Origin of the sequence: Rhodococcus pseudokoreensis (assembly GCF_017068395.1) — a bacterium.
Lineage (GTDB): Bacteria > Actinomycetota > Actinomycetes > Mycobacteriales > Mycobacteriaceae > Rhodococcus_F > Rhodococcus_F pseudokoreensis.
The window spans coordinates 5,904,513-6,135,198 of record NZ_CP070619.1 but is presented as its reverse complement, the minus strand read 5'-3'; the positions used below and the strand labels follow the sequence as shown (position 1 = coordinate 6,135,198).

The following is a 230,686-nucleotide window of genomic DNA, read 5'->3' as shown; positions in this document are numbered from 1 at the left end:
CGCTCGCCGCCGACCTCGCGAATCACCCGCCCGACTCGACCGGCGAACTCGTCGACCGATGCGTCGACGCCGGCATCGTCGTCGACTTCCCCGTCACCGACGACGACCTCGCCGACGTGCTCGCCATGCTCGACCGGTGGTCGGCCATCGCCGACGCCACGAGCGACGAAGACCGGGCCGAACAGGTCAACCTCCTGCTGACGAAGGCGTCGGCCTACCCGCGACTGACCAACCACGCCGGCGACGGCTGGCACCTCCACTACCGCGACGACCAGCAGTCCCTGGCCGGTGTCCTCGAGGCACTGTTCTCCGTCGGCACCGCACTGCACCTCGTCGGCCGCGGCATGCACCGCCTCGGCCGCTGCGCGCTCGAAGAATGCACCGCCATCTACGCCGACACCTCGCGCAACGGCCGTCAGCGGTACTGCTCACCCACGTGCGCGAACCGGGACGCCGTACGACGTCACCGGGCGCGCTGAAGCTTGGTGGTGGGGTTGGTCAGTGCGCGAAATCTTCCCCCGTGTACTCCCGCTTCTCCACCAGCACCAGCCAGTTGCCGGAGTTGTCCCGCATCACCGCCTCGATGCCGTAGGGCCGTTCGGCCGGCGGCTGCGTGAACTCGACACCCTTGGCGACCAGATCCTTGTACGTCGCGTGACAGTCGGTGGTGGTGAGCCCGAATCCGCCCATCGTCCCGCTCGCGAGCGACCGGCGGACCGACTCCGCCATGTCGGCGTCGAGCGGCGGCCCCGGCCGCATCAGCGTGACCTCGAGCTCCGGGTGGTCGGGGTGCAGGATCGTCACCCACCGGAATCCGTCGCCCATCGTGACGTCGGTGCCCGGGGCGAAACCCAGTGTGTCGATGTAGAACTTCTTCGCGTCGTCCTGGTCGGTGACCCACAGGGTGACAAGAGAAACGTTGGTGATCATGCGACCAACCTATGTCCGGCGCGGCCGACTGCGCTTCTCCGAAATTGCGGCGTTCACCGGCGGTCGCTCAGCCCGTGCATGAACACGTAGCACCCGGGGATGCGCGGCGCCCCGTGCTCGGCGAACTTCGCCTGGTACACCGACGGTGACGTGCCGACCAGCTGACGGAACTTGGCACTGAACGACCCGAGGCTGGTGTACCCGACGAGGTGGCAGATCTCGGTGACCGTCAGGTTCGTCGCCCGCAGCAGGTCCTGGGCGCGCTCGACGCGGCGCTCCGCGAGATACACACCCGGCGTCCGGCCGTAGACCGCCGCGAAACACCGGAGGAAGTGGTACTTCGACACCCCCGCCGTCGCCGCCAGTTCCGGCAGATCCAGCGGCGAGGCGTAGTCACGGTCGGCGAGGTCGCGGGCACGGCGCAGGTGCGGGAGTAGTTCCTCGGGGACCCGCCCGACCGTCGCCATGCCCCCAGTCTGGCAGCGGCTACCGACTCGAGGACAGGAACGCCGTCGACCCCGACAGATCCCCGGGCCGGTGGGTGCGGGACTGCACGAGCCCGCGGCGTTCGAGGATCGGGCGGACGCCTTCGCCGAAGTTGTACGCCTCCTCCAGGTGCGGGTAGCCGGACAGGACGAAGTGGTCGAGTCCGAGCGCCGCGTACTCGGCGATGCGGTCGGCGACCTCCTCGTGGGAGCCGACCAGCGCGGTGCCCGCGCCGCCGCGGACCAGTCCGACCCCGGACCACAGGTTGGGGGCCACCTCGAGGGCGCGCGCCCCAGCATCCTTCGAATACACGCTTCCACCACCGTGCAGTTCGCGCATCCGCCGCTGCCCCTCGGAACCCGAGCGGGCCAGGCTCTGCTGCGCCTGCTCGACCGTCGCCGGGTCGAGGGCGGACAGCAGGCGGTCGGCCTCGGCCCACGCCTCCTCGGACGTGTCGCGGCTGATCACGTGCAGCCGGATGCCGTAGTCGAGGGTACGGCCCTGGACGTCGGCGAGGTCGCGGATCCAGGCGATCTTCCCGGCGACGGCACTGGGCGGTTCACCCCAGGTGAGGTAGGTGTCAGCGAACTGGGACGCCACGGTGCCCGCCGCCGGCGACGACCCGCCGAAGAAGATTGGCGGCACCGGGTCCGGGATGCGCTGCAACTGGGCGTTCTCCACCCGGATGTACTCGCCCTCGTAGTCGACCGGTCCCGTTCCCGCCCACAGCTTCCGGATGACGTCGAGGAACTCGCCGCAGCGCGCGTAGCGCTGGGTCTTGTCGAGGTAGTCGCCGTAGGTGCGCTGTTCGTGGTCCTCACCGCCGGTCACGACGTTCAGCAGGAGCCGTCCCTGCGACTGCCACTGGAACGTCGCCGCCATCTGCGCGGCCAGCGTGGGGCTGAGCAGGCCCGGCCGCAGCGCGACCAGGAACTTCAGCGTCTCGGTGGTCTCCAGCATCATGGCCGTGGTGAGCCAGGCGTCCTCGCACCACGCGCCGGTGGGCGTCAGCACCGATTCGAACCCGCTCGACTCCGCCGCCGCGCCGATCTGGTTGAGGTACCGCAGCGTCGCCGGCCGGTCCCCCGCCATGGAACTCCCGTGACCACCTGCCATCAGGTTGCGGGAATCACCGTAGGTGGGAAGGAACCAGTGGAAATGAAGAGACACGCGCGATCCTCTTGTCGACGACAGATGGGCAGGGCAGGCCAGTTCATCAACAGCGGCGCCGGGGCGCGAGGGTTTCGATCACCGTGATTCGGAGGGGTGCGGCGCCGGCCCGAACGGCGTTAGCGTCGCCCCCCGTTATGACTACGCTGTCCGACGCCCCGTACACGTCCACACCGGAATCCGACCTCGAGCGGCGCAAGCGGCTCCGCACCGTCGTCGCCGCCAGCCTGCTGGGTACGACAGTCGAGTGGTACGACTTCTTTCTCTACGCCACAGCCGCCAGCCTGGTGTTCAACCAGCTGTTCTTCCCTGATCAGAGTTCGTTCGTCGGCACCATGCTGGCGTTCGCCACGTTCGCGGTCGGTTTCGTGGTCCGGCCGATCGGCGGAGTCGTCTTCGGCCACATCGGCGACCGCATCGGACGGAAGAAGACGCTCGCGCTCACCATGTTCATCATGGGCATCGCCACCGCCCTGATGGGTGTGCTGCCGACCGCCGCGCAGGTCGGGGTGATCGCGCCGGTGCTGCTCCTCCTGCTCCGCGTCCTGCAGGGATTCGCGCTGGGCGGTGAATGGGCGGGCGCCGTGCTCCTCGCCGTCGAACACAGTCCCGCGAAGAGACGCGGCATCTTCGGCAGCATCCCTCAGATCGGTCTGGCACTGGGACTCGCGCTGGGCACCGGCGTCTTCGCCGCGTTGCAGACGATCTTCGACGACGCCCAGTTCCTGACGTACGGCTGGCGAATCGCGTTCCTGCTCAGCCTGATTCTCGTGTTCGTCGGATTCGTGGTCCGGCTGAAGGTCGAGGAGACTCCGGCGTTCCAGGAGGTGCACGACCTCGAGAAGCGCTCCTCCGCTCCGCTGAAGGACGTGTTCCGCGGCCGGGTCCGCCGCGGCAGCATCCTCGGCCTGCTCTCCCGGTGGGGTGAAGGCGCCGCGTTCAACACGTGGGGCGTCTTCGCGATCACATATGCCACCAAGAATCTGGAGTTCGCCAAGATCCCGGTCCTCCTCGTCGTCACCGTCGCCGCGACGGTCATGGCGGTGCTCCTGCCGTTCTCCGGACTGCTCGTCGACCGGTATGGCGCCAAGCGGATCTACCTCATCGGGATCGGGGCCTACGGACTCGCGGTCTTTCCTGCGTTCGCCCTGTTCGGGACGGAGAATCTGGTCCTGTTCGGCGTGGCGATGGTGCTCGTGTTCGGCGTCGTCCACGCCCTCTTCTACGGTGCGCAGGGCACGCTGTACGCGAGCCTCTACCCCACCGAGATTCGCTACACCGGACTGTCCGTCGTGTACCAGTTCTCCGGGATCTACGCCTCCGGCATCACGCCGATGATCCTCACCGCCCTGATCGCCGCGGCGGGCGGTACCCCCTGGCTGGCCTGCGGGTACCTCGTCGCCACCTCGGTCGTCAGCGTCGTGGCGACCGCCCTGATCCGGAAGCAGGACCTCTACCTCTGAGGCGCCTCTACCTCTGAGACCGCCGACCTCGCCGAGCGGGCTGCGCTGACCGAGTTCGATACACCGGTGTATCCGATACGCTAGTGTATCGACGGTTGCTGTCGACCCGATCGGAGGAGAGGCCATGCCGACGTCACCGGCCCGCTCCTCCGAGCCTGCCACCGACACACCCCGAAGGGTGACGAAACGGCGCGGCCAGACCCGGCAGCGACTGCTCGACGCCGCCGTCGAGGTGTTCGCCGAAAACGGCTTCGGACGGTCGACGGTCGAGCAGATCTGCGAACGCGGCGGGTACACGCGCGGCGCCTTCTACTCCAACTTCGCGTCGCTGGACGAAATGTTCTTCGCCATGTGGGAACAGCGCTCCAGCGCGATGCTCGCGCACATCCGGCAGGCCGCCGACTCGTCGAGCATCGACCTCTCCGGGCTCTCGCCCGCCGAAAAGCTGCGCTCCGGCACCGCACTGGTGCTCGACGTCGTCCCCGTCGACGACCAGTGGTACCGGATCAACGCGGAATTCACCGCCCACGCCCTGCGCAACCCGTCACTGAAGAAAGCCCTCGCAGCCCGCGAGCACACCATTCTCGACACCATCGTGCCGATCCTCGAGACAGCCCTGCACCGACTCGGGCGCCGCATCGACGGCGATCCCCGGGTGCTCGGCCGCGCGCTCGTGGCCCTGCACGACGGCACCAGCGTCCAGTGCCTCATCGAAGACGAGAACGCGGCCGCCCGGGAACTGCGCGTCGAACTGTTCACCCGCGTCGTGGCCGCCTACACCGAACCGACACCACCCACACCCACACACACCGGAAAGAGGGGTCCTCGTGACCGAACAGGCTGATGTGATCGTCGTCGGCGCCGGACTGGCCGGGCTCGTCGCCACCTACGAGATGGTCAAGGCAGGCCGGAAGGTCCTCGTCGTCGACCAGGAGAGTTCGGCGAATCTGGGCGGCCAGGCCTTCTGGTCGCTCGGCGGACTGTTCCTCGTCGACAGCCCCGAACAGCGGCGCCTCGGCATCAAGGACTCGTACGAACTGGCGATCCAGGACTGGATGGGCACCGCCGCCTTCGACCGCGAGCGCGAAGACCAGTGGCCGCGGTTGTGGGCGCAGGCGTACGTCGAATTCGCGGCCGGCGAGAAGCGGCAGTACCTCCACGACCTCGGACTGCGGTTGATGCCGAACGTCGGGTGGGCCGAACGCGGCCGCGGATCCGCTCTCGGACAGGGCAATTCCGTTCCCCGCTTCCACATCACGTGGGGCACCGGCCCGGGCGTCGTCGAGGTCTTCCTCACCCGTGTCGTCGCCGCGTCGAAGCGGGGACTCGTCACGTTCAAGCATCGCCACCAGGTCGACGAGATCGTCGTCACCAACGGCGCCGCCACCGGTGTGCGTGGCACTGTCCTCGAACCGTCCACCGAGGCGCGCGGTGTGAAGAGTTCACGAACCGCGGTCGGGGAGTTCGAATTCTCCGCGCAGGCCGTGGTCGTCACGTCCGGCGGCATCGGCGGCAACCCCGAACTGGTCAAGAAGAATTGGCCCGCACGACTCGGCAAGGCCCCCGAGAACATGCTCGCCGGCGTCCCCGCGCACGTCGACGGCCGCATGCTCGAAATCACCGAGAACGCCGGCGGCAACATCGTCAACCGTGACCGCATGTGGCACTACACCGAGGGCATCCAGAACTGGGACCCGATCTGGCCCAACCACGGCATCCGTATCATTCCCGGCCCGTCGTCGATGTGGTTCGACGGCAACGGCACCCGCCTGCCCAGCCCCAACTTCCCCGGTTTCGACACCATGGGCACCCTCGAGCACATCGTGAACAGCGGCCACCACCACACGTGGTTCGTCCTCGACCAGAAGATCATCGAGAAGGAGTTCGCGCTGTCGGGGTCCGAGCAGAACCCCGACATCACCGGCCGCGATTTCAGACTGCTCGCCGAACGACTCAAGAAGGGCGCCCCCGGTCCCGTCGAGGCGTTCAAGCAGCACGGCGCCGACTTCGTCGTCCGCGACAACCTCCGCGACCTCGTCGACGGCATGAACGCCCTCACCCCCGACGCACCGCTGAAGTACGAGGACCTCGAGCGCGAGATCGTGGCCCGCGATCGGGAGGTGAAGAACGCCTACACCAAGGACTTCCAGGTGATGGCGATCCGCAACGCCCGGAACCTGCTGGCCGACAAGATCACCCGCGTCGTGAGCCCGCACGAGTTGCTCGACCCCAAGAACGGTCCCCTGATCGCGGTCCGGCTGCACCTGCTCACCCGCAAGACCCTCGGCGGCCTCGAGACCAACCTGGACTCGCAGGTGATCCGGCCCGACGGCACCCCGTTCGAGGGTCTCTACGCCGCCGGTGAGGTCGCCGGATTCGGTGGCGGCGGCGTCCACGGGTACAGCGCGCTCGAGGGCACGTTCCTCGGCGGCTGCATCTTCTCCGGCCGGGCCGCAGGTCGCGCGCTGGCCCGGTAGGCGGCTCCGCCGCCCGTGCGTGGTTAGCGAGTCCCTGGACTCCTTAACCACTCACGGGTGCGAGCCTCTCGGAAGCCTCGAGTTCGCGGACCAGCGGCAGGACGTTGGCGCCGAAGTATTCGATCTCCTCCTGGAAGTGCAGGAATCCGCCCAGGATGAGGTCGACTCCGCGACGGCGGTATTCGACGATGCGCTCGGCGACCTGCTCCGGCGTCCCGATCAGCTGCGTGCGGAATCCGTCGTTGTACTGGACGAGATCCTCGAACGTGGAGTCCGCCCACATCCCCGACTTGTCGGCGGTCGACGCCCCCGCCTGCTGGACGGCGGACCGGAATCCCTCGACCGCAGGCTTGTTGGCCTTCTCGATGATTTCGCGGAGGGTGTCGCGGGCTTCCTTCTCGGTGTCGCGGGCGATGATGAAACCGTTGAGCCCGAACTTCACCTCCCGGTCGTGCTCGCGCGCCACCCGCCGCACGTCGTCGATCTGCTCGGTGACGCCGTCGTAGTCCTTGCCGTTGCTGAAGTACCAGTCGGAGTAGCGGCCCGCGTTCTGCCGGGCGGCGGCGGAGTTGCCGCCCTGGAACAGTTCCGGGTTGGGACGGTCGGGGGTGTTGAGCGGTTTCGGCTTCAGGGTGAAGTCGTGGATGCGGTAGAAATCGCCGCGGAAATCGACGTCGTCCTCGGTCCAGATCTTGCGGAGCACCTGCAGGAATTCGGCGCTGCGCCGGTACCGCTCGTCGTGTTCGAGCCACGGCTCCCCGAGGTGGGTGAATTCGTCCTTGAACCAGCCGCTCACGACGTTGACCGCGAACCGGCCGTTGGACAGGTGGTCGGCCGTGGCTCCCAGTTTCGCCAGCACGGCGGGCTGCCACAGGCCGGGGTGGACCGCGGCGATCACCTTCAGCCGCTCGGTGGCGAGCAGGAGCGCGAGGCTGAAGCTCGTCGACTCGTGCTGGAATTCGGCCCCGTAGCTGGCCTCGTACCGGACCTGGCTGAGCGCGTACTCGAACCCGTTGTTCTCGGCGGTCTGGGCGAGTTTCTTGTTGTACTCGTAGTCCCAGCTGGTGCGCTGTTCGATGTCGGACGTGACCAGCCCGCCACTGACGTTGGGCACCCAGTAGGCGAACTTGATCTGCTCAGCGATGTGTTCGGTTGACATACCCAGCATGGAACCCGACCGCCCGGCCGACGCCCACCCTTCCAATCAGCGCGCGTCCAACCCTTCACCCGGCCCGCGGGACCGTGTGAGGTTCGACGGCATGACAGCCGTACAGGAAAGAAGAGCTGCACAACCCATCGCGAGCGAGACCGACTACGACACGCTCGCCGCCAGGTTCCGTCCCCTCTTCGCGGACATCGCGGACGGTGTGGTGGAACGCGAACGCGACCACGTCCTCCCCTATGAGCAGATCGACGCCCTGAAGAAGGCCGGTTTCGGGGCGGTGCGCGTGCCGCGATCCGACGGCGGGTCGGGCGCGAGCATCCCCCAGCTGTTCCGGCTGCTCGTCGAACTGTCCGCAGCGGATTCCAACATCACGCAGGCGCTGCGCGGACATTTCGCGTTCGTCGAGGACCGGCTGGTGGCCGCCGACGGTCCCGAGCGGGACACGTGGCTTCGGAGATTCGCGGACGGTCAGCTGGTCGGCAACGCGTGGACCGAGATCGGCGACGTCCCGCTCGGTGAGGCGAACACCAAGGTGTCCCCCGTCCCCGGTGAGGCCCATTTCTTCGCGAACGGGACGAAGTACTACAGCACCGGTTCGATCTTCGCCGACTGGATCGACCTGTACTCGCAGCGCACCGACACCGGTGCGTTCGTGATCGCCGCGGTCGAGGCACGCCAGCCGGCCGTCACACACAGCGACGACTGGAACGGTTTCGGCCAGCAGACCACCGGCTCCGGTACGTCGACGTACGAGAACGCGATCGTCCAGCCGGAGAACATCTTCGACTTCTCCACCCGGTTCAAGTATCAGACGGCGTTCTACCAGTTGTTCCACCTCGCGACGCTCGCGGGCATCGCGAGGGCGGCGACGGACGCGATCGCCCGCCGGGTGACGGCCCGCACCCGCACGTTCAGCCACGGCAACGCCCCCACCTACGCGCAGGACGCGCAGATCCAGCAGGTGGTGGGCGAGGTGTCGGCCGCCGCGCACGCCGCCGAGGCGATCGCACTGCACGCGGCGGAACCCGCCCAGTGGGCGTACGAGGCCGCGTTCACCGGCAGCCCGGACGAGGAGAAATCCGCCAACATCGCCGCCGAGATCGCGTCGGCGCAGGGCCAGATCTCCGCCACCGCGCTCGTCGTCCCCGCCACCGCCAAGATTTTCGACGCGCTCGGCGCGTCCGGGGTGAGCCGCGACTGGGACCTCGACCGCTTCTGGAGGAATGCACGCACGGTCGCCAGCCACAACCCCGTGGTGTTCAAGGCCAAGGTGGTCGGCGACTACGAGATCAACGGAACCGAACCCGTCTACGTGTGGGCCATCGGCACCGCACCGACCGCAGAGGGAGACAAGGCATGACCGTCATCACCGAAGAGAAGATCTGGTCGGACGCCCCGGCCACCGCCGACGGCTGGATCGCGCGTGCGCGTGAGGTGAGCGCGATCCTCGCTCGCGACGCCGTCGAACGCGACCGCGCCGGCAACGCACCGTTCGAGGAGGTCCGGCTCCTCAAGGACAGCGGGCTCGTCACCCTGCTCGGGCCCGCCGAATTCGGTGGCGCCGGACAGCCGTGGGAGACCGCCTACCGGGTGGTCCGCGAGATCGCGCGCGGCGACGGCTCCATCGGACAGCTGCTCGGCTACCACTACCTGTGGGCGTGGGCCGTGCGACTCGTGGGCACCGAACCGCAGATCGGGGCCGTCGAGGAGTTGTACACCAGCAACCGCTTCCTGTTCGGCGGGGCGGTCAACCCGCGCGACACCGACCTCACGATCGTCGACCGCGGCGACACGCTCGTCTACAACGGGGTGAAGTCGTTCTCGACGGGCGGCCGCGCCACCGACCTCACCGTGCTCGAGGGCATCATCGAGGGCACGGCCACGCACGTGTTCGCGATCGTGCCGACGGCGCAGGACGGCATCGTGTTCCGCGGTGACTGGGACAATCTCGGGCAACGCCTCACCGACTCCGGCTCGGTCGAGATCAACGACGTCGAGGTGGACTGGTCGGGCGCAGCCGGGTTCGTGGACAAGGAGTTCCAGCCGCTCGTCTACAACACGCTGAATTTCCCCGCGCTCGAGATCGTGTTCGCCAACTTCTACGTCGGCATCGCCCGCGGCGCACTGGACACCGCGGCCGAATACACCCGGACCCGGACCCGTCCGTGGCCGTACGGCGGCGACGACAAGGAACTGGCGACCGACGAGTGGTACCTGCGCGAGGGCTACGGCGACCTGCAGTCGAAGCTGTGGGCGGCGGAGGCGTTCGTCGATCAGGTGAACCGCGAGGCGAACGCGGTGCTGCACGACGCGCGGGAGAACCTCACTGAACAGGCGCGCGGGGATCTCGCCGTCCGCATCGCCGCCGCCAAGATCCGCGCCGCCGACGTCGCCCTCGAGATCGGCACCAAGGTGTTCGAACTGACCGGTGCGCGTGCCACGTCCAACAGGGTGGGCCTCGACATCTTCTGGCGGAACGTGAGGACGCACACCCTGCACGATCCCGTCGCGTACAAGCGGCGCGAGGTGGGCGGCCACCTGCTGACCGGCGAACTTCCCGAACCCACCTGGTACACATAACGATTCCGAACCCCGAGTCCGGCCGCCCGTCGACGGTGGCCGGATTCGGTGCGTCCGCACCACCGACCCACGGAGAACCATGACCGCCGTACAGAACGCCCACCGCATCAGCGACGAGACCGAAGCCCTCACCGTCGCCGCCGATCTCGCCGCGCACTTCGCCGAGGAGGCGGCAGCGCGCGATTCCGGGCGGCAACTGCCGCACGAACAGGTGCGGGCGCTCGCCGCGTCCGGACTGCTCTCGCTCGGCGTTCCCCGCGAGCACGGCGGCATCGACGCGCGGACCGAAACCCTCACCGAAGTGTTCCGGCTTCTCGCCGAGGGCGATCCGAGCATCGCGCAGATCCCGCACAGCCACTACACGTTCCTCGAGGTGCTGCGCCATCAGGGCTCCCCGGCGCAGCAGGAGTTCTTCTACTCCGAGGTGCTCGCGGGGCGCCAATTCGCCAACGCCCAGAGCGAGCGCGGAACGAAGACGATCGACATCGACGCCACGACCCTCACCGAACAGGGCGGGGACGTCGTCGTCGACGGTCGCAAGTTCTACAGCACGGGCGCGCTGTTCGCCGACTGGATCGCGGTGCGGGCCACGCTTCCCGGGAAGACGACGTTGGCCGGGAAACCCGCCAAGGCCGTCGCCTACCTGCCGCGCACCGCCGCCGGACTGTCGATCGTCGACGACTGGGACGGCATGGGGCAGAAGACCACCGCCAGCGGAACCGTCACCCTCGACGCCGTCCGGGTGCCCGCGTTCCACATCGTGCCGTTCTCCCCCATCTTCGACGCACCCACCACCTACGGCTCGCAGGCGCAGATCCTGCACGCCGCCATCGACGCCGGGATCGCCGCGGCCGCGCTGAACGAGGGCGTGCGCGCCGCCCGCAGTGCGAGGCCGTATTTCGAGGCGGGTGTCACCGACGCCGTCGACGATCCCCTGCTGATCCAACTGGCCGGGGAGGCCGCGGTCGGCGTCCGGTCCGCGACGGCACTGCTCCGGGAGGGTGCACGCAGCATCGACGCGGCGCGGCGCACTCTGACCGAGCAGACCGCCGCGGTCGCGTCGATCGACGCCGCCGCGGCCAAGGTCGCCGCCGCACGCGCGTCCCTGGAGGCGTCGAGCGTGCTGTTCGAACTGGGCGGCACCCGCAGTGCGTCGGACACGTCCAACCTGTCGCGGTACTGGCGCGACGCCCGCACCCACACGCTGCACGACCCCACGCGGTGGAAGATCCAGCACATCGGCCGGTGGACGCTGTCGGGTACCGTCCCGCCCCGGCACGGCCTGCTGTAGGCGGCTCCGCCGCCCGTGAGTGGTTAACGAGTCCAGAGACTCCTTAACCACGCACGGGCGCTATGCGCCTATATCCGCCTTCATCAGGAAGACGTTGTAGTCCGACCACGTCGACATCGTGAAGTACAGTTCGTCGCCGCTGGACCACGGGTGGATGAAACCGCCGTACAGTTCCGGGTATTCGGCGGCACTGACCATCGGCGCCCCGCCGGACCAGACGCCCTGCGGCGAGTCGGACTCACGGAGCACGATGGCCGCCTTGGACGTGTCGAGGTAGGTCATCTGCCACTTATCCGTGGCTTCCTCGTAGCGCACGGACAGTTCGGCGGCGGGGGCGTCCACGATCGGCGTCGCCTCCGTGTACCCGCCGACCGGCGTCCAGTTGCCGTTCTGCCAGTACTGGTACGCCGACGTGTTCAGTACGTCGGCGGCCGGGACGCGCGCCAGACCGATGGCGCCGAGCCTCGTGTTGGAGGTGCCGAACATGTACACGAAGTCGCCGGCCGGGACCATCGACGCGACCTGGAACTTGGTGACCCCGAAGATGTTGTCCCACTTCGCGTACGGGTCCTTGGTCCACGTCGATCCGCCGTCGTCGGAGTAGGCGATGCCGCCGTAGTTCGTCCACCACGTGGCGGGGATGCTGTTCCAGGTGCGGATCGACATGTAGCTCATGTACTGCCGATTCCCGACGGCGAAACCCGACGTGGGGATGGTGGTGATCTCGATGTTGTCGAGTTTGCGGCTGCCGAGCAGTTCCGCCGCGTGGCACCGGCTGTCCTGGACCATGCTGTCGAGGCTCATGCCGTCGGACAGGTTGCGGTCGGAGCTGAAACCGAGGACGTTGCTGCGCCAGTCGTCGCCCTGGCCGCCGGGCGGCTGGAATCCCTTGCCGACGGTGTCACCGAACGCGACGGCGACCTGGTCGGGGGCGCTCTCCCACATAATGCCGAGGTCGGTGCCGTTGACCTGGTAGCGCTTGTCGGTGCGGCTGACGGAGCCGGCGCCCGTCACCTTCGCCACGCGGGTCACGTCGCCGATCTTCGGGGTGGCCGGGGCCGGGCTGCGCGGCGCCTCCTCGGTCGCGGGGTGGACGAGGGGCGGCGGCGGGGGCAGTTGGATGTCGGCGCCCGGGACGGGAATGCCGAAGTGGAAGGGTGTGAACTTCACGCTGACGTCCGGGATGTTCAGCTCGCTCGACAGGTTTCCCGGGGCGTGGTCGGTCTCGTCGGTGAGATCGGGGCACGGATCGGTGCACGTGTCGGCGGGCAGCGCCTGCGAGACGCGGACGGGGTCCGTGACCGGGGCGGGATAGGGCACCGTCGTGATCTTCGGGTACGGGATCGGGATCTCGAGCTTGTCCGGGATGAGCGAGTGCGTCTCGTTCGACACCTCGCTCGCGCAGGGTCCGCTGCCGGGGATCCCGTTGGATACCGGCTCGGGTTCCGCGACGGCGGCGTTCTGGTTGGAATAGGCAATCATGCCCGAACCGATCGCCACAGCCGCGACCGACGCGATCCACCTCTTCGACATTCCCCGACCCCTCCGTCAACTCCCGCCACACCCGGCGAGGGGGAACATAACATCGCCCTCCTACGCTCGCCGGTCACCACACGCCATACCTGGCGGTAACATTTGCGTCCCGATCAGGGAAGGGGCTGTGACGTCTGACAGGCAGCGATAAGCTTTCTCAGGCGCCGGTTCCGAACAGCATGCCCAGCAGGTAGGTGGCGGCGGCTGCGCCGTAGCCGATTGCCAGCTGGCGTAGCGCCCGTTTGACCGGGGGTCCACCCGACAGCAACCCCACCACCAGGCCGGTTCCGAGCAGCGCGACGCCGACGAGTGCGGCCGCGACCAGGAGCGCGGCGGTCCCTTCCATGCCGAAGAGATACGGCAGCACGGGGATCACCGCACCGGACGCGAAGAAGCAGAAGCTCGCCGCCGCCGCACCGAGCCCGGTGCCGATGGCCTCGTGTTCGTCGACGGCCTCCGCACCCGAAACAGGCTCGGGCTGAACGGCTCTCCGCAACACGTCGGCCGCGCGTTTCTCGGCGTCCTCGGCGGGCATGCCCCGCGCCCGGTACACGAGCGCGAGTTCGTTCGCGTCGACGTCGAGGAGCGGCACCGCCTCGCGGGCACCCTCCCCCGGCGCCGACGCCTCGAGCAGTTCGCGCTGCGACCGCACGGACACGTACTCGCCCGCGCCCATCGACAGCGCGCCCGCGAGCAGCCCGGCGAGCCCCGTCAGTAGCACGATGTGATTGTCGACGCCGCTACCGCTGATGCCGAGCACGAGGGCGAGATTGCTGACCAGGCCGTCGTTGGCACCGAACACGGCGGCACGAAACGTGCCGGACAGACGATTTCGCCCACGCGCCGCCAGCGCCCGCACCACTTCTTCGTGGATGCGCTCGTCCGCGCCCATGGCGACGGTGGCGTCGACGTCCGTCGGGTACGGCGATCGGGTCTCCGCGCGTTGCGCGAGGGCGAGCACGAACACCGATCCGAACCGCCGGGCCAGCACGCCGAGGATGCGCGTGCGGACGTCACCGCGAACGGGTTTGCCGACGTGCTCGCCGAGCAGTGCGCGCCAGTGCGCCTCGTGCCGTCCCTCTGCGTCGGCGAGCGCCAGCAGAATCTCGCGTTCCTCGCCGGTGCGGCGTTTCGCGAGATCGCGGTAGACGGCGGCCTCGGCGCGTTCGTCGGCAAGGTAGCGACGCCATTTCCGGATCTCGCGCGGACCGGGATCCGGTCGTGCACCCGCAACCATCGTGAGCCTCCCGATCGTCGACGGGTCGAAGCCTACCGACGGGACTACCGCACCGCGGCGGTTCGAGGTCAGTCCCCGGCGGCGAGGGCCTTGCCGAGCGAGTCCTCGGGTTCGGAGACCACCACCGGGTCGCGCCCGGACAGCAGGTCGAGGACGGCCTTGGGCCGGGCCAGGGATTCGCGCACGGTGTTCCTGGCCATCGTGATCGGGCGGCATTCGCACCCGGCGTTGACGCCGGCGACGTCGATCCCGGCGCCGCGGCACAGCGCGACCGCACGGGGGACGTGGAAACCCTGAGTGACGATCAGCGCCTTGGTCACTCCGTACGTCTGGACGGCCCTCGCGCACGTGTCGTAGGTGTCGAGCCCGTACCGGTCGCCGACGATCCGGCTGCGGTCGATGCCCTTCTCGACCAGGTATTCCGTCATCGCCGCGATCTCGTCGCCGGATCTGCCCGCGCCGTCGCCCGAGACGAGCACCGCCCGCGCACGCCCGTCCTGCACGAGGCGGACAGCGACGTCGAGGCGCCCGGCCAGATACTCCCGGGGTTTGCCGTCGCGTACCTGCGCACCGAGAACGATGACCACGGGCGCTTCGGGTGCGTCCTCGACGTCGTAGACGTGCCCCTCGGCCTCGCGCGAGATCCACACCGTCGAGGCCGCGACGACGAGGACCGCGAGCGCGCCGAGGCCCGCTCCGATGCCGACCAGTCGGCGGACGATCCGTCGTTCCCCCATGCCGCCATCAAACCACAGCGTCAGGCGACGGCCGGTTCTCGCGGGGCGCGCCGCTCACGCAGTCCGGACACCAGACACAGGCCGAGCCCGAACAGGATCCAGCAGGTCAGCACGAGCAGGCCCGCGCCGGCTCCGTGTCCGTCGAAGAACGCCGTCGACCGCACCACGGTTCCTGCCGCTCCGGGCGGCAGGAGCTGACCGAACGCGCCCCACCCCGAGGGCAGCCATGCCGGGGAGGTCGCCAGCCCCGACAGCGGGTTGGCGAGGAACATCATCGTCACCGCTGCGAGTGCGAACCCCGCGATGCCCAGAACGGATTCGAGCCCGAGGACGGTCAGGGAGATGGCAGCGATCCCGAGGATGACGGCACCGGACGTCGTCCAGTAGTCACCGTCGACGCTTCCGATACCGAACTGCAGAATTGCGGTCAGTGCCAGTCCGGCGCTCACGGCGAACAGCACCGCACCCGCCACCCTGCTCTTGACGCTGTGCGGGAACAGTCGCACCAGCACGATCGCGGGGATCATGCCGCCGAAGACCAGCGGAAGCGCCAAGCCGCCGAGGCCGGCCCCGGCGGGGTCGTCGGCCGTCAACGGAACGACGTCCTCGACCGGAACAGGCTGTCCCGCAGTCGCGCTCATGCCCGCCGCGAGACCGTTCATCGTCTGCGCGATGGGCGCCCCGCCCGCGCCGGCGGACAGGACCTTCATGCCCTCCGGTGTCGCGACGATTCCGCCGACCACCTCCCGGTGCTCGATCGCCGTCCGGACCGCCTCGGCGTCCGCGAACCGCTCGGCGGCGAAGGCCCCCGGTCGGCTCGCGTCGAGTGCGGCGTCGATCCGGGTGACGGCCGCGTCGGGCCCGGCGACGCCCAGCCGCAGGTCGTGTGGGCCGCTATGGACGGCAGGCAGCGCGAACGCCAGCAGCATCACGGCGATCACGGCGGTGAGTCCCAGCACGACGGCGATCATTTTCACCGGATCGGACGGGCCGTTGCTCGCCTGCCCGGCAGATTCGATGCGCGGGTCGAGTGTCCCGGTATCCGAAGTGCTCATCGGACTCCCCTTCAACTAAGTGGAGGAAATTCCTCCAGTACTTGTGGAGAATATTCCTCCGGTTATGCTGGGTTGTCAAACGAAAGAGGTGCCCCCGATGCGAGCCGACGCGCTGGAACGCCGCAACACCCTGATCAAGGCGGCCCGGGCGGTGTTCGCCGACCGCGGGCACGATGCGCCGCTCGACGCCATCGCCGCGCACGCCGGCGTCGGGATCGCCACCCTGTACCGGAATTTTCCGAGCCGGGACGACCTCGCCCACGCCGTCGCCCGGACGACGCTCGCCGAGGTCCGGGAACTCGCGGTCCGGGCGCTGGACGAGTGCGTCGACGAACCCGAGCCGGCCTGGCGCCGGTTCGTCGACGCGGTGGTCGAGCTGCGGATGGGAGCGTTGGTGCCCGCGCTGGTCGACAGCCTCGACGAGCTGCCGCCCGACGTGCGCGAAGCGCGGGAGAACACGAAGGCGTCGGTCACCGAGCTCGTTCACCGGCTCCAGGACTTCGGGCTCATCCGCAAGGACGTCGTGCCACTCGAGATCGTCATGGGGATCGCGATGCTCACCCGGCCGCACGTGCTGATGTTCGAGGACACGACGGCCAATCTCGTTCCGCGGCTGATCACGGTCTTCCTCGCCGGGTTGCGCCCGGACGGGTCTCCGCTGCCGCCGCCGATCCCCCCGGCCACCGCGGTACTGTGACGAACATGCAGCAAGGGGGGGCCTGCGCGACAACCATGGAATCACCCACGTGCCGGTGACGAGCAGTTGCCGCGACTCAACGGCTGGGACGTGGCGGTGTCGGCGGCGGCGATCGTCGTCGCGGTCGCGGTCGCCAGCATCTCCGCGGTCGCGGCGTTCTTCTGGCTGCTGTTCCTGGACTACTGCCCACCCGAGACCTGCAGCGCCGAGAACGCGTGGATCGCGGTGTGCGTCGCACTCGCGGTCGCGGCACTGGTGACCGTGATGGGCGGCGCGGTGACGATCGCCCGCATCGCGCGGCACACGGTCGCGTGGCCGGTGGCGTGCGGGACCCTCGTCCTCTGCGCGGCCGCGTGCGCGATCGGATTCGCCGGTTACGTCTCGGCGACGGGAATCTGAGCGTCCTCAGGCCACGTGATGGTGGTCGGTCCGGCTGATCGCGACGGCCGAGACGATCACACCGACCACCACACCGACGAGGGTGTCGACGACGCGGCTCACCGCGATGTCCGGCGCCACCGCCGACCCGAGACCTGTCAGCAGCAGCGCCATGGGAGTGATGGCGACGGACGCGAACGCGTAGTTCTTGATGACCACCAGTTCGGTCACGGTCTGCAGCACCACGATCACCACGACGGTCTGCCAGTACCCCATCGCCGCGGCGATCAGCCCGGCGGCGAGGACGGCGCCCGCCACGTTGCCGACGAGCCGTTGAATCCCCCGCTGCACGGTCTGACTGAAGTTGAACCCCTGCATGGCGGCCATCGCACCCATCGACGCCCACAGCGGATGTTCCAATCCCAGTGCCACACAGATCCATCCGGCCAGTGCTGCGGCGGCGGCGATGCGGGCGGCGTTGACGATCCCCTCACGCGACCGCAGCCCCCGGAGCCCTTCCGCGAGGAAGCCGGCCGGCTTCGGCAACGCCGCAGCCTCCGCATTGAAAGCCGGAAGGTCGCTGCGGCGCTTCACCTTACGGAGCTCCGACTCGTGATCGACGAGCGCACGCAGGGTGTCGTGGTCACGCTCGTGCGCCCACCGATCGACCACGGTGTCGGCTTCGGCGAGAAGCGCGAACAACTGATGGGAATGACCGTCCCGGCCCCGGCCGCTGTGCGCGATCACGTCCCGCGCGTTGTCGATGGCCTTGCGGGCGGCCGCGATCGCGGAGGCGTCGTGCGCACGTTCCAGCTGCGCGACGGCGGCGAGCGCCCGTGCCACCGCCAGCCGGGCGGGACCGAGCGGAACGAACAGGCAGGGCGTCATGGCGGCGAGCCAGCCCACGGCGACACCGGTCGCCACGGCCACGACCGCCGGTCCGAGATCCGCGAGCCGGGTCGAGTACCCGACCGCCGCGGTGGCCGCGAAGATCAGGATGACGGGGCCGGGGCCGGCGATCCGGAACGCCGCCAGCAGCCACGCGGCGATCCCCGAAGCCACGGCCATGACCGCGATCTGCAGCCAGAGGGACAGTCCGGCCGCACCGAGGAGCGCTCCCCCGGCGACGAAGACGACGAGTGCGACACCGACGAGCCCCGTCTTGCGGGCGAGCCGCGGGTACGGCTCGTATCGGCCGAACGCGGCGGTCAGCGCACCCAGCGCCGCAAAGCCGGCGAGGTTGCCGTGCCCGAGCAGGCCACCGATCACCAGCACCAGCGCCGTCGCCGCACCCACCCGCAGGGCGGGGGCGATGGTGGCGTCCGCGGTCCGGACCTCGAACGCCCGGCGCCACGTCGACGGCGCCACCGAGTGGGCCAGCGCCCCACGTGAGTGATGGAGCCGGCTGAGGTCGGGTGCGTATCGAGGAGAAGCCTGCATGACCTCAGCGTACCGTATATTTCACTAGTAAAATAGTTGTGAAATAGTGTGAAGTTGATCGCTACGATGGTTTTCATGAGCCCTGCCCCACGTCCGGATGAGGATTTCACCGATCGCGTACGACGCGAATGGGCGGAGACCCATCCCGACGTGGACACGTCCCCGATCGAGGTGATGGGTCGCATCACCCGGATCGGATCCCAGGCCCTGCAGCAACTCGACCGCGCCCTCGACGCGAGCGGGGTCTCGCGCGCCGAGTTCGACGTCCTGTGCGTGCTCGCCCGCAGCGACCGGCCGCTGCGAGCCAGCGAGGTCACCGCCGTGACCATGCTCAGCGGCGCCTCCACCACCAAGCACGTCGACCGCCTGGGCCGGCTGGGACTGGTGGAACGGCTGCCCTTCGAACGGGACGGCCGCGTCGTGCTGCTGCATCTGACCGAGGCCGGACGCGCCCTCGTCGACACCGAATTCCCGCAGCGGGTCGAACGCGACCGGCAATTCCTCGAGGGATTGGACGAGGACGAATGCGCGGTGCTGGCGGGGCTGCTCCGGCGGATCGCCGCCAACGTCGAATCCGGGCTGCGCCCGTAGCTCAGGTCAGGGAATGATCCTCCGCGCCCGAAGGTCGCGGAAGATGTCGAGGAACATCTGCTCGGTCTCGACGTGACGGTGGAAACCGAACCTGCGCGCCTTCGACCCGTCGGCGATGACGTCGTAGTCCCAGCCGAAGACGAAGTCGCCGAACGCCCACGACGAGACGTCCGAGTACGGCGTCGGCGCCAGTCCGTGCTTCGCGACGAGGTCGTTCCACACCGGTTCCTTGTCGGCCATGACGACGTCCATCGACATCGGCAGCGGCGGCGCAACGTCCAGTTCGAAGAAGTCGGCGATCTTCGGCAGCATCTCGTCCCAGCGGAACAGGTCGCCGTTGTTGACGTTGAACGCCTGGTTGGCGCACTCGGGGGTGGTGGCGGCCCAGACCGTCGCCTCGGCCAGCAGTCCCGCGTCGGTCATCTCGATCAGACTCGTGTAGGCGCCGGGCTTGCCCGGAAAGCGCAGCGGCACTCCGAGTTCCTTCGACATCGTGGCGTAGACGGCGATCACGAGCGCGAGATTCATCGGGTTCCCGAGCGCGAATCCGCACACGACCGAGGGTCGGATCGCGGACCACGTCCAGCGCTTGCCGCGCTGACGGTCCTCGAGGAACTGCTGCTGATCGACGTTGAATTCGGGCGGCATGTGCGGCGGGTCGCTCTCCCGCGCCGGCGTCTTGAACGGTCCGAGGTGGGCGCCGTAGACCTTGTACCCCTGCATCAGGCTGACGTGCTCGAGCCCGGCGGCCACCGGTTCTAGCGCGTTCACCGTGTTGACGAGCATCGCGACGTTGGGAGCGACGAGTTCCGCCCACGACGGACGGTCCTGGTAGGCGGCGTAGAAGATGTGCGTCGCCTCGCGCAGTTCGCCCAGCTTGTCGGCGGCGTCGCGCGCGTCGAGCAGGTCGACCGCGATGTGCCGCACCCGGTCGGTGTCGGTCCCGCCGCGGCGGGACAGTCCGATGACGTCCCACTCCCCGGTCGCCTCGAGGTGGTCGATCAGATTGCCGCCGATCACACCACGCGCACCGACGACCACTGCCACTCTGCGCTTCGCCATCACTCGCCCCTATCGGTATATCGCGAAATTGCGATACGTCGAGTGAAGCATACATATCGGAAAATCGCGATATAGCGGTACGCTGGTTTTCGTGAGCGAACTTCCGGACCCCGACGACCTCGCCCTCGTCTTCAAGGCGCTGTCGAACCCCACCCGCGTGCGGATCCTGCAGTGGCTGAAGGACCCGGACAGCTTTCCCCCACAACTCGAACCCGCCGAAGAAGTGGGCGTATGCCTGAAGCACATTCAGGCGAGGGCCGAGGTCTCCCAGTCGACGGCGTCGCAGTACATGGCCGCCCTACAGAGCGCCGGCCTGGTCACCAGCCATCGGATCGGCCAGTGGACCCACTACCGCCGCAACGAGGAGCGGATCGGTCGGCTCGCCGACCACATCCGCACCGAACTCTGACGAATCAGGGCATCTCCACGGTTTCGGCGCGCGCGATCTCGTCGAGCGCCCGGCGGACGTAGCCGTCTGCGGGCACCTCCGCTGCGCTCAGAAGGTCGGCGATCACCAGGATCGCGGCCTCGACGGCGTGCTCGGGCCTGCGCGGGTTCTCCTCGACATCGGCCACACCGAGCGCGCCGGTCAGCACGGTGACCAGGGAGTCGACGTTCACGGCAGGCAACCAGAGCGCCGCCGCCCGCGCGCACCGGGTGAGCACGTCCTGCACGTCCTCCCCCGTCAGTCCGTCCGGGTGCAGCGTCTCGAGGAGTTCCCGGACCACCCCGGCCAGCACCGCGCCGACCTGCTCCGCGGGCAGGGCAGCCAGGTCTTCGGTCGCCTCGGTCAGCGCCGCCGCATCCGACGCCCGTGCCGCGACGATCGCGACGTCCAGCGCTTCGGCGATGTCACGCGCAACAGCAGGCCAGTGAGTGGGCCACATCCGGTAGATCCTCTTCTCGTATCCGTCGAACCGAGGCTACTGAATCATGGGGCACCGACACTCAGCGCAGCCGCTCGATCAGCCGCAGCGCGTCGAACGGGGCGTACCCCTTCATGTCGTTGTCGAAGTAGGCGAAGCAGTCGAGCCCCTGCCCGCGCCACCGCTCGATCTTGCGCGCCCACTCGTCGAGGGCCTCGTCGGTGTAGCCGCTCGCATACAGTTCCTTGTCCCCGTGCAACCGCAGGTAGACGAAATCGCTCGTGACCGCCTCCACGAACGGATACCGGCCCGCGGTGTCGGCGACGACGAACGCGACGTCGTGCGCGCGGAGCAACTTCTTCGCCTCCTCCGCCTCGAAGCTGTGGTGGCGAACCTCAAGCGCGTGACGGACGGGGCGGTCGGCGTCGGTTTCGGTCCACGTCCGGTCGTCGGTGAGCTTGTCGTCGTGGCGCGCTGCGAGCGCCACGGCCTCGGCGGTCGTCCGCGGCAACTGGTCGAGGAACGCTGCGAGACTCGTCGAATCGAAGGCGAGCGTCGGGGGCAGTTGCCACAGCAGCGGTCCGAGCTTGGGGCCCAGCGCGAGCACCCCGGACGCGAGGAAGTTCGCCAGCGCCGCCTCGACACCGACGAGCCGCTTCATGTGCGTGATGTAGCGACCGCCCTTGACGGCGAACACGAAATCGTCGGGGGTCTCGTCGCGCCACTTCGCATAACTCGTCGGCCGCTGCAAAGCATAGAAGGATCCGTTGATCTCGATGGACGTCAAACGCCCCGCGGCGTAGGCCAACTCCCTGCGATGCGCCAGCCCGTCGGGGTAGAAGTCGCCGCGCCACCCGGGATACGTCCAGCCGGAAATACCTACGCGGGCCTGCGCCATCTCCCGACCCTAGCGCGGAACCTATTGCATGTGGCCCGTCCCGGGAGAACCATGAGAAGACCCCACAATCGAGGAGGCACCGATGCCGAGATACCTCTGGCAGGTCACGTACTCACCCGAAGGCGCGAAAGGACTGCTCAGCGAAGGCGGCACCGCACGACGCGACGCGATCACCCAGATGGTCGAAAGCGTCGGGGGCACAGTCGAATCCTGCTACTTCGCACTGGGTGGCCGGGATCTGTTCGTGATCGGTGACGTGCCCGACGACGTGGCCGCCGCCGCGCTCGGCATCCGCACCGCCGCCTCCGGGGCGGCACGGTCGGAATCGGTGGTGCTGCTGACACCGGAGCAGGTGGACGACGCAGTTCGCCGCGACGCCGAATATCGGGCGCCCGGCAGCTGATCGACCCCACTGCCTGCGGCGGCGAATATCGTTCTGCAGGATGATGTGCGGCCGCGGAGTCGGCCGATACCGTCGAGCCATGTCTGCCGACCAGACCTACTCGACGACGGTGAATCCGTTCACCACCGACTCCGCTCGCCGTGCCCTGTTCGCGCTGAGGGCCTTTCCCGCCGGCCTCGCCGCACTCGGCGCCGCGGGCTGTTCTACGGGCTGATCACCGACGACTCCTACGCGTACAGCTGGGGTGGCCCGACGCTCGCCCGCGCCTGGCTGGTGCATCTCGTGCTCGGTCTGCTGCTCGTGCCGGTCGCCGTGTGGATCCTGCGGGGCATCGCGGTGCTGCAGACCGGACTCACCCGGCGCCTGCTCGGCGACGGCGGTCCCGTGTGGGTCGTGCCGGTCGCGGTGATCCTCGCCGTCGCCGGCGCGCTGCTGTTCCGGTCGTGGCTCCACCAGATCTGAGATGCCGGAATGAATGTCCGCGAGGGAAGGTTGCACGCCACATGACGGAGACCACAGGAGAAACCCCGCAGCTCGGACAGTTCGGCGTCTGGCGTCACGCCGGCGGATTGGCACCCGACGTGGGTGCCGCGATCGAATCGGCAGGTTACGGCGCGATCTGGATCGGCGGTTCGCCGCCTGCCGACCTCGACGTCGCCGAGCGCCTGCTCGACGCGACGTCCACCATCACCGTCGCGACCGGCATCGTGAACATCTGGACCGCACCCGCCGACGAGATCGCGACCTCCTTCCACCGGCTCGAGGCCCGTCATCCGGGGCGCTTCCTCCTCGGCATCGGCGTCGGGCATCCCGAACAACCCGGCCTCAACTACAACAAGCCGTACGCCGCGCTCGTGGAGTACCTCGACGTTCTCGACGCCGCCGGGGTCCCCGCGGGGCGACGCGTCCTCGCCGCGCTCGGCCCGAAGGTGCTCGAACTGTCGGCGGCCCGTGCCGCAGGCGCCCACCCCTACCTGACCACTCCGCAGCACACCCGGGAAGCGCGTGAGCTGCTCGGCCCCGAGCCGGTGATCGCACCGGAGCAGAAGGTCGTGCTGGACACCGATCCGGAACGGGCTCGCCCCGTCGGACGCGCAGCGGTCGAGAATCCGTACCTGCACCTGCGCAACTACGTCAACAATCTGAAGCGGCTCGGGTACACCGACGAGCAGATCGCGAACGGCGGCAGCGACGAGCTGATCGACGCCCTCGCCGCCCACGGCGACGCCCCCTACATCGCGGGCCGCCTCCGCGAACATCTGGACGCGGGCGCCGATCACGTCGCGATCCAGGTCCTGCCCGCCGGCGACGATCCCATCCCTGCCCTGCGGGAACTCGCGGGCGCACTGGGACTCTGAGTTCTGCTAACGAAATAGTGTGATGGCGGGTACCGCATACTGAAAGGCGTTCGCCGAAACGGTCGGGGTATGGTCCCCTTCTGAACGGCAGGCAGGACTGAACGCAAGGTAGGAACTGTGCACGAGCCAACGCCACGTCCGGTCGGCCCATACGCTTCGGGGCCGCCACCTGCAGCCCTGACCGTGCATTCCGCGAGACTCGACCGGTTCCGCGCGGCGGAGTTGTGGCGGGCGCTGGTCATCGGCGTGGTCGTCGTCGCTTACACACTGCTCGCGCTCGTCACCTGGCCCGTCCGGCGTCGCGGCCGCACTCTCGCGGACGCGGCGTCGGAGGGCCTGGTCAACGGTTTCGAGGTGCTCGGCCCGACGTTCGTGAAGGTCGGGCAGCTGATGGCGTCGTCATCCGGCGTGTTCCCCGCCCCGCTGGCCAACGCCTGCCTGCGATGCCTCGACGACGTGCCGCCGGTACCCGCGCAGGAGGCCCGCCGGGTGATCGAGGCAGATCTGGGACATCCCGTCGACGCGCTGTTCGCGTCGTTCGACGACGTCCCCTTCGCCGCCGCTTCCGTCGCACAGGTCCACGGCTGCGTGCTCCCCGACGGCCGGGAAGCCGTCATCAAGGTGCAGCGCCCCGACATCTTCCGCCGCATGGTGGTGGACCTGCGCACCGCGTACTGGGGTGCGCGGATCCTCGAGAAACTCTTCGAGTTCTTCCGCATCGCCAACGCCACCGCCATCATCCGCGATCTCCACGCGGCCACGATGACCGAACTCAACAGCGCCGTGGAGGCCGACCGGCAGACCCGGTTCAGGACGAACATCGGCGCGTTCGGCGACAACAAGGGTGTCACCACCCCGGAGGTGTACTGGGACTACTGCGGTCCGCACGTCATCTGCATGGAACGCATGTACGGGCTGCCGCTCGACCGGTTCCCCGACCTCGTCCACATGGACACCCGCATGCTGATCCGCCGCGGCGTCAAGGTGTGGATCGAGTCCGTCATCCTGCACGGCCCGTTCCACGGCGACGTGCACGCCGGAAACCTGTGGGTCCTCGACGACGGGCGCATCGCGATGCTCGACTTCGGCATCGTCGGTGAGCTCCCCGAATCGTGGCGTCAGATCCTGCGCGACATGTTCTACGCGACGCTGATCGACGGCGACTTCGCCCGCATGGCGCGCGGAATCCGCAACCTCGGCTACGCGCAGGACAACGACGCCACCGACGACGAGATCGGCCTTCAGGTGGCGGCCGCCCTCGCGCCCCTACTTGGCCGGGACCTCGGTGAGCTGCGGCTCAGCGAACTCATCATGGCCCTCATCGGCATCGGCAAGAACTGGGGCGTCGCCAGCCCGGAGGAACTCGTCCTGTTCGGGAAGCAACTCGGCTACTTCGAGCGCTACGCCACCGAACTCGCGCCCGGCTGGGTGATCGGACAGGACCTGTTCCTGTTCCGCAACGTCTTCCCCGACGCCGTCGCCGCGAAGGCCCGCGAACTCGGGGTGGAACTACCCGACGAGTGACTCACGTCAACCGACCACACCCGCCGACTTCGCGGCGCGCAGCCAGTCGGGGAACTCGCTGAGCAGGCGGCGGTACAGTTCGGCGTCGTCGATCTTGTCGATGTCGTCGACGGCGAAAAACCCGGCGTTGTCGAGGGTTCGCCCGTCGAGGGTGTCGAGTTTCTCGAGCAGTCCGTAGTCGGCGCGGCCGATTCCGACGAACTGCCAGAACGCGGGCAGACTCGAGGCGCGACGCATGAGTTCGCTGATCTTGCCGCGCTGCTGGAATCCGCCGTCGGTGAAGAACAGCACGAGGGTGGGGGTCCCGCCCCGCGGCGGCAGGCTGGAGATGATGTCGGTCATGATCGGCAGTTCGTCGTTGTAGCCGCCGATCGCCTTGTAGTCGATTCCGCCGTGGACACCGCCGAGATGCAGGAACGTGTCGCACCAACTGTCGACCTCGTGTACGGCGATGTCGGGCAGGCGAGCGAAGTTCTTGGCGTAGAGATACGGTTCGAGGCGACCGTCGTCGTCGATCTGCGTGGCCACCGGCACCATCCGCTCGACCACCCGGTTGATCGCCCGCGTCGAATACTGGCGCCGCATGCTGCCCGTCTTGTCGATCACCAGAACCACCCGGGCGCGCGTCTCGCCTGCACCCTTGTGCAGCAACACCTTCGCGACTTCACGCTTGCGCAGGTCGAGCTTCTGCCGCTTCTCGAACGTCAGACCCAGCTCGTCCGGCACGGTCCGCACGGCAACATCGTCGGCGGACGCGGAATCCGTCACGTCCACGCCGTGCTCGGTGACGAGGACAGCCAGCCCGCCGTCCCACCCGGCCGAGACGTTGCGCACCTTCCACCCCGCACCACGGCGATACACCTCGACGAGGACGGCGGCACGCTCGGTGCTCAGCCCGGACGCGTCCGCCCCCAGCGACGCCCGGGAGTTCTCGATCACCACGCCCAGTCCGACGCGATCGGCGAGACTGCCGGGCACCGAGTCGTCGAGAGCGACGGCGATGCTGAGCTTGTCGACGTCGGCGGGCACCGCCGCGAGATCGATGTCGACGCCGTCTGCCGCTGCCAACCGCACGGCCCCCTCGGGCGAACTGGGGTTGTTGAAGAAGACGAAGTCCTCGTCGGACCGCACCCGTCCGTTCGCGCCGAGTTGGAAGACCATCAGGTCGACCTCGCCTCGGCGGGCGCCCGCGACCGCGACGCTGGTCGGCGAGCAGACGATCTCGATGTTCTCGCCGCGGGCAAGACTTGTCACGGTGTACTCACCTTTCGTGCCCGGTCAGCGAATCCAGCACCGACGCCCGGTGCAGGGGGTGGTCCGGGAGCCGGTCGGGGGTCAGGATCCAGTCGTTGCGCGTCCACGGGTCGGAGACGGTGAGGACCCCCGACGTCGGAACCTGCTGCGCGATGCGTTCGAGCACCGCGACTCCCGGATCCGAAGCGGCGCCGGCGCTGTCGCCGACGATGATCAGCGACGTCCCGACGGCGGGACCGTGGTCGGCGAGGTGCACGATGTGTGCGGCGTCCTCGGTGCCGTACCCGTGCGGGAAGTCGCCGAGGATCACCAGCCGCGGTTCCGGCAGGGCGTCCCGGATCCCGTTGCGGGCCGCCATTTCTGCGAGGTCGACGCTCTCGGACAGCGCGGTGAGCCGGGCGGTGATGTCGGAGGCCGCGGACACGACGGGCGAGGCCAGGAGCGCACCGAGGGGTTCGGTGAACTCGCGTAGCGAGCCGCTGAGGTCGACGACCTCCAGCCGTTGTAATGAAGCGGGCGACGCCACCAGCATGCGCGCCGCCAGCGCGGCGACCACCGGTGCGGCCTCGGCCGGTTCGCCGACGATCCAGAGGGGACGCCCCAGCGGGTAGTGGACGCAGAACGGGACCCGCAGTTCGCCGAGGTCGGGTGCGGACAACTCGCCGAGCCTCAGGCCGTCCGTGACGGCGGTGTGGGTGACCCGGCTCGTCCACGCGGCGGATTCGAACGTCGCCAGCGACCGCGGCAGCAGCGGGTCGATGACGCGGAGTTCCTCGGCCAGTTGCGAAGTCTCGCCGTCGAATTTGCGTTGCGCCTCGGCGACGAGGGCGTCGGACCGCTCCTGCGCCCGGGCCCGCGACTGCGCGACCGCCGGACTGTTGCGGGTTGCCGGGTCGGCCACCGACGCGGACAGTTCGTCGTCCAGCCGCGTCTGCGCGTAGTCGCGGGAGGACCGGAACGAGGCCGCCGACCGGGCGGCGTCCTCGAAGATCATCCACGCTCTCTCGAACGAGTGGGCCGGGTCGAGCGGGATGTCCGCCGGACCGGGCGTCGCCGGAACCTCTTCGGCGACAGGGTGCGCGGGTTCGTCCACGTCGACGCCGTGCTTGGCGAGAAGTTCGGCGAGGCCGCCGTCGTATCCCTGCCCGACGGCGCGGACCTTCCAGTCGGCGCCGCGGCGGTAGATCTCCAGGCAGATCGCGGCCGCCTCGGAACCGACCAGCGGGACGTCGAAAACGACCACGGTACTGCCGCTTTCATCGGCGAGCGTGGCCGACAGACCCGACCGGGCCAGCGTCGCCGGACCGCTCGGGGATGCCGGATCGACACTGACCACGCAGAGCACCCCCGCCGCGGCGGCGTCCACCTCGTCCAGGTGCAGCCGGACCGTTCCGTCCGCGTCGAGTTCCACCCCGGCGGCCCGCCGCTGGTTGTAGAACACGAAATGGTCCGAGGACAGCGCGCGCAGATCGCCGTCGACGATCAACGCCGCGACGTCGACCGGTGTCGCGTCGACTGCGCGGAAACGCAGTACGCGCGACGGCAGCGGAGCGTTCTGCCCCGGAACGAGGTGGACCGTCACCAACCGCCCCTAGACGCCGAGGAACCGGGCGAGTTGAGGCGCGGCCTCACCGGCGTGCTTGGCCTGGATGCCCTCACCGATGGCCTGCAACTTCCATTCGCCGCCCACCCGGTACACCTTGGCCATCACCATTCCGGTGAACGGCATCCCGCCCTGCAGCGTGAACCGGGCGAGTTCGGCGTTCGACGTGGTGTCCACCAGGCGGCAGAACGCGTTCTTCACCTGTTCGAACGTGTGCCCGCGGTACGACGTCACGATGAACACGATGGTCGAGACATGCGGCGGAATGCGGGTGAGATCCACGAGGATCACCTCGTCGTCGCCCGCGCCCTCACCGGTGAGGTTGTCGCCCTGGTGCCGGATCGACCCGTCCTTCGACGTCAGCTGGCCGTAGTAGGCGACATCGACCATGTTGTTGTCCGCGAACAGGACCGCCGACGCGTCGAGGTCGACGTTGGCGGAACGGTTTCCGAACATGCCGCGCTTCTCGATCGGATCCCAGCCGAGTCCCATCTGGATGTACGTCAGCGCGACGCCGCCGTCCTTGCGGAGCGTGACCTTCTGGCCCTTGCTCAGGCTGACCGGCCGCGACTTGGTGAGACTGACCTCGGCCGGAGCCGCGGGGGCAGCGGGAGCCGGAGGCGCCGGGGCCGGCACCGGTGCGGCCGGCGGCGGATAGGCCGGAGCCGGGGCGGCCTGCGGTGCCGGCGGCTGCTGGACCGGGGCGGCCGCGGGTGCGGGAGCGTCGTCGACGGACACACCGTGATCGGTGACGAGTGCGGCGAAACCGCCGGCGTAGCCCTGCCCGACGGCCCGCACCTTCCAGGCGCCCTGGCGGCGGTACAGCTCGAGCGCGATGACGATCGACTCGGAGTTCAGTCCGTCGATCCGGTACTCGTACAGCGCGTTTCCGGCGCCGTCGGTGACCCGGGCCGTCGGCGGGGCGGAGCGGCCGAAGTTGCTGGTGGCGTCGTCGAGTGTGATGACCGCGCGCACCTGGGCGATGTCGGCGGGTACCGCGCCGAGGGACACCTTCAGCGACGCCGCCTGGCCGGGGGCCCCGGGCACGAGTTGCACGCCGGGACCGGACGGCTGGTTGAAGAAGACGAAGTCGGCGTCCGAGCGGACCTTCCCCGAGTCCGTGACGAGCAGCGCGGACAGGTCGGCGGCGGCGGTCAGCTCGAGGGAGACGATGACGTCGTCGACGCTCAGTGGGCCGTTCTGACCCTTGGCAAGCGGAGTGGACACTGCGGTGATTCCTTCACTGTGGGAGCGTCGGGTTTGTCCCGTTTGGCCTGTTTGCCTACAACCTACAAAAGAGCGCCCGCGGCCGTCGTCCCCGCACCCCGCTCGACACGGTCCGCGAACCAGCGCAGGATCTCCTCACCGGCGGCGATCCCGCTGCTTCCGGTCACGGACAGGGTCGGATGCTGCCAGTCGAGCGTTTCGAGTTCGCCGTGCCGGGGGCGGATGGCGGCATCGGCGGCACTGAGCATGTTGGCGTCGAGCGCCCCGTCCCCCGCCGCGAGCACGGGCGCTTCCGCCGCGAGCACGCCGTCCTCGACGAGCCGGGAACGGACCTCCGCCACGGCACGGCTCTTGCACACCGCGTCGGGCATCGTGTAGATCTTGCGGCCCTGGCGGGACGCACCCCAGCCCCGATCCACGCACCAGTCGTTCCACTCCTCGACGAAGCCCTCGGGCATCGCGTCGAGGTCCACGACCAGGTAGGAGAACAACTCGTCGGCCACCCGGGACGACCGGACCCAGCTGTCGTCGATCCGGCGGCTCAACTCGGCCCCGACCTCCACCAGCGACGCACCGCCGTCGGCGATCGCGACGTCGACGCCCGACCGCCAGCCCGCATCGGGGACACCGTCGACGAGGATGTTCCCGCCGTTGGTCGTGATCGCGTACCGCCACGGCGCCCCCGGCAGGTCGATGCGCTCGAACTGCGCGACGGTGCGAGTGGTGGTGGGCACGACCACGGCGGACGCGGTGAGCGTGCGCAGCATGGCCTCGGCGGCCGACGTGACGTAGGACAGGGGTTTGCCGTCGTACACCTCGACGCACAGAAGATCGTCGTCGCCGGCCGCGGACGCCACGTCGCTCTCGGAGACGGCGAGTTCCATCGCCGCGCGGGAGTAGATCATGGTCCGGTCGAGGTCCGTCGCGATCAACGCGGTCATGTCACATCCTTGATCAGGCCCATGCACGAATACGCCAGGCCGGGAACCTCTTCGACGGGAACAGAGCGCGCGGCGGCGAGTAGCCGGATGTGCGCGTGCTCGGGGGCGTAGAGGTCGCGGACGAGCACTCGCCACGGCACCCGGCGCAGCAGCACCCGGGTGGTTTCGCCGACGCCGGGCTTCACGAAGTTCACCGTCGAGATTCCGTACTGCGCCCGGACAGCCTCGACGGACGTCCAGCCGTCCCAGGTGGGTGTCCGGTCCGACCGCAGCAGTTCCTCGACGTCGCCGGGGACGTGCTCACGCACGTCCGCGAAGGACGTGCTGACGGAGTCGAGGAGGTGATTGGACACGTCCTCGCCCGCGAGGTGCGCGTAGAACTTGGCGCCGTGGAAGTCGCCGGGGCCGATCAGCGTGTCGTTGAGGACGGTCCGCGACACCAGACCCGACACGGTGGAGTTCAGGCACGCCGACGCGATCAGGAAGTCGTCGCGGGTGCCGAACGTGCGGACGCAGTGCCCTGGATCCGCGAGGACGGCGAGGTCGTCGTCGAACTCGGCGCCCCCGGCCTCGCGGTACTCCGCGAGTGCCTGCGACAACTCGCGGGCGATGGCGCCCTTGCCCGTCCAGCCGTCGACGAAGACCACGTTCTTCGGGTCGTGGTGACGCGCGAGGTAGTCGAGCGCGACGGCGTCGATCCCGCGGTCCCGGACGATCGAGACCGCGTAGTGCGGCAGCGCCAGGCCGTGGACGTCCCGCGCCCAGCGGCGCATGAGCACGCCCACCGGAGTTCCGGCGCGCGCCAGCGACACGAGCGTGACGTCGCTGCCCCGCTCGGCCAGCACGAGGTCGGTGACCGTGCCCACCGCGCGCGCGAGTCGAATGGAGCTGTCCTGCAGCACCTTCTCGAACAGTTCGCGGTACTCCGCGTCGGGCTGGTACTCGATGGGCAGCGTCTCGGCGTAGTGGGCTGCACCCGACTGGATGCGGCGCTCCCGCTCCGCGACGTCGGCCTCGAGGTCGACGTGCGACAGGTCTGTGAGCAGCCAGCCCACCTCGTCGGCGGCGTACGAACCGAACGCCGGGCCGGTCAGCGGCGCCGTCACGACGCCGCTCCCGCGCGTGCCGCCCGCAGCGACCGCGGGTCGGCGCCGGACACGACGGCCAGCAGCACATCCGTTCCGGCCGCAGTGAGGACGTCGAGGAGCCCTCCGCGTGCGGTGAGCCGGTCGGTGTCGGCGGCGGCGTCGATTACCGCGACCACGACGGCGTCCTCGTCCGGCCACTGCGCGTTGTAGACGAACCGCGGCTGCTCTTCCCCGGCCTCGGGGGCGGTGAAGCGGAATCCGCGGCGCAGCGGGTACCCCGGCTGGTCGAGCACGTAGGCGGGCGACCGGGACGTCGTCTGGAATCGGACCCGGAAACCGGATGCGGCGAGCGTGTCCGCGATCCGCAACGGAAGGTACATCAACTCTTCGTGCCCGACGACGATCACCGGACGCTGCGGGTCGAGCCGATCACGGAGCGCCGCGGCCGCCGACGCGACGGCCGCATCGAATTCCTCGGTGTCTTCCCGCAGGAAGCCGTGACGCCCGCCCTCGGGAACTGCGGCGGGCCAGGCCAGGTCGGCCCGCTCCACGGTCCCGGTCCGCGCGCCGACGGGGTTGAGCACGGGATCCGGAAGCGCGCCGACGGCGTCGGTCAGCGCGTCGGGAAGCTCGGTGCGCCCCAATGCCAGACTCACGCTGTCGATCTGCACACCGAGTTCGGTGGCCGCGGCGTCGGCGGCGTCCCGGTGGCCCTGGTCGCGCATGTCGACGAGCGACGCCACGACGTACCGGCTGCGCGGGTTCTGCCGGTGCAGCGCGCGGATTGCGTCGACCGCGGTGGCGCCGGTGGAGATCTCGTCGTCCACGAGGACGAGGGGCCGATCACCGGCGAACAACTCGACGGACGTCGGCTGCAGCTGATGACTGGTGGCGTGCGAGTGCCCCTCCTCGAAACCGGCGGACGTCCCGATCTCGGGGACGTCCCGGCGCGTGGAGTGCAGGTAGCACCGGGCGCGCAGCCGCGCGGCGACGCAATGGCCCAGACCTGTTGCGGTCTCCGCGAACCCGAGCACGACGGGGTCCGCATCCGGTCCGAGGACATCGGCGACCAGGTCACCGAGGCGGTCGCCTGCGCCGATCACCGCGCCGGGGTCGGTGGGCACGTGCTTGCCGAGGACCGTCGAGACGAGCAGGTGGGCGCGTCGCGGGTTGCGCCGCAGACCCGGCTCGACGAGTTCGGGGATCGTCAGCCCCGAGCTCGAATCCACATGGGCGAGCGTCAACCCCAGATGCTCCGTGGCCCAGGGCACCGCGCGGACGGCGGTGGGTGAACTCATCGGACGGCCAGTGCGGTCAGCAGATCCACGAACGTGATTCCTTCGTTGGTCACGCCGAACACCTTCGCCCGGACGAGTGTCTTCTCGGCCCAGCTGCGGTGCGGGCGCATTTCGTTCATCTTGTTGCGGTATCCCGACGCCTGGACGCCGCCGACGCCCTCGGCGCCGAGAATGTCGAGCGCATCGTGGTACTCCTCGTGCGTCACCGCGGACAGGGCGTGCACGGCCGCGACGTGCGTCGGGTGGATGACCGTCTTGCCCTGGATGCCGTTGGCGCGGTCGAGGGCGATCTCCCGGAGCAGACCGTCCAGGTCGCGGCTGACCAGCTGCTGACGGAACCGCACCTCGTCGTGTTCCTCGAACGGCGTGGCGCGCAGGGTCGGCCGGAACATCCGCTCGTGATCGGCGAAGTACTCCCACACCGGCCCGGTGATGACGTGCCCGGTCTCGTCCGCGCGGCCCAGGAAGTTCACGATGGCCGCGATCGCGTCCGCGACCACCCGCACGTCGTAGATCGTCAGGTCGCGGTCGCGGCGGATGCCGAACGTGGCACACATGTCGGTGGCGCCGATGCGCACGGCGAGAATCCGCTCGCGGTGTTCGACGAGCAGTGCGCCGATCTTCGCGAGTTCGTCGTCGCGGGACTCGCGGTGCACCAGAGCGGGCGATTCGAGCACCGGCATCGCATACAACTGCCTGCCGAGCCGCTCCGACGCCGCGGCCAGCTCGTCCAGGAACGCGCCGCCCGTCGCACTTCCGAACTTGGGAAACACGAACCCGGACAACACCTCGACGCCGGTCGTCAGCAGGCCGGCGATCCGCCGAAGGTCCTCGGCGGATCGCACCCGCACGAACAGCTGCATCCGCGCGCCACCACGGGTCGCCAGCAGATCCAGCGCGTCGACGGCGTTGAGCAACGCCGATTCCACCTGGTCGTCCGCCACGGCGTCCTCGAGGTCCAGGACCATCGAGCAGACCCCGTCGGCCGACCGGCGCAGAATCGTCTCCGCCAGGTCGGACCTGTTCGCCGGCACGTACAGCGTCGCGCCCAGCGCAACCGCCAGCACCGTTCGATCCTCGTCCGGCCCGAGCGCCTGCGGAGCGTGCAGAAACAGCCGGTCGTGCGTCTCGTGCTCGAGGTGGTGAAAGTGCCGCACATGCCGCACCGCCGTCGTCACACCGGACGGCACCGCCGTCGTCCCGACCTCTTCGCTAATGCTCATCGTCCCCCCGTGTCATCGCTGCGCTGTGTGTCCTCTCATCTTCTGAACCACCTCGGCAATGAACACCGACACGGCATCGAGCTGGGTGACGTACGCCCAGTAGTCGGGATGCCGCCCGGTCAGTGTCCCTGCAATTCGGTCAATTCGCTCGAGCTGAGCGTCCAGGACCGACCCCCATTCCCGCACGAGCCCACGATTGACAGCCAACATCTGGGCGTCGCGGAGGCGAAATCTGATCTCGTTCTCCTTGGACCGCGGGTTCTCCCGCACGTCCCGCAGCAACAGCAGACGATCGGTGACGCCGTCGACGTTCGCCTCGGCGTCGACGAGATGGGTCCGCGCCGCGGCCGTCAGATCCAGCGCCCCCTCGGGGTTTCCCGCGGTCAGGGCCTTCTGTGCCTGCTGCAGATCGGTCTGCGCCTGCTCGATGTGCGTTCGGCTCTTGCGGTCGTTGTGGACGAGATCCGCCGAACTGGCCGCGTTGAATTCGCGGAGCAGCGCGGAGTAGGCGGGCGCGAGCCGTTCGGCCCGGGTCTGCACCGCGGCGATCCTCGTCGTCACCGACGACACCGCGTGCGCGGCATCCCGCTCCTTGGACGGAGCCGCGGCCAGCGCCTTCTCGAGCGCCGCCGACTCCTCCCGCACCCGCGCCGCCGCGGCGCGGACCGGGTTGGCACCGCGGGCGCCCTGCAGCGCGACGACCGCGGCGTCGAGTGCGGCGCCCCGGTCGCGCACCGACGGGTAGCCGGCGTAGGCGGCGCCCTCGGTCTGCACCCGGCGCTGCGCCGCGGCAGCGACCTGCAGCGCCTGTTGCGCGAGCTGCGGAACGGCCGCCAGCATCGCGGTCGACTCCTCGAGGTGGCCGCGATGTGTGCGATAGAACTCGTCGAGGGTCTGCGTCGCCGCCACCAGCTGCCGCGTCACCTGCTCGTACGCGGCGGTGGCCGCGGGCGTCTGCACATTCTCGAACTGGTCTTCCGCCGCCAGGTACGCCGTCGCGGCCTGGTAGCACCCGTCGCGGACCGGTTCCCACGCCCGGCGGATTCCGCGTTCCGGGGCCAGCTCGACGGAGGCGTCCACGGCCGCGGCGGCGATGCTCTGCCGGTTGTCCATATCGAGAAACGCTGCGACCATCGTGTCGTGGGCAAGACGAGCCGAGTCGTCGCCCCGGGCTCTTCCTCGGAAGCGTCCCGCCCATCCGCTCGTCACGCCCTGAATCGTACTGGTCGGGGCGACAACTCCGAGTGGACCGGAATTGCCTGTGCACAAACCTGTGGACAGATCGACGGATGGGACAAGTCGGACAAATTCATTATCGTGGTGTCGCACGACGAACTCGGAACTTCGACAGCCGTCGAGGGTCCACCCACCTCCTCTCGAAAGGACCCCTGAATGGGCGTCAGCTTGACCAAGGGCGGCAATGTTTCTCTCACGAAGGAGGCGCCGAACCTGACCGCGGTGGCTGTCGGACTCGGATGGGATGCCCGCTCGACCACCGGCACCGACTTCGACCTCGACGCCAGCGCCATCGGTGAGGGTGCCGACAAGAAGGTCGTGTCGGACCAGCACTTCGTGTTCTTCAACAACCTGCGCTCCCCCGACGGCTCGATTGAGCACGTCGGCGACAACACCACCGGTGAGGGCGAGGGCGACGACGAGGTGATCAACGTCAACCTGGCGGCGGTCCCCGCGAACATCGAGAGCATCCTGTTCCCCGTCTCGATCTACGACGCCGAGACCCGTTCGCAGTCGTTCGGTCAGGTCCGCAACGCGTACATCCGCGTCGTCGACCAGGCCAACGGCAACGAGCTCGCCCGCTACGACCTGTCCGAGGACGCGTCGACCGAAACCGCTATGGTTTTCGGCGAGCTGTACCGCCACGGCGCGGAGTGGAAGTTCCGTGCCATCGGCCAGGGCTACGCGTCGGGGCTGGCCGGTATCGCCCGCGACTACGGCGTCAACGTCTGACGGTCGCTTCGTTCCCCAGCCGGGGGAGGGTGTGACGGCATTGCCGTGACACCCTCCCCCGGTGTTCGTCCCCTGCAGTAACCACCCTGCATGCCCACTAGAGAAAGGCCACGCTTCGTGGTTCTGCGAATATTCGGTCTCTCCTTCGCCGTGACGGTGATATCCCTCATCATCGCGGCGATCTACGGAGGCCCCCAGGCCGTCCTCCTCGTGCTGATCCTCTCGATCCTCGAGATCTCGCTGTCCTTCGACAACGCCGTCATCAACGCCACCGTCCTGCGCCGCATGAGCGACTTCTGGCAGAAGATCTTCCTCACCGTCGGCATCGTCATCGCGGTGTTCGGCATGCGCCTGGTCTTCCCCCTCGTCATCGTCTGGCTGGCCTCCGGCCTCGGCCCCGTCGCCGCACTCGACCTGGCCCTCAACCCGCCCGCCGACGGCGCCGCATACTTCCCCGACGGCAGCGCCAGCTACGAAACCCTGCTCACCGACGCACACCCGCAGATCGCGGCGTTCGGCGGCATGTTCCTGCTGATGCTGTTCCTCGGCTTCATCCTCGAAGAGCGCGAGATCACCTGGCTGTCCTGGCTGGAGAAGCCCCTCGCCCGCGCAGGCAAGCTCGACCAGCTGGCCGTCATCCTCGCCGGCGTCCTGCTGCTGATCACCGCCGCCTACATCGCCCCCGAGGACACGGTGTCCACGGTGATGATCGCCGGCGTCCTCGGCATGGTCACCTACATCGCCGTCAACGGTCTCGGTGAACTGTTCAACACCCCCGAGGAAGACGAGGACGGCGTCGCCGTCGAAGGATCCACCGGCGGGCCGAGCCAGCTGGCCAAGGCCACCGGCAAGGCCGGGTTCTTCCTGTTCCTGTACCTCGAGGTCCTCGACGCGTCGTTCTCCTTCGACGGTGTCATCGGCGCCTTCGCGATCACGTCCGACCCGATCATCATCGCCCTCGGCCTCGGCTTCGTCGGCGCGATGTTCGTCCGTTCCATCACCGTGTTCCTGGTCCGCAAGGGCACCCTCTCGGACTACGTGTACCTCGAGCACGGCGCCCACTGGGCCATCGGCGCACTGGCCGTGATCCTGCTCGTGTCCATCGGCTACCACGTCAACGAGAACGTCACCGGCCTCGTCGGTGTCGCCCTCATCGGCGCCGCGTTCATCTCCAGCATCGTCCGCAACCGCAAGGCCGCCGCGGTGGCCGGCGAAGCGGCAGACGACGTGGACGAGCAGAAGTCGGTGTCCGTCGGCTAGGTTCTGCCTGTACTCACATCCAGCGGCAGTGCACGTGACTCGGTCACGGGCACTGCCGCTCGACACTGGAAAGGGCACCATGGGGCGGCTGCTCGACAAGTCGAAGAAGGTGGTGGAGGCGCAACTCGCCGGAACCACCATCCGGGCGATTCAGGGTTCGATGATCGCCTACGAGGGCAATGTCAGTTTCAAGTCGGCGGGCTTCGGCGGCGGCGACGGTGTCCTCGCCGGAATGAAGCGGCGTGCCACGGGCGAGGCGCTGTCGCTGATGGAATGCTCCGGCCACGGTGTCGTGTACCTCGCGGTGGGCGGACAGTACGTCTCGGTCGTCGACCTGGCCAACGAGACCCTGCAGGTGGAATCGCAGCAGCTGCTCGCGCTGAGCGGCAACCTGAACACCAACGTCACGTTCACCGGACTGCGCGGCGGGGTCGGCGGTCAGGGCCTGTTCACCACGACCGTCTCCGGTCAGGGGCAGGTGGCCCTGCTGTCGGCGGGCGGACCGCTCATCCACCTCGAGGTGTCGCCGCAGTACCCGCTCGTGGTCGACCCCGACGCGTTCGTCTCGGCGCGCGGGCAGGTGACGCAGTCGTTCGTCACCGACGTGTCGTGGCGCAACGCCGTCGGCCAGGGCAACGGTGAGGCCTTCTCCCTCAAGTGGGACGGTCACGGCGTCGTCTCCATCCAACCGGCAGAGCGGTGAGCCCCATGGTCTTCTCGAAGGTGAACTCGAAGGTCGTCAAGGTCGACGTCGGCGCCGCAGGCGGGGTGGTGGCCCGCACCGGCGCAATGCTGTTCTACACCGGTCAGGTCCAGTTCTCGCCGCACCAGGTGCCGGGCTCCCAGTCGATGGCCGGAATGGGTGGATTCACCCGGATGGCCGGACGCATGATGCAGGGCGAGCACGAACGCACGATGCTGGCGCAGGGGCAGGGCGAGGTGCACTACGGCCACGCCGGGCTCGAGGTACACGTCGTCGACATGCCGCAGGGCGGCGCCCTGTGCGTCGAGGCGTCCCGGCTGCTCGCTCACAATGCGGGACTGCAGAGTTCGGTGGTCTCGGTGGTGAGTCAGGGCGGCGGCGGGCGCGGCATGCTCGGCGCGCTGCGCGGTGCGGCGGCAGGAGCCCTGTCCGGCACCGGCATGTTCACGACGCAGCTGTCCGGGTACGGGTCGGCGGTCCTGCTCGCGCACGGCGGCTTCATCGAACTCCCGGTCGGCGGACCGAATCCGGTGTTCGTCGACCCCGACGCGTTCGTCGGCACGTACGGGAGCGTTCAGGTGGAACTGAAATCCGCCGTCGGCTGGCGCGAGGCCATGGGCCGCGGCGTCGGGGAAGCGATGCAACTGCAGTGCACCGGTCAGGGAATCGTCTACGTTCAGGCTTCGGAGGAGAAACTGTGACCGCCATCCACAATCCGTCGACGCTCGGCGCCAGCGACAACATTCCCGACAACAGCTACGCGTTCTGCATCGACCTCACCGCGCCCTGGTTCATCCGCAAGGGCGCGATGATCGCGTACTACGGCCAGATGCAGTTCCAGGCGCTGACCCACGGATTGCACGGCGCCGCACTGCACATGGTCGCCAACCAGTTCTCGGCGCCGCTGTACATGGGCGACTACGCGGTGGCCGAGGGATTCGGGAAACTGATCATCGGCGACCGCGGGTACGACATCAACTCGTACGACCTCGACGACGGCAACCTCACGATCCGGGCATCGAATCTCCTTGCGTTCGAACCGGGTCTGTCGCTGAACCAATCCATCGTGCCGGGATTCCTGACACTCATCGGGACCGGGAAGTTCCTGGCGTCGTCCAACGGTCCGGTGATGTTCGCCGAACCGCCGCTGCGGATCGACCCCGAGGCCCTCGTCGGGTGGGCCGACTGCCCGTCCCCGAGCCACCATTACGACCAGGGATGGATCAGCAACTTCCTCGCGGCCGGCGCCCACATGATGGGCATCAACTCCGGCGAGGAACGGCAGTTCGACTTCACCGGCGCCGGAACGGTTCTGATCCAGTCCAGCGAGAAGGTCCTCAGCGACACCCATGTCGTGCGCAGCATCGAGGGCCAGATCCACGGGATCACGCCGAGCGGTCTGCAGCGACTCAACGGGGTGATCTCCGCCAAGCTGGCGGAGCAGCCTCGCTGACATGCAGGAGATTGCCAGGCTGAGCGGAGAGTTGTGGCAGGGACGGGGAGCAATCTGATCTGTGTCAGGAAGTCCTGACGCCGCATCCGATTCGTTCCAGGAGGAACCGCATGAAGTCTGTCGTGACCAAGGCCGTCGCAACCGGTGGTATCGCCCTCGCAGCACTCGGCATCGGAGCCGGCGTTGCCAGCGCCGACCCCGTGAGCCACAACCCCGTCCCCGCCCAGCAACAGCAGGCACCGCAGCCGCAGCAGCAGCCGCAGCAGCAGCAGCAGCACGCTCCGCAGCAGCAGGCGCCGGCGCCGAGCCCGCACGGATTCTGGTTCTTCGGCACCTGGGTTCCCCTGCCCTGATCTGCGTTCCCCTCGCAGGACGAAGGTGCCCTTCGACGCTCCCACGGCGCCGAAGGGCACCTTCGTATTTCTACCGGGCGTACCGCTACCGAGTGGGCCGCATACTCGGATTGGGGCCGAGCGTGATCGTCCGTGTTCTCGGCAGCAGCCCGATCTCCTTCCACCCCGCGGTCAGCGTGATCGTCCCCGATTCCGGGTAGTCGCTGATCCAGTAGTGCGGCGCGGAGTGATATTCGGACGCGTCGGCGGCCGCGGCAGTCGCTGTCGAATGCGGGTGACGGGCGTCGGCGACGCCCTCCAGGTCGTCGACCCGGACGTTCACCGCAAGATACGACCACCGCGCCGAAGGATCGTCGGGATCGTCGAGCGGACGCGTCTCGTGACGCGCCAGATCAGCGGATCTGCCTCGCGCCGTCAACTCGATGCGCAGCAGCATGCCCTTCGGATGGGCGACGACCTCCGACAGGCGCAGGGTCACATCGCGGCTCGTCACGAGCTCGACCGGCCCGTGCACCACGATTCCCTCCGTGGCAGGCGGTGGTGCCGCCGGCCACCGCCTCTTGCGCATGACTCAATCGTCCCACCGGCTCCGATCGGCTGCCACAGCTACGTTCCGCGCACTCAGGGCAGCTGGGCCATGCCGTACACGTTCGTCGCCCGGACCCGGAGCACCTGCCTGCGCTCGGACACCATCGCGCGGCGGAAATCTTCCCAGTCGTCGTGCTCTTTCCCCGCCGCCTGCCGGAACACCTCGACGAGTTCGTCCGCCGCCGCGTCGTGCGGGTCCGCCACCACCGCGCTCAGTTCCGCCTCGCCCTCCACCACCGCGTAACTCCAGAAGTCGGTCGCGCTGACGTGCAGCGACACCCGGGGGTCGCGCGCGGCGTTCCGGGTCTTGGCCCGATCCGCCGTCACCGACACCCGCGCCGTCTGCGTGTCGGGATCCCATGCGTAGATCACGTTCGACAACTGGGGGCGTCCGTCGCGCTTGACCGTCGCGAGGACGGCCCGGTTGTGTGTGGCGACGAGGTCGAGAAGTGGGCGCCGGTCGTCTTTCGCATCGAGACTCATGCCTCACCCAACCACGGACGGCGAGGAGGTGTTCCCGTTCTTCCGCGCGGAACCTGCACGGCTCGTTAGCCTCGGATGAGGAACCGGAACTCGCGAGGGTGGAAGCCATGGACACGACGACGGTGCGAATCGGTGGGGCGCTGGGGATTCTCTCGGCTCTCGTGATGATCCCGGCGTATGTCGTGGGAACCCCGGATCGGCCGATCGACACGGCCGAGGCGGAGCGGTACTACTCGTCGTACTCGGGCTTCGTGACCGCCAACGGCGTGATCCCGATCCTGCACGTGCTGTTCTTCCTGTTCTTCCTCGGCACGCTCGCCGGATTGCTGCGGCGCGCGGACGGCGACCGGACCGGCCTCGCGGGCACGGCGCTGGCAGGCGGAATCGTGTTCGCCACGCTGACCGCGGCCGGGTTCACCGCGGAGGTGGCGTATCCCGCGACCCTGATGCGTTTCGACGAACTGCCCTTCGACGATCAGATCGCACCGCTCCTCCTGACGATCGCGTCGTGGTTCTACCACTACTGCCAGGTGGGCACTGCGGTGATGATCTTCGCGACGTCTCTCGTCGTGTGGCGGACCGACGTGCTGCCGCGCTGGACGGTGGTCGGCGCGATCCTCGGAGTGGTCGCGCTGCTGCACACCTGGTTCCCGTTGACCGCCGCACTCAGCGGCCTGGTCTGGATCGGTGTGATCGGACTCCTCCTGGCGATCCGGGGCGCGCCTACCGGCGAGTAGGGCGATCGCTTCGGAAAACATTGGCCGGTAACGTGTTCCAGGACGTTCCCGGCTACTCACCGGTACGCATTCCCGGGTGGGATCCGCCGTTTTTCTCGGGTACGCTCTCGTGATCCCGAGCCGGAAGGACCACACGTGAACGACTCATATCTCGTCATCGGCGAAACCACCGTGGCCCGTCGGGTCTGTGCATCCCTTCGCGAAAGGGACTTCGACGTCCGCCATCTCGTCGCCCCCGACGACGACGAGCTGCGCCTGGCGATGGCGGACGAGCCGCGCGGGATGGCGGTCCTGGTGCGCGACGACGTCGTCGCGCTGCGGTACGCGCTGGCCGCCGCGCACATCTCGGCGTCGATCCCGTTGGTGGTGACGATCTTCGACCGCACGGTCGCGGACCAGCTGTCCCACCTGCTCCCGCAGTGCACGGTGACGTCACCGGCAGACCTCGCCGCGCCCACGCTCGCCGGCCCGTGTCTGGACCCCGAACTCGTCGCGGCCCGGCACGCGGGTGAGCACATGCTGACGGTCCGGATGATCGACGGCCACCTCGAGGGCGCGCACGTCGATCTGCCCCGGCGGAACTGGTGGCACACGGTGGCGACCGGTGCGACGGGTCTGCTGCGGTCGCACGACATCGGCACGCGCATCCTGCTCGGTGGGCTCGCCGGACTCCTCGCCGTCCTGTTCGCCGACTGGCTGTGGCTGATCCTCGGGCAGCACGTGCCGCCGCTCGACGCGTTCAACGAAGCGGTCCGCGTGGTGACCACGGTGGGGCCGGGAGCCGACACCCACGGCAGCCCCGCCTACGCCGTGTTCGCGTCGGTGGCGATGCTCTTCACCGTGGTGTTCACCGCCATGTTCACCGCCGGAATCATCGAACGCCTGCTCGGCCCCCGGCTGGTCGGCCTGGTCGGCAGCCGGGTCCTGCCCCGGTCGGGGCACGTAATCGTCGTCGGTCTCGGCCAGGTCGGACTCCGGCTGTGCCGGGAACTGCAGGCGCTCGGGGTCGCGGTGGTGGGCGTCGAGCGCGACCCCCACGCCAAGAACCTGCGACTCGTGCGGTCGATGAACATCCCGACGGTCGTCGGCCACGGTGGCGACCGCGAACTCCTCGAACGGCTGGGCGTGCGCCGCGCGCTGGCACTGGCCGCGGTCGGCTCCGACGACCTCGACAACATCGCTGTGTCCGTGGCAGCGCAGGCCCTCTCCCCCGGACTGCGGCTGGTCCTGCGGGCCGGTGAGCAGGAGGCCATCGCGGAGACGAGGTCGCTGCTGCGGCTCGGGATCATCCGCGACGTCACCAGCCTCAGCGCCACGTACGTGGTGGCCGAGCTGATCGGCCTGCACCCGCAGGGCGTCGTGGCGGACGGCAGCCACCTCTACCTGGAGGTGGCGACCGCGGACGCGTCCGAGCCCGTCTTCACGGAACTGCCTGTGTCGCCGCGGATGAGCTGCCGCCACCTCGTCACCGCGTAGCGACCTAGCCGGTCACTGCCAGCGCGTCGATCTCGACGAGCATGACCTCGTGCGGGAGGTCGACGAAAACCGTGGTGCGGCACGGCAGCTGACCGCTCGGGACGTTCTCCGCGATGAACTCGCCGTACACGTCGTTCATCGCCGCGAAGTCGTCCCGGGTGGTGAGGTATACCCGGAACATCAGCACGTCTTCCACGCTCGCACCGCCGGCTTCGAGGATCGCCTTGACGTTCTCGAGGGTGCGGCGGGTCTGCTCGCGCACGTCGCCTTCGGCGATGTACTTGTTCGTGACAGGGTCCATCGGGCCCTGCCCCGACACCTGCAGCAGGTTGCCCTTCTTGATGCCCTGGCTGAACGTGTGAGCGGGGGCGGGGGCGCCTTCGGTGCGGATGACGGTGGTGTCGGACATATCGATTCTCCTGTGTGTCGTTACTTTTCGGGTGGACGGGGGACGGTCAGGGCTGGGCGCGGTATCCGCAGTCGCGGGAGATCCGCGCCCCCACGGCCTGGAGGGGTTCGAGCAGGTCGAGGACGCGTTCGTAGCTGAGGACGACGTCGGGCACCGAGACCGAGACAGCGGCGACGACGCGGCCGGACGCGCCGCGAATGGGCACTCCGATGCAGTTGACGGACGGCTCGTTCTCCTCCTGGTCGTGCGCCCAGCCCTGTTCCCGGACCAGTCGGATCTCGTCGAGGTAGCGTTCGGGCGTCGTGATCGTGTTGGCGGTGCGGGACGAGAAGTCCATCGAGTCGACGACGGCCCGCAGTTCCGAATCCGGCAGGTCGGCGAGGATCACCTTCGCGACGGCGGTCGAATTGAGATTGGCGCGCAGTCCGATTCGCGAGTACATCCGGATCTGATCGTGCGATTCGAGTTTGTCGATGTACACGACGTCGCCGCCTTCCATCGCCGCGAGGTGCGTGGTGCGCCCGTATTCGCGGTTGAACGCGACGAGGTGCGGTGACGCGATGCGCCGCACCTCCCGCTGATCGGTGGCCTGTGCGGCGAGTTCGAAGATGCGGGAACCGAGGTGGTACTGGTTGCTGTTGTCGCGGAACGTGAACCGCTCGTCGGACAGCGTTCGCAGCAGCCGGAGCACCGTGGTCTTGTGGACTCCGGTCGATTCGGCCAGCTGGTCGAGGTTGGCGGGGCCGTTGCCGAGTTGCACCAGCAGGTGCAAGGCGCGGGAGACACTCTGACTCATCCGTTCACTCCACTTCCTCGGAGGGCGAAGCCGTCGGCGGTGACGCTCGTTGCCGCCCAGTCCGATTCGGAACAGTGCAGCAGCGCGTCGAGCAGTGCGGCGGGCGGCGGGGGCGCCGAGTCGGCGGCAACGGTCAGGGTGGCGGCGGCGCCGATGTGCCCGCGGCGCAGGCAGCGCGCCTGATCCTCGCCGCGCACCACGCCGCTCAGGTATCCGGCGGCAAAGGCGTCGCCCGCGCCGACGGGTTCGACGACGTCGACGCGGAGCGCGGGAACGGCGACGCTGCGACCGCTCCTGTCGACGGCCAGCGCCCGGTGCGCCCCGTCCTTGACGACGACGGTGGCGGGCGCGGGCAGGATCAGCCGCAATTCGTGCGGATCCGCGGTGCCCAGTACACGCAGGGCCTCGTCGGCGCCGACGAGCACGAGATCGGCCAGATTCGCCAGTTCCACGACCATCCGCGGGTCGCCGTCCGGCCACAGTTGCTCACGCCAGTTGACGTCGAAGCTGACGACACCGGAGATCCCCGGCCGGTCGCGGAGCAGTCTCCGCATCAGGGCGAGGCACGAATCGGACAGGGCCGGTGTGATTCCGCTGCAGTGGACCACGGCGGCGCGGCCGAACAGTTCCGCGACCGCAGGCCTGTCGAGAAATCCGGGATCCATGGCCGACGCCGCCGAACCTGCTCGGGAGTACAGGCTGTCGGTGCGCGGCTCGCCGTGCTCGTCGAGGGCGGTGGTCTTCGAGTAGTGACCGGTGGGCCGCTCGGGGTCGACCTCGATCGCACGGCCGTCGACACCGCGCGCCTGCAGTTCGGTGCGGATGAGGGTGCCGAACTCGTCGTCGCCGAGCCGTCCGACCCAGGCGGCCGGGACACCGAGCGCGGCGAGACCCGCGGCGACGTTCGCCTCCGCGCCGGCGAGGTGGAGTGTCGAGTCCGGGGCCACCAGCACCATCGCCTCACCGAGGCACGCGACACCGGACTCGGGGGTGGGGGTCGATTCCTGCACTTGTTACCTCTGCGACTGCTCGGACCGGCACGGGGGTTGGGTTTCGAGAGCCCTCGCCGCGGCGATGCATGCCGCATCGGACCGTTGACGATGACCCAGCCCAATGCTAGACATAGGAGACACAAAAACGCAATCACCGTTGCATACAGCGCAACGTAGCACTTCACGGCCCTTCTTCTGAAGCCGGCCAGCCCCACAGAACCCCGAACGACAGGATCGACGATGACGATCAGCGGAACGGACGCACTCGATTCCGGCGCCTTGGCGGAGCTCGACGAGCTGCGCCTGTCCGACGTGGACAAAGCCCTCCCCTCCGCGGCGAACGGCCACACCAAGGCCGAGTTCCTCGCCACCCGGCCCAGGCTGTCCGCGTTCAGCACCCCGGTGATGGTGCTCGACGAGACGGCCATCGCCGGCAACCTCGACACCATGGCGGCGTGGTGCCGGGCGCACGGAGTCGACCTCGCTCCGCACGGGAAGACAACGATGTCCCCGGTGCTGTGGGACCGGCAGATCCGCGGCGGCGCGTGGGGGATCACGCTCGCGAACTTCGGTCAGCTCCGGGTGGCGGTGCGATTCGGCGCGCGCCGGGTGCAGATCGCGAACTCGCTCGTCGACCCGACCGCCCTGCGGTGGCTGGCCGAGCAGATGGAAGCCGACCCGGAACTCGAAGTCCTGATGTGGGCCGACTCCCCGCAGACGGTCGACGCGATGACCGCGGCACTCGCGGACGTCACGGTGGTCCGGCCGCTGCCCGTGCTCGTCGAACTCGGCGGAGCGGGCGGCCGCACCGGTGCACGGTCGGTGGCCGAAGCCGTGGCGGTCGCCAAACGTATCGGGGAGAGCCCCGCACTGCGGTTGGCCGGCGTCTCCGGTTACGAGGGGGCGCTCGCGCACGACGCGTCCGAGGAGTCCCTCGCCCGGGTCCGGGCGTACCTCCGGTCGATGGCCGAACTGCACCGCCGGCTCGAGGCCGAGGGTCGCTACCCGGAGGACGGGGACGTCTACGTGACCGCTGGCGGCAGTGCCTATTTCGACGTGGTCGCCGAGGTGCTCGCCGAACTTGCGGGCGGCAGAACCAAAGTGGTGGTCCGCGCCGGCGCGTACATCATCCACGACGACGGCTTCTACACCGGGATCACCCCGTTCGGCCGCGGCGGAGACGAGGAGGAGCGTCGTCTCACGTCGGCGATGCACACGTGGGCCCGGGTGGTGTCCCGCCCCGAGCCGGGCCTCGCCCTGCTCGACGCAGGCAAGCGCGACGTCCCGTTCGACGAGGGACTGCCCACCGCGCAGGTCGTCGCCGGCGCTCTCGGGGCGGCGCCGAAGCCCCTCGTCGGCGCCGAAGTGACCGCCGTCAACGATCAGCACGCGTTCCTCCGGCTCGATCCCGCACGGCCCGAACACGATCTGCGCGTCGGCGACGTCGTCCGGCTCGGTCTCTCCCACCCGTGCACCGCGTTCGACAAGTGGCGGTGGATACCCGTCGTCGGTGACGACTCCGACGACCCCGTCGTCGTCGACCTGATCCGCACCTTCTTCTGATCCCCCGCCGAGGACTCACACCATGACCACTCTGATCCGTTCCGCCACCGTCGTCGACGGGTCGGAAGCGCCGAGGTACCGCGCCGACGTGCTCGTCGACGGAGACCGGATCGCCGACATCCGGCCCGAGGCAGACCACTCCGCGACCGCGCTCCCCGCCGCGGACCGGGTGATCGACGCCGACGGCCTGGTGCTCGCGCCCGGATTCATCGACATGCACGCCCACTCGGACCTGCAGATCCTGTTGAACCCCGAACACCCGTCGCGGATCACCCAGGGGGTCACCACCGAGGTACTCGGCCAGGACGGACTGTCCTACGCACCCGTTACCGACGACGTGCTGGCCGTGGTCCGGCGCAAGATCGCGGGATGGAACACCGATCCCGAGGGTTTCGACTTCTCCTGGCGGAGCGTGGGCGAGTACCTCGACAGGCTCGATCGCGGGATCGCCACCAACGTCGCGTATCTCGTCCCGCACGGTGTGGTCCGGGCGCTGGTGGTGGGCTGGGACGATCGCCCGGCGACGCCGTCGGAGATCGAGGAGATGCAGCGGATCGTGGCACAGTCCATGGTGGAGGGCGCCGTCGGGTTGTCCGCGGGGCTGACGTACACGCCGGGGATGTACGCGGACAACGAGGAGTTGCTGGCACTGTGCCGGACCGTCGCCGAGCACGGCGGCTACTTCTCCCCGCACCACCGGTCGTACGGCGCCGGCGCCATGGAGGCCTACGCCGAGATGGTGGACCTGACGTCGCGGGCCGGGTGCGCACTGCATCTCGCGCACGCCACGCTGAACTTCGGACCCAACAAGGGCCGGGCCCCGGAACTGCTGACCCTGCTCGACACGGCAGTATCCGCCGGTGCGGACATCAGTCTCGACACCTACCCGTATCTCCCCGGCGCCACCACGCTGTCGGCGATCCTGCCGAGCTGGGCGTCGGCGGGCAGCATGGAGCAGACCCTCGACCGGCTCCGCGATCCGGTTGCACTCGAACGCATCCGGGAGCATCTCGAGGTCACCGGATCCGACGGCTGCCACGGCGTGATCGCCGAGTGGCACACCCTCGAGATCAGCGGCGTGCAGAACCCGGAACTCGACGCCTACGTCGGGAAGACGGTCGCGGACATCGCCGCCGAGGAGAACCGCGACCCCTTCGACGTGTGCATCGACATCCTGGTTCGCGACCAACTCGGCAGCGGCATCCTGCAGCACGTCGGGCACGAGGATAACGTGCGCGCGATCATGCAGCACCCCCGGCACACCGGCGGCAGCGACGGACTGCTGGTCGGCGCGAAACCGCACCCCCGCGGCTGGGGAACGTTCGCACGCTACCTCGGGCACTACTGCCGCGACCTCGGCCTGATGTCCCTCGAGGAGTGCGTCGGTCACCTCAGCGGCCGCGCCGCGACCCGGTTGCGTCTCGTCGACCGCGGGTACGTCCGCCGCGGCTACGCCGCCGATCTGGTGCTGTTCGATCCGGACACGGTCGGCGACACCGCGACCTACGCCCGGCCGCGTCGGGCTGCGACCGGTTTCTCTCACGTATTCGTCCGCGGCCGCCTCGCCCTCGAGGACGGCCGCCTCACCGGCGCGACCGCCGGAAGAGCGTTGCGCCGCACAGAAGGAGGAGCAGTCCGATGACCGAGATCGACATCCTGCGGGCCGACCGGGTCCTGACGGTGGTGCGCGCGGAGACCATCCCCGACGCCACCGACCTGTGCCACGCACTCGCCGAGGGCGGAATCAGGACGGTCGAGTTGACGTTCACCACCCCCGACGTGCTCCATCACCTCGGCCGCGCCGCCGATGCCGCCGCCGCGGCGGGCAGCATCCTCGGCGTCGGGACCGTGATGACGGGCGATCAGGCCGCGGCCGCGATCGACGCCGGAGCCCGGTTCCTCGTCACCCCCGGTATCCGGCCGGACGTCGCGAAAGTCGCCACGGGACGGTCGATTCCCGTCTTCCTCGGCGCGTTCACCCCCACCGAGGTGGCGATGGCCGTCGACCTCGGATCCGCCGCGGTCAAGATCTTCCCCGCCAAGCGGCTCGGCCCCGGCTACCTGTCCGACCTGCACGGCCCGTATCCCGGCGTGGAACTCCTGCCGTCGGGCGGGATCAACGATGCCAACGCCCGCGAGTTCCTCGACGCCGGCGCACTCGCCGTGTGCGCGGGCACCAGCGTCGTCCCACCGTCCAGCGTCGCGGCAGGCAACTGGACCGACATCACCGACCGCGCCCGCGCGTTCGTCACCGCGCTCTCGGCCTGAGCACCCTTCCCCTTCTCCCTGGAGACGCAATGACGTCGTTCGTCGACTGGCTGCAGCACGACACAGCCGGACTCCTCACTCTCGCAGCGATATCCATCGCCGTGTTGCTGGTCCTCATCATCAAACTCAAGCTCGAGCCGTTCATCGCGCTGATCGTCGTCGGCGTCGGCGTCGCTCTCATCGCGGGAGTGTCGGTGGTCGAACTGGTCGGCACCCCGACGTCGGCGGCCGACTCCATTCTGGAGAAGGGCTTCGGCGGGATCCTGGGGCACATCACCCCGATCATCGGCCTGGGCACCGTCCTCGGCGCGATGATGGAACGGTCCGGCGGCGCCGACGTGCTGACGGAGCGACTGCTGAAGTTGTTCGGGCCCAAGGGCGCACCGCTGGCGATGGGTGTCACCGGTCTCGTGCTCGGCATCCCCGTCTTCTTCGACATCGGCATCTTCATCCTCGCCCCGCTCGTGTACGTGGCGGCCAAGCGCGGCGGCAAATCGCTGGTGATGTACGCGATGCCGATGCTCGCCGGCCTGTCCATGACGCACGCGTTCCTGCCCCCGCACCCGGGCCCCGTCGCCGCGGCCGGTCTGCTGCACGTCGACATGGGCTGGATCATCATCATGGGTCTCGCGTGCGGTATCCCCGCGTGGTTCGTCAGTGGCGTCGTCTGGGGTACCTGGATCGGCAAGCGCGTGATCATCGAGGTGCCGGACGAGTTCATCCCGGAGGAGAAGGAAGCGGACATAAACCCGCCGCCCCTGTGGCTGATCTCGTTCATCATCCTCGTGCCGATGGTACTGATCCTCGGTGCGACGGTCGGCAACGTGGTGCTCGACGAGGGCACCGCCCTGTCGGTCCTGATCTTCCTCGGCACCCCCACGATCGCGTTGACCATCGCCGTCCTGCTGGCGCTGTACCTGCTGGGAATCCGCCGCGGAATCTCCGCGCAGGAGATCGGCGGCATGTCCGCGGCCGCACTGAAACCGGTCGGCATGATCCTGCTCGTCGTCGGCGCAGGCGCGTTCTTCGGCGCGGTCCTGCGCGCCACCGGAGTCGGGCAGGCCCTCGCCGATTCGATGGACGCCCTCGGGCTTCCGGTCATCCTGTCCGCGTACTTGATCAGCTGCGCACTGCGCATCGCCCAGGGTTCGGCGACCGTCGCCATCGTCACCACCGCAGGCGTCATCGAACCGTCCATCGCCGCGGGGAACTACACCTCCGCGCAGATCGCCCTGATCGTCATCGCCGTGTCGGCCGGATCCATCATCGCCAGCCACGTCAACGACGGCGGATTCTGGATCGTGTCACGGTATTTCAACATGTCGGTGAAAGACACTCTGAAGACGTGGACGGTGCTCGAAACCATCCTCTCGATCGTCGGCTTCGCGATGGCCTCGCTGATCTGGGTGCTCGTCTAGCTGCCGGATTCCGCGTCGCGCAGCACCCGCGCCGCCCCGGCGAACGCCCGCACCTGTCCGTCGTCCCACACATGCGCGGGCACACCGCCGCCGAGCAGTGTGCGGACGAGGGCGGGGTCGTCGCCGATCGGCACGTCGCTACCCGCGATCACGATGTTGCCGTAGCGGCGCCCCTTCAGCATCGCGGGATCGGCGATCACCGTCGTGTGCGGGAACACGCTGCCGATGGTCGCCGCCTCCCGGCGAGCCAGGACGAGGTCGCGGGTGTCGCCGCAGTTCACCACGTAGATGCCGCCAGGTGCCAGCACCCGCCGCACGTGCCCGGTGAACTCCGTCGTCGTCAACGACGCCGGAGTCGTGTTACCGGCGAACACGTCGCGGACGATCAGGTCGCGGCTCGACTCCGTCAACGTCTCGGTGACCGCCCGCGCCTCCCCCACCCGCAGTCGCAGCAGCGGGGCCCGCGGCAGGTCGAACCATTCGCGGACCAGTTCGGCGAGCTTGCCGTCGAGTTCGACCACCACCTGCCGGGCGTCCGGATAGCGGGCGGCGAGATGTCGGGCGAGCGAGCAGGCGCCGCCCCCGAGATGCAGGGCACGCACCCGCCGATCCGTGCTCCAGTGCGAGGCGACCAGTTCGGCGATCCAGCGCATGTACTCGAAATCGAGGTACGTGGGGTCCGACAGGTCGATGTGGGAACTCTCGACGCCGTTCACCTTCAGCACCCAGCCGTGCGGGTTGAGGTTGTCCACGGCGAGTTCGCACGTCCCCGTGTCGATCGGGTACACGCCGGCCACCGGACCCCCGTCGGATGTCCGGGCAGCCCGACCGCCGCGCTGCCTGCCCATCGTCCGTCGTCCCTACTGCTCGCGCCGCCCGCTCGCGTCTGCTGCGAGAATCGTCCTCCCACGATACCGGTCCGCTACACGGGTGCCCTACCGTGGAGTTGCGCACGAGAAGGGAAGACGATGGAACCTCAGGAAGTCGACTTCGCGCACACCGAGGGCGCGGCGAAGCGGCGACGCGAGAAGGCGATGGGACTCGCGCGGTATGTGTGGGATCGCGGGATCAGCGGTCAGGAACTGCTCGACCTGACCGACAGCACGCTGCGCAAACTCGCCCGGGCGGCCGGGTCCAACCCGCCGAGCACCATGGAAACCTGGCTCACCGTCGTCGAACTGCTCGAGCAGAAGACGGCCTGGGCGCAGCGCCACCCCGACCATCCCGCCGCCACCCCCGCGCACCGCGACGAGAAGATCATGTGGGTCACGCCGCCGGTCCAGCCCTGGACGTGACCTGTGAGTACTTGTTAACCGCCGGCGGTTGAGAAGTACTCACGGGAGCTCGAGTATCTGGTCGTCGGACTCCCCCGGATCGCCGCGACCGTCGCGGTTGCTGGTGCTGAACCAGACGGCGCCGTCGGGTGTCGCGACGACGGTGCGCAGTCGCCCGTATTCGCTCTCGAACAGCGACTGCGGTTCACCGAGCGCGCCGTCTGCGCCCACCGGGATCCGCCACAGTCGTTCGCCGCGCAGTGCCGCGACCCACAGTGCGCCGTCGTGGAAGGCGAGACCGGACGGCGACGCCTCGCCGGTGGACCACTGGATCACCGGGTCGACGAAGCCTGCCTCGCCTGCCCGTCCCTCGACCTCCGGCCATCCGTAATTGCCGCCGGGTTCGATCAGGTTCAGCTCGTCCCAGGTGTTCGCGCCGAACTCGGTGGCCCACAGCCTGCCGGCGTCGTCCCACGCGAGGCCCTGCACGTTGCGGTGCCCCAGCGACCACACGGGCGATCCGGGGGTGGGGTTGTCGGCCGGGATCGATCCGTCGGGGTCGATGCGCAGGATCTTGCCGCCGAGCGACGACGGGTCCTGGGCACGCGGCCGGTCGCCGGCTTCACCGGTGGCGACGTACAGCTTGCCGCCCGGGCCGAACGCGATCCGGCCGCCGTCGTGGATCGATCCGGCGGGGATGCCGGTGAGGATCGGGACCGGCTCGCCGAGGCTGCGGCCGTCGAAGCTCAGGGAAACCACCCGGTTGTCGTCGCCGGTGGTCAGGTACGCGTAGATCGTCCGATCCGTCGCGTAATCGGGCGAGACGGCCAGGCCCAGCAGTCCCGATTCGCCCTGCGCCGACACACCGGGCACCTCGCCGATCACGGCGGTGCTGCCGTCGGCCCGGAGGTGCCGGATCGCGCCGCTGTCCCGTTCCGCGATCAGCGCCGTCCCGTCCGGCAGAAACGCTATCCCCCACGGCACGTCGAGGTCGGACGCGACGACGGCAGGCTCGCCCGCGGACGGCGCAGCGGCAGCACCGGTCGTCGACACCTGCGCCGAACTCCCCTCGGACTGGCACGCCGCGCACGCGACGACCACCAGTGCCGCGGTGGCCGCGAAAAGTCGCTGTCCCATGGATGTCCTCCCGTCGCGCGACCGCACCCTGTCCATACTCCCCCAGGTGAGTGGCAAAGCGTCTTCGAGCACGCATTGCCACTCACATGGGGAGGTGACGGCCGGCAGCCCTCTCCCTCGAATATTGCGCAGCAGGCGGCGGACGGTGCCTAGACTCGAACCATGGCCACGCCTCCCCGAGCCGGTAGGACCACGGTGATCGATGCCCGACGTTCGGCCGGGAAGGCCGCACGCGAGACGCTGTCCCGCAAAGCGCAGGGCGTGTTCGCGCTCCCCGAGCGCGATCCGGTGGCGGTGATCGAAGCGCAGAACACCACCCGGGTGCAGACGCTGGTGCCGATCCGGGTCGGACGGATGCTCGAATCACCGTTCGCGCTGTACCGCGGGTCGGCCGCGATGATGGCGCACGACCTCGCCGATTCACCGGTCACCGGGTGCCAGGTCGTCGCCTCGGGCGACGCGCATCTCGCGAACTTCGGGCTGTTCGCCTCACCGGAACGCCGGATGCTGTTCGACCTCAACGACTTCGACGAGGCCTATCCGGCGCCGTGGGAGTGGGATGTGCGCCGGCTCGCCGCGAGCGTGTGGATCCACGGGCGCGCCAACTCGTACACCGAGGCGCAGTGCGCCGACGCCACCGGCGCCGCCGTCCGTTCGTACCGCAACACTTTGAGTGCACTGTTTCAGCTGACCGCCACGGAGCGGTACTACTTCCAGGAGGAGACGGACGTCCTCGAGCACGACCCGCGCGCGCAGAAGCAGCGGATCCGTGCGATCGCCGAGAAGGCCCGCAAACGGACGTCCGAACAGGTCCTCCGGAAGCTGACCACCATGGAGGAGGACGGCAAGCCCTACATCGTCGACCAGTTCCCCGTCATCCGCCATTCGACGAAGTACGACCTGGGCCGCATCACCGAGTTGTACCACCTGTATCTCGACACGCTGCGCGCGGACATTCGACTGTTGCTGACGCAGTACGAGGTGGTCGATTACGCGATGCGCATCGTGGGTGTGGGCAGCGTCGGAACCCGTTGCTGGCTGCTGCTGCTGCAGGGGCCGGCCGGCGAGCCACTTTTCCTGCAGGCCAAGGAGGCACCTCGGTCGGTTCTGGAGACGCACGGGAAGGTCGCGGCCGCACCGGACTCGATCATTCGTGCGGTCGCGGAGAACGGTCAGGGTTCCCGGGTCGTCGGCGCGCAGCGCATCCTCCAGGCGCAGTCCGACCCGTTTCTGGGGTGGGTTCGCGACGTCGAGGGCGACGACGGACTTCGGCGCGACTTCTACCTGCGGCAGTTCCGCGACATGAAGGGGTCCGTCGACCTGCAGACACTGGTACCGGCGCAGTCGGCGAGATACGCGGCGCTGTGCGGCACGATGCTCGCCCGCGCGCACAGCCAGAGCCCCGGATCAGCGTTCATCGCGGGATATCTCGGCAACGGGGAAACGTTCGACCTGGCGATCACCGCGTGGGCCCGCCTGTATGCGGATCAGTCCGAGAAGGATCACGACGCGCTGCGGGCGGCGGTGAAGGCGGGGCGGCTTCCCGCGGAGACCGGTCTGTAGACCGGTACCATGACGGCGTGTGCGAAACAGGTGGCTGCTGAGGTGGCCGAGCAGCCGGCATCGGGTGAACGGTACTTCCTCGAGTCACTGGACCGCGGGCTCAGCGTCCTCGAATGCTTCGACGAGCAGCACCGGGAGCGCACCCTGAGCGAGGTAGCGCAGAGTGTCGGGATCACCCGCTCCACGGCGCGCCGCATTCTGCTCACCTTGGTGGACAAGGGTTTCCTGCGTCTCGACGGCCGTAACTTCTCGCTCACACCGCGGGTGCTGCGGTTCGGTTTCTCATATCTCGCGGCGCTGCGACTGCCGCAGGTCGCCGATCCGCACATCGAGGCTCTCGCGAAGGAACTGGGCGAGACCATCTCCGTCACCATCCTCGACGGCCCCGACGTGGTGTACGTGGCGCGGGTCCGGTCACCCCGGATCATCCGCATCTCCATCACCGTGGGCATGCGGTTCCCCGCGTACGCGACGTCCACGGGGCGGGTACTGCTGGCGGGACTGTCGGCCGACGCCTTCGACGACTACCTGAAGACCACCACGTTCCAGTCGTTCACCCCGCAGACGATCTCGGACGTCGACCAACTGCGCACCGCGGTCGCGCAGGTCGCCGCGGACGGCTGGTCGATGTCGGAGAACGAACTCGAGGTCGGCATCCGCGGCGCGGCCGTTCCCATCCGCGATCGGACCGGCGCCGTGGTCGCCGCCCTCAACTCCTCGCTGCAGGGCACCCAGTACACGCGCGCCGATGTCGAGGCGACGGTGGTGCCGAAACTCGTCGCGACGGCGGAGCGGATCGGGTCCGACCTGTCGCTGGGCTGACCGCCTACGCGGCGCGCCGGGACTGCTGTTCGACGAGCGCCAGCACGTGCGCGTACATGCGCTCGAAATCCGGTGTGACACCGGTGAACAGCTGGAACGCGTCGGCAGCCTGGAAGACGTTCATGCCTGCGCCGCCGAGGGTGGGTGCACCGAGCGCGCGGGCCGCCCGGATCAACGGCGTCTCGATCGGCCGGTAGATCACGTCGGCGACCCACAGGTCGGGGCGCAGCAGGTCCACGGGCACGGGGGTGCCGGGGAATCCGACCATGCCGATCGGTGTGGCGTTGATCAGACCGGACGCCGCCGCGAGCGGGCCGGCGATCTCCGGCGCCGGGACCGCGTCGACGACGCTGCCGGGAAACAACTTTCGCATCGTGTCCCGGCAGTGTTCGGCACGGTCGAGGTCGACGTCCGTCACGGTGAGGTGCCCGGCGCCGCGGGTGAGCGCCGAGTAGGCGACGGCGACCCCGGCGCCGCCCGCCCCGATCTGCACCACCCGGTCGAGGCTCGCACCCGGCAGTTCGCGGCCCAGGCTGCTGCCGAATCCGGTCCAGTCCGTGTTGTGCCCGACGGCCCTGCCCCCGGTGAACACGACGGTGTTGACGGCCTCGAGTCGGGCGGCGTCGGGCGACAATTCGTCGAGGTACGCCATCACCTGCTGCTTGTAGGGGTGGGTGACGTTGAGCCCGTCGAACCCCCACTGCCGCGCGAGGTCGATGATGCCCTCGACGGTGGCGGCCGCCCCGTGCAGACGCTCGAGGTCGAGGAGTCGGTACACGTAGTTCATGCCCTGTGCGCGCCCTTCGGCCTCGTGCAACGTGGGCGAGAACGAACCGTCGATCCCGTCTCCGATGAGTCCGCAGAGCACCGACTGTGCAGCCATGACCGTCGCCTCCTCGTCTACCGGCTCAGTGCGCGTTCTCGAGCTTCGTGGCCGTGGCGGCGTCCGCCGCGTCGGCACTCGAATCGGGCTGCAGTCGCCATGCGATCAGGGCGCTGACGACGCAGCCGCCTGCCAGGTACACGGCCACGAGGTGCCAGGACCCGCCGCTCGCGGTGACCAGGGCCGCCGCGATGAACGGGGTGAAGCCGCCGCCGATCGCGCTGGCCACCTGGTACCCGACGCCCGCACCGCTGTACCGGTACTCCGCCCCGAACATCTCGGTGAACAGCGGCTGCTGCACGCTCACGACCATGTCGTGCGAGATGTTGACGAGGAGCACGGCCAGGATGACGGTGCCGATCATCGATCCGTGCTCGAGGAAGATGAAGAACGGGAACGCGCACACCGCGCCGATCAGCGCGCCGAGGATGTAGACGCGGCGACGGCCGTGCTTGTCGGACAGCCAGGCGAACAGCGGGATGGTGCCGATGCCCACGGCGCCGACGAGCAGACCGACGTTGAGCATGAAGTTGCGCTCCATCCCCAGTTCCTGCGTGGAGTAGCTGAGCGCGAACGTGGTGACGATGTACATGGAGAACAGTTCGGCGAAACGCAGGCCGATGATCTGGAGGAACGCCTTCGGGTGGTTACGCAGTGCCTCGACGAGCGGGATCCGCTTCTTCTCCTGCGGGTTCGCCTCTTCGACCTTCTCTACCTTCTCGACGAATTCGGGGCTCTCCTGGACTCCGGCGCGGATCCACAGACCGATTCCGACGAGGACGACGCTGGCGATGAACGGAACACGCCAACCCCACTGGCTGAACGCGTCCTCGGTGGTCAGGTTGCTCATGAGCATGACGAATCCGGTGGCGAGGATGAGTCCGACCGAGTATCCGACCTGCACGCCGCTGCTGTAGAACGCCTTCTTCTTCGGCGGCGCGCTCTCGACGGCCATCAGCGCGGCCCCGCCCCACTCGCCGCCGACGGCGAAGCCCTGGATGGCGCGCAGCGCGACGAGCAGGCCCGGCGCCCACCAGCCGATCGACGCGAAGGACGGCAACAATCCGATCAGGGCAGTGCTCGTGCCCATGATCAGCACGGTGAGGATCAGCATCCGCTTGCGTCCGATGCGGTCGCCGTAGTGGCCGAACACCACGCCGCCGAGCGGGCGGAACAGGAATCCGACGCCGAACGTCGCGAACGCGGCGAGCGTTCCGATCGCCGGGCTGACGTTCGGGAAGAACTCCGAGTTGAAGACCAGTGCCGCGACCAGCCCGTAGAGCAGGAAGTCGTACCAGTCGATGACCGCGCCGACGAAGCTGCTCAGCGCTGCTCTGCGCGCCTGCTTCTCGGCCGCCGGGGTGAAGGCGTGATCGCTCATTCCGATGTCCCGTCTAGGTTGATGCCGGACCCTGGTGTTCGTATGCCGAACGCGTGTCCGCTGATTGAATAATGTGACGGTAGCCATAGCGTTTCCAGGTTGTCAAGACAGTGCCGATGCGCGGTCACACCGCAGGGCAGATGCGTGGTACTGCCGTTTCGTCTATCCCGGCAGCTCCAAATTCACCGAATCGGCGGTTCCGCGGCCGCACTGACTCGTCCACACTTTCTCGAATCAGCGACGCACATCACATCCGGAGTAGCGCCGAAGGGATTTCTCCATGTCAGGAACCACCGATCCGCAGCTTCAGCACACGCTGAAGAAGCGGCACCTCTCGATGATCGCTATCGCGGGGGTGATCGGAGCAGGCCTCTTCGTGGGCTCCGGGGTCGCGATCCGCGAGACGGGCCCCGGCGTTCTGGTCGCCTACGCACTCGCCGGCATCGTCGTCATCCTCGTGATGCGCATGCTCGGCGAGATGTCGACCGCCAACCCCGAGACCGGCTCGTTCTCCGCGTACGCGGACCAGGCGATCGGCCGGTGGGCGGGATTCAGCATCGGCTGGCTCTACGCGTGGTTCTGGATCATCGTCCTCGGCATCGAGGCGACCGCGGGCGCCGTCATCATGAACCGCTGGATCCCCGACGTCCCCCAGTGGAGTTGGGCACTGATCCTGATGGTGCTGCTCACGCTGACGAACATCGCGTCCGTGAAGTCGTTCGGCGAGTTCGAGTTCTGGTTCGCGTCGATCAAGGTCGCGGCGATCGTCATCTTCCTGGGGCTCGGCATCCTCGCGATCTGCGGGTTCCTGCCCGGTGTCGAAGCACCCGGCCTCACCAACCTCACCGGGCACGGCGGGTTCTTCCCCAACGGGGCCGGTGCCGTGTTCGCGGCAGTGCTCGTGGTCGTGTTCTCCTTCTTCGGCGCCGAGATCGCCACCATCGCGGCCGGGGAATCCGCGAACCCCGTCGCTGCGGTGCGCAACGCCGTGCGGTCCGTCGTGTGGCGCATCCTGATCTTCTACATCGGGTCGATCGCCGTCGTCGTGACGCTTCTCCCCTGGGACGACGCCTCCGTCGCGCTGAGCCCGTACGTCGCGGTCATGGACTCGTTCGGCATCCCGGCGGCAGGCAACATCATGGACGTCGTCGTGCTCACGTCCGTGCTGTCCTGCCTGAACTCCGGCCTGTACACGGCGAGCCGCATGATCTTCTCGCTCTCCCGCCGTGGCGATGCCCCGGCCTCGCTGGCGAAGATCGGTTCGTCCGGCGTCCCGCGCCAGGCCGTGCTCGTCTCGACGGTCGTCGGATTCCTGACCGTGGGCCTGAACTACCTGTACCCGGACACCGTGTTCCTGTTCCTCGTCAACTCGTCGGGCGCGATCGCCCTGTTCGTGTGGCTGGCGATCTCGGTGTCGCAGCTGCGCATGCGGCGCCGACTCGAGGCGGAGGGCAAGGACCTGACGCTGAAGATGTGGCTGTTCCCGTATCTGACGTGGTGCACCATCGCCGCCATCATCGCGCTCTGCATCGGCATGCTCGTGCTGCCGGAGACGAGGAGCCAGATGTACGTCTCGATGGGGCTCGCCGCCGTGGTGGTGGGAATCGGGATCTACCGTCAGCGGACCCGCCAGGTCACCGGCGAGGCGCCGGATCCCTCGACTTCCGGCGAAGAAACGGTCGACGCCCTCCGCCCCTGAGCCCGGTCCCGCACGTTCGCATAACGAACATTAGTGCGCTCACTGAACTCGGCGTACAGTCCCGCCGAGGGAAGGCCGGACCCACCGGCCCGAGGAAGGACCGAAGCTCATGAGGTGGGCGATTCTCGGCGCGAGCAATGTCGCCGCCACCCGCGTGCTCCCCGCGCTACGCGAGTGCGGGGAGACCGCGGCGGTGGTACTCAGCGGTGACGCGGCGCGCGCGGAGGACTACCGGCGGACCCACGACATCGAGTCCGCCACGGGCGACCTGCGCGAGGCGGTGGGCGGCGACGTCCGGGCCGCGTACATCTCCTCCACCAACGACAAGCACTTCGACCACGCCATGGCCGCGATCGACGCGGGCCTGCACGTGCTGTGCGAGAAACCGCTCTCGTTCGACGTCACTCAGGCGCAGAAGATGGTCGACGCGGCCGCATCCGCGGGGGTCGTGTTCGCGACGAACCACCACCTCCGCACCCATCCCGTCCACCGCGCGGCGCGAAAGTTGCTGGCCGAGGGCGCGATCGGCGACATCCTGTCGGTGCGCGTGAGCAACGCCATCCTGCTGCGCCAGGCCCTGCGGGGGTGGCGTCTCGACGGCGTCGGCGGCGGCGTCGTCCTCGATCTCGCGGTGCACGACATCGACACGCTCCGCTTCGTCACCGGGATGGAACCGACCACGGTCACAGCGGTGGGCGTGTGCCAGGGACTCAGCGACGGTCCGGCGGACGCCGTGATGACGAGCGGCATCCTCGGCACCGGCACCCTGTTCTCGCTGCACGACGCGTACACGGTTCCCGGCGCGGTGACCGGATTCGAGATCCACGGAACGGCGGGCACTCTCGTCGCCGCGGACTGCATGCGCCCCGATCCGACCGGAACGCTGCGCATGATCCGGGACGGGCACGACACGGCCGCCCCGCTCGAAACCGTCGACAACCTGTACGCGCCGGGGATCCAGGCGTTCGTCGACGCCGTCCGCAGGGTCGGTGAACCCGTGGCGACGGGACTCGACGGATTGCGTTCGGCGACCGCCGCGCTGGCGATTCTGCAGTCGATCGAGGAGGGCCGGGCGGTACGCGTCTGAGGCGCTACATGATCAGCCCGCTGGGCCGTCGCCGCAGCGGCGACGGCTCCTGCACGGGCATCTGATTCGGCGGAACCGGGTAGGGCGCACCGGCGTTGAGCGTTCCCGCGGCCACGTTGGGCCCGCACTGGGCGATCGCCGCCTGCAGGCGTGGCCCGGGGTCGGTCATCGCGGGCACGCCGGCGTTCGGTGCCGACGAGAAGTCGAAGGCGGACGTCATGTCGCCGACCGCGCCGCGACGCCAGTCGGTGAGGTTGGGGACGGGAACACCGAACCGCTTCTCGAGCAGGCGTAGTTGCGACGTGTGGTCGAACGTGTCGGACGCGACGAGGCCGCCGCGGCTGTACGGGGAAATGATCAGCGACGGCACCCGGAAACCGAGGCCGATCGGACCCGGATTGTTCTCGCTCTCCGACACCGTGTTCAACGGGACCGTCAGGTATTCGCCCGGGGTGCCCGGCGGCGGTGTGGGCGGGGTGACGTGGTCGAAGAAGCCGCCGTTCTCGTCGTAACTGATGATCAGCGCCGTCTTCTCCCAGATCGCCGGGTTGGACGTGAGGATGTCGAGCACCTCGACGATCCCGACCGCGCCCGCGGCGGGGGGCAGCGCCGGGTGCTCGCACGTGAAGATGTTGGGGACGATCCACGACACCGCGGGCAGGGTGCCGTTCGCGACGTCGGCCCGGAAGTCGTTCGGGTACGTCGGATCGAGGCCGCGGCGAGCGAGTTCCGAATTCGGGTCGCTGTACTGCTTGAAGCAGCCGAGCATCCCGTCGAGCGCGACACTCGACACCGGTCCGAGGTCCTTGTTGGCGTACACCTTCCAGGTGACGCCGGCCTCTTGCAGGTTCTCCGGATAGGTGCGCCAGGAGTAGGCGAACCTCGGGATCACCGTCGGTGTCTCGACGAGCGGGCCGCCCGCCAGCCCGTCCGGGTCGATGGTTCCCGTCATCCAGTACAGCCGATTCGGGTCCGTCGGCCCGAGCACGGAGCAGAAGTAGTGGTCGCAGATCGTGAAGGCGTCGGCGAGGTCGTAGTGGACGGGGATGTCGGCCCGCGTGTAGTAGCCCATCGTGGCGGGACCGTTGAGCGGCCCCTCGTGCGCGATGTGCACCGGCATCCACCGGTCCATCGCGCCGCCGTTCCACGCGTCGTGCTGCGGTCCCCACGCATGGGTGGGGTCGTTGATGCATTCGCCGTCGAGGTGCGTGCCCTGCGTGGTGTCGAGCCGGAAGGGGTTGAGAAAACCGGTCGGGGTGGGCCCGGCGCCCGGCGTCCAGCCGTACTGCTGCCACGCCGGCGACGGGTCGTCGAACCCGCGCACCCCCGACAGCGTGCCGTAGTAGTGGTCGAACGAGCGGTTCTCCTGCATGAGGTAGACGAAGTGCTCGATGTCGTCCAACGATCCGCTGCCACCCGGATCCTGCGCGTACGCCCGGTCGATCACCGGGCCCGCCCACGAACTGAGGAATGCGGCGCCGCCTGCCGCTGCGGCGGAGGCGAGGAACTTGCGACGTGAGATGTCCGATGCCGGGGTCACGGATCGTGACGCTAGTCGCTGCGGACGCCGCCCGCCCGGTGAATGCGCACGTTGCCCTACCGCGGGCCCACCGGCACATCGCCTTCCAGCGTGATGCGGTGCATGACGCGGTGCTGGGTTCCGTAGTCGCGGTTGGCGTAGTGCGCGGTGCTGCGGTTGTCCCACAGCACGAGGTCGCCGAGACGCCAGCGGTGCCGCACGACGTGCTCCGGTTTGGTGAGGTGGGCGTACAGGAAGTCGAGGATGCCCCGGCTCTCCGCCTCGGACACTCCGGCGATGTGGGACGTGAAACCCGGATTCACGAAGATGCCCTTGCGCCCCGTCTCCGGGTGCACCCGCACGACGGGATGCTCGACGGGCACGAGTGCCGTGACTTCCTCACCGTCCCAGATGTTTCCCTTGCCGCCGCGCTTCTGCGCGAGGTAGTACCCGAATTCGCGGTTGCCGTCGTGCACCGCGGTCAGCTGGTCGATCATCTGCCGGATCGGCAGCGACAGCGACTCGTACGCCAGTTGGCTGTCGGCCCAGTTGGTGTCGCCGCCGTGCGGTGGGAGGACGACGGGCCGGAGGATCGACCCGAGCGGCGGCCGCTTCATGAACGTGACGTCGGTGTGCCACACGTCGGCGAAACCGTTGTCCTGGCTGTCGAGCGCGTACACCTCCCGGGCGACGTTGCCGCTGTCGTGGACGGGATGGCCCGCGGTCAGCTGACCGAGTCGGCGACCGAACTCGATGTGGCCCGAGTCGTCGAGCGACTGGCCCCGCAGGACCAGCACCTTGTGCTCGGTCAACGCCGACCGGATCGCGGCCACCTCGGCGTCGGTGGCGGACGCGACGTCCAGTCCGATGATCTCGGCCCCGAACGACGGGCCGAACTTGTCGAGCGTCAGCGACGCGGTCCTGGTTTCGAATGCAGTGCTCATGATGTCTTTCCGCGAAGGTGGATCGTGCCTGGGTACGGGAGGACCGGCCCGGACCTGCGAACGCGGAGGATGCGTGAGGAATTACCGGATGCCGGCGGCCACCGAGGAATGGACAGCACGCGGTGCGCGCGCCGGGGCCATCAGCAACAACAGATGTTGGCGCACGTACGGCACAGGTCGACGGTCAGGCGTCGCACCAGGTGAGTCGTATGCACGACGCAATTCCTACCGGATGGGAGGGAAATGAGCAAGCTCGGGGCAATCGCGCGCGATCAGCTCCAGCGCGCCTGACCGCCGTCGAGCGGGATGGTGGCTCCCGACAGGTAGCCGGCGTCGGGACCGACGAGGAAGACGACGGCGCGCCCGATGTCGCGTTCGCAATCACCGATCCGGCCGAGCGGAATCGACTTCACGAACTCGGCGGCCTCCTCCGGATTGGTCTCCGTCCACCACTTCAGTCCCGGGGACAGTGCGTGCGGCGCAATCGCGTTGACGCGGATGCCGTCCGGACCCCATTCGCTGGCCGCGGTCCGGGTGAGCGAACGCATCGCCTCCTTGGTGGCCGCGTACAGCCCGTAGCCGCTCGTGTCCCAGCGCACGGCCGACGAGCTGACGAGGTTGATGATCGAGCCGCCGCCGCGCGCCTTCAGGTGCGGGTAACACAGCTGCATCAGGAACAGCGTGGCCACCGGGCCGACGGCCATCGCGCGGTCGAGAAGCTTCGGGGTGATCTCCAGGAGTGGCCCGAGCGCGCTCGCGTTGGCGTTGTTGACGAGGATGTCGATCCCGCCGAACACCTCCACGACGCGGTCGACCATCGGACCCAGCTGATCGCGTTTGCTGACGTCGCAGACGATCGGCTCGGCGACGCCGCCGAAGTCGGCGATCGCGGCGCACGTGTCGACGAGTTTCGCCTCCGTGCGCCCGACCACCGCGATCCGTGCACCTTCCTTGGCCAGCGCGAACGCCATCCCGGCACCCACGCCCTGACCGGCGCCGGTGATCAGTGCGACCTTGCCGTCCAGCGTCCCCATCACGAGTCCCCTCTCGCTGATTCCGTGTCGGCTGCCCACCGGTTGGCCGTCAGCCGGAAGCTGGGAATGTCGGCCAGCGACATCACCGCCTCGTACGTGCGCTCGTAGCCGGTGTGGGCGATCCGCCATCGCCCGTCCGGCCCGCGGGCGTAGCGGTCGGAGTAGAACGCGGCCCCACGCAGCACCATGTCGTGTTCTGGGATCAGCACGGTGTCGGACAGGAACCACCGCCCCGTCGCCGTGTCGCCGTCGACGTCGATCTCCGGGTGACCGCAGTGATGCTCGGTGATGGTCCGCGGCCCCAGATTCGACTTCATGAACTCGACCAGCGCGTCCCGCGACTCGAACGCGAGATGCTCGCCGTAGTTCGCGGTCGCGTCGGGAAGGAGCGTGTCGGCGAACTCGTCCCAGCACTTCGTGTCGAGGGCGCGCAGATACGTGTACTTGAGCCTGCTGATCGCGGCGACGGCCTCGAGATCCACGGCATACACCCTTCGTCCGCCCCCAAAACTGACACCTGTTCTACCACGGATCGTCAGGTGTCGGGGCGGACTCGGGGATTTGCTATCTGCTGACGCTGCCCGCGTCGACCGGCAGGGCGACCGCCGTGATGTACCGCGCCTCGTCGGAGGCCAGGAACAGCGCGGCGTTGGCCACATCGACCGGTTCGATCCACGGAATCGGCAGCATGTTCATCGTCACCGCGGCCGCGGCGAACTCCTCCCGGGTGGGGTGCTCGAGGTCGGGCCGGAACGCCCGCCGCACCATGTCGTTCTGGATCATGTCCGTGTCGACGTTGGTGGGATGCACGCTGTTGACCCGCACCCGGTGCGGTGCGAGTTCCTTGGCCAGCGACCGCATCAGACCCACCACCCCGTGCTTGGCCGCGGTGTAGTGCGCGACGCCGACAAGTCCGCGCAGACCGGCGATGGAACTCGTCAGGATCATCGCCCCGCCGCCCCGCTCGATCAGGTGCGGGGCCGCCGCCTTGCACGTCTGCCACACCCCCGTCAGGTTGACGTCGAGCATCGTCTGCCACGTCTGCGTATCGAGTTCCAGCGCAGCGCCCGAGGACGTGATGCCGGCCGTGGCGCACACGAAGTCCAGCCCGCCCAGCTCCCCGGCCGCGGCCGTCACCGCGTCGGCGAGCGCGGTGCCGTCGCGCACGTCCACCTGCGCCGTCACGATCCGGCGGCCCGTGTCCCGGACCAGTTTCGCGGTCACCTCGAGGTCCTCCGTGCTCGCCGGTGGTGTCACCACCGTGCCGACCGGCCCGCACAGGTCGACGGCCACGACGTCCGCGCCCTCCTGCGCGAATCGCAGTGCCTGCGCCCGGCCGATCCCGCGCGCGGCACCGGTGACCAGGACGACTCTTCCGTTCACTCGACCTGTCATCTCTACACCTTCTGGGTCAGTCCGGCGTCGACCACGAGTTGTGTGCCGGTGATGTATCGCGATTCGTCCGAGGCGAGGAACAGCAGCGCGTTGCTGACGTCCCGCGAGTCCAGCCACGGAACGGGCAGGACGTGGTTGGCCGCGAGGACGGGGACGACGTCGTCACGGGTGGGGTTGTCGAGGTCCGGCCGCAGCCGTGCCATCGTCTCCGGGTTCAGGGTCATGCGGGTGCCGACGGCACCGGGGTGCAGCACGTTGACCCGGATGAACTGCGGTCCGAGTTCGTTGGCGAGGGTCCGGGCCAACCCGACCACGGCGGTCTTGGACGCCGAATAGTGGGCGGCCCCGGCCACCGCCTTGATGCCTGCCGTCGAACTGACGATCACGACGGATCCGCCGCCGTCCCGCATCGCCGGGACCGCGGCGGTCGCCGTGTTCCAGACGCCGCTGAGGTTGACGTCGAGCGAGCGGTGCCAGATCTCGTCGTCGATCGTCCAGGCCGGGCCGGGGTTGTCGCAGACGCCGGCGTTCGCGACGACGACGTCGAGGGGCCCCAGTTCCGCGACTCCGGCGTCGACGGCCGCCCGCAGCGCCGCCGGGTCCCGCACATCGGCGTGGGCCACGACGGCCCGGCGGCCGAGTTCGACCACCAGCCTTCGGGTGTCGTCGAGATCGGCTGCGGCCGAGGGAAGGTCGACGGCAACGACGTCGGCGCCCTCCTCCGCGAGCCGGACCGCGTGACTGCGCCCCATACCGTTTCCGGCACCGGTGATGAAGGCGACCTTGCCTGCCATCCGTGACATCGGTTGTCCCTTCTAGTCCAGGCGGCCGGGGGTCGGGTAGCTGCGCAGGGAGAGCCCCACCCGCCCGTCCTCCACCGCGTCGTCGATCGATCCGCGCAGCGCGCCGCAGGTGGGGACGAACATCGAGTGCTCCCCCTCCTGCGCACGCAGCGCGAACTCCGGGCAGGTCTGCTCGGCGTCACCCAGCCACTGCACGCTCGTGTGCGCCTCGCTGTATTTCTCCACGAGCACCGCGTTACCGCAGCGCCGGCATTCGACGGGAAGCACTCAGCTCACCGCCTCTGCAGTGGCTGCCGCGTGCCGTGCGCCGACCCAGCCGAACACCATCGCGGGGCCGATCGTCGCGCCGGCGCCGGCGTAGTCGTTGCCCATCACGGACGCCGACGTGTTTCCGGTGGCGTACAGCCCGGGGATCGGTTCGCCGCTGCCGGTCAGCACCTGGCTGTGCTCGTTGCACACGAGTCCGCCCTTGGTGCCGAGGTCGCCGGCCTCCATCCGCACCGCGTAGTACGGGGCCTTGTCCACCTCGTCCAGGGTCGGGTTGGGCAGGCCCGGGTCGCCGTAGTACCGGTCGTACGCGCTGTCGCCGCGACCGAAGTCGGCGTCGACTCCCGCCCGGGCGAAACCGTTGAACCGGGTGATCTCGGCGGACAGCGCCTCGGCGGGCACACTCATCTGCTGCGCCAGTTCGCCGAGGGTCTCCGCGCGCAGCATCAGGCCCGTGGAGAACCATTCCGCCGGGAACTTCTGCCCGGGCATCACACCACCGAACTGGTAGCGGCTCTTGGCCTTCGAGTCGAACACGAACCACACCGGGTCGTGCCCGCCCGCGATCTGGTCGTGGACGAACGACACGTACGGGGACGCCTCGTTGGTGAACCGCTTGCCGTTCTGGTCGACGATCAGCGACGGCGGGATCGACCGCTCCGACACCAGGACGTGCATGATGCCGTCCGGGCGCCGGAACGACGGCATCCACCAGGCGTCGTCCATCAGGTCGACGGCGGCGCCGACCTCTTCGCCCGCCAAAATTCCGTCGCCGGTGTTGTCGGGCGAGCCGGCACTGTAGTTGTCCTTGCCGCCCTCCCTCAGGTACCGCTTCCGCATCTCCTCGCTCTGCTCGAATCCGCCGGTGGCCATCATGACGCCGCGGCGGGCGTGGATGCGCAGTTCCCGTTCTCCGGACTCGACGACCGCGCCCGTGACGGCCCCGGACTCGTCCGTGATCAGCCCCTTCAGCGGGGAGTTCAGCCACAGTAGGACGCCGGCCTCCTGGAGACTGAGCCGCAGCCGGCCGACGAGGGCCTGCCCCAGGGTCTCCATCCGCCGGCGCCGCACCATCGCGACCACCGAACGCCAGCCGACGCCCAGTGCGGTCCTGCGGCCGGCCCAGGTGCGGAAGAACATGTTGAGGTGCCGGAACTCGGTGGACGTCATGTAGAGCCCGCCCGGCATGGCGAGGGAGTTCGGGCGCTGCTGTTCGCGGTCGGCGCCGAGTTGGTTCATGTCGAACGGCAGCGGTTCGACCGTCCGCCCCTTCGGCCGTCCGCCGACGTTCTCGGGGTGGTAGTCGGAATAGTCCTCGCACCAGGAGAACCGGAGGTGCGGGCAGTGCTGTTCGAAGAACTGCATCATCGCCGGGCCCTGCTCGATGTACGCGTCGAGGCGTTCGGCGGGCACGCTGTCGCCGACGATCGACTCCAGGTACTTCCGGACGTCGGCGGGGTCGTCGGCGCGGCCTTCACGGACGAGGATCGGCGAGTTGGGGATCCACAGGGCGCCACCGGACAGCGCCGTCGAACCGCCGTACACGCCGGACTTTTCGACGACGAGGGTGTCGAGTCCTCGCTCGGCCCCGGCGAGGGCGGCGGTCATGCCGCCCGCACCGCTGCCGATCACCAGGAGATCGACCTCCCGGTCCCAGTTCTGCTCGTCTACGCTCATCGTGCACACCTTCCGAAGTGGTCTCGATCACATCCTGCCGGTGTCAATTGCTCTTTCCCACAGCCCTTCCCGCGGAGCGGGAGACAGCGGCACCGACGCGGAGCGGGAGACAGCGGCACCGGCGCCGAGCGGGAGAAGGGCCGAGCGGGAGAAGGATCGGCTACGTGGCGGCGGTGAAGATGCCGAGCCCGCCGCGGTACACCAGGAGCGGCGGCACGTCCCGCAGCACGTCCAGTCCGGTCACGCGTGCGACGACGATGGTGTGGTCGCCGGCGTCGTGCTCGAATTCGACGGTCGCCTGCACCCGGGCCAGCACTCCGTCCAGCGCGGGGGCGCCGTTGCCGGCGTGCGACCACCCGACGCCGGCGAACTTGTCGGCGCCGCTGGTCGCGAACGTCCCGCACACGTCCCGCTGGTCGTGGGCGAGGACGTTGACGCACAGGTGCTCGCTCGCCCGCAGCCGCGGCCAGCTGGTCGACGTCCGTGCGGGGCTGAACGACACGTACGGCGGGTCCAGCGACAGCGACACGAAGGACTGACACGTGAAGCCGTGCGGGCTCTCGCCGTCGTGCGCGGTGATCACCGTGACGCCGGTGCAGAAGTGCCCGAGCACCGACTTGAGGTCGGCGGGGTCGATGCGGCGCACCACCGGCGGCGCGGGTTCTTCGGTTCGGGTCATCGTGTCTCCTCGGATCGACGGGTTGCGTTCAGCGTGGCCGCGACACCTGCGGGCGGGAAATGCCCCGTCCCGCCCAGCGGCAGGGTTTCGCGGCAACCGGCGGGCGGCGCACGGTTGATAGGCTCGGGAAATGCCTTCGTCCGACCCCACCCAGAGCTCCGGGTACGCCGGCCTCCGATCCACGAGCTGGCCGGTACTCGGCATCCTGTCGTTCGGCGAGGAAATGTCCGGCTACGACCTCAAGAAGTGGGCCTCGTACAGTGTGCGCTTCTTCTACTGGAGCCCGTCGTTCAGTCAGGTGTACTCGGAGCTGAAGAAGCTCGAAGATCTGGGATACGTGACGTCGCGGACCGTCGTGGACGACGAGGCGCGGGTGAAACCCAAGCGGCTGTACAAGATCACGGACGCCGGTATGGCCGTCATGCGCAGCTGGGCGCGGGAGGCGCCGATCGATCCGCCCGTCCTCAAGCACGGGGTGATGCTGCGCATGTGGCTCGGCCACCTCACGGAGCCGGAACAGCTCAAAGAGGCCCTCGAAGAACATATCTCGTATGTGGAGGGGATGAGCAGGCAGGCCGCGCTCGACGCCCGCGATTCCGCCGTCGAACCCGAGTGGGCGTTCGCGCACATGGTCAACAAGTGGTCCGAGCGCTACTACGCCGCCGAGAGCGAACTCGCGAAGCAGATGCTCGCCGACATCGACGAGGCCGCCCTGCGGATGCGCGGCGAAGGGACCCCGGAGCATCCCGGTGTGCCGAAACCGACCGAATCGCATTCGATCCGGCGCTCGAGGGCGGCGCAGCAGGAGTACCAGGCCGCCATGAAGGCGGCGCAGGATTCCGGCGACGAGGCCGAGACCTAGTCGGACGGGGTGCGCACCCGTTCGGCCACCAGATTCCGAAGCTGCGGCCACAGCTGTTCCCGCACCCGCTGCGCCGCGGTCATCGCGTCGATCGTCAGGAATCCGTGGAACATTCCCTCGACCCGCTCGAGCTGCACGGGAACACCGGCGTCGGCGAGCGCCGCGGCGTACTTCTCCCCCTCGTACCGGAGCGGGTCGCGTTCGGCGGTGATCACGACCGCGGGCGGCAGCCCGCCGAGGTCCTCGGCCCGGACCGGGGCCGCGTAGGTGGGCACCGTCTCGCGGTGAGCAGGCAGGTACTGGTCCCAATACCATTGCATCGCAGCGCGGGTGAGAAAGTGGTCTTCCGCGAACTGCACGTAGGACTCGGTGTCGAAGTCCGGTTCCACGACGGGGTAGACCAGCACCTGTCCGGCGACGGCGGGTCCGCCCCGGTCGCGGGACATCAGTGCCGTGACGGCGGCGAGGTTGCCCCCGCTGCTGTCACCGGCGACGAGCAGACGGTCCGGATCGCCGCCGAACTCGGGGGCATGCTGCGCGACCCAGCACGTCGCGGCGTAGGCGTCGTCCGCCGCGGCGGGCCACGGCGATTCCGGGGCCAGGCGGTAGTCGACGGAGACGACGACGGCGCCGATCCCGTTGCACATGGCGCGGCAGAAGCCGTCGTGGCTGTCGAGGTCGCAGATCACGAACCCGCCGCCGTGGAAGAAGACGACGACGGGACGCGGTCCCGCGGAGTTCCCGGCGGGCGAATAGATCCGTACCGCAATCGATCCGGCCCCGCCGGGAATCTCCCGGTCGTACACGGCACCGACCGGCTCGGGGTCGGATACGGCCCTGCGTCCGGCCTTCGTCGCCGCCCGAGCCTGGGCGCCGGTCATGGTCTCGACCCGGGGAAAGTTCTCGTTGAGTCCCCGGAGGATGGTCTCGGCCTGCTCGTCGAGCGGCATCTATGCTCCTCGGTCCCGTCTCAGGCGGAGTATCGGTCGGCGCGTCCGCCTGCCGGTGTCGCGGTCGACATGTAGTTGCGCCAGGTGCCCTTGGCGGACATGCGAATCGGCGCGGTCAGACGGTGATCGAGCTTGATCTGGCTGCTCGGACCGCACACGGAGATGGCGGCCACCACGTTGTCCTCGGTGCCCACGGGCACCGCGACGCAGCTCACGCCCACGAGATCCTCTTCGCGGTCGTAGGCCGCTCCGCGTTCGCGGGTCTTCTGCAACTCGGCACGGAAAGCGGCCGGCGAGTCGATGCTGAATCGTGTGCTGCGGGGCAGACCGGCCTCGACGACACGGTCGACCACCGACTCGGGCGCGTGGGCCAGCAGCACCTTGCCGACGCTCGTGCAGTGCGCGGGCTGGCGGCCGCCGACGCGGGACGGCAGCCCGACGCCGAACCGTCCGGCAATCTTCTCCAGGTAGACGACGTCGATCCCCTCCAGCACGGCGAGGTGCACGGCGTGCCCGGTGAGGCGGTGCAGTTCGTGCAGGAAGGGCAGCGCCGCCCGGTGCAGACGGTCCTGGTGCACGGCGAGGGACCCGAGTTCGAACAGCCGCATGCCGAGTTCGTAGTCCCGGCCCTCCCGGCGGAGCCACCGCAGCTGGACGAGACGTTCGAGCATCCGGTGCGCGGAGGATCGCGGGAGCCCCGTGCGGCGCACGATCTGCGCGAGCGTGAGCCTGCCCGGGCCGTCGAAGGCGTCGAGGAGAAGGGCGGCGCGATCGAGGCCGGCGGTGGGAGTGGGGCTGAGTGTCGTCGTCATGGGGACCTCCGTAACGGCGCTGCTCGGTGCGGCGCCGCGCTGTGTGACTGGCGACACTTACTATAAATAGGCATATACCTATTTGCAATAGTGCTTCGCGGCACAGCCCCCGAACAGCCGAAAGGCCCGGTGCGCGCATCGAGTGGATACGCACACCGGGCCCGGACACCCCTTACATCGCCGCCAGCGGCTCACTCCCCGACCAGTCGTGTCCCCAGTAACTGTCGGCGGTGATCTCCTCCGCGGAGTAGTACTTCTCGTCCACCTTCATGCCCTCGGTGCCGAACTCGACGTCCCAGCCGCCGGGCGCCCGCACGTAGAACGACACCATCTTGTCGTTGGTGTGCCGACCGAGCGTCGAGGAGACGGAGAACCCGTCCTTGACGACGCGGTCGAGAGCCTGCCCGACAGCGTCGAGCGTGTCGACCTCCACCATGATGTGCACCAGTCCCGGCGCACCACCGTGCGGTGCGGGGCACAGCGCCAGGCTGTGGTGCCGCTCGTTGACGCCGAGGAAACGCACCCGCATCGGCCCGAACTCCGGCGGGGCCGGGATCCGGAACGCACCGCGGGGCAGGAAGCCGAGCACCTCGGTGTAGAAGTCGAACGCTCCCCCGAAGTCCATCACCGGCAGCACGACGTGGCCGAGGCCCTGCGCCCCGGTCACGAACTTCGCGCCGAACGGGGTGACCACCGGGCTGTGGTCGAGGACGGCGCCGTGGAAGATCTCGATCGTCGCGCCCGTCGGGTCCTGGAACGTGACGACCTCCTCGACGCGGCGCGCGTCGGCCTCTTCCACCGACAGCGGTTTGACGGCGATGCCTGCGCCCTCGACCGCCTCCTGGACGCGGACCAGGCCCGCATGGTCGCGGACCTCCCACCCGATGGTGACGACCTCGTCGGTCTCCCCCGGCACGATCACGATGCGCGCCGCCCGCTCGTCCATGCGGAGGTAGAGGGCGTCCTCGTCCGGTCCCGACCCCTCGGCGAATCCGAGGACGTCGAACGCGAACGTGCGCCAGCGCTCCAGGTCGTTGGTCTGGATCTTGACGTAGCCCAGGCCCTTGATGTCTGTCATGTGTTGTCCTTCTGCTGTTTTCGTGTGCCGGCGACGGTCAGATCATCGACTTGAGGTTGTCGGCCGGGTCGAGGCCGAGGGAACTGAGCGCCGATGCGTGGTACACGGTGCTCGGCACGTGGATCGCGTGCGCCAGGCCGGCGTGCGCGTCCCGCCAGTACCGCTGCAGGGGCTTGTCCATGCGCAGCGCGTTGCCGCCCGAGCGGGCGAAGATCTGGTCGACGGCGGTGACCGCCCGCCACGCCGCCCGCACCTGGGTGCGGCGTCCGGCCGCGCGGTCCTCGAACGTGACCTCCTTGCCCGACTCGACGAGGTCCCAGATCCGGTCGACGTTGGCGAGCAGTTCCTGCCGGGCGGCGTTGATGTCGGCCGCCGCCTCACCCACCGCGAACAGCACGTAGGGGTCGTCCTTGATCGCGGTGCCCTGCGCACCGACGCGGTCGCGCTGGTAGTCGAGGTGGGCGGCCAGTGCGCCCTCCGCGATTCCCACCACGGCGGAGGAGATTCCGAGCGGGAACATCGTCGACCACGGCATGTTGTACAGCGTCTCGGTGCGCCCGAACTTCTGCACCGCGGTGCCGTTCATGACCTCGTCGGCGTCCATCACCCGGTAGTCGGGGACGAAGGCGTTCTGGACGATGATGTCCTTGGACCCGGTGCCCTTGAGCCCGACGACGTTCCACGAGTCCTCGACGATCTCGTAGTCGCTGCGCGGCAGGATCATGTGCAGCATCTTCGGCGGCAGCGCCATGGCGCCGTCCTTGTCGCCGAGCATCGCGCCGAGGAAGATCCAGTCGCAGTGATCGGTGCCCGAGGAGAACTGCCAGCGTCCGCTGAACAGGTAGCCGCCGTCGACGGGAGTCGCGATCCCGGTCGGCGCGTACGGCGAGGCCATCCAGGTGTCGGAGTCGGCCGCCCACACCTCCTCCTGCACCTTCGGGTCGGCGAACGCCAACTGCCAGGGGTGCACCCCGACGATGCCGCACACCCATCCCGTGGCCGGGTCGAGCGACGCCGCGGCCATCACCGTCTCCGCGAACTCCCGCGGATGCGCCTCGAACCCGCCGTACGTGCCCGGCTGGAGGAGCTTGATCGGGCCCGCCTCGCGGAGCTTCTTCGCCGTCTCGTCGGGCAGCCGGCCGATCCGCTCGGCCTCGGGCGCCTGATCGCGGAGCTGGTCCGCGATCGCCATGATGTTGTCGAGAACCTCGTGGGTCATCTGTCGTGTCCTTCTTCTCTGAGCCGGCTCAGGCGTTGGTGTCGAGCGGGACGACGCCGTTGGCGAGGTTGTCGGCAACCTCCGCCTCCCAGCTCTGCACTGCCCGGGTGGTGTCGATCTCGAATTCGAAGCGCTTGGTCATGTCCTCGGTGATGTCCTCGACGTCCACGTAGAACTGCTGGTACCAGCGGCGAAGCTGGTACACCGGCCCGTCCTCCTCCGACAGCAGCGGGTTGTCGATGCGCGACTTGTTCAGCCAGATGTCGACGTCCTGCTTGAACCCGAGCTCCACGCCCTCGGCGAACTGGGCCGCCATGCCGTTCGCCATCTCGTCCGACAGCCCCTCGGGCTTCTTCACCATGGCGCCCCACTGCAGGACGAACGAATCGGCGCTGACCGGGTAATGGCAGTTGATCAGCACCGTCTCGATCATCATGCCGTTCGCCTCGCTCCACAGCTTGTCGATCATGTAGGACGGGCCGAAATACGACGCGTCCGAGCGCAGCGTGGAATTGGGGTCGTCGTAGCTGGTGCCCACCGAGATGTCGTGGCGGGGCGTCGACTGCATGTACTGGGTGGCCACGTGCCCTTCGAAGACGTTCTTGAAGTAGCGCGGGAACGAGAAGTGGACGTAGTAGAAGTGCGCCATGTCGACCACGTTGTCGACGATCTCGCGGCAGTGCGAACCCTCGACGAGCAGCGAATTCCAGGTCCAGTCGGTCCATTCCGGGGAGCCGAATCCCTCGATCTCGGGAATCGTCACGTCGGCGGGCGGCGGGTTGCCCTGCGGGTCGTTCCAGACGTAGAGCTGCCCGTTGCGCTCGATGGTCGTCCAGGCCCGGGTCCGTGCCAGCGGCGGGACGCGCCGCGCATACGGGATTCCGGTGCACTTGCCGTTGCCGCCCCAGCGCCAGTCGTGGAACGGGCAGGCGATGGAGTCGCCCTTCACGGTGCCGTGCGCCAGGTTGCCACCCATGTGGCGGCAGTAGGCGTCGAGCACACTGAGGGTGCCGTCGGACGTCTCGAACACCACCAGCGACGTGCCGAACGCGTCGATCTGGTGCGGGGTGCCGTCCCTGAAGGTCTTCGCCAGACCCAGGCAGTGCCACCCTCGCGCGAAACGCGTTGGTGCCGATCCCACTTCGATCATCCGGACTTCGTCGCCGTCAACGGCACTGTTGCGCGCCATGTCTACCTCCGCCTCGCTGTACGTCAAGAACACCCTCGGGGTGTGGTGTAGCTCATAGTCGGCGCACACGGTCCGTTGCGGTACCCGACTCTCCCACTGAGCGAGAGGCTTTCGCAGCGAGTCGTCACGGCGGGATTTCGGCGTCCCGATCACAGGGACCACGGCCCCCGTTTCCCGGCCGCGGCGACTACCGTGCGGACTACAGACCCCGTGATTTGGGAGGAACGATGGCCGCACTCATCTCTTCGCAGCCGTGCACAGCGGAGATCCGCCGGCTCTGCGCCGACGCCCTCCCGGACGGGGTGGTCGTCGCACCCCAACCGGGCGCGGCCGTCGAGCAGGACTTCCTGCTGCTGCGACCACACCCGACCGCGGACGACGCCCTGTTCCCTCGGATCCACCGGCTGGACGACCACGACCTGCTGATCCGCTTCCGCAACCGCGACGAGCAGTTGGTCTTCGAGTTCTGGACGAACAGCTTCACCGGCGCCGCGACACAGGACGACCGGTCGGCCGACCTGCTCGAGCGCCACTGCGCCGAGCAGTTTCCCGGTGACCTCCGCAGGTTCCGCACCCGCATCCGGCGGGCCGTGCCGTCCGAGGCGGAGTTCACGTCTTCGTTGCAGCAGACGTACGTCCAGGACGGCGTGCGCATGACCGACGTCACCGTCACGTGCACGCTCGACGGGGACGTGCTCGCCCGGGCCTGGGCCACGTACGCCCTGCCCGACTGAGCGCGCCCCCCATCCCACGAACGACCAGAATCCCACGAATTAGTCAGCCGCGCAGGCAATTGCCTGCGCGGCTGACCAATGCCTGCGCAACTACCCCACCGGGTCGGCGAGCCTCGTGCGGGACCGGCTGAATTCGAACCCGCGGAACCCCTCCTCTGCGACGTCGGCGCAGATCCGCCCGTACGCGCCGAAGCCCCCGAGGTACGGCATGAACACACGCGGTTTGCCCGGAATGTTGGCCCCCATGTACCAGGAGTTCGCCAGCGGGAACAGGGTCTGTGCGGCAAGCTCGCGGCAGTGCTCCACCCACTGCTCGGTGGCCGGCACCGACGCCTCGACCGCGTCGTAGTCCTTCTCCCACAGGTGTGCGATGCAGTCCGCGATCCAGTCGACGTGCTGCTCGGCGCCGAGCACCATGTTCGCCAGCACCGACGGGCTGCCCGGCCCCGTCACGACGAACAGGTTCGGGAACCCCGGAACACCCAGACCCAGATAGGTTTTCGGTCCCTCACTCCAGTACTCGGCGAGAGACACGCCGTTCCGGCCGACGATCCGCATGCGGTCGAGGGCTCCGGTCATGGCGTCGAATCCGGTGGCGAACACCAGCGTGTCGAGTCCGTAGTCGGCATCGGCGGTGGTGACACCCGACGGGGTGATCGACTCGATCGGCGCCGCCTTGAGATCCACCAGGGTGACGTTCGGCCGGTTGTACGTTTCGAAATAGTGGGTGTCGGTGACGATCCGTTTGGTCCCGATGGGGTGATCGTTCGGGATCAGCTTGTCCGCGACCGCGGGGTCGTCGACGAGGCGGCGGATCTTCTCCTCCGCGAACTCCCGCGCCGTTGCGTTGGCGGCCTCGGTCTTCGTCTGGTCCGGAAAGGTTTTCGCGAACAGCACCCCGCCAAGCTTCCAGCGCGTCTCGTAGGCGTCGCGGCGTTCCTCCTCGGACACCTCCAGTGCCGACTTCGGGTGCGCGTTGTACGGTGACCCGCCGCCGCTCTCCCGGGACAGTCGCCTGCGCTCGTCGTACCCGGCCTTGATCGCGCGCCGCATCTCGTCGTCCCACGTCTCGTTGCCCGCGGGGACGCTGTAGTTGGCGCTGCGCTGGAACACGTACAGGTGATCGGCCTGCTCGGCGATCTCGGGAATCGACTGGATGCCCGAGGATCCGGTGCCGATGATCCCGACCCGCCTGCCGGTGAAGTCGACCCCCTGGTGCGGCCAGTGCCCGGTGTGATGCGTTTCGCCCGTGAAGGATTCGCGGCCCGGGATGTTCGGCATGTTCGCGGTGGACAGCGCCCCGGTCGCGAAGACGCAGTACCGCGCGGACAGGATGTCGCCGCGGTCGGTGCGCACCTCCCACCGCAGCGTCTCCTCGTCCAGTTCCGCGGACGTCACGCGGGTGCCGAACAGGAAACGGTCGCGGAGGTCGAACCGGTCCGCGACGTGATCGATGTACGCCAGGATCTCGGGCTGGGTGGCGTACTTCTCGCTCCAGTCCCACTCCTGCTCGAGTTCCCGCGAGAACGAGTACGAGTAGTCGACGCTTTCCACGTCGCACCGGGCGCCGGGATAGCGGTTCCAGTACCAGGTTCCGCCGACGCCGTCCGCGGCCTCGACACCCTGGACCGTCAGGCCCAGGCTCCGCAGTTTGTGGACGGCGTACAGACCCGCGAATCCCGCGCCGACGACGACCGCGTCCACGTCGCAGATCCGATTCGCCCGAGCATCAACTTCGGTGCGTGCACTCACGGGCGCGCTCCTCTCCCATTCGACAGACACATTTCGGCAGCAAAGGCCTGTCTGGGACGGTAGGTCGGAGCACCCGGGCAACCACAGGTTCGTTCCCGGTGAGCGGTCGGGCAGCGGCTGACGTGGGTCGATCAGCGAGCTGGGCGAGTGGAGGCTTCTGATGTCGATGCCTGCCCGTGCCGCCGAACCGCGGGCGTCTTCTCCGCCCCGCCCTGTAGGGGCGTACGTCAGTCTACAATCCCGAGCCTTTTCAGACAACGGTTGTTATTAGAATTTCAGCAATTCTCACAACAACCGTTGTGTTAATCGCGTCGATCCCCTACCGTGACGCTCGTCACGACAACAACCACGGGTTGGAGCAACCATGATCGACGAGGCAACCAAGCAGCAGTTCCGCGAAGACGGAGCGACCCTGATCAAGAACTGGCTGAACCCAGAGCAGATGGGCGAACTCCACGACGCATTTCTGTGGAACGTCGCCAACCCCGGTCCACACGTGTTCAACCGGCTCGACGGCACCGAGTTGCAGACGCACATCGACAATGCGAACCCCCATGCCAAGGACAAGTTGGACCAACTGGTGGCCCAGATGCCATTCGCGGACCTGTATGCCGAACTCTGGGGTTCCGAGCACGTCTGGTACTACGCCGAAGAGGTGTTCCTCAAGGACGGCGGCGCCAGCGGTCGCGGTCCCTGGCACCAGGACACCTCCGTGATGCCCCTGGCGGGCGAACATTGGGGCAACGCCTGGATCAGCTTTCAGAATCTCCCGAAGAAGAACTCCTTGGAGATCATTCGTGCCAGCCATCACGGCGTCAGGTACGACGGCGCGAGCTTCTCGAACGCGGACGATCCGACCGACCCTGCATTCGGCGACGGCACGCTGCCCCGCCTGCCGCACATCGACCGCGACCTCGCCCAGGACCCCAATTCCTGGGATGTCATGTCGTGGACGGTCGAACCAGGCGACATCGTCGCACTGCACCCCTCGTCGCTGCACGGCGGCGCGGGCGTCGATCGGGAGACTCCGACACGCCACACCCTGGTCCTCCGATTTTTCGGTGACGACGCAACGTTTCGTGTTCTGCCCGAATCGAACCCGCACTACGCCCGTAACGGGGCGCTGTTCAAGGAGGAGATGGCCAAGCTCGACGACGGCGACCCGTTCCGCTCGCCGATCTTCCGCCAGCTCCGATGACCACCCCGCGAGCAGAGGACGACACGAAGACCATGAAGCGCGAAGCGATCAATCTCGACACCACCGTGGCCACGTACGAGCGGCTGCACTTTTCGCAGGCGACCCGGGCCGGAAACCTCATCTGGGTGTCCGGGCAAGTAGGTCTCGACCGTGCCACCGGCGAGATTCCCGAAGATCCGCAGGCCCAGGCACGACTGGCGTTCGAAGGCGTCAAACAGGTTCTGGAAGAGGCGGGTTCATCTCTGGACGACATCGTCGAGTTGACGACCTTCCACACCGATCTGCACGGGGACGGCCCGGGCTTCGGGGCGGTGAAGGATCAGTACATCGGCGAGCCGTACCCGTCGTGGACCGGAGTCGGCGTCACTCAGCTCGCCCGGCCGGAGTTCGTCGTCGAGATCCGCGTCGTCGCCGTCGCGGCCCGGCAGCGGCACGAATTGGGCAGAACGCACGGAACGCGATGAAGACTCTCACCTCGCCGATGCAGTACTACCCGCACACGGGCTGGGTCGACCGTCCCACGCATCTCGCGGCGCCCTTTCAGGGCGAGCACCATTGTGACATCGCCGTGGTCGGTGGTGGCGTGGGCGGGATGCTCACGGCGCTGCGACTTGCCGAACATGGTCGTGACGTCGCCCTACTGGAATCCGACCTCTGCGGCTGGGGCGCGAGCGCGCGCAATGCGGGCTACCTGTCGAGCGCCGTGGGAAGCGACCCACGCATCCTCGCGAAGTACTACCGGGATCGTTTCCGCGGCTTGGTGCGCTTCGCCGACTCTGCGGTTCGCTTCACCGAAGACCTGATGGACCATCATTCGATCGACTGCGACTACGAGCAAACCGGCATTCTCGCTTCTGCCGTGACACCGTCCCAGCTCGAGGCGGTGAAAGCCGGCGCCCGGATACTTATCGACGCCGGCATGGACTCGGTGATTGTCGACGGTCGTGACATGGGCGTTCCGGATGCCTTCCTGGGCGGCATCTACGCGCGCATCGGCGGGATCATGAATCCGGGCACGTTCGCTCTCGGTATCCGCGATGCGGTCCTGGCATCGGATGTCACGACGTTCGAGCAGAGTCGGGTCCTCGACGTCACAGACACGGGCAACTCGGTCACGCTCGACACGTCCGGTGGTCTCGTCCACGCCGAGAAGGTGGTGCTGACGAACAACGCTCACGCGAACGAATTGTCGATCACCCCGCGATGGCTCGCCACCCCTGTGCGGGTGACCGCCATCGAGACCGAGCAGGTGGCGCCCGGCCTTCTCGACGCGGCCGGCTGGACGAGCCGCACCCCGATGGTGACCAGGCACATGGTGATGGAGAGCTATCGAACCACAGCCCGCGGCACGATTGTCGTCACCACCCGAAAGCTCCAGACGACGCGTGGAAAGATCGACGACCGCCAACCTGATCAAGCGATCGTCGCCGACCTGGTACGGGCATTCCGCACACGGTTTCCCACATTGCACGATGTCCAGCCGGCGAAGGCGTGGGCTGGATGGATCGGCATGACACCGTCGGTCTTGCCGGTAGCCGGATATGCGTCTCCGCGGGTCGTCTACAACAGCGCCTGCAACGGCCACGGTTTGGCTCAAGCACCGTATCTCGGAAGTCTTGTGGCCGATTACATCTGCGGCAAGGACATGCACGACGACCTGAGAGCTGTGTGGCGGGCGAAACCGAAATTCGCTCCCGGACTGGTCAACTCGCACACGATCAAGCTGGCGTGGATGGCGGACCGGTTCACCGACCGTCGCGGCTGAGTCCGCTCATCCCGTCACCATCTGGTGCCCGAACCCTGAGAGGTTTCTCGTGAAGGAAATTTTCGACGTTGCAGTAGTCGGTGCCGGCTTTGCCGGTGTGACCGCGGCCAGGGATCTCAGCCTCGACGGCCACTCGGTCGTGTTGCTCGAGGCGCGCGACAGAATCGGCGGCCGAACGTTTCTCGGTGATGCGTTCGGCCGGTCGGTGGAATTCGGTGGCACCTATGTGCACTGGACTCAGGCGCACGTCTGGCACGAACTCAGGCGCTACGGCCTCGGCCTGGCCACACCCTTGGAACTCACGAAGATCTACTGGCTCGCAGACGGAGTCGTGCACTCCGGAACCTCAGCCGAGTACGCGGGCGTCGCCGACCCGCTGACTGCTCGTTGTCTGTCGGATTCGCGGGAGTGGTTTCCGCGACCGAGCGATATCGCCGCCGCAGATACCGGCGTGATCGAAAAGCAGACACTGGCCGACCGAATCGACTCGTTGAACCTGTCCCCCCATGATCGCGATGTGCTCGCGGGCGCGATGTCGTCGCTGGTCCACTCCGAGAGCGAGCAGGGCATTGCGCAGTTCCTGTGGTGGGCTTCGATCAGTTGCGGCCATTGGGACGCGTTCAAGGAAGCGGCCGGCCACTGGCCGATCGTGGGCGGGACCAAACGGCTGCTCGACGCGATCAACGGTGAGTCGACGGCCGAATTGCGCTTGTCCACTCCGGTGACGGCGATCGAAGATGCCGAATGGGGAGCCGTGCTCACCACCCGTACGGGCGACACCCTGCGCGCGCGGTACGTGGTCTCCGCGGTCCCGCTCAACACGCTCGGCGATGTGACCATCACCCCTGCACTCGCCGAGCAGGTCCGCACGATGGTCGATCAGAAGCACCCGATGAAAACCGTCAAGATCTGGGCGCGGATCAAGGGTGAGATCGAAGCCTTCGCCGCCCTCGCCCCGGCCGGGCAGCATCCGATCAACACCGCCCGGGTGGAGTACCGGCACGAGGGTGACACGCTGGTCGTGTGTTTCTGCTCCGACGCCTCCGCTATCGACGGCCGAGATCGCGAAGCGGTGCAACGCGCGCTCCGGCTGTTCGTCCCCGACATCGAGGTGGTCGACACCGCCTGTCACGACTGGGTGGCCGACGAGTTCTCCCAGGGCGCGTGGGTTCACCACCGACCGGGGAACCTCACCCAGGCGGTGCCGCGGATGCGGGATCCTCACGGCCACATCCACTTCGCTGGTGGCGACATCGCCGAGATCGGAATCGGCGGCATCGACGGTGCGATCGAGACCGGCACCAGGACAGCCCGCGAGATCGCACGAGCACTGGCCAACGCAACACGCTGATCGGAGCCCATAGACGTCGCCACCGGAAGCGCGGTATCCGGCTGGTGCGGGCGGTCACCGTACCAGCCGGGGCACCCGGCTAGCGCGGCGTGCCGGGGACCGGGGCGATCAATGCGATGGCGGCGGCGACGAGTTCCTTGACCCGGCTCGGAGTGAACCTCTCCGGTTCGAGAGGGAACAGCAGCGCCCAGCCGTCGCCCATGGCGCTCAATTGGTCGGCGAGCAAGTCCGCGGGGATGTCGTCCCGGACGGTGCCCCGCGCTTGCCCGGCAGCGAGGATCGAGGTGTACACATCGCGGAATCGCGCGTAGCGCTGCTTGTAGACCGCAGCGAGCTTCGGGTCGTGCCGTGCGTGCGCGAGCAGTTCCGACATCACCGGCCAGAATTCCGGGTCACCGGTGGTCAGCCGCAGCCAACGTTCGAAGAGCCCTTCGATGGCGGTGTCTGCCTGGATGTCGTCGATCATCGCGTCGTAGCGGTCGAACCGGCTCTCGATCAACGCGAGGATCAGTTCTTCCTTGTTCGCGAAGTAGTAGGTCACCGCCCCGGTGGTGTACCCCGCTCGTTGGGCCACCTTGCGCAGCGATGCGCTGGCGTAGCCCTCCTGCGCGATCACCGATGTCGCCGCCTTCAGCAACTCTGCACGCTTCACCTCGGGGTCCCCCGGTGGGCGGCCCCGCCGCGACGGCAACTCGGTGTCGCCGTTACCGCTCGCCTGTCCGATCTGCTTCTTCAGCACTCTTCGATTGTGTCACAGACTTCACAGAACATCCGTTGTGCAAAACATCCTCCGGGGATACAGTGATCCGTGTCACTCTGACGTGACGGCCTCGAACCGAGTCGATCGGATACAACGCTTCCCGCGCCACGAGGCACGTGTGTCACCTCCTCCCTTCTCCTCGTCCGCAAGGGCGAAATGCCGTCGCACGAAAGGCATAACAATGGATCTGTTGGATTCTGCGGACGAAAATGTCCGCACGAGGAAATCTCTGGACGTTCCTGCCCGGCTCGACCGCCTGCCGGTCATGGCGCCACACATCATCTGGATTTCGATACTGGCCGTCAATCTGGCACTCGAGTACTACGACAACGCCCTGTTCGCTTACACGATGCCGGCAATCGCAGACAGCACCGGCCTGAGCCTGGGGCAGCTCGGTACCGTCAGCAGCGCCTTCTTCGTCGGGATGGTAGCGGGCGCATTGGCCGGCGGGTGGCTGTCCGACCGGCTCGGCCGGCGGCAGGTCCTCGTGTGGTCCACGGTCCTCTATTCGCTTGGGGCACTCGCAACCGCGTTCGCACCGAACTTCGAGGCAATGATCCTCGCGCGCTTCGTCACCGGGGTCGGTGTGCAGGCGGCGACATCGGTCCTGCTGGTGTACGTCGCCGAAATGTTCCCGAGCAAGACACGTGGCCGGTTCGTATCGATCCTGACGACGGGATTCGTGATCGTCGCCCCGCTTGTCGCGTTGCTCGCGCTGTTCACGATCCCGGGCGGCGGGCCCGACACGTGGAGGCATCTGTTCATCATCGGCAGTGTCGGATTGCTGATCGCTCCCCTTGCGCGACTGATCCTGCCGGAATCGGTCCGCTGGTACGTCTCGCGCGGCCAGATCGACACGGCCGAACAGATCGTGGAGAAGCTCGAGGCCCGCGCCCGCCGCCGCGGACCGCTCAGTGACCCGCCGGTGGTCGTCGGCACCGACACCGAGCAGCTGTCACTCCGCCAGATCCTCGGGAACCGTCGGGTGCTCCGCGTCATCACCGTCGTATCCCTGGGCTACTTCGGTGCCACCCTGGGCTACTACCTGTTCGGCAATTGGGCGCTCTACGCGCTCATCAACGGTCTCGGCTACTCGGAAACCCACGCGTACGAAGTCCAATTGGTATGGAACATGGTCTACTGCGTCACCCCCCTGGTGGCACTCCTGGTCATGGACAAGGTGGAACGCAAAACCCTGATCCTCGTCACCTCCCTCGTCAGCGTGCTTCCGTTCTTGCTGCTGGGCATGTCGACCAGCAGCTGGATCGTCACGGCAGCCGGCGGCGCCGCAGCCATCACCACCGGACTCGTCCTCACCGTGTTCTACGCCTACATCCCCGAAGCGATTCCCACGGGAGCGCGCGGCATCGGAAGCGGGATCATCATCGGCGTCGGACGGTTCGGCGGCGCCGTTTCGGGTGTCCTGGGTGCGGCGCTCTACGGCAGCTGGGGTCTCGGCGGCGTGATGATCACAGCCGCGGCCTGCTACATCGCATTCGCACTCGTCGTCTCGGCATTCGGACCCCGTACCACCAACCGTTCACTCGAAGGCGTTGCCGCCGAAGAGCTCAGCACGAACACGTAGCGACGCAGGACCGCGGCGGAGCCTATCCGCAGCTCCGCCGCGGGTATCCACTGCCGGCACAGGTCCGTGCGGGTCAGCGCCTTCTCACGCACCTCGTCGCCCCTCGACGAACCGGAGAGTGCGGCTTCTTACGTATGCAGCGCCGAGCCGGGAAGTCTTGGGAGAGTCCGATGCCCAGCCGGTAACAGCCTGCCGGGCCGATCCGACGATGGTCAGAATGTCCTCTTCGAGCAACGGCGCCCGCGGGGAGCGGGGCCGGCATCCTCCACGGCTGCCTCCGCCACCGCACCCACTACGACGAACACATTGCCTGGGACCACCGTCGCACCGCCCACGCCGCTTGACGATTTACAGCCCTGGGATGTCTAACTCGACACGACGGGAGCCAGTTCGGGGTCGATCACGTCCGCGAGGTCGTCCCACGGCACCGTGACGGTGACGAGTCCGATGGCGTGCGGTCCCACCTGGTAGTCGTTGAAGTGGATCTCCATGCCCGCCGGGGTGGCCAGCCAGTTGGCGAAGTTCGCCTCGGTCGGCTCGATGCCCGACCGATCGAAGTCCGGTCCGGCGACCGTCTCGGGGAGCAGGCGCGCGGAACTGTCCGACAGCGCCTGCAGCCCGGCAGGCAGGTCGGGGAAGAGGTCGCCGAGCGTGATCGGTGCGGCCGTGTCGGAGTTCACCACCACCGTCGCGACGATCGGCGTGGGATGCGCCCCGGGCGGATCTGCGTTCCAGGACGTCACGAGCAGCCCACTGATCACGTGCTCACCGATGTGCGCCACGCTGTGTTCCTGGCTGCTCAGCGTGAACGCGTCGGTTCCCGAGCCGTCGATCTGGTCCTGGAGCGCGGCGCGCATCGATTCGTTGAACTCGGCGGTGACCGCCGGGTCGCCGCCCTCGATCTGCGGGATGAGCACGTCGTAGCGGACGCGGCCGGTGGAACCGGTGACCTGCAGTTCGGACTCCGTGTAGGGCGCACCCGCCGGTGTCGCCGAACCGGTCGCCGGGTCGGTCGTGGACGGTCCCGCGTCGGACACGGTCGACGGCTCACTCACCGCCGTGCCGGATTGGTCGGAGCAGGCGGCGGGCGCGAGGAGCACGGCGCCGCCGACCAGTGACACCAGAATCGATCTCCGCAAGCCTCTCATCAGGCATCTCTACCACGTCCGATGCCCGCTCACCTACCGATCGGGTCGACGACGGTGTGCAGCGTGTCGACGAACCCCTGTGCGGTGGATGCGTCGTAGAGGTCGGCGGAATACACCAGTTCGGCGTCGATTCCCGCGGGCCTCCCGTCGACGTCGTGACGTTCGGTGAAGTGGAAGTGCAGATCGCACTTGGCGATGTCGAGCGGACGCGGAGTGACCTCGAAGTCGAGCCCGGACGCGTTGAGGGTGGCGGGCGCGAAGTTGTTCAGCGACAGCGCAACCTGGAACAGCGGGTGCAGGGACGGCGACCGCGGCGGGTCGAGTACCTGCACGAGTCGTTCGAACTGCACGTCGGCGTTCGCCAGCGCGCGAAGTTCCACGCCCCGGGATCCTTCGACGATGTCGCACAGCGTCATGCTCGGGTCGACCCGGGTCCGCAGAACCAGCGTGTTGACGAACATGCCCACCACGTCGTCGAGCGCCGGGTCTCCCCGACCCGCGATCGGGGTGCCGATCGCGATGTCGGGATCTCCGCTGAGGCGGGCGAGCAGGATCGCCACTGCCGACCTGAGCGCCGTGAACAGGCTGGCGTGGTGCTCGTGCGCGGTGGCCAGCAGGCCTCGATGCGCATGCTCGTCGAGCGAGAACGGAAGTCGCCCCGCCCGGTACGTCCACTGCTCCGGCCGCGGGCGGTCGGTGGGCAGCGCAAGCTCCCCGCGCAGCCCCGACAGTTCCTTCGCCCAGTGGGCGATCTGCTTCGACGCGACACTCGCCGGGTCGTCCTCGTCGCCGAGCAACGCCCGCCGCCACACGGTGTAGTCCGCATACGTCGCGGTCGGGGGCTCCCAGTCGGGCGACCCGCCCGCAGACCGGGCACCGTAGGCGTCCGCGAGATCCCGTGCCAGCGGCGCGAGCGACCAGCCGTCGGCGGCGATGTGGTGGAGGACGCACGCGAGCAGGTGGTCGCGATCGCCGAGCCGGAACAGCCGGGCGCGCAGCGGCGGGTCCCGCCGCACGTCGAATCCGGCGGACAGCAGGTCCGTCGTCCGGGCGTCCGCGTCCGCCGCACTCGTCACCACCGGACCGAGGTCGGGCATCGCGTCGACCACGTCGAGCACGTGCTGGTACGGCCCCGACGGCGAGTCGGGGAACACGGTCCGCAGGGCCCGGTGTCTGCCGACGACGTCCGCCATCGCCGAGCGCAGGGCATCGGCGTCGAATTCGCCGCGCACGCGCACGGTGAAGGGGATGTTGTGGAGAGCCGGTTCCACGACGGTGCGGTCGATGAAGAATTGCGACGGGGACAGCGGCACGAGCGCGGGCAGCGGTGTGGCACCCACCGTCGGCCCGCGCTGCGGGCGGATGGCCGGCGACTGTGCGCAGGCCTCCGCGACCCTCAGCGCCAGTGCGGCGACCGTCGGTGCGTCGAAGAGGTCGCGCACGCCCATGCCGGTGCCGAGCTCGGCGTTGATCCGCGCGACCACCCGGATCGCCGACAGCGAGTCGCCGCCGAGGTCGAAGAACGAATCGTCGGCACCGACCGCGTCCACACCGAGAACCTGGGCGAACACTCGCGCGACCCGACGCTCGGCCGGCGTCGACGGGTCGCGATGAGGCACCGAGCCCGAGCCGAACTCCGGCAGCGGGAGCGCAGCCCGGTCGAGCTTCCCCGTCGGTGTCAGCGGGATCGAATTCAACAGCATGATCGATTTCGGGACCATGTAGTCGGGCAGGAATCGTGCCAGCTGCGCTGTCATCAGTTCACGATCGATCGAGGTGTCCGGCTCGGCCATGATGTAGGACACCAGGTTCGGGTTGCCTGCCGGGTTCCGGTGCAGCACCGTCGCCGCGAACGTGACGCCCGGTTGTGCGGTCAGTGTGGCGTCGATCTCGCCGAGCTCGACACGGAATCCGCGGATCTTGATCTGGTCGTCCGCCCTGTCCAGGAACTCGAGCGTCCCCGTGTTCGTCCACCGGACCACGTCCCCGGTGCGGAACATCCGGGACCCGCGGCGGCCGAACGGGGCGGCGACGAACCGTGCGGCGGTCAGGCCGTGGCGCCGGTGATAGCCCCGCGCGAGCGCCGGGGTGGCGAGGTAGAGCTCACCGACGGCGCCCGGCGGAAGAGCCAGATGCAGGCATTGAACCGTTCTCAGCCGGTGCTGCCGATAATGCCCGGCATGCCGGAACGGGCGCAGTCATGACTACGCCCGCAGCGGCGTCACCAGCCTGGGGGTACCTCCCTCGACGTAGTCCTTGGGGAGTCGCGGCGTTCAACATCGCCGACGGCACAGTGATCTCCGAGCTTCATTGACGTCACCGGGCCGTGGAGTTCAAGAAGTTCCTCACTGCGATCGACAAGGCCCCGACAAGTTGGACGTGCATCTCGCCTGCGACAACCTGGCCACCCACAAAACACCGGCAGTGGGCGACAGGCTGGCCAAGCACCCACGTTTTCAGTCCACTTCAGCCCGATCGGGTCTTCCTGGATTAATCAGGTCGAGCGATGGTTCGCATTCCTGACCGATCAGCTGCTCCGCCGTGGTGTACACAAAAGCGTTGCAGCACTGGGGAAAGACGTTCGCAACTGGATCAAGACCTGGAACGACGACCCGAAGCCGTTCGTCTTGCATAAGACCGCCGAGGAGATCCTCGATTCCCTCGCCAAATATATCTCAAGAATTTCTGACGCGGGACGCTAGTTCGGCCAACGGGTCCACGTTGCATGTAGAAGTCGCTCACCTGCACCACCCAGGTCAGCAACGACAGTGAGTGCCACAAGGTTCCAGATCCAAGACCACGTGCACAGAACGCATATCAGTGCGACTGAGAGTCCGGCAAGCACAATGGCGCAATCTCACCACCCAGTCCCGAGCCGGAGCACGACCGCGACGGACAACGCCTTCGCTGTTCGGGGCACCGATCTCCGTGGCGCCAGCAACACCCGGTATTCGCCGGACCGACCGCGAGCAAATGGTGAAAACAAGTCGGCGCGGCGGATACTGTCAGCAGGACAGGGCCCGAAGTCCTTGAGGACAGTGGCACACAAAATATCCGGCTATCTCAGTGGGCGATGGAGTACCCCGCCGTGCCGGCGGCGGTAGATATTGAAGACCGCGAGTGCGTTTCTTGCGGTGGGGGAGGTCGACCGCTGGCTGCTCTTGATGGCCTTCAACACGCCCTGACAGGTCATCCCGAGCCCGTCGGCCGCTTCCTCTGCACCGAGACGAGCGGCGGCAGCCACGACATCGGTGAGACGATCGAAATCGGCCGTTCTGAGCACCCCCAGCGACCGAGCCGGCCGCTCATACGTCCGAGCACCGCCAGCGCCGTCGCGGTGACCTGGACTGAATCCTTTCCTGCTCGTCGCGGATCGCTCGCCGAACTTGAGAACGTCGTGGTGAGCTTCCCGTCCTGGTTGACGATCGGGTGGCCGTTCTTCAAATGCGAACTTCGAATCCCGCCACCTTCACGGCTTTGAGCCCGTAAAGCCCTTGGCCGGTATTCGATCGCCTTCCCGACTCCCGACTGTCGGCCGCGGTTCCAGAGGTCAGCTGAGCCCTTGTGATGCGTTGTCGTTGGATCGCTCGGCGGTCGGATCGCCTGCACCGACCCAGCTCTCGAGCAGTGCGAGGGCGTCGTGTGCCGGGGTGTCCGGGAGCGCGAAGTAGGCGATGAGTTGCAGTCCACGCTCCAGCGAAAGGTCCATCGCTTCGTATTTGAGTTCGAGCGGGCCGACGATCGGGTGGTTGATTGCCTTGACGCCGGAGCGGTGATCGCGGACGTCGTGCGATGCCCACAGCGCGCGAAACGGGTCGCTGCGGGTGGCGAGCTCTCCGACGAGGTCGCTGAGTTCGCGGTCGTGGGGGTTGCGTCCGGCTTCGGCGCGCAGGATCGCCACAATCTGTTGGGCGGCTTCGTGCCAGTCCTGGTAGAAGGATGCAGCACGCGGGTCGAGAAAAGCGAATCGTGCGAAGTTCGCGGGACGTCGTGGGTCGGCGTACAGCTCGGAATAGACCGCTCGCCCGAGACGATTGATCGCGACCAGGTCGAGTCGGCCGTTCTGTACGAAGGCCGGCACGGTGGCCATCGCGTCCAACAATTGCTGAACGCTAGCGCGGACTTGCCGATTCTGTGGGCGTAGTTTGCGCCGTTTCGGGTTGGTACCATCATTGGCCGCGCGAACCAGATCATAGAGATGTGCGCGCTCGGCGTCGTTGAGCTTCAACGCACGACTGACGCCTTCGAGAACGGATTCGGACACACCTGCCGCCTGGCCGCGTTCGAGGCGGGTGTAGTACTCGACGCTCATACCGGCGACCAGCGCGACTTCTTCGCGGCGGAGGCCGGGTACGCGGCGCCGCCCGCCGAAGTCGGGGAGGCCGACGTCGCCCGGGGTGAGCCTGGCCCGCCGGGTGGTCAGAAACTCACGGAGGTCGCTCCGAATGTCCACGAGACGAAGTTTACGTCGCCTTTCGAGTTCCAGGGTGTCCCTGTCAATACCCCTATCAGCCGGGACTCCCTCGCGGGGCGACATCCTTGTTGACTGGTGTCATCCGATCGTCACTGGAAAGGACATCCGAACATGAGCAACGCCGTCTGGTTCATCACAGGCGCCGGGCGCGGCCTCGGCATCGACATCGCCCAGACCGCCCTCGCCGCAGGCCACTCCGTTGTCGCTACCGGCCGCATCCCTAACAAGGTCCTCGACGCCATCGGTGCGCACGAGAATCTGTTGACCGTCGAACTCGACATCACCGATCCGTCCGCGGCCGAGGCCGCTACGCGCGCCGCGGTGGAGCGGTTCGGTCAGGTCGACGTGTTGGTCAACAACGCCGGCAACTTCTACGCCGGCTACTTCGAAAACATAAGCCCCGAGCAGTTCCGCGCCCAGATGGAGACGAACTTCTTCGGTCCCCTCAACGTCACCCGGGCGATCCTTCCGACCATGCGCAAGCAGCGCTCCGGTCAGATCATCACCGTCACCTCAACGGCGGGTCTGATCGGCCAGGAGTTCGTCGGCGCTTACGCCGCGTCCAAATTCGCCCTGGAGGGATGGATGGAGTCGCTCCGTTTCGACGTCAAGCCCTTCGGTATCAAAACGATGGCGGTCGAGCCAGGCTTCTTCCGCACCGAGCTACTCGTCGAGGGATCCTCGACGATCTGGCCCGAACTGGACATCGCAGACTACGCCGAGCGCACCGCGCAGACCATCGAGGCGTGGAAAAGCATGAACGGTCAGCAGGGTGGTGACCCTCGCAAGCTTGCTCAAGCGCTGGTGACCCTTTCCGATTCAGACGCTCTGCCGCTCCGATTCGTCGGTGGCGCCGACGCGGTCGAGGGGGTCGAGCAGAACCTCGCCGCCATACAGGGCCAGATCGACGCCAACCGCGACCTGTCCACCTCTCTCGCCTACGACGCGTGAACGCTGATCACGCAGTAAGGAAGATCTCACCTGATGACTTCGAAGCTTCACGGAACCGTCGCGATTGTCACCGGCGCCAGTAGTGGCATCGGTGACGCAGCTGCCCGGCAGCTCGCCTCCCAAGGGGCCAGAGTCGCCGTCGTCGCGCGTCGAAAAGAACGCCTCGATACGCTTGTGTCATCGATCGAATCAGACGGTGGCACCGCCCTCGCGGTGACCGCTGACATCACGAACCGCGCTGAAGCCGAACAGGCCGTGAAGACGGTCGTCGATCGCTATGGGCGCATCGACATACTGATCAACAACGCAGGACTCATGTTGCTGGGCACCGTTCTCGATCAAGATGTGACCGACTGGGAGCGGATGATCGACATCAATCAGAAGGGGCTGCTGTACATGACCAGCGCTGCCCTCCCACATCTGCTCGAAGCAACCACGACAGGCCCCCGTGAGGTCGCCGACATCGTGAACATCTCCTCGTACGCAGGGCGCGTGGCGTCGCCGAACTTCGCGACCTACAACATGACGAAGTTCGGCGTGAACGGATTCACCGAAGCGCTCCGCCAAGAAGTCACCCAGAAGCATGTTCGCGTCGGCGTGCTTGAGCCCGGCGCCGTCGCCACCGAACTCAAGCTTCACAACAGTGAAGCAATCCAGCAGCAGCTTGCCGCTGCCGAGGCCGAGAACATCCCCGAACTCCTCGAACCTGACGACATCGCCGACAGCATCACATTCATGGTCACCCGCCCCCGCCGCGCGTCGATCGCCGAACTCTGGAACATGCCCACATCTCAGGCTTGAACGAACAAGGAAAGCGGGACACATGCAGAACGCACACCTCGGAAACCTCCAGGTCTCACGCATCGGCCTCGGTGCGATGACCATGGCCGGAATCTATACGAGCGAGGGCAGCCTCGATCATGACGAGTCCATCCGCACCGTCCACCGCGCGCTCGATCTCGGTGTCACCCATATCGACACCGCCGAGATCTACGGTCCTTTCCTCAGTGAGGAGCTCATCGGACGGGCCGTCGCAGGGCGGCGCGGCGAGGTCGTGTTGGCCACCAAGTTCGGGCTTCTCTCGCACCGCACCCCGACCAGCGAGGGCCGGACTTTGGACAGCAGTGCCGTCAACATCAGGAAGGCCGTGGAAGGGTCTTTGAAGCGCCTGGACACCGACTACATCGACCTGTACTACCAGCACCGTGTCGACCCGAAGACCCCCATCGAGGAGACCGCGGGTGCTGTGAAGGAGCTGATCGCGGAGGGAAAGGTCCTGCATTTCGGTCTGTCCGAGGCCTCCCCTGAGACCATTCGCCGCGCGCACGCTGTGCAGCCCGTGACCGCATTGCAGACCGAGTACTCTCTGTGGACCCGGGATATAGAGGCGGAGATCCTGCCGCTGTTGCGTGAGCTGGGCATCGGTCTTGTGCCTTACTCACCACTCGGACACGGTCTGCTCGCCGGACACATCCGTTCGGTCGACGACTTCCCCTCTGACGACTGGCGCAAGACCAACCCGCGATTCACCGGGGAGAACTTCACCCGCAACCTGGCCATCGTCGACGAAGTACGCGCGATCGGCGCCGAGAACGGAGCCACCCCGGCGCAGACCGCCCTTGCATGGCTGCTCACCCGAGGTAGCGACATCGCACCGATCCCCGGAACTCGCCGAGTCACGCGTGTCGAGGAGAACACCGCCGCGCATCAACTCGAGCTCACCGCCGGCCAGGTACAGCGCCTCGATGCACTACAACCCGCCGCAGGGGCACGGCACGACGACACCAACATGGCCGACATCGAACGGTAGCCACCATTTGCGCAAGCAACGGAACGGACAGCACACATGAAGTACCGCACCCTGCCAGCCACCGGCATCAGCGTGTCCAACCTCGCCTTGGGAACCATGGGCTTCGGCACGGAGACAGAAGAAGCCGAGGCCTTCGCGATCCTGGACCGCTTCATCGAAGCCGACGGCAACCTCATCGATACCGCCAACGTCTACGGGGCCGGCGCATCCGAAGAGTTGCTGGGACGCTGGTACGCCTCTCGTCCTCACTCGGTGACCGACCGAGTCGTCTTGGCAACCAAGGCACGTTTCGGCACCGGCCCGGATGTCAACGAGGTCGGCAACTCCCGGCGTAACCTCGACCGGGCATTGACCGCATCCCTCCGGCGCCTCGGACGTGACAACCTCGACCTGTACCAGCTGCACGGATGGGACCCACTCACCCCGATCGCCGAAACGCTGGGCTTCCTCGACGACGCCGTGCACGCGGGGAAGATCAACTACATCGGCTTGTCCAATTTCACCGGATGGCAAATGCAGTTGACCTTGTCCACCGCAAAGTCGATGGGCCTGCAGGTGCCTGTAAGCCTCCAGCCTCAGTACAGTCTGGTCTCACGCGAACTCGAGTTCGAGATCGTGCCAGCTGCCCTCCACAACAACATTGGCTTGCTGCCGTGGTCTCCCCTGGCCGCTGGGTTCCTCAGCGGGAAATACCGGAAGAACGTAGATGCTGGGGCAGACACCCGCGCCGGTGCAGGGAACCCGATGAATGAGCACATTTTCGGGGAACTGCGCGCGAGTGAGCAGAACTGGGCGACTCTCGATGTGGTCCGCGAGATCGCGGCAGCCAATGATGTAACCCCGACACAGGTGGCTCTCAGTTGGGTGGTGAACCGTCCGGGAGTCACCGCACCGATCATCGGTGCGAGGACCATCACACAACTGGAACAGAATCTCGTGGCGAGTGAATTCGTCCTGACCGCCGATGAGACTCAGCGGCTGGACACCGTCAGCGCGCCCGTGTCGGGCGACTATCCGTATGGGCCGTTCGGCACGAAGCAGCGTGAGCGCTATGTCGATTCGAGCAGTCAAGCGATCGGCGAGCTGTACTAGCTCACCGTGCTCGGGGCGTCGGTCACCCGCCCTGGCCTCGTCATGGTCGGGGCGACGACCGACGTCACCCCGACCTCTTTCGAACGGAACCCCCAATGTCGAAGAGACCTTCGCGACCCCCAGCACCGACAAACGCTTTTTCTGGATCGAAGGAACCGACGAACGATTCGCAGACTACAACTACTTCGGCGGCAACCGATAGGTGAGGCTCGATTGGTTCCACAGCCACGTGTGACGGCACAACCCAGGCGGCCCCGGTGGTCGCGGAGATGCGGTTACGGGCCGGCAAGACCGGCTCCGGGCGCGGCGCCGCCTCCCAGTTTTGTCGGCAGCGGCTGCACGTTTCGACAGCCCGCAGGCCAACGACTCCGCTTCCGGATGCTAGCCCTACGACCGCTGCGCTCAGTCCGGCACCGCCGCGCCCAGCCCGGAACGGCATAGGCGATCTCGACGTACTGCGCACGGTTGGTGAGAATCACCACCACCTTCGTGCCATTGTGTACGCCCAGTCTCGCCACCGCGTTGGCCAGTATTGCCATACGCTCGCCCCGTCCAGCCAGGTGAGACGGTTTCCTCCTTCGAGGATCGCAGTCTTGTGGCGGAGCAGGTGCGACTGGGCGTGCAGGTCTCGTCTGCCCGATGGTGAGTTGCTAGCCGTAGGTGACCATCGTCGTCCTTTCGATGCTTCCTGAAGATCATGACACCGAGCCCCTCAGAGGGCGGAGAATCGGCGCTGCCCGTCGGTCAGCACCATCCGCCCGAAATTGAGGCCGGGAAAGTGCGCCCCCGCGACCAGATCCCCACTGCCGGCGAGCTCGTCGGCGAGCCGGTTGCGGGTCTGGGAGGCGAGCTCGGGATCCTCGTCGAAGATGGCCCGCCAGTCCGGTTCCTCGAGCTCGACAGTCGAATGCACGACGTCACCCAGGAGATACCCCCGCCGGCTCTCACCCGAGACGACGAACACGGTCGAACCGGGTGTGTGTCCGGGGCTGTGCAGAGCGTCCACGCCCGGGGCCAGGGTGATGTCCTGGTCGAACAGCTCGAGCTGGTCGGCGATGGGCGAAAGCTTGCGCACGGCACCGGGGCTGGCGTCCGGAGCGTCGACGAAGTGTTCCCAGTCGAGGCGATGCGCACGATAGGTGGCACCCGGAAAGACGACCTGCCCCTTCTGGGTCGTCCAGCCCACGTGATCGAAGTGCAGGTGGGTGAGCAGGACGTCCGTCACCTCTTCGGGCGCCACCCCGTGGGCGCGCAGGGAGTCGAGGAACTTGCCGCCGGTGTACCGACCCCCGTGTCCGAGCAACTTGTCATCGATGGTGCCTACTCCGGTGTCGACGACAACGACGCGCTCACCGGTCCGGATGAGGAAGCCGCCGATGTCGAAGTCGAGAACACCCTGCTCGTCGAGGGCCTCTGCCTTGCTCGACCAGGGGTCGTCGACGCCCGGCCGGGTGAGGATGCGGTGCGGGTCCTCGTGGCCGATCCCGTCGAGAACGGGCTGGACTTCAATGTCTCCGAAGTGCATTTTCAATACCTTTCTCGCACAGTGGCTCCAGGAGCCGTTTGGCGGACCGGACTGATGTATCGCATGATTGCGCTCGCAATTGGGCTTCGGATCGCGCCGGGCCGCTCGACGCTGTGGTCCTGCAACTGCCCTTTGGGTCGGCTGGCTACAAACAAGCTCTTGACAGTCACGCGAATGTCGAACATTATCACTATTGGTCAGTGGTTGGAGTGCTACCCGATCAGACCAGTGAATCCGACAGGAGCAACGATGGAAAGAGTAAGCACGAGTAGCCGACGAGCCTTTCACGAGATGTCCCTCGCTGAAATCGCACGGGTAACAGAAGTTGGATTCGCTGGCAATATCGGCCTTCAGTTCACCGAGGCGACCGGGGATCGAGTACGAGCGAATTGGGTTGTGGAGCCTACAATCCACCAGTCACATGGAATCGTTCATGGCGGCGCGTACTGTACTGCCGTGGAGACATTGGCGAGCATCGGGGCATCGATATTCTTCGGCGCGCATGGCCGCGTGGTCGGCGTCAACAACAACACCGACTTCCTGCAAGCATCGACGGACGGCACGCATTTCGGTGAGGCAACCCCACTCCATCGTGGACGCTCTCAGCAGCTGTGGCAGGTACTCATCAGGAATAATCAACACACGCTAATAGCACGCGGTCAAGTTCGGTTGCAGAACCTAACCAGATGAACACCTGTCACGCGGACTCATTGCGAGACCGCTGGCCCGATCACCAGGCGTAAGAGTTCTTGCCCGTCAGCGATCGAGATGTCTGTCAGCGATCTTCATCCCCGGATCGGATACGGTTCGAGCCGCCCTCTGAACTCGCAGGCCAAGGTATCCGGCGATCGTCAACGGCACGTCCAGACCCGAGGGCGCCGCGGGAACACAGCACGTTCGGTGACCGGTCGCGGAACCAGTCGTCCCCCATCATTCAGACATCTATATGCACGCAATCCGTTTCGTTACCTGGCGCAGAAGCTCCACCGAATCGCGCCAGTGTCCGTTGATCCCTAAAGCAACTTCGCATGTTGAGATCTCGCCTACACCACACCCCATCGACTTCAACTGCGCAGCCCCGCGAGAGGCAGGAAAACAGATGAGATTCAGGCTTGCAGGGATGGCTGTCACACACCTGGCCGCATTCCTCGACCACCTCATGGTCGCGATTCAGACGTATGCATACTACGACTTCGTCGATGCACTCGACGAAGACCTCAATCACATCCCGCACCGTCGTCGGAGCGAGGTGGCGTAACAGGTGGACACCTACAGGCACCACCCGAACCGAATGCCACAGCAAGGACCTCCGTGGCGATCATCGACGAGTTCCCCGGTCGATTTCCATCCCTGACCTGCGATAAGAGTATTGTCAGTCTTTTTAGCGCTTTGTCATAGTTGCCCACTGTTGTGACTCTCGGTCATCTATGCAACCGCAAGGAGGTCCGAGTGACACAGTCGCTCAATGTGAAGGGTTCGTCGTTCCGAATGGGACTGTTTTTATCGGGGTGGCTCGACCCGGGAGCGCCGAGTGCCAAGGCTTTGATCGACACCCTGCTGGGTCGTGTCGTCGCAGCCGAGCAAGCAGGTTTCACGTCCGTCTGGGTGGGCCAGCACTTGCTTGGAGATCCTTGGCCCGTGCTAGATACGAGTGTCTTCCTAGGCCGAATTTCTGGGGCGACAGAGACCCTGGAGATCGGCGGTGTCTACCTGTTGCCTCTCTCGCATCCGATTCGTCTGGCCGAGTCGTTGATGAGCCTGGACAACATCTCCGGTGGCCGCTTCAACCTGTGCGCAGCGCTAGGTTGGGCCCCACGCGAGTTCGCTGCCATCGGTATCCCAATCCGTGAACGAGTGAAACGGTTCGAGGAGATCATCACGGTGATCCGGCACTTGTGGTCCAGTGCCGAACCGCTGAACTTCAACGGGAAGTATTACTCATTCGACCGAGTCAACATGGTTTCGCGGTCTGAGCGTCCTGGGGGAATCCCCATTTGGATAGGGGCTAGCTCCGAGGTCGGCGTGCGGCGTGCCGCACAGCTCGGTGACGCGTGGTTGGGCAGTAGTCATACGCCATTCGAAGACTTGGCATCATTCTCCAAGTGCTTCGACACAACTTTGGCCACGGAAGGTCGGGTTGTCCAACGCCGCCCCCTGCTGAGGCATTGCATTGTCGCAGCTACCGACGAGTTGGCCACCCAGAGATTCGTCAATGCCTTCGAGGCCTATTATCGAGCTTTGGGCGACTGGGGGATTTTCAAAGAAGTCGTAGGAGAACGGCACTCGATCGACAGCTCGGCATGTCGACTCCCTCCCGGGCGTGCCGTCGTGGGCAGCCCCGAGACAGTCATTAGGCAAATCGCGGAGTACCAGCGACTTGGCTTTAACGAGATCGTCTTCCAAGTCGGCCTGCCTGGCACACCTGAGCGCTTCGTCCATGAATCTCTGGAATTGCTTGGTTACGAGGTGCTGCCCCGGCTAGTCGACACACAGACAGCACCGGCCATGAGCGGCCTTGTCACACGTGAGGACTCTAATGGCCCGTGCCAGAAGCCTTTTGACGGTACGCCCAATCCAACTTCCCCAGCAGATACCGCATTCGCGACGTGCCCGGTGCCTCGACTCGGGACCTCGCCGAAAGCCTAAAAGGTTCGATAAATGCCCGTACTCATCCTTCACGCTGCGATCGCAGTCGCCAGACTGCTCACACCCCGCCGTGTCACGGAGACGATCCAACGCATGCTCACGAATATTGCTATCATGCAGACCACTACGCGATGGTTGGCAATGGCCCCGAGCGACAACCAAGAGGACTATGGCCATGGTCCGTCGAGAGATTGACCGGCTGAAACGAACGTCGCGACCCAGTGAGCCGAGCACTCTGGAACGGGGCTATTTGGTCTGCGTCCGCCAATTTTCCAGCAGTCAGCTGTGTATCGATTCTCGCGCGCGGGAGCGGCTGTCAAACTACCGGCGATCAGTCGGGAGACCCTGCGACGGATCCTGCGGGACGGCAAGGCCGCCTGGCAGGCGACCACCACGTGGAAGGCGTCGACCGACCCGGATTTCCTGACGACGATGCAGGCGATCTGTGCGACCGGCCACCGGCCGGGTGGTCTGTGTCGACGCGTTCGGCCCGCTGAACCTACAGCCTCGTAAGGGCAAGTGCTGGCGGCCGGTCACCCATCCGCACCGGCAGCGGGCCACGTACCACCGCTACGGCGGTGTGATGTACATGCTCGCGGCACTTGATTTGGCCAGCGGGAGAATTGTATTACCGAATCCGGCCGCGTATGCGTTCCCGGTGAGTTCCGGGGCCTGCTCAAAGTGCTGCGGGTCCGGTGGCCCGGGGAGAAGTTGTACGTCGTTCTCGACAACTTCTCCCCGCACCGGCCCCCGACAGTGAAGGCGTGGGCCGCCGCCAACGATGTCGAGTTGGTATTCCTTCCGACGTACGGTTCTGGCTGAACTGGATCGAGTCCGAGTTCGCCGCGCTGCGGTACTTCGCGTTGAACGGGACCGATCACCGCAGTCACGCCGAGCAGAACGCCGCCATCGCCGCCTACGTGCGCTGGCGCAACGCCCCACGCCGAACCGAAGATCAACTTCGCGCCGGACTCACCGATCCGGACGTGGACCGAATACCCGCATTATCCGGCCCTGGTTGCCTGACGAACACTAGTTAGCGGAACTTCTGGGTTGAAGATGTCTGGGAGCACGCCCTCTCCTACCGAAACTTCGCTCCCTATTCGTGCACGACACCCAAGACGCGCATTCTGGACCGCCAGCCGTCCCCGCTAACTACACCCCATTGGTGCTAGAGGCGAACTTCAGCGCCACCGTTGACCAAGAGCGACTGCCCGGTGCACCATTCGGATTCCTTACTCACAAAATACTTCATCGCGGCGTACAGGTCTGCCGCGTTTCCGAGGCGCTTGACAATCGACTTCTCAGGCATAGAAAGTACGTGCGCTCTGGGCTTGTTCGCGAAAGCGGTGGGTGTGTCCATCGTGCCGGGCGCCACGCAGTTGACCGTGATGCCGTCATCCCCGAGCTCTTTCGCAAGATTCCAGGTAACTTGATGAACAGCCAACTTGCTGGCCGAGTAGACACCGGCAGGTTTGTACGCGCCTTGCGACGACACGTTCACGATGCGCCCCCACTTGGCTTTGCGCATGATAGGTGCGACTGCGCGGGTAACCACAACAGGCCCTTTCACGTTGACCTCCATGACCGCGTCCCACGCCTTCATGTCCACACCGAGCATCGGTCCGGTCCAGGTCGGGTCACCGAACAGGCCAGCATTGTTGATGAGCGCATCGATTCGCCCAAAGCGTGATTCGACGGCATGCACCATGTCGGCAGCACTCGTCTCATCGGTGACGTCAATTCCAACCCCGATTGCGTGACCGTCCGATCCGCCGATCTCGGACGCGGTGCGTTCCGCCGCTTCCGCATTCAGGTCAGCGACGACGACTACATAGCCGTCTTTCAGAAACAATTCGCACAATCCGCGACCGATGTAGCCTGCTCCGCCGGTCACGATCACCACTGGCGCTTCGATCATTTCTACTTTCCTCCATCGTTGTTCGATTGATGACTGGCAACAGCCGACGTCAGGATTGCGGATAGGGCTTTCATGCTGCCACATCGTCTAGCGCGCTTCTGACACCTTCGTGACCAGGACAGCTGTTCCGGGTAATCCCGAACGTCAACGAGCGGTGTGGATGGCTTGCAGTTGGGTGAAGTCATGGAGTCCCCACCGTCCGTTCTCTACACCCATCCCACTCCACTTCGCGCCGGCGAACGGCTGATGTGGGAGTGTGATCGCGTGGGTATTGACCCATGCCGTGCCGCAGTCCAGACGACGAGCTATTTCAGCGCCTCGGTCGGGATCCGACGTCCACACCGATCCGCCAAGTCCGTAGTTACTGTTGTTCGCACGTTCGATCGCGTCGTCCAGATGACGGTAGGACAGAACGGGTAGTGCGGGACCGAACTGCTCCTCGTTCACGATCCGCATACCGTCATCAACATCGGTCAGGATCGTTGGCCGGTAGAAGTACCCTTCGGTATCCGGCCGTCGACCGCCGGCCGCCGCGCGGGCACCGTTCCGCAGTGCATCGTCGACGAGTTCAGAGACCAATTGCTGCTGCGGATGGTTGTTCAGCGGTCCGAGTTCGGTGTCTGACTCCATTCCGTTTCCCACAACCGCCGCTCGAGCGTATTCAGCCAGAGCGTCAACGACCAGTTCGTGTAACTGTTCCGGCACATAAAGCCGTTTGATAGCTGCACAAGTCTGCCCGCAGTTCACGAATGCGCGCGCAAAAATTTCTTTCGCGATCAATTCAGGTGCGGCGTCGTCGAGCACGATCGCCGCGTCGTTCCCACCGAGTTCCAGAGTCACCCGTTTGAGGTCTGGCACCGCAGACGCGGCGACAAGTTTGCCAACACCGGTCGATCCCGTGAAGCTGACCTTTCGGGTTAGCGGGTGCTCTGTTAGCCACCTGCCAAGATCATTGCTGCTGCCCGTGACAGCGCTCAAGACGCCCGGCGGGAAGACGCGCTGCAGAATCTCGACAAATTTCAACGTTGCAAGCGGCGTGTACGGAGACGGCTTGACGACCACAGTGTTGCCGGGCCGCAAGGCCTGCGCGGCCTTCTTACCTGCCATTTGAATCGGGTAGTTCCACGGGGTGATCGCGACCGCTGGTCCTAACGGACGACGGTAGACGGCAATTCTGCGCGCTGCACTGTCTTCGACGATCTCAGGTTCTCCAAGATCAAGGTCTGCGTACCAGCGGAACCATGTGGCCGCGGTCGCGACTTCTCTCAGTGAATCACGAAGTGGCTTACCATGTTCTGCCGTCAGGGTGACAGCCAGCTCGTGCGCCGCGGCGTCGAGTTCGTCGGCACCGGCGCGCAAGGCGCGTCGCCGTGCATCATCATCGACCTTCCAGCTCGCAAAGGCGCGCACTGCGGCCTCCATCACATCGTCCACCTGCGACGGGGCGCATTCAGGCGCGTCCGCGACGCGGCGCGCGGTCGCCGGGTTCACCACTTCGAATGTCCGGTCGGCCTTCACGGAATGACCGTCGATGGTCATCGCGGACGTAGCCACCACAGGACCTTGATTGCCGATCTGTACGGGCTTCGACACTTACATCTCCTTGAGACTGTCAGACAGTTCTTCAACAAAATATGTCAGACATTACTGCGCAAAACAACCCCTCCATCCCGAAGCACCGCGGTTCCCACTCGGCATTCAACCGGACCCCAGTTCTCGGGAGAGGCATCCGCGCCGCCGCACGCACCACGAGCGCGAGATGTCCGAAAGTCCGACAGTTAGCACCGTGCGAACTAGTGCATTATGAACTAAGTCACATTCTGTTAGCTCGGAGGTTCACATGACGGCGATGATTCAGCCCGGCCAGGTAGAGCTGCTGCCATCAGTTCGACAGTTCCTGTCCGGCACCAAACAGCTCTATATCGGTGGGGAGTGGGTGGACGCGGCGAACGGATCGACATTCGACACGTTCGACCCCGCGACCGGCGAGCGTCTGACCAGCGTTGCACGCGGTGGACCGGAGGACATCGATCGTGCAGTGTCCGCTGCGCGTAAAGCTTTCAACGGGGGGCCGTGGCCCACTATGAAGGCGAATGAGCGCGAACGTTTGATCTGGCGTGTCGGCGACATCCTGTCCGAACGTGCGGTGGAGTTCGGGCAACTCGAGTCTCTCGATAACGGCAAGTCCGCCGCAGTGGCGACCGCTGTCGATGTAGCGTTCGCGGCCGACGTGTTCCGATACTACGCCGGCTGGGCCACCAAGGTTGAAGGCACCACGATCAACGTCAGCATGCCTTTCACACCGGGACAAGAGTTCCATGCTTACACCCTGCGTGAACCACTGGGCGTATGCGGCTTGATCGTGCCCTGGAACTTCCCGTTGATGATGTCGGCCTTGAAGTACGCACCCGCCCTGGCGACGGGCAACACGGTGGTCTTCAAACCTGCCGAGCAGACTCCGTTGACTGCCCTGCTACTTGCCGAAGTGTTCGAGGAAGCGGGATTCCCACCTGGTGTCGTCAACGTCGTCACCGGTTACGGCGACGCCGGAGCAGCTCTGTCCGCACACGAGGACGTCGACAAGATTGCCTTCACCGGATCAACCGGCGTAGGCAAGAAGATTGTCGAGGCATCCATGGGCAACCTCAAGAAGGTGTCTTTGGAACTCGGCGGCAAGAGCGCGAATATCGTGTTCGCCGACGCCGACCTCGACTCCGCCGTTGTCGGTTCTCTAAACGCGTGGCTCTTCAACCATGGCCAGTCCTGCGTTGCCGGCACCCGAATGTTCGTGGAGGACAAAATCTTCGACACTTTCACGGCTGCCGTCGCAGACGCTGCCAGCCAGGTGAAAATCGGTCCCGGCCTCGATCCCACTACCCAACTCGGCCCGCTGATTTCACAGCAGCAGTTCGACAAGGTCACCGGCTACCTCGAGGCCGGAATTGCAGACGGGGCGCGCGCACTGACTGGTGGTAAGCGTTGGGGTACGGAAGGGTTCTACGTTGAACCGACAGTCTTCGTCGACGTCAAACCTGAGTTCAGCATTGTCGAGGAAGAGATCTTCGGACCGGTGGTTGTTGCGATGCCTTTCAACGCCGCCGACGGCGTGACCGAGGCGGCCAACGACAGCATCTATGGCCTCGCCGCCGGAATCTGGACGAAGGACATCTCGAAGGCTCACCGCACCGCTCGCCAAATCAAGGCCGGTTCGGTGTGGATCAACCAGTACAACGGCTTCGACGTAGCCATGCCCTTCGGCGGATATAAGCAGTCAGGGTGGGGATCCGAACTAGGGGCGACCGCACTCGATCTCTACACCCAGACCAAGTCCGTCAATATTGCTCTCTGACAAACATACTCAAAGACAAAGAGGAGAAAAGGAATGAAGACCAAAGCTGCAGTCGTGCTGGAGGCCGGTAAGCCGTTCGAGATCATGGAACTCGATTTGGACGGTCCCGGCCCCGGTGAGGTGATGGTCAAGATGGTAGCCGCGGGCCTGTGTCATTCAGATCTCCATCTGGCAAACGGCGACATGCCGCCGCGATATCCGATTGTTGGGGGCCATGAAGGCGCCGGCATCATCGAGGAAGTTGGAGCGGGGGTCACCCGGCTGAAGCCCGGGGACCATGTGGTCTGCAGCTTCATCCCGATGTGCGGTAGTTGCCGGTACTGTTCCACCGGTCGGCAGAATCTCTGTGACATGGGGGCCACCATCCTCGAGGGCTCATTGCCCGACGGTACCTTCCGATTCCACAAGGACGGGCTCGATTTCGGTGGGGTCTGCATGGTCGGGACGTTCTCCGAACGGACCACGGTTTCGCAGTTCTCCGTCGTCAAGATCGATGAGTGGCTGCCGCTGGAGAAGGCCGTGCTCGTCGGCTGCGGTGTGCCGACCGGCTGGGGAACGGCGGTGTACACCGGTGGTGTCCGGGCCGGTGACACGGTGGTCATCTATGGAATCGGCGGGCTTGGAATCAATGCGGTTCAAGGCGCTGTGAGCGCCGGAGCCAAGTATGTCGTTGTGGTCGATCCGGTCGCGATGAAGCGCGACGTGGCGCTCAAGTTCGGCGCCACCCATGCGTTCTCGGAACCCGCTGCAGCGGCGGAGAAGGTAAAAGAACTCACGTGGGGGCAGGGAGCGGATCAAGCGCTGATTCTGGTCGGGTCCGTTGATGCTGAAGTGGTGCAGAATGCCACCGCGATCATCGGCAAAGGTGGAACCGTGGTCATCACCGGCCTCGCACATCCCGAGCTACTCAATATCCAGTTGTCAAGTTTTGAGGTTACGCTCTTCGAGAAGACGATCAAGGGTTCGTTGTTCGGCTCGGCGAACCCTCAATACGACATTGTCCGACTACTGCGGCTCTACGATGCGGGTCAACTCAAGCTCGACGAGCTGATCACGACAAAGTACACGCTCGAAGAGGTCAACCAGGGCTACCAGGATCTGGAAGACGGCAAGAACATCCGTGGAGTCATTCTCTTCGAATGATCCCGCTGCAGGGAGAACTAGTGCTGCACAGCGCTCAACCCTCAGTCGCCAATCGCCGCTCGGTACCCGGCCGTGAGACGGGTACCGATATCGACGGGGCAAAATTGACAGCAGGAGAACTCCGAACGTGGGTTAGGGCATGCCCTTAGACAAGCGACACCCCAACCCACGTTCGGGGGTACCTCTCGAGGGTGGATGTCGCGACCACTGGTCGAGACGGGCACAGAGGATGCGATGCCACTGATGCAGAGTGGTATTCGGCGGAGTCCCAGGTCGGCGCCCCCGCGCCGGCGAAGTGTCACGGGGGCGAAACGAACGGAGGGGCAGTGCTGGTCCGGTCGACGCCCGCGACTGCTGTGGGTCGGCTTCTACGGGATTGCATCGCCGGCTTTGCCGTGGACGACCCTTCGACGACCACGAAAATCGATGCCGCGCTCGGTCAGCACGAGCAGAGAAGGCGGTCGAGTCGCCGCATCGGCGTCCGCGCTTGTCATTTTCTCATCCGGTGCGGCAATTCTCTGTATCGGGGATCTCGATCCGCCGCCGGCGAGCTGTGATCTCCGCGACCGCTTCGGGATCGGCGGTTGGATCCGATCGTCCCAGTTCTGAGGCAGGGACAGCCGGCGGCCGAGCGGTGTGGAGGCACGCATCGGACGAGGCGAGCACTGACGGCGATCCGGCAATGGCCGAGTAGAGCGGCTGTATCCTGCCTGCAAACTCTCGAGAACACCACGCCAAGTTACCAAAGTACTACTGAAGCGTGATCTTGAGCGCCCGAATACGTAAGTAGATGGTACTGCGGCTAATTCCCAACAGATTGGCCGCGTGGACCTTATTTCCTCCGCATTCCTCCAGAGCATCGATGATCGCTTCGCGTTCGGCTCGCGCCCGACCTCCGAGACCCGCGACCCGCGGTGCAACACGGTATTTCTCTGGTAGATCGGCGACGGCTATCCGGGAACTTGAACGCCTGCACGCCGCCGTCCGCAGGACCACGGCGAGTTCGGCGAGATTTCCGGGCCAATCACGGGAGGCCAGTGCCTCGACCGCACTGAAGGATAGGATCAAACCTGGTTCGATGGCGTTGAGAAGTGACTGAGCAATGTCTGCGAACTCGCGAGTCCGCTGACTAAGTGGTGGAAGCAGGACCTGTCCAGGGCATCGTCCGACTAGCCCTGCGACACCGGGAGGCAAATCGCCAGTTGGCGTGCTAGTGACAACCACGCGCGGACCACCGACCGCTTCGACAAGTCCCACCATAAGTGGCAGTAGCGAATCAGGAATCAACTGGACATTTTCGACAACGAGGACCTTCGCGGTCGTGTCGGCTTTTGCGGCAATCAAACGTTCCGCCCACGAGTCCGCGCCTTCAAATGCGATTGTCGCCGCGTCCACACATACCGTTGTGCTGCCGTTCGCGAGTTTCCGGACAGCGGTGGTGCGTCCAGTCCCAGGCTCCCCACTGATGGCCACCGGGTCGCAGAGGTCGCGTAACCGGGCAAGATCGGATTGGCTACGTTCGTGTGCGGAGCTCGACGGCGCCTGCGCACGTCGGATCGGGTTTGTTGTCCTACGGTCTGAGCGAATCACGAACACCGCACCACAATCAGTCCCTGCCACGCCCTCTGCCCGAACAAGCGCCTCCTCTCCGGAAGACAATTGGATTCGGACGGTCCGTTGCTGATTCGGGCGAAGATCGGCCGCCACGGCTCGTAACGTCGCATGATCGGACATCTGGAGAAGGTCGAGCGCAACCCGGTTGCTCAGGAAGATGTCCTCACCAATTGCGCTCACCGCAATTGTGTTCTGGGACGACACTCGTTGAAAGGCATCGATTAGTAGCTGCTGTGAGGCGTGCACACCGTCGATCAATCCTTTTTCGATGTCGCTCGCGGCGCGCGTCATGAACGGCACAAACATTGGGTTGGCACGTGCCCCGATTCCAGTCATCTCGAGCACGCCCTCAACCCGACGAGTCACTGGATGGACAATCGGGTGTCCATAACAGCTGAATCCCTTGAATTGGTCGAGGAAATGCTCGTCACTATGGATCACAATCCCATGACGCAACTCCACTGTGGTCCCGATTGCGTTTGTGCCGACTCGGTCCTCTGCAAAGCTCGATCCGAGCAGAGCGCCTGAGGAAAGCAGGCGTCGTTCCGTCGCGCTGCCACCGAAAAGCGTCGCCACTATCCTGCATTTAGGATCGGCAAGGATGACGCCGAACTCTGTACCAGTGAGCTGATGTTGCATCTCCGCCAGAACAGGTTCGGCGGCCCGGCGGAGGCGGCTAGAGCTATCGATCTCGCTAGTTTGCTTGACATCATAGTTTGATGCCGGATGCAGACCGAAAAACGCCGAACGCTTCCATGATTCGGCGATCTCCGGACGCCCAGAACCGCGGTCTTGCACACTGCGCGACGATCGGACTTGTGGTTCCACTCTTCGACTCCTCGTCACCTCAACAGACCGATGCTGCGTCAGCATCTTTGCGACACCGATGAGGAACTTCACGGAAAAGACGAAGAGCTTCGGCTCGCGCCCCCTCGTTGGCATCTAGCAGACCGTATTGAGCGCGTACCGACCATCGGTGAAGGTTATGATTCTTCTAAAACGCACTGCCGAATCGGGTTAAACACGTTCGGGTTTAAGCCCAAGATCGCCCGCCCGTCTTTGGCGACTTTCGACGGAATCTGCCCGGCCGCTCAGTACAGTGTGTACCCACCGTCGACTGGGAGCGTGACTCCGGTGACATACGAGGCGGCGTCGGATAGCAGCCACATTGCTGCCTCGGCCTGCTCGACCGGTTCACTGGCTCGCCGCAGAGCATGCGTACCAGCCATTGTGCCCTCGTAGTCCGGGTTCATCTTCAAATAGTCGAGGTACATCTGTGTGCGGGTGGCAGACGGACCGATGGCGTTAACGCGGATGCCTTGCTCGCCATACTCCGCAGCTGCAGCCTTCGTTAGGCCCACCAGAGCATGTTTTGACGCAGTATATTCTGCCGCCTTGGGCACATAGACGAACGAAGCCACCGACGCCGTGTTGACGATGGATCCGCCGCCTGCACGAATCATCGCCGGCACCTCGTACTTCATGCACAGGAAGGGGCCTGTTACGTTGATCGCCATCAATCGGTCGAACTCCTCGCGGGTAACGTCGGCAAGCATCTTGCCCGTCTGGGGAACCGCCGCATTGTTGAAAGCCCCGTCAAGCCGACCGTACGCAGCCTCCGCCGCTCCTACGAGAGCCTGGACCTGCTCCTCGTTCGTGACATCGGTTCTGACGAACTGCGCCTTGAATCCTTGCCGATTGAGATCCTGCGCGAGCACCTCGCCGGCTTCGTTAACGTCGGCAATCGTCACCATCGCGTGGTTCTCGGCAAAGAGGCGTGCGGCCGCTTCGCCGATGCCGCTGGCGCCACCCGTGACAATTATTGAGCGGCCCGCAACTTCGGTCATCTCTTCTCCATCTATCCAAGGAATCACTTCGAGCATTGCCTGCGGCGGTTGCTTTGAGCTACGCCGAGGTCGCCGAAGAACACGACAAATCTTACAAATCTCACTCGATTGATGGCCCAGGCTCCACTAGTCACCGATCGGTGTTGGATTATCGGGCCGCCAGCCGACAATTCGAGTAACTCCGCGCCGGAATCACTCCGATTAATCATCCTGAACTAGATGCTATTCCGCGTGCGCGTACGTATTTGCATCTATTCCCCTCGTTCGGCTCCGATCAAAACCGCAGCCACCACGGCCGGTTCGTCCGTGCGATTGCGCCATGCGTGCCTGGTGCCCCGTTGAACCACACAATCTCCGGGCCGGAGCACCACTTCGTCATCGTCGAGTTCCAGCACGATTTCGCCCGATACGACGAATGTGTAGTCGATCGAGTCGGACGCATGCATCCCGGACCGGGTCTCGTCGTATGCGTCCAACAGCCCCGGCAGTTCTACGCATTCATCGGCCGAGTCTGAAGAGACTGTCTCTGGCAGTACGGTATAGATGACAAAACGGTGCCCTCCCGGACCCGGAAAGAAGGGATCCACACACGTATCCGGTTGCGAGTGCCCCACTGTTGCGATTCCGTCTTTCGTTCCCCACAACAGATTCAGGGCATGCGTCGGCTTGCCGCTATCGTCCATTGTCGTTACACGATCGACGACACGCTCCTCCATTCCTGAACTACCGTCAGCATTAATATGCGTAACGATGGTTTTAACAGAGTCAGACATCTCGATCTCCTCTCATGGGTTCAACAACGTTCTGGATATTCACGGGTCAACGTCCCCGCCATCCTCGGCTCGCGGATCTCGCTGGCACGAAGCTGTAAACACATTGGTGCCGTCCTGGTTTTTTGGACGACCACGATTCACTGTTTGTGTTCGTGCGCGGCGTCGTACACGAAGCCCGGAGGCAAGCCGATCGATTGGACCTCCACGTAACTGTCGAAACCTTCTATCGCGCCTTCACGACCGATTCCACTGCTCTTGAAACCGCCGGCCGGCGCACGTGAGCCTGCCCTGCTTCCGTTCAGCTCGACCGTACCGGTCCGGAGGCGCCGCGCGACCGCCAGCCCATGGTCCACATCCGTTGTGAAGACCGAACCGTTGAGGCCGTATCGAGAGTCGTTAGAGATATCAATCGCTTGGGCCTCGTCGTCGTATGCGATCACAGACAAGACTGGCCCAAATATCTCCTCCTGCGCGATTCGCATCGATGATTCCACTTCGGTGAACACGGTGGCATCAACGAACCACCCGCGATCCGTGTTGCCAGGGCGGCCCCCGCCCAGCACAATCTTCGCACCTTCCGAGCGGCCGATTTCAAAGTACTCTTCGACACGCTCACGCTGGCGGGCGCTCACCAGCGGTCCGAGTTCCGTCGCTTCGCTCATCGGGTCGCCTACAGGCATCGCAGCGATCATCGCTGTGAGCCTGTCCACGAGTTCCGCCTGACGCTTCCGGGACACGAGGATCCGTGACTTCGCACTGCATACCTGCCCGGTGTTGCGGAGGGAGCCGAACCTCAAAGATTCCACCGCCGCATCGAGATCGGCGTCATCAAGGATGATTGCCGCGGACTTGCCACCCAGCTCCAGAGTGACCCGCCGAAGGTCGTTTCCACATAAAGATGCGATTCGCCGCCCGGCGGCTGTCGAGCCGGTGAACGAAACCTTATCGACCGCCGGATGGGTTACCAGGGCCTCGCTTGCCTCGCGGTCGGCGGGCACCACATTCACGACTCCTCGCGGCAAGCCCGCCTCTGTCAGCAGTTCGGCGACGAGGTATGCGTCGAGTGGGGCCTCCGGCGCTGGCTTCAGAACCAACGTGCACCCCGCCAGCAGAGCCGGCATCAGCTTCAGCATCGTGATGGCTTGGGGAACATTCCAGGGCACAATAGCCGCCACGACCCCCACCGGTTGTCGCGAGACCAAAGCTCGTCCTGAACTCGATTCCCGTATGGCTTCGAACGGATACTCCTGGGCGAGTTCTAGAAAGCTCTCAATCTTCTGTCGCGCGGCTCCAGCCTGAATCTTCCTCGAGACCTGGATCGGGCATCCCATTTCCGCCGTCACCAACTCCGCCATCAGATCTTCGTGCTGCGCGTACAGCTTCGAGAAGCGTGTCAGCACCTCCACTCGTTCGGCGAGCGGAACACGAGGCCAGGGTCCCCGATCAAATGCTTCCCGGGCGGCAGTTGCCGCCCGATCGATGTCAGTTCGGGTGGCAGCGGCGACGCGTTCGACCACCTGCTCGGTAAATGGGGAAACCACCTCGATTTGCTGGTTACCACTGGGGGCTACCCATTCACCATCAATGAACAGTTTTTGAAACTGACCGTGCCACACGGTGTTTTCTCCTTCTCAGTACTCTGCAGGTGCGGGTGTAGGTGCAGGTGCGTCAATTGTGTCCCGCTCGAAGGCCGATTCGCGAAGTTCCACGTCCTTGGTCTCTGGCGTGAAGAAAATGACCACCAGGGCGAACACGGCGATAGCCATTAGATAAAATGCCGGAGCAAGCGGGGATCCGGTGGACGATACTAGAGCGGCCGCCACCAATGGGGCCGTGCCGCCGAATATGGCAAACCCAAGATTATAGGACAGCGCGTGTCCGCTGAACCGGACCTTAGTCGGGAAAAGTTCAACCATCGTAACCCAGCAACCGGCATGAATCGGGGCGATACCCAGCACCAAGAGGAGCTGCCCGGCGAACGCTCCAACCACGGTGCCCGACGAAGCCAACTCAAAGGCGGGATAGGCAAGCAACACTACCGTGACAGTGCCGCCGAACATCAGCGGCTTTCGACCGATCCGGTCGCTGACCGCGCCCCACAATGGGGTCATGACGGTGAGGACGAGCATTGCCAGCGCATTCGACAGCAGTGCCGGCGTGGTGTCCAGCCCCACGACCTTGACCAAATAGGAGTACATGTAGCTGGCGATCATGTACCCCCCCACGCCCATGATCGCGACCAGCAGCACAACCGTAATGAGCGCTTTCAGATTGTTCCTGGCCGTCAAACCATCCGGGTTAACGGCAGGCGTCTCACTCAACGTTTCGGTGTACTCGGCCGGGTCGTCCAATGCACGGCGAAGCACGAAACCGACCACCGCCAGGAGGGCACCGAGGATGAAGGGGATACGCCAAGCCCAATCCACGTAAGCGTCACGCCCTACCGCAGCAGTTATCCCGAGAATCAGCATTGCCGAGACGGCCGCGGGAACAAACGCAGCCGCACCCACATACCCAACCCACCGTCCGCGCCGGCCGGGGGGCGCCGACTCGACTACGTACGTCATTCCACCGGTGGTCTCACCTCCGACGGCGAACCCCTGTACAAGGCGACAGAGCAGGAGCAACACTGGGGCAGCGAGACCGATCGTCTCGTAGGTGGGCAGCAAGCCCATCGCCAAAGTGGCACCACCCATGAGAAGAACCGTAATGCCCAGGATGTTGATGCGTCCCATACGGTCACCAAGCTTGCCGAAGACGACGCCACCGAGCGGTCGGGCGAAGAAGGCGACCGCATAGATAGCGAAAGTGCCCAAAATGGCGGCAGTCGGGTTCGAGTCGGAAAAGAAGTGGTGCGCGAGCACGGGCACGGAGAGCCCATAGATCAGGAAGTCGTACCACTCCACGAAGGTGCCTATGGCCCCTCCTAACAACCGACGCCTGGCGGCAACAGATGACATCGTTACTCCTGAGATTGTTAAGCGGACGTCCAACCTGGATCGGGTCACGCAAGCTCTACCGTGTTCCCACAGTGTGTTGTTGGCCACTCCGTGGGCCTACTGAAGTGTGTCTGATCCATGCGTTGAATGTCAATCATTTGCCAGACGGTTATTGCCAGATGTTTTGTACTGTGCAGTTCACCGCCAGAGCAAGCGCACTGACGTCCAGCCAGAATCTCTGGAACGGAGGGTAACGAAGTCGACCAGCTGTTCGACTTCCCCGATCAGCGGCGCCTCCAGGGCGCGGAACATGTCGACTCGGTGCTGCCAGCTAAACGCTGAGCACAGCTACTGGACAACCGTCAGGATTGTGTGCGCTCAGCCGGCGAGGCTCGGCCCAATGACGTACGCAGAGGCTGAACGAGGTCGGTTAGCGTTCTCCTTATGACGGATCGACGAGTGCCCTGGATGGGCACGATGCCATTGCGGCGGGTGAGCAGCCAGGCAAGCGCGGCCTGCGCGGTCGTCGCACCGTCTTCACGCCAATAGCTCGGACCGCGCTGACGATGCGGAGGTTCTGCTCGAAGTTCTCCCTGGTCAAGCGAGGATCACTCTTTCACCAGTCGTTGTCGGCGATGTCGAGGTCGAGGTCGAGGTCGAGGTCGAGGTATATCTGTCCGACGACGTCACCGATCTAGGCCAGTACTCAGTTTGCAGAGGGGTGCTCCGTTAAGCCACGTGTGAACGGCGATCGTGGCGCAGAGTCCGAAGTGCATGACCCTTCTCCTCACCGACAGCTCGGCACGCCATAGCAATATGCTGGTTGGAATGCGTGGGTAGACCCGCTAGTGGTGGTGAAGGCGATGTGTTCCGTGCGGAGGCACTTGAGGGACCACTCAAGCGGTGCGGATGTTCGGCCCGGCTGGAATCGATCATGCGTCCGCACCGCGTCCGGCATGCGACACCACGCCGAACTTGATTCGCTGTGGGACGATCCGTAAATCCCCGCGGCGTCGATGGGGTCACACCGAAATTCAGAGACAATGAACGGTACGGATGGACACCGGTAGTTGCGTTCGATGAACGGGACGGCGACACGGTCAGGGCGGGAACGGTCAAGTTCTTCGCCGATGGCGTGATCGAGGCAGGCACCGCGGCGCTGCTGGCGCCCTACACGGACTGTCCGCATTCCCACGGCATCAGCAACTGGACCACGGACGAACTGTGCCGGGCCGCGGCCGAATGCGAGCACGACGAACCTGGCGACCTCGTGCACGTCGACATCAAGAAGCTCGTTCGCATCCCGGACGGCGGCGGACATCGTAGGCTTGGCCGCGCCGCCCGGACGGCACAACCGCTCCGGGGGCGGTTACTCCTACCTGCACCATGCTGTCGACGATCATTCCCGGCCGGCGTATTCGCCAGATCCTCTGCGACGAGAAGAAGGAGACCGCGGCCGGCTTCTGGTCGCGGTCGCACGACTTCTTCGCAGATCACCACATCACCGTCACTCGGGTGCTGGACCATAATGGATCGTGCTACCGCTCAATAACTTTCGCCGATGCACTCGGGCCGGACATCGCGCACAAGCGGACCCGACCGTACCGCCCCCAGCCCAACGGAAAAGTCGACGGTTCAATCCGGACCCTCGCCGCAGAATGGGCGTTCGCGGATACCTACCTCTCCGATGAGGCCCGAGCCGCGACCTTCAGGACTGGCGGCATCACTACAATCACCACCGACCCCATACCGGATCGGCGGCAAGTCGCCCATCGACCGCGTCCGCGTTCACAACGTCCCCAGGAATTACATCTAGGGCACCCCCGGCAGTGATGTCCGCGTCGGTTCGGGTTGACGGCGACGACCGGGACGGATCGCTCCCCCGTCCTGCCACCACGGCCTCGTACCGAGCGCAAACGCACCGGTGCCGCCGTGGCCGATCGCCGACGGGTAACGCTTCGAGGTCATCGTCGAAGGCCGGAGCAGTATGTCCCACTCTGGGTTGGAGGAAGTGAATCCGTCAGATCACTCCAATCCAGTCGAACACTGATTGCCTACGCTGACCACCGCCACATAGAAACTAGTGTCCACATCTCCGAGGGAAGATGTTCCCGATTACCAGAACTGTGCAGCAAGCTACCCACTGTGCGGTCTCCTCTGAGGCGTGCTCCTCACCAGATCGACGACACTCGCGGCCATGCGTCCTTGTTGACGTACGAAGGAGATAGCCCATAAAGTCTGGCTTGAATTTTACCAGGCGTAAAATCCTTGACCGGTCTTACGGCCGAGGTGACCTGCGTCGACCTTCTCCCGCAGGATGGCTGGTGGCTCGAATCGAGGACTAACCTCGCGGGCGAGGTGTTTAGCGATCGCCAACCGCACGTCGAGGCCGACAATGTCCGTGGTGCGCAGTGGACCCATGGGGTGCTTGTAACCCAGGGTCATCGCGGTGTCGATGTCCTCCGCTGACGCTACCCCCTCCTCAAGCATCCGCATCGCCTCGAGGGCAATCGCCACACCCAGCCGCGATGACGCGAACCCGGGAGAATCGGTGACTGTGATGGCGGTCTTGCCCAGCGCAGCAACCCATTCCTGTGCTTCGAGGGCCATTTGCGCTGCGGTCTTCGCACCGACCACTATCTCTACCAACTCGCTAGCAGGCACGGGGTTGAAGAAGTGCAGGCCAAGAAACCGCTCGGGTCGAGCCAGTCCGGTCGCCAGCTGATCCACCGACAATGAACTGGTGTTGGTGGCCAGGAAAGCTTCTGGGGCGAACTCCTCGATCCGTGCCAGTACTCGGGTCTTGAGATCGACGAGTTCCGGCACTGCTTCCACCACCAACCCGGACCCGGCCAGTGCCGCCGGATCGGTCGAGACTGTCAGCCGGTCCCTGACCTGGTCGACGGGTTCTGCGAGGGTGCCACGTTCGGCCGCTTTTGCCAGGCTGGCACTGACTCGCTGCGCCGCGGCAGTGGCAGCCGTTTTGTCGGCTTCGATCACCGTCACGGAGGCTCCGGCCAACAGGAATGCGTGCGCAATACCCGTTCCCATACGGCCGCCTCCGTACACACCGACGTTCAAGGGCAAAGTCATCAGTTCTCCGATCCGGACGAAACGTTTTCAAGGACGACGGCCAGTGCCTGGCCGACGCCGATACAAAGGGCCGCCACTCCCCACCTTTTCCGGTCCCGGACCAGACGGTGGGCGAGGGTGCCGAGGATTCTGGCGCCGGAGGCACCCAGCGGGTGGCCAATAGCGATCGCACCACCCCAGGAATTGACTATGTCGGGGTTGACCTTCCAAGCGTCGACGCATGCAAGTGATTGCACCGCGAAAGCCTCGTTGAGTTCAATGGCCCCCACCTCGTCCCAGCTAACTGCTGCTCGGGCGAGAGCCACGTTGGCGGCCTCTACCGGCGCGAACCCGAAGTCTTGCGGGTCAAGCGCATACATACCCCGCCCGGCGACCCGGGCCAGCGGTGCCGAACCTATCCGCTCGAACGCCGCCTCTGACCCCAGAAGCAACGCCGACGCGCCATCGTTGAGCGGGCTCGCATTCCCGGCGGTGATCGTTCCGGCCTTTCGAAAAGACGGCTTTAGCGTGGACAGCTTGTCAATTGTCGTCCCGGGCCGGATCCCCTCGTCTCGGAAGAGATCGACGCCTGGGACACTAATCACGAGATCGTCGTACCACCCCTCACTCCAAGCGGTATCGGCCAGAACGTGTGAACGGACCGCGAACTCGTCCTGTCTCTGCCGGGAGATCGAAAATCGGTCCGCGAGCATTTCGTTACACTCTCCCAGTGACACCGTCCACGCGGCGGGCATCTGCGGATTCACCAATCGCCATCCCAGCGTGGTCGACACCGCAGCGATATCTCCCGCGGGGTAGGCCCGCGACGGCTTCGGCAATACCCATGGCGCGCGCGTCATTGATTCCACTCCCCCGACCAGCACGATATCCGCATCCCCCGACTCCACGGTTCGCGATCCCAACATGGCCGCGTCCAGAGACGATCCGCATAACCGGTTCACCGTGGTCGCCGGCACACTCGTCGGCAATCCCGCGAGCAGCACCGCCATGCGTCCGACGTTACGATTCTCCTCACCGGCGCCGTTGGCATTGCCCCAGACGACGTCACCAATTTCCGACGGATCCAGGGTTGGAACCTTCGTTAGCAAGCCCGAAATAGCCGCCGCAGCCAGATCATCCGGACGCTTATCAGCCAGCTCTCCACCGAAACGCCCGAACGGGGTGCGGGCCGCGGCATAGAGATATGCCTCGGTCATTAGATCTCCTTTGCGACGAGTTCGGATCTCACGTTCGGCCGGCGTGTGGTGACGAGGCAGTCTCGTACCGGTGCTCGGTGGCCCTGCGCGATGTGCTGTTCCGGGTGCGGCCAGTGGGTTGGGGCGACGAACAAGACTGTCATCAGGCGAGCCCTGTGGAGACGACGACCTTGCCCTTGGCCTTGCCGTCTTTGAGGTACTGCAGGGCGTCGGCAACGTTGTCCAACGGAAAGGTGGTGTCAATAGCAGCATTGATGTGGCCTTGGTCGAACAACTCGAAAATCTCAGCCAGGGTTGACCGCATCATTGTGGGTTCGCGGTCGTGGTAGTCACTGCTCTGGAGACCGATCAGGCTGATGTTCTTCACTAGAATGTGTCCGGGCTTGATGGAATTCTGACTGCCGGAGGCGAACCCGACGATCACAATCCGGCCTTCCCAGGCAGTCGCGCGGATGATCTGGGTGAGAATTTCGCCGCCGAGCGTCTCGAGAACGACGTTGACGCCCGCGCCATCGGTAGCGGCGAGCAGGTCGTCACGTAATGTTTCCGGAGTGGAGGTGAGCACGAGGTCTGCACCCTGCCGCCGCGCGAGTTCACCCTTGACTTCGTCGTGGGCGAGGGCAATTACTCGGGCGCCCTTTGCCTTCGCCAACTGCACGCCGGCCGACCCGACTCCGCCGCCCGCACCGGTGACCAGGACCGTCTCGCCCGGCTGCACCTGGCCGCGGCGAAACAGGCCGAGATGCGCCGTGGAGGCTACGAGCCCGAGGGCCGCGGCTTCCTCATAGCTCATGCTGTCCGGCAGCTCCACTACCAATTCCTCCGACACCACCAGCTGCTCGGCGTAGCCGCCGTACTCGACAAGTGTCAGGACCCGCTGCCCGACGGCGATGCGGGCGACACCCTCTCCGACCGCAAGGACCCGACCCGCGGCCTCCTTGCCGGGGCTGAACGGTCGCGGCGGAAGGTTCTGGTAGCTGCCTTCAACAACGAGGATGTCCGGAAAGTTGATGCTGACCGCGCCGACCTCGATGACCACCTCCCCGGGACCGGGAACCGGATCGGGGACATCCGCGATCACCAGGCCGGACGGAGGTCCGAACTCCGTGACTAGAGCCGCACGCATGGTGAGTTCCTTAAATTCGTAGATGCAGTTTCGTTGTTCAGGCATCCCGCACACGAGCAGGCGGCGCGAGGTTCGATGACGTTGTGCTCTGACCGGGGTGGGCCGGGTCATGGGTGGACAAGCAGTGACAACGCGAGTTCGTGATGGCCTAGATCGCGCCGCGGCGATAGCCGTGGGCGGAGCTGGCCGATCATGATGCTGGCTCCACCGTAGAGTCGATGTGATGCCGCTGGCGCGGGTACCCATTGAAATTCGCTTCAGGGTTCGCATTCCGATTCCGCCGCGGGTTCCAGAACACCGCAGGCGGGAAGGTCCAGCCAGCTTGGCACTATCGGTTCAGGGGCCGTCCACCATGTGTGCGTCCAATGCCCGCGTGAAGGCCAACAAACCGATTCGGTTGACCGGTCAGGGCTTGCCGAGTGGTCACACGATCATCTCCCGAAGCTTGAACTTCTGAATTTTACCGCTGGGAGTCATCGGCAGCTCCGCGAGTGCGACCACCCGCTCCGGTAGGTAGTGCTTGGAGAGCCCCTGGGAGAGAAGGTAATCACCCAAAGTTTCTACGGTCGGCTCCGGGCAGCCGGCTTTGACGACGAGGACTGCGCACACCCGCTCACCGAGCCGATCATCGGGCAGGCCGACGACGGCGGCGTTCAGCACGTCGGGATGGTCGAAAATGATCGACTCGACGTCCGTGACCGGGATGTTTTCGCCGCCGCGGATGATGATGTCTTTGGTTCGTCCCCGCAGGGACAACCAGCCGTGCTCGTCGAGGCTGGCCCGATCGCCGGTCTTGAACCACAATCCTGGTGCGAAGGCATCGGCGGTCGCGTCGGGCCGATCGTAGTATCCGTAGATCACCGACGGACCACGGACGAGTAGATCACCGACCTCGCCCACTGCGACGTCCGCGCCGTTCTCGTCGACGACCCGCGCCTCCGAGCCGGCGAAGACCGAGCCGTCTGTGCTCTGGATCGTATCGGGTTCGGTCGGCGTACACGAGACGATGATGCTGCACTCGGTCATTCCCCAGGCCGGGCAGATGTAGGCGCCGAGTGCCTCTTGTGCCTGCGCCGGCAGACCCCGTGGTACTGACGAGCCTGCGATGACAAGGCATTTCAATGGGTTGGACGGGTCCCCGGCCAGGTCGGTGCGAACCATGTCTTGCAGGAAGGCTGGTGCTCCGAAGAACGTGGTCACCCCTTCCTGTCGTATCACCTGCACACCCCATTTCGGGTCCCAGCGATCGACGTGCACCCCCGTCCCGCCGAGCACGACCGTGAAGAGGATGCCCCATACAAAACCTGTGTGGTGGCCGACCGGTGACGCCACCAGTTGGACCATCGGATCCCCGTAGGCGGTCGGTCCCACGTGTGTCGCCTGTTGCCGGGCTGAGTAGATCAGAGTGTTGTGGCTGTGCATCGCACCCTTCGGCTCGCCGGTGGTGCCGGAGGTGAAGCCGAGGTAGCAGACCCGGCTGGGTTCCGGGTCCGGGAACTGGCGGGTGGGCACATCGGCATGGCTGGACCACAGCGACTCGCCGTCCAGGAGGTCTGAATCGTCCTCGTCGAGGACGATCACGTGCTCGAGGGTGGGAATCTGCGCACGGAGCGTACGGGAGAGTTCGAGGGTATCGTTGCTGCGCCAGCGGCGCGGGATGACCAGTACCTTGGCCCTACTGCGCCGCAGGATCGCCGCAGCTTGCTTCTCACCGTAGGCGACCGGGATACCTGCATAGATCGCGCCGATCTCGTTGATCCCGAAGACCATCTCGGGGTATTCCACCCAGTTCGGCAGCATCAGCACGACCGCATCGCCGACACCGACACCGAGCGCGGCGAAGACGCGCGCGGCGTGGTGCGCGTTCTGGTCGAACTCCCGGTAGGTACGGGTGATCCGATTGCCCTCGCTGCGGCGGCCGATCAGAGCGAGTCGGTCGGGGTCGGTCTCGGCGATGTCTGTCAGCAGCGATCGGATCGACCGGTTCTCCCACCAGCCCTCGGCTCGCCAGGCCTCGGCGGTCTCGTCGTCGATCGGTGTGGCCTGCCCGTCGAGGACGTCGGCCAGTGGCCGGTAGGTCGAGGTCATGACACGTCCTTCCAGAGGGCAGTGGGCGCGGGCGGAAGGCTTACGAGAGCGCGGGCGGTGGCGACCGCGCCACCCTGGGTGTCGACCGCGGCGCGGAGCGACACCGCGTCGCGCAGTCGACGCTCGGCGCTGTACTCCGCTAGGTAGCCATAGCCGCCGTGCGACTGCAGGGCGTCGGCAGCGACCTGGATCGCGCTGTCGCACGCCTGCTGCGCGACGGCAAACGTCTGCACCGGGTCCTCGGCGGTCAGAGCGGCGCCGAGTGTGGTTATCGAGCGGGTGGCCTGGTAGAGCAGGGACTGACGCACCGTGGGAATTGCGGTGAGTGTGTTACCGAATTGACGGCGGTCGGCTGCGTAGTCCGCGGCCGCATCAGCAGCGGCACCAGCGATACCGGCCGCGACAGCGGCCGCGCCGAGCCGCAGCCGGTTTCTGGCGGCGTTGGCGTCGATTCCGGTCAGTTCGTGGAGTGTGTCACCGGCGGCGTCGACATCGGCGGTTCGCGTGAGTGCGCCGCCGAGCCCGGTGCGCCGCAGCGGAGTGAACGTCACCGCGGCCGGAGACACCAGTAGAGCTGTGTCGTCACCGTCGAGCACCAGCAAGTACGGCTGTGCGGCGGCCGCGTCGACTCGGTCGATCGAGCCGGTGAGCGTATTGCCGGTGAATGCCAACCGGACATGCGACGAGACGCTGTCGGCGACCGCGACGGATGCCTGACCGGTATGGATCTGGGCGACGAGGTCGGCGAACCGGTTGTCGTCGGCGAGGACGTCGACGGCGGCGTGCGCCTGCGCGGCCGCCCAGCCCAGCGCGGGCCAGGCACGGCCGAGCCGTTCGAGGGCCAGTGCGGTCAGGTCCCGTGCCGCACCTCCCCCACCCGCGGATTCGACTGTGCCGAGGGTCCAGACCCCGAGTTCGGCTAGTTCGGTGACCAACCCGGCCACCGCATCCGGTTCGTCGTCGAGCACCGGATTGTGCGCGGCGACGAAGGCGTCCAACATGGCGCGTAGATCGCCCTGATCGCTGTGGAGGGCGGGACCCCACCACCCCGATGACCAGCTCACGACCAGAAACTCTCGGTCTTGGGTTGACGGCGCTCGCCGAACGCAGCACTGACTTCGTGCGCCTCCTTGGTCTGGAGGTAGAGGGTCAGCTGCTGGTCGTGGGCCATCCGTGCCTGGCCTGAGACCCCGTTGTGGCGGGCGGAGAAGGCGCCCTTCATCCCGCCGATCGCCAGCGGGCTTCGGCTCGTGATCTCGCGGGCCACCTCGGCGGCGCGAGCCTGGAGTTCCTCCGAAGGAACGACCTCGTTGACTAGGCCCATCTCGCGGGCCTGCTCGGCGGTGTACTTCTTGTTCAGGTACCACATCTCCTTGGCGCGCTTACGACCGATGGTGTCCTCGAGGTACCAGCTGCCGTATCCGGCGTCGAAGCTGCCCACCATCGGGCCGACCTGCCGGAAGACCGCGTTATCCGATGCGATGGTGAGGTCGCACACGGTGTGCAGCACGTTTCCGCCGCCGACCGCGAAGCCGTTGACGGCGGCGATGATCGGCTTCGGGATGGTGTCGATCGCCTGGTAGACGTCGATGATCGGCAGCACCTGGGACTGGTCGAGGGAGGTGATCGGATCGTGTTCGCCGCCGATGCAGAAGAACTTTTCGCCGGCACCGGTCAGTACCGCGGCACGCAGTTGCGGATCGAGTCGGAACTTCTGCAGTGCGTCGATGAGCTCCAGGCAGGTCTGGTACCGGAATTTGTTTCCTGCGTCGGGCCGATTGAGGGTGATGGTGAGGACTGGGCCGTCAGTGCTGGTCAGGATGTCGTCGTATGCCATGTCAGTTCTTCTCCTCGGTGGGCTGTCCGGTGCGGAATCCGTGGCCGTTCTTGTCGCCGAGCCGGTCGGCGGCGACCATCTGACGCAGCAGGGGTGGCGGCGCGTATCGCGAGTCCAGTGTGGCGGCGTATGCCGCTTCGGATGCGTGGAGGTGGTCGTCGAGCCCGATCGTGTCGAGCATCTTCAGGGGCCCGGTCTTGTAGCCGAGACCGAGCTCGAGGGCGACGTCGATGTCCTCCGCGGTGGCCAATCCGTCGTCGTACTCCGCGATGACGTCGTTGAGATAAGGCAACAATAGGGAATTGATCAAGAACCCGGGCCGGTCCCTGACTACGACTGCGGATTTCTCGGCGAGGGTGTCGACGAAGGCGACGAGCCGCTCGATCAGGTCCCCGTCGGTCTGCAGAGCGCGCACCACCTCAATGGTGCGCTGTACCGGTGCTGGGTTGAAGAAGTGCAGCCCGGCCACACGCGCCGGGTTGGGCAGTGCGGCAGCAAGGTCGGTGACCGAGAGTGCAGAGGTGTTGGTCAGGAGGGGAATTTGTTCCCCCACCACGGTGGCGACTTCACGCAACAGGACCGTCTTCACCTCTGCGTTCTCGGTGACCGACTCGATTACGGCGTCGACACCGGCGAGGTCGGCGACGTGCGTGGTGGTGATGATCCGGGTCAGTACCGCGGTCTTGTCCTCGTCGGTGCCGGTGCCGCGGGCGATGCTGTCGTCGAGGAACGCGGTGACTGCGGCGCTGCCCGCTTCCAGACGGTCCTGGTCTGTGTCGAGGACGATCACCGTGCGCCCGGAGGAGGCCAGCACGTGGGCGATGCCGGCGCCCATGGTGCCGAACCCGAGCAGACCGATCGTCGAGAAGTCGGTGGTGGACTCGCTCATGGTTACTCCTCAGGACCCGAAGAGTCGGGTGTCGTCGTAGTCGTAGAAGCCGCGGCCGGTCTTGCGGCCCAGATCGCCCGCCGCGACCATCCGCTCGACCATCGGCGGCGGGAAGAACTTCGGGTCGCGCAATTGCTCGTAGAGGCGGGTGGCGACCTGCTGGTGGATGTCCATGCCGACGATGTCGAGGAGCCGGAACGGCCCCATCGGGTGGCCGAGGGATCCGAGCACGGCGGCGTCGATCGACTCCTTGGTTCCCCGCCCCGCCTCGAGTGCGTGGATGCAGGAGTTCTCCCACGGAATGAGGAAACGGTTGACGATGAATCCGGGACGGTCCTGGGTGACCACGCTCGTCTTGCCGAGCGAGCCGAGGAATTCGATGGTCGCCTTGTGTGCCCAGTCGGCGGTGTGCCGGCCGTCGGCGACCTCGACGAGCTTCATCAGCGGCGCCGGGTTGCAGTAATGGGTGCCGACGACCCGCTCCGGCAGCCGGGAGCCGGAGGCGATCCCGGTGACCGACAGCGTCGAGGTGTTCGTGTGGAACAGCGTTGACTCCGAGACGATCTCGTCGAGGCGGCCGAAGGTGTCCTTCTTCAGCTGCAGGTCCTCGAAGACCGCCTCCACGATCACATCGCACGACGCGAGGTCGGTGAGATCGGTGGTGCCGACGAGCCCGTTCTTGGCGGCGTGTCCAGCGTCTGCGTCGAGCTTGCCGAGCTTGACGCTCTTGTCGAAGAAGCCGCGCACGGTGTCGATGCCGCGCTGCAGGTTGGCCTCGTTGATGTCGAAGAGGATCGTCTGGTGACCGGCACGGGCCATCACGGTCGCGATACCTGAGCCCATGGTTCCGGCGCCGAGGACGGCGACGGTCTTGCTGTCGTTACTCACTGGTTGTCCTCCGGTCGGTTTTCAGCGGACGCTCTGGCCGCCATCGATGACGATGACCTCGCCAGTCATGAAATTCGAGTCACCGCCGGCAAGCAGCAGCAACCAGGGTTTGAGTTCATCGGGTTCGCCCAGCCGGCGCGCGGGGATGGCACGCACCACGCTGGCCAAGGCGTCGGCGTCATCACGCATCTCGGCGTTGAGGGCTGTAGCGAAGTACCCGGGTGCAATGGCATTGACCTGGATGCCGTAGCGCGCCCACTCGATCGCCATCGAACGGGTGAAGGCAATGACCCCGGCCTTGGATGCGGAGTACGCAGCGTGGTTGGCGACACCCTGCAAGGCGAAGTTGGAGGCGATGTTGACGACCTTGCCCGATTTCTGTGCAAGCAGATGGCGGCCGACGGCCCGGGTGGCGAGATAGGTGCCGCGCAGATTGGTGGCGACGACCCGATCCCATTCCTCGGCGGACTGCTCGACGAGGGGGGTGGACGCGACGATCCCGGAGTTGTTGACCAGTACGTCCACTCGACCGAAGGTCTCGACGGTGGCCTCGACCATCCGCTCCACGGACGTCTCGTCGGTGATGTCGGTCGGACATGCCAACGCCTGGCCACCGGCGGCCTTCGCCTCCTCGACGAAGCTGTCGAGTTCGGCGCTGGTGCGGGCGGCCACGGTAACCGCAGCACCCGCCTCGACCAACGCGTGGGCCATCGATCGGCCCAGCCCACGGCCGGCTCCGGTGACGATCGCGACTTTGCCTTCCAGTGATGTCATGCCAGTTCCTTCATCGCACGGGTGGTCTCGCGGCCGATGAGCAGCCGCTGAATTTCGTTGGTGCCGTCGTAAATCTGCGTGACTTTCGCGTCGCGCAGGCACCGCTCGACACCGATATCGGCGAGGTCGCCGTAGGGGCCGAGAATGCGGGCGGCTTCGATCGAGGCCGAAAAGCCCAGGTCGGTGCAGGACTGCTTCATCACACCGATCTGGCCGGGGGTGATGTGCGGATCGGTGTCAGCCTGACGGGCGACCGCCTGCAGCAGTAGCCTGCCCTGGAGGATCCGGCCGCGCAGGTCGGCGAGGGCGAAGGTGTGCTCGTCGGAGAGGCGGCTGCCATGCAGCCGGGTCAGCGCGGCCAGCGTCCGGGCATACGCCGCGCGCGCGAGCCCGACGCCCTGAGCGGCGGCGCTGATCCGGGACTTGACCACCGAACTCATCACAACCGACCAGCCGCCTCCCTCGGTTCCGAGGAGATTGTCCCGCGGGATCTCGACCTGGTCGAAGAAGAGTTCGGCGGTGCTCGAGCCGTGCATCCCCATCTTGTGGAACGGCTGGCCGTGGCCAACTCCGGCCCAGCCGCCCTCGACGACGAATGCGGTGATTCCGTCGCGGCCACGCGATCGATCCACGGTGGCGAAGCAGATGATCACGTCGGCGCGGTCTCCGGTGGTGATGAACGTCTTCTGCCCAGTGAGCGACCAACCGTCATCAGTCGGTGTGGCGGTCGTCGTCAGGCTCGACACGTCGGATCCCGCGTCGGGCTCGGTGATTCCGAGTGACCCGTAGAGTGACCCGTCGAGCAGCCCGGGAATGTAGCGGCGCTGCAGCTCGTCGGTTCCGGTGAGCAGGATCGGGTAGGCCGCGTGCATTTGCGTCATGAAGACCAGGCTCGTTGCCGCGCAGCCGGCGGTGATTTCCTCCATCGCCACGGCGTAGGCGACGTTGGTGTCGGCTGTGCCACCGAGGTGTTCGGGGAAGATCAGTCCGCACAGACCTGCCGCGGCCAGCGCCTGGACGCTCTCATGAGCGAATTCGTGGGTTGTGTCGAGGTGCGCCGCCCGGGGTGCGACCTCGCGGGCCACGACGTCCCGGGTCTGTGCGCGCACCTGTAATTCGCGGTCGGTGAGCGCTGCGTCCGCCGCAGGCTCGTCAAGCAGCTCGTGCAGTGTCAGATACGCCTTCGGGTCGGTATCGATTTCGAGTGGTTCGACACTCATCGGTGCGCCTCCGGGTTCGCGAATTTCGCGGGCCGGCGCTCGAGGAACGCGCCGATGCCCTCGGTGGACTCGTCGCCTGCGACAGCCAGTGCCGCCAGTCCCGTCTCGACGCCGAGCCCGGCATCGAGTGGGGCGTCACGACCGACCTCGAGGGCGTGCAGGATGGCGCGGACCGCCAACGGGCCCTGTGCTGCGATCTTCTCGGCGAGGGCGGTCGCAGTGGCCAGCAACTGATCGGGCTCGACTGGTGGGAGAGGGGTCAGTCCGAGCGCGTAGGCGCGGTCCGCGTCGAGTCGGCTCCCGGTGAGCATCAGGTGCGCGGCCACACGCTCACCCACCGCCCGAGGCAACCGCTGGGTGCCGCCGTATCCGGGAATCAGTCCCAGACCGGATTCGGGCAGTCCGAGTGACGCTTTCGTCGACAGCACGGGCAGGGTTGAGGTGAGAATGAGTTCGAAACCGCCACCAAGGGCAAGTCCATTGACTGCAGTGATGATCGGGATCGGTGCCTGCTCCATGGCACGGAAGATGCGCTGACCCAAGGCCATAACCTCCCGGGCGCGATCCGGCCCCATCCCCGCGAGTTCCTTCAGGTCCGCTCCCGCGCTGAAGGCCTTCTCTCCGCTACCTGTGAGCACGACCGCACGCACTGCGGGATCGGCGGCCGAGTAGGTGACGGCGTCTAATAGAGCGGCTATCACGTCGGTGTTGAGGGCATTGAAGGCTTCAGGTCTATTGATCGTCACTGTCGTGACCGACCCTGCACGCTCGACTTTGACCACGCTCATGAGACAGCTTCCTCGCGTACAACGTTCGTCGGCTCGGTGACCGCGCCACTGACAAGCAAGCCGGCCACTTCGTCGTGGCTGTAGCCGAGCTCGAGCAGTACCTCGCGGGTGTCGGCGCCGAGATCCGGGAAGCGTTCGTTGCGTAGCGGCATTGAAGCGAGTCGGAAGGGGCTGTGCACCGTGACAAGTTCCCCCGCTGAGTCGGGTACTGGAAGCAGTGCACCTCGGGCCACAACCTGCGGGTCCTTGACGACCTCTGACAGCGTCTGGACCAGCGCGACGGGAACGTCAACCTCGCCAAGAATGCGAAGCCAGTCCGTGGCCGTCCGGGTGACGAGACGTTGCGCGATGATGTCGGTGATCCGTGCTCTGTGCTCGCGGCGGCCGGCGTTGTCTGCGAGTGACGGGTCTGTTGCGAGTTCGGGGAGGTCGACGGCGGTGCAGAAGCGTTGCCACATCGCATCGTTGCCGATCGCGATGACGATGCTGCGGTCCGAGGTGTCAAAGGGTTGGTAGACGGCGAGTACGGAGTCGGTTCCGCCGCTGGGGGCCGGCTCGGACTCCCCTGCGTGGTACGCCGCGATACGGGGCGCCATGAGCGCGAGGTCGGTATCGAGCAGCGAGACGTCGATGATCTCGCCTTCCCCGGTGCGGGCCTGTCGTACGGCGGCTGCGTTGATTGCGATCGCGGCGCACATGCCGGTGACCACGTCCGAGAGGGCGGTCGAGACGCGTTGAGGGCTGCCACCCTTTTCGCCGGTGACCGACATCAGCCCGGAACGTGCCTGCGCGACGAGGTCGTATCCCGGCAGGTCGCTGTCCGGGCCGTCCAGGCCGAAGCCGGACATCGCGCAGTAGATCAGCCTTGGATTGCGCCGACGAAGCGTGTCGCCGTCGATTCCCAAGCGAACGAGCTTGGCCGGGTTCGTGTTCTGCAGGAAAACATCTGCGGTGTCGAGCAGCCGCAGCAAGACCTGCCGCCCGCATACCGAGCCCAAATCGAGGACCACGGACTTCTTGTTGCGGTTGGCCGAGGCGAACCATGCCGAAGTTCCGTCGACGAAGGGCGGACCCCAACTGCGGGCGTCGTCGCCATAGCCCGGCCGCTCGACCTTGATGACCGTGGCCCCGAGGTCGGCAAGGTACATCGCTGCTGTGGGTCCGGCGTAGGACGTGGTCATGTCGACCACCCGCAAGCCCGTCAGCGGCCCTTCGGTCTGGACGTTTGTGGTCATCGGCGTCCTTCGCAACTCGTTCGTACAATGATTGATTGGTGTCGCGGCCCGCCGCCGCCCTATCTGCAAGCGGCGGGCCACGAAGTCTGTTCAGCAAGAGATGGCAGACGGCGGGATATGGGAATCCGACTCGCCTGGCATCGCGCGCTTCCGCTTAAGGCGGTCTAACGCGCTTTCCGTAATGAAGCGTGTCCGCACGGGGCGCGGTTGCGGTAGAGACCATCGGCGGCCCGGAAGCCACTATATATGGCAATTGACACGCTGTGCAAGGTCTAACATTTAACAGTCAGTGCATCGCGGGGCAAGATCACACCGGATCGGGGAACTGCATAGCCTCGGCCTGGCCGCGTATCGATTCACGCAATAGCAGAGTTGACAGGCAGCCGGGAGGTCGACCCGTACGGCACAACTCGACTTCGTCGATGCACACCGGACCTACAAAACAGTCTCTCGCATCCCACCCGTTTCTCAGATCGAGCCCGCCGATCCGAGTCGTCGGCGATGCCACTACACAGGCGTGACAGGGAACCTCGTTCGGTGCACCAGGGGCACGCGCATGCGTTCTCACCCGAAATACGAGGGTTGTGATACCCAGAATGTAATGTCAGACTATTATCTGAATGGTAAAGATTTTGACGGGCGAATGGATGGTGGTGTAGCGCATGATGGCGCAAGAGGATCTCGCGAATGTGTTTGGGCGATACGTAACAAAAGCGACATACCGGTCCCTCCCGGAGGAGGCGATCCGCTCCGCTAAATACAGCACTCTCGACACCCTTGGTGTGATCCTGGGCGCGAGCGGTCTCATGGACGTCATGCCGGCCATCGTCGAACTCACCAGGGAATGGGGCGGCAAGCCGGAAAGCACACTGTTCGGCTTCGGAGGGAAGCTCCCCGCTGTCTCCGCCGCCTTCGTCAACGGCTCCATGGGTCATGGCCTCGATTACGACGACCATCTGCCGGAAGGGCACCATCCGAGCGTCACAGTGCTACCGGCGTTGCTCGCCGTGGCGGAACGCAAGGGTGACGTGACGGGCGAGGACTTCATCACCGCCCTGGCGGTCGGCCAGGACCTCTTCGCGCGACTCCGCAAGAACGTCACGTGGAAGCAGGACTGGTTCATGACCCCGGTCGTGGGGACGCTCGCCTCGGCGGCGGCATGCGCCAAGCTGCTCGGTCTGGATGCTAAGCAAGTGGCCGACGCGCTCGGCATCGCCTGCACGCAGGCTGCTAGCACGATGCAGACCGCCTACGGCACCGGCGGCGATCTACGTGGGATGTACGGCGGGTTCGCCGCGAAGGCCGCGGTGCTCTCGGCCCTGCTGGCCGAGAAGGGTGTCAAAGCCACATCGACCCCACTCGAGGGTCACGCCGCTTTTCTGCCGGTCTATTTCGGTGAGTGGGACCGTGACGCGATGGTCGCCGATCTCGGCAGCGAGTTCCAAGGCTCGACCATCCTTTACAAGATGTGGCCTAGCTGCGGTCTCACGCACGCCTACATCGACACCGCGCTCCGACTGATGGGCGGACCCGGTCGCACCGACGAGATCGAGAAGATCGAGGTCTTCGGCGGCGATTTCGCGAAAAAGCTGAGCGAGCCGTCGGAGTTCCGCCGACGGCCCCCGACCTCGAACGACGCCAAGTTCAGCATCCCCTTCACGGTCTCGCTCGCATTACTGAACGGGACGGTGGGAGTTGGCGACTTCTCGCCGGAGCGCCGCGCGGATCCGCTCGTCTACGAAGTCGCGTCGAAGGTCGTGTTCGTCGACGACCCCCAGTACAACTGGGGCAAGGAGCTACCCGCGGGGGCTGTCCGACTCATCCTCAAGGACGGTCGCGAACTCTACGGCGAGGCCAGGCACGACGAGACTCCCGGCGCTGCCCACAACCCCCTCGGTTGGTCACAGCTGGTGACGAAGTTCGAGGACTGTGCCGCCCACGCCACCCGTCACTTCGCGGACACCGAGATCAAACAGCTCGTTACCACCATCGACCAGCTCGAGTCCGTCGCCGACGTCGCGGTCCTCACTCGCCAGCTCGGCTGACCCCGGACGATTCCATGGACAAGCTGCTTACCTCACTGGTCGACTTCATCCAAGCGACCGACTTCGAGACGCTCACCCCCGGCGCCGTCCGCGCCGTCGTACGCCATACGACAGATACCGTCGGATGCGGCGCGGGAGGCTTCGCCAGCCAGCCCGCAGGCATCGCCCGCGAGGTCACCCGCGGTATCGGCGGACCTCTCGTGGCGTCGATGTACGGCGAGCCGGAGAAGTACCTCGTCGACCAGGTCGCCTTCACCAACGCCACAGCCGACCGCTATCTCGACTTCAACGACTTCGGGGTCTCGGGACACCCGAGTGACATGATCCCCGCCCTGCTCGCGATGACCGAGGCGATGGGGGGGACCGGCGCCGACGCCGTCACCGCGATCTACCTCGCCTACGAAATCGCGACCCGGCTGGCTGAGGCGGTGCCCCCCGATGGCGGATGGGATCAAGGGGTGTATTGCTCGCTCGGCATCGCCGCCGGCCAGGCCAAGATCCTCCGGCTGCCTCGGGAGAAGATCGCACACGCCCTCTCCCTCGCCGTCGTACCCGGCATCCCGCTGCGGGTGACCAGGTTCGGCGAGCTATCCGAGTGGAAGGCAGCGGCCACCGGCCATGCCGCCATGACAGCGACATTCGCCGTCCGACTGGCTGCGGCCGGGATGAGTGGGCCTTCCGAACCGTTCGAGGGCAAGGATGGACTACTCGAACGGGTATGGCCCACCTTCGATCTCACACTGACAAGAGCGGACCCGTCGGCCATCGAGCGAGCCAGCCTCAAACGACATCCGGCCTGCTACTGGGGTCAGGTGCCCGTCGACCTGGTCACCGAGCTGCGCGACCGCGCCGCCCTCTCCGAGATCGTTGCGATCGACGTGGCGACCTGCGCGAACGCGTGGCGCTCGATCGGGGGCGGCCGAGGCGACGCCGCGGAGAAGTGGCGTCCACCAACCCGCGAAACCGCAGATCACAGCATGCCCTACCTGATGGCTGCCGCTTTCGTCGACGGTGAACTGTCGGATGCGGCATTCACGAGCGAGCGGCTGACGGATCCCGAACTCTTCTCGATCATCGACCGCATCAGTGTGGTGGAACGTTTCGACCTGACGAATCGAGCGACCCGGGACAGTTGCCCGACCGAACTCACCCTGACCATGGTGGACGGTTCGACATTGTCGGCGGCCGCCGACGTGCCACGCGGTCATCCGGCGAACCCGATGAGCGATGCCGAGGTGCGTGAGAAGTTCGAGTCACTGGCCCTCCGTGCCCTCGCTCCCGATCAGGCAGGTGCCCTTGGGGCCCTGCTCGCTCGGCTGCCCGAACTCGAGTCTCTCGACGCAGTCACGACCCTCTTCCGTGCATTCGAACGCCGGTGACCCTTGACACCAACCTCGCCGACGAGTCTAATGTCAGACATACATCTAAGTGTCAGTCAAATTCCTCCTTGTAAACGAAGGGCAACGGTGACGGAATCATGAAGCCGATCGCGTCCGTGGTGGGAATCGGGGCCCTGCCGGTCGGCAAGCACCTCGACAAGCTCGAGCACGAGATGATGGCCCAGGCGCTGGTCGCGGCAATAGCCGACGCAGGCCTGACCAAGAAGGACATCGATGCGCTGATCTTCTCCACTCCGCGCCCCTACGCGGACCAGCGGTACTTCGGGACGTTCATGGCCGGATACCTCGAGATGGCGGTGGGTGACATCCTGATGGAGGTCCTGGGCAACGGCCTGACCGGCTCCATCGCCTTCGACGTCGCACTCGAGCGTGTCGCCTCGGGCAAGGCCAAGGTCGCCGTAGCTCTCGGCGTCAACAAGGAACTGCACGTCCCCACCGGTGAGCACATGACCTGGTCGATGCGGGCCGTCGGTGACGTGGACTTCCACGTTCCTTTCGGCGTCACCCCCATCGCCTGGTATGCGTTCAACGCGGTGCGCTACATGCACGAATATGGCCTCACCCGTGAGGAACTCGCGTCGATCCCGGTGAAGAATCGCTATCACGCCTCGATGAACCCGCTCGCGCAGATGCGCAAGCCGATCACCGTCGAGGACGTCGTCGCGGCGAGGGACATCGTCAAACCGCTCGGCCTGCTGGACGTGCCCCCGCGGTCCGACGGGGCGGTGGCCATCGTGATCGCGGATCCAGATTTTGCCCGTTCCCTGGGCACCCGCTACGTCGACGTCGTCTCGCGCGGCTTCCATCACGAGGGCATCCACCAGGTGTCGAGCCGACCGCGTCCGCTGACATGGTTCGAGTCGGCGGAGATCGCCTCCGGGAAGGCGTACGACGAGGCCGGCATCTCGGTCAACGACATCGACTTCGCCGAGGTCTACGCTCCCTGCTCCATCGTCGAACTGATCCTGAGCGAATCCATCGGACTGTTCCCCAAGGGCACCGGCGGCGCCGCCGCCGCTAGTGGGGCGACCACCATCGGCGGCCAGGTACCGATCTCGCCGTCCGGCGGCTGCGCCAGCCGCGGACACCCGCCGCACGTGACACCCCTCTACAACGTCTACGAGGCGGTGGAGCAATTGCGCGGAGAGGCAGGAGAGCGTCAGGTGACTGGCGCCGGAATCGGCGCCGTCACCGGCGAACTCGGCGACTACAACGCCACGATGATGCACATCCTCACTGGCCACGGCGCGTGAACGGAGTCAGACTGATGCCAATCCAAACGACGGGGACAACGCTGGCCTACCCGCCGCGGGTCACCCCTTTCACCGAACCGTTCTGGCAGGGACTGAACGACGGAGTCCTTCGGACCACCAGGTGCCGCGAGTGCTCCCACATGACCTTCCCACCCAAGCCCATCTGCCCTGAGTGCTGGAAATCCGAACTGGACTGGGTGGATTTGAGCGGCCGAGGCACCCTGTACAGCTACACCGAAGTCTCGGCGGCCCCTGCGACTTTCGCCGACGAGGTCCCGTATGTGCTGTGCCTGGTCGATCTCGACGAGGGAGTGCGCTGCCTGAGCAGGATCCTCGCGCCGTGGGAGGCCCTCCGGCCGGACCTGCGCGTAAAGATAAAGGTCCGCCAGTCGAAACCAGTTCGACTGTTCGACTTCGAAATCGACAAGGCCGAGGAGACCCGATGACCGAGAGCACCGTCGACCTGGCGGAACGGCTGGCCGAGCACGCCGTGCGCCAGAGCTACCCCAACCTCAATCCAGCCACGATCGAGGCGGCCCTCGAGGTCCTCTTCGACACACTGGCCTGCGCACTCGGCGGGCTCCACTCCCCCGGCGTCCCCCAGGCACGCACCGCACTGTCCACCTGGGGTACCGGTAACGCCACCATCTGGGGCACCTCGGACACCGCGCCGGCGCCATTCGCGGCCGTGGCCAACGGAGGTGCACTGCACGCACTCGACTACGACGACACCGACGACGCGGTGCCGCTGCACGCTGCAAGCGTCGTCCTCCCGGCACTGGTCGCGGACCTGGAGGAAAATCGGCCCGACTGCGGCGGCCAGGAGTTCCTGACCGCGCTGGTCGTGGGCCTCGACGGCGCAATGCGGGTCGGCCGGGCCGGTGGCCCCAAGGGCAGTCGGGGCTGGAACTACAGCGTCGTCAGCGGCGGTATCGGAGCCGCGCTCGCGATTGCCCGCCTCCGCCGGTGGGACGTCGCCCAGGCAGTAAGCCTGCTCGGGCACCAGCTCGCGCAGACATCGGGCAGTCTGCAGTCGATCATCGACGGCACCCTCGCCAAGCGTTTCCAGCCCGCCGTCGTCGCCAAGGACGTCCTCTTCGGTGCAGCACTGGCCGGTGCTGGTGTCGACGGCCCACGCAACGTCTTCGACGGCCGCGCCGGCTTCATCAACCTCTACCAGGACGGCCAGTTCAACCGCGACATCCTCCTCGAGGATGCCGAACACGCCGGCTACCTGACCGATCTCAGCCTCAAGCCCTACCCCGCATGCCGCTTCACACATGCACCCATCGACCTGACGCTCCGAATCCGCGAATCCGGGATCACACCGGAGGCCGTCGAGCACATCACGTTCGACACAAGCGGCCAGGCGTTCAACATGGTCGGCCGGACCTTCGATCCCGCTACTGCCAACATCGTGGATGCACAGTTCTGCATCGGCTATACCGCCAGCGTCGCACTGCACCGCGGCGCCGTCCTGATCGGCGACTTCGCCGACGAGGCACTGCGTGACCCGGTCGTCGGTGGGTTCGCGGCCGAACGCATCACCGTCCGCCCCACCGAAGACGTCGATTTCCTGGCCATGGCGCCGGTGACAGCGACGGTCCGGCTCAAGGACGGCACCGAGCAGACCTTCGTCGGTAAGACCGTCTCCGGGAGTCCGGAGCACCGCCTTACCGTCGATCAACTGAAGGCCAAGGCGGCCGACTGCTTCCAGCACGGCGGAGCAGCCGTGACCGTTGAGGAACTGTGGGACACCGTTCAGGTGCTGGCGCAGGATGCTCCAGTATCGAGGCTCCTCGAACTACTTGCGCGACCGTCGAAAGGACCGGCCCCCCGATGAACGATCACACCCCTGTGCGGGAAGGTGTACTCGACGGCATCAAGGTCGTCGAACTCTGCCACCTCATCGCCGGACCCTACTGCGGGATGCTCCTGGCCGATGAGGGTGCCGACGTAATCAAGGTCGAGCCGCCCCAGGGCGAACTGACCCGTAGTCGCGAGCCGATCCGCACCACCGATCAAGGCACCATGTCGGGGTACTTCGCCTCACTCAACCGGCGCAAGCGCAGCATCACCCTCGACCTGAAGTCCGAATCCGGTTCCGCGCTGCTCGACCGGCTGCTGGCCGATGCGGACGTGTTCATCACGAACATGCGTGGCGGAGCGCTGGGCCGCCTCGGGATCCACCCGTCGGATCTTCAAGAACGCTACCCAGAGCTGATCGTGGTCAGTATGAGCGGCTTCGGCTTGTTCGATGCCGGTCTCGACGCCAACCGTGCCGGCCTGGCGATGGTGGCCGAGGCGCTGTCCGGCACCACCGGCCTCACCCGGGATCGTGAGGGGCGCCCGACCTGGTGCGGGTTCGCGCTCGGCGACATCGTGACCGGTATGACCGCGCACTCCTCGGTGCTGCTCGGGCTGCGTGAGCGCGAGCAAACCGGTCGCGGACGCATGATCGACCTGTCGCTGACCGAATGCACGCTGCCGCTGGCGACCGTGGCCCTCGCGCGCGTGCAGTCCAGCGATGCGCACCTGTCGAAGGTCGCCGGGGCAAACGACTTCCACGGTGTCCCCTACGGGACGTTCGCAGCCGCGGACGGCTACTACAACATCGGAGTCAACCGGGACGACTTCTGGGCGCGATTGTCCCGAGCGATGGGACAGCCCGAACTCGCCGACGACCCGCGGTACGCGACCTACGTCGAACGCTCCCTCCGGCAGCGTGAAGTCGAGGAATTGCTCGAAGCCTGGAGTACCCAGTTGACCCGGGCGCAGGTCGTCGACGCCCTCACCGCGGTCGACGTCCCCGTCGCACCGGTCCTGACGATGAGCGAGGTGCTCGACAACCAGCACTTCGCCGATCGAGGAACCTTCGTAGAGGTGGACGACGCGATCGGTGGCTCGCTGAAGCAGCCGGATGACCCGACGGGGTTCGCGGTGCCAACCCCGGCCCGCGTGCCGCGTCTGGGTGAGCACCGCGACGCCATCCTCACCGAAATCGGTGTGGAGCAATCCCAGATCGAGTCGCTGGCCGAAGGCGGGGCATTCGGCGCCGCGCCCCACGTCAACGCGACCGCATGAGCCAACCCACGGGCAAGATAAGAAAGGTTCGAAAATCATCATGACTGTTGAGAACTCCACTGAAGCGACGACGGCGACCCTGGACGACGTGCTCCAGGCCGCCAAGGCGGTCACCTCCCGCTTCAACAACGACTACTACCGGGAGGTCGACGAGAAGGAGGCCTTCCCCGAGGAGTTCGCGAAGGCGGCGGAGACGGCCGGCCTGCACTCCGTGATGATCCCGGAGGAGTACGGCGGCTGGGGTCTGGGTGTAACCGAGGCGTCGGTCATCACCGAGGAGATCAACCGCTCCGGCGGTGCCGGAGCCGCCATCCACGCAGCGATGTTCGCGATGGGAATCGTGGTCAACCACGGCTCGGAGGAACTCAAGAAGAAGTGGCTCCCGCAGATCACCAGCGGTGACGTCCGACTGACCACCTTTGCCCTGACCGAGCCGAACGCCGGCACCGATACCTCCAAGCTGGCCACGACAGCCCGCCGGGACGGCGACGAATGGGTCCTCAACGGCCAGAAGGTGTTCATCTCACGTGCCGCCTACACCGACCTCATGGTGATCATGGCCCGCACGAGCCCCTCGCCCGACCCGAAGAAGCCCGGTCTCGGCATCTCCTGCTTTCTGATCGACATTCGCGACGTCGACCCCGCACGCCTGGCGATGAAGAAGATCCCGTTGATGTTCAACCATCACACCTACGAGTTGTTCATCGACGATCTGCGGGTTCCGGCCGATTCGCTGATCGGCGAGGAGGGTGTCGGTTTCAAGTATCTCTTCGACGGGCTCAACGCGGAGCGTATCGTCATCGCCGCCGAGTGCATCGGTGACGGCAAGTGGTTCATCGAGCGGGCAGTGAAGTACGCCAACGAGCGTGTGCTGTTCGGCAAGCCGATCGGTGCGAACCAGGCCATCCAACATCCGATCGCCAACGGGTACGCCCACTTGGAGGCGGCCGATGCGATGCGCTGGAAGGCTGCCGCTGCCTACGACGCCGGCGCCGACAACGCTCCCGCACTCGCTAACATCGCCAAATACCTTGCCTCCGAGGCATCCTGGGCACTGGCTCAGACGTGCATGCAGACCTACGGTGGCTACGGTCTGGCGAGGGAGTACGACATCGAGCGGAAGTTCCGCGACAACCGCGTGTTCCAGGTCGCCCCCGTCTCACCGAACATGGTGCTCAACTACCTCAGCCACAAGGTGCTGGGGATGCCGAAGTCCTACTGAGGGGTCGGCGTGGACGGGCTGTATTTCGAGGATTACTACGAAGGCCAGCGAATCGAGACACCGCGACGCACGGTCACCGACTACGACATCTCGGCGTTTGTGAATCTGTGTGGGTTCCTCACACCGACTTTTATGGATCTGGAGTACGTCAACCTGCCCGAGCACTACGCCGGCCGCATCGCCCCTGGCATGCTCACATTGTCGTTCGCCGAAGGCCTTATTCTCTCGGCGGGGGTTACGCGTGGCACCGGGCTTGCGCTTCTTGGACTGACCCCGACATGGAAAGCGCCGGTATATGCCGGCGACACCATCCAGACCCAGATCAACGTGGTCTCCAAGCGGCTGACCTCACGCGGTGACCGGGGGGTGGTGACGACCGAGAACGTCGTCGTGAACTCCAAGGGCGCAACGGTGGCGACCTACACGTCCGTGCGCATGATCAAGAGCAAGACATTCGGATCGACGCCCGAGGAGGAGAACTGATGGGCAACGCAACAAAGCCGGCCTTCTATTTCGAGGATTTCGACATCGGGGACACCTTCACCACCCCCAGCAGGACGGTCGGGCTGGCGGAGGTCGCGACCTTCGCCGGCCTCTCCGGTGACTACAACCCGATTCACACCGACGCCGAATTCGCCAGCAAGAGCCAGTTCGGCGAACGCATCGCGCACGGCGTGTTGGGCATGAGCGTGCTGACCGGACTCGTCACGCGACTCGGTGTTTTCGAAGCCGGCACCATCGCCCTGCTCGGTATCGAGGAATGGCGGTTCAAGGGACCGGTCTTCGACGGCGACACGATCCATGTCAAGGTCCTCATCGAGGACAAGAAGCTCACCAGCGACGGTAAGCGGGGCGTGTTGCGACGGCGATACCAGCTGGTCAATCAGCGCGAAGAGGTTGTGCAGGAAGGTGTTATGCCGCTGCTGATGAAGTGCCGGCCCGAGTGATGGAGGCGGGCCGATGACCGCCAAGCTGGACGTCAACGTCGAGCATTCGTGGAACTCGGCCTATCTCACTCCCCCCCGCACTGAGCGTGTTCGTGCCGGCGGCGCCGAGATCACCGTGAACTGTTGGGAAGGCCGAAGCGGTCGAGGGGGACCCGATGTGGTGCTAATCCACGGTGGGGCGGCCCAGCGCCAATGGTGGGACCACCTGGCCCCGTTCATAAATGGAGCGGGGCGGGTGGTCGCACTCGACTTGTCGGGGCATGGCGACAGCCAACACCGGGAGCAGTACACCCTGGATGCATGGTCCGATGAGGTGGCCGACGTCGCGGAAACTTTCTGCCGTCCCCGCCCACTGCTCGTCGGACACAGCATGGGCGGTCTCGTAGCGGTAAATGCGGCTCAGCGTCAGTTGGACCTGTTCGGTGCAGTCCTGGCGCTCGACAGCCCCCTTCGGCGTACGTCCAACAGCTACGCGGAGCGGCGCCAGAAGATCGCTGCCCGACCGGTGAGATCCTTCACCTCACGAACCGAAGCACTCAATGGCTACAAGACCTTCCCACCCGTTACCGTGGCTCCTGCTGAAGTGATGAACCACATCACGCAGACCGCATTTCGGCGATCGGGTGATCGGTGGGCGCTCAAGTTCGACCCCCGCATCTATCTGCGACCCCAGGTCCCCGACGACTTCGTCCGACCAGCGCGAATACCCACCTGGTGGGTGCAGGCCGAGAACGGCTTCGTCGACGAGGCGATGGCCCAGCGGATCCACGAGTCACTCGGTCCTGCAGGAGCACTACTGCGGGTCCCCGGTGCAAGTCATCATTTAATCCTCGAACAGCCTCTGGCAGCTGCGTGGATCATCAGCCTCTTTGCTCAGCACCCTGGGCATACCGGATGAGCGAGTCTGGGACGACTGGCATCCTGCCGCAACGCAGCTGGACATCACGCGTGAGCCGTCCGTGGTTCGCCCGATTGATGGTGGTGACCTTCGTTGCCCAGTTCATCAGCTCGGCGATCCGGCCATTGATTACCTACGAGAGCCTCGCGGCGGGTGCGGGAGCGGTGCAGGTCGGTGTCATCACCGCGGCGTTCTCTGTACTAGCGCTCGTCGTGGCGCTTCCGCTCGGAAAGGCGGTCGATCGTCGAGGCGAGACGGGGTTCCTCGTACTCGGGGGGGTCCTGGTGTGCTCAACCCTGCTGTCCCTGCTTGCCCCGTCGAGCCTGCTGCTACTCGGGGTGTGCAGTGCGTTTCTCGGCCTGGGCCACCTGATCTTGGTCGTTGCATCGCAGACGTTGATCGCCAAAGGAAGTGAACCGAAACGGCGTGACACCAGATTCGCCACGCTTACGACAGTGAACGCAGTCGCCCAGATCGTTGCACCGGCCATGACCGGCTTCCTGGTCGGCGAGGTGACCGGCAGCCACGGCGAGTCGGCCATCGACATCCCGAACAGTCACATCGTGCTCACAATCGTTTCCGGCATGGCGGTGGTGGCAACATTGTCAGCCATCAGCCTCAAGATGTGGCCGGGATCGCTCATGCAGCGTCCCGTATCAGACATTCGGCCCGGACGGGGAAGCTTCTCGTCGGTGATGCGATTGCCTGCTGTGCCGGCGGCGATGCTGGCCAGTCTCACGGTGCTCACCTCGATCGATCTGCTGGTGGCCTTTCTTCCCGTTTTCGGGCAACAGCATGGGCTCTCACCGCTCACCGTCGGATTGCTGCTAGCTACCGAGGGTGTTGCTGCCATGGTGGTGCGAATCTGGATGGTCCGGCTGATCACCCGGTTCACACGTCGACGGCTCCTAATCGGCACCATGACCCTGGCAGCAATCAGCCTCTCCAGTTTGCCGGTGCTCGGAATGCTCGATAGACCCGGCCCTGCGCTTTTCGCCGCCATGGCGTTGGCCGGACTGGGGCTGGGAATCGGACAACCCGCAACGATGGCGTGGGTAGCTGCGCAGACACCCGTCCATCTGCGGGGTACGGCAGTCAGTATCCGGCTGAGCGGCAATCGTCTCGGTCAGGTCGTTGTGCCGATCTCGGCGGGCGCCCTTGCCGGTGGCCTTGGTCTGGCTGCTGCCTTCTGGTGGCCGGCCGTGCTCCTCCTTGTCTCCGCCGGCCTCATTGTGCGAACTCCCCGTACAGCCGATCCATCCATGTGAGGACCCGGCCCTGTAAATTGTCAGGCTATAATGGTGACTGTCCCGGACTACTGGAGCGCATATGTCAAACAGCACTAGCGGTGGCATTGCCCAGCCGCCGATCCTCGGGCAGAAGGTGCTGCGCCCCCGCCAACAAGTCGAAGACGCGCTGCGTAAGGCCGTCCTCGACGGCCAACTCCGCACCGGGGACCGCCTCCCACCGGAGACGGAACTCGCCCGACAGTTCAGCGTCAGCCGTCCCACCATCCGCGAGGCACTCTCCGCACTCGAGACCCAGGGCCTGATCCGCAAAGTCCCCGGCGCCGGCGGCGGAAGCTTCGTGCAAGCCGTCGACCACACCGCCCTCGGCGAGGTCGTCCAGGAATCGATGCACAACCTCCTGCGACTGGGCAGCGTGAGCTTCAACGAGGTCGCCATGGCCCGCCAGCACCTCGAGATACCAGTAGCGGTCCTGGCCGCCCAAAACCGCACCGACGCCGACGTCGAGGAACTCCGCGCGATCCTGTCCGAACAGAAGCGGCGGACGGTCGACGACCCGATGATCCCGGAACTCGACGCGCGGTTCCACATCACGATCGCGCGGATGTCCGGCAACCGGATCCTCGCCTCCCTGGTCTACGCCCTCCACCACGAATCCGAACCCGTCGGACACCTGGACCTCTCACCCAGATTGGGCCGCGATACCTACGCCCAACACCAGCGCATTGTTGACGCGATCGCCAATCAGGATCCCGAAGCGGCCGAGCGTGCGGTCACCGAGCACCTGAGCTACCTACGCGACCACATCCGCAGAAGCATGGACGCGAACGACAAGGTTCCCGCCCAGCCGTGCCCGACAAGCGCCCTGACAACAGGCATCTCAGCTTGAACTGAGCGACTCACCGGTCGGGGTGTGGTTTGTCGCAGAGCCGTTTTGCCACCGAATTCTTCTGCCCCAGCAGATAACCCGAAGCTGCGCATTGCTGCTACCCCGTGGGTCGAATCCACCCAGGCAGACCGATCCCCCCTTCATCCCATCCCGGGACATCTGTCCCATTAGCGTTGGGCACAGCGACCCGACACGCGGCCGGCTCGTCCGACTGCGACGCACCCATTGTCACCCTCAGATTCGATGCCGTCACGAATCAGCCCTGACATCGAGGGGTAGACACAACGCAGCGTGCGGGGACCCAACGCGCTGGGCCTACACATACGCGTGGTTCGCAGGTTGCTTCGCGCCGGGAGTCGAAGCACACCTCATTTTCTCGCGGAAATGCGGTAATTACCAGCACCGATGGAAGGCCGCAGCTGTTGCTGGGGGGTGGAGAATTGGCACCCTCGACGACGCCACAACACACCCGCTGCCAAAAGCTGATGTTTAACCCGATATCTATTGACTTACATTCGCTGTGATGTCAGTCTCATAGGGCGCGGAGTCGTTTTGCCCGATTCATCCGACCCGCCTCCCTTCCGTTCAACATCACGAGCGTCCTCAGACGCCGCCGTGGAATGACGACAAGTAGGAATCGAAAGATGCCGAATGCAAGCACGCCCGTGGCGACTCATATGGCGACGCACACGGTCAGACCAAAGATCGAGTTTCAACGGCTCGGCAAGCGATTTCATCGCAAGAGTCAAAGCGTCACGGTAATGGAGGGGCTGGATCTCACCGTCAACGAGGGCGAGTTCGTTTGCGTCGTCGGCCCGAGCGGCTGCGGTAAGTCCACGCTACTCAACATGTCTGCCGGCCTGATGCTGCCGTCAGCTGGCAAAGTGCTCTACGACGGTGCCCCAGTTCCCGAGCCGAACACCAAGGTTGGGTACGTCACCCAGAAAGACAACCTGATGCCGTGGCGCACCGTTACGGCAAACATCGCACTGCCTCTCCAAATCCGCAGGATGGGCAAGGACGCCATCCGGAATCGGGTCGCCGAGATGATCGAGCTTGTGGGCCTCGCCGGATTCGAGAAGGCCTACCCTGGCGAACTCTCCGGCGGCATGCGCAAGCGTGTGACGCTTGCACGGACCTTGGCCCACAAGCCCGAGGTCATTTTCGCCGATGAACCGTTCGGTGCGCTCGATGCGCAGCTCAGGGGGATCATGCAGCAGGAACTGCTGCGCATCTGGGCTGCGTCGAAGTGCACGGTCGTCTTCATCACGCACGACATCTCCGAAGCCGTAGCCCTCGGCGACCGGGTCGTCGTGCTTTCCGCGCGCCCCTCACAGGTCAAGGTGGATGTCCCGATCGACCTCCCGCGTCCGCGTGATTTGTCCAAGCTCCGTTTCGACCCTCGATTCAGCGAGCTCAACGAATACCTGTGGTCCGTTCTCTCGGAGGACCTGAACGAAGGTGACGAGGTATGAAGAATACCGCTGAAGCGGTCGATGTCCTGACCGCACACCCCGACCAAACGCCGACGGCCGTCGAGGAGCGTCCGCACGACGAGACCGTGTGGCTCGACGAGCCTCGTTCCGGAAGCAGCCGCTGGCTTCACCTCGCAGCTATCCAGCTGGGACGAATCGGGATCGTCGTCGCGATTCTGGCGATCTGGGAATTCATCTCGGGACGCTGGGTCGACGAGTTTTGGATTTCGAAGCCGTCGGCCATCTGGGAGGTGCTTTGGGGATGGATCTCCTCCGGGGACATTCTGATCCACCTGCAGACGACGCTGACCGAGATGCTCCTCGGCTTAGTCTTCGGGGCCGTCGGCGGAATCACGGTCGGATTTGTTCTGGGTCGTGTCGAATGGCTTGCTCAATTGCTCGACCCCATTGTCACAGCAATCTACTCGTTGCCGAAGGTCGCGTTGGCACCGCTATTCATCCTGTGGTTCGGTGTCGACCTCGCCTCCAAGGTGGTGCTGACCGCAGTCGTCTGTTTCTTCCTGGTCTTCTACAACACCTATGCCGGCGTGCGGGACGTCGACAAGGACCTCGTCGACGTGGTCCGCGTTATGGGCGGCAGACGAAGCGACCTGCTCTTGAAGGTGGTACTTCCCAGCGCCGCAGTCTGGATCTACACCGGACTACGACTGGCGGTACCTTATGCGCTGATCGGAGCCGTAGTCGGTGAGATCGTTGCATCCAACAAGGGATTGGGATTCCTGCTCGCCCGTGCAGCCGGAACCTTCAACACGGCCGGCACCTTCGCTGCATTGTTCATCCTCATGCTGATCGGGACACTTCTCAACTTCATGGTCGACTGGTCCGAGAGGATCACAGGACGACGCACAAGTTGAACGCAACGGGAACGGGGCTACGCCTGGTCACCCCGTCTCCGGCCTGGGCCTCGTGCCCGCCGAACAACTCGCGATCCAGGCCCCGCGTTCATCCCCAACTCCGCGATCGTCTGCTAGTCGCGAGATCTCCACAGACGGCGTCACTTCGCCACGTATCGAAGGGAAAGTCATGATCAAGAGCCGTGCGCGAAAGACTGCCATTGCCGGCGCCTCATCAGTAGTGATGTTGCTCGCCGGCTGCGCCGGGGGTGGTGGGAATTCTGCCGACCCCGGTGCTGCCGCAACCGGTACCTGCCAGGGCGCGCCGATCAGAATAGCCCAAACCGCACCCAGCTTCGTCTATTTGCCCTTCTACGTCGCGGAAGGCGCCGGATACTTCGAGCAGGAGGGCCTCGTCCCGGAAAGCGTTGAGGTGCACACCGGATCAGGAATCGTCGCAGCTGCAGTCAGTGGCAGCGTCGAAGTGGCACTCGTAACCGCGGGCGAGGTGTACGTCGCCCGCCACGAAGGAGCTCCTGTCAGAGCTTTCGCCCAAGTCGAGAACCTCGGCACCAATGTGATCATCAAGAAGTCGATCTTGGACGATCTCGGTATTACTGAGAATTCTTCCGATTCCGAACGACTCCAGGCACTGAAAGGCCGGCGCATCGGTGTTACCGGCAGCGGCAGCGGCAGTGACCAACTGATCCGCTACCTCGCCGCGGCGGGAGGAATGGACCCCGACAAAGACATGGAAATCATCGCCACCGGTAGCGGCGGGAGCAGCGTTTCCGGCTTCACGGGTGACCGCTTCGACGCGATTGCCATCTCGTCACCACAGTCAGATATCGCGCTGCAGCAGGGACAGGGCACGTACCTGTACAACATCGCTAACGGCGACTACAAGCCGCTCGCGAACAACCTTTACATCACCGCCATGGCCTCCGACCGAACAATCGCGCAAAAGTCCGACGTGCTCGAGTGCTTCACCGCGGCCCTCGCACGGGCACAGAAAGTCATTCACGAGGATCCTGAGACGGCCGCCAAGATCGCCCAGCCGTTCCTGGGCACCATAGACCCGACGATCTACGCAGAAGCATTTCAGTCGAATCTCCATTCATGGCCGGCAAGCCCGGTGATCGATGACAGCGCTGCCATGGCGGCACTGAGGTTCCAGAACGGGGTCATGGGCGGCAACGGTCTCAGCGAGGACCTCCTCAGCGAGGCTGTGGACACCGATATCGCTACCGCGGCCACGTCCCAGTGAGGCTCCGGGTCTCCTGGACGTAGGTCTGCAATGCCGCCTTCGGTCGCGGAGGGCGGCATTGCAGACATGTCGTCGGTGGCGGGTGTGGTCTGCTATGGGTCCTACCGCCCGCCCTACTCCACCGCCGTGGCAAGTGGGTTGGAGAGACCCTTCCCGGATAGCACGGAGCACCTGGCCTGGAAATCCGGGACGCCCAACATGTGGGGTGGCCCCTTTCTCCCCGATCCGGGACGCTTGCGGTGCGAGCCGAGTCGCTCCACCTCATATGAAGGTAGTAAACTGTCGGACTAATGCAATCCTCGTCCCAGATTTCTGGAGGGCATATGTCAAACAGCACCATCGGTGGGGTTGCCCAGCCGCCGATCCTCGGGCAGAAGGTGCTGCGCCCCCGCCAACAAGTCGAAGACGCGCTGCGTAAGGCCGTCCTCGACGGCCAACTCCGCACCGGGGACCGCCTCCCACCGGAGACGGAACTCGCCCGACAGTTCAGCGTCAGCCGTCCCACCATCCGCGAGGCACTCTCCGCACTCGAGACCCAGGGCCTGATCCGCAAAGTCCCCGGCGCCGGCGGCGGAAGCTTCGTGCAAGCCGTCGACCACACCGCCCTCGGCGAGGTCGTCCAGGAATCGATGCACAACCTCCTGCGACTGGGCAGCGTGAGCTTCAACGAGGTCGCCATGGCCCGCCAACACCTCGAGATACCAGTAGCGGTCCTGGCCGCCCAAAACCGCACCGACGCCGACGTCGAGGAACTCCGCGCGATCCAAGCCGAGATGAAGCGGCGGACGGTCGACGACCCGATGATCCCGGAACTCGACGCGCAGTTCCACATCACGATCGCGCGGATGTCCGGCAACCGGATCCTCGCCTCCCTGGTCTACGCCCTCCACCACGAATCCGAACCCGTCGGACACCTGGACCTCTCACCCAAATTGGGCCGCGATACCTACGCCCAACACCAGCGCATCGTCAAGGCGATCGCCAACCAGGATCCCGAAGCGGCCGAGCGTGCGGTCACCGAGCACCTGAGCTACCTACGCGACCACATCCGCAGAAGCATGGACGCGAACGACAAGGTCCCGATCTCAGGCACTCTTCCGTCGTGACATTTCCACAGGGAAATGGACATCGGAAAAAGGTCCCGTAGTTGTTGCTACAACGCATGATCCTGCTTACCCAACAACGGCGAGATTCATGGAACTGCTCGACTGCCACGGCCGACAGTAATCCGCCACATCTAAGATGGACGGTCCCGTCTCGGGTTGCAGCTGCGGCGATACCCTGATCCGCCTTCGACCCACCGCGACCTTTTCACCCGAACGGCAGGGCCTAGAGTCCTGGTCGTAAGTGGCCGTCGGGTCGCCCTGCGGGCTGTGGTTCAGGGTCACGTTCACCACGGCACAGTGTTCGCCATCGCCACTGTTGTCCGATCGAACCCACCAGACTCGGACAGATTGATGACGCCCCGGGTTCCGATCGATACACGATGTGCGCGTCGTAGCGGAGGACGGAGATATCCTGGTGACACGCCGACGCGCCGACAATGGAGTGACCAGTTGTCTGGATCGTGTGGCTGGAAACGGGATATCCAATGAGTGACAGCGACCCCTTGCACACACATCGTGCGGCACTTCCATTCATCGCCGACGAGCTCAGTGCTTGCGGCTTCGCCGATATCAACGAAATCGGGAGCGGGGGGTTCGGAGTCGTCTACCGGTGCACACAGACCGCGTTGGACCGGACCGTAGCGGTCAAGGTGCTCACCACCGATCTGGATGATGACAATCGGGCGCGGTTCTTCCGGGAACAGCGGGCGATGGGCCGACTGTCAGGACACCCCAATATCGTCGGCATTTTCGAGGTCGGAGCAACCGAGCGTGGGCGCCCGTACCTGGTTATGCCCTATTATCCGCGCGACTCGCTCGACGCCCAGATTCGTCGGCGCGGCCCGCTCAAGGTGCAAGAAGTTTTATACCTCGGGGTCAGGATGGCAGGTGCGCTGGCAACTGCGCATCGGGCCGCCATCGTGCACCGGGATATCAAGCCCGCGAATATCTTGCTCACCGATTACGGTGAACCAGTCCTAGCAGATTTCGGTATCGCGCACGTAACCGGCGCCTTCAAAACAGCTACTGGCACTGTCACTGGTTCGCCTGCCTTCACGGCGCCGGAGGTCCTCAGTGGGGACTCCCCGACCACCGCTGCTGACGTCTATGGGCTGGGCGCCACTCTCTTCACCGCATTGACCGGACACGCCGCATTCGAGCGCCGTAGCGGCGAGCAGGTGATGGCACAATTCCTGCGAGTCACCACACAGCCGGTACCGGACTTGCGCGTGCACGGGTTCGACGAAGAGTTGAGCGCAACTATCGAACGTGCCATGTCCCGGACTACGGCGGACAGGCCGACTTCGGAGGAGTTCGGCGAGATCCTGCAGCAGGTCCAATCCCAACGTGGATGGCCCATCGACGCAATGGCGGTGCACACCGGACACGGCGACAGGCAGGGCAGTCCCTTTCCGGCTCCGCAGCCACGACTGGCCCCGCAGGCCGTTAAAGGTCACCAATATGACCTTCCGGCGGATCTGACCAGTTTCGTCGGCCGACGCAACGAGTTGACCGAGGGAAGGCAACTCTTGTCCGCGTCACGGCTGGTTACGCTGACTGGGATCGGCGGAGTAGGCAAGACACGTCTCGCTTTCCAATTGGCCGGCAGCGTGCGAGGCGCCTTTCCCGACGGCGTATGTCTGGTGGAACTGGGGGAACTCCGAGACGAGCACCTATTGATACCAGCCGTCGCCACGGCGCTCGGCGTGCGCCACGAAGGAACGAGCCCGCTGCCTGTCCTCGTGGAGTATCTCGCTGCCAAGAAACTGCTGCTGGTGCTCGATAACTGCGAACAAGTGATCGACACGGCCGCGACGATGGCCTTGACCCTGCTGCGTTCCTGCCCCGGGCTGAAAATCCTTGCCACCAGCCGGGAGCGCATCGGTATCGAAGGAGAATCGATACTCCGGGTGCAACCGCTGAGGGTCCCGGATCCAGATCGGGCCCCGCCGCTGCAGGACCTCGTACACTACGAAGCGATCACTCTATTCGCCGAGCGGGCCGCCGACGCCGTGCGGGGCTTCGCGTTAAACGACAGCAATCACACGACCGTCGCCCGGATCTGCCACCGGCTGGACGGCTTGCCGTTGGCACTCGAGTTGGCGGCGGCTCGGTTGCGGTCGATGTCCCTCGAACAGATCCTGCAGCGCCTGACCGACCGATACACATTGCTCACCCGTGGAAGTCGGAGCGCGCCGACCCGCCAGCAGACCCTGAGGTGGAGTATCGACTGGAGCCATGATCTCTGCGCTGCGGCCGAACAACAGCTGTGGGCAAAATTGTCGGTATTCGCCGGCACCTTCGACTTCGACGCAGCCGTGCACGTGACGGACGGCACCGTAGAGCCCGACGAGTTACTCGAGCAGGTCGCATCGCTGGTGGACAAATCGATCTTGCTCCGTGAAGAGTTGGAGCCCGGGGCGGTCCGATTCCGCATGCTCGAGACACTTCGCGATTACGGGCGAAATCGACTGCAACAGGCCGGTGAGCATCGGGCAATGCAGTACCAACACCGCGAATGGTATCGGCGGCTGGCACTCGATGCCGAGAGCGAGTGGATCAGCCCACGCCAACTCGACTGGCTTGCCCGTCTCGATCGGGAGCAACCGAATTTACGGGAAGCGTTGGAGTTCAGCTTGTCAACGACGGATCACGCCCGGGAGGGGTTGGAAATGGCCGCCGCCCTGTTTCCATTCTGGTTCTCCCGAGGACATCTTACTGAGGGGCGTCGCTGGCTCGAGCGCGCATTGGCCAACGACGTGGACCAGTCACCTGCACTGCGCGTCAAAGGGTTCTACGCCTCGAGCATTCTTGCGACCAGGCAGAATGCACTTCAACAGGCATCCACATTGATCGGCCGAGGGCGTGAGATCGCGAATGATGTGGGGACGATACGAGATCGCGCCCTCATACAGCGAGCCGAAGGGTATCTCGCGTTACATCGCGGTGATCCGGGAGACGCAGTTTCCCTTCTGTCCCCGGCGCTGGACGAATTCCGCACCGACGGTGACCTCCTACTGCAGATCATGTCGCTGCACGGTCTCGGGTTGGCGCACCAACTCCTCGGTCAGTCGGATCAGGCCATCGCCTGCCTCGAAGAGGCCATTCAAATCGCCCGATCACACGGTGAGTCTGCGTCGCAGGGCCGTTCCTTGTGGACACTTGGACTGGTGTTGTGGCAAGAGCGCCACCGCGATCGCGCAGTGTCTCTGCTACGGGATGGACTCGAATTAGCACGACTGTCCGATGACCCCGCCGGAGCGACTTGGTGTCTTGAGATACTCGCCTGGATTGCAGCCGCCGAGAGCCATTTTCATCGCGCTGCGGTTCTCATGGCAGCTGCCGATACGCTGCGGCGGCAGGTTGGAATATCTGTGCAACAAATACCGAACTTGACCTCTGCTCACGACGAATGCGAACGCACCACGCGCCAAGGACTTGGTAATCGGGACTTCACCTCAGCAAGTCATGAAGGTGAAGCAATGACTTTCCGATCCGCCGTCTCATACGCCCTAGGGGGAAAAGCTACGACCTCACCATCACGCGGCAGCAACACGTCCAGCGTTCTGACGAAACGCGAGCAACAAGTGGCCGATCTCGTCACACGCGGTCTGACCAACAAGGAAATCGCCACCCAACTGGTGATCTCGCCACGCACCGCTCAAGGCCACGTGGAACATATCCTGACGAAACTCGGTGTAACGTCACGAGCGCAGATCGCCGCCTGGGTCGTCGAACAGCGTCCAGGATCCCGGCACCAGGACCGTTGATCGAATGGCGATTCCCGGGATAGATCCCCCATGCAAAGGTGGGCACATACCGAATCGACGTGGTGACAAGTTCTTGCCATAGTGGCCGAGCGATCAGCTCGGCCAGCTCGAGGGCGGTGGCACCACCTACGACCGACACACGACTGGGCAAGTTCAAGCGTCCCCAGGAATCTCGATTCGGAAAGCACTCCTGGCGAAATACTGCGTCGGCTATGGCGCAGGGTCTGGCACCTGCGCCATAGCCGACGACATCATGCAACCCTCACGAGGGTGGACACGTGCTCCGCACGGTCACGACGACGTCGGTCAGTGGTCGGCCATAGTTTTGATGTCGATCACGAACCGGAACCGAACGTCTCCTGCCACCACGCGATCGTATGCCTCGTCGATCTGGTCTGCGTCGATTACCTCGACAACCGCGCCAATGCCATGCTCTGCGCAGAAGTTGATCATCTCCTGGGTTTCAGACAAACCTCCGATTTTGGTGCCGGCGATCGAGCGCCTGTTGTGCCGGAGCGTATTGAGCGAAATGCTCGGTGGCGTCTTCGGCAAGCCGATGCAGACAAGGGTGCCGTTCATCGCTAGCAGATTAAGGTAGGCATCGATGTCAAAGTTCGCCGGCACGGTGGAGAGGATGAGATCAAACGACTCAGCTAAATCCGCAAATGTGTCTGCGTCGGTGGTTGCGCGGTAGTCGTCGGCACCGAGGCGAAGGCCGTCAGCGCGTTTGGCGAGCGACAGGTCGAGCACCGTTGTGTGTGCACCGAGCGCCTTGGAAATCTGAACTCCAACGTGCCCAAGTCCACCGAAACCGAGTATGGCTACGCGCTTGCCCGCCCCGGCATTCCAGTGCACCAGGGGTGAGTACTGAGTGATGCCTGCGCAGAGCAGGGGTGCCGCGCTCTGCAATGGAATTGCCTTCGGGATACGTACCACGAAATCCTCGTCGACAACGATCTTCTCGCTGTAGCCGCCCTGGGTAGTCTCCCCGTCCCGGCCGACCGAGCCGTAGGTGGCGACGTATCCGCTACAGAACTGTTCCCGTCCTGCACGGCAGTGGGCGCAATCGCGGCAAGAGTCGACTAAACAGCCGACCCCAACCCTGTCCCCGACCGAGAACCTCGTCACCTCCGACCCAACAGCCGATACAATTCCCGCAATCTCATGCCCCGGCACCAGCGGGTACGCCTTCGTCCCGGAGTCGCTGCGAGCGTGGTGGATATCCGAGTGACAGATACCTACGAAGGCAATGTCGATGAGGATGTCGCGGGCGCCTACATCGCGGCGCTGAATCGTTACCGGTTTGAACGCCTCCCCAGGACCAAAGGTGGCACGTGCATTTACGGTAATCATTCTTCTCCTGTACTTTTCACCTATGAAAGGGGGCAATATATGCTCGGCTTTAGGGCCGAGCCGGACGCTCCCGCCCACGAGCGTCTGTGGAGTGTTAGGTCCCCATCTGGGATTTCACGACGGTTTCAGGTACCTGGACTTCGGTACGTGATCGCCTAGCACCCAACGAGCTACGAAGTTCGGTGTCCTTGGTTTCAGGAGTGAAGATGATCACGAGCAACCCGAACACCGCAATTGCGATGACGTAGTAAGCAGGCGCAAGAGGGGTACCCAAACCGCTGACCAATGCGGTGGCAATCAACGGCGCGGTTCCTCCGAAGATGGCATTTCCGATGTTGTAGGCGATCGCATGTCCCGTGTAGCGAACGGCAGTCGGAAACAGTTCCAGCATTACTGTGAACCCCGCCGACGCGAAGAGGGCAACCCCGACCGCAATGAGGAGCTGTCCCCCGTAGGCGCCAGCTACTGTTCCGGATGCGGCGAGCTTGAAGGCGGGGTACGAGGTGACGGCGAGCCAGGCAGCACCGGCAAATAGCACAGGCTTTCGTCCCATGCGGTCGGCAACTACACCGAACACGGGCATCAGGAAGGCCATTGCAACGATCGCGACAGCGTTCGACAGCAGCGCGACGGTATTCCCTAGTCCCGCGACCTTGACCAGGAAGGTGTACATATAGCCCAGGATCAAGTACGCAGCAACCGCTTGGACGGAGACGAGCAGAGTGACGATGACGATCGATTTGAGGTTCGCACTCACGGCGGACCGGATGGGATTCTGCATCGGCTTCTCACGGGCCGCTTCTGTGAATTCTTCAGGATCGTCGAGACGACGTCGCAGCCAGAGGCCAACCGCGGCAAGGACGCCGCCGAGGATAAAGGGTAGTCGCCAGGCCCAGTTTTCGTAGGCATCGTCGCCCACCGCCGCACGCAGACCGAGGATGAGGATGCCGGTGATCGCGGCGGGCAAGAATGCAAAGCAGGCAACGATGCTGACCCATCGGGCACGCTGACCGTCGGGTGCTGATTCGATTGTGTAGCTGTAACTTCCGCTGGACTCACCTCCGTGCGAGAAACCCTGGGCGAGGCGGCAGAGGAGCAGCAGCGCCGGAGCCAGCAGTCCGACACTGGTATAGGTGGGGAGCAGTCCGATTGCCATGGTAGCGACGCCCATGAGCAAAACGGTGATCGCGAGCACGTTAATTCGGCCCATCCGATCACCTAGGTAGCCGAACACGAGACCGCCTACGGGCCGCATGAAGAAAGCGATGGCAAAGACTGCAAATGTGCCCATGAGGGCGGCAGCCGGATTCGCTTGTGGGAAGAAGTGGAACGCAAGGACCGGCGCTGAGAACCCGTATACGAAATAGTCGTACAGTTCCGCAAAGTTGCCGATAGCCGCGCCGGCGATGCGACGGCGGCCGCTGACAGCCTTCATATTTCCATCTCCTTTAAGTCTGAGGCTTCGTCCCGGCTCCACCTCAGGTGGCGCCCAACCAGCCTCTACGCCCCAGATACGCGGCCAAACGACCTACTGCGAACGTGTGTCTTGACTCACAGTAGTATGTCCGACATTAAACTTGCTGTCAACAGACTCCACTAGCCGGGAAAACACCGGTTCGATAGTTCGCTTGCTCTATCCGCGATACGCGTTGTCCCCCTACGAGCCCAGACAATCTGCAAACGACGCTCGACGACCGCGAGGACCTGCCACCTCTCCCGTTCCACCATCGACGATGGAGGACGAGACCTTGACGAATCAAGATTCAAACAGCCATTTGTCATCATCAGATCACTACAACGGACGTCTGAGATCCGCGTGGCAACTTCTAGTTGAGCGCCGCAGCGACCGACCGGTCAACTCCGATGGCCTTCACCTCAACATAGGCGTCGAAACCTTCGAACCCTCCCTCCCGGCCGATACCGCTGCTCTTGACCCCACCTGATGGCGCAAAAAGTCCCGCAGAGGCACCGTTGAGCTCGACCGTTCCGGTCCTAATCCGGTTCGCCACGGCTAACCCTCGTTCGATGTCAGAGGTATAAACCGCCCCGTTCAACCCATACTCGGAATCGTTCGCTATCGCGATGGCCTCGTCATCGGTCTCATACGCCAAGACGGCAAGGACCGGACCAAATATCTCTTCTCTGGCGATTGTCATCGACGGTCGCACGCCGGCAAAGATCGTCGGTTCGACAAACCATCCCCGATCCAATCCAGCCGGACGCCCTCCACCCCGCACTACTGTCGCACCTTCACGGCGTCCGATGTCGAGATACCCTTCGACCCGCTCACGCTGACGGGCGCTGACCAACGGGCCAATCATCGTCGCCGGGTCCATTGGATCACCGATCGGCATCGAGGACATCATGGCGCTCAGTCGCTCGAGCACCTCAGATTCCAGTGCCCGCGGAACCACGATCCGAGTCTTCGCACTGCACACCTGGCCACTGTTTCGTAGCGACCCATGTTGCAGCGACTGAATCGTGGCGTCGAGGTCGGCATCGTCGAGAATAATGGCTGCCGACTTGCCGCCCAACTCGAGGGTGACACGACGCAGGTCGTTGCCGCAGAGCGCGGCGATCCTCCGACCAGCGGCCGTCGACCCGGTAAACGACACCTTATCGACCCCCGGGTGCGAGACGAGATACTCACTCGCGTCGCGATCCGCCGGCACTACGTTGACCACGCCTCTCGGTATTCCCGCCGCCTCTACCATCTCCGCCAGCAGATACGCGTCGAGCGGAGTTTCTGGTGCGGGTTTCAAGATAACGGTGCAGCCAGCAATCAAGGCCGGCGCCATCTTGACTATGGCCGTCGCCTGGGGAACATTCCAAGGAATAACAGTCGCCACCACGCCAACGGGTTCGCGAGTGATCAGAGCACTACCGCTCTCGGAAATCCGGACAGTATCGAACGGATACTGGGGGGCAAGCTCCACAAAACTATCGAGTCGGCGCCTGGCGACGGAAGCCTGCAACGTTCTCGAAAGGGTAATCGGACAGCCCATTTCGCCGGTGATGACCGTTGCAAGAAGATCTTCCCGCGCACGAAACTCATCGCTCAGTCGCCTAACGAACTCAAGCCTTTCCTTCAACGTAAACCTGGGCCACGGCCCCTCGTCGAAGGCGGTACGTGCTGCGGCGACCGCGCGATCCATATCATCTTTCGAGCCTGCTGGCACGCTGGCGATCACCTGTTCGGTGAATGGCGAGACGACATCGATCGTCTGAGAGGTCGCTGGATCGATCCAAGCGCCATCGATGTACAGCTTGTCGTACTTTCCTTGCCAGGTCATGTCGTATCTGTGCTTTCAGTTCGTAAATTTGCAGATTGATGCCTGATCGGCTGCGCGACTGTCGGGCATGCCGTCTGTGGTGCAAAAGTCCCGCCCAACTCGGGGTTGATGGACCACAACGTCGCTGCACCCAGCAGAAGCGGGCGCTTGTCGAGCGCGCTGCCCTGATCAATGCCGAGCGTCTGATCGATGCCGAGCGCCGTAGACCAAACTCATTAAGGTCCTCCTCGGACTCATTTGGATTGCAGACGCGGCAATAACCGCGACTACTACACCGGCGGACGAAGGCGACTGTCGCGGTAGCAGGGATGCCAGCACCAGACCGAACACCAGGGCGGCCATCAACTGAAATCATCTACCTCGACAAAAACAGAATGACATCTGCGCTAATGTAAGTCAATAACCATCCATGCACGCCGGTAGAGGCGTCGACGCGTGTCGTGTTACGCGCGAGGCCCCTCTGGGACGCCACACCGCCCCCTCTGTTCGTGGACGGACTCTCACACGAAACCCTTGGATGGATCAGCCCACCGCCGAGGATGCGAGGTCATGCCATCGGTTCGGGGTCAAGTCCCTGGAGGGGACTTGACCGACAGGTACCTATCCAACGGTCAAGTGCGCGTTCAAAGTCCGTGCACAATGCCGTAGAGGCTCCGTCCTGCTGGCACTCCTACGGGAACTTGCGGCAGATAGCTAAATCCACTGACAATTAACGAGAACCGTCGATTAAGACGGGTCGCAATTCACTGGTCGAACTGGTGCCGCGGCAACCAGGAACTGTCCTCACAATACCGACATCGTGCCGTTCCTCCTCGACCGCCAGCCCACGCTACGGCAGCGAATGCTCCCATCGACCCTGCAGGCGTTCATGGCACTCGCCCGGCCCGGCAATCTCCGGGAGCTACACATGGTGCTGACCTCGGCTGCCGTGCGGGCCAACGGTGTCAACCTCGCGCTGCAGCACCTCCCGTACGAGTGCCGTGCCCCCAGTGCCGACCGCGAGCCGGCTGCGCTCAAACGCGCCGAGCGTGAAACGATCCTCGACGCCCTCTCCGTGAGCGCCGGAAACAAGAAGCGCACAACCGATCGTCTGGGCATCGCGCGGTCGACGCTCTACCGCAAGATGCGGGCGCTTGGAATCGGACAAGCGGACACATGCGACACATAAACGTTTCGCCGGCGGCCACCAAGTCGCCCACCGCGAGACAATGGCCTTCGCGGAGCCTCGCCGGTCGAAGTACCTGAACAGCGCAATCTTCTTGTTCTGCCTGTGCCACCATTACCGTGTGCACGGGTGTGCAACGAGGAAGGCCACGATCGTGAGTGCAGAAACCACCACCGGATCGACATCCGTCATGCCGGCCGCGTTCAACGGCCACGGCAACCCGATGAACGCGCTCGATGTCAACCGCTACACCTCGGCCTGGAAGGCCTTCGGAAATGCGGTACCCCGCCCCCGCGCAATCCTCGTCGTCAGCGCCCACTGGTACATCAACGCGACCGCCGTCACCGCCATGCCACGCCCGCGCACCATTCACGACTTCTACGGCTTTCCCGACGAGCTGTTCGACGTGCAATACCCGGCACCCGGACTGCCCGAACTGGCCACCGAAATCAGCGACACCGTCCACCCCACCTGGGTCGGCGCCGACATCGACAGCTGGGGCATCGACCACGGCACTTGGTCCGTGCTCGTGCACGCCTTCCCCGACGCCACCATCCCCGTCGTGCAACTGAGCATCAACGCCGACAAACCCCTCGACTACCACCTCGAGCTCGGCGCCACACTGGCCCCACTACGGGAGCGGGGTGTGCTCGTCGTGGCCAGCGGCAACGTCGTACACAACCTGCGGAGCATGAACTGGCGACTCGCCGACGACGGATACGACTGGGCCCAGCGCTTCAACGACGACGCCAAAGCCACCATGCTCACCAACCCCACCGAATTCGCAGCACTCGACGCCCACCCTGACTTCACCAAGGCCGTGCCCACCCCGGATCATTTCATACCGGCCCTCTACCTGGCGGGCCTCGCAGGCGAGACCGCGCACCCCGACGTCGACATCCTGGTCGACGCCTACGCATACGGATCCCTGTCGATGACCGCATACACCCTCGGACTCGCCTGCCCGACCACACCCGGCCCCACCGCATCATCCCTACCACCGGGCAGATTCCCACCAGACTCGTCGAACATCTGAGCGGCCTGTCAGGAAGGTGGGGTCAGCGTGGTGACCGTGCCGACCCCAGTGGCTTTCAGCAACCCCGGCGAACAACTGAATCAGACCACCACGCCGCGGAGAAGTGTTCCTCTCTCGCCGCTCGCGCACTGGGCACCGGCAACGGACGAGCACGACGAACACCGCGAAAGACGTTTCGACTCGAAGCGACTAACCCCCATGTGCCGGAGCCAGTTCCAACCACCAATCCCCGTCCCGTGCAATCTGAACGGACGGAGGGCAACGCCGACGATCCACTGGCATCGCGCAGACGCGGCTGCACGGTGGTACCGGCGGGGGATCACCGGCCCCGCCGCGCGTCTGCCCGACCGGCAGGTCACACCTGCGGGCTGGCGGTTTCGCTGCGGTAATGAGTCGGGATTCTGGTGGGATCGGGAAATTCCGGCGGAGCCGTGCTCCGGGCGGGGAGGATGACGTCACTCGATCTCGTCCGATGGGATCACCGGTGAGCACCTACACGGTCGGCTACATCGTCGGATGGGACAGTGCGGGACGTTGAACTCGACGATTCGAGAACCACTGCGGCTGAGCATAATTCCGCGAGTATGACGTTCATGATCCGCTGATCGACGGGCCGGAACGCCCCACTCATCCCGCCCTGCAGGATCCAGAGCCCGTCGAATGTGAACGCCGTGGCGCTCTGACGTTGTAGCGCCACGACGCCACGCCCGCCGAGGTTCGCCGCAATCCCTTCCCTGCGCCGTACCCGGTCAGCAGGACTGCAGGACCCGGATCATCGCGTCCTTCTCGACCTGGGTGACCCACAGGCTGTAGAGGGCCTTGACGTCGATCTGCCGGGAGACGTAGGTGCAGCGGTTGCCCTTGCTCGGCGGCAGCCAGGACGCGGAGTCGGACTTCTGACCGATGATCGTGTCGCCCGACCGCGACACCGATACCACCTACCGCCCAATCCTCCGCGAGGCAGCGGACGCAGGCGGTGATCGAGAACCACCGCGTCCACGCCGCGCATGAGGGAGCCGATCGTCATTCGCTCGTCCGGGGAGATCGGATCGGTGAGGGTGACGCTGCACGTCGTCTCCGTCGGACCGTACGCGTTGCGCATGTCCTGCCTGCCTGCCCACCGCCGCACCACCTCCTGCGGGCACGCTTCCCCTCCGACCAGCACCAACTCCAGGTCGTTCGTCGCGCCGGAGTCGATCGCGGCCAGCGCGGACGGCGTCGTCAGGAGGTGGGTGACGTGTTCGTCGCGCAGCAGTCGCAACAGCTCGTCACCGCCGAACACGCCGGGCGGGGTCACGACGAGCGTCGCGCCGCCGATACAGGCCGCGAGTACTTCGACCAGCGCTGTGTCGAAACTCGGTGAGGCGAAGTGCAGGATCCGCGAGCGCGCGGACACCGCATACTTGTCCCGGATCTCCTGGGCCAGGTTGGCGAGACCCCGATGGGTGACGACGACCCCCTTCGGTGTTCCGGTGGAGCCGGACGTGTAGATCAGATACGCGGGATGGTCCACGAGCAGGGGGCGTGTGCGTTCCACGACGGCCGGGATTTCGGAAGGGTCACTCCGACAGAGATTGTCGAGTTCGTCGACATCGGCGGTCAGCCATGCGATGTCGCCGGGCAGCCGGGCGCGCTCCGAGCGGACGGTCAGCCCGACCGTCGCGCCGCAATCGCCGAGGGTGTACGCGATGCGAGCGTGCGGATGTGAGGGATCGATCGGAACATAGGCCGCGCCGGCCTTCGCGACCGCCCACAGCGCCAGCACCGACTCGATCGACCGTGGGACGGAGACCGCGACGACGTCCTCGGGCCCGATGCCCCGACCTGTCAGGAGGCGCGCCAGCCGGGTGGCGAGCCGGTCCAGGTCGCCGTAGGACAGTGCGCGCCCCCGGTCGGTGATCGCGATCGCCGCCGGGTCATTCGCGACGGTTCCCGTCAGCAGACGGTCGAGGGTGACGGGGTCCGCATCCGGAAGACCATGCGCGGGAGCGAATTCCGCACGTTCGCCCGCGAAGAAGACGTCGAGGTCGGCAACCGACGTATCCGACTCGGCCGATGCGGTGAAGCTTTGGAGGAACGTGAGGAAACGCGCGTGGTGCCCGGTCAGTTCGGCGTCGTCGTACAGTGCCGGGTTTCCCTCGAAATCGATGCGGGCGGCGGCTCCTTCGGACCCCGGATAGATGTTGACGGCGAGGTCCGCGACGGGACCGGTGGTGAGTACCCGGACCGTCCCCTGCACGGCGCCCAGCGTGATCTCCTTCGAGAACATCATGACGTTGACCACCGGCCCGAAATGCAGGAGTTCGACCCCACCCGAGGCGAGGTCGCGGCCGATGTCCTCGCGGCGGTAGCGTTGACGGCGCAGTGCCGCCGTCAAACACGCCTCCGCGGTGCCGACCGCACGGCTCACGGTCGCGGAGCCGATTCCGTTCAGCCGCAACGGGATAACATTGGACACCGAGCCGCCGGCATGCCTGAGGCAGGCCGTCGTCCGCGCCGACACGGGCAGGGACAGGACCACGTCTTCGGCACCGGTCATCCTGGCGAGATAGGACGCGAAGGCGGCGACGGTCACGGCCGTCGGATTCCTTGTGTTGCCGCTCGCAGGGGTGTGCCCGGTCGCCGTCCGGGCGTCGACTTCCGGTCGCGCCGCGCGGCCGCTCAGGCTGAGGACCGACGCCGGGCCGCTGCCCTGTTCGCGCCAATAGTCGCGGTCGCGGGCGAACCGGGTGGAGGCGCGGTAGGCCTCGTCTTCCCGCACGAGACGTTCCGGTCCCTCGATCCGGCAATCCGGGGGTTCCCTGCCCTCGACGGCGGCGACGTACAGTTCGGCCGTGCGGCTCATCAGCATCATCGCGGCGTACCCGTCCGACACGATGTGGTGGGCGCGGGAATACCAGTAGTAGTGGTCGTCGCCCAGCCGGAGAATGTGCGAGACCAGGAGCGGACCGTCGTACATGTCGGTGCGTGCGGTCCGGTCGTTCCGCATCCAGCGGTGGGCGGCGTCGACGGGATCGTCCTCGCCGCGGAGGTCGGTGGCGGGTACCCGATCGCCGGCGGCCGGATCCACGACCTGATGCGGCTGTCCGTCGATGTCCACGAGCCGCACCGATGCCCAGCCGAATTCGCGATTCGCGCGACGGGTGGCGTCGCGGAGGGCACCCAGTTCGACCGGCCCGTTCAGCTCGACGTAATGGGCGATGACGTACGGGACCTCGGGCGTGAGCTGTTGCGCGAACCAGATGGACCGCTGGGCCGCGGTCAGCGGAAAGGCGCCGACGGTCGAACGCGTCGGCTGCGCGAGCGGACGTTCGGCTACGTGCCGCCGGACGGGTGTGGGTCGCTCCGGGCAGGCGCATGCCGTGCCGCCGGTTTGCTGCGAATCGAGATACGTGTTCATTTGGCCCCCCTCGGGCTGTGCTCTGCCTGGTCCGCCTCCCCACCGCGCAGGTTGTCGCGGATGGCGGATCGGCGACGGATACGGCACTACCGTCAGGGTGCATCACCCCAAGGCGGTGCGCCAGGGACCCCAGGGTGGTCACTTCCCACCCCCGAAATAAAAGAGGTGCCCCGGCCGTCATCCGAGTAGCGTCGATCGGGTGACTATTCGCCTTGGATATCAGATGCCGAATTTCAGTTACTCCACCCCCGTCGCGGACCTGTTCCCGACCGTCATCGCACAGGCCCGTGAGGCCGAATCCGCGGGATTCGACACCGCATTCGTGATGGACCACTTCTATCAGCTGCCGGGCCTCGGTGAGCCCGACGAACCGATGCTCGAGGCGTACACCGCCCTCGGCGCCCTCGCCACGGCCACCGAGAACATTCAGCTGTCCGCCCTCGTCACCGGCAACACGTACCGGAACCCGCCGATGCTCGCCAAGTCGGTGACCACCCTCGACGTCGCCAGCGGGGGACGCGCCGTCCTCGGGATCGGGGCCGGCTGGTTCGAACTCGAGCACCAGCAGTTCGGCTACGAGTTCGGTACGTTCACCGACCGGTTCGAACGGCTCGACGAGGCGCTGCAGATCATCGCGCCGATGCTGCACGGTCAGCGCCCGACGTTCGACGGCAAGTGGTATCACGTCGAGAACGCGATCAACGAACCGCGGATCCGCGACGACCTGCCGATCATGCTCGGTGGTGGCGGGGAGAAGAAGACGTTCGGTCTCGCCGCCCGGTTCGCCGATCACCTGAACATCATCTGCAACGCGAGCGAGTTGCCGCGCAAACTCGAGGCCCTCGACGCGCGGTGTTCGGAGATCGGCCGCGATCGGTCCACGCTGGAGACCAGCTACCTGGCCTTCGTCATCATCGACGAGGACGGCGACCGCGCCCGGCAACTCCAGCACGAGTTCCTGCTCGCGCGAGGCGTCGACCTGTCGAAGGCGTCGGACGAGGAACGCGCCGCCGCCACCGACCGGCAGTTCTGCGGCGCCCCCGACGAGGTGGCCGAGCAGCTGAAGACCCGGGTCCTCGATCCGGGAATCGACGGCGTCGTCCTCAATCTCGTCGCCAACGGGCACGAACCCGGCATCGTCGAACTCACCGGCCGCACGTTGCGACCACTCGTCGAGGCCTGACACCGGCCAGGAATACGCGCACTACCTCCGCGGTTGTACCCGGAGGTAGTGCGCGAGGCTAACCTCTCGCACCTCGGTGACGAAAGGTGAAGAAGCCCGTGAGTGCTGTTCTGTCGATTCTGGATCTGGCCTACATCCGCGAGGGCGACACGGCGCGGGACAGTTTCGATGCGAGCGTGAAACTGGCGCAACTCGCGGAGACCCGCGGGTACCGCCGCATCTGGTACGCGGAGCACCACAACATGCCGTCGATCGGATCCTCGGCGACGAGCGTCCTCATCGCGCACGTCGCCGCGCACACCCGGAACATCCGGCTCGGTGCGGGCGGCATCATGCTGCCCAACCACGCGCCGCTGACGATCGCCGAGCAGTTCGGCACCCTCGCGACCCTGCACCCCGGCCGCATCGACCTCGGCCTCGGCCGCGCCCCCGGCAGCGACCAGAAGACGATGTACGCGCTGCGCCGCGATGCGGCCTCCGCGGACCGGTTCCCGCAGGACGTGCTGGAACTCCAGGCGTACCTCAAAGGCGTGTCGCGGGTGCCCGGCGTCGACGCGATCCCCGGTAAGGGGACCGATGTTCCCCTGTACATCCTCGGATCCTCGCTGTTCGGCGCGCAGCTCGCCGCGAAATTCGGCCTGCCCTACGCCAACGCGTCCCACTTCTCCCCCGACTCGCTCGTCGACGCCGTCACCCTGTACCGGGAGCGGTTCGAACCGTCCGAGGAACTGTCCGAGCCGTACGTGATCGCCGGCGTCAACGCCATCGCCGCCGACACCACCGAGGACGCGCACCGGCAGTTCGAGGCCTCGCTGCGGCGACGGGTGGTGCAGATGGTCGGACGCGGCCAGAAGTTCACCCCCGAGGAGGTCGACCTCATCATGACGTCGCCGGCGGGTCAGCAGGTCGCGCAGATGGTGCGGTACTCGGCGGTCGGCACACCCACCGAGGTCAAGACGTACCTCGACGAGTTCGCCGAGCACGCACAGGCCGACGAACTGATCGTCGCCTCCCACGCCGAGAACACCGAGTCCTGGCTGAAGACGTACGACTCGCTCGCCGACGTGTGGCACTCCGCACCCGTGCGCGGGTAACGAGTCTCTGGACTCGTTTGCCGCGCACGGGTGGCGAAGCCGCCTACGCGTGGACGATCACGCCGCGGATGTTCTTTCCGTCCCGCAGATCCTGGTAGCCCTCGTTCACCTGCTCGAGCGTGTACTTGGTGGTGATCAGCTCGTCGAGCTTGAGCTGACCCGCGTCGTACAGCCGCAGCAGGCGGACGATGTCGTACTGCGGGTTGGCCGAACCGAACAGCGTGCCCTTGATCGTCTTCTGGTTCAGGGTGAGGTCGGTGCCCGACACGTGCACGGTGAGCTTGGCCGGGTCGGCGAGGCCGGTGATGACGACGGTGCCGCCCTTGCCGATGACGGCGGTCGCGTTCTGCACGACCTCTTCGTCGACGGTCCCGACCAGGATCAGCGCCTGGTCGGCGCCCTGTCCCCAAGTCAGCTCGTTGACCTTCGCGGCGGCCTCGGCGGCGTCGGCGAACGCGTGGGTGGCGCCGAACTTCAAAGCGGCCTCCCGCTTCATCGCCACCGGGTCCACGACCACCACGTACTTGGCGCCGGCGCTGACGGCGCCCTGCACGGCGTTGATGCCGAGTCCGCCGATGCCGTAGATGACGACGGTGTCACCTGCGCGGACTCCGCCGGCGTACACCGCGGTGCCCCACCCGGACGGCACACCGCAGCCGACGAGGACGGCGGTCTCCAGCGGGAGCCAGTCGTCCACCTTCACCACCGAGTGCTGGGAGATGGTGGCCCGCTCCGCGAACGTGCCGAGCATGCACATGGCACCGAAATCCTGCTTACCCGAGTGGAATCGGAACGAGCCGTCGGGCATCGAACCCTCGAGAATGGTGGCACCCATGTCGCACAAGTTCTGGCGGCCGGTGGCGCAGTAGCGACACGTGCCGCAGTTCGGGATGAAGCTGCAGACCACGTGGTCGCCGGGCTTCACCTTGGTGACACCGGGCCCGACTTCCTCGATGATGCCCGACCCCTCGTGTCCGCCGACGATGGGGTAGCGCGGCGGCAGATCACCGTCGGTGAGGTGCAGGTCCGAGTGGCACAGACCCGCCGCGACGTACTTGATGAGTACTTCGCCGGGGCCCGGACCGTCCAGTTCGAGTTCCATGATCTCGAACGGCTTGCCGGCTTCGAGCAGAACGGCTGCTTTGGTCTTCATGTCTTCTCCTCGTTGAGTGACGGTCAGAGTGCGATGTTGACGGCTTTGGTCTGGGTGTAGAGGTCGATGGCGGTGGCCCCGAGTTCACGCCCCCACCCGGACTGCTTGTATCCACCGAACGGCATGGCGGTGTCGAACCCGTTGTACTGGTTGATCCACACCGAACCGGCCTTGAGCTGGCGGGCCGTGAGGTGCGCCTTGGACAGGTCCTTGGTCCAGATTCCGGCGGCGAGGCCGTAGATGCTGCTGTTCGCCGCCTTCGCGACGCCCTCCTCCGCGTTGAACGGCAGCGCGGCGACGACCGGGCCGAAGATCTCTTCCTCGACGATGCTGAATTCGGGCTTCACGTCGACGAACACCGTGGGCTCGACGTAGAAGCCGGTGTCGCCCCAGCGCTTTCCGCCGGTGAGGGCGCGGGCGCCGTCGGCGAGTCCGGCGGCCAGGTAGCCGGTGACCTTGTCGAACTGTTCCTGCGACACGAGCGGTCCGAGCTGGGTGGTGGGGTCGAGTCCGGGGCCGATCTTGACCCGGCTCGCGGCCTCGGCGACCGCGGCGGTGAAGTCGTCGAAGATGCTGTCCTCGACGAACATCCGGGTGCCTGCGACGCAGCACTGGCCGTGGTTGAACAGCCAGGCGTTGAGCGATCCGGTGACGGCGGCGTCGAAGTCCGCGTCCGCGAAGACCACGTTGGCGCTCTTGCCGCCGAGTTCCAGCGACACCTTCTTCAGGTTGCCTCGGGCGGCGTCGACGATCTTCTTCCCGACCTCGGTGGATCCGGTGAACGCGATCTTGTCGACGTCGTCGTGAGCGGACAGCGCGGCCCCGGCGTCGCCGTAGCCGGTGACGATGTTGACGACGCCGGGCGGGAAGCCGGCCTCCTCGAACACCTCGCCGAGCAGGAGCGCGGTGAGCGGGGTCTGCTCCGCGGGCTTGAGGATCACTGTGTTGCCCGCCGCGAGTGCGGGGGCCAGCTTGAACGCGGCCATCAGCAGCGGGAAGTTCCAGGGAACGATCAGTCCGCAGACGCCGACGGGCTCACGCAGCGTGTACGCGTGAAACTGGCCGCCGGGGACGAACGGCATGCTCACGTTGACCGTACTGCCCTCGATCTTGGTGGCCCAGCCCGCGAAGTAGCGGAAGATGTCGGCCGACCAGGCGACGTCGACCGCCGCGGCGATGCCCGCCGACTTGCCGTTGTCCAGCGCCTCGAGCTGACCGAATTCCTCGGCGCGCTCGGAGAGGATGTCGCCGACCCGCCAGATCAGGCGTTCGCGCTCGTTGGGCTTCATGGTGGACCACGGGCCCTCGTCGAATGCCGTACGTGCGGCCCGGACTGCGCGGTCGACGTCCTCGGCGCCACCGCGTGCGACGGTGGTCAGCACCTGCCCGTTGGCGGGGTCGATGGTCTCGAACGTCTCGCCGCCGGCCGATTCCACCCACTGCCCGCCGACGAGGAATCGCTTGGTGCCGGACAGAAAGTTCCGTACCGACGGCAAGAGTTCCGCTTGGCTGGGTTCGATCGTCGCTGTCATCAAAACCTCCGAAGTTGTGAATGTGACGTGGCTCATAGTGCACTGGTTGCCATATCACTAACTGTCCTGACTTCGGACACCTCCGGACGGTCGCGGATCGGTGGATGAAACTGCAGCTAGACGGTGATTTCGAGGGCCCGCATCCGGACGTAGAGCGTGCTGCGGCTGATGCCCAGCGCGGCCGCGGCGTGCACCTTGTTGCCGCCACTTTCCTGCAGTGCGTCGACGATGGCCTGGCGTTCGGCGCGCTCGCGGCCCGCCAGCCGCGACACCCGCGGCGGCGTCCGATACTGGTCCGGCAGATCCGCGACGGCGAGGTGCGCACTGGTGCGCCCGCGCGCGGCCGCCTGCAGCACGACGGACAGTTCCGCGATGTTGCCCGGCCAGTCACGGGCGATCAGAGCGTCGAGCGCGCTCGCCGACAGCCGGAGGCCCGGTTCGACGGAGTCGAGGACCGCCTGCGCGATGTCCGCGAACTCGCGCGTGCGTTGCCGCAGCGGCGGCAGCACCACCTGCCCGGGGCACCGGCCGGCCAGACCCGCCACTCCCGGCGGCAGGTCACCGAGCGGCGAACTGGTCATCGCGATCCGGGGACCCGCGTCGGCCGCCAGCATCTTCACGACCAGCGGCAGCATCGATTCGGGCAGCAACTGCACCTCCTCGATCGCCAGGACCGCGGAGGGTCCGGCCGCAAGGGTGAGCAGTCGGTCGATCCAGGCCCCGGCGCCGTCGAGGGCGATCGCGGCAGCGTCCATACATACGAGCGACTTGTCGCCGGCCAGATCGCGGACCGCGGTGGTTCTGCCCGTTCCCGGTTCGCCGCTGATCACCACCGGATCCCGCGTCTCGCGCAGCCGCGACAACTCCGACCTGCTGCGTTCGACGACGGAACTCGACGGCGACTTCCCGCGCCGGATGGGGGTGCTCGTCCGGCGGTCCGGACGGACGACGAACACCGCGCCGCCGTCGGTGCCCGCCACGTGGTCGGCCCGGACCAACGCCGGTTCACCCGAGGACAATTGGATCCGCACCGTCTTCGACTGCTCCGGGCGCAGGTCCGCGGCAAGCCCCCGCAGCGTCGCGTGATCGGACACCTGCAGCAGATCGAGCGCGACCCGGTTGCTGAGGAGGATGTCCTCGCCGATCGCGGTGACCGCCATCTGATTCTGCGGCGACACCCGCTGGAACGCGTCCACGAGCCGCTGTTGCGACACCCGGGACCCCTCGAGGAGTCGTCGTTCGATGTCGCCGGCCGCACGGGCCAGGAACGGGGCGAACAGCGGGTTGGCCCGCGACGCGACACCCGTCATGTCGAGGATGCCCTCGACGCGGCGCGTCACCGGATGCACGATCGGGTGCCCGTAACAGCTGAGATCCTTGAACCGCTCGAGGTAGTGCTCCTCGCCGTGGATCACGACCCCCCGCCGGACCTCCAGCGGCGTCCCCAGCGCGGTGGTCCCGACGCAGTCCTCGCCGAACCTCGACCCCAGCACCGCCCCGGCGCCGTCGATCAGCCGCTCGAGTTTGCGGCCGTCGAAGAGGCGGGCGACGATGCGGCAGTCGCGGTCGGCGAGCAGGACGCAGAAACCGGTGCCCTGGATCTGCTGTTGCATCTCGTCGAGGACGGGCCGGGCCGCCTGCAGCAGCCGACTGGACTTGTCCAGGTCGGGGCAGGGATCGTCGCTCGGCGTCGACGTCGGTTCCAGCCCGCTGAGCGCCGAACGCTTCCAGGACAATGCGATCTCCGGCCGCATCGCCGCGTGCCCGGTCGTGCCGCCAAACTCCAACCTCGACTCCTTGCCGCGCGCGGACCCGGTCGTGCACCGGTGCACGACTCACATCCGAACGTACCCACACTGTGTGACTCACGCCATAGTGCCCGCGGACGCGGCGGGCAACTGTCCGGATTCTGGACAGCGCCCCGATCGGTCAGTCGAACAGGCCCCGCACGAACGGGATGGTGTCGGCCTGCGAATCGACGAGTGTGCCGCTGTGATCGGTGGGATACGTCGTGAACGTGACCGGCTCACCGTTCGCGGTGAGCGCGGCGACCAGCGAGAACGCCGACGGCGCGGGCACATCGATGTCGGTGAGCCCCTGCCCGATGAACAGGGGACGGTCGTACCCGCTCGTCGGGACGCCCATGTAGTCCACGAGCAGGCCGTGAAAGTTCGGAATCGTGTTCAACGGCCTGCTGAACAGGTCGCCGACCACCACGCCTTCCGCGGCGTCGTGAAGTTCGTTGACGCACAGCTGTTCCGCCGCGTCCACGTAGTGCGCGCCGAGGGGTGTGAGATACGAGTCGAGGTCGATCTCGGGGTGCGCCGACCGCAGTCCCGCGAGGATGTAGAACAGGTACGACGTGAGGCCGGCGGGGATCGCCGTGGGCGGCACCCCCGGGCCGAGCGGCAGGAGTGTCAGTTCGATGTTCGCGGGAACACCCGTTCCCACGGCCCCGCGGTAGTCCAGCGTCTCCCCGCCGTACTCGGTGGCGTAGCGGGCGGTCGTGATCGCGGCGCCACCACCCTGCGACTGTCCGACCACCACCCACTTGTTCGACAGCGATTCGTCGACGGTGCGGGCGGCCTTCACCGAGTCGACGACGCTGTGCGCCTCGACCTTTCCGTCGAGGTACGGCATCACACCGGGTGTGCCGAGGCCGACGTAATCGGTGGAGACGACCGCGTATCCCTGCTCGAGCCATCGGCCGAGGTACGGATAGTCCCGCTCGGGGAGGGCGGGGCCGACGAGCGAGGGTGCGCAGTCGTCCGCGAGTCCGGACGTGCCGTGCGCCCACGCCACCACCGGCCAGCCCCCGTCGGGCGCCTGCCCCGGTGGCACGTACACGGCGCCGCTGCTGAGTGCGGGATTCCCGTCGGACCCGATCGACCAGTAGGTGATGCGCTGCGCATCGGCGGTGCCGGGGATCCGGAGATCGGCGGGCAGCGGCGCGACGTCCACGACGCTCCCCGGTGTGCGGTCCGCCTCGTCGGCGAACGCGGCCGGGGAGGCGAGGCAGGTGCCGCCGACCGTCAGGGTGGCGATCGCGACGGTGGCCGCGGCCCGTGCCAGTCGTACCGAGTGTGTCTTCACCGCTTCAAGATCCCACACGTGAGCGGCAAAGAGTGCCGGAGCACTCTTTGCCGCTCACGTGGGCTACTGCTGGGCGGCCAGATCCCGGCCCCTGGTTTCCGGGATCGTGACCAGCGCGACGGTCGAGACGGCGACGAGCGCGAGGGCGTACCACTCGAACAGTTCCGGCGACCCACGGTCGGCGAAGAACGTCTGGACGTAGGCCGCCGTCCCGCCGAACGCCGCCACCCCGATCGAGTACGGCACCCCGACACCGGCGGCGCGGAGCCCGGTCGGGAAGAGTTCGGCCATCATCGCCGGCATGACTGACAGGAGCGAGCCCATCACGAACAGGGCGATCGCCATCGCAATGAACAATGTGACCGCGCTGTGCCCGATCATGGCGTTGAGCGGAAACAGCAGGGCGGCGATGCCGAGGTTGCCGATGTACAGCACCGGCTTGCGCCCCACCCGGTCCGACACGGCGCCCCAGAAGGGCAGCGACGCAATCAGTACGAGGTTCGCGCCGACCCCCGCCCACAGTGCGCCGGACGGATCGATACCCCGGACCGTGATCGCGTACGCCGGCGCCGACACCGCCCACACGTAGTAGACGACCGTGCCGCCGACCGTGAAGAACAGGATCTGGCACACCTGCCGCCGGTGCGCCACGAACAACTGCCACATCGACTGCTTCGCAGTGTCGTCACCCGACTCCTCGTAGACCTCGGTCTCGCTCATCCGGGACCGCATCCACAGCACGAACAGGCCGAGCACGCCGCCCAGCAGGAACGGCACCCGCCAGCCCCAGTCGGCCATCTGCTCCGAACTCAGCGTCGTCGTGAGCAGTGCGCCGAGCAGCGTGCCCACGACGACTCCGGTGGTGTTGGAAATGTAGATGAGGCTGGACCACAGTCCGCGCCGCGCTGTCGGCGCGAATTCCACGATGTAGGTCTGCGCGGACGGCAATTCGCCGCCGTGCGCGACGCCCTGCGCGAGACGCGCGACGACGAGGACGACCGCCGCCGCGACACCGATCGTCTGATGGGTCGGGGTCAGGCCGATGACCAGGCTGCCGATCGCGGCGAGTCCGACGGCAAGTGTCATCGACAGCTTGCGTCCCCGGCGGTCCGACAGCCAGCCGAACAGCAGACCGCCGAACGGCCGCGCGACGAATCCGACCGCGAAGACGCCGAACGACGCGAGCAGGTCGGAGACGGCGGACCCGGTGTGGAAGAACTGCGGCGCGAAGAACGCGGCGAACGTGGCGTAGACGGTCCAGTCGAAGTACTCGATCCCGTTGCCGGTGCCCACGCCGATGATCGCGCGGGCCTTCTCCCAGCGCTCGGACCGCTGACGGACGGTGGGTTGGCCTGCGTTCACGGACCCGCTCTCGGTGGCGATCCCGGTCATCGTGCGTCACCTCCCGCCGCGGCAGTCCGGGTCTTGTCGAGACGGCGAACGGCCAGCCCGGCGTAGATGGTCGCGGCGTCGGCGAGCACCGCGTCGTCGAACTGGGCTCGCGGGGAATGGTTCATCGGAGCGGCGTCGGGATCGGCTCCCGGCATGCAGGCGCCCAGCCCGATGAAGGCGCCCGGCACTTCCTGCAGGACGTAGGAGAAGTCCTCGGACCCTGCCATCGGATGCGTGACCGTCTCGTAGCGGTCCTCCCCCATGAGGTCGCTGACAACTTCGGCGCCGAACGCCACCTCGTCGACGTCGTTGACGGTCATCGGGAACTCGGGCGCGACGGTGACGTCGACGTCGACGCGTTGCGCGGACGCCACCCCCTCGAGCACCCTGCGCAGCGCCCCCGGCACCTTCTCGTACGTGGCGGGCGAATAGCACCGGACCGTCGCCTCGAACCGCGCATCGTCGGGAATGATGTTGTGCCGCGACCCGGCCTGCACGTTCGCGACGGTCACGACGACGGGATCGAACACGTCGAACGTGCGGGTGACCATGGTCTGCAGCGACGTGATCATCTCCGCCATCGCGGTGATCGGGTCCCGGGCGGTCGACGGGGACGATCCGTGGCCGCCCGCCCCGCGCACCGTGACGGTCAGCTTGTACGACGCGGCGAGCAGCGTGCCGGCCTTGGAGAAGAACCGTCCCTGCGGCTTCTGGCAGGAGAAGACGTGCATGCCGTACGCGGTGTCCGCGCGGCGACCGGACGCGTCGAGGACACCCTCGTCGACCATCACCTTGGCGCCGTCCCACCCTTCCTCGCCGGGCTGGAACATCAGGACGACGTCGCCCGCCAACCGGTCGCGGTGCCGGCTGAGCAGTTGGGCGGCTCCGACGAGCGCCGCGGTGTGCAGGTCGTGCCCGCATCCGTGCATGGCACCGTTCTGCGCCGCGAAGTCGAGTCCGGTCTGTTCGGTGACCGGGAGTCCGTCCATGTCGGCGCGCAGCAGCACCGTCTGCGCGGCGATTGCCGATCGCTTGCCGCCGCGGAGCACTGCGGTGACGGACGTCGTGCGGGTTCCCGTCGAGATCTCGAGCGGCAGTCCGTCCAGCGCCGCGAGGACCGTTTCCTGCGTGCGCGGCAGGTCCAGACCGACCTCGGGTTCGCGGTGCAGTACGCGCCGCAACTGCACGAGGTCGCCCTGCAGAGCGCGGGCGTCGTCCAAGAGATCCATTGCTCTCCCTTATGTCGGTGGTCACGTTCGGGACCGAATGCGTCGGTGGTCATATGCTGTGAGCCGCGCAACGACGGACCGCCGAGAACGTCGAAAACGATCATTATCACCGAACCAGGGAGAGTTTTATGAGCGAGATGCTGACCGAAGCCGAGCTTTCGCTCATTCACGCCCTGCAGATCCGCCCTCGGGCGACGTGGGCCGAGCTGGCCCCGATCCTCCGGGCGACGTCCGCGACCCTCGCGCGGCGGTGGGAATCGGTCACCGAACGCGGACTGGCCTGGATCACTGCCTATCCCGCGCCGATGACGGGTGCGGGGGCGTTCACCGCCATGATCGAGGTGACGTGCGACCTCGCAGGCACGAAGGCTCTGGTCGAGGCGCTCACCCGGGACCCGCGGGTGTCGTCGATCGAGCATGCGGCCCGCGGCCGGGACCTCATCCTGACCGTGCAGACGGGATCGCTGCACGAATTGTCGGACCTGGTGCTCGAGGAGTTGCCCCGCCACCCGAGCGTCAATTCGACCCGGACGCACACGTGCACCGCACTCCACGCGGAGGGCAGCCGGTGGCGCCTCGATTCCCTGGACACGGCGCAGTCCGCCGCGATCGCCGCACTGGAGAACACCCCTCCGCAGTCCGGATCCAGCAGGCCGGAGAGCCTGACGGACGAGGTCGCCCGGGCGCTCGTCCGCGAACTCACCCGGAACGGCCGGGCGTCCGCGCGCGAGATCGCCGCGGTGATCGACCGGCCCGCGTCCTCGGTGCGCAGGCAACTCGCCGGGCTGTTGCGTTCCCGCGCGGTGGTGCTGCGCTGCGACGTCGCCCAGAACGCGACGCGGTGGCCCATCACCGTCACGTGGTGGTGCCGTCTGCCCGTGCGCGCGCACCGCGACGTCGTGGAGGTCGTCAACACCCGCCCCGAACTGCGGTTGTGCATGTCGATGACCGGACCCGCGAACTTCCTCGTCAGCATGTGGGTGTCCTCGCTGCCCGACCTGCTGCGGGTGCAGGAGTGGCTGGAGACCCGCGCCCCCAGCCTGGAGATCATCGACTCGTCGGTGACGCTCCGGTCCCGGAAGCGGATGGGGTGGGAACTCGACACTCACGGCCGCGCGACCGGTTATGTCACCGCGCACGGCGGCTGACCGCTACGGTCGAATGCGCCATCATCGGACCGGCTGGAGCAGGTGATCCCCGTGACCTCTACCGCGAAAACGTCGACGACCGGCGAGCGTGCCGACTTGCTGGAGTCGCTGGCCAAGCACCGGTACCTGCTCCGCCACACCGTCCGCGACCTCACCGACGAACAGGCGGCCCGGCGCCCGACGGCGAGCGTGCTGTGCCTGGGCGGACTCGTCAAACACGTGTCGGACACCGAACGGGTGTGGGCCGATTTCATCGTGCGCGGCACCGACGCCGTCCGCGGCGGTCCCGTGGACGGCACCGGCACCGGCAATCGCGAGAAGGAATTCACACTCCGCGACGACGAAACCCTGGCCGGCGTCCTCGACCGGTACGCGAAGGTGGCGCACCGGACCGACGAGATCGTGGCCGCGCTGCCCGACCTCGACATCTCGCATCCGCTGCCGAAGGCGCCGTGGTTCGAACCGGGTTCGCGCTGGTCCGCGCGCCGGGTCCTGCTCCACATCATCGGTGAGACCGCCCAGCACGCCGGGCACGCCGACATCATCCGGGAATCCCTGGACGAGACATGACCGTCCCCGAGCATCGCGTCCGAATCGCCGAGGAACGCGCCGACGCCGAACGTCGAATAGCGTCGCTGACCGGGCGTTTCACCGCGATCGTGGAGGGATCGGAATTCACCACGGACGACGACGAACACGATCCGGAGGGCTCGACCATCGCGTTCGAACGGGCCCAGGTGTCGGCGCTGCTGGCCGACGCCCGGCGCGAGGTCGAGGATCTGACGGCGGCGCAGCAGCGACTCGACGACGGGACGTACGGCGTCTGCATCCGGTGCGGCCGGCCGATCGCCGAGGTTCGGCTCGACGCGCTCCCCGCCGCGCAGACGTGTATCGATTGCGCCGGTTAGGGCAGGAAGGCTCCCCACTCGCGCGCGGCCACGTCGCGGGCCCGGCGATGGTCGTCGGCCTCGGGACGGATGCCGTCGGCGAGGTCGGCGAGGGCTTCGGCCAGGTCGCCGACGTCGACCTGATGCCGCATGGAGGAGTCGAGGAGTTCGTCGAAGGCCTGGTCCGCGCTGTACGAGCTGCCGCGCGCGGTGGTCAGGATCTGAATTGCAGCGTCCAATGCGGACAGGTGCCGTGTCGCGCGGGTGTCGCGGTGAGCTTCGATCGTCAATATTCCGCCTCTGAGGTGTCGCCACTGGGCGTTGCCGGTCTGGTGTGACCACATCACATCACGATCCGGACGTTCGTGTTGCGAAATCGAGACCGTGTCCGAAAGTTGTTTCTCGACAGGAGGATCCGAACTCCGGCGAGGTACTTGTAACTCTCGTTACTACCGCGAAGTTCTACCGGTGAGTAGGTCGCGCGCGGAATCACATTTCTGAACGGCTCCAGAACAGCGGATCGAAACCGAACAGACCGGCCATTCCGCAATACTGTTTCCCGGGCGGAATTCTCCACCCGACGCGATCGGACGGCCGTGCGCCGCGCAGTCCCTGTGGACCCGTGTGACCAGAACTGTTCAGAATCGGGATGATTGACGTGAAACTCGTCGTCGACCTCAATCGGTGCCAGGGTTACGCGCAGTGCGTGTTCCTCGCACCCGACGTCTTCACTCTGCACGGAGAAGAGGCCCTCCTCTACGACGCGGGCCCCGCCGACGGCGAACGCGAGCACGTGTCGCAGGCCGCCGCGGCCTGCCCGGTGCATGCCATCACCACGGACCTCCCCGTCCACCACGATGGGGAGTGACGTGCGGATCGTCATCGTCGGCGCGTCGCTCGCCGGGGTGCGCGCCGCGGAGGCGCTTCGGGGGCAGGGCTTCGACGGTTCGCTGACCCTGATCGGCGACGAACCCTACGAACCGTACGACCGGCCGCCGCTGTCGAAGGCCGTGCTCCTAGGGATCATGCCGCCCGACCACGCGGCGCTCCCCTACCGTTCCGACCTCGACGCGAAGTGGCTGCTCGGCGTGCGGGCCACCACCCTCGACCTGGAGAACAACCGGGTGGTGCTCAGCGACGGCGACGCCGTGGAGTTCGACAAGGTGCTGATCGCGACCGGCGTCCGCGCCCGGCCGTGGTCGAACTCGTCCGAGGCGGCACTCGACGGCGTCTTCACCGTCCGCACCTGCGACGACTCCCGCCGACTGAACGAGCGGCTGTCTGCCGGACCGCGCCACGTCCTGGTGATCGGCGCCGGGTTCACCGGTTCGGAGATCGCGTCGGTGTGCCGGGAGCGCGGGCTGTCCGTGACGGTCACCGAGCGCGGCCCGGCACCGCTGGTCGGTGCGCTCGGCGGGGTGGTGGCGGCGGTCGCCGCCGACATGCAACGCGACCACGGCGTCGACCTGCGCACCGGGGTCACGGTGACCGGACTCGACGGCGACAGCGACGGACGACTGTGCCGCGCGCACCTCTCGGGTGGGACCGCACTCGACGTCGACGTCGCGATCGTCGCGCAGGGCAGCATCCGCAACACCGACTGGCTGGCCGGGTCCGGCCTCGCCGCCGGGCCCCGGGGGGTCACGTGCGACGCCGGTTGCCGGGCGTTCGACATCAACGGCATCGTCACGGACAACGTGTTCGTCGCCGGTGACGTTGCGCGGCAACCGCATCCGCTCTACGACTACCAGTTGCTGGCACTGGAACACTGGGGCAACGCGATCGGTCAGGCCGAGGTGGCGGCGCACAACATGATCCACGACGGCCTCCGCCGGCGACCGCACCTGGAAATTCCGGCGTTCTGGTCCAGCCAGTTCGGCGTCAACATCAAGTCCGTCGGCATCCCCACCTATTCCGATCAGGTGGTGATCACCCAGGGTTCGGTCGCCGACCGGCGCTTCGTGGCGGCGTACGGCTTCCGTGGTCGCGTCACCGCGGCGGTGGCGTTCAATCAGGGGAAGTGGCTCGACTTCTATCGGGGGCTGATCGAGTCGGCGGCGGAGTTCCCACCGGACTTCGACGTCATGGACCGGGCGGACCCGTTCGAGGTGCGGCCGTCGGAGTTGCCGGACCCGGCCGTTCTCAGCCACGGCCCGACCGTCGCGGTGACCGGTCATCTGCCCACCGAACGTCGTGTCGAGTTCGTCTCGCTACCGAAGTAACAGGGAGAGTGTCCATGTCGCGTGCCCAGTTGTTCGAGCGGATCACCGACCAGGCGAACCGGCCGAACCCGTATCCGCTGTACGAGGAACTCCGTGAGACTCGGGTGGCGCCGCAGGACAACGGCTCCTTCCTCGTCGGCCGGTACTACGACGTGATGGCGCTTCTGCACGACCCGAGGATCAGCTCCGATCTGCACAACCGGGGGCCGGGGCTCCCCGGAGCGGATCGCGCCGGCGACGGGCCGGAGTCCTTCCTCAAACTCGATCCGCCCGAGCACGATCGGTTGCGCCGACTGACGACGCGACAGTTCGGCCCACCGCACAGCCCCGACCGGATCGACTCCATGCGTGGCGAACTCGCAGAACTCGTCACCAACCTCGTCGACGGACTCGACGGCAAGGGCCGCATCGACATCGTCGACGATTTCGCGTACCCCTTCCCCGTCTCCGTCATCTGCCGTCTGCTCGGCGTGCCTCACGAGGAGGAACCCCGGTTCCACGCCTGGGCCGACGCATTGGTGGCGGCCATCGACCCCCGGCGCACCAGCGCCGACAACGAGCAGGTGAAGGCGGCGCAACAGGCCCAGATGGAAATGGCCATGTTCATGGCCGGTCTCATCGAGGACCGTCGCCGCAATCCCGGTGACGACATGCTGTCGGGTCTGGCCAACGATTCGGGTCCCGACGGCCAGTTGAACACCGTCGAGTTGGTCACCAACTCCATCCTGCTGTTCATCGCCGGGCACGAGACGACCGTCAATCTCATCACCAACGGCATGCTGACCCTGCTGCGCAATCCCGACGTGCTCGAACGGCTTCGCGCGGAACCGGAGTTGGTGCCGAAGGCTGTGGAGGAATTGCTCCGCTTCGAACCGCCCGTGCACCTGCTGGGCCAGCGAACGCCGATTGTCGACATCGAGATCGACGGCGTCACCGTCCCAAAGGGGTCGCCGCTCGTCCTGGCGTTGGCGTCGGCCAATCGCGATCCCGAACGCTTCGTCGACGCCGACCGGTTCGTCCCCGACCGCGAGGACAACCAGCACGTGGGTCTGGGCAGCGGCATCCACAGTTGCTTCGGCGCTCCCCTCGCCCGCCTCGAAGGGCAGATGGCGCTCGCCGAACTCATTCGCCGCCTCCCGAATCCGCGCCTCGTGGAGGACCCGCCGCCCTACCGGCCCAACCCGGTGCTGCGTGGTCCGCGGCACCTGCTGGTGGACTGTGGGTGACAGGGGCTGACCGGCTCCTCCGCGCACGCTCGATCAACTCACCGGGGTGGTGCCGGTGGTTGATGCGCGGTGTCCGGGTGCGGTCGATGTGCGGCGGCGGGATCCATTCGGTCCGGCCCGCGTGTGTGGAATGCGCGGGCGCGGACCTCGTCGCCCACCCGGTGGCGCTGTCGTTGACCTGGGCGTGGCATGCATCGCAGACCAGGGCCAGGCCGTCGACGTCTGTGCGCCCACCCTTGTGCCAGTCCGTGACATGGTGCACGGCGCACAGACTCGGTGGCGCCGCACATCCCGGCCGAGTGCAGCCCCCGTCCGCCGCAATCAGGGCGAGTCGCTGATCGGCGCTGGCCAAACGACGCCGCCGACCCAGGTGAAGCGGACGACCTGCGTGGTCGAACAGTGCCAGCACCGGATGCGCGTCCTCCGCCAGGGCCAGTGCGTCCGCGATCGGGAGCAACCCACCTGTGGCCGTCGTGGCGAGACCACCGACCGCCTCCTCCAATTGCTCGAGCGTCATCGTCACGATCACCGTGGCCGGGAGGCCGCGGTGCCTGCCCAGCACTCCCGACTCGAGCAGCGCCCGGAACAGCGCACTGAACGCGTCGTGGTTGCGCTGCGCGGCGGTGCGGGTATCGCGAGCAGCCGCGGCCGCCAACATGTCTCGATCGAGAGCCGGGTCTTCTCCGTCACCGGTCGGTGATCCGGGATCGTCCGGATTGTTCATTCCGGGCCGCGCCCATTTCGCGAGGATCGGATCGAGCATCGCCCGTGCGACGGGGTCGAGTTCACCGGAGATCCGCGACATCAGTTCGGTGTCCTGACGGCCGATCGAAATGCCGCGTCTGCGCTTCCGGTCGCGGTCGTCGCCGAGGTTCCCGTCCGGATTCAGGTAGGCCAGCAGTCGATGCCCGGCCTGCTCCACATCCTCCGGGGTTCCCGTCCGCGCCAACCTCGCCAGCACCGCCTCGGCGTCCGCGACCGCCTCGTTGCCGACGGCATGCGGAATCTTGCGCATCACCCTCGCGATCGCCCGTGCATGATCCGTCCCGATGTCGCCGTCACGCTGTGCCGCAGCGGTTTCCGGAAACACCGGCGCCATCGGATCGCCGGCCAGGGTGTGCCACACCCCCAGTTCGCGGGCGGCGGTGACCCGGGCGGACGCATCCGCCCCCGAGATCCGGAGCACGTCGATCAGCAGCTTTCTCGGGGAGTTGCATCCCAGCGAAGACGGGATCGAGCGCTCCACACTCTCCACGACCAACCGGTGCGAGACCGCCTCCGCGCGGCGCAGCGACCGTTCCAGCTCACGCATCATCTCGACCACATCACCATCCGACAACCCGCTCAACCCGGATTCGAGCAACCCGTCGACCGCAGCGGCGAGCATCGACAGATGCTCCGCCACCCGGCTCCCCACCGACCCCCCAGTCGAACTCATGTGCGAATACTATCGCGGGGGTCCGACAACTTTCAGAGGCCGCGGGCTCGCAGCGACTCGGACGGCGTCACACCGTACTTTCGACGGTAGGCGGCGGCGAATCTGCCGGTGTGCATGATTCCCCAGCGGGTGGCGACTTCCGAAACGGTTGCACAGGAGGCACTTCCGGTCAGGTCGGCGTGCACACGTTCGAGGCGCACGTCGACGAGGAACTCCATCGGTGTCATGCCCACGTATTCGCGGAACCCCTGCTGCATGCGCCGGACGCTCACGCCGACGAGTTCGGCCATCTCACCTGCGGTCCAGGGGCGGGCCGGATCCTCGTGGATCGCGTCGATGACCCGCTTGACGATGCGCGGGCGGATTCCCGACGAGCCCGTGTCGTCGTCCGGCATCGCGGTGAGCACGAGGGCGGTGGTCAAGGCGCCACACAATTGCTGCGACACCATCTCACTGCGCAGGAGAATGCTGTCGTGCAACGCCTGGTCGGCGACGGAACGGACGAGCCTGAGCCACTCCGCTCCGGCGCCCGCACGCAGGTCGAGTTGCCGCGGCAACAGCTGACCCGGCCTGGCGAGCACACGGTCCATCTCCCGCTGGAGGTAGTCCCGGTCCACCTTGAAGCCGATGATCTCGCAGGAACTGCTCCAATTGGTGATCACGGTCCGGGTGTCGGGCGGACAGATCGTCGCCAGCCCGGGCGTCGACGTCACTTCCGTGCCGCCGGTGACGGACACGATGCGACCGGTCAGGGGGATGTTGATGCCGTACGCGCCGGGATGGTCGGACTCGATGGCCACGGCTGCCCCGAATCCGATCCGGGCGAGCCGCGACGCCCCCATGTCGGACGATTCCAGCGACGACCGCGCGGCGTTGTCACGCGACAGCGGACGCAGTTCGTGGGGGAAGTACGCGTCCGCGACCACCTCGTGAACCTCGTCCCAGTCGGTGAAACCGGGGCCTTCCAACTGTCCTCGCATACGTACGTCCAGACCTCTCACCTCGCGCTTCGGCGGCGTTCGAGCAACTCCCGACCCTAGCATCGCCTGTGACTCACGTCACTGCAAGGCCCTGCGCCGCGCCTCCGCCAACCCCGTTTCGCGTTCCGGATCGGCGGTTCGCAATGAGGATCGACGGGCTGTGACGCCCGTCATACGTTGTGCAGGTGCCCCGAAACGCAGGGGTGATCGCACGAATCGTGCAGAAAGGCGGTTTCGAAAAATGGATCAGCGCACTCTCCGTAACATTTTCGGCCAGTTCGCCAGTGGCGTCACCGTGATCACGTGCGCGAACGCCGACGGCGAGCCGCACGGGGCGACCGTCACCGCGTTCACCGCGATCTCGATCGAACCTCGGCTGTGCCAGGTGACGCTGACCCGGAAGTCGAAGGCGTGCAGCTACCTGAGCGATGCGCCGTTCGCGGTGAACATTCTGGCCGCCGATCAGCTCGACACCGCCATGCACTTCGCGGGCAAACCACAACGGACGGAGCCGGTGTGGGACCAGTCCGGCATCGCTCCCGCCCTGTCCGGCAACGCGGCCACGCTGACGTGTTCGCCCTGGGCGTCCTACGACGGCGGCGACCACGTCATCTTCATCGGCGAGATCGTCGATGCGTCCGTCGACCCGGTCAAGGACCCACTGCTGTTCTACCGGAGCACATTCCACGATCTCGGTGCCGTGTCGGGCACCGCGGCGTGGAACGGTTGCCTCGACGACCCGCACAGCGGATGGTTCGACGCCACCGCGTCGTTCACCCCGGTCCACCTGCAGCTCGCGCGCGCTGCGTCCTGACGAACAGCCCCCGACCCATGATCACGAAGGGAACACCATGACCACCACCGAAGCTCCCGTCGACCGCAGCAAGGTCAACCCCGCCGCGGACTGCGATGCCAACCGCACCGCGAACTTCGCGTCGCGGCCGATGACCGGCGACGAGTACATCGAGTCGCTGCGCGACGACCGCGAGATCTGGCTGCACGGGGAACGGGTGAAGGACGTCACGACGCATCCGGCGTTCCGCAACCCGATCCGGATGACCGCCCGCCTCTACGACGCCATGCACACCGGCGAGCACGTCGACGCCCTGACGACACCCACCGACACCGGCAACGGTGGTGTGACGATGCCGTTCTTCCGGGCGTCCAAGACGTCGGACGACCTGCTGAAGGACCGCGACGCCATCGCCACCTGGGCGCGCATGACGTACGGCTGGATGGGCCGCTCCCCCGACTACAAGGCGTCGTTCCTCGGCACCCTGCACGCGAACAAAGAACTGTATTCGCCGTTCCAGGACAACGCGGAACGCTGGTACAAGGAATCGCAGGAGAAGGTTCTCTACTGGAACCACGCGATCATCAACCCGCCCGTCGACCGGCAACTGCCGCCGGACGAGGTCGGCGACGTGTTCATGAAGGTGGAGAAGGAAACCGACGCCGGCCTGATCGTCAGTGGCGCCAAGGTCGTCGCGACCGGTTCCGCCATCACCAACTACAACTTCATCGCCCACTACGGTCTGCCGATCAAGAAGAAGGAATTCGCCCTCATCTGCACGGTGCCGATGGACGCACCGGGCGTGAAGCTGATCTGCCGCACGTCCTACACCCAGCAGGCCGCGGTCATGGGCAGCCCGTTCGACTACCCGCTGTCGTCGCGGATGGACGAGAACGACACGATCTTCGTCTTCGACAAGGTGCTCGTGCCGTGGGAGAACGTCTTCATGTACGGCGACGTCGAGAAGATCAACGCCTTCTTCCCGCAGTCGGGGTTCCTGCCCCGCTTCACGCTGCAGGGCTGCACCCGGCTGGCCGTCAAGCTCGACTTCATCGCGGGCCTGCTGATGAAGGCACTGGACGCCACCGGGGCGGGCGGCTTCCGGGGTGTGCAGACCCGGGTCGGTGAGGTGATCGGCTGGCGAAACCTGTTCTGGTCGCTCACCGAATCCATGGTCCGCGACCCCGAGCCCTGGGTGGGTGACACCGTCATCCCGAAGCTCGAATACGGTCTCACGTACCGCATGTTCATGCAGCAGGGTTACCCGCGGATCAAGGAGATCATCGAGCAGGACGTCGCGTCCGGGCTGATCTACCTGCCGTCGTCGTCCGCCGACTTCAAGTCGCCCGACGTCCGCCCGTACCTCGACAAGTACGTCCGAGGCTCCGAGGGAATGCCCGCGGTCGAACGCGTGAAGATCATGAAGGCCCTGTGGGATTCGGTGGGCAGCGAGTTCGGTGGCCGCCACGAACTGTACGAGCGCAATTACGCCGGCAACCACGAGGGTGTGAAGGCGGAGCTGCTGATGTTCGCGGAGAACCGTGGCGACGTCGCCTCGATGAAGGGCCTCGCCGAGCAGTGCCTCGCCGAGTACGACCTCGACGGCTGGACGGTGCCCGACCTGATCGGCAACGACGACGTCTCCTACTTCGGCCGCAGCTAGTTCACAGACCAGGAGCTACCATGACCACGCTCGAAAGCCCCACCGCCGTCGGTTCCGGCAATGCCGCCACGGACAAGTTCAGGGGCGCCCGGTTCACCGCCGACACGTCCCCGGAGCGCCTGTCCGCCATCGCCACCGAGGCGCTCGCCGGATTGAGCGCGCTGATCCAGAAGCACGCCGTCACCTACCCGGAGTACCGCGTCCTCAAGCAGTGGCTCATCGACGTCGGCGAGGGCGGCGAATGGCCGCTGCTCCTCGACGTCTTCGTCGAGCACGAGATCGAAGAGGTGAACTCCCGGAACTTCCAGGGCACCAAGGGAAGCATCGAAGGTCCGTACTACGTCCCCGGAGCACCGGAACTCCCTGCGCGGTGCACACTTCCGATGCGCGAGGAGGATCGGGCGCACACCGCGCTCGTCCTCCGAGGCCAGGTGACCGATCTGGAGGGCACCGGGCTCGGCGGTGCCACCCTCGAGCTGTGGCATGCCGACGACGAAGGCTACTACTCGCAGTTCGCCCCGCACCTGCCCGAATGGAATCTGCGCGGGACCGTCGTCACCGACGCGGAGGGTCGGTACGAGATCACGACCATTCAGCCTGCGCCGTACAAGATTCCGACCGACGGTCCGACCGGCCGATTCATCGAGTCCGCGGGCTGGCATCCGTGGCGGCCGGCGCATCTGCATCTGCGGGTGACCTCGCCGGGCAAGCAGCCGATCATCACGCAGCTGTATTTCGCGGGTGGGGACTGGATCGACGACGACGTCGCCACCGCGACGAAACCCGAACTCCTCCTGGATCCGCGGCTGGACGAGACCGGGCGTAAGGTTGTCACCTACGACTTCGCGCTCGATCCCGCCGCGGACTGAGACACCGACCATGTCCCCGGGCGACACGATGAGACTTCGTGTCGCCCGGGGTCTTACGCTTGTGGAGGAACCTTCATGGCCAGCACGTCACCGGCCCGGACCACGGAATTCGTGCGCACCGCGACGGCGGTGATCGAGGTCGTCGTCGAAGGAAGTGGGCCGCCGGTAATCCTGTTGCCGTCGCTCGGCCGGGAGTCGTACGACTACGACGATGTCGCGGGCGGATTGGCTCAGCACGGGTTCCGGGTCTGCCGGCCGCAGCCGCGTGGCATCGGCCGCAGCACCGGTCCGCTGGCGAACATCACGTTGCACGACCTGGCTGCCGACGTCGGGGCGGTGATCGAGGCGCAGGACAACGGCCCGGCGGTGGTGGTCGGTCACGCCTACGGGCATTACGTCGCTCGGATGCTGGCCGCCGACCGGCCCGACCTGGTGCGCGGCGTCGTCGTGGCTGCCGCAGGCGCCCGGAACTATCCGGCTGCGCTCACCGAATTGGCGGTGAAGTGCGCCGATTCCTCGCTGCCCGACGCGGAGCGGATCGGCTACCTGAAGACCGGGTTCTTCGCGCCGGGCAACGATCCGACGGAGTGGCTCAGCGGCTGGTATCCGGAGGTGTCGAAGCGTCAACTCGCCGCCGCGGCCGCCACCCCGAAGGACGAGTGGTGGGCGGTGGCGCATCAGCCGATCCTCGACCTGCAATCGGCTCTCGACCCGTTCCGTCCCCGCGAGACGGCGAACGAATTGCGGGACCGGTTCGGCGAATTGGTTACCGTGACCGTCGTCCCGAATGCCAGCCACGCACTGATGCCGGAAGCGCCCGCACAGGTTGTGCGGGCGCTCACCGACTGGATTCGGACCCTCGACAGCTGAGCGGTCAGGCCCGTTCGAAGATCGCGGTCAGACCCTGGCCGCCGCCGATGCACATCGTCTCGAGGCCGTACCGGGCGTCGCGACGGTCCATCTCGCGCAGCAGGGTGGTGAGAATCCGGACTCCCGTCGCACCGACCGGGTGTCCGAGGGAAATCCCCGAACCGTTGACGTTGGTGCGGTCGAAATCCTGGTCGCCGAAGTTCCATTCGCGGGTGACGGCGAGTGCCTGCGCCGCGAATGCCTCGTTCAGTTCGATCAGGTCGATGTCGGCGAGCGTCAGTCCGGCACGCTTCAGTGCCCGCTCGGTGGACGGCACCGGGCCGATTCCCATCTCGGACGGCTCCACACCGGCCACCGCCCAGGTGACCAGGCGGGCGAGCGGCCGGAGACCGAGACGCTCCGCCTGCGCCCGGGTGGTGACGAGGCACGCCGCCGCGCCGTCGTTCTGCCCGCTGGCGTTGCCTGCGGTGACGGTGGCGTCGGGGTCGGTGGCACCCATGATGGGCCGTAGACGCGCGAGTGACTCGAACGTCGTGTCGGCGCGTGGGTGCTCGTCCCGGTCAATGACCCGCGGATCACCCTTGCGGACCGGGACTTCCACCGGAACGATCTCCTGCGCGAACTTCCCCGAGTCGATGGCGGCGACCGCCCGCTGATGGGAGCTGACCGCGAGTTCGTCCTGTTCGCGACGGCTGATCCGGTACTTGCGGCGCAGGTTCTCCGCCGTCTCCAGCATGCCGCCGGGCACCGGGTAGTTGCGTCCGCCGGCGGTGACGCGCCCGCGGGCGAGCCGGTCGTGGAGCGCTGCCGGGGCGCCCTTGGCTCCCCAGCGCATCGACTCGGTGTAGTACTCGGCGCGGCTCATCGATTCGACGCCACCGGCGATCACCAGTTCGGCGATCCCCGTCTGCACCCGCATCGCGGCGTCGAGCACGGCCTGCAGACCCGATCCGCAGCGACGGTCGAGTTGCTGACCGGGAACCGTCACCGGCAGTCCCGCATCGAGGGCCACGACGCGGCCGATGGCGGGTGCCTCACCGTTCGGGTAGCACTGACCGAAGATCACGTCGTCGATGCTGCCCGGATCCACTCCGGTACGGTCGAGCAGTTCGGACACCACACGGGCGCCGAGGTCGGCGGCGGGAACGTCCTTGAACTGGCCGCCGTACCGGCCGACGGGGGTGCGCAGGGGCTCACAGACGACGACGTCGGTGGCCTGGGCGTTCGAGTTTTCAGGCACTGCGGAAATCCCTTTCGTGATCGGTCCAGCGCTGCGCCCATTCGCGCAGTTCGACCGCTCGGATCTTGGCTCCGTTACCGCCCACGGTGGTCGGCATTTCCTCGATGATGTGTACGGCGGCGGGAACCTTGAACGCCGCCAACGACTCTGCGCACCAGGACTTGAGCTCTTAGGCGTCGACGTCGGCGTTCTCGGCCGGGACGACGAACGCGACGGCTTCGGTGTATCCGCCGGTGCCGGTGACTCCGACGACCTTCGTGAGGTGGACGCCGTCGTGTTCGGCGATCCGGTGCTCGATCTCGGCGGGATCCACCAGGAATCCGCGCAACCGGAGCACGTCGCCCATCCGGCACACGTACGTGTAGCCGCCGTCGCCGGTCGCGACGGCCAGGTCACCGCTGCGGAACCATCCGTCCGACGTGAACGCGCGCGCGGCCGCGTCCGGGTTGCCGAGGTACGCGTCGACGACGTTCGGTCCGCGTACCTGAAGCTCCCCCTGTTCGCCGTCGGGGAGAACGGAATCGTCCAGTGGGTCGGCGATCCGGATTTCGATGGCGGGTTCCACCGGACGCCCGCCGCCGTTCCAGCGCACGGCTTCCGGGTCGGTGCCATCCCACAGCAGCATCAGAGCGAACACCTCGGAAGACCCGAAGACGCCCGTCGTGACGGCGTCGAACTCGTCCCGGACCCATGCGGCCACCTCGTGCGAACGGCCGAGGAAGTCGGCGATCCCGAGCCGTTTCAGCGAAGACAGGTCGGCGCGGTCACCCCCGTGCCAGGTGTCGAGGAGGCGGGTGAAGAGGTCGTCGCCGCCGACCACGTGGGTCACCTTCAGCGACTGCATGCGACCCAGTGTGGCCGCGGCGTCGAAGACGGGTTCCATCAGGAGGGCGCCGCCGCCGGCGAGAGTCGCCAGGGCGGTGCTGAATCCGAACACCCCCGACACGGGCAGCACACAGAGCGTGACGTCGCCGGGCTGGACGTCGAGTACTACTGCGTCGGCGCGTGCGTGCCGGACCACCGCGGATTCCCGATGGGCGGCGAGTTTCGGAACGCCGGTGGATCCGGACGTGGTGAACGCGACGGCGAGCGGGTCGGCGGGGTCCGCCCGCTCGCCCGCGGCGGTCGTGGTGGCCATGTCGGGGGTCTCCGGCACCCGAATACCGCCGGTGTCCGCGCTGCCCGCGGTCCAGGCGCCGCCGCCGAGGTCGAATCGCGCCGGATCGGGCGCCTCGCCCGCGGCCGCCGGGCCGCGCACCACGGCGACCGCCGGGGCCGGGAGGTCGACGGACTGCTGCGCCTCGCCGAGCCGCCCGAACAGGTCGAGGCCGTGGAAGTGGTCGGCCACCGCCACCACCGCGGGTCGCGCCGAGGTGAGGATGTGCGCGATCTCGTGTGTGTTGTACCGGGTGTTGACGCCGATGACGTGTGCGCCGACGGCCGACGAGGCGAGCTGCCAGACGAGTGCATCGGACCAGTTCGGCAGCAGCACGGCCACGCACTGGCCGCGGCGCACACCGACTGTTGCGAGTTCCGACTGCAGTGCCTCGACGCGGTCGCGGAGGTCGGCGCGGCTAGTGACGAGCGGTTCGCCGTCGACGACGTCGATCGTGGCGGGGGCCGCAGGGTCGGCGGTCACGAGTTCGTCGAGCAGCGCGGTGAGGGTGTCACGGCGCGTTGCCGTGTCGTGCGCCGTCACGAGAGCACCGCCGCGGTGCGCAGTTCCGTCAGCCAGCCGTCCGCCACCGACGCGAAATCGTCGATCTCCTCCATGGGGTAATGGCCGATGTCGTCGAGCAGGGTGAACGTCGTCGATCCCGGCCGGGCGTCTTCGATTCGTGTGGCGGCCTGCTCGACGAGTCCGGCCTGGATCCACGGGTCCTGCGCTCCGGCGACGAGCCTGATGGGGCAGGTGATGTCGGCGAGACGGTCCCGCACGTCGTGTGTTCCCCAGGCGATGAGGTCCGAGGACGAGATCTCCGGGTCCTCGCGTTTGTGCATCGTCGCGATCAGGCGGGCCTGAGTTTCGGGCACGGACCGCCCGATGGACGCCAGGGTGCCCAGGTACGTGCGGTCGGCGCGGCTGGGTCCGGCGACGTCCTCGAGTTCGCGGCGCAGTCCGCCGACGTTGACGCGGCCGGGACCGGCCTCGGCCTCCATGGCGATCGCCCCGGCCAGCGGCCGTGTCGGGCGGGTCGCGAGTTCGAGTGTCAGCTTGCCCCCGATGGAACATCCCATGACGAAGGGGCGTTCGACGGCGAGGGCGTCGAGGACCTTCCCGAGCCAGTCCGCGAACACCACGATGCTGGTGATCGGGCCGTCGACGGCGGGTTCGGAACGCCCGTGCCCCGGAAGGTCGGGGACGATCACCCGATAGCCGCGGTCTGCCAGTGCGGACGCGGCATGGCGCCACTGGACTCCGCTCTGCCCCGCGGTGTGCAGGCACAGGACGGTGGGTGTTTCGCTGTCCGGACGATTGTCGGGGGTGACGATTTCGACGAAGCCGAGCGCGCCGTCGATGTCCAGGTATCGGGCCTCGATCACGACCGGGCCTCCCTTCCGCACGTGAGTGGCAAAGTGTGCTCCGGCACGCGGCGCCACTCACGTGCGGCGGTGCGGGCATGGGCGATGACGATGTCGAGCGGCTTGGTGAGTCGCAGGTACTCGTACCCGTCGCCGCTGGAGGAGAATTCACCGCTGATCGCGCGGCGCATGAAGTCGTTGTGTTCGGCGACCATCAGGTCGACCCATGTCACGGCCGGGACGACGAGCGTGAACGTGGCCCCACCCGGGACCCGGCGCGCGACGTCGATGATTCGGCCGCGGTAGATCCGCAGGTGCACCTCGCGGGCGCCGCCCGAGGCGTCGGTGCAGCGCAGGCCCACCGTGCCGTCCCACGTCGCCAGCGAGGACGCGAAGGCAGGGTCGGCGGAGAGCGATTCGCGGAGAATCTCTCCCCAGGCGGGGGTGCAGAAGTCGACCGCCGGGTCGTATCGGACTGCGGCGGGGTCGGGCAGACGCCATGTCTCGATGCCCTGCTCGCGGACCGACCCGCCGTCGTCGACGAGTCGGACGTGGCGGTCGAGAACTGCTCCGTCCGCCGACTGTTCGACCCGCGTGACGACGGATTCGACGCGGACGACGTCGTCATCCGTCACCGCGGACTGCGAATTCCATTGCAGCCCGGCACGTGTGGCTCCGACAGTCGGTCGCGGGGTGAGCAGCCCCGCCACCGCGATTCCCGTCAGCGACGATTCGGGCAGGGACAGTGCGAGTTCGGAGACTCGACGGGCATCGCTCACCGTGCGATCGCCGACCGTGGATGCACTCATTCGGCGGCCCTCCCCAGCAGCTCGTCGGAGATGATCCGCATTTGGATCTCGCTGGTGCCCTCGAAGATCTTCGTCAACCGGGCATCTCGCCAGTGCCGCTCCACCTGGAAGTCGGTGGTGTACCCGGCGCCGCCGTGGATCTGCACCGCCTCACTGGTCACCCGCTCGGCCATCTCCGTCGCCACCAGCTTGCACATCGACGCCTCCAGCGAACACCGCCGACCGGTATCGATATCGGTGGCCACCGCATACATCAACTGCCGCGCCGCCTCGATATCGGCGGCCATCTTGGCGACCTTGAACCGCAGATGCTGAAACTCCGCCAACTCGCGCCCGAACTGCCGGCGGGTGTGCAGATACGCGATCGAATCCTCCAACGCCGCCCGCGCCAACCCGATCGCCCGCGCCGCGGTGTGCGCCCGGCCCACCTCCAACCCGGACACCGCCAGGTAGAAACCCTTGCCCTCCTCGCCGAGCATCGCGGTGGCCGGCACCCGGACATTGTCGAACGACAGCTCCCAGGTACTCCACCCGAAATACCCGATCTTGCGGATCTTCGTCCCACTGACCCCGGCCGGGAACCCACCGCGGTCCTTGTCGATCAGGAACGCACTGATCCCCCGATGCGGCTTGCCCGGATCCTTGTGCGGGTCGGTGCGCGCGAACAACACCAGATAATCGGCCTCGTCGGCGTACGTGCACCACATCTTCGTGCCACTGACCATCCAGTCGTCGCCGTCACGGGTCGCGCGGCAGGACATGTTCGCCACATCCGACCCGGCCTCGGCCTCCGACAACGCGTACGCCCCCAGATACTCACCCCGGGCGACCTTCGGCAGCAACGCCGACTCCTGCTCCGCGGTGAACCCGCCGCCCATCCCGTTGCCGCGGGCCAGCAACCCGGACACACTCATCCACGCCCGCGACAACTCCTCCGCCACCAGGCAGTACTCGAACACCCCCAACCCCAGACCACCGTGTTCCTCCGGGATCATGATCCCGAAGAACCCGACCTCGGCCATCGCCTTCTTCAACGTGTCCGGGATCGTGCCCTGCACCGGATCCAACTCGTTCGCGACCGGCAGCACCTGCGTCATCGCGAACTCGCGAGCCAGATCCCGGATCGCCAGGCGGTCCTCGGTCAGATACCGCGGTGAATCGGTACGCGGCTGCGACGGCCGATGCGTCATGGATACTCCTCCACTCGAACTACGGGGCGCGTGAAACGGGGAACTCGCGGTTCCGCACTCGAATCACATTAACGCTTGTTCACCCAGTAGAGCACGGCCGGGATCGCACCGTCAATGCCGAACCCGTCCGAATCAGGCGGGGCGGTACCCCACCAGGTTGAGCGCGTACACGCCGTACGAATCCGCTACCGCCTGCGCGGACAGGGGGCCGTCCGGCCGGTACCAGAGCGCGATCCCTGCGCACATGGTCAGCACGGCGGTCACCGCCTGGTGGACGTGCGGGACGTCGAAGTCACCGCCCGCTACCCCTGCCTCGGCGATGGCGACGAACAGGTGCTCCTGGGCGTCGCGCGAACCCACGACCCGTTTGCGGTCGACCTCGTCGAGATAGCGCAGTTCGGTGTTGGCCACCAGGCATGCGCGCTGGTTGCGTGCGGTGTACAGCGAGTGCGCGACGACCGCGGCCGTCCACTGCTCCGCGGGCGCGGCACCCGCCTTGCGCAGGGCGTTCCGGGTGGCGGTGAACTGCTCGTCGCTGGCCGCGCGCAGGATCTCGACGAGGAGTTCGTCCTTGTTGTCGAAGTGGTTGTAGACGTTGGCGGCGCTGCACCCGGCACGTTTGGCGATGGTTCGCATGGTCGCGGCATGAAAGCCTGCGGTGTAGAACTCCTCCAGCGCCGCGTCCAGAATCCGCTGCCTGACGTGGGGAATCACCGCACCGCTTGACCGAGTGTTCATCCCTCGGAGGGTAGAGGCAGCGCGCGGCGCGAGCAACGATCCGGCGGGAAATAGCAGTTCAGCACCGCCCCATGGACGGCAGTCGTTGGGCCGACGCTCGGCCTTGACCCGCGACACAACGTCGATTATGGTCCCCATCACATGAACGGTTGTTAATAACCGATTCGCACATTCCGCACATCGCACCGTGGAGGTATGCCGCCTTGAGCACCCTCGAAGAACGAATTGGCCGACTGGAAGACCTGGAGGCCATCCGATACCTCGATGCGCAGTACTGCCGCCATCTCGACGACGGCAACTGGGACGCGCTGATGGACCTGTTCACCGACGACGGCGAATTCGACGGATTGTCCAACCCGAAGGGCAAGAGCGCGATGCGGGAATTCTTCGCCGGACTCGCCTCCGGTGGGCTCACCGCGTTCTGGCACTTCATCACCAACCTGGAGATCGACCTCGACGGAGATCGCGCGACCGTCCGCTCGTTCCTGTGGCAGCCGTGCGTGACCGACGGCACCGCCTCGATCGCCGCCGGCCGTTACACCGACGAGGCCGTCAAGATCGACGGTCGCTGGTTGTATCGCGTCAAGCAGGTGCGTTTCCACTACTTCGGGCCGCTGGCCGAGGGCTGGGACGAGAACCGGTTCGCCCTCGAGTCGGCGCGGCGCGCGGCGGTGAACGCATGACCACCGAGTCGCCCACCACGACGTCGAGAGCATGGTCGCCGATCCTCGCGCTACCCGAGTTCGTCGAACTGCGGCGACGGCGGCGGACCGTCACCACCGCGCTCGGCCTGATCGCGATCGTAATGTTCGCCGGCTTCCTCGTCGGATTCGCCTACTTTCCCGAATTCCTGGGCGACAACACGGCATTCGGCATTCCGCTGTCGCTGTGGGTGGTGTTCTCACAGTTCGCCGGCACCTGGGTGCTGGTGTACGCGTACTTCCGGCTCTCCCGCACCTTCATCCAACCCGCCGCCGATGCCGCCGTCCTGGCCATCGCACAACGTGATCAGGAGCTTGCGTCATGACCGGCGACGCCGATTTCCTCGCCATCGGCATCTGCGCCGCCGTCATCTCCCTCACCCTATGGGTGACGTTCGCCGCGTCACGCCGAAGTCGCAGCGCCACCGGATTCTTCGCCGCGGGCCGCTCGATCACCGGGTGGCAGAACGGTTTCGCGATCGCCGGTGAATTCATCTCCGCGGGCAGTTTCCTCGGCACCACGGGATTGATCTTCTACAAGGGCGTCGACGGCGCCGTCATCCTCTGCACGTCGGTGGTCTCCTTCCTCCCCGTCCTCTTCCTCCTCGCCGAGAAGATGCGCAACGTCGGAAAGTTCACTCTCGCCGACGTTCTGGTGTTCCGGACCGGTGCACGACGGGTCCGGGTGGTGGTTGCGCTCAGCACCATCGTCACCGGCACATTCGTGCTGCTCGCCCAACTCGTGGCGGCAGGGGTGCTGCTCGAGTCGGTGTCGGGGATCCCGTTCGGCCTGTCCGTCGTGGTGGCCGGTTCGCTCATGGGCATCTACGTCTTCGTCGGCGGCATGCTCGCGACCACGTGGGTTCAGGTGATCAAGTCGTCCATCCTGTCGATCCTGGCGGTCGTGGTGTGCCTGGGAATCCTGGCGAAGTTCGGTTTCAGCCTCCCCGGCATGCTCGGGGCCGCGACGTCGAACGCCGCTGCCGGGGACGCCATCCTCTCGCCGGGTCTGATCTTCGGGCAGACCGGCGCGATCAACCTGATCTCCTACTCCCTGGCGTTCGCTCTCGGCACGGCCGGCATGGCGCACATCCTGATTCGCTTCTTCACCGTCCCCGAGGCCGCGACGGCGCGGAAGTCGCTCGGCTGGACCGTCGCGCTGTGCAGCGTGTTCTACCTGATCGTCATCGTGATGGGCTTCGGCACCGCGGCGCTCCTCGGCCCGGACGGGGCGGATCAGGTCGGCGCGGGCGGCAACCTCGCCGCACCCACGCTGGTCACGGAACTCGGCGGAGGCGTCGGCACCATCGGCGGATCGATCGCGCTGGCCATGGTCGCCGCCGTCGCATTCGCGAGCATCGTCGCCGTCGTCGCCGGTGTGGTGATCTCGGCGGCCGGCACGTTCGCCCACGACGTCTGGCCCACGCTCACCCGCCGGAAGTCCGCCGACGCCGGCACGGACACGGCGGATGCTCGGGAAGCGAAGGTCGCGCGGTACGCGGCGGTCGCGTTCAGCGTCGTCGCGGTCGGATTGACGATGGCGATTGGCAACACCACCAACATCACGTACTTCATGGGGATGGCCTTCATGGTCGCAGGCAGTGCGCATCTGCCGAGCCTGCTGCTCAGCCTGGGCTGGCGGCGATTCAACAGCACCGGCGCCATCTGGGGCATCTCGGTGGGATTGACATCCACCGTGGTCAGCCTGATGTTCACGGAGGCGCTCTGGCTGGGCAGCGGACCGGCGCCGTTGACCATTCAGCTGCCGGTGATCATCACGATGCCGCTCGGGTTGGCCGCGGCCGTGATCGGCTCACTCGCCGGTGAACGCCGTCACGGACGTTCGGCGGACCGGGACGAGAAGTTCGCCGAAATGCTGGTCCGCGCCGAAACCGGAATCGGTGCAGAACTCGCCGAAACGCACTAGCGTCCGCGCTCGACCGATGCCCCCGCTGCGACGGCGGGGGCATCGTCCGTTGCGCGGGTCCGAGTCCGGCACACGCGCGCGTAGGATTCTTCGCGGGACAACTCGAGAAGTGAGGCAGCCGTGATCTTCATTGTCGTCAACTTCACCGTGAAACCGGACCACGCGGACGGCTGGCTCGACCTGGTGCAGCCGTTCACCGACGCGACCCGAAACGAACCGGGCAACCTGTGGTTCTACTGGTCGCGGGCGGTGGACGATCCGAACCTATTCGTCCTCGTCGAAGCGTTCCGCGACGACGACGCCGCCGTCGCCCACGTGCAGAGCGAGCATTTTCAGAATGCGCTGCGCGTATTGAAGCCCGCCCTTGCCCGGACGCCGCGGATCATCAACACCAAGATCGACGGCACCGAGTGGTCGCAGATGGGTGAGCTCGAGGTCGACTGACCCCGTCCGGCTTCACGCTGAAGCCGGACGCAACGCGCGTTAGCCTGGACAAATGGCTTCCGAACTCGACGCAGTGATCTTCGACTTCTCCGGCACGCTGTTCCGGCTCGAGGAGGACGACAGCTGGATGTCCGACCTCACCGACCACGACGGTGAACCGTTCGACCTCCACCAGCAGGCCGAATTGATGCGGCGCATGACGGCGCCGGTTGGTCAGACGGTCGAGATGGACGCCGCCGAACACCACGCGTGGACCAACCGCGACCTCGACCCACGGTTCCACCGGCAGGCGTACCTCGACGTGCTGCGCAAATCCGGGGTCGCGCACGAGGACCAGGCGGTCGGACTGTACAAGCGGCTGATCGACCCGGGATGCTGGAGCCCGTATCCCGACACCGCGGAAGTGCTTGCGTCGCTGAAGGACCGTGGTATCAAGGTCGCCGTGCTGAGCAACATCGCGTTCGACATCCGGCCCGCGTTCGCGGATCTGGGGGTCGAGCATCTCGTCGACGCGTTCGTGCTGTCGTTCGAGGTGGGGGCGATCAAACCGGACCCGAAAATCTTCGAGCACGCCCTCGCCGCACTCGGTTCCGAACCCGGACGCACTCTGATGATCGGCGACAGCGAGGAAGCCGACGGCGCCGCGCGGAACGTGGGTTGCGCGTTCGCGCTCGTCGAACCCGTCCCCCTCGCGGAGCGCCCGGACGGTCTCCGGAATGCCTTGAGTGCCTTCGGCCTGTGAGTACTTATTAACGTCGGGCGGTTAACAAGTACTCATGGGTGCGGAGCGCACAAGCCGCGACCCGTGACGAGCGGCAGGTCGAGTGCGGTCACCAGGCCGGGCTTCGCCTCGACCACCGCCTGTACCGAGTTCACCAGGCGCATCGCGGTGACGATCATCCCCGACACGTTGTGGTCGCCGTGCTCGCCGTGGTGGTCGAATTCGAGCGTCATCATCGGTTCGCCCGTGATGTCGATGCGGTAGCACCCGTCGCCGCGGGTGGGTTTCGGCCAGTCCGGTTGCTGGTCGGGGTGGGTGCGGGTGATGTGTTCGAGGACCACGCGCGGCACCCCGTCGACGGTGCCGACGACTTCGAACCGCACCGTCGCCACGGTTCCCTTCGCGATGTGGCACGACAGGATGTCCAGGTCCTGCTCGGCGGGGATCCGTTCGAACTTCTCGACCAGCGGTTCGTCGAGGGTGAGATCCAGTCCCGCGGCGATCTGGCGGACGACGCTCCCCCACGCCAGCGACAGCACGCCCGGCTGGAACAGCATCGGCGTCTCCTCGACGGGTTTGCCGAAACCGAAGATCTCGCTCATCACCACCGGCTGGTAGTAGGTGGAGTAGTCGGCGATCTCGGAGCAGCGCACCTCGTCGATCCGCTGCGACAGGCTCGTCATGGCCAGCGGGAGAACGTCGTTCGCGAACCCGGGGTCGATACCGTTGACGTGGAGACTCGCGCCTCCCTGTTCGCCCGCGCTGTGGATGCGGTCGACGAGTTCGTCCGGGACCACCCCGATCGGGTACTGCAACAGGACGGGGCCCGAGGACACGACGTTGATGCCGGCCTCGAGGAAGGAGATCAGGTCCTCGATGGCGTCGAAGATGCGGTCGTCCGTCATCGCGGTGTGCACGATGCAGTCCGGTTTCAGCGCGAGGAGCGCAGCCTTGTCGTCGGTCGCCGTCACCCCGAGGTTGCGGCCGAGACCCGCCAGTTCGCCGGCGTCCTTCCCGACCTTCGCCGGGTCGGACACCCACACGCCGACCAGTTCGAGGTCGTCGCGGGCGTCGATGCCTGCGATGGCGTGACGCCCGACCGTACCGGTGGACCATTCGACGACGCGGTAGCTCATGAGTTCTCTCCTCGTTCCAGAAGCAGTACCCCTCCCGCGAATGTAACAGGTTCTAGTGCTGCGCTCGTGAGTACTTGTTAACCGCCGGTGGTTGATAAGTACTCACGGGCGCGGAGCGCTACTCGTGCACCAGCGGGGAGCCGGGCGGGCAGTCGAACGACTCACCGAACCCCGGGACGTTCGGGACGACCCCGTTGACGCGGAGATCCGACGGCGCGTGCGGGTCGCTGCCCAACTGGGTGATCATGGCCTCGTCGCGGGTCTTCTCGCGCCACACCCGGGCGTAGTTGAGGAAGAACCGCTGACCTGGCGTGTAGCCGTCGATCTTCTCCTCCGCCGCCCCGGGGTCGGAATCGAGCGCGGCCTTCAGTGCGTCGTACGACGCGTTGACGCCGCCCAGGTCGGCGATGTTCTCACCGAGCGTCAGGTTGCCGTTGACGTGGAGGTCGGGCCGGCCGGGGATCGGGGTGTAACCGTCGAACTGGTCGACGAGTTTCTCCGTCCGGGCCGCGAACTGTTCGCTGTCCGCGGGGGTCCACCAGTTCACGTTGTTGCCCTTGCCGTCGAATTGGCTGCCCTGGTCGTCGAACCCGTGGGTGGCCTCGTGCCCGATGACGGAGCCGATGCCGCCGAAGTTGAGGGCGTCGTCGGCGTTCGGGTCGAAGAACGGGGCCTGCAGGATCGCGGCGGGGAAATTGATCGTGTTGTCGCTGGGGTTGTAGTACGCGTTGACGGTCTGCGGGGTCATCGCCCACTGCGTGCGGTCGGACGTCTTCCCGATCTTCGCCAGATCGTAGGCGTGATTGAACTTGTCGGCCGCGGCGAGATTCCCGAAGTAGTCGCCGCGGCTGATCTGCAAACCGGACCAGTCGCGCCACGTGTCGGGGTACCCGATCTTGGGGACCAGTTCCGACCACTTGTCGAGTGCCTTCTGCTTGGTTTCCGGGCTCATCCAATCCACGTTCTCGATGCGTACCTTCAGCGCGTCCAGCACGTGCCGGACCAGTTGCTGGGCGCGGTCCTTCGCTGCCGGGTCGAACGCCTCCTGCACGTACAGTTCGCCCATCGCCTCACCCATCGCGGTGTTCACGTCCGCGACTGCGGTCTTCCAGCGGGGCTTCTGCGCGGTGTTGCCCGAGATCTGCTTGTCGAATTCGAACTGGTTGTCCCGAAACGGTTTCGACAGTCGCTCGGCGGAGCGGGACACCACCTGCGCGCGCAGGTAGGACTTCCACTGGTCGACGGGAGCGCGTTCCAGGAGTTCGTTCACGCGAGTGAAGTAGGGGTGGCGGCGAGGGAGAATCCCGCGTCGGGCGAGACCCCCTGCGCCGCGAGGTACCGCCGCCAGTCGAATGCCGGTGTCGTCGCGTTCGCCTGATCGACGGTGACGAGGTTGTACTGCGTCGCGGGATCGCGTGCCTGTTCGGGCGACAGCGACGCGTCCGCCAGCGCCTTCTCGAGTTCGACGGCCTGATCGGCCTGCGCCGCGCCGGCACCGATCAGGTCGAGTGACGTACCGAGGTAGCTGCGGTAGGCGTCGAGGATCGGCGCGTACTGCGGGTCGCTGTAGTAGTCCTTGGACGGCAGCGAGATTCCGGTCGGGGCGACGAATCCGATCTGCTTCGTCGCATCCCGGTAGTCGGCACCCGCAGTGAGACCGAAGACGATCGATCCGCCGTCCACGGCATCCTCGGTGAGGAATGTCGCGACGTCCGCAGCGGATCCGATGGCGTCGATCCGAGCCAATTCCGGTTCCAGTGGGGCGAAACCGGCTGCGTCGATGAACTTCTCGTCCATGGCCGACTCGTAGAGCGCACCGATCTTGGACCGGTCCGAGTTCGCGTCCTCACTCCCGAGGTTCTCCGCGGCGCTCTGGGCGATGCCCCGCTGCGTGTCCAGACTCTTGTCGCGTAGCTGGTTGAAGACGCCGTACTTGGATTCGTCGTCCGGGATCGGGGTCTCCGCGATCCAGGTGTCGTTGACCGTCCCGTAGAGGTCGTCGCAGGGGTTGATCGCGGAGTCCAGTTCGGCTGTGTCGAACGCGGCGTCCGTGGCCGGCGGCGACGAACAACTCGCGACACCCATCGTCAGGGCCGTCCCCGCCGCCACCACCGCGAACCATCGTCTGCACCCGAACTGCACCAGTCTCTCTTCCGTCGTCCCGTATTCGCCGTCCCTTCCAACGTACGCATTTACGCTGGACCGATGAGCGAAGCCGGCGCGCAACGGGTGGGTGTACTCGACGTCGTGGCCTTCGCCTGTGAGATCGCGATGCTGGTCCTGCTCGCCGTCGCGGGGTGGTCGCTCGCGAACTCGACGGTCGTCCAGGTGGTACTCGCCGCGCTCCTCCCGGTGGCCGCGGCCGTGATCTGGGGTGTCGCCATGGCCCCGAAGTCGAGCCGACGACTACCCAACCCCGCGCGACTGGTCGCCCAGACCGCTCTGTTCGCGGTGACCGGCGCGCTCGTCGCATTCGCCGGTCACCCATGGTGGGGGCTGGTCTTCGCCGTCGTGGCGACGGCGACGTTCGCTGCGCGCTCACGCACGCCGGACTAGCGGACTACCAGCGGTACCCGAGCAGGCCGAGAACGAATTCGAGCCAATCGGGCAGTCCGGGATCGCGGAACATCGAGGGCCTCCTCCGCACGGTGACACGTTGTCGCACTGTCTATCGGCCGGGACGACCCCGGCGTTAGAGCGGCGCCCTGTCGGGATTTACAAATCCTCAGTTTTGTCTAGACCTTGGATCGAAGTCCGTGTACTGTCCAAATGAGAGTGAGCTGGTTCATACCGCGACAGCTACTGGACGAGGAGGTTCGGACCGTGACGACGTCGGATATCGGCAGGACGACAGAGGAAGCACCCCCGGAAGCCTGGCGCGACCGCAAGCGCTACCTGTGGCTGATGGGGTTGATACCCCCGACCGCACTGTTCCTCGCCGCGGGACTGGTGTGGGCCTTCAACCACCTCGGATGGTCGGCGGTGGCTCCGGTGTGGTGGTGGATCGGCGCGCTGTTGCTGTTCATCGTGCTCCCGGTCCTCGACCGGTTCTTCGGACCCGACGGCCAGAACCCGCCCGAGGAAGTGATGGAACAGCTCGAGAACGACAGGTACTACCGGTACTGCACCTACGTGTTCATCCCGTTCCAGCTGGCAAGCCTGGTGTTCGCGTGCTACCTCTGGTCGGCGGACAGCCTGTCCTGGCTCGGCATCGACGGCGGCCTCGGACTGGTGTCGAAGATCGGTGTCGCGTTCAGCGTCGCCGTGATGGGTGGCATCGGCATCAACACCGCCCACGAGATGGGTCACAAGAAGACCGACCTCGAACGCTGGCTGGCCAAGATCACGCTCGCACAGACCTTCTACGGCCACTTCTACATCGAGCACAACCGCGGCCACCACGTCCGGGTCGCGACACCCGAGGACCCGGCGAGTTCACGTTTCGGAGAAAGCTTCTGGGCGTTCCTCCCCCGCAGCGTGTGGGGAAGCCTGAAGTCGTCGTGGGAGCTGGAGAAGACCCGGATGCATCGACTCGACAAGAGCACGTGGAGCATTCACAACGACGTCCTCAACGCGTGGCTCATGTCGGTGGTGCTGTTCGGCGCACTCGTCGCGATATTCGGTCCGGTCGTCATCCCGTTCCTGATCATCCAGGCCGTCTACGGTTTCTCGCTCCTCGAAACGGTCAATTATCTCGAGCACTACGGCCTGATGCGCCAGAAGACCGCCAGCGGCCGCTACGAGCGTTGCGCGCCCGCACACAGCTGGAACTCCGACCACATCGTGACCAACATCTTCCTGTATCACCTGCAGCGCCACAGCGACCACCACGCGAACCCCACCCGGCGGTACCAGACGCTGCGGAGCATGGACGGCGCCCCCAACCTGCCCAGCGGATACGCCAGCATGATCACGCTCGCGTACTTCCCGCCGCTGTGGCGCAAGGTGATGGACCACCGGGTGCTCGACCACTACGACGGCGACATCACCCGCGTGAACATCCAACCCGGCAAGCGCGAGAAGGTTCTGGCCAAGTACGACGGCGGAGTTCGGTGATGGCCGCCTACCAGTGCCCGGTCTGCGACTACGTCTACGACGAAGCGTCCGGCGCACCCCGTGAAGGATTCCCCGCCGGCACCCCGTGGGCCGATGTGCCCGACGACTGGTGCTGCCCCGATTGCGGGGTCCGCGAGAAGATCGATTTCGAAACGAAGGTGGCATGACATGAGTACCGATTTCAAGCTTTTCCGCTGCGCCCAATGCGGATTCGAGTACGACGAGGCCGAGGGCTGGCCGGAGGACGGCATCGAGCCGGGCACCCGGTGGGACGACATTCCCGACGACTGGTCGTGCCCCGACTGCGGTGCCGCCAAGGCCGATTTCGACATGGTCGAGGTCAGCCGGGCATGAGTGCCGTGCCGAATCCGTCCACCGCACTGTCGACGGTCGTCATCGTCGGGTCGGGTATCGCGGGGGCGAGCGCCGCGCAGACGCTCCGCTCGGAGGGTTTCCGCGGGCGCGTCGTCCTGATCGGAGACGAACCCACGCCGCCGTATCGGCGCCCCACTGTGTCGAAGGACCTCCTGTCGGGTGCCACGGCCGCGGAGAAGACCGCGCTGAAGCCGGACTCGTTCTGGCAAGAGCAGGATATCGAATTGATCACCGGAGCAACGGCGGTCGAACTCGACGCACGACGGAAGGTGGTGACGCTCTCGTCCGGCGAGACACTGCACTTCAGTGCTCTGCTGCTCGCCACCGGCGGCCGGGCGCGCCGCCTCGACGGTGCCTCCGGCGCAAACGTCTTCACCCTTCGATCGATGGCCGATGCGGATTCGCTCCGGGAGTCGATTCGACGCACCGGGTCCCTGCTCGTGATCGGCGGAGGCCTCATCGGATGCGAGGTCGCCGCGACGGCGCGGTCGCTGGGCGCGGGCGTAACCGTTCTCGAACGGGACCCGTCGCTCCTCAGTCGCATCGTGCCGCCGGACGTCTCGACGATGATCGCCTCCATGCACTCCGAGAACGACGTCGACGTCTGCACGAACGTCACGCTCGCCTCGCTGAACGTGGGCGACGACGGCGCCGCCCTGGCCACCGCGGCCGACGGTCGCATCTGGAGTGCCGGGACCGTCCTCGTCTCGGTCGGCACCGTCCCCGAGGTGACGCTCGCCGTTGCGGCGGGACTCCGGGTCCACAACGGCATCACCGTCGACGGGATGTTCCGCACGTCGGCCGACGGCATCTTCGCCGCCGGCGACGCCGCCAACATTCCCGGGGCGCGCGGCGACGAAAGATATCGCTCCGAACACTGGAACGGCGCTCAGGCACAAGGGATTGCCGCCGCCCGCTCCATCCTCGGTAGACCCGCATCGTTCACGGACGTTCCCTGGGGGTGGTCCACGCAGTACGGCCACACCGTGCAGTTCGCCGGTGCAACCCGTGTCGACGACGACTACGTGGTCCGCGGTTCGGTCGCGGATCGCGACTTCACGGCCGTCGCGATGCGCGAAGGCACTCCGGTCGGCGCCATCGCCGTCGGCCGTCCGAAAGACCTCCGGACCGTGCGCACGATGATCGCCCGGGGCGGCACGGTCGACCGCGCCGCCCTGGAAGACGAGTCGGTCGCCCTGGCGGACGTGCCCGCCCGTGAGCGGGAAGGCCTGGTAACACCCGCCCGCTAGCATCGATCCCATGTCCGCACACGACCGCGCCGAACGACAGAGCCGGTACCGGCTCGCCGCGACGTCGCTGATGCGGGAGACAACCCTCGATGCGCTGCGGGAACTGCTCCTCGAACGTCCGTGGCCGACGATCACCATGACCGACGTCGCGGTCGCCGCCGGCATGAGCAGGCAGACGATCTACAAGGAGTTCCGCTCGCGGCGCGGCCTGGCGGAGGGATACGCCCTGCGGCTGACCGACAGCCTCGTCACCGTCATCGAGTCCGCGCTGTACGACAACCCCGGCGACGTGACAACCGCTCTGCGGCAAGGCTATGCGACGTTCTTCGCACTCAGCGGCGCCGATCCCCTGGTATTGTCGCTGCACCAGGGGCAGGCGCCCGAGGATCTGCTGCGCCTGATCACCACGGACAGCGACATCATCATCCGCCCCGCGGCCGAACGGCTCGCCGAGACGTTGCAGCGGTCGTGGGTGGACGCCTCCCCCGAAGACGCGGACATCCTCGCGCACGCCATCGTCCGGCTTGCGTTGAGTTTCATCGCCAACCCGCCGGAAGACACCGCGGCGGCGTCGGCGAACACGGCCCGGCTCTTCGCCCCCTTCTTGCGGCTCCGCCACCCGTGAGTACTTGTTAACCGCCGGACGTTAATAAGTACTCACGGGCGCGTCAGCGCAAAGGAGTGCCGACGTAGTTCTCCGCGATGAGGGCGCGGCCTGCGGCGGAGCGGGTGACCATGTCGAGTTCGGCGACCTGCCGCTTGTGGCCGAATCCGGTGTCGTCGGGGAGGCGGTGCAGCATCGAGGACATCCACCAGGAGAAGTGCTGGGTCCGCCACACGCGCGGGAGGACGCTGTCGGTGTAGCCCTCGAGTCCGGCGCGGCTGCGGGTGGCGAAGTACTCGGACATCGCCTCGGACAGGAAGTACACGTCGGCGATGGCGAGGTTCATGCCCTTCGCGCCGGTGGGGGGCACGGTGTGGGCGGCGTCGCCGGCGAGGAAGAGGTTGCCGTGCTGCATGGGTTCGCACACGAAGCTGCGGAACTGCAGGATCGACTTCTGGAAGATCTTGCCGTCCTTGATTTCCGCGCCTTCGCCGTCGACGCGGGCGTGCAGTTCGGACCAGATGCGGTCGTCGGACCAGTTGTCGACGGAGTCTTCGGGGTCGACCTGCAGGTAGTGCCGCTGGACGTCGGGGGTGCGGGTGCTGATGAGGGCGAAGCCGCGCGGGTGGTTGGCGTAGATCAGTTCCTCGGACGACGGCGGGGCCTCGGCGAGGATGCCGAACCAGGCGAACGGGTACTGCCGGAAGTGGTCGGTACGGACGGTGGTCTCGGGGATGAGGCCGCGGGTGGAGGTGCGGGAGCCATCACAGCCCGCGACGAGTGCGCACGTCAGGGTCTGCTCGTTGCCGTCGGCGTCGACGTACGTGATCTTCGGGTTGTCGGTGGTGTGGCCGTGCACCTGCACGTCGGAGACGCCGAAGCGGATGTCGCCGTCGTCCTCGAGGCGGCGGGCGATGAGGTCTTTGAGGACCTCGTGCTGCGGGTAGACGGTGACGGCGCGGCCGTTCGTCAGTTCGTCGAAGTCGATGCGGTGGCCGCGGCCGCCGAATCGCAGTTCGATGCCGTGGTGGGTGAGTCCTTCACGCTTGACGCGGTCGCCGAGTCCGGTGTCGACCATGAGGTCGACGGTGTTCTGCTCGAGCACACCGGCCCGGATGGTGCCCTCCACCTCCTCGCGGGTGCGGCTTTCGAGCACGACGGAATCGATGCCCTTCAGGTGCAGGAGATGGGAGAGCATCAGTCCTGCGGGGCCCCCGCCGACGATCCCGACCTGTGTGTTCATGAGCTGACTCCTCGCGTAGTTCGTGACACCAGTCACTGTGCTGCGCGGTGTGTGATCGCAACACCCCCTCTTTCACTGAGTGAAAGACAAGCTATGCGACGCCCCGGGAAATGCCCCGCGCCGCCGCCCGCACGGCGGGGATCAGGGGCGCGGGATCCTTGTCCGCCGGAACCACGACGGACACGGCGGCCACCACCTCACCCGTCGACCGCGACACCGGCGCGGCCACGGCCAGCGTTCCGACGTTGAGATGTTCGCGGCACGTGACCCACCCGGTCCGGCGAATGTCGTCGAGGGTGCTGCGCAGGCGATGTTCGGTGGTGATGGTCGACGGGGTGAAGCGCTCGAGGCCCGCCGCGAGGACGTCGTCGAGCAGGTCCTTGCCGCCGAACGCCAGCAGCACGAGGCCGCCGCTCGACGCGTGCAGCGGCAGCCGGCCGCCGGCCCTGCCGACGACGGTCACGGCCCCGCGCGCCGACAGCCGTTCGATGTACAGCGCCTCGAGATCCTCCCGGACCACGAGTTGCACGTTCTCCCGTGTCGCCTCGTACAGGTCCTCGAGGTACGGCAACGCCACCTGCCGCAGCCCGTGGGCGCGGGGCGCGAGCGCACCCAACTCCCACAGCCGCACCCCGATCTCGTAGTGCCCGTCGTCGACGCGTTCGAGCGCACCGTTCGCGACCAGCTGACGGCACAGCCGGTGCACGGTGGGCAGCGGCAGTCCGGTGCGACGGCTCAGCTCCGACTGCGACAGCCGCGGACGCTCCGACGTGAACGACCCCAGCACCAGGAAGGCCCGTCCCAGCATGCTCCGGTCGTCTTCGGACATGCCGTCAGTATCCCGGTCACCACCAGCGGGTGGCCATGCCGACCTGCCGGTCGAGTTCGGGGGCGAGGCTCCGGACGTACGTCGCCGAGAGGTGGTGCGAATCGTGGTAGACGAGGATGTTTCCCTGCACCGCACGGCAGATCGCCACGTCACAGACGGCGTCGGTGAGGTCGAGCGGATGCACCGACGGCAGGTCGCGGGCCGCCTCGACCGTCGGATTGTCCGGGGCCAGCACGTCGTCGCGGGGCAGTCCGCAACTGTCGGGGTCGCCGCCGTCGGCCAGGCAGTCGACGGCCGAATACGGGACGCCGTCGTGGTGCAGCCACGGCGTGTCGCGGATACCCAGGAACGGGAGCCCGAAATCGGCGAGTCGCTTCCACAGGCCCACGTAGTCGTCGGGGGTGACGTCGCCGGCCCCCTCGTCGTTGGGACGCGAGGACGTCGAGAACACCCAGTCCGGCCGGTGATCACGCAGCCGGTCGAGGACGTCGCGGGACCAGTCACCGCAGTCGGGATACGGCTCGCCGGCCAGCAACGGGACGTCCGCGACCGTCAGCGGGCACCCCATCTTCAGGTACGTCTCGACGCGGACGCCGCGCTGTTGCCCGATGCGGTCGAGCGCGGGCACCCAGTGTTCGGCGTGGGAACTACCCACCACCGCGATCGTCCGATCGGCGGACGGGTCGCCGTACACGCAGGTGACGACGTCGCGGGTGCTCAGATCGGAAATGCAGCCGTCGAGGGTCGGCTGCGGCAGGTCGCCCGGCGCCTCGAGCAGGGTGGGACGCATGTCGGCGCGCGGCGCGAACACACCGTCCGTCAGCGACGCCGCGCCCGGGTACAGCCACGGGTCCAGCTCGCCGACCCGGGCGGTCGTCTCGGGGTTGCGGACGAGGTACGCGTGCCACCCGGACGCCGAGCCGACGACGGCGACGCCGAGCAGCGCGACCAGCGCGGTGAGCGCGCGTCCCGGACGGGCCCCGCCCTGGAACCGCATTTCGATCAGCCGCTGGGTGAGCCACGCCAGCACCAGCGACACCAGGATGACCGCGAGCCCGCCGAGCGCTCCGACCGCGGGTCGCTCCCGCCAGGTGAGGTAGAAGATGAGGATCGGCCAGTGCCACAGGTACAGCGAATAGGCCAGGCCACCGAGTTCGACGAACGGCCGGGACGCCAGCATCGTCACGACCCCCGGCTGGTCGGACGGGCCGGTTCCGGCGAGGATCAGCGCGACCGCCGCGCCCACCGGGATCAGGGCCGCCGGTCCCGGGAACAAGCCGGCGCCGTCGACGAGGAATCCGCACCCGAGCACGACGGCGAAGCCTGACACCGCGAGAACCACCCGCCACCCGCGGGGCAGGTCGACCCGGTGCACGACGAGCGCGAGCAGTGCGCCCGCGAGCAACTCCCACAGTCGCGCGAACGTGTCGAAGTACGCCCACGACTGGCGGTCCTGCGACAGCGTCGCGGCGTAGCCGAACGACACCAGGAACCCCGCACCGAGGATGCAACCGAGCAGGGGACGCACGAGACCGATCCGGCGCCGGCACATCCAGGCCACTCCCGCGACCACCGCGAGTGCGAGCACGTAGAACTGGCCCTGCACGGACATCGACCACAGGTGCTGCAGCGGACTGACCGAAGCGTCGGCGGCGGCGTAGTCGGACGCCGTCCGGGCCAGTTGCCAGTTCTGCCCGTACAGCAGCGACGCGAGAAGTTGATCGGCGATCCCGGACCACTGTGTGAAGGGCCGTTGGACGACGGTGACGACGGCCGTCGCGGCCGTCACCACCACCAGCGCGGGCAGCAGTCGCCGGGCGGTGCGCCGCAGGACAGCGGGGATCGACGGACCGGAATCAACGCCCACCCGGCGCACGAGCATGCCGGTGAAGAAGAAGCCGGACAGCACCAGGAAGATGTCGACGCCGCCGGACACCCGCCCGAACCACACGTGATAGACGACCACGAGCGCGATCGCGATGCCGCGCAGTCCGTCGAGGTCGTACCGGTAGGCGCTCGCCGTCGACGGTGACGCGGCGCCGCGCGGACGGCTGGTAGCCACCTGGTGGTTGGTTCTCACAGTCCGTCCTGGCTCATCGACTCGGTACCCGGTCGATTATCCACACGGGTTTACCAAGCCTTGACCAACCCGTGGCGGCATTGGGCGCACGCCCAGGGTCGGCGGACCGCCCACATGTGGAGTGGCCATGTTTGACAGGCAACTATGGCGCGCCACACAATGAGTGCGCCTACAGAACTAGGGTTCGTATTGCGAACACCTTGCGCACACCGCTCGAGTCGAGGACATCATGACCACTTCCCAACGAAGCGCCGCCCGCGCCTCCACCGCCCTCTGGGTCGCGCCCCTCTGCTGGGTGGCCGTGCTGCTCGACGGTTTCGACCTGGTCGTCCTCGGTGCCGTCATCCCCTCGCTCCGCGAATACAGCGACTGGAATCTGTCGACGGGTGCGATCACGTTCATCTCGACGTTCGGCCTGGTCGGCATGACCATCGGCGCGCTGGTCATCGGCACGCTCACCGACGTCATCGGACGCAGGCGCGCCCTGCTGTACGCGGTGGCCGCGTTCTCGATCCTCACGCTCCTCTGCGCGGTCGCGCCCAACCCGTTCCTGTTCGGACTGTTCCGCTTCCTCGCCGGGGTCGGTCTCGGCGGCGCGCTGCCGACCGCGCTCGCCCTGGTCAACGAATTCTCGAAGAAGCAGGGCGGCGGTTCCGCGTCGACGCTGCTGATGACCGGATATCACGTGGGTGCGGTCGCGACGGCGGCGCTGGCGATCGTCCTGATCGAACCGTTCGGCTGGCGTTCGATGTTCGTCGTCGGCGCGCTGCCCGCGGTGGTCCTGATTCCGCTGATGCTGCGCTATCTCCCCGAGTCGCCCTCGTACCTGCTGTCGCACGGCAAACGTGCCGAGGCCGAGGCCATCGCGAAGCAGTACGGCCTGGAACTGGAAGCGGCCCCCGCCGCCGACGCCCCCGTCGCCGCCTCCGCCAATCCGGTGCGCGCCCTGTTCTCGCGGCCGTTCCTGCGCAACAGCATCGCCATCTGGGTCACCTCGTTCATGGGACTCCTGCTCGTCTACGGCCTCAACACGTGGCTGCCGACGATCATGCGCGAGGCGGGCTACGACCTCGGCGCGTCGCTGACGTTCCTGCTGATCCTCAACGCCGGCGCGGTGGTCGGACTGCTGATCGCGGGCGGCGTCGCCAACAAGATCGGGCCGCGCACCGCGGCGATCATCTGGTTCGCGGGCGCCGCGGTGTTCCTCGCCCTGCTCAGCGTCAAGGTGTCGTTCGGCATCTACGCCCTGGTGTTCCTCGCCGGCTGCTTCGTGTTCAGCGCGCAGGTTCTCGTCTACGCGTTCACGAGCGCCAACCACCCGCCGCAGATCCGCGCGACCGCCCTCGGCTGGTCGGCCGGGGTGGGCCGGGTCGGCGCGATCTGCGGCCCGATCCTCGGCGGTGTCCTGCTGGGCGCCGGCTATGCGGTCCCGTGGGGTTTCTACGCATTCGCCCTGGTCGGGCTGTTCGGAGCGATCGCCATCTCGTCCACCCGGACGGTGCGCTGAACTCCTGACAGCGGTCCGATGAGTTTCGGGCGTAGGCGCGGTCTATATCGGCGAGGATGAACCGACGAGGACCCGCGAGAGGAATGCGCCATGAAACCCATCACCCCCTGTCTCTGGTTCGACACAAAAGGCGAAGAGGCCGCGAAGTTCTACACGTCCCTGTTCCCGAACTCGCGGATCACGGAGGTCACCCACTACGGCCCGAACACCCCCGGCCCGGAGGGGCAGGTGCTGACCGTGTCCTTCGAGATCAACGGACAGCCGTTCATCGCGCTCAACGGCGGCCCGCAGTTCACGTTCGACGAGGCCATCTCCTTCGAGATCCTGTGTGCCGATCAGGAAGAAGTGGACCGGTACTGGGACGCCTTCACCGACGGCGGCGAGGAAAGCCAATGCGGTTGGGTCAAGGACCGTTTCGGGGTGTCCTGGCAGGTGGTCCCGGAGCGGCTGTACGAACTCATGCGCGACCCCGACGACGCGAAGGCGCAGCGTGCCATGCAGGCGATGCTGAAGATGCGCAAACTCGACGTCGCCGAACTCGAGAAGGCAGCCGAGCAGGCGTGACGCCTGCCGACGGGAGGTGGACGGCATGACCGAAGACAGCAAGACCCACATCAACGGGGTGCACACGGTCGCGGTTCCCGTGACCGATCAGGATCGGTCGCTCGAATTCTATGTGGGCACACTCGGTTTCGAGCGTCGCATGGATGCGGAGTTCGGCCCCGGCCAGCGGTGGGTGGAGGTGGCGCCGCCGGGTTCGGCCACGTCGATCGCACTCGTGCCGACCCGCGACGGTGTCCCGGTGGGCGTCGAGACCGGTATCCGGCTCACCACCTCGGACGCCGACGCCGACCATGCCACCCTGTCGGCGAGCGGCGTCGACGTGGATGCGGCGGTCCTGCGGATGGGTGACTACGTGCCGCCCATGTTCTACTTCCGCGATCCGGACGGCAACAAACTCGTCATCGTCGAGGTGGGCTGAGTTCCGCTCGGCACCAGCATCCCCGACGACAGGGTGAGCACCTGGTCGGCGCGGTCCGCATCGCGGGATTCGTGCGTGGCCGTCACGACGATCGCACCCCGCGCGGCCTCTTCTTCGACGACGTCGCCGATCACCGCGCGGGCGTGCGCGTCGAGTCCGGTGGTGGGCTCGTCGAGGAGCAGCAGGTCGCCGCGTTGCACGAGGGCCTGCGCGAGCAGGGCGCGTTGACGCTGCCCGCCCGAGAGCGCGCCGATCGGCCGCGCGCCGAGATCCGCGAGACCCAGCCTGGACAGTGCCGCGTCGACGGCGTCGCGGTCGCCGAGGGTGAGCCGCCGCCACAATCCGCGCCGTTGCCAGGCCCCCATGGCCACCACCTCGCCCACGGTCAGCGGTAGCTGCTCGCTCACCGCATTCCGTTGCGGCACATACGCCGTGCGCAGTCCGTCGGTGCCGTCGATCCGCCCCGACGTGACCCGCGCGATGCCGGCGAGGCACTGCAGGAGTGTCGACTTCCCCGAACCGTTGTGCCCCACGACGGCCGTGACGGTGCCCGGCGTGAGACACACACTCACACCGTTCAACGCCGGGGTCGCACCGTATCGGACCGCGATTTCGCTTACGACAATCATTATCGTTAGATTAGCAGAGTGGAATGGCTACTCGACCCCCTGACGGTGTCCTTCGTCCAGCGCGCACTGCTCGCGGGCATGCTGGTGTCCGTCCTCTGCGGACTCGTCGGCACGTGGGTCGTGTTGCGGGGCATGGCCTTCATGAGCGAGGCCATTTCGCACGGCATGCTGCCCGGCGTGGCCGTCGCCTATCTCGCGGGCGCCAACCTCCTCGTCGGCGCGGCCGCCAGCGCGGTCGTCATGATCCTCGGCGTCGCGTGGGTCTCGAAGAACTCGCGACTGTCCGAGGACACCGGGATCGGCCTGCTGTTCGTCGGCATGCTCGCGCTGGGGGTCGTGATCGTCTCGCGCGCACGATCGTTCGCGGTCGATCTCACCGCCTTCCTGTTCGGTGACGTCCTGTCCGCGACAGTCGGCGACCTGGTCTGGCTCACCGCGGCGGCCACGGTCGCCGGGATCGTCTCGGTGATCGCGTACCGCCCGTTCGTCGCCCTCGTCTTCGACGAGCGCAAGGCCCACACCCTGGGGCTGCGGCCGCGGTGGGCGCACCTCGCCCTGCTCGCGCTGGTGGTCCTCGCGGTGGTGGCGTCGTTCCGCATCGTCGGCACCCTGCTCGTGTTCGGACTCCTCGTCGCGCCGTCGGCCACCGCGGCGCTGTTCGGCAGGTCGATCGGCGCCACGATGGCCATTGCCGTACTGCTCGGCTGGTCCGCGACACTCACGGGACTGATCGTGTCGTGGAACGCCGACACCGCCGCGGGCGCGACGATCGCCGGGCTCGCCGTCCTCCAATTCTTCGTCGCCGCCGTCATCCGGTCGGCATCGCGACGACTCCGACCTGCCGTGTCACCCACCCCGATAGCCGTTCGATAGATGGAGAGCCCCGAATGCCGAACACCACCCTCACCCGCGCAGCGATTGCCGTGGTCGCCGCACTGACCGTCGGCGCCTGCGCGTCCCCGCCGGAGGAGGCGGCCTCCCCCGGCGGCCGCGGCCAACCGGGTAGCGACCTCGCCGCCGAGGCCGGATCCACCGAGGTGGAGGGGCCCGAACCCCGGCTCGTCGTGTCGGACGCCGACTCCGGCCGCGTGAACGTCCTCGACCTCACGACCGGCGAGACCCTCCGTTCGTTCGAGTTCGACAACCCGGCACACGTGACGACGGTGAAGGACCGGTACGCGTTCGCCGTCGACGGCACCGGCGGCGCCGTGCACGTCGTGGACGCCGGCACCTGGACCATCGACCACGGGGACCACACCCACTCGTACACGAAGGACCCGGTCGAACTCGGCGCTCTCGAGGGCGACGGCCCCGGTCGGGTGATCGAGGGCGACGACAGGGTCGCGACGTTCTTCGACCGCGACGGTGTCGCCCGCGTCATCGACTTCGCCGCGCTCCGCAAGGACAGCATCGACGTCGACACGGTCGTCCGGGCCGATGCGCCACATCACGGTGTAGCCCTGCCGATCGCCGACGGATTCGTGATCTCGGCGGCGAACGGCACCGGCCCGCTCGAACTCCACACCGCGGACGGCGGGTTCCAGCAGAGCCTCGACACCGCCTGCCCGAACCTGAGCGGCGCGGCCGCATCCGACACGCACGTCCTGGGGGCGTGCGAGGACGGACTGTTCGTCGCGACCACCGCCGACGGCACCTGGACGACGGAGAAGGTCCCGTACCCGGCGGGCATCGGTGCCGTCACCCGTCCCACCGCGCTCCGCGGGCACCCCGAACTGCCGCTCCACGTCGCCACCGCGGGGCCCGCCGCCACCAACGACGGACTGCTGGTCTTCGATGCGCGCACCCGCGGGTGGACGCACGTCCGGACCCCGGATCGGGCGCTGGACGTCGCGCTCGCGGGCGACGGACGCTCGGTGTTCGCCGTCCTCGCCGACGGCACCTTCCGCGTGTACGACGCGCAGTCCGGCGCGGAGACCGCGTCGTCCCGCGTCCTGGCACACCCCTACGACCCGAGCGACGTGTCCGCGACCCCACCGGTGATCGTCGTCGGCGGCACCCGCGCGTACGTGTCGGATCCCGCGTCGAAGACGGTGGCCGAGATCGACTTCCGGGACAACGCCCGGGTCGCGCGCACCCTCGACGTCGGAGTGTCCGCGTCCACTCTCGGCGTGGTCGGGCTGTGACGAGGATGCGGCGCCTGCTGCCGCTGGCCCTCCTGACCGCACTCGCGGCACTGCCGGTGACCGCGTGCACGTCGGCCTCGTCCGACGGGCCCGTCGTCGTGGTGACCACGAACATCCTCGGTGACGTGGTGCAGAACGTCGTCGGCGACCGGGCCGACGTGACGGTGCTGATGCCGAGGGGCGCCGATCCCCATTCGTTCGAGATCTCCGCCTCGGATGCCGCGCGGGTGGAACGCGCCGACCTCCTCGTGTCGAACGGACTCGGCCTCGAGGAGAGAATCGGCAAGACCGTCGACACCGCGCGCGCGGAGGGCGTCCCGATCCTGCAGATCGGTGAGGCCGTGCGGCCCATCGAGTATCGCTCCGGAAAGTCCTCGGGCACCATGGATCCGCACGTGTGGACCGATCCGGACCGCATGCGGGACGCGGTCGCCCTGATCCGCGACGCGGTGATCGAACACGTGCCGGACATCGACGCGGACGCCGTCCGCACGAACGCCGACGGCTACGCCCGGGAACTCGAGGAACTCACCACCCGGATGACGGACAGATTCGCGACCGTCCCACCCGATCAGCGCAAGCTGGTGACCAACCATCACGTGTTCGGTTATCTGGCAGAGCGTTTCGGCTTCGACACGATCGGGGCGGTAATTCCCAGTGGGACCACCCTGGCGTCGCCCAGCGCGTCGGACCTGTCGGACCTGGCCGCGACCGTCACGGCGGCGAGGGTGCCCGCGATCTTCGTCGACTCCTCCCAGCCCGACCGCCTCGCACACGTGCTGGCGTCGGAGGCCCGCGTTCCGGTCGACGTCGTCTCGCTGTTCACGGAGTCACTGGGTGAACCAGGCTCGGGTGCGGGTACGTACATCGAGATGATGGATTCGAATTCCCTGGCGATCGCGCGGGGGTTGTCGTAGTCGATGCATCGCCACATGCACACTTACGACTTTGACAACCGTTTGCAACAAGGGGTACTTCTCATGGGTGACCCTTTTGCGTAGACCCCGACCCACCGTCGTTGCCGCCGTGGCACTCTCGGCGGCACTTCTCACGTCCTGCTCCACCGACTCCGGCACGGCCGAAGCGTCCACCACCGATTCGGCCACGCCGCGACTGGCACTGAGCTACGACGGCGGGGTGCTCGTCCTCGACGCGCAGAGCCTCGACGTGGTCGGTTCGGCCGAGGTGGACGGCTTCACCCGGCTCAACCCCGCCGGCGACGACCGGCACGTGCTGATCAGCACCGGCAACAGTTTCACCGCTCTCGACACCGGAACCTGGACGGACGGCGGCAGCCACTACACCGCCACACCCGCACTCACCGACGTCGCGTTCGACGCGAAGACGCCCGGGCACGTCGTCCGGCACGGCGGCAAGACCGTGCTGTTCGACGACGGCACCGGACTGGTGCGCGTGTTCGACCCGGCCGCACTGTCTCAGGGCACCCCGGCCACCACCGAATTCACGACCCCGGAAGCGCATCACGGTGTGGCCGTGGAACTCTCCGACGGCAGCCTGCTCACCACCGTCGGCAACGAGGACGAGCGCACCGGCATCGTCGTACTCGACCGCGCCCGCAAGGAGATCGCGCGCAACGAGGACTGCCCCGGCGTGCACGGGGAGGCCGTCGCCGCCGACGAGACAGTAGTCGTGGGATGCCAGAACGGCCTGCTGATCTACCGGGACGGCGTCATCACCAAGGTGACGAGCCCCGACCCCTACGGTCGCATCGGCAACCAGGCCGGCGACGAGAACTCCCCGATCCTGCTGGGCGACTACAAGACCGACCCCGACGCCGAACTCGAACGCCCTGAACGGGTCTCCCTCACCGACACCGCAACGGGACAGCTCACCCTCGTCGACCTGGGCACCAGCTACACGTTCCGGTCACTCGGACGCGCCCCGCACGGTGAGGCCCTCGTCCTCGGCACCGACGGCGCCCTGCACGTGATCGACCCGAACACCAAGGCCGTGAGCCGCACCGTCGACGTCCTCGATCCGTGGACCGAGCCGGACCGGTGGCAGTCGCCGCGTCCCGCGCTGTACGTGCAGGACCACACGGCCTACGTGACCGATCCCGCGAACGAGAAGATCCACACGATCGACCTCGACACGTGGGCCGTGTCCGGGCAGGCCGACCTGCCGGAGACCCCGAACGAGATCACCGGCGTGACGGGCTGAGCCGGGTCGTCAGTCCTGGGATTCGAGCGGTCCCAGTTCCGCGTCGAGCGCCTCCTGCACCACCGCCATCGCCGACAGGCCGGCGGGGGCACCGCAGTAGGCGCTCGCGTGGATCACCGCTTCGACGATCTCGGTGCGGGTCAGACCGTTTCGCAGTGCACCCCGCACGTGCCCCTTCAGCTCACCGTGCGCCCGCAGCGCGATCAGCATCCCGAGGTTGAGGAGGCTGCGGCTGCGCCGGTCCAGCCCGGGCCGATTCCACACGGCGTCCCAGACGTGCTCGGTGACGAACTCCTGCAACTGCTCGCTGTCGGTGCCCGCGGTCCGGGTGAGCGCCCGCTCGACGAAGTCGGGACCCATCACCTCACGCCGCACCGTCAGACCGGCCTCGACGGCGGGACTCCGTGTCCCGGGCACTTCATTGGTCCCAGGTACTTCGCTGGTCATCGGTTCACTCCTGTTCACGGCGTCGACGTGGTCAGGAGTCACTCTACGAGTCGACTCGATCCGTGTGGACGACCGAGGTGACGTCGCGGGCGGAGTATGCGTGCGGGAGGTGCTCGAGCCCACCCTGGTAATCCAGTTTGCGGGGGAGCAGTCCGTCGGCCGGGTTGACGACCACCCGGGTCCGCGACCGGGCGACCCACGACCGCCACCGTCCCGGCCTCGACACCGACGGGGGCTCGTCGCCCACCCGGACCACGTGCGCAGTGCCGCCGAACCGGATCCGCGCGTATCCGAGCGCGACCGCCAGGGCGTCGTGCACCCCGGCCGCCGTCGCAAGACCGCGTTTGCCGGTGCTCAACCCGTGCCCGGGAAGGTCCGCAACGACGACGTTCACGCCGTTCTCCGCCAACTCCACGGCGAGCGGCGTGAGGTACCGCGCGTGGAGTCCGGGCGGCGCGGGCAGTACGACGGTGGCTGCGCCGCCCGACTCCACGGTGGCTGCGCCGCCCGAGTCCACAGTGGCACCGCCCGACCGTGCGGAGTGGACCTCGGCGTGCACGGCTCCGGTGGCCGCGGGAATCTGGACGTGTTCGAGTCCGCGGCCGTCGACGCCGACGAATTCGGAGGCCGGCTCGAGCGCGGCCTCGCAGGCGACGCGGCGTTCGAGGGCATCCTCTCTGCGCAACAGGGGCTTCCCCTGCAGCAGGATCATGACGGCCGCCGACTCCCGGGCCGTCAGCGAGGGCGTCCAGCCCGTCGCCTCGGCGAGCCGCGTCGAATCGACGACGGTCTCGCCCGCGGTCACCCACTGACCGGAGAACGCGGTGAGGCCGAGTCGGAACAGGACATTCGCGGCCACGACCGCAGGTCGTTCGGCCACGTCGAACATCCGCTGTCCCTGCATCGCCGCGAGTTCGCGGACACCCACCCAGTCCTTCGGACCGAGGTTGTACGGTCCGACCAGGTCCTGCTTCACGGCGCGATGGAACGCGTCGGCCATGTCCCGCTGGTGCAGAAACTGATACGCGGCCTCGTCGGCGCGCGGGAACGCGCCGACCGGACCGGTGAGCTGGTCGATGCCGTCGTTGGAGAAGTCGGGCCCGATGATATAGGTGGGGCGCAGCATCGAGATCGCCATCTCCCCCGGATGGCGGCGCAGCCACCACTCGGCGTAATGCTCGACCTCCGCCTTGTCGTGGAAGTAGTACCGGTCGGGATCCCCTGCGGGATAGACGTCTTCGGTCACGGGCTTCGGGCGCAGTTCCGGTCCGTACGCGTTGATGCTCGACGCGATCACGACGCGGAGCACTCCGGCCCGGTAGGCGGAGTCGACGACGTTGCGCGAACCCCTCAGGTTGATGTCGTGGGTGACCGCCTTGTCCCGGATCTCCTCCACCACGAACGCCAGGTGAACGACGGCCTCGCAGCCGCGGAACACGTCCTCGATGCCCGGGTCGCGGATATCCATCCGGACGAACTCGAGTTTCGGATGTTCGATCGTCAGCTCCCGCCTGCCGAGCCCGATCACCGTGTCGATCTCCGGATCGTCCAGCAGCACGGGCAGGATCGCGGCGCCGAAATCGCTCGTCGCCCCGGTGACCGCCAACTTCATCAGGCCGCGGCTTCCGTGACGGTCTCGGAGATCACGTCCACCGCCCGCCGCAGCTGGGCGTCGGTGTGGGTGGCCATGACGCAGAGCCGGAGCATCGCACCCGATCGCGGGACGGCGGGATAGAGTGCGGCACTGGTGAACACGCCCCTGTCGAACAGCGTGCGCCAGAGGCCCATCGCCTCGAGGTCGTCGCCGATGTGGACGGACACGATGGGCGTCACCGTCTCACCGCCGCCGGGAAGTGGAGACAGCGCACCCACGTCGAGTCCGTTGTCCGCCAGTCCGGACCGGAGGACGGCGGCGTTGTCCAGCGCCCGCCGCGCGCGTTGTTCCCCCTCCTCGCTGCGGATCAGCCGCACCGCGGCGAGGGACGCTCCCACCGCGGCGGGAACACCGGACGTCGTGAAGAGGAAGGCGCGGGCGTTCACCCGCAACGAGTCGAGGAGATCGCGGGATCCCGCGATGAATCCTCCTGTGGAGCTGGGACTTTTGGACAGCGAGGCCATCCGGATGTCGGTGTGGCCGTCGATGCCGAGCAGTTCGGCGGCGCCGGTCCGCTGCTCGCCGAAGATGCCGAGGCTGTGCGCCTCGTCCACCATCAGGGCCGCGCCGTACCGGTCGCAGAGTTCGGAGACCGCGCCGAGTGGGGCGAGATCGCCCTCCATCGAATACAACCCGTCCACGATCACCAGCACCGCGCCGTCGTCATCGGCCGTTTCCCCGAGAATGGCTTCCAGGTGGGCGACGTCGTTGTGACGGAACTTGCGGATCGTCGCGCCGGACAGGGCACAGCCGTCCCGGATCGACGCGTGGGCGGCGGCGTCGACGGCGACGACGTCGCCCTTCCCGACGACGGCACTGATGGTGCCCAGATTCGTTTGATAGCCGGTGGTGAAGACCATCGCGTCCTCGGTGCCGTGCCATTCGGCGATCTCCGACTCGAGGTCGAGGTGCAGGTCCATGGTGCCGTTCAGCAGCCGGCTTCCGGTGATCGCGCCGCCGAACGTGTCGAGGGCGTCCTGCGCTCCCCGACGGATGGCGGGATGATCGGCGAGACCGAGATAGTTGTTGGAACCGAGCATGATCCGGTCGGCGCCTTCCACCTGGACGACCGGTGCGGTGGCGGACTCCATCACCCGGAAGTACGGACTCACGTCGGACTCGCGAACTGCCCGGAGCAGATCCACCCGGTCGTCGCCACCCAGCCTCTTGATCAACCTGTTCACAGCCATCGATACCAACTCCTCGCGGTGTGCATGATCGGGATTACTCCGTTGATTCGGAGCGGTGGCCGATGCGGTTTGGTGGCGCCGACCAAACCACGACTGCATCTCGCTCCGAATGTCCCTATGGATATCCCTGTTCCATCGATGTTTCGGGAAAACCGAAATGTCCGCGAATACATTCGAGGAGTGTCATGACCGCATTGATGGCCCGCGAACACGCAGCGCTGCAGTCCTACCTGCCCGACCTCGCCGCCTACCTGGACGAGACGCCACTGCTCACCCTGGAGGGCAGAGACAGCGGGGCGATCGGGCGCTTCCGGGAAGCAGGCGGTACCGCACTGACCATCCCGAAGGAGTCCGGTGGGCTGGGCGCCTCCGCGCTGGAGTCCGTGCGCGTCCAACGGGCCATCGGCAGCAGGTCGCCCTCGCTCGGCGCCGCCACCACGATGCATCATCTGTCGCTCGCCACCCTCAACGAGTTCGCGCAGGAGGCCACGGACGACGACCGCGCCCTGATCAAGAGCCTCGTCGAACAGCGCGCCGTCGTCGCCTCCGGCTTCTCCGAGGGCGTCACCGGTGGCAGCGTGTTCATACCCACTATGACCGCCCGGAAGAAGGGCTCGAGCTACATCGTCAACGGCAGCAAGAAGCCGTGCAGCCTGTCGGGGTCGATGGACCTGCTCACCGCGAGCGTCGAGGTCGACACCGGGGAGAGGGCGATCGCGCTGATCCCGGCCAACACGCCGGGGATCACGGTGCGGCCGTTCTGGGAGAGCTGGATCCTCGCCGGAGCTGAAAGCGACGAGGTACACCTCGAGGACGTCGAGATCCCGGCCGACCTCGTCCTGCTCAACGGCACCGACGACCCGGACGGGCAACACGAGATGACCGGATACCTGTGGTTCGGGATGCTCGTTACCGCCAACTACCTGGGTGCGGCGAGCGCGCTGCTCGAACGACTGCTGGCGGCTGGCAAGGACGACTACGAGGGGTACGTGCGCGCCGCCGCCGACATCGAGAACGCCATGGGCGCCGTCGAGAACATCGCCCGCGCGGTGGACCAGGGCGAACGCGGGCAGGACATCTCGGTTCGTCTCCTCTTCTCGCGCATCGCGATTCGCGACGTACTGGTCCGCGCGTCCTCGGCGGCCGTCGAATCACTGGGCGGGATCGCGTTCATCAAGTCCTCCGACATCGGCTACCTCACCGCCGCCGTCCACGCGTTCGCGTTCCACCCGCCGTCGCGGCGGTCGGTCTCCGAATCGCTCGCCAAGTTCCACGCCGGGGACGAGTTCGCCTTCGTCTGACCTGCCGCGGTCCGGGCTGTCGGTGATCGGGACTATAAAGGTCTTCGAACCACCGACCGCCGGACCAGGAGCTGTGATGCCCACCGAACACGACGTCCGCGCGATGATGCTGGCATTGCCGGAGGCGCACGAGGTCGTGATCGCGAACTGGGGCGACCAACCGACGTTCCGCGTGCGCAAGAAGATGTTCGGTCTCGTCGGGTACGGCGCCCCCACCGTCTGCCTCAAGGCGACGAAGGAAACGCAGGCCGCGCTGCTGCAGGAGGATCCCGACGTGTTCCTGGTCGCACCGTTCTTCGGCCGGTGGGGCTGGATCGACGTCGTCCTCGACCGCGTCGACTCCGAAGAACTGGCCGAACTCGTCGAGGAGGCGTGGCGTCTCACCGCCCCGAAACGGGTCGTGGCGGCGTACGACGCGGGGCTGGATCGCTGAGAGAACCACCCTCGCGGGTCTCAGGACATGATGGCCGTGGTCACGTCGCTGACCACGGCCCTCGTGTGCCGCTGGCAGACCAGCCACGTGGTCATCGCCAGCGGTAACTCGGTCAGCGGATGCCAGGGCCACCCCGGCATCTGTTTCTCCGCCGTGTACCGGCTCACCAGGACGGCGTCCGCTTTCGCCGCCGCCGCACCGGCGAGCGCGTGCTCGACGAACTGCGCGAATTGCCAGTACGGTCGGACACCGGCCTCCACCGCCGCGCTCATCAACCCGTCCTGCTGGGTGGGGACCTGGTCGCGGCTGTGGACGAGCACCCGCAGCCCGTCGAGGTCCCGCAGCGAACAGGACGCCGCCGACGCCAGCGCGTGACCGGGGCGCACGGCGAGGCCGAACGGCTCTTCGCGGAGCTTCCACGACGAGCAATCGCTGGGCGGCGCCTGGTGCACCATGCACAGGTCGAGCCGCCCCTCACGAAGCATGCGCAGTTGGTTCGTGCTGTTCGCCTCGACGAGTTGCAGCGCGCACCCCGGCACCTCGTCGTCGAGTCGCCCGACCAGGTTCACGAGCCATTCGCTGGACGTACCGGGCGGGACGCCGATGGTGACGACCTCCCGGATCTTGGTCGCACCCGACACCACCTCCTGAGTCGACGCCTCGAGCGCCAGCAACTGCCGCGCGTGCTGGAGAAGCGCATCACCCGCGACGGTCGGGGTGGCTCCGCGGGCCGTTCTGTCGAACAGGGACTGCCCCAGCTCCCGTTCCAGCGCCTGCACCTGCCGGCTGAGCGACGGTTGCGAGATCCGAAGCCGATCGGCGGCGCGGTTGAACGATCCTTCCTCGGCTATAGCCAGGAAGTAATGAAGATGGCGAAACTCCACGGTCGGTTTCCTCCACTGCAGTCGTTCGACCAGGATACGACACCAGCTATGCCTTCAGGGCATAAGCGATGTGCTCAACAGGGCTTGGACAAGCGCTGTGATGGCGGTCTCTAATGGATGCAGTCGAGGACGAACCGCCCTCCGAAGACCCACTCACCCGTAGGAGACCGATGAAGCTCGGGATCTATTCCGCATGCCTGCCGTCCCTGTCCCCGGCCGAAGCGATCGACGCGGCGGCCGAGGCGGGCTACGCGGGCATCGAATGGCGCATCGCGCACGACATCGGCGACTCCGGCACCCCGCACTTCCTCACCAACAACCGCTGCACCGTCGCTCCCGAGCCTCGGGCCGTCTCCGACATCTGCACGCGCACCCGGACCGCGGAGTTGGAGGTCGTCGCACTCAGCCCGTACGTCGACTCCGGTGACGCCGCCGGCGTCAAGGACATGATGCGGATCGCCCGGGACAATGCGGTTCCGAGCATCCGGCTGCGCGCGCCGTGGATGGACGACAGCGGTTTCCACCGGCTGTTCGCCGAAGCACGGGAGTTCTTCGATCACGTCGCGACCCTGGCCGCGCGGTACGACGTGCAGGCGCTGCTCGAGATCCACCAGCGTTCCATCTGCCCCAGCGTCTCACTCGCCCATCAGCTCATCGGCCATCTGCCACCCGACCGGGTGGGCGTGATCTACGACGTCGGGAATCTGGTGGTGGAAGGGTACGAAGACCACCGGATGGCCCTGCAGATTCTCGGCGACCACCTCGCCCACGTCCACGTGAAGAACGCCCAGTACGTCGGGCCGGCCGGGGGCGGGGTGTGGACCCACCGGTGGTCACCCATGGACGACGGCGTCGCCGACATCCCCCGGGTTCTCGGCCTGCTCGCCGAAGCCGGCTACCGCGGGTGGGTGTCCGTCGAAGACTTCAGCGACTCCCGGCCCGTTCACGAGCGGATGCAGTTCAACGCCGAGTTCCTGCGGCAGCACGCCGACTTCGAAACCCCTCTGACGCAACCACTCTGAATCCACCCACACATCCAGGCAGGACCATCATGAACGAGCTTCACCGTTTCCCACTCTCCGTCGTGACGGGAGGCGCAGGCGCCCTCGGCTCGGCGATCAGCCGCCGATTCGCCCGGGGCGGCGACACCGTCATCCTCCTCGACAACAACGCGGAGGCCGTGCAGACCGTGGCCCGGCAACTGTCCGAGGAGACCGGTGCACAGGTCCACGGCTGGGTGGTCGACATCTCCGACGACGAATCGATCCGCCTCGCCGTCAAGCGAATCGACGAAGAGTTCGGCCGGCTGGACCGCCTGGTCAACAACGCGGCCGTCAACCCGCGGGCACGACTCGGAGACGTCGACGACACCGAATGGGACACCGCGATGGCGGTGAACCTCCGCGGTCCGATGTCGCTGTGCCGCTCCGCCATCCCGATCTGGACTCGCACCGGAACCGGGCGCATCGTCAACATCACCTCACGCACCTGGTTGAGCGGCGGCCCCACCGCCTACGTCACGTCCAAAGCCGGAGTCGTCGGCCTCACCCGTTCCCTCGCAGTCGAACTCGGACCGCTCGGTGTGACGGCCAATGCCGTCGCTCCCAGCATGGTCGTCACCCCGTTCACGAAGGGCGGTCGCACGGACGAGGAGTTCGCTCTCTTCGTCGACAAGCACACCAGGATGTCGCCGCTGGGCCGCCTCGCGACAGCAGACGACATCGTCGACGCCGTCGAATTCCTCGCCTCCGACAAGGCCCGGTTCGTCTCGGGCGAAGTCCTGCACGTCTGCGGTGGAGCCCAACTCGCTGCCGCGCCGTGACCGGCCCCGCCACCACACCGCCGCCTCACCCACCGCCGGGTGACACAGCCAAAGGACCACTCCCGATGCCCACCCCCGAACGTCCCCTCGCCGCGGAACCGACACCGCACCCCAGCAAGAAGATGGCCCGCAGAGCCGCACTCGGAAGTTTCCTCGGCAGCGTCGTCGAGTACTACGACTTCTTCGTCTACGGCACCGCCGCCGCCCTGGTGTTCGGCAAGATCTTCTTCCCCAACAGCGATTCCGCCGCAGGCACGCTCGCGTCGCTCGCGACGTTCGGGGCGGCGTATATCGCGCGGCCCGTCGGCGCCCTGCTGTTCGGGCACGCCGGCGATCGGATCGGCCGCAAGAACGTGCTGCTCTTCACGCTGCTCCTGATGGGCGCGTCGACGTTCGCCATCGGACTGCTGCCCACCCACGCGACCATCGGCGCCGCCGCCCCGGCCCTCCTCGTCGTGTGCCGACTGATGCAGGGAATTTCCGCAGGCGGCGAGCAGGTCGGGGCCAGCCTGCTCACCATGGAACACTCCCCCGAGAAGAGTCGCGGCTTCTACACGAGTTGGCTCCTCAACGGAGCCGCGACCGGTTCGATCCTGGCCACGTTGATCTTCATTCCGGTGGGAGCGCTCCCGGAGGAGCAACTGCTGACCTGGGGATGGCGGATCCCGTTCCTGCTCAGCTTCATCATGGTGTTCATCACCCTGCTCGTGCGGCGCGGAGTGGACGAGTCTCCCGAATTCGTCGAGGCCGAAAAGGAAGACGCCGTAGCCGAATTCCCGGTGACGACCCTCCTGCGCACTCAGCTCCGCGCGACCGTGATCGTCTTCGTCGCCGCGTTCAACACGGTCATCTCGACGATCGTCATCGTCTTCGGCCTGTCCTACGCGACGCAGGAACACGGCGTCGATCGCTCGACGATGCTCTCCGCGATCGCGGCCAGCCAGGTGGTTGCCCTGTTCTTCCATCCGCTGTTCGGCTTCATCGCGGACCGCATCGGCCGAAAAGTGGTGTACGCCAGCGGCTGCCTGCTCTGCGCGGTCGGCGTCTACGGATTCCTCGGTGCGATCGCCACCGGCAGTACCGTTCTCATCGTCATCGCGACGGTGGCGCTCAAGGGCGTCGTGTACTCCGCCCCGAACGCGCTGTGGCCGTCGTTCTTCGCCGAAGATGTTCACCCCGAACGTGCGATACACCGGCGTCGCGGTGTCCACCCAGTTGAGCTTCCTGCTGACCGGGTTCGCACCCACCATCTGTTACGCGCTGATCGGCGGCGACGACAACTGGGTGCTGGCCGCCACGGCGATCGCCGGCATCTGCCTCCTCGCCGCGGCGGCGGCGAAGATCTCCACCAAGGCCCCGGTACACACCCCGCCGGTGCTGGCGACCACCTGACCGATCGCCGGTTGCGCTGCGCTACCCCTCGTCCGTCTTGAACCGGCCGAGCTGGTGGCGCAGCGCCGTGTCGAGGTCGGGCCGCCGGAACCGGTGGTCGCGGCTCTCGAGCTTGCCGGGGGCAACCCGCTGATCGGCCAGGGCGAGCTCGCGCGCACCCTGCTCCCCGAGCAGCAGTTTCGGACCGAAATCGGGCACCGGGAGAAACGCCGGTCGGTGCAGCACCGACGCCAGGACGGCGGTGTACTCCTCGTTGCGAACAGGATTCGGTGCCACCGCGTTCACCGGGCCACTCAACCCCGAATCCACGACGGCTCGATGGTAGACGTCGATCAGATCGTCGATGTCGATCCACGACAGCCACTGCGTTCCGGCGCCCAGGCGACCTCCGAGTCCGACCTCGAACAGCGGCCGCTGCAGGCGCAGCACACCGCCGCTCGGGGACTGGACGATCCCCGTGCGGACGTGCACCACCCGCAGTCCGGCGTCCGCTGCCGGCGCCGCCGCGTCCTCCCAGTCCGCGACGACGTCGGCGAGGAAGCCGTCGCCCCGCGCATCCTGCTCGTGCAGCACCTCGTCGCCACGGTCGGGCCCGTAGTACCCGATCGCCGACGCACTGACGAACGTCTTCGGCCCCTTCCCAGACGCGGCCGCCACCTCCGCGAGCCGCCGCGTGGGTTCGATACGGCTGTCCCTGATCGCCCGGCGATGACCGTCGGTGAACCGTCCCGCGATGGACGCGCCTGCCAGGTGGATCACCGCGTCGACTCCGTCGAGCAGATCCGCGGCAGGCGCATCCGGGTTCCAGCGCCGGTCGTCGGGGGTGCTCGGGGCGCGGCGCACGAGACGGATCACCCGGTGCCCGCCCGTGCTGAGGAACGCGGTCAGGGCGGAGCCGACGAGCCCCGAACTCCCCGTCACCGCGATCGTGAGGGGACCGGGCAGGAGCGTGGACGCCCAGTGGTGCCGGGCCAGGTCGTCGGCGAGTTGGCGGTGCCGGTAGACGAACGTCGACCGGAGGAACTGACCGGGCACGATGGTGTCGACCCGGTCCGTGACCCGCGTCCGGCCCTCGGACACGACGTCGAACGTGTGCGTGTGCCGCCACGGCACCAGCAGTCGTAGCGGCAGGGCGGCCGAATAGTCGACGAACCGGTGCGGAGGGTCGTATTCCTTCGCGTCGTGCTGCGCGACCCACGTCAGCCCGCCGGGCATGCGCAATTCGGCACGACCCGATTCCAGAGACTCGGATTCCTTCGCGAGACTGAGCGGCTGCCACGGCGGTGAGAGCCGGGTGAACGCCCCGGCCCTCGTGTGCCATGCGAACAACTCGTCCCGCGAGGCCTCGACCACGCTCGAATGCACGATGCCCATGACCCGACCATAGTCGCGACAGGCCGCGCGGCGGTGACAACGACGGGTAGCGTGTGGGAATGACGCAGTTACGTGTACTGGTCACCGGCGCCACCGGATACATCGGCGGACGCCTCGCTCCCCGGCTCGCGCAAGCCGGCCACCGGGTGCGGGTGCTGGTGCGTTCACCGGAGAAACTGACCGACGTTCCGTGGGCGTCCGACGTCGACATCGCTCGCGGCGATCTGAGTGACCCCGAATCCCTTTCTGCCGCTTTCGCGGACATGGACGTCGTCTACTACCTCGTGCACTCGATGGGCGGGTCGGACGAGTTCGAGAAGGCCGAACGCATCAGCGCGGAGAACGTCGCCGAGGCGGCCCGCACGGCCGGTGTCGGCCGGATCGTCTACCTCGGCGGACTGCATCCCGATTCGGCGGATCTCTCGCCGCACCTGCGGTCCCGCACCCAGGTGGGACGGATCCTCATCGACTCCGGTGTCCCCACAATGGTTCTGCAGGCCGGGGTGGTCATCGGCTCCGGTTCGGCATCGTTCGAGATGATCCGCCACCTCACCAACCGGCTCCCCGTGATGACGACGCCGCGGTGGGTGAACAACAAGATCCAGCCGATCGCCGTCCGCGACGTGCTGCACTACCTCGTCGCCGCGGCCGACGCGCCGTTGCCGCAGAGTCGGACGTTCGACATCGGTGGCCCCGACGTCCTCCGTTACGGCGAGATGATGCAGACGTACGCCGAGGTCGCCGGTCTGCGTCAGCGTCGCATCCTCGTCCTCCCGGTGCTGACCCCGAAACTCGCAGGCCTGTGGATCGGGCTGGTCACCCCGATCCCGCGCTCACTCGGGCGGGCACTGATCGAATCGCTCCACAACGACGCCGTCGCAGGCGAGCACGACATCGACGACGTCATCCCGCCGCCGAAGGCGGGCCTGACGACGTACCCGGACGCCGTCCGATTAGCGTTGCGGCGCATCGACAACGGCGAGGTGGAGACGACGTGGGCCAGTGCGTCCCCGGTCGGCGCCCCCTCCGATCCGCTACCGTCCGACCCCGACTGGGCTGGTGAGGTCGTCTACACCGACGAACGCACCAAGGACTGCGACGCCGACGCCGCAACTCTGTGGACCGTCGTCGAGAGCATCGGCGGTGAGAACGGCTGGTACTCGTTCCCCCTCGCGTGGTCCGTGCGCGGCTGGCTCGACCGCGTCGTCGGCGGCGTCGGGCTCACGCGTGGACGCCGGAACCCCAAGCAGCTCAACACCGGTGACCCCCTGGACTTCTGGCGAGTCGAACGCATCGACCGGGGGTCGCTGCTCCGGCTGCGCGCCGAGATGCGGGCACCGGGCGGGGCGTGGCTCGAATGGACCGTCCACAGTGTGGATCCCGACCGGTCCCGGCTCGATCAGCGCGCCATCTTCTTCCCGAAGGGTCTGGCCGGGCGGCTGTACTGGTACTCGATCCTGCCGTTCCACGGAATCATCTTCAAAGGCATGATGGAGAACATCACCGGGTCGGCAGCCCGTCAGACCGTGCAGAGCGGCTGAATCCCCTCTCTGCCACCGGTGGTCGGGGACGTCAGCAACAGGCACGAATTGTAGCCACGCGATTCCACCACCTGCCGGATCTGTTTCCACCCCGCGTCGTCGACCGCGGGGGTGCGGGAGAGCACGAAACCCGACAGCCGGGCCGGGTCACCGACGAGCGCCCACGAATAGTCGTCGGCGATGTACGTGACCACATAATTGGTGGGTCCGTCCGCCGAACTCTGGAACGGCACGTCCGGGAAACTCACGTGGAGCTGCGCATTGGTGACCGGATCGTTGACGCGCGCGTTGCCCCTGATTCCGTTCGCCCCACCCGCCCACGTGGTGCACGAGTTGGCGACGCTGACGTTCGACGGGTCGAGCAGTCCGTACGTCGCCCTCGTGTCCCGCGCGCAGTCGAGATTGAACGGCTGTGGCACAGCGGCCAACTGATACCACGTGCCGAGGTACCTCTGGATGTCGAGGGACGGAACCGGGGCGAGCGCACCGGGTTGAGCCTGGGCCGGCGTGGCCACCAGCACCACGGACGCTGCGGCCGCCAACAGTCCTGCGGCGAATCCACGTGCCTTCGAAAATGTCATCTCTGCCCTTTCGCGTTCGTGCCCTTTCAGGGCATTCGGCGCCCCACCCGGATCGGATGGGTCGATCCGCGGAAAACCTTCGACCCATCCGCTTCGGGGACTGCTCCGAATGCCTGTCGATGGTGCTCCCCCGCACCCACACCGGAGAGAGGCAATTTCTGATGAAGATCACCACACGAGTCCTGGCAGTCGCCGCGAGCACGTCGCTGGTCCTGCTGGGCGCGGCGTGTTCGTCGGACGACAGCGGCTCGTCCAGCAGCGGCTCCGCTTCGGAGGCGATGACGTCCGAGTCGATGTCGTCCGGTTCGATGACCTCGTCCGCGATGGCCGATCCTGCCGCCAACCTGGTCGGTCCGGGCTGCGCCGAGTACGCGAAGACGGTGCCGGACGGTGCCGGTTCGGTCAGTGGCATGGCGCAGGATCCGGTTGCGACGGCCGCGTCCAACAACCCCATGCTCACCACGCTCACCGCCGCGGTGTCCGGTCAGCTCAACCCGCAGGTCAACCTCGTCGACACGCTGAACAGCGGGCAGTTCACGGTCTTCGCGCCGGTGGATGCCGCGTTCGCGAAGGTCGACCCGGCCACGATCGAGACCCTCAAGACCGACCCGGCCCTGCTCACCAAGGTCCTGACGTACCACGTGGTCCCCGGCCAGATCGCGCCGAGCGACATCGCCGGCGAGCACACCACCGTCGAGGGCGGCACGGTCACCGTCACCGGTTCGGGTGACGACCTGAAGGTCAACGACGCAGGCGTCATCTGCGGCGGCGTCCAGACCGCCAACGCCACGGTGTACATGGTCGACTCCGTCCTGATGCCCCAGTAGGCACCCACGTCTCGAGGTTTCACCGCGCCCGGCGGCATCGGTTCCACACCGATGTCGCCGGGCTGCCCCACGTGAGCGGGAAAGCGTGATCCGGCACGCTTTCCCACTCACGTGCGGGTGCCGGGGTCCGCCCATCCGATTCAAAGTCAGCTCCGAATAATTGATATGGACAGAGGCTCACCGACCGCCCCGGCATACGTGCTCGTACTGCCCGGCGGCAAACCACGCAGTCAGGATCCGTCGCGCTGCTGGCACCTGTCGAACCTGCGCATGATCTGGTTGGCCCGGTCCCTGCGGTCGACGCTCGGACCCCACGGCATCGCCGTGCAGCGACTGCAGTACCGGGTCCGCGGATGGAACGCCCCCGAGGCCAGCCCGGTGCACGACGCCCGGATGGCCCTCGAGCGGGCCCGACTGCGGTTCGGGGACGTCCCGGTCGCCGTCGTCGGGCATTCGATGGGCGGCCGCGTAGCCGCGCATCTCGCCGGCCTCGACAACGTGCGGGCGATCGCGGCCCTCGCACCCTGGTGGCCCGAATCCGACGGCGATCTGGTGCCCGCCGACCGCAGTCTGATGGTCGCGCACGGAACCGCCGACCGCTGGACGGACCCCGTCGCCTCCCGGGTCCAAACCGAACAGGCGCTGGCGCGCGGGGTGAACGCCTCCTGGCATCCGCTCTCCGGAGCCGGCCACTTCATGCTCACCCGGCCGCGGTGGTGGCACCGCATCACCGCCGACTTCGTTCTCGACGCCTTCGCCGCAGAAGGTGTCGTCGCCGCACCGACAGACCGGAAAGCAGGTCGCCATGCATGATTCGGAGAAGCTGGAACGCAGGAACGTCGCCGTGATCGGCAGCGGCGTCGCGGGGTTGACCGCCGCCTACGTTCTGTCGCGCTACGACCGCGTCACCCTCTACGAGTCCGACGCCCGTCTCGGCGGCCACGCCCACACCCACCACCTGACGCTGGACTCGGGCACCGAGGTGGATGTCGACACCGGCTTCATCGTGCACAACGACCGTACCTACCCCACCCTGCTGCGGCTGTTCGCCGAACTCGACGTCGCCACCCAGGATTCCGACATGTCGATGTCGATCCGGTCCGACGTGACCGGGCTCGAGTACGCGGGTGCGAAAGGCCTGCGCGGGCTGTTCCCGACCACACGCAACCTGGCCCGGCCGCGTTACTGGCGCATGCTCGGCGAGGTCCTCCGGTTCCACCGGTGCGCCCGGACCGTGCTCGACACCCCGGCCGGCGAGTCGGGCGGGCAGGAACCGCTGGGTGAATTCCTGGGCCGCAACGGTTTCAGCCCGTACTTCGTCGAGCACTTCATGACCCCGCTCGTCGCGGCGGTGTGGTCGTGCGATCCCGCGACGGCCGCGCAGTACCCGGCCCGCTACCTGTTCACCTTCCTCGACCACCACGGAATGCTCACCGTCTTCGGTTCACCCACCTGGCGCACCGTGACCGGCGGGTCCGCCCGCTACGTCGAGAAGGTCGCGGCACACGTCGACGAGATTCTTCTCGACACCCCCGTGCAGCAGGTGGAGCGCACCCCGGACGGCGGCACGTGCGTGGTCGACGGCCGCGGCGACGTCCGGTACTTCGACGCCGTCGTGGTGGCCGTGCACCCGCGCCAGGCGCTCGCCATGCTCGGCGACGCCTCCGATCTCGAGGCGGAGATCCTGGGCGCCATGCCGTATTCGGTGAACCACGCACAGTTGCACACCGATGAGTCGCTGCTGCCCCGCGCCGAGCACGCCCGGGCCTCCTGGAACTATCTGACTCCCGCCGACAGCACCGACGCGGCCGGTGTCGTCGTCACCTACGACATGACCCGGCTCATGCGCCTCGACACCGTGCGCGACCGGCGGTTCCTCGTCACTCTCGGCGGGCAGCACCTCGTCGACCCGTCGAAGGTCGTGGCGGAGATGACGTACGAACATCCCGTGTACACCCCCGATTCCGTCGCGGCGCAGTCGCGGTTGCGCGAACTCGGTTCCGGCACGTTCGCTTTCGCCGGCGCCTACCACGGCTGGGGGTTCCACGAGGACGGGGCGCTCTCGGGACTGCGCGCCGCCGAACGCATCGGCGGCTCGTGGGATGCGCGGACGGCCCGGCCCCACGAACGGGAGACGGTGTCATGACCGCGCCGGCGATCTACTCGACGAGGATCCGGCACGCGCGCACCGAACCGGTCCGCAACAGTTTCGAGTACACGAGCTACAGTTGGTACGTCGACGTGGACGCCCTTCCGCGCCTCCCCCGGTGGCTCGGACCGTTCGCCCGATTCCGCGCCGCGGACCACTTCGAACCGGATCCTGCCGCCGCCGCGGACACGCTGCGCAGCAGGGTGGATGCGTTCCTCGCCGGGCACGGAGTCGACCTCCGCGGCGGCCGGGTCACGGCTCTGGTCAACGCGCGGGTGCTCGGCTACGTGTTCAACCCGCTCAGTGTGTACTGGTGCCACGACGCCGACGGCAGCCTGCGATGCGTGATCGCCGAGGTGCACAACACGTACGGTCAGCGGCACGGCTACCTGATCCGGCCCGACGGCGACGACCGCGCCGAGGTGGACAAGCAGTTCTACGTCTCACCGTTCAACGACGTGAGCGGCCGCTACGACATGCGGTTCCCCGAGCCCGGCGACACGCTCTCCCTGAACGTCGTTCTCCACCGGGACGGGCACGGACCGTTCACCGCGACGGTGCGAGGGACGCGGCAACCGGCCACCAGCCGAACCGTTCTGAGGACTCAACTACGCACTCCCCTGGCACCTCTCGTGGTGTCGGCTCGTATCCGCATCCAGGGAATCACGTTGTGGGCCCGTGGACTCCCCGTCATGGCCCGGCCCGACGGCCGTCAGAAGGAGACAGTTCAGTGAGAAGGAACAAGGACATCGACACGGACGGGTCGCCTGCCGTGAACACGGCCGACGAGGGGTTCATCGACGGGGAGTTCACCGTCGAGGACCCGCGGATCGACAACCGGATCTGGCCCGGGCTGGCCGACGTGCCGACCGGTGTGCGTGCCGCGGCGTCGGCGAAGGTCGCCGACCGGCTGTTCCGCCGCGCGGCCGCCGACCTCGACGTCCGCATCGAGTATCCCGACGGCGCCCTGGTGGGGGCGCGCCGGGAGCAGGAGATCCTGCCCCGCATGATCATCCGCAATCCCGATGCGTTCGCCCGTAGGGTCGGAACGAGTGGCCTGATCGGATTCGGCGAGTCCTACATGGCCGGCGACTGGACGTCGCCGGATCTCGCCGCGGTGCTCAGCGTGTTCGCCTCCCGGATGGCGACGCTCATTCCCCGCCCGCTGCAGCGGTTGCGCGCACTGTATGTCGCCAAACACCCCGCGCAGGAACGCAACACCGAGCAGAACACCCGCTCGAACATCTCCCGGCACTACGACCTGTCCAACGAGATGTTCGAGACGTTCCTCGACGAGACGCTGACGTACTCGAGCGCGCTGTTCCCGTCGACACCGACCCGTGTGGGGCAGGTCCGGGACGTGACCGTCCTGCGGGCGCCCGTCCCACAGGTCACGCCGAAGTGGGACGACTTCGCGGACGCGCAGCGCCGCAAGATCGATCGGCTGCTCGACGAGGCCGGCGTCGGCGCGGGCACCCGGTTGCTCGAGATCGGGACCGGCTGGGGCGAGTTGTGCATCCGGGCGGCGGAACGCGGCGCCGTGGTCCGCTCCGTGACGCTGTCCAGCGAGCAGCAGAGCCTGGCCCGCCGCCGCGTCGCCGAGGCTGGACACTCGGACGCCGTGCAGATCGACCTGCTCGACTACCGCAACGTCGACGGCGAATACGACGCCATCGTGTCCGTCGAGATGATCGAAGCGGTCGGGCACCAGTACTGGGCCACCTACTTCCGGGTACTCGACAAACTCCTCGCGCCGGGCGGAAGGGTTGCGCTGCAGGCGATCACCATGCCGCACGACCGGATGTTGCAGACCCGCAACACCTACACCTGGGTGCACAAGTACATCTTCCCCGGCGGATTCCTCCCGTCGACCGAGGCCATCGAATCCGTCACCGCCGAGCACACCGGGCTGCGGGTGCGGGAACGCCTGAGCATGGGACAGCACTACGCGGAGACGCTGCGGCTGTGGAAGGAGCGGTTCGCCGCACACAGCGCGCAGGCGGAGGAACTCGGATTCGACGAGACGTTCCGCCGGATGTGGCATTTCTACCTCTGCTACTCGGAGGCCGGGTTCCGCTCCGGCTACATCGACGTCCAGCAGCTCGTCCTCGACAAGACGGGAGCACGACCGTGACCGTTGCCGCCGAACTCGACAAGGCGTTGCGTCCGCTCGTCCGCGGCGAACTGCCCGTGCACCTGACCGCGTGGGACGGCAGCACCGCCGGCCCGGCGACGGCGCCGAGGGTGGTGCTGCGCAGTCCCGACGCCCTGCGCCGATTGCTGTGGAGCCCGGGCGAACTCGGGGCGGCGCAGGCCTACGTGACCGGTGAGATCGACGTCGAGGGCGACCTGGGCGAGGCCCTGGCCCACGTGTGGGCGGTGGCCCGCGAGCGTGGGCTGAGCGGAGTGCGGCCGAGCCCGTCGACCATCGCGAAGGTGCTGCGCGTCGCCGCGAAACTGGGCGTCGTGGGCGGCCCCCTCCCCGCACCCGCCACGCAGGCGAACATCCGCGGCCGGCTGCACAGCGTGCTCCGCGACCGCGCCGCCATCAGCCACCACTACGACCTCTCCAACGATTTCTACTCGATGATCCTGGACCCGCAGATGGCCTACTCCTGCGCGTACTTCACCCGGAATGCGCCAGGCGCACCACATGATCCGGACTACCGGCTCGAGGACGCGCAGCGGGACAAGCTGGACCTGGTGTGCCGCAAGATCGGACTCGAACCCGGCATGCGGTTGCTCGACGTCGGCTGCGGCTGGGGTTCGCTGAGCCTACACGCCGCATCCGCGTACGGCGCCCGGGTCGTCGGGGTCACGATCTCCCGCGAGCAGAAGGCCTTCATCGACGACCGGATCGCCGAACGCGGGTTGCAGGACCGCGTCGAGATCCGGCTGCAGGACTACCGGGAGGTCCCCGACGGGCCGTTCGACGCCGTCGCTTCCCTCGAAATGGGTGAGCACGTGGGCGAGAAGAACTACGCCCGGTACGCGCAGGCCCTCTACGACAACGCGAAGCCCGGTGCGCGGGTGCTGATCCAGCAGATGTCGCGCACCGGACGCCATCCCGGCGGCGGCCCGTTCATCGAGTCGTTCATAGCTCCCGACATGACCATGCGTCCGGTCGGCGAGAGCGTCGCGTACCTCGAACGAGCCGGGCTCGAGGTACGCGACGTGCATGGTCTTCGCGAGCACTACGTCTGGACCGTCGACGCGTGGCTGGAGCAGTTCGAGTCCCGCTGGGACGACGTCGTCGCGATGGTCGGGCTCGAGATGGCGCGGGTGTGGCGGCTGTACCTCGTCGGCGGCGGGATGAGCTTCGCGCAGGGCCGCATGGGTGTCGATCAGATCCTGGCCGTGAAGCCGACCGCGGCGGGTCAGTCGCTGATGCCGGCCGCCCGGGTCGATTCCACCCCCGCGGTGCAGGTCGACTCCACCCCCGCGGTGCGGGTCGATTCCACAGGTTCCGGCGTGCTCCGATGAACGGGTTCGACTGGTCGGATTTCGGCGCCGTCACCGCGGCGAGCCTGCTCGTGCTCGCGGTCCTGCAGGCCGCGACGTTCCTCGTCGGCCGCAGGATCGGACGCTACAACGTCGTCGACGTGACGTGGGGCCTCGGCTTCGTGCTGGTGGCGCTCGTGGCCGCCGTCCTCGGCGACGGCGACGCGCTCCGCCGGTGGCTGATGTTCGTGCTCGTCGCGGTGTGGGGTCTGCGGCTGACCTGGCACATGTACACCAAGTCCGCCGGGAAGGGTGAGGACCCGCGGTACGAGGAGATGCTCGACCGCGCCGGCGGCGACTCGCCGGGCGTCGTCATCAGGAAGATCTTCCTCACCCAGGGTCTCGCGCAGTGGTTCGTCTCGCTGCCGCTGCAGGTGTCGGCCGTGCTCGGTCCGGCATCCGGAGTCGGCGCGGTGGCCGTGGTGCTCGGTGTCCTGCTGTGGGTGATCGGCGTCGTGTTCGAATCGGTCGGCGACCACCAGTTGAAGACGTTCAAGGCCGACCCGTCCCACAAGGGCGAGATCATGGACGTCGGGCTGTGGGCGTGGACGCGGCACCCGAACTACTTCGGCGACTCCTGCGTGTGGTGGGGGCTGTGGCTGATTGCGGCGAGCGTGTGGCCCGGCGCCGTCACCGTGCTGTCCCCCGTGGTCATGACGTATTTCCTGGTGTTCGCGACGGGAGCGAGGCTGCTCGAGAAGTCGATGTCGCAGCGCGCGGGCTACCCCGAATACCAGCAGCGAACCAGTTACTTCCTTCCCCTGCCGCCGAAGCGGTGAGCACCGTGCCGGCATCGCTCGCCCCTCCCCGGGTCCTGTCCTGGTCACATCGGCCGCAGCCTGCTATTAGGCTTTGGATTGATGAACGGAATGGGCCGATGACCGGCGTCGACAGGGACACGGAGAACGTGACGCTGACGGCGTTGCTGGCGCGTATCGCGCGCGGCGAGCGGGATGCGTTCAGCGACTTCTACGAACGCACCAGCGCGCGGGTGTACGGCATGGTGCTGCGGGTGCTGCGCGATCCCGGATACAGCGAGGAAACCACGCAGGAGGTGTACCTGCAGGTCTGGAACAACGCGGCGAAATTCGATCCGAAGCAGGGGTCGCCGCTGTCGTGGCTGATCACCCTCGCCCACCGCCGCGCCGTCGACCGGGTGCGGTCCGAGCAGTCCGGATCCGAACGCGAAGCCGCCTACGGCGCCTCGAGTTGGTACGGACCGTTCGACGCGGTGTCGGAGGAAGTCACCCGGCGCGGCGACACCAGCGACGTCGTCGACTGCCTCGGCACGCTCACCGAAGTGCAGCAGCGGACCGTGGTCCTCGCGTATTACGGGGGGCTGACCTACCGGGAAGTGTCGGAGCGGTTGTCGGTGGCACTTCCCACGGTGAAGTCACGAATTCGAGACGGATTGATCAGGCTCAAGCAATGTCTGGGGGTGCAGTTCGATGGATGAGTCCCAGCACGACATCCTCGACCTCGCTCAGGTGTATGCACTCGACGCCGTCGACGATCAGCAGCGCCTCGAGATCGACACCGCGATCCAGAGTGCACCGCCGCATGTTCGCCTGGAGTTCG

The 230,686-nt window shown here is 66.7% G+C and carries 212 protein-coding genes and 4 pseudogenes (2 of these 216 only partly in view); 116 read left to right on the top strand and 100 right to left on the bottom strand.

What is annotated here, in order from left to right; translation table 11 throughout:
• Positions 1-479 carry the 3' portion of a CGNR zinc finger domain-containing protein gene (locus JWS13_RS33185; protein WP_206009657.1) on the top strand. Its footprint begins 34 nt before the window's first position, so the window shows 479 of its 513 coding nt (coding positions 35-513); the start codon falls outside the window, past its left edge; the stop codon is at positions 477-479.
• Between the two features lie 19 nt (positions 480-498).
• Here JWS13_RS33185 and JWS13_RS33180 read toward each other — a convergent pair whose 3' ends face one another.
• The 3 genes and pseudogenes from JWS13_RS33180 to JWS13_RS33170 all read right to left on the bottom strand — a co-directional run bounded on the left by JWS13_RS33180 (position 499) and on the right by JWS13_RS33170 (position 2,586).
• Positions 499-930, bottom strand: a complete 432-nt coding sequence (locus JWS13_RS33180; RefSeq protein ID WP_206009655.1) for a VOC family protein — start codon at positions 928-930, stop codon at positions 499-501.
• Between the two features lie 9 nt (positions 931-939).
• Positions 940-1,397 (bottom strand): annotated as a pseudogene (locus JWS13_RS33175) (helix-turn-helix transcriptional regulator).
• A gap of 19 nt (positions 1,398-1,416) precedes the next feature.
• On the bottom strand, positions 1,417-2,586 hold the full coding sequence (locus tag JWS13_RS33170; protein WP_206009652.1) for an LLM class flavin-dependent oxidoreductase: 1,170 nt from the start codon (positions 2,584-2,586) through the stop codon (positions 1,417-1,419).
• Positions 2,587-2,723: 137 nt separating this feature from the next.
• Here JWS13_RS33170 and JWS13_RS33165 point away from each other — a divergent pair, with 137 nt between their 5' ends.
• The 3 genes from JWS13_RS33165 (at position 2,724) to JWS13_RS33155 (ending at position 6,526) form a co-directional block, all read left to right on the top strand.
• Positions 2,724-4,049 carry an MFS transporter gene (locus JWS13_RS33165; protein WP_206009651.1) on the top strand — a complete coding sequence of 442 codons (1,326 nt, stop codon included), beginning with the start codon at positions 2,724-2,726 and terminating at the stop codon, positions 4,047-4,049.
• A gap of 124 nt (positions 4,050-4,173) precedes the next feature.
• Complete coding sequence (locus JWS13_RS33160) at positions 4,174-4,893, top strand: TetR/AcrR family transcriptional regulator (RefSeq protein ID WP_206009643.1); 720 nt, start codon at positions 4,174-4,176, stop codon at positions 4,891-4,893.
• A complete protein-coding gene (locus JWS13_RS33155; RefSeq protein WP_206009641.1) occupies positions 4,877-6,526 on the top strand; it encodes an FAD-binding dehydrogenase in 1,650 nt (549 codons plus the stop codon). Before JWS13_RS33160 ends, JWS13_RS33155 begins: the two co-directional genes overlap by 17 nt.
• Positions 6,527-6,569: 43 nt before the next feature.
• On the opposite strand, the gene sfnG is transcribed toward JWS13_RS33155, so the two are convergent.
• Positions 6,570-7,685 (bottom strand): dimethylsulfone monooxygenase SfnG, encoded by a 1,116-nt coding sequence (sfnG, locus tag JWS13_RS33150; RefSeq protein WP_206009640.1) that lies wholly within the window; start codon positions 7,683-7,685, stop codon positions 6,570-6,572.
• Between the two features lie 100 nt (positions 7,686-7,785).
• Here sfnG and JWS13_RS33145 point away from each other — a divergent pair, with 100 nt between their 5' ends.
• The 3 genes from JWS13_RS33145 (at position 7,786) to JWS13_RS33135 (ending at position 11,562) form a co-directional block, all read left to right on the top strand.
• Entirely contained in the window at positions 7,786-9,051 is a 1,266-nt protein-coding gene (locus JWS13_RS33145) for an acyl-CoA dehydrogenase family protein (RefSeq protein ID WP_206009636.1), read from the top strand.
• Positions 9,048-10,271 carry an acyl-CoA dehydrogenase family protein gene (locus JWS13_RS33140; RefSeq protein ID WP_206009634.1) on the top strand — a complete coding sequence of 408 codons (1,224 nt, stop codon included), beginning with the start codon at positions 9,048-9,050 and terminating at the stop codon, positions 10,269-10,271. The genes JWS13_RS33145 and JWS13_RS33140 overlap by 4 nt, the downstream gene beginning before the upstream one ends.
• 79 nt (positions 10,272-10,350) lie before the next feature.
• Positions 10,351-11,562: an SfnB family sulfur acquisition oxidoreductase gene (locus JWS13_RS33135; RefSeq protein ID WP_206009627.1), complete on the top strand. Its 1,212-nt coding sequence runs from the start codon at positions 10,351-10,353 to the stop codon at positions 11,560-11,562.
• Between the two features lie 60 nt (positions 11,563-11,622).
• Here JWS13_RS33135 and JWS13_RS33130 read toward each other — a convergent pair whose 3' ends face one another.
• The 4 genes from JWS13_RS33130 to JWS13_RS33115 form a co-directional block, all read right to left on the bottom strand.
• A complete protein-coding gene (locus JWS13_RS33130; RefSeq protein WP_206009626.1) occupies positions 11,623-13,095 on the bottom strand; it encodes a DUF4185 domain-containing protein in 1,473 nt (490 codons plus the stop codon).
• Positions 13,096-13,252: 157 nt separating this feature from the next.
• Positions 13,253-14,332, bottom strand: coding sequence for a VIT1/CCC1 transporter family protein (locus JWS13_RS33125; RefSeq protein ID WP_206009625.1), 1,080 nt, complete (start codon positions 14,330-14,332; stop codon positions 13,253-13,255).
• Positions 14,333-14,400: 68 nt separating this feature from the next.
• Entirely contained in the window at positions 14,401-15,069 is a 669-nt protein-coding gene (locus JWS13_RS33120; RefSeq protein WP_206009624.1) for a SanA/YdcF family protein, read from the bottom strand.
• Positions 15,070-15,089: 20 nt separating this feature from the next.
• Positions 15,090-16,124, bottom strand: a complete 1,035-nt coding sequence (locus JWS13_RS33115; RefSeq protein ID WP_206009620.1) for an ABC transporter permease — start codon at positions 16,122-16,124, stop codon at positions 15,090-15,092.
• Positions 16,125-16,221: 97 nt separating this feature from the next.
• Between JWS13_RS33115 and JWS13_RS33110 the strand changes: the two genes are divergently transcribed.
• Complete coding sequence (locus JWS13_RS33110) at positions 16,222-16,821, top strand: TetR/AcrR family transcriptional regulator (protein WP_206009618.1); 600 nt, start codon at positions 16,222-16,224, stop codon at positions 16,819-16,821.
• A gap of 66 nt (positions 16,822-16,887) precedes the next feature.
• A complete protein-coding gene (locus JWS13_RS33105; RefSeq protein ID WP_241032440.1) occupies positions 16,888-17,220 on the top strand; it encodes a hypothetical protein in 333 nt (110 codons plus the stop codon).
• A 6-nt stretch (positions 17,221-17,226) separates the two neighbouring features.
• Here JWS13_RS33105 and JWS13_RS33100 read toward each other — a convergent pair whose 3' ends face one another.
• Positions 17,227-18,639 (bottom strand): FUSC family protein, encoded by a 1,413-nt coding sequence (locus tag JWS13_RS33100; protein WP_206009616.1) that lies wholly within the window; start codon positions 18,637-18,639, stop codon positions 17,227-17,229.
• Between the two features lie 66 nt (positions 18,640-18,705).
• On the opposite strand from JWS13_RS33100, the gene JWS13_RS33095 reads away from it, so the two are divergent.
• On the top strand, positions 18,706-19,230 hold the full coding sequence (locus JWS13_RS33095) for a MarR family winged helix-turn-helix transcriptional regulator (protein ID WP_072946355.1): 525 nt from the start codon (positions 18,706-18,708) through the stop codon (positions 19,228-19,230).
• Positions 19,231-19,236: 6 nt separating this feature from the next.
• Here the strand turns inward: JWS13_RS33095 and JWS13_RS33090 are convergent, their stop codons facing one another.
• On the bottom strand, positions 19,237-20,292 hold the full coding sequence (locus JWS13_RS33090) for an SDR family oxidoreductase (RefSeq protein WP_420855032.1): 1,056 nt from the start codon (positions 20,290-20,292) through the stop codon (positions 19,237-19,239).
• A gap of 91 nt (positions 20,293-20,383) precedes the next feature.
• Here JWS13_RS33090 and JWS13_RS33085 point away from each other — a divergent pair, with 91 nt between their 5' ends.
• Positions 20,384-20,701 (top strand): ArsR/SmtB family transcription factor, encoded by a 318-nt coding sequence (locus JWS13_RS33085; protein ID WP_206009614.1) that lies wholly within the window; start codon positions 20,384-20,386, stop codon positions 20,699-20,701.
• 4 nt (positions 20,702-20,705) lie between these two features.
• On the opposite strand, the gene JWS13_RS33080 is transcribed toward JWS13_RS33085, so the two are convergent.
• Positions 20,706-21,179: a hypothetical protein gene (locus JWS13_RS33080; protein ID WP_206009613.1), complete on the bottom strand. Its 474-nt coding sequence runs from the start codon at positions 21,177-21,179 to the stop codon at positions 20,706-20,708.
• Positions 21,180-21,240: 61 nt separating this feature from the next.
• Positions 21,241-22,056 (bottom strand): DUF72 domain-containing protein, encoded by an 816-nt coding sequence (locus JWS13_RS33075; protein ID WP_206009612.1) that lies wholly within the window; start codon positions 22,054-22,056, stop codon positions 21,241-21,243.
• An 82-nt stretch (positions 22,057-22,138) separates the two neighbouring features.
• Here JWS13_RS33075 and JWS13_RS33070 point away from each other — a divergent pair, with 82 nt between their 5' ends.
• The 5 genes from JWS13_RS33070 (at position 22,139) to JWS13_RS33055 (ending at position 25,341) form a co-directional block, all read left to right on the top strand.
• Positions 22,139-22,459 (top strand): GYD domain-containing protein, encoded by a 321-nt coding sequence (locus JWS13_RS33070; protein ID WP_087555190.1) that lies wholly within the window; start codon positions 22,139-22,141, stop codon positions 22,457-22,459.
• A 79-nt stretch (positions 22,460-22,538) separates the two neighbouring features.
• Positions 22,539-22,673, top strand: coding sequence for a hypothetical protein (locus JWS13_RS46045; protein WP_259375279.1), 135 nt, complete (start codon positions 22,539-22,541; stop codon positions 22,671-22,673).
• Positions 22,674-22,741: 68 nt separating this feature from the next.
• The gene (locus JWS13_RS45705; protein WP_241032439.1) at positions 22,742-22,921 is read left to right on the top strand and encodes a hypothetical protein; all 180 of its coding nucleotides are present in this window, start codon (positions 22,742-22,744) and stop codon (positions 22,919-22,921) included.
• Positions 22,922-22,962: 41 nt separating this feature from the next.
• Entirely contained in the window at positions 22,963-23,817 is an 855-nt protein-coding gene (locus tag JWS13_RS33060; protein WP_206009611.1) for an LLM class F420-dependent oxidoreductase, read from the top strand.
• Positions 23,818-23,934: 117 nt separating this feature from the next.
• Positions 23,935-25,341, top strand: a complete 1,407-nt coding sequence (locus JWS13_RS33055; RefSeq protein WP_206009610.1) for an ABC1 kinase family protein — start codon at positions 23,935-23,937, stop codon at positions 25,339-25,341.
• Between the two features lie 6 nt (positions 25,342-25,347).
• On the opposite strand, the gene JWS13_RS33050 is transcribed toward JWS13_RS33055, so the two are convergent.
• From JWS13_RS33050 to JWS13_RS33015, 8 genes are all read right to left on the bottom strand, one after another.
• On the bottom strand, positions 25,348-26,595 hold the full coding sequence (locus JWS13_RS33050) for a vWA domain-containing protein (protein ID WP_206009609.1): 1,248 nt from the start codon (positions 26,593-26,595) through the stop codon (positions 25,348-25,350).
• 7 nt (positions 26,596-26,602) lie between these two features.
• The gene (locus JWS13_RS33045) at positions 26,603-28,177 is read right to left on the bottom strand and encodes a TerD family protein (protein ID WP_206009607.1); all 1,575 of its coding nucleotides are present in this window, start codon (positions 28,175-28,177) and stop codon (positions 26,603-26,605) included.
• A gap of 9 nt (positions 28,178-28,186) precedes the next feature.
• Positions 28,187-29,425 carry a TerD family protein gene (locus JWS13_RS33040; protein WP_206009605.1) on the bottom strand — a complete coding sequence of 413 codons (1,239 nt, stop codon included), beginning with the start codon at positions 29,423-29,425 and terminating at the stop codon, positions 28,187-28,189.
• A 62-nt stretch (positions 29,426-29,487) separates the two neighbouring features.
• Entirely contained in the window at positions 29,488-30,366 is an 879-nt protein-coding gene (locus JWS13_RS33035; protein ID WP_206009601.1) for an HAD family hydrolase, read from the bottom strand.
• Entirely contained in the window at positions 30,363-31,472 is a 1,110-nt protein-coding gene (locus tag JWS13_RS33030; protein WP_206009600.1) for a cysteine protease StiP family protein, read from the bottom strand. The genes JWS13_RS33035 and JWS13_RS33030 overlap by 4 nt, the downstream gene beginning before the upstream one ends.
• The gene (locus JWS13_RS33025; protein WP_206009599.1) at positions 31,469-32,752 is read right to left on the bottom strand and encodes a phosphoribosyltransferase family protein; all 1,284 of its coding nucleotides are present in this window, start codon (positions 32,750-32,752) and stop codon (positions 31,469-31,471) included. Before JWS13_RS33025 ends, JWS13_RS33030 begins: the two co-directional genes overlap by 4 nt.
• Positions 32,749-33,975 (bottom strand): HpcH/HpaI aldolase/citrate lyase family protein, encoded by a 1,227-nt coding sequence (locus tag JWS13_RS33020; protein ID WP_206009598.1) that lies wholly within the window; start codon positions 33,973-33,975, stop codon positions 32,749-32,751. The genes JWS13_RS33025 and JWS13_RS33020 overlap by 4 nt, the downstream gene beginning before the upstream one ends.
• A 12-nt stretch (positions 33,976-33,987) precedes the next feature.
• The gene (locus JWS13_RS33015) at positions 33,988-35,109 is read right to left on the bottom strand and encodes a hypothetical protein (protein ID WP_206011844.1); all 1,122 of its coding nucleotides are present in this window, start codon (positions 35,107-35,109) and stop codon (positions 33,988-33,990) included.
• Positions 35,110-35,367: 258 nt separating this feature from the next.
• Here JWS13_RS33015 and JWS13_RS33010 point away from each other — a divergent pair, with 258 nt between their 5' ends.
• The 6 genes from JWS13_RS33010 (at position 35,368) to JWS13_RS32985 (ending at position 39,712) form a co-directional block, all read left to right on the top strand.
• Positions 35,368-35,943, top strand: coding sequence for a TerD family protein (locus JWS13_RS33010; RefSeq protein ID WP_206009597.1), 576 nt, complete (start codon positions 35,368-35,370; stop codon positions 35,941-35,943).
• 117 nt (positions 35,944-36,060) lie between these two features.
• The gene (locus tag JWS13_RS33005; protein ID WP_206009596.1) at positions 36,061-37,203 is read left to right on the top strand and encodes a DUF475 domain-containing protein; all 1,143 of its coding nucleotides are present in this window, start codon (positions 36,061-36,063) and stop codon (positions 37,201-37,203) included.
• Positions 37,204-37,282: 79 nt separating this feature from the next.
• Complete coding sequence (locus JWS13_RS33000; protein WP_009475139.1) at positions 37,283-37,906, top strand: AIM24 family protein; 624 nt, start codon at positions 37,283-37,285, stop codon at positions 37,904-37,906.
• A 5-nt stretch (positions 37,907-37,911) separates the two neighbouring features.
• Complete coding sequence (locus tag JWS13_RS32995; RefSeq protein ID WP_206009594.1) at positions 37,912-38,607, top strand: AIM24 family protein; 696 nt, start codon at positions 37,912-37,914, stop codon at positions 38,605-38,607.
• Positions 38,604-39,359 carry an AIM24 family protein gene (locus JWS13_RS32990; RefSeq protein ID WP_087555178.1) on the top strand — a complete coding sequence of 252 codons (756 nt, stop codon included), beginning with the start codon at positions 38,604-38,606 and terminating at the stop codon, positions 39,357-39,359. Before JWS13_RS32995 ends, JWS13_RS32990 begins: the two co-directional genes overlap by 4 nt.
• Positions 39,360-39,469: 110 nt before the next feature.
• Entirely contained in the window at positions 39,470-39,712 is a 243-nt protein-coding gene (locus JWS13_RS32985) for a hypothetical protein (RefSeq protein ID WP_206009592.1), read from the top strand.
• Between the two features lie 85 nt (positions 39,713-39,797).
• Here JWS13_RS32985 and JWS13_RS32980 read toward each other — a convergent pair whose 3' ends face one another.
• Together JWS13_RS32980 and JWS13_RS32975 are read right to left on the bottom strand one after the other, a co-directional pair.
• Positions 39,798-40,280, bottom strand: a complete 483-nt coding sequence (locus JWS13_RS32980) for a hypothetical protein (protein ID WP_124393956.1) — start codon at positions 40,278-40,280, stop codon at positions 39,798-39,800.
• 53 nt (positions 40,281-40,333) lie between these two features.
• Complete coding sequence (locus JWS13_RS32975; RefSeq protein ID WP_206009591.1) at positions 40,334-40,783, bottom strand: PPOX class F420-dependent oxidoreductase; 450 nt, start codon at positions 40,781-40,783, stop codon at positions 40,334-40,336.
• 107 nt (positions 40,784-40,890) lie between these two features.
• On the opposite strand from JWS13_RS32975, the gene JWS13_RS32970 reads away from it, so the two are divergent.
• Positions 40,891-41,520 (top strand): hypothetical protein, encoded by a 630-nt coding sequence (locus JWS13_RS32970; protein WP_206009590.1) that lies wholly within the window; start codon positions 40,891-40,893, stop codon positions 41,518-41,520.
• Positions 41,521-41,655: 135 nt separating this feature from the next.
• A complete protein-coding gene (locus tag JWS13_RS32965) occupies positions 41,656-42,996 on the top strand; it encodes a potassium channel family protein (RefSeq protein WP_206009589.1) in 1,341 nt (446 codons plus the stop codon).
• A 4-nt stretch (positions 42,997-43,000) separates the two neighbouring features.
• Here the strand turns inward: JWS13_RS32965 and JWS13_RS32960 are convergent, their stop codons facing one another.
• Genes JWS13_RS32960 through JWS13_RS32950 form a run of 3 tightly spaced genes read right to left on the bottom strand, consistent with a single transcriptional unit; the run spans position 43,001 to position 45,211 of the window.
• A complete protein-coding gene (locus JWS13_RS32960) occupies positions 43,001-43,405 on the bottom strand; it encodes a RidA family protein (protein ID WP_206009588.1) in 405 nt (134 codons plus the stop codon).
• A gap of 46 nt (positions 43,406-43,451) precedes the next feature.
• On the bottom strand, positions 43,452-44,201 hold the full coding sequence (locus JWS13_RS32955) for an IclR family transcriptional regulator (protein WP_206009587.1): 750 nt from the start codon (positions 44,199-44,201) through the stop codon (positions 43,452-43,454).
• Positions 44,198-45,211, bottom strand: a complete 1,014-nt coding sequence (locus tag JWS13_RS32950) for a sugar kinase (RefSeq protein WP_206009586.1) — start codon at positions 45,209-45,211, stop codon at positions 44,198-44,200. The genes JWS13_RS32955 and JWS13_RS32950 overlap by 4 nt, the downstream gene beginning before the upstream one ends.
• A 222-nt stretch (positions 45,212-45,433) precedes the next feature.
• Between JWS13_RS32950 and JWS13_RS32945 the strand changes: the two genes are divergently transcribed.
• From JWS13_RS32945 to JWS13_RS32930, 4 genes are read left to right on the top strand one after another with little or no spacing between them, the layout of a single operon-like run.
• Entirely contained in the window at positions 45,434-46,756 is a 1,323-nt protein-coding gene (locus tag JWS13_RS32945) for an amino acid deaminase (RefSeq protein WP_206009585.1), read from the top strand.
• A gap of 22 nt (positions 46,757-46,778) precedes the next feature.
• Entirely contained in the window at positions 46,779-48,398 is a 1,620-nt protein-coding gene (locus tag JWS13_RS32940) for an N-acyl-D-amino-acid deacylase family protein (protein WP_206009584.1), read from the top strand.
• On the top strand, positions 48,395-49,024 hold the full coding sequence (locus JWS13_RS32935; RefSeq protein WP_124393948.1) for a bifunctional 4-hydroxy-2-oxoglutarate aldolase/2-dehydro-3-deoxy-phosphogluconate aldolase: 630 nt from the start codon (positions 48,395-48,397) through the stop codon (positions 49,022-49,024). Before JWS13_RS32940 ends, JWS13_RS32935 begins: the two co-directional genes overlap by 4 nt.
• A 29-nt stretch (positions 49,025-49,053) precedes the next feature.
• A complete protein-coding gene (locus JWS13_RS32930; RefSeq protein WP_124393947.1) occupies positions 49,054-50,442 on the top strand; it encodes a GntP family permease in 1,389 nt (462 codons plus the stop codon).
• Here JWS13_RS32930 and JWS13_RS32925 read toward each other — a convergent pair.
• The gene (locus JWS13_RS32925) at positions 50,439-51,290 is read right to left on the bottom strand and encodes a spermidine synthase (RefSeq protein WP_206009582.1); all 852 of its coding nucleotides are present in this window, start codon (positions 51,288-51,290) and stop codon (positions 50,439-50,441) included. The genes JWS13_RS32930 and JWS13_RS32925 overlap by 4 nt on opposite strands.
• A gap of 120 nt (positions 51,291-51,410) precedes the next feature.
• Here JWS13_RS32925 and JWS13_RS32920 point away from each other — a divergent pair, with 120 nt between their 5' ends.
• Positions 51,411-51,737, top strand: coding sequence for a hypothetical protein (locus JWS13_RS32920; protein ID WP_206009574.1), 327 nt, complete (start codon positions 51,411-51,413; stop codon positions 51,735-51,737).
• Between the two features lie 39 nt (positions 51,738-51,776).
• Here the strand turns inward: JWS13_RS32920 and JWS13_RS32915 are convergent, their stop codons facing one another.
• Positions 51,777-52,853 (bottom strand): PQQ-dependent sugar dehydrogenase, encoded by a 1,077-nt coding sequence (locus tag JWS13_RS32915; protein ID WP_206009572.1) that lies wholly within the window; start codon positions 52,851-52,853, stop codon positions 51,777-51,779.
• Positions 52,854-53,015: 162 nt separating this feature from the next.
• Between JWS13_RS32915 and JWS13_RS32910 the strand changes: the two genes are divergently transcribed.
• Together JWS13_RS32910 and JWS13_RS32905 are read left to right on the top strand one after the other, a co-directional pair.
• Complete coding sequence (locus JWS13_RS32910; protein WP_206009571.1) at positions 53,016-54,416, top strand: DUF2252 domain-containing protein; 1,401 nt, start codon at positions 53,016-53,018, stop codon at positions 54,414-54,416.
• 42 nt (positions 54,417-54,458) lie between these two features.
• Positions 54,459-55,238, top strand: coding sequence for an IclR family transcriptional regulator domain-containing protein (locus JWS13_RS32905; protein ID WP_206009570.1), 780 nt, complete (start codon positions 54,459-54,461; stop codon positions 55,236-55,238).
• A gap of 4 nt (positions 55,239-55,242) precedes the next feature.
• On the opposite strand, the gene JWS13_RS32900 is transcribed toward JWS13_RS32905, so the two are convergent.
• A complete protein-coding gene (locus JWS13_RS32900) occupies positions 55,243-56,121 on the bottom strand; it encodes a shikimate dehydrogenase (protein WP_206009569.1) in 879 nt (292 codons plus the stop codon).
• A 25-nt stretch (positions 56,122-56,146) separates the two neighbouring features.
• Positions 56,147-57,502: a shikimate transporter gene (shiA, locus tag JWS13_RS32895; protein WP_206009568.1), complete on the bottom strand. Its 1,356-nt coding sequence runs from the start codon at positions 57,500-57,502 to the stop codon at positions 56,147-56,149.
• A gap of 280 nt (positions 57,503-57,782) precedes the next feature.
• On the opposite strand from shiA, the gene JWS13_RS32890 reads away from it, so the two are divergent.
• Both JWS13_RS32890 and JWS13_RS32885 read left to right on the top strand, forming a co-directional pair.
• The gene (locus tag JWS13_RS32890) at positions 57,783-59,201 is read left to right on the top strand and encodes an amino acid permease (protein WP_206009567.1); all 1,419 of its coding nucleotides are present in this window, start codon (positions 57,783-57,785) and stop codon (positions 59,199-59,201) included.
• A 109-nt stretch (positions 59,202-59,310) separates the two neighbouring features.
• Positions 59,311-60,288 carry a Gfo/Idh/MocA family protein gene (locus tag JWS13_RS32885; RefSeq protein WP_206009566.1) on the top strand — a complete coding sequence of 326 codons (978 nt, stop codon included), beginning with the start codon at positions 59,311-59,313 and terminating at the stop codon, positions 60,286-60,288.
• Between the two features lie 4 nt (positions 60,289-60,292).
• Here JWS13_RS32885 and JWS13_RS32880 read toward each other — a convergent pair whose 3' ends face one another.
• The 9 genes from JWS13_RS32880 to JWS13_RS32840 form a co-directional block, all read right to left on the bottom strand.
• Positions 60,293-61,828, bottom strand: coding sequence for a phospholipase C (locus JWS13_RS32880; RefSeq protein ID WP_206009564.1), 1,536 nt, complete (start codon positions 61,826-61,828; stop codon positions 60,293-60,295).
• Between the two features lie 56 nt (positions 61,829-61,884).
• Positions 61,885-62,751, bottom strand: a complete 867-nt coding sequence (locus tag JWS13_RS32875) for a TauD/TfdA dioxygenase family protein (protein WP_206009563.1) — start codon at positions 62,749-62,751, stop codon at positions 61,885-61,887.
• Between the two features lie 272 nt (positions 62,752-63,023).
• Positions 63,024-63,785, bottom strand: a complete 762-nt coding sequence (locus tag JWS13_RS32870) for an SDR family NAD(P)-dependent oxidoreductase (protein ID WP_206009561.1) — start codon at positions 63,783-63,785, stop codon at positions 63,024-63,026.
• Positions 63,785-64,267 carry a nuclear transport factor 2 family protein gene (locus tag JWS13_RS32865; RefSeq protein ID WP_206009560.1) on the bottom strand — a complete coding sequence of 161 codons (483 nt, stop codon included), beginning with the start codon at positions 64,265-64,267 and terminating at the stop codon, positions 63,785-63,787. The genes JWS13_RS32870 and JWS13_RS32865 overlap by 1 nt, the downstream gene beginning before the upstream one ends.
• Positions 64,268-64,349: 82 nt before the next feature.
• Positions 64,350-65,180, bottom strand: a complete 831-nt coding sequence (locus JWS13_RS32860) for a mycofactocin-coupled SDR family oxidoreductase (RefSeq protein ID WP_206009558.1) — start codon at positions 65,178-65,180, stop codon at positions 64,350-64,352.
• Positions 65,181-65,182: 2 nt separating this feature from the next.
• Entirely contained in the window at positions 65,183-65,983 is an 801-nt protein-coding gene (locus tag JWS13_RS32855; protein WP_206009556.1) for a mycofactocin-coupled SDR family oxidoreductase, read from the bottom strand.
• Positions 65,984-65,995: 12 nt separating this feature from the next.
• Positions 65,996-66,250, bottom strand: a complete 255-nt coding sequence (locus tag JWS13_RS32850; protein WP_005251194.1) for a hypothetical protein — start codon at positions 66,248-66,250, stop codon at positions 65,996-65,998.
• Positions 66,251-67,927: an FAD-binding protein gene (locus JWS13_RS32845; protein ID WP_206009554.1), complete on the bottom strand. Its 1,677-nt coding sequence runs from the start codon at positions 67,925-67,927 to the stop codon at positions 66,251-66,253.
• 160 nt (positions 67,928-68,087) lie between these two features.
• The gene (locus tag JWS13_RS32840; protein WP_206009553.1) at positions 68,088-68,606 is read right to left on the bottom strand and encodes a flavin reductase family protein; all 519 of its coding nucleotides are present in this window, start codon (positions 68,604-68,606) and stop codon (positions 68,088-68,090) included.
• Positions 68,607-68,736: 130 nt separating this feature from the next.
• Between JWS13_RS32840 and JWS13_RS32835 the strand changes: the two genes are divergently transcribed.
• Positions 68,737-69,468: a PadR family transcriptional regulator gene (locus tag JWS13_RS32835; RefSeq protein WP_206009551.1), complete on the top strand. Its 732-nt coding sequence runs from the start codon at positions 68,737-68,739 to the stop codon at positions 69,466-69,468.
• Here the strand turns inward: JWS13_RS32835 and JWS13_RS32830 are convergent.
• From JWS13_RS32830 to JWS13_RS32810, 5 genes are all read right to left on the bottom strand, one after another.
• Positions 69,465-70,418, bottom strand: a complete 954-nt coding sequence (locus tag JWS13_RS32830) for an alpha/beta hydrolase (protein ID WP_206009550.1) — start codon at positions 70,416-70,418, stop codon at positions 69,465-69,467. The genes JWS13_RS32835 and JWS13_RS32830 overlap by 4 nt on opposite strands.
• A 20-nt stretch (positions 70,419-70,438) precedes the next feature.
• The gene (locus JWS13_RS32825; protein ID WP_206009549.1) at positions 70,439-71,230 is read right to left on the bottom strand and encodes an IclR family transcriptional regulator; all 792 of its coding nucleotides are present in this window, start codon (positions 71,228-71,230) and stop codon (positions 70,439-70,441) included.
• Between the two features lie 172 nt (positions 71,231-71,402).
• The gene (gene bphC / locus JWS13_RS32820) at positions 71,403-72,308 is read right to left on the bottom strand and encodes a biphenyl-2,3-diol 1,2-dioxygenase (RefSeq protein ID WP_087558043.1); all 906 of its coding nucleotides are present in this window, start codon (positions 72,306-72,308) and stop codon (positions 71,403-71,405) included.
• Positions 72,309-72,345: 37 nt separating this feature from the next.
• Positions 72,346-73,527: an acyl-CoA dehydrogenase family protein gene (locus JWS13_RS32815; RefSeq protein WP_206009548.1), complete on the bottom strand. Its 1,182-nt coding sequence runs from the start codon at positions 73,525-73,527 to the stop codon at positions 72,346-72,348.
• Positions 73,528-73,555: 28 nt separating this feature from the next.
• Positions 73,556-74,716 (bottom strand): 3-ketosteroid-9-alpha-monooxygenase, oxygenase component, encoded by a 1,161-nt coding sequence (locus JWS13_RS32810; protein ID WP_206009547.1) that lies wholly within the window; start codon positions 74,714-74,716, stop codon positions 73,556-73,558.
• A 227-nt stretch (positions 74,717-74,943) separates the two neighbouring features.
• Here JWS13_RS32810 and JWS13_RS32805 point away from each other — a divergent pair, with 227 nt between their 5' ends.
• Positions 74,944-75,450, top strand: coding sequence for a hypothetical protein (locus JWS13_RS32805; RefSeq protein WP_206009544.1), 507 nt, complete (start codon positions 74,944-74,946; stop codon positions 75,448-75,450).
• Positions 75,451-75,540: 90 nt separating this feature from the next.
• Here the strand turns inward: JWS13_RS32805 and JWS13_RS32800 are convergent, their stop codons facing one another.
• Positions 75,541-77,163 (bottom strand): flavin-containing monooxygenase, encoded by a 1,623-nt coding sequence (locus tag JWS13_RS32800; RefSeq protein WP_206011843.1) that lies wholly within the window; start codon positions 77,161-77,163, stop codon positions 75,541-75,543.
• A 403-nt stretch (positions 77,164-77,566) separates the two neighbouring features.
• Here JWS13_RS32800 and JWS13_RS32795 point away from each other — a divergent pair, with 403 nt between their 5' ends.
• Genes JWS13_RS32795 through JWS13_RS32780 form a run of 4 tightly spaced genes read left to right on the top strand, consistent with a single transcriptional unit; the run spans position 77,567 to position 81,516 of the window.
• Positions 77,567-78,400, top strand: coding sequence for a phytanoyl-CoA dioxygenase family protein (locus JWS13_RS32795; protein ID WP_206009542.1), 834 nt, complete (start codon positions 77,567-77,569; stop codon positions 78,398-78,400).
• Entirely contained in the window at positions 78,397-78,864 is a 468-nt protein-coding gene (locus JWS13_RS32790) for a RidA family protein (RefSeq protein ID WP_241032438.1), read from the top strand. The genes JWS13_RS32795 and JWS13_RS32790 overlap by 4 nt, the downstream gene beginning before the upstream one ends.
• Positions 78,861-80,165 (top strand): NAD(P)/FAD-dependent oxidoreductase, encoded by a 1,305-nt coding sequence (locus tag JWS13_RS32785; protein ID WP_241032437.1) that lies wholly within the window; start codon positions 78,861-78,863, stop codon positions 80,163-80,165. Before JWS13_RS32790 ends, JWS13_RS32785 begins: the two co-directional genes overlap by 4 nt.
• 49 nt (positions 80,166-80,214) lie before the next feature.
• Positions 80,215-81,516, top strand: coding sequence for a flavin monoamine oxidase family protein (locus tag JWS13_RS32780; RefSeq protein WP_206009533.1), 1,302 nt, complete (start codon positions 80,215-80,217; stop codon positions 81,514-81,516).
• A 79-nt stretch (positions 81,517-81,595) separates the two neighbouring features.
• On the opposite strand, the gene JWS13_RS32775 is transcribed toward JWS13_RS32780, so the two are convergent.
• On the bottom strand, positions 81,596-82,255 hold the full coding sequence (locus tag JWS13_RS32775) for a TetR/AcrR family transcriptional regulator (protein ID WP_206009532.1): 660 nt from the start codon (positions 82,253-82,255) through the stop codon (positions 81,596-81,598).
• 202 nt (positions 82,256-82,457) lie between these two features.
• On the opposite strand from JWS13_RS32775, the gene JWS13_RS32770 reads away from it, so the two are divergent.
• A complete protein-coding gene (locus JWS13_RS32770; protein WP_206009531.1) occupies positions 82,458-83,861 on the top strand; it encodes an MFS transporter in 1,404 nt (467 codons plus the stop codon).
• A 365-nt stretch (positions 83,862-84,226) separates the two neighbouring features.
• Here the strand turns inward: JWS13_RS32770 and JWS13_RS32765 are convergent, their stop codons facing one another.
• Entirely contained in the window at positions 84,227-85,009 is a 783-nt protein-coding gene (locus JWS13_RS32765) for an RsiV family protein (RefSeq protein WP_206009530.1), read from the bottom strand.
• Positions 85,010-85,038: 29 nt separating this feature from the next.
• Positions 85,039-87,009 (bottom strand): condensation domain-containing protein, encoded by a 1,971-nt coding sequence (locus tag JWS13_RS32760; RefSeq protein WP_338050689.1) that lies wholly within the window; start codon positions 87,007-87,009, stop codon positions 85,039-85,041.
• A gap of 1,073 nt (positions 87,010-88,082) precedes the next feature.
• Here JWS13_RS32760 and JWS13_RS32755 point away from each other — a divergent pair.
• Positions 88,083-88,490, top strand: coding sequence for a hypothetical protein (locus tag JWS13_RS32755; protein WP_206009528.1), 408 nt, complete (start codon positions 88,083-88,085; stop codon positions 88,488-88,490).
• A gap of 69 nt (positions 88,491-88,559) precedes the next feature.
• Here JWS13_RS32755 and JWS13_RS32750 read toward each other — a convergent pair whose 3' ends face one another.
• Positions 88,560-89,462: a helix-turn-helix transcriptional regulator gene (locus tag JWS13_RS32750; RefSeq protein ID WP_241032613.1), complete on the bottom strand. Its 903-nt coding sequence runs from the start codon at positions 89,460-89,462 to the stop codon at positions 88,560-88,562.
• A 132-nt stretch (positions 89,463-89,594) separates the two neighbouring features.
• Here JWS13_RS32750 and JWS13_RS32745 point away from each other — a divergent pair, with 132 nt between their 5' ends.
• Genes JWS13_RS32745 through JWS13_RS32730 form a run of 4 tightly spaced genes read left to right on the top strand, consistent with a single transcriptional unit; the run spans position 89,595 to position 93,336 of the window.
• Positions 89,595-90,434, top strand: coding sequence for an SDR family NAD(P)-dependent oxidoreductase (locus tag JWS13_RS32745; RefSeq protein ID WP_206009526.1), 840 nt, complete (start codon positions 89,595-89,597; stop codon positions 90,432-90,434).
• Between the two features lie 33 nt (positions 90,435-90,467).
• The gene (locus JWS13_RS32740; protein ID WP_206009520.1) at positions 90,468-91,235 is read left to right on the top strand and encodes an SDR family NAD(P)-dependent oxidoreductase; all 768 of its coding nucleotides are present in this window, start codon (positions 90,468-90,470) and stop codon (positions 91,233-91,235) included.
• A gap of 22 nt (positions 91,236-91,257) precedes the next feature.
• Positions 91,258-92,244, top strand: coding sequence for an aldo/keto reductase (locus tag JWS13_RS32735; protein ID WP_206009517.1), 987 nt, complete (start codon positions 91,258-91,260; stop codon positions 92,242-92,244).
• A 36-nt stretch (positions 92,245-92,280) separates the two neighbouring features.
• Positions 92,281-93,336 (top strand): aldo/keto reductase, encoded by a 1,056-nt coding sequence (locus tag JWS13_RS32730; RefSeq protein WP_206009515.1) that lies wholly within the window; start codon positions 92,281-92,283, stop codon positions 93,334-93,336.
• A 712-nt stretch (positions 93,337-94,048) separates the two neighbouring features.
• Here the strand turns inward: JWS13_RS32730 and JWS13_RS32725 are convergent.
• Complete coding sequence (locus JWS13_RS32725) at positions 94,049-94,861, bottom strand: MBL fold metallo-hydrolase (protein WP_206009512.1); 813 nt, start codon at positions 94,859-94,861, stop codon at positions 94,049-94,051.
• Between the two features lie 291 nt (positions 94,862-95,152).
• On the opposite strand from JWS13_RS32725, the gene JWS13_RS32720 reads away from it, so the two are divergent.
• The 4 genes from JWS13_RS32720 to JWS13_RS46230 all read left to right on the top strand — a co-directional run bounded on the left by JWS13_RS32720 (position 95,153) and on the right by JWS13_RS46230 (position 98,329).
• Complete coding sequence (locus tag JWS13_RS32720; protein WP_206009510.1) at positions 95,153-95,551, top strand: PaaI family thioesterase; 399 nt, start codon at positions 95,153-95,155, stop codon at positions 95,549-95,551.
• A 430-nt stretch (positions 95,552-95,981) separates the two neighbouring features.
• A complete protein-coding gene (locus tag JWS13_RS32715) occupies positions 95,982-96,119 on the top strand; it encodes a hypothetical protein (protein ID WP_206009509.1) in 138 nt (45 codons plus the stop codon).
• 191 nt (positions 96,120-96,310) lie between these two features.
• Positions 96,311-97,507 (top strand): LLM class flavin-dependent oxidoreductase, encoded by a 1,197-nt coding sequence (locus tag JWS13_RS32710; protein WP_206009507.1) that lies wholly within the window; start codon positions 96,311-96,313, stop codon positions 97,505-97,507.
• 627 nt (positions 97,508-98,134) lie between these two features.
• A complete protein-coding gene (locus tag JWS13_RS46230) occupies positions 98,135-98,329 on the top strand; it encodes a transposase (RefSeq protein ID WP_338050765.1) in 195 nt (64 codons plus the stop codon).
• A 349-nt stretch (positions 98,330-98,678) separates the two neighbouring features.
• Here JWS13_RS46230 and JWS13_RS32705 read toward each other — a convergent pair whose 3' ends face one another.
• Both JWS13_RS32705 and JWS13_RS32700 read right to left on the bottom strand, forming a co-directional pair.
• A complete protein-coding gene (locus JWS13_RS32705; RefSeq protein ID WP_206009505.1) occupies positions 98,679-99,428 on the bottom strand; it encodes an SDR family NAD(P)-dependent oxidoreductase in 750 nt (249 codons plus the stop codon).
• Between the two features lie 144 nt (positions 99,429-99,572).
• The gene (locus JWS13_RS32700; RefSeq protein ID WP_241032436.1) at positions 99,573-101,021 is read right to left on the bottom strand and encodes an aldehyde dehydrogenase family protein; all 1,449 of its coding nucleotides are present in this window, start codon (positions 101,019-101,021) and stop codon (positions 99,573-99,575) included.
• A gap of 247 nt (positions 101,022-101,268) precedes the next feature.
• On the opposite strand from JWS13_RS32700, the gene JWS13_RS32695 reads away from it, so the two are divergent.
• Together JWS13_RS32695 and JWS13_RS32690 are read left to right on the top strand one after the other, a co-directional pair.
• The gene (locus JWS13_RS32695) at positions 101,269-102,777 is read left to right on the top strand and encodes an aldehyde dehydrogenase family protein (protein ID WP_206009502.1); all 1,509 of its coding nucleotides are present in this window, start codon (positions 101,269-101,271) and stop codon (positions 102,775-102,777) included.
• A gap of 33 nt (positions 102,778-102,810) precedes the next feature.
• On the top strand, positions 102,811-103,920 hold the full coding sequence (locus JWS13_RS32690; RefSeq protein ID WP_206009498.1) for an NDMA-dependent alcohol dehydrogenase: 1,110 nt from the start codon (positions 102,811-102,813) through the stop codon (positions 103,918-103,920).
• A 750-nt stretch (positions 103,921-104,670) separates the two neighbouring features.
• Here the strand turns inward: JWS13_RS32690 and JWS13_RS32685 are convergent.
• The 5 genes from JWS13_RS32685 to JWS13_RS32665 form a co-directional block, all read right to left on the bottom strand.
• Entirely contained in the window at positions 104,671-106,362 is a 1,692-nt protein-coding gene (locus JWS13_RS32685) for a sigma-54-dependent Fis family transcriptional regulator (RefSeq protein ID WP_241032435.1), read from the bottom strand.
• A gap of 263 nt (positions 106,363-106,625) precedes the next feature.
• Positions 106,626-107,381: an SDR family NAD(P)-dependent oxidoreductase gene (locus JWS13_RS32680; protein ID WP_206009493.1), complete on the bottom strand. Its 756-nt coding sequence runs from the start codon at positions 107,379-107,381 to the stop codon at positions 106,626-106,628.
• 251 nt (positions 107,382-107,632) lie between these two features.
• Positions 107,633-108,154: a cupin domain-containing protein gene (locus tag JWS13_RS32675; protein WP_206009492.1), complete on the bottom strand. Its 522-nt coding sequence runs from the start codon at positions 108,152-108,154 to the stop codon at positions 107,633-107,635.
• 137 nt (positions 108,155-108,291) lie between these two features.
• The gene (locus JWS13_RS32670; RefSeq protein WP_206009491.1) at positions 108,292-109,770 is read right to left on the bottom strand and encodes an aldehyde dehydrogenase; all 1,479 of its coding nucleotides are present in this window, start codon (positions 109,768-109,770) and stop codon (positions 108,292-108,294) included.
• A gap of 15 nt (positions 109,771-109,785) precedes the next feature.
• Positions 109,786-111,114, bottom strand: a complete 1,329-nt coding sequence (locus JWS13_RS32665) for an MFS transporter (RefSeq protein WP_206009490.1) — start codon at positions 111,112-111,114, stop codon at positions 109,786-109,788.
• A 1,225-nt stretch (positions 111,115-112,339) separates the two neighbouring features.
• Here JWS13_RS32665 and JWS13_RS32660 point away from each other — a divergent pair.
• Positions 112,340-112,909 (top strand): annotated as a pseudogene (locus JWS13_RS32660) (integrase core domain-containing protein); the annotation flags it as partial.
• A 434-nt stretch (positions 112,910-113,343) separates the two neighbouring features.
• Here the strand turns inward: JWS13_RS32660 and JWS13_RS32655 are convergent.
• The 12 genes from JWS13_RS32655 to JWS13_RS32600 form a co-directional block, all read right to left on the bottom strand.
• A complete protein-coding gene (locus JWS13_RS32655) occupies positions 113,344-114,186 on the bottom strand; it encodes a 3-hydroxyacyl-CoA dehydrogenase family protein (protein WP_206009488.1) in 843 nt (280 codons plus the stop codon).
• The gene (locus JWS13_RS32650; RefSeq protein ID WP_206009487.1) at positions 114,186-115,382 is read right to left on the bottom strand and encodes a thiolase family protein; all 1,197 of its coding nucleotides are present in this window, start codon (positions 115,380-115,382) and stop codon (positions 114,186-114,188) included. Before JWS13_RS32650 ends, JWS13_RS32655 begins: the two co-directional genes overlap by 1 nt.
• 142 nt (positions 115,383-115,524) lie before the next feature.
• Positions 115,525-116,619, bottom strand: coding sequence for an NADPH:quinone oxidoreductase family protein (locus JWS13_RS32645; protein WP_241032434.1), 1,095 nt, complete (start codon positions 116,617-116,619; stop codon positions 115,525-115,527).
• A 312-nt stretch (positions 116,620-116,931) separates the two neighbouring features.
• Positions 116,932-118,596 carry an AMP-binding protein gene (locus JWS13_RS32640; RefSeq protein ID WP_206009486.1) on the bottom strand — a complete coding sequence of 555 codons (1,665 nt, stop codon included), beginning with the start codon at positions 118,594-118,596 and terminating at the stop codon, positions 116,932-116,934.
• Complete coding sequence (locus JWS13_RS32635) at positions 118,593-119,660, bottom strand: acyl-CoA dehydrogenase family protein (RefSeq protein WP_206009483.1); 1,068 nt, start codon at positions 119,658-119,660, stop codon at positions 118,593-118,595. The genes JWS13_RS32640 and JWS13_RS32635 overlap by 4 nt, the downstream gene beginning before the upstream one ends.
• Positions 119,657-120,433 (bottom strand): enoyl-CoA hydratase-related protein, encoded by a 777-nt coding sequence (locus JWS13_RS32630; protein ID WP_206009475.1) that lies wholly within the window; start codon positions 120,431-120,433, stop codon positions 119,657-119,659. The genes JWS13_RS32635 and JWS13_RS32630 overlap by 4 nt, the downstream gene beginning before the upstream one ends.
• Before the next feature lies 1 nt (position 120,434).
• On the bottom strand, positions 120,435-121,322 hold the full coding sequence (locus JWS13_RS32625) for a 3-hydroxyacyl-CoA dehydrogenase family protein (protein ID WP_206009473.1): 888 nt from the start codon (positions 121,320-121,322) through the stop codon (positions 120,435-120,437).
• Between the two features lie 9 nt (positions 121,323-121,331).
• Positions 121,332-122,210 (bottom strand): 3-hydroxyacyl-CoA dehydrogenase family protein, encoded by an 879-nt coding sequence (locus tag JWS13_RS32620; RefSeq protein WP_206009471.1) that lies wholly within the window; start codon positions 122,208-122,210, stop codon positions 121,332-121,334.
• 21 nt (positions 122,211-122,231) lie between these two features.
• On the bottom strand, positions 122,232-122,984 hold the full coding sequence (locus JWS13_RS32615; protein WP_206009469.1) for an SDR family NAD(P)-dependent oxidoreductase: 753 nt from the start codon (positions 122,982-122,984) through the stop codon (positions 122,232-122,234).
• Positions 122,981-124,204 (bottom strand): acyl-CoA dehydrogenase family protein, encoded by a 1,224-nt coding sequence (locus JWS13_RS32610; protein ID WP_206009467.1) that lies wholly within the window; start codon positions 124,202-124,204, stop codon positions 122,981-122,983. The genes JWS13_RS32615 and JWS13_RS32610 overlap by 4 nt, the downstream gene beginning before the upstream one ends.
• Positions 124,201-124,992: an enoyl-CoA hydratase/isomerase family protein gene (locus JWS13_RS32605; protein ID WP_206009464.1), complete on the bottom strand. Its 792-nt coding sequence runs from the start codon at positions 124,990-124,992 to the stop codon at positions 124,201-124,203. The genes JWS13_RS32610 and JWS13_RS32605 overlap by 4 nt, the downstream gene beginning before the upstream one ends.
• Positions 124,989-126,227, bottom strand: coding sequence for a CaiB/BaiF CoA transferase family protein (locus JWS13_RS32600; protein WP_206011837.1), 1,239 nt, complete (start codon positions 126,225-126,227; stop codon positions 124,989-124,991). The genes JWS13_RS32605 and JWS13_RS32600 overlap by 4 nt, the downstream gene beginning before the upstream one ends.
• A 662-nt stretch (positions 126,228-126,889) precedes the next feature.
• Here JWS13_RS32600 and JWS13_RS32595 point away from each other — a divergent pair.
• The 17 genes from JWS13_RS32595 to JWS13_RS32515 all read left to right on the top strand — a co-directional run bounded on the left by JWS13_RS32595 (position 126,890) and on the right by JWS13_RS32515 (position 147,684).
• A complete protein-coding gene (locus JWS13_RS32595; protein WP_206009462.1) occupies positions 126,890-128,272 on the top strand; it encodes an MmgE/PrpD family protein in 1,383 nt (460 codons plus the stop codon).
• 14 nt (positions 128,273-128,286) lie between these two features.
• Entirely contained in the window at positions 128,287-129,651 is a 1,365-nt protein-coding gene (locus JWS13_RS32590; RefSeq protein WP_206009460.1) for an MmgE/PrpD family protein, read from the top strand.
• Positions 129,652-129,749: 98 nt separating this feature from the next.
• The gene (locus JWS13_RS32585) at positions 129,750-130,925 is read left to right on the top strand and encodes a thiolase family protein (RefSeq protein ID WP_241032432.1); all 1,176 of its coding nucleotides are present in this window, start codon (positions 129,750-129,752) and stop codon (positions 130,923-130,925) included.
• A 14-nt stretch (positions 130,926-130,939) separates the two neighbouring features.
• On the top strand, positions 130,940-131,371 hold the full coding sequence (locus tag JWS13_RS32580; RefSeq protein ID WP_206009458.1) for a Zn-ribbon domain-containing OB-fold protein: 432 nt from the start codon (positions 130,940-130,942) through the stop codon (positions 131,369-131,371).
• Positions 131,368-132,768 (top strand): MmgE/PrpD family protein, encoded by a 1,401-nt coding sequence (locus JWS13_RS32575; RefSeq protein WP_206009456.1) that lies wholly within the window; start codon positions 131,368-131,370, stop codon positions 132,766-132,768. The genes JWS13_RS32580 and JWS13_RS32575 overlap by 4 nt, the downstream gene beginning before the upstream one ends.
• Positions 132,765-134,009 (top strand): CaiB/BaiF CoA transferase family protein, encoded by a 1,245-nt coding sequence (locus JWS13_RS32570; protein ID WP_206009454.1) that lies wholly within the window; start codon positions 132,765-132,767, stop codon positions 134,007-134,009. Before JWS13_RS32575 ends, JWS13_RS32570 begins: the two co-directional genes overlap by 4 nt.
• 40 nt (positions 134,010-134,049) lie before the next feature.
• Positions 134,050-135,231 (top strand): acyl-CoA dehydrogenase family protein, encoded by a 1,182-nt coding sequence (locus JWS13_RS32565; RefSeq protein WP_206009452.1) that lies wholly within the window; start codon positions 134,050-134,052, stop codon positions 135,229-135,231.
• A gap of 9 nt (positions 135,232-135,240) precedes the next feature.
• Positions 135,241-135,714 (top strand): MaoC family dehydratase, encoded by a 474-nt coding sequence (locus tag JWS13_RS32560; protein ID WP_206009451.1) that lies wholly within the window; start codon positions 135,241-135,243, stop codon positions 135,712-135,714.
• Positions 135,714-136,178, top strand: a complete 465-nt coding sequence (locus JWS13_RS32555; RefSeq protein ID WP_206009450.1) for a MaoC/PaaZ C-terminal domain-containing protein — start codon at positions 135,714-135,716, stop codon at positions 136,176-136,178. The genes JWS13_RS32560 and JWS13_RS32555 overlap by 1 nt, the downstream gene beginning before the upstream one ends.
• A 13-nt stretch (positions 136,179-136,191) precedes the next feature.
• Entirely contained in the window at positions 136,192-137,076 is an 885-nt protein-coding gene (locus tag JWS13_RS32550; protein WP_206009449.1) for an alpha/beta fold hydrolase, read from the top strand.
• Positions 137,073-138,344, top strand: coding sequence for an MFS transporter (locus JWS13_RS32545; protein WP_206009448.1), 1,272 nt, complete (start codon positions 137,073-137,075; stop codon positions 138,342-138,344). Before JWS13_RS32550 ends, JWS13_RS32545 begins: the two co-directional genes overlap by 4 nt.
• A gap of 61 nt (positions 138,345-138,405) precedes the next feature.
• A complete protein-coding gene (locus JWS13_RS32540; protein WP_206009447.1) occupies positions 138,406-139,212 on the top strand; it encodes a FadR/GntR family transcriptional regulator in 807 nt (268 codons plus the stop codon).
• Positions 139,213-139,856: 644 nt separating this feature from the next.
• Complete coding sequence (locus JWS13_RS32535; protein ID WP_206009446.1) at positions 139,857-140,687, top strand: ABC transporter ATP-binding protein; 831 nt, start codon at positions 139,857-139,859, stop codon at positions 140,685-140,687.
• 86 nt (positions 140,688-140,773) lie between these two features.
• Positions 140,774-141,562, top strand: a complete 789-nt coding sequence (locus tag JWS13_RS32530; protein ID WP_241032430.1) for an ABC transporter permease — start codon at positions 140,774-140,776, stop codon at positions 141,560-141,562.
• Positions 141,563-141,731: 169 nt separating this feature from the next.
• Positions 141,732-142,808: an ABC transporter substrate-binding protein gene (locus JWS13_RS32525; RefSeq protein WP_206009443.1), complete on the top strand. Its 1,077-nt coding sequence runs from the start codon at positions 141,732-141,734 to the stop codon at positions 142,806-142,808.
• A gap of 323 nt (positions 142,809-143,131) precedes the next feature.
• Entirely contained in the window at positions 143,132-143,914 is a 783-nt protein-coding gene (locus JWS13_RS32520) for a FadR/GntR family transcriptional regulator (protein WP_206009441.1), read from the top strand.
• Positions 143,915-144,399: 485 nt separating this feature from the next.
• Positions 144,400-147,684, top strand: coding sequence for a protein kinase domain-containing protein (locus JWS13_RS32515; RefSeq protein WP_206009439.1), 3,285 nt, complete (start codon positions 144,400-144,402; stop codon positions 147,682-147,684).
• 306 nt (positions 147,685-147,990) lie between these two features.
• On the opposite strand, the gene JWS13_RS32510 is transcribed toward JWS13_RS32515, so the two are convergent.
• From JWS13_RS32510 to JWS13_RS32500, 3 genes are all read right to left on the bottom strand, one after another.
• Positions 147,991-149,037, bottom strand: a complete 1,047-nt coding sequence (locus JWS13_RS32510; protein ID WP_275957311.1) for an NAD(P)-dependent alcohol dehydrogenase — start codon at positions 149,035-149,037, stop codon at positions 147,991-147,993.
• 94 nt (positions 149,038-149,131) lie between these two features.
• Entirely contained in the window at positions 149,132-150,472 is a 1,341-nt protein-coding gene (locus JWS13_RS32505; protein ID WP_206009435.1) for an MFS transporter, read from the bottom strand.
• 391 nt (positions 150,473-150,863) lie between these two features.
• Entirely contained in the window at positions 150,864-152,330 is a 1,467-nt protein-coding gene (locus tag JWS13_RS32500; protein ID WP_206009434.1) for an aldehyde dehydrogenase, read from the bottom strand.
• An 841-nt stretch (positions 152,331-153,171) separates the two neighbouring features.
• Between JWS13_RS32500 and JWS13_RS32495 the strand changes: the two genes are divergently transcribed.
• Both JWS13_RS32495 and ygiD read left to right on the top strand, forming a co-directional pair.
• Positions 153,172-153,498 carry a helix-turn-helix domain-containing protein gene (locus JWS13_RS32495; protein ID WP_206009433.1) on the top strand — a complete coding sequence of 109 codons (327 nt, stop codon included), beginning with the start codon at positions 153,172-153,174 and terminating at the stop codon, positions 153,496-153,498.
• Positions 153,499-153,685: 187 nt separating this feature from the next.
• Positions 153,686-154,531, top strand: coding sequence for a 4,5-DOPA-extradiol-dioxygenase (gene ygiD, locus JWS13_RS32490; protein ID WP_206011834.1), 846 nt, complete (start codon positions 153,686-153,688; stop codon positions 154,529-154,531).
• A gap of 817 nt (positions 154,532-155,348) precedes the next feature.
• Here the strand turns inward: ygiD and JWS13_RS32485 are convergent.
• Positions 155,349-157,931, bottom strand: a pseudogene (locus JWS13_RS32485) (AMP-binding protein); the annotation flags it as partial.
• Positions 157,932-158,130: 199 nt separating this feature from the next.
• On the opposite strand from JWS13_RS32485, the gene JWS13_RS32480 reads away from it, so the two are divergent.
• Both JWS13_RS32480 and JWS13_RS32475 read left to right on the top strand, forming a co-directional pair.
• A complete protein-coding gene (locus JWS13_RS32480) occupies positions 158,131-159,114 on the top strand; it encodes an LLM class F420-dependent oxidoreductase (protein WP_206009431.1) in 984 nt (327 codons plus the stop codon).
• Between the two features lie 98 nt (positions 159,115-159,212).
• Positions 159,213-160,208, top strand: coding sequence for an LLM class flavin-dependent oxidoreductase (locus JWS13_RS32475; RefSeq protein ID WP_206009429.1), 996 nt, complete (start codon positions 159,213-159,215; stop codon positions 160,206-160,208).
• A 43-nt stretch (positions 160,209-160,251) separates the two neighbouring features.
• On the opposite strand, the gene JWS13_RS32470 is transcribed toward JWS13_RS32475, so the two are convergent.
• The 6 genes from JWS13_RS32470 to JWS13_RS32445 form a co-directional block, all read right to left on the bottom strand.
• Positions 160,252-161,361, bottom strand: coding sequence for an NDMA-dependent alcohol dehydrogenase (locus JWS13_RS32470; RefSeq protein ID WP_206009428.1), 1,110 nt, complete (start codon positions 161,359-161,361; stop codon positions 160,252-160,254).
• 23 nt (positions 161,362-161,384) lie between these two features.
• Positions 161,385-162,893 carry an aldehyde dehydrogenase family protein gene (locus JWS13_RS32465; protein WP_206009423.1) on the bottom strand — a complete coding sequence of 503 codons (1,509 nt, stop codon included), beginning with the start codon at positions 162,891-162,893 and terminating at the stop codon, positions 161,385-161,387.
• 116 nt (positions 162,894-163,009) lie between these two features.
• Positions 163,010-164,647: a sigma-54-dependent Fis family transcriptional regulator gene (locus JWS13_RS32460; RefSeq protein ID WP_206011833.1), complete on the bottom strand. Its 1,638-nt coding sequence runs from the start codon at positions 164,645-164,647 to the stop codon at positions 163,010-163,012.
• A 175-nt stretch (positions 164,648-164,822) separates the two neighbouring features.
• On the bottom strand, positions 164,823-165,965 hold the full coding sequence (locus JWS13_RS32455; protein WP_206011832.1) for an alpha/beta hydrolase: 1,143 nt from the start codon (positions 165,963-165,965) through the stop codon (positions 164,823-164,825).
• An 84-nt stretch (positions 165,966-166,049) separates the two neighbouring features.
• Entirely contained in the window at positions 166,050-167,378 is a 1,329-nt protein-coding gene (locus JWS13_RS32450; protein WP_206009417.1) for an MFS transporter, read from the bottom strand.
• Positions 167,375-168,607 carry a M20 metallopeptidase family protein gene (locus JWS13_RS32445; protein WP_206009416.1) on the bottom strand — a complete coding sequence of 411 codons (1,233 nt, stop codon included), beginning with the start codon at positions 168,605-168,607 and terminating at the stop codon, positions 167,375-167,377. Before JWS13_RS32445 ends, JWS13_RS32450 begins: the two co-directional genes overlap by 4 nt.
• A gap of 128 nt (positions 168,608-168,735) precedes the next feature.
• Here JWS13_RS32445 and JWS13_RS32440 point away from each other — a divergent pair, with 128 nt between their 5' ends.
• The 3 genes from JWS13_RS32440 to JWS13_RS32430 are packed head-to-tail and all read left to right on the top strand — an operon-like array spanning position 168,736 to position 170,663.
• Positions 168,736-169,755, top strand: coding sequence for an Lrp/AsnC family transcriptional regulator (locus JWS13_RS32440; RefSeq protein WP_206009415.1), 1,020 nt, complete (start codon positions 168,736-168,738; stop codon positions 169,753-169,755).
• Between the two features lie 42 nt (positions 169,756-169,797).
• Entirely contained in the window at positions 169,798-170,325 is a 528-nt protein-coding gene (locus JWS13_RS32435) for a DinB family protein (RefSeq protein WP_087558074.1), read from the top strand.
• Positions 170,322-170,663, top strand: coding sequence for a TraR/DksA family transcriptional regulator (locus JWS13_RS32430; RefSeq protein ID WP_206009414.1), 342 nt, complete (start codon positions 170,322-170,324; stop codon positions 170,661-170,663). The genes JWS13_RS32435 and JWS13_RS32430 overlap by 4 nt, the downstream gene beginning before the upstream one ends.
• Here JWS13_RS32430 and JWS13_RS32425 read toward each other — a convergent pair.
• Positions 170,660-170,932 (bottom strand): ANTAR domain-containing protein, encoded by a 273-nt coding sequence (locus JWS13_RS32425; RefSeq protein ID WP_072948135.1) that lies wholly within the window; start codon positions 170,930-170,932, stop codon positions 170,660-170,662. The genes JWS13_RS32430 and JWS13_RS32425 overlap by 4 nt on opposite strands.
• A gap of 359 nt (positions 170,933-171,291) precedes the next feature.
• Between JWS13_RS32425 and JWS13_RS32420 the strand changes: the two genes are divergently transcribed.
• From JWS13_RS32420 to JWS13_RS32410, 3 genes are read left to right on the top strand one after another with little or no spacing between them, the layout of a single operon-like run.
• The gene (locus JWS13_RS32420) at positions 171,292-171,510 is read left to right on the top strand and encodes a ferredoxin (RefSeq protein WP_206009413.1); all 219 of its coding nucleotides are present in this window, start codon (positions 171,292-171,294) and stop codon (positions 171,508-171,510) included.
• Positions 171,500-172,864, top strand: a complete 1,365-nt coding sequence (locus JWS13_RS32415) for an NAD(P)/FAD-dependent oxidoreductase (RefSeq protein ID WP_206009412.1) — start codon at positions 171,500-171,502, stop codon at positions 172,862-172,864. Before JWS13_RS32420 ends, JWS13_RS32415 begins: the two co-directional genes overlap by 11 nt.
• A 14-nt stretch (positions 172,865-172,878) precedes the next feature.
• The gene (locus JWS13_RS32410; RefSeq protein ID WP_206009411.1) at positions 172,879-174,090 is read left to right on the top strand and encodes a cytochrome P450; all 1,212 of its coding nucleotides are present in this window, start codon (positions 172,879-172,881) and stop codon (positions 174,088-174,090) included.
• Here the strand turns inward: JWS13_RS32410 and JWS13_RS32405 are convergent.
• Both JWS13_RS32405 and JWS13_RS32400 read right to left on the bottom strand, forming a co-directional pair.
• Entirely contained in the window at positions 173,987-175,528 is a 1,542-nt protein-coding gene (locus JWS13_RS32405) for an HNH endonuclease signature motif containing protein (RefSeq protein ID WP_241032428.1), read from the bottom strand. The two genes, JWS13_RS32410 and JWS13_RS32405, sit on opposite strands and share 104 nt — an antisense overlap.
• A gap of 32 nt (positions 175,529-175,560) precedes the next feature.
• Positions 175,561-176,508, bottom strand: a complete 948-nt coding sequence (locus JWS13_RS32400; protein WP_206009410.1) for an AraC family transcriptional regulator — start codon at positions 176,506-176,508, stop codon at positions 175,561-175,563.
• Between the two features lie 241 nt (positions 176,509-176,749).
• Between JWS13_RS32400 and JWS13_RS32395 the strand changes: the two genes are divergently transcribed.
• The 4 genes from JWS13_RS32395 (at position 176,750) to JWS13_RS32380 (ending at position 180,703) form a co-directional block, all read left to right on the top strand.
• Positions 176,750-177,322 carry a flavin reductase family protein gene (locus JWS13_RS32395; protein ID WP_206009407.1) on the top strand — a complete coding sequence of 191 codons (573 nt, stop codon included), beginning with the start codon at positions 176,750-176,752 and terminating at the stop codon, positions 177,320-177,322.
• A 37-nt stretch (positions 177,323-177,359) separates the two neighbouring features.
• Entirely contained in the window at positions 177,360-178,964 is a 1,605-nt protein-coding gene (locus tag JWS13_RS32390) for a 4-hydroxyphenylacetate 3-hydroxylase family protein (protein ID WP_206009405.1), read from the top strand.
• 20 nt (positions 178,965-178,984) lie between these two features.
• Positions 178,985-179,833 (top strand): catechol 1,2-dioxygenase, encoded by an 849-nt coding sequence (gene catA, locus JWS13_RS32385; protein WP_206009403.1) that lies wholly within the window; start codon positions 178,985-178,987, stop codon positions 179,831-179,833.
• Between the two features lie 75 nt (positions 179,834-179,908).
• Positions 179,909-180,703, top strand: coding sequence for an alpha/beta fold hydrolase (locus tag JWS13_RS32380; protein ID WP_206009400.1), 795 nt, complete (start codon positions 179,909-179,911; stop codon positions 180,701-180,703).
• A gap of 4 nt (positions 180,704-180,707) precedes the next feature.
• Here JWS13_RS32380 and JWS13_RS32375 read toward each other — a convergent pair whose 3' ends face one another.
• From JWS13_RS32375 to JWS13_RS32350, 6 genes and pseudogenes are all read right to left on the bottom strand, one after another.
• Complete coding sequence (locus JWS13_RS32375; RefSeq protein WP_206009399.1) at positions 180,708-181,943, bottom strand: acetyl-CoA C-acetyltransferase; 1,236 nt, start codon at positions 181,941-181,943, stop codon at positions 180,708-180,710.
• Positions 181,936-183,642 (bottom strand): annotated as a pseudogene (locus JWS13_RS32370) (AMP-binding protein). The gene JWS13_RS32375 and the pseudogene JWS13_RS32370 overlap by 8 nt, the downstream one beginning before the upstream one ends.
• On the bottom strand, positions 183,639-184,487 hold the full coding sequence (locus JWS13_RS32365; RefSeq protein ID WP_206009398.1) for an alpha/beta fold hydrolase: 849 nt from the start codon (positions 184,485-184,487) through the stop codon (positions 183,639-183,641). Before JWS13_RS32365 ends, JWS13_RS32370 begins: the two are co-directional and overlap by 4 nt.
• A complete protein-coding gene (locus JWS13_RS32360) occupies positions 184,484-185,275 on the bottom strand; it encodes a hypothetical protein (RefSeq protein ID WP_206009397.1) in 792 nt (263 codons plus the stop codon). The genes JWS13_RS32365 and JWS13_RS32360 overlap by 4 nt, the downstream gene beginning before the upstream one ends.
• Entirely contained in the window at positions 185,272-186,465 is a 1,194-nt protein-coding gene (locus JWS13_RS32355) for an acyl-CoA dehydrogenase family protein (RefSeq protein ID WP_206009396.1), read from the bottom strand. Before JWS13_RS32355 ends, JWS13_RS32360 begins: the two co-directional genes overlap by 4 nt.
• A gap of 132 nt (positions 186,466-186,597) precedes the next feature.
• Positions 186,598-187,203: a TetR/AcrR family transcriptional regulator gene (locus tag JWS13_RS32350; RefSeq protein WP_206009395.1), complete on the bottom strand. Its 606-nt coding sequence runs from the start codon at positions 187,201-187,203 to the stop codon at positions 186,598-186,600.
• A gap of 203 nt (positions 187,204-187,406) precedes the next feature.
• Between JWS13_RS32350 and JWS13_RS32345 the strand changes: the two genes are divergently transcribed.
• From JWS13_RS32345 to JWS13_RS32325, 5 genes are all read left to right on the top strand, one after another.
• Complete coding sequence (locus JWS13_RS32345) at positions 187,407-187,886, top strand: nuclear transport factor 2 family protein (RefSeq protein WP_206009394.1); 480 nt, start codon at positions 187,407-187,409, stop codon at positions 187,884-187,886.
• Complete coding sequence (locus tag JWS13_RS32340) at positions 187,883-188,230, top strand: DUF485 domain-containing protein (RefSeq protein ID WP_206009393.1); 348 nt, start codon at positions 187,883-187,885, stop codon at positions 188,228-188,230. The genes JWS13_RS32345 and JWS13_RS32340 overlap by 4 nt, the downstream gene beginning before the upstream one ends.
• Complete coding sequence (locus JWS13_RS32335; protein ID WP_206009392.1) at positions 188,227-189,831, top strand: solute symporter family protein; 1,605 nt, start codon at positions 188,227-188,229, stop codon at positions 189,829-189,831. The genes JWS13_RS32340 and JWS13_RS32335 overlap by 4 nt, the downstream gene beginning before the upstream one ends.
• 120 nt (positions 189,832-189,951) lie before the next feature.
• A complete protein-coding gene (locus JWS13_RS32330) occupies positions 189,952-190,275 on the top strand; it encodes a putative quinol monooxygenase (protein WP_206009391.1) in 324 nt (107 codons plus the stop codon).
• A 52-nt stretch (positions 190,276-190,327) separates the two neighbouring features.
• On the top strand, positions 190,328-191,017 hold the full coding sequence (locus JWS13_RS32325; protein WP_206009390.1) for an HAD family hydrolase: 690 nt from the start codon (positions 190,328-190,330) through the stop codon (positions 191,015-191,017).
• Between the two features lie 32 nt (positions 191,018-191,049).
• Here the strand turns inward: JWS13_RS32325 and JWS13_RS32320 are convergent, their stop codons facing one another.
• The 3 genes from JWS13_RS32320 to JWS13_RS32310 all read right to left on the bottom strand — a co-directional run bounded on the left by JWS13_RS32320 (position 191,050) and on the right by JWS13_RS32310 (position 194,274).
• Entirely contained in the window at positions 191,050-192,132 is a 1,083-nt protein-coding gene (locus tag JWS13_RS32320; RefSeq protein ID WP_206009389.1) for an NAD(P)H-dependent amine dehydrogenase family protein, read from the bottom strand.
• A gap of 118 nt (positions 192,133-192,250) precedes the next feature.
• Positions 192,251-193,402: a M13 family metallopeptidase gene (locus JWS13_RS46040; protein WP_206009388.1), complete on the bottom strand. Its 1,152-nt coding sequence runs from the start codon at positions 193,400-193,402 to the stop codon at positions 192,251-192,253.
• Positions 193,399-194,274 (bottom strand): M13 family metallopeptidase, encoded by an 876-nt coding sequence (locus tag JWS13_RS32310; protein ID WP_206009387.1) that lies wholly within the window; start codon positions 194,272-194,274, stop codon positions 193,399-193,401. The genes JWS13_RS46040 and JWS13_RS32310 overlap by 4 nt, the downstream gene beginning before the upstream one ends.
• A gap of 63 nt (positions 194,275-194,337) precedes the next feature.
• On the opposite strand from JWS13_RS32310, the gene JWS13_RS32305 reads away from it, so the two are divergent.
• From JWS13_RS32305 to JWS13_RS32280, 6 genes are all read left to right on the top strand, one after another.
• Positions 194,338-194,688: a YrdB family protein gene (locus tag JWS13_RS32305; protein WP_206009386.1), complete on the top strand. Its 351-nt coding sequence runs from the start codon at positions 194,338-194,340 to the stop codon at positions 194,686-194,688.
• A gap of 267 nt (positions 194,689-194,955) precedes the next feature.
• A complete protein-coding gene (locus tag JWS13_RS32300) occupies positions 194,956-196,188 on the top strand; it encodes an alkane 1-monooxygenase (protein ID WP_206009385.1) in 1,233 nt (410 codons plus the stop codon).
• Positions 196,188-196,355, top strand: coding sequence for a rubredoxin (locus JWS13_RS32295; protein WP_087558809.1), 168 nt, complete (start codon positions 196,188-196,190; stop codon positions 196,353-196,355). Before JWS13_RS32300 ends, JWS13_RS32295 begins: the two co-directional genes overlap by 1 nt.
• Before the next feature lies 1 nt (position 196,356).
• Positions 196,357-196,542 carry a rubredoxin gene (locus JWS13_RS32290; protein ID WP_012689462.1) on the top strand — a complete coding sequence of 62 codons (186 nt, stop codon included), beginning with the start codon at positions 196,357-196,359 and terminating at the stop codon, positions 196,540-196,542.
• The gene (locus JWS13_RS32285) at positions 196,539-197,813 is read left to right on the top strand and encodes an NAD(P)/FAD-dependent oxidoreductase (RefSeq protein WP_206009384.1); all 1,275 of its coding nucleotides are present in this window, start codon (positions 196,539-196,541) and stop codon (positions 197,811-197,813) included. The genes JWS13_RS32290 and JWS13_RS32285 overlap by 4 nt, the downstream gene beginning before the upstream one ends.
• A 10-nt stretch (positions 197,814-197,823) precedes the next feature.
• The gene (locus JWS13_RS32280) at positions 197,824-198,438 is read left to right on the top strand and encodes a TetR/AcrR family transcriptional regulator (RefSeq protein WP_206009383.1); all 615 of its coding nucleotides are present in this window, start codon (positions 197,824-197,826) and stop codon (positions 198,436-198,438) included.
• A gap of 43 nt (positions 198,439-198,481) precedes the next feature.
• Here the strand turns inward: JWS13_RS32280 and JWS13_RS32275 are convergent, their stop codons facing one another.
• From JWS13_RS32275 to JWS13_RS32265, 3 genes are all read right to left on the bottom strand, one after another.
• On the bottom strand, positions 198,482-199,660 hold the full coding sequence (locus tag JWS13_RS32275) for a 4-hydroxybenzoate 3-monooxygenase (protein ID WP_206009382.1): 1,179 nt from the start codon (positions 199,658-199,660) through the stop codon (positions 198,482-198,484).
• 91 nt (positions 199,661-199,751) lie between these two features.
• Positions 199,752-200,489, bottom strand: coding sequence for an IclR family transcriptional regulator (locus JWS13_RS32270; protein ID WP_206009381.1), 738 nt, complete (start codon positions 200,487-200,489; stop codon positions 199,752-199,754).
• 16 nt (positions 200,490-200,505) lie between these two features.
• The gene (locus JWS13_RS32265) at positions 200,506-202,569 is read right to left on the bottom strand and encodes an acyltransferase family protein (RefSeq protein WP_206009380.1); all 2,064 of its coding nucleotides are present in this window, start codon (positions 202,567-202,569) and stop codon (positions 200,506-200,508) included.
• 229 nt (positions 202,570-202,798) lie between these two features.
• On the opposite strand from JWS13_RS32265, the gene JWS13_RS32260 reads away from it, so the two are divergent.
• The 3 genes from JWS13_RS32260 to JWS13_RS32250 all read left to right on the top strand — a co-directional run bounded on the left by JWS13_RS32260 (position 202,799) and on the right by JWS13_RS32250 (position 205,058).
• On the top strand, positions 202,799-204,076 hold the full coding sequence (locus JWS13_RS32260) for an MFS transporter (RefSeq protein WP_206009379.1): 1,278 nt from the start codon (positions 202,799-202,801) through the stop codon (positions 204,074-204,076).
• Between the two features lie 90 nt (positions 204,077-204,166).
• Complete coding sequence (locus tag JWS13_RS32255) at positions 204,167-204,640, top strand: VOC family protein (RefSeq protein ID WP_206009378.1); 474 nt, start codon at positions 204,167-204,169, stop codon at positions 204,638-204,640.
• A gap of 25 nt (positions 204,641-204,665) precedes the next feature.
• On the top strand, positions 204,666-205,058 hold the full coding sequence (locus JWS13_RS32250; RefSeq protein WP_206009377.1) for a VOC family protein: 393 nt from the start codon (positions 204,666-204,668) through the stop codon (positions 205,056-205,058).
• On the opposite strand, the gene aztA is transcribed toward JWS13_RS32250, so the two are convergent.
• The gene (gene aztA, locus JWS13_RS32245; RefSeq protein WP_206009376.1) at positions 205,007-205,687 is read right to left on the bottom strand and encodes a zinc ABC transporter ATP-binding protein AztA; all 681 of its coding nucleotides are present in this window, start codon (positions 205,685-205,687) and stop codon (positions 205,007-205,009) included. The genes JWS13_RS32250 and aztA overlap by 52 nt on opposite strands.
• Positions 205,688-205,705: 18 nt before the next feature.
• On the opposite strand from aztA, the gene aztB reads away from it, so the two are divergent.
• The 4 genes from aztB (at position 205,706) to aztD (ending at position 210,012) form a co-directional block, all read left to right on the top strand.
• Complete coding sequence (gene aztB / locus JWS13_RS32240) at positions 205,706-206,560, top strand: zinc ABC transporter permease AztB (RefSeq protein ID WP_206009375.1); 855 nt, start codon at positions 205,706-205,708, stop codon at positions 206,558-206,560.
• Positions 206,561-206,574: 14 nt separating this feature from the next.
• Entirely contained in the window at positions 206,575-207,831 is a 1,257-nt protein-coding gene (locus JWS13_RS32235; RefSeq protein WP_206009374.1) for an ABC transporter, read from the top strand.
• A 5-nt stretch (positions 207,832-207,836) separates the two neighbouring features.
• Positions 207,837-208,748 carry a zinc ABC transporter substrate-binding protein AztC gene (gene aztC / locus JWS13_RS32230; protein WP_206011830.1) on the top strand — a complete coding sequence of 304 codons (912 nt, stop codon included), beginning with the start codon at positions 207,837-207,839 and terminating at the stop codon, positions 208,746-208,748.
• A 76-nt stretch (positions 208,749-208,824) separates the two neighbouring features.
• Positions 208,825-210,012: a zinc metallochaperone AztD gene (gene aztD, locus JWS13_RS32225; RefSeq protein WP_206009373.1), complete on the top strand. Its 1,188-nt coding sequence runs from the start codon at positions 208,825-208,827 to the stop codon at positions 210,010-210,012.
• 9 nt (positions 210,013-210,021) lie between these two features.
• Here the strand turns inward: aztD and JWS13_RS32220 are convergent, their stop codons facing one another.
• From JWS13_RS32220 to JWS13_RS32210, 3 genes are read right to left on the bottom strand one after another with little or no spacing between them, the layout of a single operon-like run.
• Positions 210,022-210,459, bottom strand: a complete 438-nt coding sequence (locus JWS13_RS32220; protein WP_206009372.1) for a carboxymuconolactone decarboxylase family protein — start codon at positions 210,457-210,459, stop codon at positions 210,022-210,024.
• Positions 210,460-210,502: 43 nt separating this feature from the next.
• Positions 210,503-212,071, bottom strand: a complete 1,569-nt coding sequence (locus tag JWS13_RS32215) for an NAD-dependent epimerase/dehydratase family protein (protein ID WP_206009371.1) — start codon at positions 212,069-212,071, stop codon at positions 210,503-210,505.
• Positions 212,071-213,303, bottom strand: a complete 1,233-nt coding sequence (locus JWS13_RS32210) for an aminotransferase class I/II-fold pyridoxal phosphate-dependent enzyme (protein WP_206009370.1) — start codon at positions 213,301-213,303, stop codon at positions 212,071-212,073. The genes JWS13_RS32215 and JWS13_RS32210 overlap by 1 nt, the downstream gene beginning before the upstream one ends.
• 185 nt (positions 213,304-213,488) lie before the next feature.
• Here JWS13_RS32210 and JWS13_RS32205 point away from each other — a divergent pair, with 185 nt between their 5' ends.
• Positions 213,489-214,604, top strand: coding sequence for an acyl-CoA dehydrogenase family protein (locus tag JWS13_RS32205; RefSeq protein ID WP_206009369.1), 1,116 nt, complete (start codon positions 213,489-213,491; stop codon positions 214,602-214,604).
• Between the two features lie 76 nt (positions 214,605-214,680).
• Complete coding sequence (locus JWS13_RS32200; RefSeq protein WP_206009368.1) at positions 214,681-215,037, top strand: MmcQ/YjbR family DNA-binding protein; 357 nt, start codon at positions 214,681-214,683, stop codon at positions 215,035-215,037.
• A 20-nt stretch (positions 215,038-215,057) separates the two neighbouring features.
• Here the strand turns inward: JWS13_RS32200 and JWS13_RS32195 are convergent, their stop codons facing one another.
• Entirely contained in the window at positions 215,058-215,921 is an 864-nt protein-coding gene (locus JWS13_RS32195; RefSeq protein ID WP_206009367.1) for a LysR family transcriptional regulator, read from the bottom strand.
• 170 nt (positions 215,922-216,091) lie between these two features.
• Here JWS13_RS32195 and JWS13_RS32190 point away from each other — a divergent pair, with 170 nt between their 5' ends.
• The 3 genes from JWS13_RS32190 to JWS13_RS32180 all read left to right on the top strand — a co-directional run bounded on the left by JWS13_RS32190 (position 216,092) and on the right by JWS13_RS32180 (position 219,176).
• Positions 216,092-216,943, top strand: a complete 852-nt coding sequence (locus JWS13_RS32190) for a sugar phosphate isomerase/epimerase family protein (RefSeq protein ID WP_206009366.1) — start codon at positions 216,092-216,094, stop codon at positions 216,941-216,943.
• Between the two features lie 29 nt (positions 216,944-216,972).
• The gene (locus tag JWS13_RS32185; RefSeq protein WP_206009365.1) at positions 216,973-217,743 is read left to right on the top strand and encodes an SDR family NAD(P)-dependent oxidoreductase; all 771 of its coding nucleotides are present in this window, start codon (positions 216,973-216,975) and stop codon (positions 217,741-217,743) included.
• 65 nt (positions 217,744-217,808) lie between these two features.
• Positions 217,809-219,176 carry an MFS transporter gene (locus JWS13_RS32180; RefSeq protein ID WP_241032427.1) on the top strand — a complete coding sequence of 456 codons (1,368 nt, stop codon included), beginning with the start codon at positions 217,809-217,811 and terminating at the stop codon, positions 219,174-219,176.
• Here JWS13_RS32180 and JWS13_RS32175 read toward each other — a convergent pair.
• Positions 219,157-220,509: a TIGR01777 family oxidoreductase gene (locus tag JWS13_RS32175; protein WP_206009364.1), complete on the bottom strand. Its 1,353-nt coding sequence runs from the start codon at positions 220,507-220,509 to the stop codon at positions 219,157-219,159. The two genes, JWS13_RS32180 and JWS13_RS32175, sit on opposite strands and share 20 nt — an antisense overlap.
• Before the next feature lie 59 nt (positions 220,510-220,568).
• On the opposite strand from JWS13_RS32175, the gene JWS13_RS32170 reads away from it, so the two are divergent.
• Positions 220,569-222,050 (top strand): SDR family oxidoreductase, encoded by a 1,482-nt coding sequence (locus JWS13_RS32170; protein WP_206009363.1) that lies wholly within the window; start codon positions 220,569-220,571, stop codon positions 222,048-222,050.
• On the opposite strand, the gene JWS13_RS32165 is transcribed toward JWS13_RS32170, so the two are convergent.
• Positions 222,029-222,631 (bottom strand): lipocalin family protein, encoded by a 603-nt coding sequence (locus tag JWS13_RS32165; RefSeq protein WP_206009362.1) that lies wholly within the window; start codon positions 222,629-222,631, stop codon positions 222,029-222,031. The two genes, JWS13_RS32170 and JWS13_RS32165, sit on opposite strands and share 22 nt — an antisense overlap.
• A gap of 161 nt (positions 222,632-222,792) precedes the next feature.
• On the opposite strand from JWS13_RS32165, the gene JWS13_RS32160 reads away from it, so the two are divergent.
• From JWS13_RS32160 to JWS13_RS32120, 9 genes are all read left to right on the top strand, one after another.
• Positions 222,793-223,458: a fasciclin domain-containing protein gene (locus tag JWS13_RS32160; protein ID WP_206009361.1), complete on the top strand. Its 666-nt coding sequence runs from the start codon at positions 222,793-222,795 to the stop codon at positions 223,456-223,458.
• A gap of 165 nt (positions 223,459-223,623) precedes the next feature.
• Complete coding sequence (locus JWS13_RS32155; protein ID WP_206009360.1) at positions 223,624-224,271, top strand: alpha/beta hydrolase family protein; 648 nt, start codon at positions 223,624-223,626, stop codon at positions 224,269-224,271.
• Complete coding sequence (locus JWS13_RS32150; protein WP_206009359.1) at positions 224,264-225,604, top strand: NAD(P)/FAD-dependent oxidoreductase; 1,341 nt, start codon at positions 224,264-224,266, stop codon at positions 225,602-225,604. The genes JWS13_RS32155 and JWS13_RS32150 overlap by 8 nt, the downstream gene beginning before the upstream one ends.
• A complete protein-coding gene (locus tag JWS13_RS32145) occupies positions 225,601-226,341 on the top strand; it encodes a DUF1365 domain-containing protein (RefSeq protein WP_206009358.1) in 741 nt (246 codons plus the stop codon). The genes JWS13_RS32150 and JWS13_RS32145 overlap by 4 nt, the downstream gene beginning before the upstream one ends.
• Entirely contained in the window at positions 226,338-227,741 is a 1,404-nt protein-coding gene (locus JWS13_RS32140; protein ID WP_206009357.1) for a class I SAM-dependent methyltransferase, read from the top strand. Before JWS13_RS32145 ends, JWS13_RS32140 begins: the two co-directional genes overlap by 4 nt.
• Complete coding sequence (locus JWS13_RS32135; protein ID WP_206009356.1) at positions 227,738-229,090, top strand: SAM-dependent methyltransferase; 1,353 nt, start codon at positions 227,738-227,740, stop codon at positions 229,088-229,090. The genes JWS13_RS32140 and JWS13_RS32135 overlap by 4 nt, the downstream gene beginning before the upstream one ends.
• Positions 229,087-229,887, top strand: coding sequence for a DUF1295 domain-containing protein (locus JWS13_RS32130; protein ID WP_206009355.1), 801 nt, complete (start codon positions 229,087-229,089; stop codon positions 229,885-229,887). The genes JWS13_RS32135 and JWS13_RS32130 overlap by 4 nt, the downstream gene beginning before the upstream one ends.
• Positions 229,888-229,985: 98 nt before the next feature.
• Positions 229,986-230,564, top strand: coding sequence for a sigma-70 family RNA polymerase sigma factor (locus JWS13_RS32125; protein ID WP_206009354.1), 579 nt, complete (start codon positions 229,986-229,988; stop codon positions 230,562-230,564).
• A protein-coding gene (locus JWS13_RS32120) for an anti-sigma factor (protein ID WP_206009353.1) crosses the window boundary here: on the top strand, positions 230,557-230,686 show its beginning. It continues 608 nt past the right edge of the window; only the first 130 of its 738 coding nucleotides appear in the window; it begins with the start codon at positions 230,557-230,559; its stop codon lies beyond the right edge, outside the window. Before JWS13_RS32125 ends, JWS13_RS32120 begins: the two co-directional genes overlap by 8 nt.

Coding starts and splice junctions, on each gene's coding strand:
- JWS13_RS32215 (WP_206009371.1), bottom strand. CDS start 212,071: ATGAAGTTGGCGGTCACCGGGGCGACGAGCGATTTCGGCGCCGCGATC.
- JWS13_RS32270 (WP_206009381.1), bottom strand. CDS start 200,489: ATGTCCGAAGACGACCGGAGCATGCTGGGACGGGCCTTCCTGGTGCTG.
- JWS13_RS33035 (WP_206009601.1), bottom strand. CDS start 30,366: ATGACCGCGTTGATCGCGACGGACCTCGACCGGACCATGATCTACTCC.
- JWS13_RS32360 (WP_206009397.1), bottom strand. CDS start 185,275: ATGAGTGCATCCACGGTCGGCGATCGCACGGTGAGCGATGCCCGTCGA.
- JWS13_RS32450 (WP_206009417.1), bottom strand. CDS start 167,378: ATGACCGGGATCGCCACCGAGAGCGGGTCCGTGAACGCAGGCCAACCC.
- JWS13_RS32845 (WP_206009554.1), bottom strand. CDS start 67,927: ATGAGCGTAGACGAGCAGAACTGGGACCGGGAGGTCGATCTCCTGGTG.
- JWS13_RS32940 (WP_206009584.1), top strand. CDS start 46,779: ATGACCACTCTGATCCGTTCCGCCACCGTCGTCGACGGGTCGGAAGCG.
- JWS13_RS33095 (WP_072946355.1), top strand. CDS start 18,706: ATGGTTTTCATGAGCCCTGCCCCACGTCCGGATGAGGATTTCACCGAT.
- JWS13_RS32190 (WP_206009366.1), top strand. CDS start 216,092: ATGAAGCTCGGGATCTATTCCGCATGCCTGCCGTCCCTGTCCCCGGCC.
- JWS13_RS32420 (WP_206009413.1), top strand. CDS start 171,292: ATGATTGACGTGAAACTCGTCGTCGACCTCAATCGGTGCCAGGGTTAC.
- JWS13_RS32740 (WP_206009520.1), top strand. CDS start 90,468: ATGACTTCGAAGCTTCACGGAACCGTCGCGATTGTCACCGGCGCCAGT.
- JWS13_RS32335 (WP_206009392.1), top strand. CDS start 188,227: ATGACCGGCGACGCCGATTTCCTCGCCATCGGCATCTGCGCCGCCGTC.
- JWS13_RS32705 (WP_206009505.1), bottom strand. CDS start 99,428: ATGATCGAAGCGCCAGTGGTGATCGTGACCGGCGGAGCAGGCTACATC.
- JWS13_RS32640 (WP_206009486.1), bottom strand. CDS start 118,596: ATGACCTCGACCTACCGGCCACTGGCCGACGTCCTCGACGGGCAGGCC.
- JWS13_RS32585 (WP_241032432.1), top strand. CDS start 129,750: ATGAAGCCGATCGCGTCCGTGGTGGGAATCGGGGCCCTGCCGGTCGGC.
- JWS13_RS32920 (WP_206009574.1), top strand. CDS start 51,411: ATGGAACCTCAGGAAGTCGACTTCGCGCACACCGAGGGCGCGGCGAAG.
- JWS13_RS32170 (WP_206009363.1), top strand. CDS start 220,569: ATGACGCAGTTACGTGTACTGGTCACCGGCGCCACCGGATACATCGGC.
- JWS13_RS33165 (WP_206009651.1), top strand. CDS start 2,724: ATGACTACGCTGTCCGACGCCCCGTACACGTCCACACCGGAATCCGAC.
- JWS13_RS32885 (WP_206009566.1), top strand. CDS start 59,311: ATGAGGTGGGCGATTCTCGGCGCGAGCAATGTCGCCGCCACCCGCGTG.
- JWS13_RS32525 (WP_206009443.1), top strand. CDS start 141,732: ATGATCAAGAGCCGTGCGCGAAAGACTGCCATTGCCGGCGCCTCATCA.
- aztA (WP_206009376.1), bottom strand. CDS start 205,687: ATGATTGTCGTAAGCGAAATCGCGGTCCGATACGGTGCGACCCCGGCG.
- JWS13_RS32835 (WP_206009551.1), top strand. CDS start 68,737: ATGCCTTCGTCCGACCCCACCCAGAGCTCCGGGTACGCCGGCCTCCGA.
- JWS13_RS32695 (WP_206009502.1), top strand. CDS start 101,269: ATGACGGCGATGATTCAGCCCGGCCAGGTAGAGCTGCTGCCATCAGTT.
- JWS13_RS32165 (WP_206009362.1), bottom strand. CDS start 222,631: ATGACATTTTCGAAGGCACGTGGATTCGCCGCAGGACTGTTGGCGGCC.
- JWS13_RS32595 (WP_206009462.1), top strand. CDS start 126,890: ATGATGGCGCAAGAGGATCTCGCGAATGTGTTTGGGCGATACGTAACA.
- JWS13_RS32575 (WP_206009456.1), top strand. CDS start 131,368: ATGACCGAGAGCACCGTCGACCTGGCGGAACGGCTGGCCGAGCACGCC.
- JWS13_RS32495 (WP_206009433.1), top strand. CDS start 153,172: ATGCTCCCATCGACCCTGCAGGCGTTCATGGCACTCGCCCGGCCCGGC.
- JWS13_RS33080 (WP_206009613.1), bottom strand. CDS start 21,179: ATGTGGCCCACTCACTGGCCTGCTGTTGCGCGTGACATCGCCGAAGCG.
- JWS13_RS33025 (WP_206009599.1), bottom strand. CDS start 32,752: ATGAGTTCACCCACCGCCGTCCGCGCGGTGCCCTGGGCCACGGAGCAT.
- JWS13_RS32355 (WP_206009396.1), bottom strand. CDS start 186,465: ATGACGCATCGGCCGTCGCAGCCGCGTACCGATTCACCGCGGTATCTG.
- JWS13_RS32515 (WP_206009439.1), top strand. CDS start 144,400: ATGAGTGACAGCGACCCCTTGCACACACATCGTGCGGCACTTCCATTC.
- JWS13_RS33125 (WP_206009625.1), bottom strand. CDS start 14,332: ATGGTTGCGGGTGCACGACCGGATCCCGGTCCGCGCGAGATCCGGAAA.
- JWS13_RS32150 (WP_206009359.1), top strand. CDS start 224,264: ATGCATGATTCGGAGAAGCTGGAACGCAGGAACGTCGCCGTGATCGGC.
- JWS13_RS32470 (WP_206009428.1), bottom strand. CDS start 161,361: ATGAAGACCAAAGCAGCCGTTCTGCTCGAAGCCGGCAAGCCGTTCGAG.
- JWS13_RS32975 (WP_206009591.1), bottom strand. CDS start 40,783: ATGAGTCTCGATGCGAAAGACGACCGGCGCCCACTTCTCGACCTCGTC.
- JWS13_RS32235 (WP_206009374.1), top strand. CDS start 206,575: ATGCCGAACACCACCCTCACCCGCGCAGCGATTGCCGTGGTCGCCGCA.
- JWS13_RS32610 (WP_206009467.1), bottom strand. CDS start 124,204: ATGAGTGTCGAACCACTCGAAATCGATACCGACCCGAAGGCGTATCTG.
- JWS13_RS32605 (WP_206009464.1), bottom strand. CDS start 124,992: ATGAGCGTGGTCAAAGTCGAGCGTGCAGGGTCGGTCACGACAGTGACG.
- JWS13_RS32285 (WP_206009384.1), top strand. CDS start 196,539: ATGAGTGCCGTGCCGAATCCGTCCACCGCACTGTCGACGGTCGTCATC.
- JWS13_RS32510 (WP_275957311.1), bottom strand. CDS start 149,037: ATGATTACCGTAAATGCACGTGCCACCTTTGGTCCTGGGGAGGCGTTC.
- JWS13_RS32465 (WP_206009423.1), bottom strand. CDS start 162,893: ATGACAGCGACGATCGAACCCAGCCAAGCGGAACTCTTGCCGTCGGTA.
- JWS13_RS32185 (WP_206009365.1), top strand. CDS start 216,973: ATGAACGAGCTTCACCGTTTCCCACTCTCCGTCGTGACGGGAGGCGCA.
- JWS13_RS32380 (WP_206009400.1), top strand. CDS start 179,909: ATGGCCAGCACGTCACCGGCCCGGACCACGGAATTCGTGCGCACCGCG.
- JWS13_RS32350 (WP_206009395.1), bottom strand. CDS start 187,203: ATGAACACTCGGTCAAGCGGTGCGGTGATTCCCCACGTCAGGCAGCGG.
- JWS13_RS32825 (WP_206009549.1), bottom strand. CDS start 71,230: ATGACGACGACACTCAGCCCCACTCCCACCGCCGGCCTCGATCGCGCC.
- JWS13_RS32500 (WP_206009434.1), bottom strand. CDS start 152,330: ATGACCTGGCAAGGAAAGTACGACAAGCTGTACATCGATGGCGCTTGG.
- JWS13_RS32665 (WP_206009490.1), bottom strand. CDS start 111,114: ATGTCATCTGTTGCCGCCAGGCGTCGGTTGTTAGGAGGGGCCATAGGC.
- JWS13_RS32325 (WP_206009390.1), top strand. CDS start 190,328: ATGGCTTCCGAACTCGACGCAGTGATCTTCGACTTCTCCGGCACGCTG.
- JWS13_RS32675 (WP_206009492.1), bottom strand. CDS start 108,154: ATGTCTGACTCTGTTAAAACCATCGTTACGCATATTAATGCTGACGGT.
- JWS13_RS33140 (WP_206009634.1), top strand. CDS start 9,048: ATGACCGTCATCACCGAAGAGAAGATCTGGTCGGACGCCCCGGCCACC.
- JWS13_RS32810 (WP_206009547.1), bottom strand. CDS start 74,716: ATGGCGCGCAACAGTGCCGTTGACGGCGACGAAGTCCGGATGATCGAA.
- JWS13_RS32180 (WP_241032427.1), top strand. CDS start 217,809: ATGCCCACCCCCGAACGTCCCCTCGCCGCGGAACCGACACCGCACCCC.
- JWS13_RS32795 (WP_206009542.1), top strand. CDS start 77,567: ATGATCGACGAGGCAACCAAGCAGCAGTTCCGCGAAGACGGAGCGACC.
- bphC (WP_087558043.1), bottom strand. CDS start 72,308: ATGACAGACATCAAGGGCCTGGGCTACGTCAAGATCCAGACCAACGAC.
- JWS13_RS32715 (WP_206009509.1), top strand. CDS start 95,982: ATGGCTGTCACACACCTGGCCGCATTCCTCGACCACCTCATGGTCGCG.
- JWS13_RS33160 (WP_206009643.1), top strand. CDS start 4,174: ATGCCGACGTCACCGGCCCGCTCCTCCGAGCCTGCCACCGACACACCC.
- JWS13_RS32680 (WP_206009493.1), bottom strand. CDS start 107,381: ATGACCGAAGTTGCGGGCCGCTCAATAATTGTCACGGGTGGCGCCAGC.
- JWS13_RS32600 (WP_206011837.1), bottom strand. CDS start 126,227: ATGACCACAAACGTCCAGACCGAAGGGCCGCTGACGGGCTTGCGGGTG.
- JWS13_RS32985 (WP_206009592.1), top strand. CDS start 39,470: ATGAAGTCTGTCGTGACCAAGGCCGTCGCAACCGGTGGTATCGCCCTC.
- JWS13_RS32125 (WP_206009354.1), top strand. CDS start 229,986: ATGACCGGCGTCGACAGGGACACGGAGAACGTGACGCTGACGGCGTTG.
- JWS13_RS32520 (WP_206009441.1), top strand. CDS start 143,132: ATGTCAAACAGCACCATCGGTGGGGTTGCCCAGCCGCCGATCCTCGGG.
- JWS13_RS32290 (WP_012689462.1), top strand. CDS start 196,357: ATGAGTACCGATTTCAAGCTTTTCCGCTGCGCCCAATGCGGATTCGAG.
- JWS13_RS32645 (WP_241032434.1), bottom strand. CDS start 116,619: ATGACCCGGCCCACCCCGGTCAGAGCACAACGTCATCGAACCTCGCGC.
- JWS13_RS32550 (WP_206009449.1), top strand. CDS start 136,192: ATGACCGCCAAGCTGGACGTCAACGTCGAGCATTCGTGGAACTCGGCC.
- JWS13_RS32145 (WP_206009358.1), top strand. CDS start 225,601: ATGACCGCGCCGGCGATCTACTCGACGAGGATCCGGCACGCGCGCACC.
- ygiD (WP_206011834.1), top strand. CDS start 153,686: ATGCCGGCCGCGTTCAACGGCCACGGCAACCCGATGAACGCGCTCGAT.
- JWS13_RS32415 (WP_206009412.1), top strand. CDS start 171,500: ATGGGGAGTGACGTGCGGATCGTCATCGTCGGCGCGTCGCTCGCCGGG.
- JWS13_RS32275 (WP_206009382.1), bottom strand. CDS start 199,660: ATGAACACACAGGTCGGGATCGTCGGCGGGGGCCCCGCAGGACTGATG.
- JWS13_RS32730 (WP_206009515.1), top strand. CDS start 92,281: ATGAAGTACCGCACCCTGCCAGCCACCGGCATCAGCGTGTCCAACCTC.
- JWS13_RS33020 (WP_206009598.1), bottom strand. CDS start 33,975: ATGAGCATTAGCGAAGAGGTCGGGACGACGGCGGTGCCGTCCGGTGTG.
- sfnG (WP_206009640.1), bottom strand. CDS start 7,685: ATGTCAACCGAACACATCGCTGAGCAGATCAAGTTCGCCTACTGGGTG.
- shiA (WP_206009568.1), bottom strand. CDS start 57,502: ATGAGCGATCACGCCTTCACCCCGGCGGCCGAGAAGCAGGCGCGCAGA.
- JWS13_RS32755 (WP_206009528.1), top strand. CDS start 88,083: ATGGAGTACCCCGCCGTGCCGGCGGCGGTAGATATTGAAGACCGCGAG.
- JWS13_RS32505 (WP_206009435.1), bottom strand. CDS start 150,472: ATGAAGGCTGTCAGCGGCCGCCGTCGCATCGCCGGCGCGGCTATCGGC.
- JWS13_RS32210 (WP_206009370.1), bottom strand. CDS start 213,303: ATGGCTGTGAACAGGTTGATCAAGAGGCTGGGTGGCGACGACCGGGTG.
- JWS13_RS32260 (WP_206009379.1), top strand. CDS start 202,799: ATGACCACTTCCCAACGAAGCGCCGCCCGCGCCTCCACCGCCCTCTGG.
- JWS13_RS33110 (WP_206009618.1), top strand. CDS start 16,222: ATGCGAGCCGACGCGCTGGAACGCCGCAACACCCTGATCAAGGCGGCC.
- JWS13_RS32615 (WP_206009469.1), bottom strand. CDS start 122,984: ATGACATCACTGGAAGGCAAAGTCGCGATCGTCACCGGAGCCGGCCGT.
- JWS13_RS32815 (WP_206009548.1), bottom strand. CDS start 73,527: ATGACCCACGAGGTTCTCGACAACATCATGGCGATCGCGGACCAGCTC.
- JWS13_RS32580 (WP_206009458.1), top strand. CDS start 130,940: ATGCCAATCCAAACGACGGGGACAACGCTGGCCTACCCGCCGCGGGTC.
- JWS13_RS32910 (WP_206009571.1), top strand. CDS start 53,016: ATGGCCACGCCTCCCCGAGCCGGTAGGACCACGGTGATCGATGCCCGA.
- JWS13_RS32130 (WP_206009355.1), top strand. CDS start 229,087: ATGAACGGGTTCGACTGGTCGGATTTCGGCGCCGTCACCGCGGCGAGC.
- JWS13_RS32175 (WP_206009364.1), bottom strand. CDS start 220,509: ATGGGCATCGTGCATTCGAGCGTGGTCGAGGCCTCGCGGGACGAGTTG.
- JWS13_RS32915 (WP_206009572.1), bottom strand. CDS start 52,853: ATGGGACAGCGACTTTTCGCGGCCACCGCGGCACTGGTGGTCGTCGCG.
- JWS13_RS32860 (WP_206009558.1), bottom strand. CDS start 65,180: ATGACAGGTCGAGTGAACGGAAGAGTCGTCCTGGTCACCGGTGCCGCG.
- JWS13_RS32535 (WP_206009446.1), top strand. CDS start 139,857: ATGCCGAATGCAAGCACGCCCGTGGCGACTCATATGGCGACGCACACG.
- JWS13_RS33000 (WP_009475139.1), top strand. CDS start 37,283: ATGGGGCGGCTGCTCGACAAGTCGAAGAAGGTGGTGGAGGCGCAACTC.
- JWS13_RS32855 (WP_206009556.1), bottom strand. CDS start 65,983: ATGTCACGGATGGCAGGCAAGGTCGCCTTCATCACCGGTGCCGGAAAC.
- JWS13_RS32400 (WP_206009410.1), bottom strand. CDS start 176,508: ATGCGAGGACAGTTGGAAGGCCCCGGTTTCACCGACTGGGACGAGGTT.
- JWS13_RS33135 (WP_206009627.1), top strand. CDS start 10,351: ATGACCGCCGTACAGAACGCCCACCGCATCAGCGACGAGACCGAAGCC.
- JWS13_RS32970 (WP_206009590.1), top strand. CDS start 40,891: ATGGACACGACGACGGTGCGAATCGGTGGGGCGCTGGGGATTCTCTCG.
- JWS13_RS32790 (WP_241032438.1), top strand. CDS start 78,397: ATGACCACCCCGCGAGCAGAGGACGACACGAAGACCATGAAGCGCGAA.
- JWS13_RS33180 (WP_206009655.1), bottom strand. CDS start 930: ATGATCACCAACGTTTCTCTTGTCACCCTGTGGGTCACCGACCAGGAC.
- JWS13_RS32405 (WP_241032428.1), bottom strand. CDS start 175,528: ATGAGTTCGACTGGGGGGTCGGTGGGGAGCCGGGTGGCGGAGCATCTG.
- JWS13_RS32155 (WP_206009360.1), top strand. CDS start 223,624: ATGGACAGAGGCTCACCGACCGCCCCGGCATACGTGCTCGTACTGCCC.
- JWS13_RS32650 (WP_206009487.1), bottom strand. CDS start 115,382: ATGACCGAGGCATATCTCTATGCCGCGGCCCGCACCCCGTTCGGGCGT.
- JWS13_RS32555 (WP_206009450.1), top strand. CDS start 135,714: ATGGGCAACGCAACAAAGCCGGCCTTCTATTTCGAGGATTTCGACATC.
- JWS13_RS32725 (WP_206009512.1), bottom strand. CDS start 94,861: ATGCACTTCGGAGACATTGAAGTCCAGCCCGTTCTCGACGGGATCGGC.
- JWS13_RS32340 (WP_206009393.1), top strand. CDS start 187,883: ATGACCACCGAGTCGCCCACCACGACGTCGAGAGCATGGTCGCCGATC.
- JWS13_RS32900 (WP_206009569.1), bottom strand. CDS start 56,121: ATGGCTGCACAGTCGGTGCTCTGCGGACTCATCGGAGACGGGATCGAC.
- JWS13_RS32430 (WP_206009414.1), top strand. CDS start 170,322: ATGACCGTCCCCGAGCATCGCGTCCGAATCGCCGAGGAACGCGCCGAC.
- JWS13_RS32460 (WP_206011833.1), bottom strand. CDS start 164,647: ATGCGGCCGGAGATCGCATTGTCCTGGAAGCGTTCGGCGCTCAGCGGG.
- JWS13_RS33100 (WP_206009616.1), bottom strand. CDS start 18,639: ATGCAGGCTTCTCCTCGATACGCACCCGACCTCAGCCGGCTCCATCAC.
- JWS13_RS32890 (WP_206009567.1), top strand. CDS start 57,783: ATGTCAGGAACCACCGATCCGCAGCTTCAGCACACGCTGAAGAAGCGG.
- JWS13_RS32875 (WP_206009563.1), bottom strand. CDS start 62,751: ATGAGCACTGCATTCGAAACCAGGACCGCGTCGCTGACGCTCGACAAG.
- JWS13_RS32410 (WP_206009411.1), top strand. CDS start 172,879: ATGTCGCGTGCCCAGTTGTTCGAGCGGATCACCGACCAGGCGAACCGG.
- JWS13_RS32440 (WP_206009415.1), top strand. CDS start 168,736: ATGAGCGAGATGCTGACCGAAGCCGAGCTTTCGCTCATTCACGCCCTG.
- JWS13_RS32930 (WP_124393947.1), top strand. CDS start 49,054: ATGACGTCGTTCGTCGACTGGCTGCAGCACGACACAGCCGGACTCCTC.
- JWS13_RS32545 (WP_206009448.1), top strand. CDS start 137,073: ATGAGCGAGTCTGGGACGACTGGCATCCTGCCGCAACGCAGCTGGACA.
- JWS13_RS32395 (WP_206009407.1), top strand. CDS start 176,750: ATGGATCAGCGCACTCTCCGTAACATTTTCGGCCAGTTCGCCAGTGGC.
- JWS13_RS32220 (WP_206009372.1), bottom strand. CDS start 210,459: ATGACCAGCGAAGTACCTGGGACCAATGAAGTGCCCGGGACACGGAGT.
- JWS13_RS32255 (WP_206009378.1), top strand. CDS start 204,167: ATGAAACCCATCACCCCCTGTCTCTGGTTCGACACAAAAGGCGAAGAG.
- JWS13_RS32745 (WP_206009526.1), top strand. CDS start 89,595: ATGAGCAACGCCGTCTGGTTCATCACAGGCGCCGGGCGCGGCCTCGGC.
- JWS13_RS32870 (WP_206009561.1), bottom strand. CDS start 63,785: ATGGGGACGCTGGACGGCAAGGTCGCACTGATCACCGGCGCCGGTCAG.
- JWS13_RS32250 (WP_206009377.1), top strand. CDS start 204,666: ATGACCGAAGACAGCAAGACCCACATCAACGGGGTGCACACGGTCGCG.
- JWS13_RS32765 (WP_206009530.1), bottom strand. CDS start 85,009: ATGAGAGGCTTGCGGAGATCGATTCTGGTGTCACTGGTCGGCGGCGCC.
- JWS13_RS32625 (WP_206009473.1), bottom strand. CDS start 121,322: ATGAGCGAGTCCACCACCGACTTCTCGACGATCGGTCTGCTCGGGTTC.
- JWS13_RS33145 (WP_206009636.1), top strand. CDS start 7,786: ATGACAGCCGTACAGGAAAGAAGAGCTGCACAACCCATCGCGAGCGAG.
- JWS13_RS32830 (WP_206009550.1), bottom strand. CDS start 70,418: ATGCCGCTCGACGAGCAGGCCGAGACCATCCTCCGGGGACTCAACGAG.
- JWS13_RS32805 (WP_206009544.1), top strand. CDS start 74,944: ATGGCCGCACTCATCTCTTCGCAGCCGTGCACAGCGGAGATCCGCCGG.
- JWS13_RS32200 (WP_206009368.1), top strand. CDS start 214,681: ATGCCCACCGAACACGACGTCCGCGCGATGATGCTGGCATTGCCGGAG.
- JWS13_RS33090 (WP_420855032.1), bottom strand. CDS start 20,292: ATGGCGAAGCGCAGAGTGGCAGTGGTCGTCGGTGCGCGTGGTGTGATC.
- JWS13_RS32840 (WP_206009553.1), bottom strand. CDS start 68,606: ATGACCCGAACCGAAGAACCCGCGCCGCCGGTGGTGCGCCGCATCGAC.
- JWS13_RS32570 (WP_206009454.1), top strand. CDS start 132,765: ATGAACGATCACACCCCTGTGCGGGAAGGTGTACTCGACGGCATCAAG.
- JWS13_RS33130 (WP_206009626.1), bottom strand. CDS start 13,095: ATGTCGAAGAGGTGGATCGCGTCGGTCGCGGCTGTGGCGATCGGTTCG.
- JWS13_RS33115 (WP_206009620.1), bottom strand. CDS start 16,124: ATGAGCACTTCGGATACCGGGACACTCGACCCGCGCATCGAATCTGCC.
- JWS13_RS33060 (WP_206009611.1), top strand. CDS start 22,963: ATGACGGAGACCACAGGAGAAACCCCGCAGCTCGGACAGTTCGGCGTC.
- JWS13_RS32295 (WP_087558809.1), top strand. CDS start 196,188: ATGGCCGCCTACCAGTGCCCGGTCTGCGACTACGTCTACGACGAAGCG.
- JWS13_RS32735 (WP_206009517.1), top strand. CDS start 91,258: ATGCAGAACGCACACCTCGGAAACCTCCAGGTCTCACGCATCGGCCTC.
- JWS13_RS33010 (WP_206009597.1), top strand. CDS start 35,368: ATGGGCGTCAGCTTGACCAAGGGCGGCAATGTTTCTCTCACGAAGGAG.
- JWS13_RS32160 (WP_206009361.1), top strand. CDS start 222,793: ATGAAGATCACCACACGAGTCCTGGCAGTCGCCGCGAGCACGTCGCTG.
- JWS13_RS32305 (WP_206009386.1), top strand. CDS start 194,338: ATGAGCGAAGCCGGCGCGCAACGGGTGGGTGTACTCGACGTCGTGGCC.
- JWS13_RS32280 (WP_206009383.1), top strand. CDS start 197,824: ATGTCCGCACACGACCGCGCCGAACGACAGAGCCGGTACCGGCTCGCC.
- JWS13_RS32320 (WP_206009389.1), bottom strand. CDS start 192,132: ATGAGCTACCGCGTCGTCGAATGGTCCACCGGTACGGTCGGGCGTCAC.
- JWS13_RS32205 (WP_206009369.1), top strand. CDS start 213,489: ATGACCGCATTGATGGCCCGCGAACACGCAGCGCTGCAGTCCTACCTG.
- JWS13_RS32955 (WP_206009587.1), bottom strand. CDS start 44,201: ATGAGTCAGAGTGTCTCCCGCGCCTTGCACCTGCTGGTGCAACTCGGC.
- JWS13_RS32390 (WP_206009405.1), top strand. CDS start 177,360: ATGACCACCACCGAAGCTCCCGTCGACCGCAGCAAGGTCAACCCCGCC.
- JWS13_RS46045 (WP_259375279.1), top strand. CDS start 22,539: ATGTCTGCCGACCAGACCTACTCGACGACGGTGAATCCGTTCACCACC.
- JWS13_RS33015 (WP_206011844.1), bottom strand. CDS start 35,109: ATGGTCGCAGCGTTTCTCGATATGGACAACCGGCAGAGCATCGCCGCC.
- JWS13_RS32960 (WP_206009588.1), bottom strand. CDS start 43,405: ATGTCCGACACCACCGTCATCCGCACCGAAGGCGCCCCCGCCCCCGCT.
- aztC (WP_206011830.1), top strand. CDS start 207,837: ATGCGGCGCCTGCTGCCGCTGGCCCTCCTGACCGCACTCGCGGCACTG.
- catA (WP_206009403.1), top strand. CDS start 178,985: ATGACCACGCTCGAAAGCCCCACCGCCGTCGGTTCCGGCAATGCCGCC.
- JWS13_RS32995 (WP_206009594.1), top strand. CDS start 37,912: ATGGTCTTCTCGAAGGTGAACTCGAAGGTCGTCAAGGTCGACGTCGGC.
- JWS13_RS33070 (WP_087555190.1), top strand. CDS start 22,139: ATGCCGAGATACCTCTGGCAGGTCACGTACTCACCCGAAGGCGCGAAA.
- JWS13_RS32655 (WP_206009488.1), bottom strand. CDS start 114,186: ATGACTTTGCCCTTGAACGTCGGTGTGTACGGAGGCGGCCGTATGGGA.
- JWS13_RS32565 (WP_206009452.1), top strand. CDS start 134,050: ATGACTGTTGAGAACTCCACTGAAGCGACGACGGCGACCCTGGACGAC.
- JWS13_RS32785 (WP_241032437.1), top strand. CDS start 78,861: ATGAAGACTCTCACCTCGCCGATGCAGTACTACCCGCACACGGGCTGG.
- JWS13_RS32590 (WP_206009460.1), top strand. CDS start 128,287: ATGGACAAGCTGCTTACCTCACTGGTCGACTTCATCCAAGCGACCGAC.
- JWS13_RS32690 (WP_206009498.1), top strand. CDS start 102,811: ATGAAGACCAAAGCTGCAGTCGTGCTGGAGGCCGGTAAGCCGTTCGAG.
- JWS13_RS32770 (WP_206009531.1), top strand. CDS start 82,458: ATGGATCTGTTGGATTCTGCGGACGAAAATGTCCGCACGAGGAAATCT.
- JWS13_RS32935 (WP_124393948.1), top strand. CDS start 48,395: ATGACCGAGATCGACATCCTGCGGGCCGACCGGGTCCTGACGGTGGTG.
- JWS13_RS33075 (WP_206009612.1), bottom strand. CDS start 22,056: ATGGCGCAGGCCCGCGTAGGTATTTCCGGCTGGACGTATCCCGGGTGG.
- JWS13_RS32720 (WP_206009510.1), top strand. CDS start 95,153: ATGTCCCTCGCTGAAATCGCACGGGTAACAGAAGTTGGATTCGCTGGC.
- JWS13_RS32760 (WP_338050689.1), bottom strand. CDS start 87,009: ATGTTCCGCACCGGGGACGTGGTCCGGTGGACGAACACGGGGACGCTC.
- JWS13_RS32540 (WP_206009447.1), top strand. CDS start 138,406: ATGTCAAACAGCACTAGCGGTGGCATTGCCCAGCCGCCGATCCTCGGG.
- JWS13_RS33120 (WP_206009624.1), bottom strand. CDS start 15,069: ATGGGGGAACGACGGATCGTCCGCCGACTGGTCGGCATCGGAGCGGGC.
- JWS13_RS32925 (WP_206009582.1), bottom strand. CDS start 51,290: ATGGGCAGGCAGCGCGGCGGTCGGGCTGCCCGGACATCCGACGGGGGT.
- JWS13_RS32445 (WP_206009416.1), bottom strand. CDS start 168,607: ATGGATCTCTTGGACGACGCCCGCGCTCTGCAGGGCGACCTCGTGCAG.
- JWS13_RS32980 (WP_124393956.1), bottom strand. CDS start 40,280: ATGCGCAAGAGGCGGTGGCCGGCGGCACCACCGCCTGCCACGGAGGGA.
- JWS13_RS32945 (WP_206009585.1), top strand. CDS start 45,434: ATGACGATCAGCGGAACGGACGCACTCGATTCCGGCGCCTTGGCGGAG.
- JWS13_RS32630 (WP_206009475.1), bottom strand. CDS start 120,433: ATGGCATACGACGACATCCTGACCAGCACTGACGGCCCAGTCCTCACC.